The following is a 227,903-nucleotide window of genomic DNA, read 5'->3' on the forward strand; positions in this document are numbered from 1 at the left end:
GAACCCCCCCGCCCCCGCCGGCCGGGGCGTCCGGACCGGCCGCCACAGGCGGGGGAAGGGGCCACGACGGGGGGCGTCCCGCCGTTACCGGCGTGCCGGCGCCGGCCGGCGCCGCATCATCGCCCTCAATCGCGGCGGCAACGGCCGGCGTCGCTTCGCCGTCGATCCCTTCGGCATCGGGCGCGAGCCGCAGCAGGATCGCGTCGCCGTCGTCCGGCGTGCCCTGCGTGCGGCGCGCGCGCAGCCACGCGGTGAAGCGCGACCGCAGCCCGCCTTCCGCCGGCGACACCGGCTCGCCGTCGCCGGCGGGCTCGCCGAAACTGGCCGCCTGTTCCTCGGCGTGCTGCCACGGGTTGCCGATCTCGCCGACCGCGAGGCGCTGGTTCGCCAGCCCGTTGGCGAACATCGCGTTCGCCACGTCGATCGCGATCGGCCGCTGCGTCGCCGGCGGGGCCGGCGTCTTCGTGATCGCCCGAATCGGCCGTTCCATCAGCGTATGCGAGCCGAGGCCCATCTGCGCGACGCCGATCCCGAGGTTCAGCAACTGCTGCGCGCGATCGGAATCGGACATTGCATCCCAGTTCTTCACGAGCGACACGCCCTGGTCGACCATCTGATAGCCGCCGATCGCGCCGCCCGTGACGTTGAGCACGCCGGCCGTGCGGCCCGTCGTCTGCGCGACCGACTGGAACGCATCGGCTTCCTGCGCGAAACGGCCGAGACCGGCCACGTCGGCCGTCACGCCCTCGCCGCGCGATGCCAGCGTGACCATGTCCGAGACCTGGCCCGTCGTGCGCAGCAGCGACGACGCCTCCGCGAGCGACTTCGCCGCGACGCCGAGCCCGCCGCCCGCGATGCCCGCGCCGCTGCCGATCAGGCTGATCCAGTCGCCGCGCGCCTGCGCATTGCCGAAGCCGATCGACTGCCCGTGCTCGCTCAAATTGTTCAGGTCGCTGATCGCCGCCGGCACGCCGACCGCCATCCCGGCGCCGACCGCGGTCCACGCGGCGCCGAGCATCAGGCCGCCGACCGGCGCACCGATGCCGCTCGCGACCAGCACGACACCGCCCGCCGCGGCGAGAATGCCCGTGCCGATCTCGAGATAGTGTTCGACGTGCTGGTACCACTCCGTCTTGTGTGCGTCGATCGGTTCGTATTGAGAGTAGCCGCCGGACGCCGCGCCATTCGTCAGGCTCTTCGGCACGTACAGCTTGCCGTCGTCCGACAGCGCGTTGTTGTGCTGGTAGTCGTCGACGGTGTCGTACTTCCAGCCGCGATCGTCGATCAGCTTGAACTGGTCCGGATGGTTCGCGACCTGTACCTTGAACAATGCGCTCGGCGCGGTACCGGTCCCCTTCGACACGTAGTAGATCGGCACCAGCGACACGACCGCATGGTCGCCGCCGACCTTGCGGATCTGGTCGACGACGGTCTGGATCATCTGCGTCGCCGCCGAATTCCTCGCGTACAGCGACCGACTGTTGACCGCCACACCGTTCTGCAACTGCCCGTTGCCGACGATCAACTGCTCGAGCATCGCCATCGACGGCACGTCGTTGCGGTCGGTCGGCATCGCGGCCGGGTCGTCCGGCTGAATTCCGAGCCCCGCGCCGACGAAGTTCGTCATCTGGTCGGAGCCGGTGGTGAACGTGTAGGACTTGTCGTCGAAGTTCTTCTGGAAGTCGTCGAAATACGCCTTCAGCTGCTTGTCCGGATCGGCCTGGAACAGCTTGTAGCTGGCGTTGGCGGCGTCCTTGTTCTGCTTGTTCTGCGCACTCTTGGTGCCCTGGTCGTAACGCAGCTTGAAGTCGTTCGCGAAGCCAGCCTGGAACCGGTCGTCGTTCTGCATCTTCGACAGCAGCGCCTTCGACAGCGCCGGATCGACACCCGACGACAGCGCCTCGCGCACGGTGTCGAAACCGTAGCCGGTGTTGCTGCCGCGCAGCGTGTAGATCAGCGTCTTCGCGTTGCCCTTGTCGTTAAGCAGCCAATTCGCGACGTCGTCCTCGCGCTGCACGGGCACGCCGCTCGCGGTCGGCTGCTGGTCCGCCAGCCCGACCGCCTTGCTGAGCCCCTTGTAGAACTCGGTGCCTTGCCCGTACGGCTGCGGCGTGCCCGTGTTCGTCTGCATCCACTTGTTGCCGAAATCGTGCTCGACGGTGTCGAGCACGACGCCCGCGAACTCGGGCGGCGCATTGTTCAGGATGTCCTGCATCCACTTGCCGGCCTTGTCGGCGTTCATCGTGTCGTCGTAGCGCGCACGCATGCTCGCCTGGTCCGTTGCATCCGCATCGGGCTTCTGCATCAGCGGATCGATCTGCGTATGGATGAACTTCGCGTCGAAATGCGGCTGGCCGGCCTGGGTCCACAGCGTCTGGCGCTCGTCGAGCGAGAACGACGCGTCCATGTTGGTCTTCAGCACCTGGAGCGCCGCGCCGGGATTGCTGCCCGGGCCCTGCATCAGCTGCGCGACCTGCTGCTTCGTGTACTGCAGCCGCACCTCGGGCGCCGCCGCAAGCAGCGTCTGGATCTTCTGGTAACCGGGATTGTTCTTGTCCGCCTGCGCTTGCGCCATCGCGTACGCGAACACGCCGCCCGCCTGGTCGATCTTCGCGTTCAGCGCCTTCGCGTCCGCGTCGCTCTTGCCGTCGGTGCTCACCGGAACGCCTGTCAGCTTGACGAACGCTTCCGCGAGCGGATTCTGCTGCGCGAGCGCCTTCTCCTGCGGCGACAGCTTCGGATCGTTCGGATCGACGGTCACACCGGTGTCCTGCAACAGCGCGAACGTGACCGGATCGGATTGCGCGAGCTGCTTCATCTGCGGCGACAGCGACGGATCGTCGGGATTGATCGTCGCGATCGTGCGCTTGAGCTGGCTTTCCTCGCCCAGCGCGTCGACGAGGCCGGTGTACCACATGCCGTCGTGATTCTGCTTCACCGACGCGACGACCTGCTTCTGCTCGTCGGCCGTGACGTAGGTCAGTGCGGTGTCGTCGCCGCCCGTCACGACCTTGTCGTACTGGCTCTGCGCCTGCGCCAGCGCCTGCGTGATGTCGGCCTCGTCGGCACGGCGCAATCCGCCCGGCTCCTTCTGCCACGCCGCGTAGTCGGCCTTCGCGTCGTTCAGGCGCAGCGTCGCGGCCGACGTGCTGTATTCGTGGCGCAGCGCAGTGGTGAGGGCCGTGTAGGCGTTGTTGGCATTCGTGTCGGCCGTGCCGGCCGCCTGGCGCAATTGCGCGCCGACGTCGGGATCGGCGCGCCGGATTCCGCCCGGCAGCGCGTCGTACTGCTTCACGTCGGCGTTCGCGGCCTGGTCCTTCTGCATCGCCAGCGCGAACTGGAACGCCTTCACGTTGGTCGCCCGCTCGGGCGCCGATTCGGCCGACACCGCCTTTTGCGCATCGTCGAGCACCGAGCCGAGCACCGGATCGTTCGGCGTCGCATTGCGCAGATCCGAGGCCACGCCCGCGATCGCCTTGTTCGTGTCGCCGCCGCCGTCGGCCGCGACGCGCATCTGGTTCTCGACGGCCGCCTGCACCGAGCCCCATGCCGCTTCGGCCTTCTTCACCTGGTTGTCGAGATCGGCCTGCGACGCGCCCTGGTCGTGCAGGCGCTTGAGCGTCGCCATTTCGGCCTGCGCGAGCTGCAGCAGGCGCTGCGTCTCGGCCTGCGCGGCCGCGAGGGCCTGCTGTTCCGGCGTCTGCGCCGGCGGGGTGCTGCCGGCCCCGTTCTTCGGTGCCGGATCGTCGTCATCCTGCGGCTGCGGCACGTTCACCGGTCCGCCCCCGCCCACAGCCATCAACACCATGTCCGTTCTCCCGCGGCATGCGTGACGTGCCGGCACAGCGGCAGGCGGGCCACGCGCAATGGTCCATTGTGCCGAACGGGCGCGCGTGAAAAAGCCGCGCATTACGTAGTCGCCGGGCCGGTTGCGGCAGCGCGGGAAGACCCGCGCTACGAACGCAATCAACCCGATGCCGCGATTCGGTCCTTGCCGCTTCGGGCGGAAAATTTTGCTGAATGTCGCGCATCGGGTCAGAAATACACGCTGTCGCCAACCGGCGACACACGCCTTTCGCGATGCGTCACCGCGCCGACGCTCGCCGCCGCCTGCTCCTGACCACGCCGACGCTCGCGCTGAACCGCTCCGGCCCTGCCGAATCGTTCAGCACACGCGACGGCCGCATTTCGCGCCGATTCGACCGAAACCCCCCGCATCCAAACGCCGCGATTCCACGCGATCCCGCAGAGGACCTTTCCTGTGCAACGCCTTAATCGACGATCGCACGTTCTCCAATAATGCCCACTCGATCCGTCGGCCCGCGCGCCGACGCGACCCACCGGCGATCGGGCCGGAGACCAACGAAAAAAGTCATATGCATTCCTATAAAACCAACCAGCCCGCCGCCGCGCGCGTTGCCGCGCCGCTTGCCGCCCGCCGCGGCCGTCGTACCGGTGCGCTCCCGATGACCGTGATTGCCGCCTGTGCGGCCGGCTGCTTGATTCCCTGCGTCGCGCGAGCGCAGAGCAGCGTGACGCTGTACGGCCTGATCGATACGTCGATCACCTATGCGACCAACCAGCGTACGCAAGGCGCCGGTTCGCCGGGCAGCGGCAGCGTCGCAATGACGAGCGGCGCGTTGAACGCGTCGCGCTGGGGGCTGCGCGGCCGCGAGGATCTCGGCGGCGGGACGGCAGCGGTCTTCACGCTCGAGAACGGCTTCTCGGGCACGACCGGCAAGCTGTCGCAGAAAGGCGTCGACCTGTTCGGCCGTCAGGCGTGGCTCGGCGTGAGCTCGCGGACGGCCGGCACGCTCACGTTCGGCCGCCAGTACGACCTGATCCTCGATTTCGTGACGCCGCTCGGCGCGTCGGGCCCCGGCTGGGGCGGCAATCTCGCGGTGCATCCGTACGACAACGACGACTCGAACCGCAACCTGCGCATCAACCATGCGGTGAAGTACACGAGCCCGACGTATCGCGGGCTGACGCTCGGCGCGATGTTCGGATTCTCGAACACGGCCGGCGCGTTCTCGAACAACGCCGTGTGGAGCGCGGGGCTCGGGTATGCGAACGGGCCGCTGAAGCTCGGCGCCGGTTACCTGAAGATCAGCCGCGACCGCAACGCGCCGAATCCGGACGGCGCACTGAGCACGCTCGACGGCTCGGCGACGATCACGGGCGGCAACCAGCAGATCTGGGCGCTGGCCGGCCGTTATGCGTTCGGCCCGCATTCGGTCGGTGCCGCATGGTCGCACTCGGCCACCGACGGCGTGAGCGGCGTGCTCCAGGGCAGCGGCATCACCACGCTGAAGGGTGAATCGCTCGTGTTCGACAACTTCACGGTCGACGGCCGCTACTTCGTCACGCCGGCGTTCAGCGTGGCCGCTGCGTACACATACACGATGGGCCGTTTCGACACGCGCACGGGCCAGACGCGCCCGAAATGGAACCAGGTGGTCACGCAGGCGGACTACGCGTTCTCGAAGCGCACGGACGCGTATCTCGAAGCCGTCTATCAAAGCGTGAGCGGCGGCAACGGCAACCCCGCGTTCAACGCGACCGTCTGGACCATGACGCCGTCAGCCAACAGCAACCAGGTCGTGGTCGCGCTCGGGCTGCGGCACAAGTTCTGAGTGTGCCGGCGACGCGCGATACGCCCGCACCGGAAGGTGCGGGTCACGCATATCACCTGAAGGCAGTCATCCGCCTTCTCCGGCTACACAACGACGATCCAATAAAGGAAGCCGCACACGCCATCAAGCGTGTGCGGCACGAAGCCGTGGGGAATCAAACACGGCGATCCGCGCACATGGATCGATTTGCCGAGCGTGTGATCGGTTGCGGGGGTCTCCCAACGACCAGCCTATCCGTCATGCCCGATCACCACCTTGCCGAGATGCGCCTGGCTCTGCAGATACCGATATGCGTCAGGCGCGCGCCCGAACGGAAAGCGCTCATCGATGATCGGGCGAAGGCCATGCTGCTCGATGGCTCGGTTCATCGCTTCGAAATTTGTCCGGCTGCCTGCGTGTACCGAGACGACGGTCAGATCACGCACGAACATCGTATAGAACAACTCGGATACGGTACCGGCCTCCTCGCCTTGAGCAAGCAATCCCATCAAGACGAGCCTTCCACCGATGCGCGCAGCCGCACACGAATTGGCGAGCGTTCCTCCACCGCCACTGTCGACCACGACGTCGGCGCCGCGACCGTCCGTCAGTCGCGGGACCTCGTCCGCCCAATCGGGGCATGCCTTGTAGTTGACGATTTCGTCCGCGCCCAATGCGCTCAGCCGCTCGCCTTTTTCAGCACTTGACGTGGTCATGATGACTCGGGCGCCGAGGCGCTTTGCGAACTGCAACGCGAACACCGCAACGCCGCCGCTTCCCTGCAGCACCACTGTGTCTCCTACTGTCACCTGTCCCTTGCCGACGATAGCCATCCATGCCGTCACACCGGCGGTTGGAAGCGTCGCGCCTTCCTCATAGGACAGATGCGACGGCAGGCGTACCAGGCCTTGCTCGTCCAGGACGACAAATTCAGCAAGCATCCCGTCGATGCCGCTGCCGAGGTCCGTCTGCGCGCCTTCGTGCCGGTAATCACCGTCGATCCAGTCCTGACGGAAGATCGCGGCAACGCGCTCGCCTACACGAACGCGCGTCACGTTCTCCCCGACCTCGACGACCTCGCCGGCGCCATCCGACAACGGCACTCTCCCCGGCGGCAGATCTGCGCCAACCGGAATGCCACGCATGACCAGAAGATCGCGATAGTTCAACGCATTGGCGCGCACACGAACCAGAACCTGGTTGGCTCCGGGCCGCGGTCGATCATGCTGTCGTATCCGGATGCCGTCGATCGTGCCGTAGTGCTCGATGTGGTACGCACGCGCTACCCGACTCATGCTCATACCTCGATGAAGAGACTGCGGAACCCATGCATGCCCGCGAGCAGGCCACGTACGGCTCGGGTTTTGTCCACCTTGTAGTCGTGGGCGTGGCTCAGCAACCATTCGAGCATCATTCGGCTTTCGATCCGAGCCGCATGCATGCCCAGACATACGTGGATACCCGATCCAAACGCAACCTGCGGTATGGATGAGCGCTCGACGTCGAATTCATCCGGACGTTCGAAAATTCGGTCGTCGCGATTCGCGGCCTGATAAAGGAACATCACCGCCTGACCAGGCTGAATCGTGTGGCCATGCCACGTCACGGCATTCACCGCCCGGCGTCCAAGCATCGGGGCGGGCGCATCGAAGCGCATGGCCTCCTCGACCGCTTTCCCGCACAGCGCGCGATTGCTCGCGACCTTGGCGCGCTGCTCGGGAAACTCGGCCAGCCAGTACAACAGACTGCCGAAATGCTTGGGGAACGTCTCCATCCCGCCGATGAAAAGCGGCAGCGCGTTTTGCGCGACCGTCAGGTCGTCCAGGCGGTGCCCGTCGATGTCCGCCAGAAGCAGCATCCCGATCACGTTCTCGGGCGACGGACCTTGCTTGCGGTGACGGTCCACCAGTCGCAGAAAGTAGTCGATCAACTGGCCTCCGGCGGCGTCGGCGCTGGTCGCCGACGTATCCGACGTACCCTGCGGGGGAATGTCGTGGAAGAACGGCTCGAACACCTCGACCCACTTCACCAGCATCGGTCCGTCCTCGAGCGGAATGCCGGTCAGGTGCGCCGCGACGTCCGTCGCGACCGGTAACGCAAACGCCTTGACCGCATCGAATTCCCGTTGGCTCAGCAACGGTGCGCCGTATGTCTCGATGCGCTCGGCGATGAACGCCGGCAGCCGCGCCTGTACCTCGGTCGGACGGAACGCGGAGGCAACCGCTTTACGAAAGCCGGTATGCTCGGGCGGGTCCATCGACATGAACGTACTGCTGTCCGGGATCAAGCGCTTCTGCAACAGATTGCCCGTGGCGATACCGGCTTTCGCCGTGTAGTTCTCCCGATCGAGCGAGGCTTTCTGAATATCGTCGAAGCGTGACAGCACCCACGCATCGTACTTTTCCATGAAATAGGCGGGAGCCTCATCGCGCAATTGGCGATACGCGTCCCAAGGATTTTTCATCAGTTCCCGGTCGTAGGGGTCGTAGTACACCATGTCAGTCTCCTCACGATGATCAGGGGCGTCGATGGCGATATCGGCACCGAGCCTGGTCGAGATATGAGGTGCCATTTAATGACAGTGCGAACCACCAACCAAGGCTGGAAACAGGCAATCGACCGGACAAAAACGATCAATGCTTGACGCGTATGCCAGGCCAGCACAAGCTCGATGTGCCGTTCAGACATGAGGCCATCATGCACAAGCGCGAATTTTCGAACACGATTCCGATCGGTTATGCCCAGCCCTTGCTCGATGAGCTCAGGAAAATGGGCGACGACGTGCTGCCCGAACTGTGGCGAAGCGCTGGAATCAACACGCCACTGGATGCCGTGCTGAAGGGCGTGGTGGCCGCATTGCCGACACCGGAGTTTTCGCGGCTGTATCGACATGGCATCGGCACGCTGGAAACATGGTGCTGCGAGCGCGACGGGCATCGGCCGCTTGGCATCCTCGCGGTCAACATGCTGTGCTACTGCGTGATTCACTGCTCGACTTTAGGGAACGCGGTAGAACGAGCGGCGCGATTCAACGAAGCCATGGAGGAACGCGGCGGCCGGCTGGCGACGGTCGAGTATGGTGCGACGGCGCAGTTCACGATGGAAACCCGGCGTGGCAGCCGCGACCATGCCGCGCTACTGGTCGATCTTACCGGCCTCTATTTCTACCATCAGCTGTTTTCCTGGCTGATCGGCCGCCCGCTGAATCTGAAGGAAGTGGCGCTCGCGTATCCGCCACCGGATCCGTTGCATCAACTGATCGACGTGTTCGACGCACCGCTGCGCTTCGATCAGCCGGTCAACTCGTTCAGCTTCCCTGCTCGTCTGCTGAACCATAAGGTGGTCCGTTCGTATTCCGAGCTGGAAGCCATCATCGACTACTTTCCATTCGATTTCGGTCTGGCAGCGATTCCCGAATTCAAATTATCGGATCAAGTGCGCCTGCTGTTACTCGACGCGCTGCAGCACCGAGGGGACGCACCCAACTGCGAAACCGTGGCTCAGCTATTCCACATGAGCACGGCGACGCTGCGTCGGCGCCTGCGAGCCGAACACTGCTCGTACGGAGACTTGCGCGCGCTTTGTCAGCTCGAGGCCGCGCAGCACCTGCTCGCCTCCACCGATATGCACCTGGCCGACATTGCAGCGCGGATCGGGATGAAGAGTGACCGGGCGTTTCGACGCGCATTCCGGGACTGGATGGGCATTGCGCCATCGGAATATCGGCTGGGCGCCAACAAGTCCTGAGCGCGCCGGCGACGCGCGACACGCCCGCACCGGAAGGGCGCATGCTGCGTGCGTTCGCGCAAGCAAGAATGCGTGCTGCGTCGTTTCCGCGCAAAAAAGACCGAGAAACTGGTCACGCTGTGACATTTTTCCTAATCTTGTTGCAGCGGCGCGGTGCGTCGGCGTCCGGCCGAGACAATCTTTCATCTGGCACGCCGCCGGCTTACGAAAGCGCATCGCGCACGGAAGCCGGCGCTTTCATCTCGTCTCGCCGCATGCGTAACGCGGCAGATCGCCCCACCACGCTTTCCATGCAAGTCAACCGCAGGAGACGCACGATGAGCAAAACGAACCGATTTGCGGTCATGACGGCGTTCGCGCTGCTGGCGGGTTGCCACCACGCGGCGAAAACACCCGAGAATGCCGAGATGGCGCCGGCGCCATCGAGCGAAGCGGTCGCCACCGTGGCGGCCGACGACCTGAACAATCCGAACAGCCCGCTCGCGAAGCGCAGCGTCTACTTCGATTTCGACCAGTACTCCGTGAAGCCGGAATACCAGACGCTGCTGCAGTCGCACGCCGACTACCTGCGCAGCCATCCGTCGCGCCGCGTGCTGATCCAGGGCAACACCGACGAACGCGGGACGTCCGAATACAACCTCGCGCTCGGCCAACGCCGGTCGCAAGCCGTGATGAGCGCGCTCGAAACGCTGGGCGTGCAGGCCACGCAACTCGAAGCGGTCAGCCTCGGCAAGGAAAAGCCGGTCGCGCTCGGCCACGACGAAGATTCGTGGGCGCAGAACCGCCGCGCCGATCTCGTCTATCGTTGACCGGATGCCGCCGCGACGGCGACATTCCGGCCCCCGTCCCCCGTTACTGTCATGCGGCGAATCGCCGGGGCGCCCCGGCTGCGTGCGCGTGCTCGTGCTCGTGTGAGCGCGTGCGCCGCTGCGCGAGCACGGCGCCGCCCGACGCGCGTGCGCCCCGCGCGCCGATTCGTGTCGCTATATGCCGCGACGCGCCGATACCCAAAAAACATGGAATAAACCGCCTGGCGGAGACGTTTCGTCATCGCGCGGTCGCCGGTTCACGCGAACCGCCCTGCCGCGCGGCCTGCGCGGTCCAAGGAGAGTGAAATGAAATCGGCAAGATTGGCCGCGGCGCTCGTCGCGGCGCTGATGCTGGTGCTGTCGGCGGGATGTACGTCGTCGGGCGGCGGGATGTCGCAAGGATCCGGCATGAGCCGCTACGGCGGCGCGGGCGGCAACGGAGGGGGTAGTGGTGGCGGCGGAGGAGGCGGCGGCTACTGAAACACCGCCTCCCGGAATCGGGCGAGGCATCGCGCGGGAACACGGCCGGGAACCGGCTGCGTTGCGCGCGACGCCCCGCCCTGCCGCTCGACGGCTCAACGCATGGCCTTCACGTCGGCCGGCGTGACGCTCGCGGGCTGTCCGCCCCATGTCGCACGCAGGTAGTTCGCGAGCTGCGCGAGTTCGTCGTCGCTCAGCGTGTGCGCGAAACCCGGCATCGGCTGCAGGTTTTCGTAGCCGGCAAACTTCTGCTCGTCGACGCCGTCGAGCATCGCGACCAGCAGGTTGCGCGCGTCGCTCTGACGCAGCGTCGAATTGCCGTTCATCGGCACCGCCACGTGCGGCTTGCCTTCGCCGTTGAAGCCGTGGCAGCCCGCGCACACCGCGAGATACACCGAGCGGCCGGCCGCGAGCTGCGCGGCGTCGGCCGACACCGGCTTCACCGGCTGCGGTGCCGGCGGCGTATCGCCGAGCAGGTACACGGACAGCGCGCGCAGGTCGTCCTTCGCCAGGTACTGCGTGCTCAGGTGCACGACCGGATACATTTCGCCGAACGCCGAGCCTTGCGGCGCGATGCCGACGCCGAAGAACGTCTGCAGGTCGGTGCCCGTCCAGCCGCGCGCGGCGAGGCCGGCCGGCGTGATGTCCGGTGCGGCCACGCGGCCGAGCGCCGCGCCCGCGAACGGCTTCGCGCCGTCGAGCTGGCCCGTGAACGCACGCGGCGTGTGGCATTCCGCGCAGTGGCCGAGCGCGCCCGCCAGGTAGCGGCCGCGCTGCCAGTCGGCGGACTGGCCGCGCGACGCGTCGGGCAGGCTGTCCTGCAGGAACACCATGTCCCAGAACACCATGCCGAAGCGCAGGTTGTACGGGAACTCGAGTGCGTGCGCGCGGTTTTCCTGCGCGACCGGCTTCACGGTCCTCAGGTACGCGTACATCGCGTCGCTGTCGGCGCGCGTGAGCTGCCGGTACGACGTGTACGGCATCGACGGATACAGCCGCTTGGCCGGAGCCTTGCCGTCGTGCAGCGCGGCGTAGAAGTCGTCCGCGCTCCAGCTGCCGATCCCGTGATCCTTGTCGGGCGTGATGTTCGAACCGTAGAACGTGCCGAACGGCGATTCGAGCGGCGCCCCGCCGGCGAACGGCGCGCCGTCCTTCGCGGTGTGGCACGCCGCGCAGTCGGCGGCCTTGACGAGATAGCGGCCGCGCGCGACCGGGTCGGCACCGGGCGCGCCGGAAGCCGCGTTCGAGGCCGGGGCGTCGTGGCCGCCGCAGGCGGCGAGCAGCAGCGCGCAGGCGGCCGCGAGCGCGGGCAGGCCCGCGGCCTGCGCGGCACGGTGGGCGAATGTGCGTTTCATGCGGCGTCCTTCACGAGTCCCGGCGTCGTCAGGATCACGTCCTTCACGGCCTGGTAGTAGCGGACGTAACCCGTGCAGCGGCAGAGGTGCGCGTTCAGCGCGTCGGTGATCGTGCGCTCGACGTCGGCCTTCGCGACCGGCTCGCGCGCCAGCCGCTCGATCAGCACCGTCGCCGCGTTGACGAAACCCGGCGTGCAGTAGCCGCACTGGAAGCTGAAGTGCTCGAGGAACTTCTGCTGGATCGGCGACAGTTCCACCACTTCGCCGGCTTCGTTGCGCTTCGCGTGGCCTTCGATCGTGCGGATCGAACGGCCGTGGAAGAAGTGCGCGCCGGTGATGCAGGTGCGCATTTCCTCGCTCGTGCCGTCCGGCTTGTCGACGATCACGACGCATGCGTGGCAGATGCCCTGCCCGCAGCCGAGCCGCGAACCGGTGAGGCCCGCGTACTCGTGCAGGAACTCGATCATCATCAGCCCCTCGGGCACCTGCATCGGGCCGACGGACTTGCCGTTGATCTTCAATGACAGCGGCTTCTGCTGAAAGCGCACGAGCGGACGCTCGACGGCGGCCGGAGCGGCAGCGGATACAGCCGATGCAGCCGGCACCGCGGCGGATGCGGATGCCGGCGCGGCCGAAGCCGCGTTCGGCGCAGACGCGGCGGTCGCGGCCGCGCTGGCGCTCGCGGCCGACGCGGCGGTTTGGGCGGTCGTCATGCGAGCACCTCCTGAATCTTTTGCGGGGTCACCGGCAAGTCGGTGAAACGATGGCCGATCGCGTGCGCGATGCCGTTCACGATCGCGCCGACGACGGGGATCATCACCACTTCGGCGACGCCCTTCGGCGGATCGGTCTCGGACAGCGGCGGCAGGATGTCGCCCGTCTGCGACCACACGGCGACATCGGTCGCGCGTGGCAGCTGGTAGCGGTTGAAGTTCCACGTGCCGTTGCCCGGGCCGTCTTCGTAGAGCGGCAGGTACTCGTGCAGCGCATGGCCGATGCCCATCGCAAGGCCGCCCTGCAGCTGGCCCGACACGAGCTGCGGCGAGATCTGGTTGCCGCACTCCATGATCGAGTGATGCGTGAGCAGCTCGACCTTGCCGGTCGCTTCGTGCACGGCCAGCTCGACGAGCGTGCCGACCGCCGTGTAGTACGTGACGGCCGCGTTGTTGCGGCTCGTCGGCGGGATGAACACGCGCTTGCGGTCCAGCACGCGATAGCCGTTCGCGGTCGGCGCCAGCGTGCCGCGCAGCGCGGTCGCGCCGGCCGGCGCGACGGTGCCCGGCAGCGGGCCGTCGGCGCCCGTCTTCGGCGCGCCGACACGCAGCGACAGCCCGTCGATCGGCAGGCGCTCGACCGCGCCGCCCACGTCGAACTCGGCGTCGGTCCATTGCCAGCGGTTGAACACGTGCACGACGGCGCCGGTCGGCAGGCCGAGCGCATGCGCCTGCTTCGCGAGCTGCTCGAACGTCAGCGGCTCGAGGCCGTCGGCGCTCAGCTTGCCGTCGACCCAGCGCGCGTCCTCGATGCGGATCGTGTACGGCGCGGCCTGGCCGCCGCCGAGGCCGCGCGTCCAGATCGACATCGCGGCCGGCCACAGTCCGTAGCGGAACACCGCGCGCGCGGCCTCGCGCGTGCTGTGCGTGAAGTAGTACGCGGAGTTGGTCGCGCTCGACGGCGACGCATAGCCCGGCGACCAGCGCGGATTCGCGCTCAGCCGATCCTGGTCGGCCTGCGACATCAGGTACGGATCGCCGCTCGTCTCGACCGGCAGGTCGGGCCATTCGGTCACCGCGACGCGCACCTCGGTCGCCGGGCGGCCGAGCCACTTCGCGACCGCGACGGCCTGCGACGTCGACATTCCGGTGCCGATCTCGGCCGCCGTGTGTTGCAGCGACACCTTGCCGTGCTCGTCGAATTCGACCTTCGCGAACGATGCCTCGGCGCCCGTGCCGAAGTCCTTCTGCACGCACGCGAAGCCGACACCGTAGCGCTTGCCCGGGTTCGCGGCCTCGAATTCGGCCTTGCGCGCCGCGCGACGCGTCCACAGCGGATGCTGCCTCGCGCGTTCCAGCACTTCGTCGACGCGCAGCGCGCCGGCGGGAATCGCGCCCTGGGTGTTCTTCATCCCCGAACGCAGCGCGTTGCGCAGGCGGAACTCGATCGGATCGAGGTTCAGTTGCGCGGCGATCTCGTCGACGGCCATCTCGGTCGCGGCCATGCTCTGCAGCGTGCCGTAGCCGCGGGCGGAGCCGGCATCGATCGCGCGCGACGCGATCGCGACCGCCGCGAGGTCGCTCTTCGGGAAGTAGTAGATCGATTGCGCGGCCGTCGCGCCGACCATCGCCACCGACGGCGAGAAATTCGAGCGCCCGCCGCCGTTCGCCTCGAAGTCGCCCTTGAACGATTGCAGCAGGCCCGTGTTGCGGTCGACCGCGATCCGGTAACGCATCCTGAACGCATGACGCTTCAGCGACGTCTGGAACTGCTCGTAGCGGTCGTTCGCGAACCGCACGGGGCGGCCGTCCGCGTACAGCGCGCAGACGAGCCCATAGAACGGCACGTTGAAGTGATCCTTCGAACCGTAGCCGACCGTGTAGCACGGATGCACGAACAGCTTCTTCACCGGGAAGCGGCATTTCGCGACCATCGCGGCCGCGTTTTCCGACACTTCGAGCGGCGACTGGGTCGGCACGACGAGGTGCAGCGACTGCGTCGCGGCGTCGTACCAGCAGTTCGCGTTGTCGGGTTCGAGCGCGGCGGTGTCGACCGACTGCGTGTTGTACTCGCGGTCGAACACGAGCCAGTCGGCCGACGGATGGTCGAGCTCGCTAGCGATCTGGCCGGCGAGAAACATCCCCTGCTCGTCGAGCTTGCCGTGCTCCTTGCCGTCCGGCCAGACCGGCAGGTGCTTGCGCATCATGCTCGGGAAGATCGGCGCGTCCTTCAGGCTCGAATAGACATCCTCGTCGTAGGCCGTCTTGCCGCCCACCCGCACGTAGCGGAAGGTACCCCACGGATCGCGCTCGAGCGGGCCCGTGACCGCGCCGTAGCGGATCACGTCGTCGCGGAACTTGAGCGCGTTCTTCGCGAAGCGGAAGCGCGCGAAGTCGTGGTAGATGAGGATCGCGACCGCATGGCCGAGATACGCGGGCGTCTTGCCGGCGGGCAGCAGCATGTCGTCGCCGTAGAACGCCGGGAACGCGACGCCGTCGCGCGCGAGATCGTCGGCCGTGACCACGCGGTCCGGCTTCAGCTCGTCGCCGAGCAGCGACAGGTCGAAGCCCTCGTAGGTGCGGTCGGCCTGCGTGACGCGCAGGATCAGCGCGTGCGACTGCTGCTGCGGCCAGTGCGGCATGTCGGCCGCGCGCACGTCGCGGGCGAATACTTTCGAGCCCGTGACCTTCGCGATGCCGTCGATGCGGAATTGGGGGATGCCGGTGACGCTATCCCATTTGACGGGGGTGAGGAGTTTTTCTTCGAAGAGCGCCGCGAACGCGCGGCTGCCGATGGGCGCGACGTAGACCGCGACGCCCGCCAGCACGCTGGCTTTCAGAAAACCCCGCCGTGACAGGCCGTGGTTTTTCATTGGGGGGAACCTCCTGATGCGGCTCGGACGGCGATCGGGTGTCGCGGCGTTCGGAGCGGCGCGCATTCTGGCATTGTTTTTGATATATCGCCTATAGTATTTCTCGCATGAATTGCTTATTGGATTTCTTATAACGGGATTCGGACGAGCTGCGGCGCGCGGTCGCGGGCGGCACACGCGTGCGACTGCGCAGTGTCGCGCCGGCCGCATCGATGGCTGCCGGCCGATCGTGCGCCATCGGCGGCCCCGTGCGGCGCGCGCTGAAACCGGTCCGCGCGCGGCTGCCCGAGATCGTTCCGTCGGCAACGATCCTGCGTGTGCATCGGCGAATCCGCAAGACGCGCGCGGACGAGATTGACGACGATGCGCCGACGTCCCCGCACGGCACGCGCGGCCGATGTTTCATGGTAATGTCGTGCGCATCCGGTTCGCCGGTCATCCCGCCCCGTGCCGGGCGGGGCGGCCGGCGATGCACCGCATCGTGTCGAGGTCAAAATAGCCATGGCAGTCAAGGCACGCCTCCTGAACGCCCTTCTCGCCACGCCCCCCTGCGGCGATCACTACGTGACGGCCGCGCTGCGCCCGTCGATGCTCGTCACGCTGTTCGAGGACGTGCGTCCGATGGCGCTGTCCGGCCTCGCCAGCGCGTTCGTCGCGGCGATCGCGCTGTTCCGGCTGCAACAACTCTGGTGTTTCGTGTGGCTCGTCGTCGACGTCGGCCTGCTCGCCGCGCGGCTCGCGATCGCACGTGCATATGCGGTACGTCGTGCCGCCGGCGACGATCGCGCCGAATACTGGGCACGGCGCTATGCGCCCGTGTCGCTCGCCGCGTGCTTCGTGCTCGGCCTCGGCGTGATGGGCTGCGTGGATGCGCCCGACGTCGAGCTCGGCACGCTGGCGGTGATGGTCGCGGGCGGCGTGTTCGGCGGGATCGCGTCGCGCAATTCGGCGCTGCCGCGGCTCGCGATGACGCAGGTCACGCTCGGCGTCGTGCCGATCGGCGTCGGCGCGCTGCTGGTCCAGCGGCCCGGCGCATGGCTGCTGCTGCCGCCGCTCGTGATCTATCTCGCGGCCATGCGCACGGTCGTCGAGCGCCATTACCGCGTGCTGGTCGCGCTGATCGCCGCACGCCAGCGCAACGCCGAGCTCGTCGCGCGCTTCGACGCCGCCCTCACCTACATGCCGCACGGCCTGTGCATGATCGACGGCGAAAGCCGCGTGATCGTCGCGAACCGCCGCACCGCGCAACTGTTCGGCTCGCCGCGCGAGATCATGCTGGACACGCCGCTGCCAGACGTCGTCGCGGCGCTCGGCGCGAACGCGCGCACCGATCCCGACGGCGCCAGTCTCGCCGTGCAATGCGACCTCTGGCTGAACCATGACGAACCGGAGCCGCTCGACATCGCGCTCGCCGACGGCCGCCAGCTCGAACTCACGCGCCACCGCGTGCCGGACGGCAACGCGGTGATCATCGTTGAGGACGTCACCGCGCGCCGCCAGACTGAGCAGCATATCCGGCACCTCGCGCGACACGACGCGCTGACGGGATTGCCGAACCGCCACGAGTTGCATGCGCAACTCAAACGGATGCTCGCGCACCGGCCGCACCTGCCGCACGTGCCGAGCCCCGCGCTCGCCGTCATGTATCTCGACCTCGACGGCTTCAAGGCGATCAACGATCGCTTCGGCCACCAGGCCGGCGACGAAGTGCTCATGCAGGTCGCCGAGCGGCTCGGCAAGACGCTGCCGCCCGGCGAACTGGCGGCGCGGGTCGGCGGCGACGAGTTCATCGTCGCACTCGACGCAACCACCATGCAGGCGTGCTCGGCCCTCGCCGCGCGGATCATCCGGCAGATCTCGGCGCCGTACACGCTGTCGATCGGCGAGACCGTCGTCTTCGGGATCAGCATCGGCATCGCGCTCGACGACGGGCACGGCTCGCCCGACGAACTGATCCGGCAGGCCGACAGCGCGCTGTACGACGCGAAGTCGGCCGGCAAGGGGATCTACCGCTTCTATTCGGCCGGAAGCAGCCGCGTGACGCCCGCGACCGCGAGCTGAGCGCGCGCTCGTTCCCGTCGGCGGCCACCGCGCTGTCCGGCTTGCCCGTTCGCTTCCCGCGATTCATTCCGGAAACGCCTTGCATGGTTCGACGCGTGCGCGCAGATGTTCCGCCGCGGCCGCCCATGTCACGTGACGTGTTCCGTAACATCGGCGCGCGCCGCGGGTAGCGTTCGCTGCAGAAGCCCGCACGATCGCGACGGCGCGCGGCATTTGATGGCTGGCACTCTTATTGCTCCTTGACCAGGAAACAGGATGTCAGGGAGGCCACTCATGAATACCGTCGAAGTCCTCAGCCGCGCGGAAACGATCGATCAACCGGACGTGATCGACGGTGCCTCGCTGATCCGGCGGCTCGTTTCCGAGCGCCGCATGCCCGCAGCGCGTGAAGCCGCGTGCGTCGACAATCCGCCGCTGACGCTGTACGGCGCGTTTCGCCAGGGCGTCACCGACCATGCGGCGCGGCGCGCGAATCCGTATCGCGCCGGCAGCCGTTTCTGGACGCTGTGGGAAGAAGGCCGTATCGAGGCTGAAACATCGGGCCGCTGACGCGCTCGCGCGCCGGCCCCGTCGCGGCAAGGGGCTGACGCGCCACGCGGCGTGCGCAGGCGGCCGCCCCGCACGCCGGCATGCGTTTCAGCGCTGCAACATCGCGCGCGGCTGCTCCGGTTGCGCTTGCCGCGCGTTCGCGCACGGGCCGCCTGACGGCGCCCGACCTCGGCCGCACCGCGCGCCGCGCGGCGGTCGTTTCCCGATAAGATGGCGGATTCCCGTTCTCCGAACGATGTCGCCATGACCGCCTCCTCCTCACACCGAAATCCCATCCACTGCGAAATCGATCTCGATGCGCAAGGCAAGCATGCGGGCTATCTGCGCCTTCCGCATTCCGTGCATCGCTCCGCGTACGGCTGGCTGCCGATCCCGATCGCGTCGATCCGCAACGGCGACGGCCCGGTCGCGCTCGTGATGGCCGGCAACCACGGTGACGAATACGAAGGCCAGATCATCGTGTCGCAGCTGATGCGCGAGATCGACCCGGAGAGCGTCACCGGGCAGCTGATCCTGCTGCCGATGGCCAATTTCCCCGCGGCCGACGCGGGCCTGCGCGTGTCGCCGCTCGACGAAGGCAACCTGAACCGCAGCTTTCCCGGCAACCCGACCGGCACGCCGACGCAGATGATCGCCCACTACATCGAGCATGCGCTGCTGTCGCGCGCGCAGTATCTGGTCGACCTGCATTCGGGCGGCAGCTCGCTGCTGTACCAGGGCGGCAACATGCTCGCGATCGACCCGCTCGACGACGACGAAGCGGCGAAGCTCAACGGGCTGCTCGTCGCGTTCGGATTGCCGAACGCGCTGCTACACGCGCCGAACCCGGTGCATTCGGCCTCGGCCGCGCGCCGGCAGGGCGCGATTTCGATCGTGACCGAACTCGGCGGTGCGGGAATGGCCGATCCGTCGCTGATCCGGCTCGGCCGCCACGGGCTGCTGCACTATCTCGGCTACATCGGCCTGCTGCACGGCGAACTCGTGCCCGATGCGCCGCCGACCGTCACGCGCTTCCTGCGCGTCGACGGCGATCGCCACTTCGTCTACGCGTACGAACGCGGGCTGTATGAACCGCTCGCCGAACTCGGCGACCAGGTGAAGGCCGGCCAGCCGGCCGCGTGGGTGCACTTTCCCGATACGCCGCTGCGCGAACCGGTGCTGCATCGCTTCAAGGGCGACGGTGAGGTGGTGTGCAAGCGCGTGCCCGCGCAGGTGCAGCGCGGCGATTGCCTGTTTCAGCTGGCGGAGGCGTCGACGCCGGCGCGGGTCATCGGGTGATGTGCGTGGAGTTGGCCAGACCGGACGGCGATCGCTCGGCGCTACACGTAGACATTTGGAAGATCAACAACATGCGTCTTCCTCCAACGATCCGACGAATTTTCCAGTAGCGCGACAGAGCCGCAGCACGCTCGACTCGCTGCCCCGCGCAGACAAACGATTGTCGGATAGACAAAGGCACAAGCCTTGCTCTGTGCAAGGATCGGCATCGACCGATGATGCCCTCGCATAGCAACGAATCCCCAATCATTGCGCCACGACGCGGGGAGGACAACTTGAAGATGCGTTCATCTCCTGCGACACCGGCGCTGCCCGTCGTCCTCGTCTATCGTGGGCAACGCAAATCCGTTCAATCCGGCCACGACGTCGGCACGCTCTGGGCGCTCGCCCGACAGATCGCTGAGCTCAAGGGCACGGCACTGGCGGGCGAGTTCGATGAAAAGCATGCGTACCCCGCGCATCGATATCTGGTCCCCGACGATACGCTGACGTTGGCGCAAGCGCGCAAGCTTGGCGTGCGATCCGAGCGCTATCTGTTCGGCGGCGTCGTGCCGTTTGCGTTTGTCGCGACGAAGCTGATCGCACATGCGCTGCCTGATGACGCGCAGGCCTCGCCGCCGGGCTGGTCACGCGTATTCGGCGAGCACATTGGTTCGCTGGTCCTGCCGGGCTACGCGGCATTTTCGCGGGTCGATGCCTGCAACGCGGCGCGCATGCTTTGGCAGGAGGGCCGCGTACGGATCAAGCGCCCTTATGGGGTCGGCGGAGCAGGACAGTCACTCGTCGCCGACATGGACGAACTGGAAGCAGAACTCGACGCGCTTGGTGACGCGGCGCTGCGAGCCGAAGGCATCGTCGTCGAAAGGCAGTTGGATAGCATTGAGACGCTGAGCGTCGGTCAGGTGACGCTCGACGATCTGGTCGCGAGCTACTATGGCGTGCAGCATCTAACAGTCAATAACCATGGCCACCACGTCTATGGCGGCACAGACCTGGTCGTCGTGCATGGTGGCTTCGACCTGCTTATGCAGCTCGATGTCACAAGCGATGTCCAGGAGGCGATTACCAAGGCGCGCGCATTCGATGCTGCCGTGCAAAACGACTACGCCGGTTTTTTTGCATCGAGACGCAACTACGACGTCGCCTGGGGCATCGATGCACAAGGCGTGCGCCGTTGCGGGGTACTCGAGCAGTCGTGGCGGATCGGCGGCGCAACGGGCGCCGAGCTTGGCGCGTTGCGAATGTTCAGGGCAGATCCTCGGGTGCATGCGGTGCGTGCGTCGACGCGTGAGATTTACGGAGGCGATGTGCAGGTGCCTGATGGCGCCTGCGTCATCTATCGAGGCGTCGATCCGCAAGCGGGAGCCATCACGAAGTACTACACGGTGGATCGTAATACCTCCCAAGGGAGCAACGGCATATGACAGCGGAGCGTTATGGCGTGCGGATCAAGGTCGAGAACGGTTACCTGGACGGGACCCTGCTCGCTCCGAAGACAACGGTGCCGGGCATTCTTTTCGTGCACGGCTGGGGCGGCAATCAGGAACAGTATCTCGAGCGCGCCCGGCAGGCATCGGCATTCGGCTGCGTTTGCCTGACCTTCGATCTGACGGGACATGGGCGTACGCAGGACGAACAACAAAACGTGACCCGGGAAACCAACCTGCAGGATCTGCTGGCCGCCTACGATACGCTCGTTGCACATCCATTGATCGATCGCGATGCGGTTGCAGTGATCGGCAGCAGCTACGGAGGCTATCTCGCAGCCATCCTGACGGAACTGCGCCCAGTGCGCTGGCTGGGTCTGCGCGTACCAGCGCTTTACCTCGACGAAGGATGGAACACGCCGAAGCGCGCCTTGCATGTCGAACATGATCTCGTCGCGTATCGCAAACGCACCGTGCCAGCGTCGGAAAATCGGGCGTTGCGTGCGGCGGCCCGCTTTCGAGGCGATGTGCTGCTCGTCGAATCGGAACACGACGAGATCGTGCCGCATACCGTGATCGCCAGCTATCTGCAGGCGTTTTTGCAAGCCCATTCGCTCACGTACCGGATCATCGACGGTGCGGACCATGGACTATCGGATGATCCCAGCCAACGTGCCTATACCGCGCTTGTCGTGAACTGGCTGAACGAGATGGTTGCGGGCCTGCGCGCAGGCGACCGCGGAGCTGCGCCCGCTCAGGCAGAGACGTAGCAGCCCGTCAGTGCACCGATCGGACCGATCCGGCCCGCCCTGAAGAGCCGGGATTTTCCAACGAAGAACGGGACAGAAATCGGGCTTGCCTCAAAGTTATCAAACTTCGTGCTGTACGTGGATTCGACGCATGGTCACCGTGCCGGCGTGCGAAGTCACGCCGATGCATCTCGCTTGTCGAGCCACGCCCCTGCCGCGCATAGCATCGCTTCCAGCCCCGTACGCAGCGTCGGGTCGAGTACCGGCGCGAACTTCGGCGAATGGTTGCTGGGAATCTCGTTGAGCTTTTTCTCCGCCAACGCCTTTCCAAATGTATCCGGATCGGTCCCGCCGATGAACCAGAACCCATATGGCACGCCCCATTCGCGCCCGAAAACGCTGAAGTCCTCGCTCGCTGCTGCCGGGGGCGTTTCGTAGGCGCGCTCGCCAAAGTGCGCTTCGAATGCCTCCCGCACACGCTCGCTTGTCTGCGCGTCGTTGATCGTCAGCGGATAGCTCGAGAGCGTCGTGAATTCGGGCTCGCGTGGTGCGTTGGAAGCCATGCATTCCGCGCAACAGATGCGACGGATCGCACCCAGCATGTATTCGCGCACGTCTTCGTCGAATGTGCGCATGTTGAGCTTGAGCGTCGCGTCGTCGGGGATAATGTTCTCTTTCGTTCCCGCCTGCAGCGCACCGATCGTCAGCACCGCACTATCGCGCGGGGAGATTTCCCGCGATACGATCGTCTGCAGACGGAGCGTCGTCGAAGCCGCCATGATGACCGGATCGATCGAGGTTTGTGGCTGCGATCCGTGCGAACCGCGTCCAAACAGCCTCACCTTCAAACTGTCGCCCGCCGCAAGAATCGTGCCGCTCCGATAGCCGACCGTGCCCGCCGCGCCAACCATGACGTGCTGGCCAAGGATCACGTCAGGCTTCGGGAAGCGTTCGGCCATGCCGTCGTCGATCATGCTGCGGGCGCCGCGCGCCACTTCCTCGCCCGGCTGAAAGACCGCCATCAGCGTTCCGCGCCAGGCGTCCCGGTGCGCAGCCATCAGGCGCGCCACACCCATCAGCCAGGTCACGTGCATGTCGTGGCCGCACGAGTGCGCGACGCCCACTTCGAGGCCATCCTCGTCCTTCGCCCTCGCCGTGCTGGCATACGGCAATCCGGTCGCTTCCGCCATCGGAAGCGCATCCATGTCGGCACGCAACATTACAGTCGGACCGTCGCCGTTGCGTAACACCGCCACGACGCCGGTCACGCCGACACCCCGCGTAACGTCGTAGCCGACGTTTTCGAGATAATCGGCTGCAATACGTGCGGTGCGCACTTCCTGCATCGACAGTTCGGGATGCTCGTGCAGGTCCTTGTAGATCGCTTCGAGCTCGGGCAGGAGGCTTTCGATGGCGTCCTTGGTCGCTTCCACCAATGCAGGCATGATCGATCCTTTCAAATGGTTCGTTGCGGTGGCCGGTGTCGCATCGCACGCGTCGGCCGTCGTTGACGCGTGGCAGCGCTTGCGCCCGATCTGGCGACACGGCTGCAGGAGCGCGGTACGCAATCCGCCGACTAGTTCGATGGATGCGACAGGGGGAAACACGGAACATCCGGGCGAGCCCGCTCTACCCTGGCACTTCGTATTACGATTCCGTCAAGTCGCCTGCTGCCCGAAGCGGGACAGGATAGAAGAGAACCATAGTCTCGATAGCGGCAATCCGGAAGTTCCTGTCGATTCATAAGACAAAGCGGTCGCCCGCAGGTCCGGCTCGGCGAGACGGCGTATAACTCCTTCTGGCTGCTTTGCCGCTTCCTGCCAAACCTGATCGCCCCCAAATCGGCAATACCGATAGAACATCGAGCAATAACAGCGTGCAAACCCACGGCATTCGTATGTATTGCACACACATCTAACTGACTCGGCTCTGCACTACTGTCAATCGCCTCCCCACCCCACTCCCCCTGCAAGCCTTCTGACGCCCCCCGCGAAATCCTTATCGAAATTGCTTCGTTCGCCTTTGCCGGCCGCGCCGCTAACGTGTTCGAAACGGCGGCGGCACGCCGGATGCAGCGCAAGAAGCACCGCGGCCGCCGTCATCACGACAACCGCGTCGCGATAACGGAACAGACCGGCCGGGCGATGTGCCCCGCCCCCGCCAGGAACGTCCGCATCGCGCGCCCTACGCGATGCCCATGGCCACGAACGACCGCATCATCGACACGACGCCGCTCGACGTCCGCGCCCAGCCGTTGATCGACGCGCTGATCGACGAATACGCGACGCGCTACGACGCGTACCGCCCCGACAGCCGCGCGTCCGCATGCGACGAACTCGCGCGCTACCCGGCCGAGCTGTTTGCGCCGCCCCAAGGCGCGTTCGTGCTGCTGCTGCGCGACGGCGAGACGATCGGCGGCGGCGCATTCAAGCGCTACGACGCGCAGACCGCCGAACTCAAACGCATCTGGACCCGCGCGGACCTGCGCCGCCAGGGGCTCGCGCGCCTGATCGTCGACGCGCTCGAACTGCGTGCCGCGCAACAAGGCTATCGGCGCGTGTACCTGACCACCGGTTTTCGCCAGCCCGAAGCGTGGGCGCTGTACGACCGCACCGGCTATACGCGGCTGTTCGACTCGTCGATCGACCCCGAAGCGTATTTCCACCTGCGCTTCGGCAAGGATCTCGCCGATCCGTCGCGCACGTCGACGCTCGCCGACCTGTGGGCGCCGCTGCCCGAAGCGGTGCTGCCGCGCTGAACGCGTCGCGCCATCCGATTCCGCTCCCTCGCTCCCGACGACAACACAACAAGGACGCATCCATGCAACGAGCCGTACCCTTCACGCCGCGTGCGCTCCGCACGCTGGCCGCCGCGCTGATCGGCGTGACCGCGATCGCCGCGGCCGCCGCGACCTTCGACCTGAGCCCCGAGCAGCGCGGCCGCCCGCGCGGCACGGCCGATGCGGCCGTCGAGCGCGCGGTGCCCGCGTCGTTCAAGTTCGCCGAAGCCGGCACGCTGACGATCGGCGTCGCGCCGAGCCTGCCGCCGATCAGCACGTATGCGACCGACGCGCGCACGGTGATCGGCTTCGACGCGGACGTCGGCCAGCTGGTGTCCGACAGCCTCGGCCGCAAGCTGAAGATCGTCCCGCTCGCATGGGCCGACTGGCCGCTCGCGCTCGAATCGGGGAAGGTCGACGCCGTGATCTCGAACGTCACCGTCACCGAGGAGCGCAAGCAGAAGTTCGATTTCTCGACCTACCGCAAGGACCAGGTCGGCTTCTACGTGCGCAACGACAGCAAGATCCAGTCGATCCGCGAGCCGAAGGACGTCGCGGGGCTGCGCATCGTGACCGACGCCGGCACCAACCAGGAAAAGATCCTGCTCGCGTGGGACCGCGAGAATGTCGCGCACGGCCTGAAACCGGTGCAGGTGCAGTACTACGACGACCAGGCGATGCGGATCGTCGCCGTGCAGTCGGGCCGCGCCGATGCGGTGTTCAGCGTGAACTCGGTGCTCGCCTACCAGAGCGCGCAGCAAGGCAAGACGCGGCTCGTCGGCGCGATCAGCGGCGGCTGGCCGCGCACGGCCGACATCGCGATCGCGACGCGCCGCGGCAGCGGGCTCGCCGATCCGCTGACGGTCGCGCTGAACGGGCTGATCAAGAACGGCCGCTATCAGCAGATCCTCGAGCGCTGGAACCTCGCGTCCGAAGCGATCGACCAGTCGCGCACGAATCCGCCGGGTTTGCCGAAGAGCTGAGCGCCGCCCCATCACGCCCTCGCAGGAACGCCGAACACCATGTCTTATTCGCTTTCATTGCTGGACAAGAGTCCGATCGCCGACGGCGCGACCGCCGCCGACGCGCTGCGCTTCACGACGACCCTCGCGCAGCGCGCCGAACAGCTCGGCTACGAGCGCTTCTGGGTCGCCGAGCATCACGGCGCGCCCGGCTTCGCGAGCTCCGCGCCGGAGATCGTCGTCGCGCACCTGCTCGCGCACACGTCGCGCATTCGCGTCGGCTCGGGCGGCGTGATGCTGCAGCACTACAGCCCGTTCAAGGTCGCCGAAACCTTCAAGCTGCTCGCCGCGCTCGGGCCGGGCCGCGTCGATCTCGGCGTCGGCAAGGCGCCCGGCGGGCTGCCGCTGACGACGCGTGCGCTGCAGTGGTTTCACGACAAGGCGAAGAAGCCCGGCTTCGCGGGCCAGCTCGCCGAACTCGATGCGTTCCTGGGCTGGGGCGTCGCCGAAGATCATCCGCTCGCCGGCGCGGTCGCGATGCCGGTGCCGCCGCACGCGCCGGAGCGCATCCTGCTCGGCGGCTCGCCCGACAGCGGCACGCTCGCCGCCCGCCACGGCTGGCGCTTCTGCTACGCGGGGCACTTCAACGGCGACGACGCGAACCTCGAACGCTCGCTCGCCGCCTACCGCGACGCAGGCGGCACGCGAGCGCTCGTCGCGCTGTACGCGGTCGCCGCACCGACCCGCGAGGAGGCCGAGCAACTGATCGGGCCGCTGAAGATCTTCAAGCTGCAGTTCGCCGGCGGCCAGAGCTTCAACCTGCCGAGCGCGCAGGCCGCGGCCGAATTCGCGCGGCAAAGCGGCGCGTCCGACTACCGGATCGACGAGTTGCGCCCGACCGTGCTGGCCGATACGCCCGAGCGCATCCACCGCGCGCTCGACGCGCTGAGCCGGCGGCTGGACGTCGACGCGTTCGTGATCGACTCGCCGGTGACCGATTACGCGGCGCGGCTCGCGTCGGCCGAATGGCTCGGCGGCGCGCAGTCGATCACGCCCGTGCAGGCGGCCCTCGCGGCCGACCGCTCCCTTCGTTCCCTTTCCCCCGACCAGAACGCGTGACGCGCCCATGACGACCCGACGATCGATTCCCTTCGGCCTGATGCTGCAAGGCGCAGGCAGCCACATGAATGCATGGCGGCACCCGAGCAACCCGCCGGACGCGAGCATCAACCTCGACTTCGCGATCGGCATCGCGCGCAAGGCGGAAGCCGCCGGCATCGCGTTCGCGTTCGTCGCGGACGGCCTCTACATCAACGAGAAGTCGATCCCGCACTTCCTGAACCGCTTCGAGCCGCTCACCGTGCTGTCGGCGCTCGCGGTCGCGACGAAGAAGATCGGCCTCGCGGGCACGATCTCGACGTCGTACAGCGAGCCGTTCACGGTCGCGCGCCAGCTCGCGTCGCTCGACACGATCAGCGGCGGGCGCGCGGGCTGGAACGTCGTGACGACGCCGCTCGAAGGCACCGCGAAGAATTTCGGCAAGGCGCATCCCGAGCACGAACTGCGCTACGAGATCGCCGACGAATATCTGGACGTCGTACAGGGACTGTGGGATAGCTGGGACGACGACGCGTTCGTGCGCGATCGCGCGACCGGTCGCTTCTTCGATCGCGACAAGCTCCACACGCTCGATCACCACGGCCGCTTCTTCCAGGTTGCCGGCCCGCTGAACATCCAGCGCTCGCCGCAAGGGCAGCCGGTGATCTTCCAGGCCGGCTCGTCCGACACCGGCATCGGGCTCGCGGGCAAGTACGCGGACGCCGTGTTCACGCACTCGCCGTCGCTCGACGAAACGGCCGCGTTCACGCGGCGCGTGAAGCAAAGCGCGGTCGAGCACGGGCGGCAGCCCGGCGACGTGAAGATCTTCCCGGGCATCGGGCCGATCGTCGGCCGCACGGCCGCCGAGGCGGAAGACAAATTCCAGGCGATCCGCGACCTCCTGACGATCGACGAGGCGCTCGCGTATCTCGGCCGCTATTTCGACCACCACGATTTCACGCAGTACGCGCTCGATGCGCCGTTCCCGGAACTCGGCGACATCGGCCGCAACAGCTTCCGCTCGACCACCGACCGGATCAAGGCCGACGCGAAGCGCAAGCACCTCACGCTGCGCGAGACGGCGCTCGCCGTCGCGACGCCGCGCCCGAACTTCATCGGCACGGCCGAGCACGTCGCCGACGAGCTGATCCGCTGGCACGACGCCGGTGCCGGCGACGGCTTCATCCTCGGCTTCCCGGTGCAGGCGCAGGGCGTCGACGACTTCGTCGAGCTCGTGATTCCGGTACTCGAGGTGCGCGGCCGCTATAGCCGCGACCTGCCGGGCAGCACGCTGCGCGACCACCTCGGCCTGCCGCGCAAGGCGAGCCGCCATGCGGTGCCCGGCGCGGTGCAGCAACAGGACGACGCGGCCGAAGCGCACGCATGACGCCGACGCGCCGCCTCGCGCGGCGCGTCCGGCCCACTCGATCGAGGACCCTCACCGACATGAGCGACACGACCCATCTCGGCGGCGCAGTGCCGCCGCTCTCCCCCTCCCGCGCCCGCGACGCCGACACGCACCTGCGGATCGTGCCGGCCCGGCACCGGTCGCGCACCGTCGGCACCGCGCTCGCGCTCGGGCTGATCGCGCTCGCGCTGTATTCGATCCTCGGCAACCCGCAATGGGGCTGGCCGGTGTTCGCCGAGTGGTTCCTGTCCCCGCCGGTGCTGTCCGGGCTCGCGCGCACGCTGGTGCTGACGCTGCTCGGCGCGGTGTTCGGCTTCGCGCTCGGCGGGTTCGTCGCGCTGGCGCGGCTGTCGCGCTCGCGCCTGCTCGCGGCGAGCGCATGGACCTTCGTGTGGCTGTTCCGGTCGATTCCGCTGATCGTGCTGCTGCTGATCCTCAACAACCTCGGCTACCTGTACGAACACGTGCGGCTCGGCGTGCCGTTCACCGACATCGTGTGGTTCGACACACCGACCACCGACCTGATCAGCCCGTTCCTCGCGGCCGTGCTCGGCCTCTCGCTGAACCACGCGGCGTTTTCCGCGGAAGTGATTCGCGGCGGCATTCTCGCGGTCGACCAGGGGCAGCTCGAAGCGGCCGCCGCGCTCGGCCTGCCGCGCGGCCGCCAGACCACGCGGATCGTGTTGCCGCAGGCGATGCGCGCGATCCTGCCGACCGCGTTCAACGACCTGATCTCGCTCGCGAAAGGCACGTCGATGGTCTACGTGCTCGCGATGCCCGAGCTGTTCTACACGGTGCAGGTAATCTATCGCCGCAATCTCGAAGTGATTCCGCTGCTGATGGTCGCGACCGTCTGGTACCTGATCATCCTGACCGTGCTGTCCGCGATCCAGGTGCAAGTCGAGCGCCACTATGCGCGCGGTGCGCTGCGCAATCCGCCGCCGTCGGCGCTGACGTTCGTGCTGGCGCGCGTCAGTGCGCTGTGGCGGCATGCGGCGGCGCGCAACGCAACGGCAACCGGCGCGGCGGCCCACGATGACGCCTCGGCCGCTCCGGTGCCGCGCACCGGCGGCGAAGTCGCCGTGTACAACGTATCGAAGCAGTTCGGCATGCAGCGCGTGCTCGACAACGTGTCGTTCGTCGCACCGCGCGGCAGCGTGACGGTGATCGTCGGGCCGTCCGGTTCGGGCAAGTCGACACTGCTGCGCACCATCAACCATCTCGAGCGCGTCGACGACGGCTTCATCGACATCGACGGCGAGCTGATCGGCTATCGGCGCGACGGCGACGTGCTGCACGAGCTGAAGGAGCGCGACGTGCTGAAGCGCCGCACGGCGGTCGGCATGGTGTTCCAGAACTTCAACCTGTTTCCGCACCTGACGGTGCTCGAGAACCTGATCGAGGCGCCGGTCGCCGTCGGCGGCGTCACGCGCGAGGCCGCCGAACGCACCGCGCGCACGCTGCTCGCGCGCGTCGGCCTCGCCGATAAAGCCGATGCGTACCCGCGCCAGCTGTCCGGCGGCCAGCAGCAGCGCGTCGCGATCGCGCGGGCGCTCGCGTTGCGCCCGAAGGTGCTGCTGTTCGACGAGCCGACGTCGGCGCTCGATCCCGAACTCGTCAACGAAGTACTCGACGTGATCAAGGAGCTCGCACGCTCTGGCACCACGCTCGTGATCGTCACACACGAGATCGGCTTCGCGCGCGAAGTCGCGGACAACGTGCTGTTCATGGAGCGCGGCCGCATCGTCGAGTCGGGGCCGCCCGCCGTCGTGCTCGACGCGCCGGCCCACCCGCGCACGCGCGCGTTCCTGTCGCGGGTGCTCTGATGCACGCCGCTCACGACCTGCGAGGCAACCGACGATGATCGACCGACGCCAGTTCATCACCGCCACGCTGGCGGCCGCCGCCGGCCTCCGGTGGCACGCGGCCGAGGCCGCCGCCGCGACGGCGGACCTCGATCCGCGCCAGGCCGGCCGGATCCGCGCATCGCGCGACGATGCGGCGATTCGCGCGGCAAGCAACTACCGCTGGGTACGCGACGGGGCCTTCACGGTCGCGATCTCGCCGCACGCGCCACCGGTATCGACCTATGCGACCGACGCACGCACCGTGGTCGGCGCCGATCCCGACTATGCGCAGCTCGTCGCCGACGCGCTCGGCCGCACGCTGGTGCTGGTGCCGATCGCATGGGCCGACTGGCCGCTCGGGCTCACGTCGGGCAAGTACGACGCGGTGATCTCGAACGTCGGCGTGACCGAGAAGCGCAAGGAGAAATACGACTTCACGACCTACCGGCTCGGGCTGCACGGCTTCTACGTGCGCACCGCGAGCCCGATCGCGAAGATCGCCGAACCGAAGGACGTCGCCGGCCTGCGCGTCATCACGGGCGCGGGGACGAGCCAGGAGCGCATCCTGCTCGAATGGAGCCGGCGCAACGTCGCGCAAGGGCTGAAGCCGACCGAACTGCTCTATTTCGACGACGATGCGGCGGCACGCGTCGCGCTGCTGTCGGGCCGCGCCGATGCCGAGCTGAATCCGAACGCGTCGCTCGCGTACGAAGCCGCGCGGGATGGCAAGATCCGGCGGGTCGGCGTCGTCAACGCGGGCTGGCCCGCGAATGCGGACGTCGCGATCGCGACGCGCCGCGGCAGCGGGCTCGCGCCGGCGCTGACGCTCGCGACGAACGCGCTGATTGGCAACGGCCGCTACGGGCAGGCGCTGGCGCGCTGGGGGTTGCAGAGCGAGGCGGTCGCGCGCGCGGAGACGAATCCGCCGGGATTGCCGTCGTTTTGATTCGATGTGTCGATGTGTCGATGTGCCGACGCGTCGTTGCGTCGGCACAGCGAGCTGCGCATCGGTCGCGCAGCAAATGAAATCGCCCCGGCATCCCGTAAAGAAGATGCCGGGGCGAACCGACGTGGGCGGGCCGTCGTTTCCTACGCCGTCAGCGCCGCGCGATCGCGATGGTGGTCGAGTTCCGCGATGTGCGCGTGGATCGCAGGAATCAGCTTGCGTCCGTAATCCAGCGCATCGTCGAGCGGATCGAAACCGCGAATCAGGAACGTCGATACGCCGAGCTTGTAATACGCACCGAGCGCACGCGCGACCTGTTCCGGCGTGCCGACGAGCGCGGTCGAATTCCAGCGCGCGCCGGTCAGGTTCGCGACACCCATCCACAATCGCTCGTCGAGCACGTCGCCCTGCGCGGCCGCGGCCATCAGGCGTTGCGAGCCGGCGTTCTGCGGCGCATGGCCGTCGATCGGCTGGCCGTTCGCGAGCCGCGCCGCGCGCACGCGCGCGCGGATCGCCTCGGCCTTCTCCCACGCGGCGGCTTCGGTGTCCGCGACGATCGGCCGGAACGACACGCTGATGCGCGGCGCACGTCCGAACGGCGCCGCAGCGGCGCGCACGCGCGCGATCTGCTCGCGCACGGCCGCGAGCGGCTCGCCCCACGTCATGTAGACGTCCGCGTGCTGCCCGGCCACGGCCAGCGCGGCCGGCGACGAACCGCCGAAATAGATCGGCACGTGCGGCTGCTGCGCGCCTTTCACGACCGGCGACGCACCATGCAGCCGATAGAACTCGCCGTCGTGATCGACCGGCGTGTCGGCCAGCCAGATGCGTTTCAGCACGTCGAGATATTCGCCGGTGCGGCGATAGCGCGCGTCGTGCGGCACGAAATCGCCGTCGCGCTGAAGATCGGCATCGTCGCCGCCCGACACGACGTTCAGCGCGAGCCGGCCGCCGCTGAACACGTCGAGCGTCGCGATCTGCCGCGCGGCGGCCGACGGCACGATCACGCCCGGCCGGTGCGCGAGCAGCAGGCGGATGCGTTCGGTCGCGGCGGCCGCGAACGACGCGACGATGAAGCCGTCCGCCGCGTTGCTGAAATGACCGACCAGGATCTGGTCGAAGCCGGCGGCTTCGTGCGCCTGCGCGAAGCGCCGCACGTAGTCGGGCTGGACGGCGGCCCCGCCCGGTACGTCGACCTCCGCGCCGGGCGTCGCGGTGATCATGCCAATGATGTCGACGGGCATGTCGATGGTCCTTCTCGTTGTCGATCGGAAATGGCTGCGTGCTGCAGCACGCTCACTGCGCGGCGGCCGTCTTCTGCGCGGGCGCCGCGAACGCGCCCGCATACGAGCGGTCGAGCAGCTTCGCCGTGTCGTACGCGACCGGAATCACGCCGGCCTTGTGCAGGAAGTCGGCGGTGTTCTGCGCATCCTTCGCGGCCGTGTCGTCGACCGGGCCCACACGCTGGTGCGCGTTGTTGAGCCAGCGGTACGCGACGTCCGGCTCCAGCTTCGCGCGCTTCGCCCACAGGTCCGCGTACTCGCGCGGATGACTGTCGACCCACTGGCGTGCCGCCACCACGCGCTTCAGGAAATCGGTGATCTCCGCGCGCCTGGCCGTGGCCGCCTGCTCGTTCGCGGCGACGAAGCTGAGCGCGGGCATCAGGCCCTGCGCGGTCGTCACGGGACGGGCGCCCTGGCGCAGCGCGAGCGTGCTGACGAACGGCTCCCACAGCGACACGGCGTCGACCGAACCGTTCGCGAGCGCGTTGGTCGCATCGATCGGCATCAGGTACGCGTACTTGACGGAATCCGCGCGCAGGCCATCGTGTTCGAGCGCGCGCAGCACGAGCTGCTGGCTCCACGCGCCGCGCCAGACCGCAATCGTCTTGCCCTGCAGGTCGGCGACGGTGCGCACCGGCGAGTTCTTCGGCACGAGGATCGCGACGCCGTCGAGGCTCTGCCGCGACACCGCGACGACTTTCACCGGCGCGCCGCGCGCGGCCAGCGTGAGCAGCGCGGAATCGCCGAGGAAGCCGACGTCGATCGCATTGCCGTTCAGGCTTTCGGCGACGGGCGCGGCGGCCTGGAAGTGCTTCCACTCGATCGTGTAAGGCAGGTCCTTCAACACGCCGGACGCCTCCATCGATGCCTGGATGTTGAAGTAGTTCTGTTCACCGACGCGCAGCGTGACGGTGTCTTTCGCGATGCCCGGCTGCGCGGCGAGCGCGAGCAGCAGCGCCGTGACGATTCGGCTCAACAACGTGATCTCCCCGGAGGTTGGCGGGCGACCGCGCGACGGCGGCGCCCCTGGGTCCGCCTGGCGCGACGGCTGGCGGACGGGATGGAACCGATGAAGATACGGCGATCCGCTTCATGAGACAAACGCAATATTCTGCTATGCAAAGATGCAAATGTTTTATGGAAAGATCGCCGCGCGGCAACGCCGTCCACCGGGCTTCGCGGGACGCCGTTCGAATGATTCCTCGACAGATATTTCGTACGCGAAATACATCGCGAACTATATTTCGCATACGAAATACCCACCCGGAACGAGGACGGCCATGACGTCAGAACCCATCGAGTTTTCCGCCGCCGACGGCTACACGCTGCGCGGCACGCTGTGGTCGCCGGACGCGCCGCCGCGCGCGCTGGTGTTGATCCATCCGGCCACCGCCGTGCCGGAGCGGCTCTACGCGGGCTTCGCGCGCTTCCTGACCGGACGCGGCTTCGCGGCGCTCACGTATAACTATCGCGGCATCGGCGCGTCGCGGCCCGCGCGGCTGAGCGCTCTGCAGGCCCGCATGCGCGACTGGGTCGAGCTCGACGTCGGCGCCGCGATCGCGTGGGCGCGCGATACGCACGACGGGCTGCCGCTGCTGGCGGTCGGGCATAGCGTCGGCGGTCATGCGATCGGGCTGTCGGCCAGCACCGCGCACCTGCGCGCGGCCGTGCTCGTCGCCGCGCACGCGGGCAGCACGCGGCTGATTGCCCGCGCGGCCGAGCGGCTGAAGGTGCGGCTGATCCTGCGCGTGCTCGGCCCGCTCGCGTCCGCGCTGCTCGGCTACGTGCCCGGCAAGCGGCTCGGCCTCGGCGAGGACCTCCCGGCCGGCGTGTTCCGCGAATGGAGCCGCTGGGCCACGCTGCCGCGCTACTTCTTCGACGATCCGACGCTCGGCGCGGCCGAGCGCTTCTCGAAGCAGCAGCTGCCGATCCTCGTGCTCGGCTTCGACGACGATCCGTGGGCGAACCCGCCCGCGATCGACCTGCTGGTAAGCTACCTGACCCGGGCGGCCGTCGAACGCCGCCAGATCGATCCGCACGCCGCGGGCAGCGGGCCGGTCGGACACATGGGCTTCTTCCGCAGCCGGCCAGGCACCGTGCTGTGGCCCGCGGTCGCCGACTGGCTCGCGCAGGCGCTCGACGCGCCGCGCGATGCGGGTCGCCCGTCCCTTTCCATTGCAGCCGGGAACCGAGCTTGAGCGAAGACCGACGACTGTTCTTCCTGTTGACCATCGGCCAGCGGCGCGTGCAGCGCTGGGTCGACCGCAAGGCCGAAACCGATGCGCGCGCGAGCGCCGCGCAGGCCGGCGTGCTGTTCTGCCTCGCGAGGCAGGACGGCGCGCTGATCGGCGAAGTCGGCGCGGCGCTGCAACTGGCGCCGTCCGCGATGACGGGGCTCGCCGACCGGATGGCGAAGGCCGGCCTGCTTGCGCGTCACGCCGATTCGGACGACGGGCGCGCAACGCGACTGTTCCTGACCGACGAAGGACACGCGGCGCTCAAGCGCGCGCGCGTGGCGCTGCGCGAGCTGAACGGCAAGCTGTGCGACGGCTTTTCCGACGCCGAACTCGACGTCGTCGCGCGCTGGCTGCACGCATTGCAGGACCGCTTTCCGGCCGAGCGCTGAACCGCGCCGGCGGCGCGCCGCATCGGCACGAATCCGCGTAATCGATAGCGATTTCGATTCGTGCTTTCGCTTCGTTTTCTGAATTTTCAGGCGGCAAATTTTGCGTTCCGGCGGCATTGCTTCGGCAACGCTTTCCGGCTACGTACTGTTACAAAAAATTGCCTGCCGCGCCGCATATCGATCGCCTACATTGCAATCCACTTCGATGCATTCGTCGTCTGCACGGACTGGCCTTCCCGTCGCGTCCGCATCCCGGGACGCACCCGACAAGCAATGAAAACGAACTGGTGTCTTGACCGACGTGCTGGCGGCATCCAGCACACGCGGATTGCGATGACCGCAGCGGCTTCCCGAACGACACGATCCGACGTATGGCACGGCATCCATTGCCGCGCGTACCGGTGCGCGTCGTGCCGCCGTGCCGCGCCATCGCCGCCGCACGTCAACGAGGAGCAATCCATGCGACGCACGATCGTGTCCCACTCGCTTACCCCCCGCGTGACCCGCCTCACCCGCCTGTCCGCCGCAATGGCCGTGGCGATGGCCGCCGTCGCGGCCGCGCATGCCGATCCCGTGGCCGTGTCCGGCCCGAGCCCGTTCGCCGCCTGCACGATCGGCGGCCCCGGCACGAACTACGTGAACGCCGAGGTCGAACCGTGGCTGTCGGTCAATCCGGCGAACCCTTCCAACATGATCGGCGTGTGGCAGCAGGACCGCTGGTCGAACGGCGGCGCCCACGGGCTCGTCGCGGGCTATACGTTCGACGGCGGTGCGACCTGGGCGCGCACGCCGCAGCCGTTCAGCGCCTGCGCGCCGGGCGGGCTCAAGTACGAGCGCGCGTCCGATCCGTGGGTGTCGTTCGGGCCGGACGGCACCGCGTATTCGGTATCGATCTCGTTCAACCAGTCGAACAACAGCAACGCGGTCGCGGCCTCGGTGTCGACCGACGGCGGACAGACATGGAGCAGCCCGGCCGTGCTGATCGCGAACGACGAACCGACGACGCAGTTCTTCAACGACAAGGAATCGGTGACGGCGAACCCGGTGAAGGCCGGCACGGCCTACGCGGTATGGGACCGCCTCGAACTGCCGAACGGCAACCCGTACGCGAACCTGCACACGCAGGCATACCGCGGTCCGACGTTCTTCTCGAAGACGGTCGACGGCGGCAAGACATGGAGCCGTGCGAAGGTCATCGTCAACGTGCCGTCGCGCCAGCAGACCATCGGCAACCAGATCGTCGTCGATCCGAAGACCGGCACGCTCTACGACTTCTTCGACCTGATCCAGCCGCCGTTCAGCAAGGCGGCCGGCAAGGTCGCGTTCGTCAAGTCGACCGACGACGGCGCGACCTGGACGAAACCGCAGGTGATCGCCGGGCTGCAGACGGTCGGCGTGACCGATCCGAACACCGGCGAACCGGTACGCACCGGCGACATCATTCCGGAACCCGCGATCGATCCGGCGTCGGGGCAGCTGTACGTCGTGTGGCAGGACAGCCGCTTCAACGGCGGCAACTACGACGAGATCGCGCTGTCGACGTCGAAGGACGGCGGCGCGAGCTGGAGCGCACCGCTGCAAGTGAACACGCCGACCGGGCGTCCCGCGTTCAATCCGGCGGTGCGCGTCGACAATGCCGGCGCGGTGATGGTCAACTACTACGACTTCCGCGACCTGCAGGCCGGCAACACGACGACGCTGCCGACCGGGTTCTGGCGCAAGATCTCGCATGACGGCGGCACCACGTTCGCGGACGAGCGGCGCGTCGGCGGTCCGTTCGACATGAAGCTTGCGCCGAATGCGGAAGGCTTCTTCATCGGCGATTACCAGGGGCTCGACGTGCTGCCGTCGTCGTCTTTCCATCCGTTCTTCGTCCAGACCAACGCAGGCAACCTGACGAACCGCACCGACGTGTTCTTCGCGCCGTGATGCGCGGGTGAGCGCAATGCTGCCGCGACGTCCATTGCGTCGCGGCAGCGCACCCGAATGCGCGTCAATGCATGTCGGTCAGCACGATGCGACCGTCGACTTTTCCTTCGCGCAGCCGCGCGAATATGTCGTTGATGTTGCCGAGCCGGTCGCGATGGATATGCGCGCGCACCAGCCCATCCGCCGCGAAGTCGAGCGATTCCTGCAGGTCGCGCCGCGTGCCGACGATCGAACCGCGCACCGTGATGCCGTTCAGCACCGTCGAGAAGATCGGCAACGGGAAATCGCCGGGCGGCAAGCCGTTGAGCGCCACCGTGCCGCCGCGCCGCACCATCCCGAGCGCCTGCGCGAACGCGCTGCGCGACACGGCCGTCACCAGCACGCCATGCGCGCCGCCGATCTCCTTCTGGATCACCTTCGCCGGATCGTCGGCCGACGCATCGATCGTCAGCTCGGCGCCCAGCTCGCGCGCGAGTGCGAGTTTGGCGGGAGACACGTCGATCGCCGCGACGTGCAGGCCCATCGCGCGCGCGTACTGCACGGCCACGTGGCCGAGCCCGCCGATGCCCGAAATCGCGAGCCACTGGCCCGGACGCGTGTCGGTGACGCGGATGCCCTTGTAGACGGTCACGCCCGCGCACAGGATCGGCGCGATCTCGTCGAACGCGACCTGCGCCGGCAGATGGCCGACGTAGTCGGGATCGGCCAGCACGTATTCCGCATAGCTGCCGTTGACCGAATAGCCGGTGTTCTGCTGTCCGTGGCAAAGGGTTTCCCAGCCGGTGTGGCAGTACTCGCAGTGACCGCATGCCGTGTAGAGCCAGGGCACGCCGACGCGGTCGCCCTCGCGCACGTGCGTGACGCCCGCCCCGACCGCCGCGACGACGCCCACGCCTTCGTGGCCGGGAATGAACGGCAGCGTCGGCTTCACGGGCCAGTCGCCGTCGGCTGCGTGCAGGTCGGTATGGCAGACGCCCGACGCCTTGATGTTGACGAGGATCTGGCCCGGGCCCGGCGTCGGGACCGGCACCTCCTCGATGCGCAACGGTTCGCCGAACGCGTGGACCACCGCCGCCTTCATGGTTTGAGTCATGCGTCGCTCCTGTCTGGTCGATGACCGGGCCAGTATCCGGGCTCGAAACCGGAACGACTTGATACGTATCAACGGAGCGGGAAACGCGCGCGTCGGTGGCGGATTCATCGCGAGACCTATTGCGTGGGCCACCGGTGCCGGCGCGGGTTTGACGGCCCGGCTCTGCTTTCGCCGCCGTTTCCGCAGCTTGTCGGAAACCCTGCGGCATGCCGCCGTTTCGCTTGGAATTCGAAATGATATAACATATCATTTCGCGATCTCGTCCACCTGAAGCTCGCTCATCCGGGTGGCCGGGCTACGCCGAGTCCAATCCAACCGGGTCACTGCGCGCCGAAAATGCAACAATATATCGTATCCAGTCTTGACCCGCATGGCTCGCTTTCCGATCCGATACCAACCGATTCACCGACCATGCGCGACCTCCCTCGTCTACCGCTTCGCCCGCTCTCGCCCGTTTCGCTGATGCTGTTCGCCGCCGTCGCGCACGCGCAGGCCGAGACGCCCGCTCCGTCTTCGCTGCCACAGACCACACCGCTCGCGCCGATCTTCGTGACTGCGAACCCGCTCGGCGACACCGAGCTGATCGCACCGACCGCGCAACTGTCCGGCGATGCGCTGACGCGCCGCCAGGCCGATTCGCTCGGCGAGACGCTCAACGGCCTGCCCGGCGTGTCGACCACCACCTACGGGCCGATGGTCGGCCGCCCGATCATTCGCGGGATGGACGGCGACCGGATCCGGCTGCTGCAGAACGGCGTCGCCGCCTACGACGCGTCGTCGCTGTCGTACGACCACGCGGTGCCGCAGGATCCGCTGTCGATCGAGCGCGTCGAGATCGTGCGCGGTCCGGCCGCGCTGCTGTACGGCGGCAACGCGGTCGGCGGCGTCGTCAACACGATCGACAACCGGATTCCGCGCGAAGCGATCGAAGGCGTGACGGGCGCGCTCGACGCGCGCTACGGCGGCGCGAACTCGGTGCGCGCGGGCGCGGCGCAGGTCGAAGGCGGCAACGGCCGCTTCGCGTTCCATGTCGACGCGTTCGACCGTGAAACGAGCAAGCTGCGGATTCCCGGCTACGCACGCAGCAGCCAGCAACGCGCGATCGACGATCCCGATACGCCGCAACCGTACGGCAACGTGCCGAACAGCGACGGCCGCGTGCATGGCGGCGCGCTCGGCGCGTCGTACACGTGGGCCGACGGTTTCGCGGGCCTGTCGTACAGCGGCTACGAGTCGAACTACGGCTCCGTCGCCGAGGACGACGTGCGCCTGCGGATGCGCCAGGAACGGCTCGCGCTCGCGTCCGAGATACGCAACCTGAGCGGCCCGTTCACGAAGCTGAAGTTCGACTTCGCGTACACCGACTATCGCCACAAGGAAGTCGACAACGGCGAGACCGCCACCACCTTCCGCAACCGCGGCTACGAGGCGCGCATCGAGGCGCGGCATCGCAGGATCGGCCCGTTCGAAGGCGCGATCGGCGTGCAGTTCGGCCAGAACACGTTCTCGGCGCTCGGCGACGAAACGCTCGTGCCGTCGACGCGCACGAACAGCGTCGCGCTGTTCGGTCTCGAGGAATGGCAGGTCGTCCCGGCGCTGAAGCTGAGCGTCGGCGGGCGCTTCGAGCACGTGAAGGTCGATCCCGATCCGGCCGGCGTCGAGAAATTCAAGCTCGCGCAGCCGCGCGACTTCAATGCGGGCAGCGTCTCGGCCGGCGCGCTGTTCTCGCTGACGCCCGTATGGTCGGTCGCGGCGAACGTCGCGTACACGGAACGCGCGCCGACCTTCTACGAGCTGTACTCGAACGGCCCGCACGATGCGACCGGCCAGTTCCTGATCGGCAACCCGAACGCGTCGAAGGAAAAGGCCGTGTCGACCGACCTGTCGCTGCGCTACGCGAGCGGCCCGAACCGCGGCAGCGTCGGCGTGTTCTACAACCGCTTCTCGAACTACCTGACCGAGTACAACACGGGCCGCGTCGTGAACGGCGACGGCGAGCCGGTCGCGCCCGGCGCCGGTGATACGCTCAACGAAGCAATCTATCGCGGCGTGCGCGCCGAGTTCTATGGCGTCGAACTCGACGGCAAATGGCGCGCGTTCTCGCGGCGCGGCCATACGGTCGACCTGGAACTGACCGCCGACTACACGCATGCGCGTAACGTCGACACCGGCCAGCCGCTGCCGCGGATCGCACCGCTGCGCGCGACGCTCGCGGCCGACTACGGCTACGGCCCGTTCGGTGCACGCGCGCAGGTCACGCACGCGTGGTCGCAGCATCGTGTGCCCGACAACGACTTTCCGACGGACGGCTACACGTCGCTCGGCGTGATGCTGACGTACAAGTTCCGTGTCGGCGCGACGCACTGGCTCGCGTACCTGCGCGGCGACAACCTGACGAACCAGGAGATCCGCTATGCGACCTCGGTCGTGCGCGGCTTCGCGCCGGAAGGCGGCCGCAGCGTGATGGCCGGCCTGCGCACGACGTTCTGATCGCGCGCCGGTGCGTTCGCGCCACGCGTCCCGCGCGTCGCCAACGCCCGCCATGATCGATCGGCGCAGCCAGCCTGCGTCGATCGAAACCGTCGCGAACGACCGCGCCGGCGTGACCGAACACGATCGAATCGGCCTCGCCTTCGCTCTCCCTTCTCCGGCCCTCCACCTTCCGCTGCGCACACGGCCGCTGCGGGGCCGTGCAATTTCCGGTCCTGCCGGTCGAGCGCGCGGAACGCCGCGCATCGCACTGCATCGCACCGACAGGCAGGATCGTTGATCCCGGTCATGCACTTTTAAATCAGCCGAATGACGAGTATCCTAAAAAAAGCACTCCACGTTCGAACGGCGAATCGCGCGCCCTGATTCCCGTCCGTTCGTATCGCGGCCCCATCGCGCCACGCGTCGATGGCGGCGTCCGCCTCACGCCCTGGCCGCACGAACCTTCCCCAACCATTCGCAGGAGAGCTGGTGAGCCGACTCGTCGTCGTATCCAATCGTATTGCAGATCCCCGTAAGGCCGCGGCAGGCGGGCTTGCCGTGGCCGTGAAAGACAGCCTGCAGGAATCGGGCGGCGTCTGGTTCGGGTGGAGCGGCAGGCTGCGCGGCGACGGCGACCATCCCGCGCACGGCGAAGACGTGCAGATCCAGAACGTCGGCGGCATCCAGCTCGCGACGATCGATCTCGATCCGCAGGATTACGACGCGTACTACCTCGGCTACTCGAACAACGTGCTGTGGCCGGTGTTCCACTACCGCCTCGATCTCGCACAGTTCGACCGCCGCTTCGCGGACGGTTACCGGCGCGTGAACCAGCTGTTCGCGCGCAAGCTGAGCACGCTGCTGCGCCCCGACGATATCGTCTGGGTCCACGACTATCAGCTGATTCCGCTCGCCGCCGAGCTGCGCGCGACGGGCTGCACGAACCCGATCGGCTTCTTCCTGCACATTCCGATGCCGCCGCCGCCGATCATGGCCGCGATCCCGGAGCACGAGTGGCTGATGCGCTCGCTGTTCGCCTACGATCTCGTCGGCTTCCAGACCGAATCGGACCTGCTTCACTTCGAGCACTACGTCGAGGCGGAAGCCGGCGCCGCGCGGCTGCCGGACGGCCGCCTGCGCGCGTTCGGCCGCACGTTGTCGGCCGGTGCGTTCCCGATCGGCATCAACGTCGACGAATTCACGGCGCTCGCGGAGAATCGCGACGGCATCGACATGTTCGAGCGAATGCGCGACGAGTATTCGCGCCGCCAGCTGCTCGTCGGCGTCGACCGGCTCGACTATACGAAGGGGCTGCCGCAGCGCGTGCACGCGTTCCGTCAGTTGCTCGAACAGTATCCGGAGAACCGCGACCGCGCGACGCTGATCCAGATCGCCGCGCCGAGCCGCGAGGATCTCGGCGCGTACGACGACCTGCGGCGCGAGATGGACAGCCTGTGCGGCGCGATCAACGGCGACTACGGCGAACTCGAGTGGATGCCGATGCGCTACATCCACCGCACGGTCGCGCGCAAGCGCTTGCCGGGCCTGTACCGCGCGAGCCGCGTCGCGCTCGTCACGCCGCTGCGCGACGGGATGAACCTGGTCGCGAAGGAGTTTCTCGCCGCGCAGGACGAGGCCGACCCGGGCGTGCTCGTGCTCTCGCGCTTCGCGGGCGCGGCCGAGCAGCTGAAGCCTGCGCTGCTCGTCAATCCGTACGACACGCAGGGCACCGCGCAGGCGATCCAGCGCGCGCTCACGATGCCGCTCGACGAACGCCGCCAGCGTCACGACGCGCTGATGGCGATCGTGCGCAAGACCGACGTGCACTGGTGGCGCACGCGCTTTCTCGAGGCGCTCGCCGAGGCCGCGGAAGTCGCCGCCGCGACCGTGTCCTGACGCGCCGGGTCGTGCCGCTCACTTATACGCCGGTCGTCTCGCGGTCGAGCACCGCACCGTTCACGTCCTGCACCGCCACCGCGATCGGAATGCCTTCGCGCATGCTCTCGGTCACCACGCAATACGCATCGAACCGGTCGAGCATGCGCGTCGCCGCCGCGAGATCGGCCCATGCCTTGCCGACCGACAGCGTCACGGCCATCGCGCCGACGCGCACCCTGCCCGCGTCGTTCTGCACCATGTCGACGTCGATATGCGCGGTGACCGGCTGCGGATCGACGTGCTGTTTCTCGAGCGCGAACAGCAGGCTCGCCGCGAGGCAGCTCGCGACCGCCGCGGCCAGCAGCCGGACCGGGTTCGGGCCGCGGCCGGCACCGAGCGGCGGCGGCTCGTCGGTGAGCACCGGCGAAAGTTCGGTGCCGGCAAACGTGACTTCGAAACTGAAACGCGCATGCTGCGCGACATCCACCGATACGTGTGCCTCGCTCATGGCGACTCCGTGACTCGATAAAGGGAAAGGAAACGCCGGCGCAACGGCGTGCCGGCAAGTGCGAATTGCAGCGAACGCGCGGCGCGATCATGGCCGCCCGCCGGCTGCGCGAGCGGTCCGCGCTTCAGCGTTCGGGTTCGCGCGGCGGCCCGTATGCGACGAAATCGCGCTCGATCGCCGACGCCTGCTCCGGCGCATTCGCACTCGCGCATGGCCCGCGATCGGTCAGGGAAGATTCGGCGACCGGCGCCTCGCGCCCGTCGATCAGCGCCTGCAACGCGTCGCGTTCGAGCACCTCGCGCTCGAGCAGCCGTCGCGCGATCCGCTCGAGCGCGTCGCGACGTTCGCCGAGCGTTGCCGCGACGCGCGCATGCGCGTCGGTCAACAGCGTATGCACCTCGTCGTCGATCATCCGCGCGGTGTGCTCGCTGCAGCGGCCCTCGCCCGCATGCCATGCGCCCGGGATGCCGGTGCGCGTTTCGCCGTCGTCGAAGCTGACGAGCCCGATCTTCTCGCTCATCCCGTACTGCATGACCATGTGGCGCGCCATCGCGGTCGCGCGTTCGAGATCGTTCTGCGCGCCCGTCGACACGTCGCCGAACACGAGTTCTTCCGCGACGCGCCCGCCGAGCAGTGCATCGATCCGATCGAGCAGCTCGCTGCGGCGCAGGACGTAGCGATCCTCCGTCGGCACCTGTTGCGTGTAGCCGAGCGCGGCCACACCGCGCGGAATGATCGACACCTTCTTCACCGGATCGCAATGCGCGCGGCTTTCCGCGACGAGCGCATGGCCGGCCTCGTGATAGGCGATCGTCAGCTTCTCCTGCGCGTTCATCACGCGGCTCTTGCGCTCGAGGCCCGTCAGCGCGCGGTCGATCGCCTCGTCGAAGTCGTCCATCCCGATCGCCGGCTTGCCGAGTTCCGCCGCATGCAGCGCGGCTTCGTTGACGACGTTCGCGAGATCGGCACCGACGAAGCCCGGCGTGCGCGACGCGAGTTCGCCGAGATCGACCTCGGCCGCGAGCTTCACGCGCTTCACGTGCACGCCGAGAATCTGGCGGCGGCCGTTCACGTCGGGCCGGTCGATCGCGATGTGACGGTCGAAGCGGCCCGGGCGCAGCAGTGCGGGATCGAGAATCTCCGGCCGGTTGGTCGCGGCCATGATGATCACGCCGGAGCCGGCCTGGAAGCCGTCCATCTCGACGAGCAGCTGGTTGAGCGTCTGCTCGCGCTCGTCGTTGCCCGACATCGGACCGACCCCGCGCACCTTGCCGAGCGCGTCGAGCTCGTCGACGAACACGATGCACGGCGCCTTCTGCTGCGCCTGCTCGAACAGGTCGCGCACGCGCGCCGCGCCGACGCCGACGAACATCTCGACGAACGCCGAGCCGCTGATCGAGAAGAACGGCACGGCCGCCTCGCCGGCCACCGCGCGCGCGAGCAGCGTCTTGCCGGTGCCGGGCGCGCCGACGACGAGCACGCCCTTCGGGATCTTGCCGCCGAGCCGCTGGTAGCGATCGGGGTTGCGCAGGAACGCGACGAGCTGCTGCAGCTCGGCCTTCGCTTCGTCGATGCCCGCGATGTCGTCGAACGTGATGCCGGTTTCCTGCTGCACGTACACGCGTGCGCGGCTCTTGCCCATCCCGGTGAAATCCTGCAGCCCGCCACGCTTGCGCAGCATCAGGTTCCAGATGAACACGAACGCGACGAGCGGCACCAGCCACGACGCGAGCGACGCGATCCAGCCGGTGTCGGACGCGCCGTGAAACCGGATGCCGGCCGCGGTCAGCGTATCGATCAGCTGCGGGTCGGTCACGCGGTTGGTGCTGAAGCGCGGCGGCGTGCCGTCCGACTTCACGGCCGCGACTTCGGACGCCGGCAGCAGCGTGCCGGCCTGCGGCATCGTCAGCGTGCCCGTGATCGTCGCCGGCCCGATCTCGAGATCGTCGACGAGCCGCGCGGCGACGAGCCGGTGGAAGTCGCTGTACGCAATCATCGTCGACGCCGGACGCAGCATCAGCAACTGCGCGGCGAACAGCACGAAGAAGCCCGCCGCGATCAGCAATCCTGCGTAATCGAATTTCCTGTCCATGGCATCGGGCCGGCCGCGCGCGGCGACGCGCGTGCTTACGCGTGCACGCGCGCCCGGTCGGCGCGCGGCATCGCCGGCCACGCGCAAACGGAATGGATCCGCGCCATCGTCGCCTCGTTTCGTCGCATGAATGACACCGTGACGGCGCCGCCGGGCGCCGTCGCGCGGGCAGCGCGCCGCAACGCGCCGCCCGTGATTCAAGTCTAGTTCGCGCGCGGACGTCGCGCATTGTCCGACAAACGCCTTTCATCGACGCCGCCGGCCGCGTTATAGTCGCGTTCGTGACATTTTCGTGACAGCCGGCGTCTCACCCAGGCGGGACGCCGGCCGTTGCATCCCGCCGCGCGTCCCGGCAGGCTGTGCGACGCTGCCGCGCATCGAACGACAACCGCCATCCGAGGAGCACACGACGTGAACGACACCCCCGATCGCCCCGACGACCTTCCCGCCGATCCCGACCGCCGCCGCATGCTCGGCGGCCTCGCCGCGCTCGGCGCGGGCGTCGCGCTCGGCGGCTGCGAGACCACGCCGGGCAGCGCGCCGCGCTCGGCCGCCGACCTGCGGCTCGACGACGCGCTGCGCCGGCAGGTGCGCCACATCGTCGTGATTTATGCGGAGAACCGCAGCTTCGCGAACCTGTACGGCGATTTCCCGGGCGTGCAATATCCGCTGAGCGAGGTGAAGCCCGAGCACGCGCGGCAGCTCGATCGCGACGGCAAGACGCCGCTGCCGGTGCTGCCGAAGATCTGGGGCGGGCTCGTGCCGCAGGCACAAGAAGTCGGCGGCCAGCGCTACGCGATCGCCGAGCGCGACATCGACAAGCTGCCGAACGCGCCGTTCCGGATCGCCGACGCGCAGGGCAAGCCGCTGCCGAACGGCGTGATCACGCGCGACCTGTGGCACCGCTTCTACCAGAACCAGATGCAGATCGCCGCGGGCCGCAACGACCAGTTCGCCGCGTGGGCCGATTCCGGCGGCCTCGTGATGGGCCATTACCGCAATTCCGCCGACACGCTGCGGCTGTGGAACCTCGCACGCCAATACACGCTGTGCGACAACTTCTTCATGGCGGCCTTCGGCGGGTCGTGGCTGAACCACATGTTCCTGATTTCCGCGCAGCCGCCGATGTATCCGGATGCGCACAAGCATCCGCACGCGGCGAAGCTGCTGTCGAAGGTCGACGGCGACGATCCGGCCGGTACGCGCCTGACGCTCGCCGCCGATTCGCCCGCGTCCGCGCTCGACGGCCCGCCGAAATTCGCGGTCGACGGCCCGCTGACGCCCGACGGCTACGGCGTCAACACGATGGCGCCGCCGTATCAGCCGAGCTACGTGCCGCCGGCCGATCCGGGCAACGCCGCGTATGCGGATCCGGCCGACCGTCGCGTGATCCCGCCGCAAGGCCATGCGACGATCGGCGACCGCCTGTCGGAGAAGAACGTCGACTGGGCGTGGTACAGCGGCGCGTGGCAGTACGCGCTCGAGCACCGCGACACCGGCATGGTGCCGGATTTCCAGTACCACCACCAGCCGTTCAACTACTTCGCGAACTACGCGCCGGGCACCGGCGCGCGCCGCAAGCACCTGCGCGATGCGGGCCTCGGCGACGAGCCGTCGACCAATCATTTCATCGCCGACATCGACGCGGGCCGCCTGCCCGCCGTCGCGTTCTACAAGCCGCAGGGCAACCTGAACATGCACGCGGGTTATGCGGACGTCGAATCCGGCGATCGTCACATCGCGCACGTGATCGAGCGGATCCGGCGCGGCCCGCAGTGGGCGAACACGGTGATCGTGATGACGCACGACGAGAACGGCGGCTGGTGGGATCACGTCGCGCCGCCGGTCGGCGATCGGTGGGGCCCCGGCTCGCGGATTCCGGCGCTCGTGATCTCGCCGTTCGCGAAGAAGGGTTACGTCGACCACACGATGTACGACACGAACTCGATCCTGCGCTTCATCAGCCGCGTGCACGGGCTCGCGCCGCTCGACGGTGTCGCCGCGCGCGACAAGGCGTTCGCGTCGCGCGGCGCGACGCCGCCGGGCGACCTGACGAACGCGCTCGATCTCGGCTGACGAACGGCTGACGCCTCGCTGAAGCGACGACGCCCCGGTGCAACGCGGTTGCCCGGGGCGTCGTGTTTTGCCGTTCTGCATTCTGCATTCTGCATTCCGCATTCCGCATTCCGCGTCCTGCGTCCTGCGTCCTGCGTCCTGCGTTCTGCGTTCTGCGTTCTGCGTTCTGCGTTCTGCGTTGCGTGTTTCGCGTTCCGCGATCCGTGCTCCGTGCTCCGCGCAGGCGATGCTACGCGACGCCGTGCAACGCGTCGCTCGCCGCACTTGCGGCATGACGACCTGCCTGCCGGCCGAAGAACGTCGCATCGGCCAGCGACAGCCCCGAGCTGTACCCGGCGCCCCAGCGCGGCAGCCCGCAGGTCGTGCGGCCGGCCGCATAGAGGCCCGCCACCGGCGTGCGCGTCGCGTCGAGCACCTGCCCGGTCGGCAGCGTATCGAGCCCGCCCAGTGTGAAATGCGGGTAGAACGCGTAGTCGATCCGGCAGTCGAGCGCGACGAACGGCGGCTCGATCAGCGGCTGCAACCATTTCTTCGCCTTGTGGAACAGCGGATCGACGCCCTCGGCCGCGTGACGGTTGTAGACGTCGACGGTCGCCGTCAACGTGCCGGCCGGCATCTGCAGGTCGCGCTCGACTTCGTCCCAGGTCTCGCCGGCCGCCGCGATGCCGATCCGCGCGATGTCCGGCGGCTGCTGGTAGGTCGCCTGGTCGACCAGCAGGTAGATCCGGTCGTCGGCCTGGTGGAACGCGTGGTGGCCCGTGCGGCCGTGATAGCCGTCCTCGTTGATGAACCGCTGCCCGCGCGCGTTCACGAAGATCCCGCGGATCAGCGATTCGGGCGCGTAGAACGGCAGGCTGACGAAACCCTGATCCATGTGGATCGCCGCGCCGCCGGCGCTCTGGCCGAGCAGGATGCCCGAGCCGTCGTCGCCGGGGCTGCCGATTGGTTCGGCCGAGCGCAGGAATTGCGGCGCATGCCGGCGCACCATGTCGCGGTTCATCGCGAAGCCGCCCGCGCACAGGATCACCGCGCGACGCGCCCGCACGAACGCCGTCTCGCCGTACGCGCGCAGCACGACGCCGCGCACCGCGCCGGCATCGTCAACGATCAGCGCCTGTGCGCGCGTGTCGTAGCGCGTCGACACGCCGAGCGCCTGCACGCGCTCGGCCAGCACGCGCATCAGCATCTGCCCGCCGCCCCAGCCCGGCCATTGCGGCGTGTGGCCGCGCGGACACGGCTTCGCGCTCTCGCTGAACGGCCAGGCTTCCTCGCTGCCCGACCAGATCAGGCAGTCGTCGGTTTCCGGCTCGATGATCCGCTCGGCAATGAACGTGTTCTTGTACGTGACGCCCTGCGCGACCAGCCAGTCGTGATGAGCGAGGCTCTCGTTCGCATAGAGGCGCACCTTCGCCTCGTCGGCGTCGCGGCCGCCCGCGAGCATCAGGTAGCGGTACAGGTCCTCGGTGTCATCGCTGAAGCCGGCCTGCCGCTGCGCGGGCGTGCCGCCGCTGCCGCCGAGGTACATTTCGCCGCCGGACAGCGCGCTCGTGCCGCCGTAGCTCGACGCGCGCTCGACGATCAGCGAGTCGGCGCCGGCGCTCGCGGCTTCGATCGCCGCGCACGCGCCGGCCGCGCCGAAGCCGACGATCACGACGTCGTGTTCGGCGTCCCAGCGATGGACGTCGCGGACGTTCAGGGGGCGAGTGAGGGAGTATTCGGATGACATGGAGGCAAGGGTCTGCGTGAAGGGATTCGGTGAAAGGTGGCGGTCGGGGCACTGCGCGGCCGGACCGGACACCGGCGCGTCGTCAATGCGAGCGATCGCAGGCACGCGAACGCCGCGTCGTCGACGGGGAAATCGAGCAGCAGCGGGAAGCCAAGCCGCGGGCATGCACGCGCCGGACGAACTGCCGCGCGTGCGCCGCGCCGCGACACTGCGCTGCGCGAACGCCGTCCACCCGGTCGCCGTCGCATCGTGACGGCGTCAACGTGACATCGAGTCGGCGCGGCACGCGGCCGCGCCGTCGTCACATGCCGCGCAACGCGGCGAAACCGAAGCGCGAAGGATCGATCGGCACGCAACCGGTCGGCAGGCCGTTCGCATCGAGCGAGCGGCATTGCAGGATGCCGGCCGCATACGGCGGCGCCGGGACCTGCTCGGCGCCATATCGCGCGATCACCATCGCCGCGAACGCACCCATCGCCAATACGCACAGCTTGCGAGTCGTCAGTCTCATGATCGTGTCCCCTCCGGTTGGCCGCTATCGCGGTTCGTGTCCGGCGCACTGGCCTCGGGCAAACAGGCAACCGCACCGGATGACTGCACGGTAGCCAGCGCCGGCCCGCCGGCCATCGTCCATTTCGACTAGGGGCAAACGCGAAGCGGCCCTGACGGAACGTGCGGCGCCGCAGCATCGCCGAGCGATGGCGGCGGCGTCGCGATCGGAAAACCGCGTGCCGCAGCCCGTCGTGACGGGGCGCGCGACCTTCGGGCGCACGCCACGCGTTCATCACTGCATCGCACCATCGGACGATGCACGGCCGTCGCGCTGGTGTTTTCCCCGATCGGGCCCTGCTCCGTATGGATGATGAGGATCGATCGGTCCGATGCGAACCTGCGGGCCGACGTCGTAATGCCGCTGCGTCCGCGCTCGCGGCGCGGCCGAGTCTTTCCGTTCATTCACGGGAGTACCGCATGACCGATTCGAATCCCCGCCACGCGCTGTACGAACTCGCGTGCCGTTACGCGCAGGCCGTCGACCGGCGCGACTGGCCGCGCCTCGCCACCCTCTTCACCGCCGACGCCCAGCTCGACGGCCCCGGTTTCCGTTTCGACGACCGCGATGCGATCGTCGCCGGCATGCGCGTGATCGAGCGCTACGAAACCACCCAGCATCACGTGCACAACCAGCTCGTCACGCTCGACGGCGGCGAGGCCGACGTCGAGACCTACTGCCTCGCGTGCCACGTGTACGTGCGCGACGGCGTGAAGCGCAAGCTCGACTGGGGGCTGCGCTATCGCGACCGCTGCGTGTTCGACGGCGGCACGTGGCGCTTCGCCGCGCGCACGCTGCACGTCGACTGGTCGCAAGACCTGCCGCTGGAGGGCTGAACGATGCACGCATCCCTTCCTCTCGCCGGCCGCACCGCGCTCGTCACGGGCGGCGCCGGCGGCATCGGCGCGGCCTGTGCGCGCGCGCTTGCCGCCGATGGCGCGGCCGTCGTGCTGATGGGCCGCCGCCGCGATGCACTCGAACGCACGCAGCGGCACCTGACCGACACGCTGCCCGGCAGCCGCGTCGCGATCCATGCCGGCGACGCCTGCGACGACGGCGACCTGCAGGCGGCGCTGGATACCGCGTGGGCGCTCGACGGCCGGCTCGACATCGTCGTGCCGACCGTCGGCGGCGCCGGGTTCCGGCCGCTGCTGATGCACGACGCCGACAGCTTCCGCGCGGAAATCGAGCTGAACCTGAACAGCGCGTTCGCCGCGATCCGCCACGCCGCGCCGCGGCTCGCCGACAGCGGCGGCGGCACGATCGTCTGCATCTCGTCGACGGCCGCGCAGATCAATTTCCGCTGGCTGACCGCGTACTGCACCGCGAAGACCGCGCTCGAAGCGCTGGTGCGCGGGGCCGCCGAGGAACTGGCCGGCGCGAGGATCCGCGTGAACGCGGTGCGGCCGGGCCTCACGCGCTCGGAGGCCACCGCACCGATGTTCGACAACCGGGCGCTCGTCGACAGCTTCCTCGACCAGATTCCGCTCGGCTCACTCGGCGAGCCGGAAGCGATCGCGCACGCGGTGCGCTATCTCGCGGGCCCCGAGTCGGGCTGGGTCACCGGCCAGAGCTTCGCGGTCGACGGCGGCCACGAGCTGCGCGCCAACCCGCGCGTCGACGCCACCATCGCGCAGATCTACGGCGCGGCCGCGCTCGACGCGGTCAAGGCCGGCCGTGCGCCGGGCGCCGCATGAGCGCCCGCCTTCTTTCAACGTCACAGGAAATCGACCGGACATGAATCGAGTCGCAAACAAGGTCGCGCTGATCACCGGCGCGGCGAGCGGCGTCGGCCGCGCGGATGCGCTGCTGCTCGCCGCCGAAGGCGCGCGCGTGGTGCTCACCGACATCGACGAGGATGCGGGCCGCGCACTCGCGCGCGAGATCGGCGACACCGCGCTGTTCGTCCATCAGGACATCGCCGACGAAGACGGCTGGCGGCACGCGATCGCGTCGACGCTCGAGCGCTTCGGCCGCCTCGACGTGCTCGTCAACAACGCGGCGATCTGCCCGGTCGGCTCGATCGAGGACACGAGCCTCGACACCTGGCGACGCGTGCTGCGCGTCAACGCGGACGGCTATTTCCTCGGCTGCAAGTACGCGATCGGCGCGATGAAGCACAACGACACGCCGGGCTCGATCGTGATGATGTCGTCGGTCGCCGCGCTCGGCGGCCTGCCGATGATGTGCGCGTACACCGGCTCGAAAGGCGCGGTGACGGCGCTCGCGCGAAGCGTCGCCGTCCACTGCAAGCGCAGCGGCTACCGGATCCGCTGCAACTCGATCCATCCGGACGGCATCTGGACGCCGATGACGCAGGCGCTGATACCCGGCCTCGATCCGGCCGAGCTCGGCATCGGCCACGATCCGATGGCACGCATGTGCGACCCGCAGGACGTCGCGAATCTCGTGCTGTTCCTCGCATCCGACGAATCGCGCTTCGTGAACGGCGCGGAGCTGCGGATCGACAACGCGCAACTGGTTGCGTCGCTATGATGCGGCGCGTGGCTTTTACGTTCGAAGGAGTAGCGTTCCGATGATTTCCTTTTCCGGCAAGACCGTGCTGGTCACCGGCGGCGGCGCGGGCATCGGCCGCGCGTGCGCGCAAGCGTTCGGCGCGGCGGGCGCGCGGGTCGTGGTGGCCGAGGTCGATCCCGCCCGCGCGCAGGACGTGCGCCAGGCACTCGAAGCCGCGGGCGTCGACGCGCTCGTCAGCACCGTCGACGTCACGCGCCGCGACGAGGTCAACGCGTTCGCGCGGACGATCGACGCCCGCTTCGGCGGCCTCGACGTGCTCGTCAACAACGTCGGCGATTTCCTGCAGATCGCGAAACCGTTCGACGACCATACCGACGACGACATCGCGCGGCTGTTCGACGTGAACCTGCGCCAGGTGTTCGTCGTCACGCGCGCGATGCTGCCGTTGCTCCGCAAGCGCGGCGCGGGCAGCAGCATCGTCGGCGTGTCGTCGATCGAGGGCTTTCGCGCGATTCCGAACTGCACCGTGTACGCGTCGTTCAAGGCCGCGCTGACCGGCTTCACGAAAAGCCTCGCGCTCGAACTCGGGCCGGCCGGCATCCGCGTGAACCAGATCGCGCCGGAGACCACCGAGACGCCGCAGGTGCCCGTGAGCGCGATGGTCGCGGCCGAGCATCGCGCGCACGTCCCGCGCTGGATTCCGCTCGGGCGCTTCGGTGCGGCCGGCGACATGGCGGGCGCCGCGCTGTTCCTCGCGAGCCCGCTCGCCGCATGGGTCACCGGCACGACGCTGCACGTCGACGGCGGCGCACTCGCGGCGGCCGGCTGGTATCGCGATCCGAACGGCTTCTGGACCAACATGCCGGTCGTCACCGGCAACGGCTTCAATTTCTGAGCGACGTTCCGCACGGATTCGTCCGTTCAATCGTCGGTTCAATTCAAGCGGCGCGCCTGCGCCGCCACCGGAGACACCATGAAAATCCTGATCGTCGGCGGTACCGGCCTCATCGGCGGCCACGCCGCATTGCATCTGCGCGCGCAAGGCAACGACGTGACGCTCGCCGCGCGCAAGCCGCCCGCGCCGGGCAGCGCGCTCGCGCAATTCGACGTGCTGCTGCGTGACTACGTGGCCGGCAACTTCACGCGCGACGATCTCGCGCCATTCGACGCGGTCGTGTTCGCGGCCGGCAACGACATTCGCCACCTGCCGCCCGGCACCGACGAAGCCGCGCACTGGGAACGCGCGAACGTCGAGGCGGTGCCGCGCTTCTTCGCGCTCGCGCGCGACGCGGGCGTGAAGCGCGCGGTGCTGGTCGGCAGCTTCTATCCGCAGGTCGCGCCGGCGCTCGTCGACACGGTGCCGTACGTGCGCTCGCGCCATCTCGCCGACGAACGCGTGCGCGCGCTCGCGTCGCCGTCGTTCGCGGTGTGCAGCGTGAATGCGCCGTTCGTCGTCGGGTCGGTGCCGGGGCTGCGCAACGAGATGTTCGCCGCGTACACGGGTTACGCGCAGGGCAAACTCGCGGGGCTGCCGGTGTACGGGCCGGCCGGCGGCAGCAACTTCATCTCGACGCAATCGCTGTCGGAAGCGATCTGGGGCGCGCTGCAACGCGGCGAATCCGGCAAGGCCTATCTCGTCGGCGACGAGAACCTGAGCTTCGCCGACTACTTCGCCGCGTTCTTTCGCGCAGCCGGCAATCCGCAGCCGGTGCCGTCGCTCGACCAGGAGCATCCGCTGCTGCCGGACATCGCGATCTATACGGGGCGCGGCAACGTCGTGGCGTACGAGCCGGACCCGGCCGATATCGCGCTGCTGCGCTATCGGCGCGGCGACGTGCAGCGCGCGGTGAACGAAGTGGTCGCGCAGTGCGGCGCGTAAGCGCACGGCCGGCGTTGCACGCCTAACGCTGAAACGAAGCAGAAACGAAAACGTCCCGCCACCGGCGATGCATGCCGGCGGCGGGACGTTCATGCCACAACGTCGTTACTGCGTGACTTCGACTCGCATCGTCAGCTGCCGATACGCTGTTCGATCTTCTTCATCGTCTCGGTCAGCTCCGCGGGCAGACGCAGCTTCAGCGTGTCGAACAGCGCCGCATGCAGCTTCAGTTCCTCGCGCCATTCGCCTGCATTCATCGACGTGACCGCCTCGAACTGCTCACGCGTGAAGTCGAGCCCGTCCCAGTGCAGGTCGTCATACGCCGGCGACACGCCGAACGCATGTTCGCCGCCGCCGCCGTTGCCTTCGAGGCGATCGAGCATCCACTTCAGCACGCGCATGTTCTCGCCGAAGCCCGGCCACACGAACTTGCCGTTCGCGTCCTTGCGGAACCAGTTCACGCAGTAGATCTTCGGCAGCTTCGCGCCCGCGCCTTCGAGCTGCTTGCCGAGCTTCAGCCAGTGCGCGAAATAATCGCTCATGTTGTAGCCGCAGAACGGCAGCATCGCGAACGGGTCGCGGCGCACCACACCCTGCTGGCCGGCCGCGGCGGCGGTCGTCTCGGAGCCCATCGTCGCGGCCATGTACACGCCTTCGACCCAGTCGCGCGCCTCGGTCACGAGCGGCACGGTCGTCGAGCGGCGGCCGCCGAAGATGAACGCGTCGATCGGCACGCCGGCCGGGTTCTCCCAGTCCGCGTCGATCGACGGGCATTGCGATGCCGGCGCCGTGAAGCGCGAGTTCGGATGCGCGGCCTTGCGGCCCGTTTCCTTGCCGATCTCCGGCGTCCACGGGTTGCCCTGCCAGTCCGTCAGCTTCGCGGGCGGCGTGTCGGTCAGGCCTTCCCACCACACGTCGCCGTCCTCCGTCAGCGCGACGTTCGTGAAGATCACGTTCTCCTTCAGCGTCGAGATCGCATTCGGGTTGGTCTTCACGCCGGTGCCCGGCGCGACGCCGAAGAAGCCGGCTTCCGGGTTGATCGCATACAGGCGCCCGTCGCGGCCCGGCTTCAGCCACGCGATGTCGTCGCCGATCGTCGTGACCTTCCAGCCGTCGAAGCCCTGCGGCGGGATCAGCATCGCGAAGTTGGTCTTGCCGCACGCGGACGGGAACGCGGCCGCGACGTGATACTTCTTGCCGGCCGGCGACGTCACGCCGAGGATCAGCATGTGTTCGGCGAGCCAGCCCTGGTCGCGGCCCATCGTCGACGCGATGCGCAGCGCGAAGCACTTCTTGCCGAGCAGCGCGTTGCCGCCGTAGCCGGAGCCGAAGCTCCAGATTTCACGCGTGTCGGGGAAATGCACGATGTACTTGACCGGGTTGCACGGCCACCGCACGTCCTGCTGGCCGGCTTCGAGCGGATGCCCGACGCTGTGCACGCACGGCACGAATTCGCCGTCCTCGCCGAGCACGTCATACACCTCGCGGCCCATGCGCGTCATGATCCGCATGTTCACGGCCACGTACGGGCTGTCGGACAGCTCGACGCCGACGTGCGCGATCGGCGAACCGAGCGGGCCCATCGAGAACGGCACGACGTACAGCGTGCGGCCGCGCATCGAGCCGCGGAACAGGCCGTTCAGCGTCTCGCGCATTTCTTCCGGCGCGATCCAGTTGTTGGTCGGGCCGACGTCGTCGGGCGATTCGGTGCAGATGAAGGTGCGGTCCTCGACGCGCGCGACGTCGGACGGATCGGACTGCGCGAGATACGAGTTCGGGCGCTTCGCCGGGTTCAGGCGCGTGAGCGTGCCCTGATCGACCATCGCCTGGCACAGCGCGTCGTTCTCTTCCTGCGAGCCGTCGCACCAGACGACACGCTCGGGCTCCGTCAGCGCCGCGATGCGCGATACCCAGTCGATCAGCTTGCGATGTTTGACGTAGGCAGGGGGAGCGATCAGCGGGCCGTGCGTCGCTTCGGCCAAAGAGTTTTGCGACATGGGAATGTCTCCAGATTATTGGGCGGGGATGGGGGATGCGGGGCGAGCCCGCGAGATGAGGAATGCGGTCGGAGCGCAGGTTGAAGCGACGCGCAAGGCGGGACGCGCGAGCGGAGCGCGTGTCGATGCCGCGATGCGGGCGAGAGAATGTGATGTCTCGTATGAGCGTGCGAACGCGAGTTTCGCCATGCAAGCAACCTGCCGTACAACTCCATATCGGCCAGCATACCATCGCCGTTATTGGGGTGGCGTTGCGTTGCAACAAGAAACAACTGTGTCGACGCGCCGGCACGCCGCTTGCCGGCAAGTCCTTTTTCTGCGTCGCCGTGTGCGCTTTGGGGACGAAACGGCTGGAACGTCCGTCCGGCAAGGGTTTCGCAAAAAACGTAAAATCGGCGCGACACGTTCGCATGCGATGCACGCGAACCGTCGCCGTCCGAATTCACGTTTTCGCTACTCAGGCAAACCCTGAATTAGGTTGCGTACACAAACATCCGTCGTGCACGCGTTGGGTACGCTACCGCTCAAAACGGCGCGCCGGGCAATTCGGGGTAATACGCGCCCGCCGCCATCCCGCCGTCGACGGACAGCTCGGCGCCGTTGCAGTACGACGCTTCGTCGCTCGCGAGAAACAGCGTCGCGCGCGCGATTTCTTCAGGCAAACCGACGCGCTGCAGCGGCACGTGCGTGTAGTGCTTGTTGACTTCATCGAGCGGCGCGCCGGTCGGATTCGACATCACCGTGTTCACGCCTCCGGGATGAATCGAATTGACGCGCACGCCCTTTTGGCCGAGTTCGAGCGCCGCGACCTTCGTCAGCCCGCGCACGCCCCATTTGCTCGATACGTAGGCGGCCAGCGCATTCACGCCGCGCAGCCCGTCGACCGACGAAATGTTGACGATCGACCCGCTCTTCTGCGCAATCATGTGCGGCGCGATCGTGCGAATGCCGACGAACGTGCCGACCAGATTGATCGACACCGCACGCTCGAAATCGCGTTTCGACAACTCGGTGATCGCGCCGAAGATCAGCACCGCCGCGTTGTTGACGAGCACGTCGATGTGGCCGAACTGCTCGACGGTCGAGTCGGCCACGCGTTGCCAGTTTGCTTCGTCGGCCACGTCGAGCCGCATGAAGCGCGCGGCGCTGCCGAGCTCGCGCGCGAGCGCCTCGCCTTCCGCGTCGAGCACGTCGGCGATCACGACGCGCGCGCCCGCTTCGACGAACAGCCTGCACGTCGCCGCGCCCATTCCGCGCGCGCCGCCCGTGACGATCGCTACCTTTCCTTTCAGTCGAGTCATGTCGTTCTCTCTTCGATGCGTTTCGATTTCAGTTGCGGTTCCGGTTTCGATTCCGATTCCGTTTCCCTTTGCCGGCCGCGACGCGCGGCTACGCGCCGGTGCGCCGGCCGATGACGAGTCGACGACCACGCGGCGATCCCGCGCCCGCCGTCAGCCCCAGTACGCCTGCCCGCCGTCGAGCGGCAGCGTCGCGCCCGTCAGATACGCCGCATCGCGGCTCGCGAGAAACACGATCGCGCGCCCGATGTCCTGCTCGCAGTCGCCGATGCGGCCGAGCGGGATCGTGCGGAAGAACGCGGCGGCCTCGTCCGGGTTCGCGTCGACCCAGCCCTTCAGCCCCGGCGACAGCGCATGCGGCGCGACCGCGTTCACGCGGATGCCGTCGGCGCCCCATTCGCATGCCGCCGCACGCGTGAGCGCACGAATCGCTTCCTTGGTTGCCGCATAGGCGCCGTAACCCGACGTGTCCCACCGCACCGCGGCCGACGACGCGAAATTGACGATCACGCCATCGCCCTTCAGATGCGGATGACACGCACGCATCATCCGCAGCGTGGCGATCGGCCCCGATTCGAGCCCGGCGAGGAAATCCGCGTCGGTCACGTCGAGCAGGCGGCCGAGCGGCACGACCTGTGCGTTGTTGACCAGGATCTGCACGCCGCGAAAGCGCTCGACCACGGCGTCGACGCACTGCGCGATCTGCGCGGCGTCCATCACGTCGCACACGAACGGCGCCGCGACCCCGCCGCGTGCGCGAATCGCATCGCACGTTGCAACCAGCTTGTCGCGTGTGCGGCCGACCACGGCCACCCGTGCGCCTTCGGCCGCGAGCGCGTGCGCGACGCCTTGCCCGACGCCCTGCCCCGCGCCCGTCACGAGCGCGACCTTGCCCTTGAGGATGCCCATGCGCGCTCCTTAAGCGACGATTGCCGGATGCGCCTGCACGGGGCCGCCGAGCAGTTCGCGATACGACGGCGGCTGTTTGCCGTCGAGATCAGAAATGCCGTACTGCAGCGCGGCTTCCGCGCCGACCAGCACCTGCCCGGACAGCGCCATGCGCTGCGGATCGGCATGGATCGCGTGAATCACGCGGCCGGTGAATTCGGGGCTTTCGGCGACGAGCGAGAATTCCTTGTAGAGGTCCGGATGCTCGTCCCACACGCGCGTCGTGCGCTCGGTGCGCAGCGGCCCCATCCAGATCGACACGGCCGCGACGTCGAACGGCTTCAGGTCGACCGCCATGTCCTTCGCGAACTTGTCGACACCGGATTTCTGCGCGCCGTACGCGGCGCCGTGCATGTAGCAGCTCGCGCCGAACGACGACGTGAACGCGATCAGCCCGCTACGGCGCTTCGCCATCAGCGGCGCGGCATGCCAGCTCGCGACATAGGCTGAACGCAGCCCGACGTCGAGGATATTCACGAGGTCGAGCGACTTCTCCCAGAACGGGCCCGGCAGGATCAGCTGGTCGTGCAGGTACGTCGCGTTGTTGACGAGGATGTCGAGCCGCCCGCTTTCCCGTTCGACACGCTCGAACAGCGCCTTCACCTGCGCGTCGTCCGCGTGGTCGCACGCGACCGCGATCCCGCGGCCGCCGAGCGCGTCGATCTCGCGCGCGGTCTCGTGGATCGTGCCGGGCAGCGGCGCATCGCCTTCGTGCTGCGAACGGCCCGTCACGTAGACGGTCATGCCGGCCGCACCGAGCGCGCGCGCGATGCCCTTGCCCGCGCCGCGCGACGCGCCCGTCACGACCGCGACCGGCGACTCGTGGTTCTGTGTCATGTTCGATGTCTCCTGGGGAAATGTTCTCGACCGGCGCGGGGAGCGCGCGTCGTTTCGTTATGCGGCAGGCGGCTGCGCGCCGGCGAACAGCACGCCAGGCGCATCGCCGTCGTAGCGGGCCGACAGCGTCGACGTGACGACGCAGCGCGTGGCCGCGATCCTCCATTCGCCGTCGACCTTCCGGTATTCGTCGTCGTAGGTCGCGCCGAGCTGCGTGAACGTGCGCGCATCGGTGTCGAGCATCTGGTAATGCAGCCCCCACGTGCCGCGCGCATGCGTGTCGTCGAGCACGGTGATGTGCGGATTCACGCCGTGGTGCATCTCGACGATGTGCGGGTGGCAACCGAGCCGCTCGAACACGTCGACGAGGGCGTCGCGATGCTCGAACGTGCCGATCCGGCCATAGTCGATGTGCACGGTGCCGGGCGCGAAGCAGTCGCGCATCCCTTGCGGATCCTTCCGGTCGCAGCACGTGAAGTAGCGGGCCTTCAGCTGGCGGATTGCGTCGGCGTCCTCGAGCCTGCGCACGCGCACTTCCATTCGTTCGATCGGGGTCATGCCGTCTCCTTGGTCTCGTGTGCGCGGATCGAAGCCGCGTCGACGCCACGTTACAGCCGCACGAACGGCCGGCCATCACCTGTTTGGATGAACCTCGATGGTCCGTGGCGGCGGAGATGCACGCTACCGTCGCGGCGTTCGTCCGAACAGACGATGTGACATGGGTGGCTTCGTTCCTAAGATCGGACGACACCACCACGAGACACGGCAATGGACGAGACGACCCGCACGCTCTACGAGTACGAGCAGATCCGCCAGCTGAAGTACCGGTATTTCCGCGCGATCGACACGCACGACTGGGCGTTGCTCGAACAATGCGTGACCGAGGATTGCGAGGTGCGGCTGCAAGGCGGCCGCTATGCGTACGACGGCCGCGACGCATTCGTGTCGAGCCTGCGTGCGCTGATCGGCAAGCCGACCTTCCTGACGATGCATCACGGCCATCACCCCGAGCTCACGCTGGTGTCCGCCGATCACGCGTGCGGCGTGTGGTTTCTCGAGGATCACGCGATCAATCTCGAGGACAACTACCTGATGCACGGCGCCGCGTTCTACGACGACCAGTACGTGAAGCGCGACGGCGCGTGGCGCATTCACGCGACACGCCACGAGCGCCTGTTCGAAACCGTCACGTCGCCGATTCCGCCGTCGTTCACGCTGACCGCGAACCGCTTCGCGCCGCACGCGCACGACGCAACACGCCCGGCCGATTCGGCCGTCAACGCTTCCTGAAACCCGGCGGCAGCGCCGCCGATCCCGTCATTCCCCCTGGAGCCGGAGCAATGGAGAAAGTCATTTACGTGTTGTGGCGCGACGCGCAGGCCGCGCCCGAGCCGTGGAGCCGCAGCGTGCGCGCGCAGCTCGCCGACAAGCTGCTGTCGCTCGGCGCGCACGGCGTGCAGGTGAACGTCGCCGACGCCGACGTCGCGCCGGCCGCCGGCCTCAAGCAGAGCAACACGCATCCGGGCATCGACGGCATCGTCGCGGTGTGGATCGACAGTGCGAACCCGATGTTCCGCCAGCCGTTCGACGACGCGGTGCGCGCGGCGGTCCCGCACATGGCCGCGTATCTCGTCACCGAATCGCAGCCGATTCCGAACACGCGCTTTCCCGCGCGGCCCGGCGAGCGCACGAGCGGCTTCTCGCAGCTCGCGTTCCTGAAGCGCCCGCCGCGCCTCACGCACGAAGCGTGGCTCGACGTGTGGCACGGCCATCACACGCGCGTCGCGATCGATACTCAGGACAACTTCCTGTACGTGCAGAACGTGGTCGTGCGCGCGCTCACGCATGCGGCGCCCGGCTACGACGCGATCGTCGAGGAGTGCTTCCCGGCCGCGGCGATGACCGATCCATACGCGTTCTTCGATGCGGTCGGCGACGAGGAGAAATTCCAGCGCAACGTCGCGGAGATGATGGACAGCTGCGGACGCTTCATCGACTTCGACAAGATCGACGTGGTGCCGACGAGCCAGTACGTCGTGAAGGCGGTGCGCGGATAAAACGTGGATAAAAAAAACGCCAACCCGTCATGAACGGGTTGGCGTCGTGCCGCGGGTATGACGATTACGAGAACTGGTTCATCGTGTTGTCCTTGCCCGCCGCCTTCAGCGCTGCTTCGCCGCTGAAGTATTCCTTGTGGTCGTCGCCGATATCCGAGCCGGACATGTTCTGGTGCTTGACGCACGCGATGCCCTGGCGGATTTCCTTGCGCTGCACGCCGGCCACGTAGCCGAGCATGCCCTGGTCGCCGAAGTATTCCTTCGCGAGGTTGTCGGTCGACAGCGCGGCCGTATGGTACGTCGGCAGCGTGATCAGGTGATGGAAGATGCCGGCTTCACGCGATGCATCGGCCTGGAACGTGCGGATCTTCTCGTCGGCGAGCTTGGCCAGTTCGGTCTCGTCGTACTCGACGCTCATCAGCTGCGCGCGGTCGTAGGCCGACACGTCCTTGCCCGCTTCCTTCATCGCGTCGTACGCCTGCTGACGGAAGTTCAGCGTCCAGTTGAACGACGGGCTGTTGTTGTACACCAGCTTCGCGTTCGGGATGACCTTGCGGATTTCGCTGACCATGCCGCCGATCTGCGCGATGTGCGGCTTTTCGGTTTCGATCCACAGCAGGTCGGCGCCGTTCTGCAGCGACGTGATGCAGTCGAGCACGCAGCGTGCTTCGCCCGTGCCGGCGCGGAACTGGAACAGGTTGCTCGGCAGGCGCTTCGGACGCAGCAGCTTGCCGTCGCGCTTGATGACGACGTCACCGTTGCCCAGCTGGTCGGCCGACAGTTCCTCGCAGTCGAGGAACGCGTTGTACTGGTCGCCCAGGTCGCCCGGCGCGTTGGTCACGGCGATCTGCTTGGTCAGGCCGGCGCCGAGCGAGTCGGTACGGGCGACGATGATGCCGTCGTCCACGCCCAGTTCCAGGAACGCGTAGCGGATCGCGCGGATCTTCGCGAGGAAGTCCTCGTGCGGCACCGTGACCTTGCCGTCCTGGTGGCCGCACTGCTTCTCGTCGGACACCTGGTTCTCGATCTGGATGCAGCACGCGCCCGCCTCGATGAACTGCTTGGCCAGCAGGTAGGTCGCTTCCGCGTTGCCGAAACCGGCGTCGATGTCGGCGATGATCGGCACGACGTGCGTCACGTGGTTGTCGATCTTTTCCTGGATCGCGGCCTTGGCGGCGGCGTCCTTCGCAGCATCGAGCTCGCGGAACAGGCCGCCGAGTTCACGCGCATCGGCCTGGCGCAGGAACGTGTACAGCTCGCGGATCAGCGCGCTGACCGAGGTCTTTTCGTGCATCGACTGGTCCGGCAGCGGGCCGAACTCCGAGCGCAGCGCGGCGACCATCCAGCCCGACAGGTACAGGTAGCGGCGTTCGGTGCTGTTGAAGTGCTTCTTGATGGAGATCATCTTCTGCTGGCCGATGAAGCCGTGCCAGCAACCCAGCGACTGCGTGTACTTGGCCGGGTCGGCGTCGTACGCGGCCATGTCGGCGCGCATGATCTTCGCGGTGTACTTCGCGATGTCGAGCCCCGTCTTGAACTTGTTCTGGGCACGCATGCGGGCCGCATACTCGGGGCTGATGGCGTTCCACGCGCTGCCGTGGTTTTCCTTCAAGCCAGCCACTGCCTTGATGTCGTCTTGATATTGGGACATGTCAATCTCCTGGGAACGAAGCGCATTTGAGTAAAGGGTTCAGCGTGCCCGCTCCGTGTGACGAAGCGAACTGCATGGACTCAATGGTAACGCCGCGCGACGCCCTGTCGAGCAACTCTTATATAAGACATAAGATATAAATTCCGCTTGTTTTTCAATGAGATAAGCGACTCGTTTTGCGATGCAAAACAGGTTTTCAAGCGGCGGGAAGATGACGCCGCGCGAATTCGGCGTACATTCCGCGATATGAAACGGTCTTTCGGCAGTTGGTGGGAGGACAGGCACGGCGATTCATGTTTCGCGCTTTTGCCACCGACATGACAAAACGTCTATACTTGGACAATCCATCGACGGCGAACCGACAGGCGCCGTTCCCGCGTACCGCGATGCGCGCCCTCCTGCCCGGAACCCCATGAGCGACTACCCCGTCTTCGACGCTCTGTGCGAACTGCTGAACACCTCCGGCGCGCGGTTCCGCGTGCTCGATCACCCGGCCGAAGGCAAATCCGACGTGATCGCCGCGCTTCGCGGCACGCGTCCCGAACAGGGCGCGAAGGCGATGCTCTGCACGTTCAAGGACGGCGGCGACGCCACCGCGCTCGCGGTAATCCCCGGCCACCTGAAAATCGACTTCCGCAAGGTCGCCGACGCGGTCGGCCGCCGCAAGGCGACGCTCGCGCCGCCCGAACTCGCCGCCGCGGTCACGCGCTGCGTGATGGGCGCCGTGCCGCCGTTCGTGTTCGACGCGAACGTGGCGCTCGTGGTCGACCCTGCCCTGATCGAGCTCAACGACGAAATCGCGTTCAACGCGGGCCGCCTCGACCGCTCGGTCGTGCTCGACGCGTCCGACTACGTGCGGATCGCCCGCCCGCTGCTGGCCGACATCACGCGGCCGGAAACGACCGGCGCGCCCGTGCTCGAGGCCAGCGCATGAACACGCCCCGCCCCAGGCCGCAGTCGGAACAGGCGTCGCTGATCGAGCAGGTGCTGCGCATCGCCGAAGGGCTCGGCGCGATGTTCGCGCCGTTCACCGAAGTCGTCGTGCACGACCTGCGCACGCCGGAGCACGCGATCCTCGCGATCCACAACAACCTGTCGGGCCGCGCGATCGGCGATCCGGCGACCGAACTCGGGCTCGCCCGCATCGCGGACGACGACTTCCCGCAGGTGCTCGCGAACTACGCGAACCGCTTCGCCGACGGCCGCACCGCGAAAAGCACGTCGATCGGCATCAAGGACTCGGGCGGCCGCTATGTGGCCGCGCTGTGCCTGAACGCGGACGTCACGCTGTTCCGCGGCTTCCAGGGGATGCTGAACCAGTTCTGCAGCACCGAAGGTGCGCCGGTCGCCGAAACGCTCGACCCGGCCGGCGCGGACGCGATCCGGCAGCGCATCGACGCGTTCGCGACGCGCCTCGCGACCACGCCGCGCGAGCTGAAGACCGACCAGCGCCGCGAGCTGATGCAAACGCTGAAGGCGGACGGCTTCCTCGAGGTGCGCCGCGCGATGGAAATCGTCGCGCAGCACCTCGGCGTGTCGCGCGCCACTGTATACAACGATGCGAAATGATGCGCGCCCGCGGCGCGCCCCGCCTACCTGTTGACTGACTCTTCCGACGAGCGACTCATGACCACTCCGACCCTCCCCACCTACGACGACGTCGCGGCCGCCGCGGCACGGCTCGACGGCCACGCGCACCGCACGCCCGTGATGACGTCGCGCACGATCGACGAAGCGCTCGGCGCACAGGTGTTCTTCAAGTGCGAGAACCTGCAGCGCATGGGCGCGTTCAAGTTCCGCGGCGCGTTCAACGCGTTGTCGCGCTTCGACGCGACGCAGCGGCGCAACGGTGTCGTCGCGTTCTCGTCCGGCAACCATGCGCAAGCGATCGCGCTGTCGGCGCGCATCCTCGGCATCCCGGCGACGATCGTGATGCCGCAGGACGCACCGGCCGCGAAGATGGCCGCGACGCGCGGCTACGGCGGCAACGTCGTGACCTACGACCGCTATACCGAGGACCGCGAGCAGATCGGCCGCGAACTCGCGGAAAAGCACGGGCTCACGCTGGTGCCGCCCTACGACCACGCGGACGTGATCGCCGGCCAGGGCACTGCCGCGAAGGAACTGTTCGACGAAGTCGGGCCGCTCGACGCGGTCTTCACGCCGCTCGGCGGCGGCGGCCTGCTGTCGGGCACGGCGCTCGCGACGCGCGCGCTGTCGCCGCACGCGAAGCTGTACGGCGTCGAGCCGGAAGCCGGCAACGACGGGCAGCAATCGTTCCGGTCCGGGTCGATCGTCCATATCGACACGCCGCGCACGATCGCCGACGGCGCGCAGACGCAGCACCTCGGCAACCTGACGTTCCCGATCCTGCGGCGCGACGTCGACGACATCCTGACCGCGACCGACGCGGAGCTGGTCGACTGCATGCGCTTCTTCGCGACCCGTATGAAGATTGTCGTCGAGCCGACCGGCTGCCTGTCGTTCGCGGCCGCTCGCCGAATGAAGGACGAACTGCAAGGCAAGCGCGTCGGCATCGTGATCAGCGGCGGCAACGTCGATCTCGAAAATTTCTGCGCGCTGGTATCCGCCTCCGCGTAATGCGTCGCGGCGCGCGGATGACCGCATGAACATCCTGTCATCCGCGCGCCGCCGCTCCTTCACGCCGCGTTAAGTTTCGCGCCCTAGACTGAATGCGTTGTCCCGCAGTCAGTCGTGAAGAAGGAGTCACCATGAACACGCGCGCGATCGTCGCCGCCGCCCTCGCGGCAGCATCCCTTTCGGCGTTCGCTCAACCGGGCGTGACGTCATCCGGTTTTCCTGCCACGTTGCCGCACGCACCGCACGCCGCGGTCGCGCAGGCCGCCCACCGTTCGCCCGCCACGCTGCCGCATGCCGGCTTCGTGCTCGCGAAGATCGATCAGAACAATACGCCGCCCGATCGCGGCGGCGACCCGAGCGGCCGCACGCACGGCGGCATGCATATGTAACGCGGGTCACGCTGCGTGAGCCGGCCGCGTCGGTCGGCCGGCCCGCATCACGGCATCACAACGACGGCAGCGACGGATCGCGCGCGGCGAGAATGTCCGCGGTGCGCCGCTGCAGCGCGCCGTCGAGCATCTCCGGCTGCGGAATCAGCCAGTAACGCCCGTCGCGAATGCCGTCGAACACCCGCGCTGCGAACGCGTCGGGCGTGAGCCCGTGCGCGTTGAGCATCGCGCGCATCGTATCGACGAAGCCCTGCACCTCGGGCCGGTCGTGCGCGGCGCCGAACGGGTCGTTGAAAATGCCCGTCTGCACCGGGCCCGGCGCGAGCAGCGACACGCCGACCGGCGCGCCGAGCATCTTCAGTTCGCCGTACAGCGATTCGGTCAGCGCGACCACCGCGAATTTCGTCGCCGAGTAAGGCGACATCAACGGGCTCGGCAGGAACCCGCCGACCGACGCGGTATTGACGATGCGCGCCGGCACGTTGCGCTCGAGCATGCGCGGCACGAAGCTGCGGATCCCGTTCATCACGCCGTGCACGTTGATCGCGACGCTGCGCTCGAACCGTTCCGGCGTGATTTCCCAGCTGAAGCCGGTCGCCATCACGCCCGCGTTGTTGAACAGCAGGTCGACGCCGCCGAAGCGCCGCCAGGCGGCATCGGCCAGCGCGTCGACGGCTTCCGGGCGGCTAACGTCGGTCGGCACGCACAGCACGTCGGTGTCGAGCGTCGCGGCGAATGCGTCGAGCTTCGCCGGGTCGAGGTCGGCGAGCACCACGCGCATCCCGAGCGCGGCCGCGTGGCGCGCGAGCCCGCTGCCGATGCCGCTGGCCGCGCCGGTGATCACGGCGGTGCCGCCGTCGAAGCGAATCGAGTTCGTCATGTCACAGTCCTGCCGGGTCGATATGGGGATGCGCGTACGCCGGAATCTCGGGCGGCGGCAACGGCGTGCGGCCGTCGAGCGAGCGCACCGCGAGCCCATGCGACAGCGGGAAATGCAGGCTGTGCGTGACGAGGCCCGTGCGCTCGCGCGCCGGCAGGCTGCACAGCGCGAGCGCGGTTTCCGCCAGATACGCGACGTCCTCGGTCGGATAGCCTTCGGGGATATAGCGGGCCGCGCCCGGCGTGCGGATCGCGGTGCTCGGCGCGACCAGGTTCACCGCGATACCGTCGGCTTCGAGTTCGGCTGCGAGCCCCTGCGTGAAACGCGACAGCGCGGCCTTGACCGCCGCATAGACGGTCGCGCCGCCCGCACGCGCGAAGTCGTCGAACGGCCGCAGCGGCGCGAGCGCGGTGACCGAGCCGACGTTCACGATCCAGCCGGCGCCGCGCGCGCGCATCAGCGGAATCGCGGCCTGGCTCAGTGCGAACGGGATGCGCAGGTAGTGTTCGATCGTCGCGTCGAACATCGTCATCGGCATCGCGTCGACGCGTGCGTACTCGGCCACGCCCGCGTTGTTCACGAGGATGTCGAAGCCGCCGGCCGCCTCGGCCGCGCGCGCGACGAGCGCATCGCGCTCGGCCGGCTTAGACAGGTCGGCCGCGAGTGCGATCGCGCGGCCGCCGGCCTGCTCGATCAGCGCGACCGTTTCGGCGAGCGTGCCGGCGGTCGTCGCCGAGTGCGTGAGGCTGCGCGCCGTCACGACGACGGTCGCGCCTTCGGCTGCGAGGCGCTGCGCGATCGCGCGGCCGATGCCGCGGCTCGCGCCCGTCACGAGCGCGCATTTGCCCGCGAGCGTCGCGGTTCGGTGGTCGGTCATGATGTCTCCGGTGTAGGTGATGGTGTGTCGGGAAGCGTTATGCGTCAGCCCGCGATATCCGCAACGTGCAGCACGAACTTGGTTTTCGCGTCGCCCGTTTGAACGAGGTCGAGCGCGCGCGCCGCCTGCTCGAGCGGAAAACTGTCGAAGCGCGGCACGCGCAGCGCGCGCGTGCCGAGCCGTTCGGCGATCGATGAAAGCGTGGCGCCGCTCGGCATCCGGCTGTACGTCATCGCGGTGCGCAGCCCGCGCCGCGCGGCCTCCGCGCCCGTCGCGGCCAGCCGCTGCGCATCGCCGGGCGCGAGCGTCATGATGGTCACGAGCGTGCCGCCCGGTGCCAGCAGGTCGAGCGCGGCGGGCAGCGTGTCGCCGCCGACCGCATCGAGCACGAGATCGACGCCGCCGGGCGCCCACGCCCGCACGGCCGTCGCGATGTCCTGCGTGCGATAGTCGATGCTCGCCGCCGCGCCGAGCGCTTCGACGCTCGCGCGGTTGCGCGCCGAGCACGTCGCCGCGACGCGTGCGCCGGCCTGGGCGGCAAGCTGGATCGCGAAGGTGCCGACCGCGCCCGCGCCGCCGTGCACGAGCACGGTCTGCCCGGCCCGCAGCCCGCCGTCGTCGAACAGGCCGGCCCACGCGGCCAGCGCGGGCGTCGGCGTGGCGGCCGCTTCCGCGAAGCCGACCGCGTCGGGCAGGCGCACGACCGAGTCGTGCCGCACCGCGACGTATTCCGCATACGCGCCCCAGCGCCCCGCGCCGACGTCGGTCTGCGCGAACACGCGCATCCCGGGCGCGACACCTTCGACGCCGTCGCCGACCGCCTCCGCCACACCGGCCGCGTCGAACCCGATCACGAATGGAAACGTCATTTGCATGAACGCGCCGAGATAGCCTTCGCGGCATTTCCAGTCGGCGGGATTGACGCCCGCGTACGCGACGCGGATCAGCACGTCGCCGGGGCCCGGCTTCGGGGCGGGAACGTCGGCCAGTCGCAGCGCGTCGGAATGGCCGACGCGGTCGATCAGCAAGGCTCGCATGGTGGTGTCTCCGGTGTTGTGGTTTGCATTGCGGCGGGGCGCGTGCGCGTCGCGCGTCACGCCGCCGTGTCGGCCAGCAGGCTCGACGCGAGCGGACAGAACGCGTGCGAGATCGCCTCGACCGTCCAGTCGGGGCTTTCGGCGTCGAAGCGACGGTCGACCCAGCCCCAGTGATACGGATGCAACAGGTATTCGCCGAGCAGATCGCCGACGTGCGCGAATTCCTGTTGCCAGACGTGGGTCCACGCGCCCGGCGTCACGATCCGGCTCAGCCGCCAGTTGCGGATGCCGGGCATGAATGCCGGCATCCGCAGCAGTTCGCGCTCGAGATCGCGCACCTGCGCTTCGGCGGCCTGCGGCCGCACACGCAGCATCAGCGTGCGCCATACGCCGTCGCGCAGCGCCCGTTCGCGCAGGCCGCCGCCGATCGCATGACACGCCGCGCCGTCGATCCGCACGACGCCCGGCAGGCCGGCCAGCGCGGCGAAATCCGTCGCGTGGCCGGTCGCCCGTTCGTCGCGCAGCACGTCGAGCGTGTAGTCGCCCGCGCCCCAGCAGCCGTCGAGATTGCGCGCGAGCGCCACGCGGGTCGCGCCCGGCAACGCCTGCGCGGCTTCGCGCAACGCGTGCTCGAATGCGCCGGCATCGCCGGTCGCCGAAACGAAAATCTGGGCCGTGTCATGCCGCATGGTCGACCTCCGTCAGGGCCGGCAGCGGCGCATCGGCATCCGTCATCACATGGCGGCGGCGGGCGTCGCACAGTGCGTCGACGGCCATCCAGAACGCAACCACGTCGCCGTCGGTCAACGCGCGCATCCGGTAGTACGACGGCGCATCGGCGACCTGCCACGTCAGCCACAGCGTGCTCGGCTGCCCCGGCACCGCGACGGGCGGCGACACCCAGCGGCCGGCCGCCGTCAGTCCGCGTGCCGCGTGTCCCGGCAAATAGCGGTCGCGCAGCAGCGCCAGCACGTCGGGAATGCGCTCGGGCGCGAGGGTGATTTCGTCTACGATCTGGATCATTCGCGGGTCGTCTCGGGTGGTTCGTGGCGCAATGCGGTGCCGGCCGCCTACGCCGTTCCGGCGAGGCCGGAAGCGGCCGGCGTGAGTAGCATTCTTGCGTGGCGGCGGCCGGCGAACCCCTACCGGCCCGCTCACCGGCCCCTGTCGCAACGCTCAGATCGGGAGAGAGATGAAACAGCGCGCATTGCCGGCACGCGGCCGCGTGCTGCCGGGCCTCGGTGCCCGTCTGCTCGACGAACTGGCGCGCAGCGGCGTGCCGTCGGCGCAACGGCCTGCGCCGACGGCCGTTGCTGCTGCGACGACGACACCCGGCGGCTTCGTCGCGCTGTACCGCGACGCGATCGAGCGGCTCGAGGCGCAGGTCGCGCGCGGCGACGGCCATCCGCCGATGCGCAAGCAGGAAGTCGACCTGATGTGCCGGTGCCTCCTCAGTTGCGCGACGCTCGCCGACGCGATCCGCTGCGCCGCCGAGTTCTGCGAGATGCTGACGCCGCGCGCCGGCGCGCTGTCGCTCGCGGTGCGCGACGGACGCGCGACGTTCCGGATGGATTCGCTGCGCCGCACGCGCAGCCCCGCCGCGTGCCTCGTCGACCTGACGGGGCTGTTCTGCTATCTGCAACTGTTCGGCTGGCTGATCGGGCAACCGCTGCGGCCGGACGAAGTCTGGCTCGGCCATCCGCGCCGCGAAGACGCGATGCCGCTGCTCGGGCTGTTCAACGCGCCGGTCGACGTCGGCCGCAAGACCTACGGCTTCGCGTTCGACGCGGTGCGGCTCGATGCGCGCGTGATCCGCCAGCCGGGCGAGCTGGCCGCGTTTCTCGTCGATTTTCCGTTTCGGCTGATCGATGCCGCGCCGGCCGTCGTGTCATGGGCGCAGCAGGTGCGCGGCTTTCTCGATGCGGCGCTCGCGCGCGAACAGGCGCTGCCCGCGCTCGCGGCGCTGGCGACATGGCTCGGCGTCAGCGAAGCGACGTTGCGGCGGCGGCTGGCGGCCGAAGGCAGCGGCTATCACGCGTTGCGCGAACAGTGCCTCGCCGACGTCGCGCGGCGCTGCCTGCGCGAGTCGGACTGGCCGGTCGCGCGGATCGCCGCGCATCTCGGCTTCGGCGGCGAGGAAGCGTTTCGGCGGGCGTTCGTGCGCTGGACGGGCATCGCGCCGAGCCGGTTCCGGCGCGATTGCAGCGCCGCCGGCGGTGCGTTTCGTCAGACATGAAACGCGGTGCGAAGGCTCGGATTGAAATGATTTCGAAAGCATCCAGCGAACACTGACGTTTTTTCGCATCCCTGCGCACTTCGATAATTGACGCGCCGGCGCGCTCGCCATTACGCTTGCGCGCTGATGGTTCCCGGGAACGGGATCAAAAGGGAACGCAGGAGAGGCCATGCCTCGAATCTGCGGCTGCCCCCGCAACTGTGAGCGGCGAATCCGCACCACCCCATGCCACTGGGAAACCGGGAAGGCCGGTGCGAATCGCGACCCGCGAGCCAGGAGACCTGCCATCGACCCGAGGTCCAAGCAGCCGCACCGGGCGGGGTGTCCCGATGCGCCAGCACCGCCTTTGGCGGTCGCCCCGTTGCATGGACGGCCCGACCTCAGGACCCTTCAGATGTCCGATCTTTCCGCCTCCGCTTCCACGCCGGAAGCGTCGTGCCGTTGCGCGGCCAGTCCGCGCGGCGTGTCCGCACGCGTGTGCCGTGCCGAGTCGTCCGGCACGTGTCATGACGACACGCGTGAATGCCGCGCACGCTGCCCGGTCTCGCGATAGACCGACGATAACCAGGCGGTACTCGCCGCCCCCCGCTTACGCTCGCCGTACCTGCAACACGGTCACGCTCGCTGCCTCATGAATCTTCGCCACCTTCTCGCCACGTCCGCCGCCACGGCGCTGTTCTCCCCGATCGCCCACGCCGCCGGCGACTTGCCGCCCGCGCAGCCGCCCCAACCCGCCGAAGGCGCCGACCTGCCGACGATCAGCGTGACCGACACGCGGCATCTGCCCGAGTCGTTCGACCAGCGCTATGCGACGACACAGGTGCTCACGCGCGCCGATCTCGACCGGCTGTCGCCGAGCGACCCGAGCATCACGCAGGCGCTCGCGACGCTGCCGGGCGTGACCGTCTCGCAGAACGGCGGCCCGGGTTCGTCGGCGTCGGTCAGCATCCGCGGCTCGTCGGCCAGCCAGGTCGCGGTGTTCATCGACGGCATCCGGATCGGCTCGCCGACCACCGGCATCGCGCCGTGGGCCGACCTGCCGACCGACGCATTCGAGCGCGTCGAGGTGATCTCGGGGCCGGCCGCCGCGTCGTTCGGCGCGAACGCGATGGGTGGCGTCGTGCAGCTGTTCACGCGCCGCGCCGCCGGCCAGCCGAACCAGACCACCGTGTCGTTCGGCGGCGGCTCGAACAAGACCTTCGACACGCAGTTGCGCACGTCGGGCACCGTGCCGTCGACGGGGCCGCTCGCCGCGCTGGGTGGCCTCACCTACACGCTCGGCCTGCATGACTACAACACGGCGGGCATCGACGCAACGCGGCCCGTGTTGCCCTACCACGAAGACGGCCACAATCCGTATCACGCGCAGGACCTCGATGCGCGCCTCGGCTATGCGCGCGACAACTGGTCGATCTCGACGTTCGCGCTGTACCACCGCTCCGACCTGTCCTATGACAACGCCGGCTTCGCGAACCGCGAGCTCGATCATCAGCTGACGACCGGCGTCGCGTTCCATCTCGACATCACGCCCGACACGCAGTTCGACCAGTCGTTCGGTTATGCGAACGATCGCCAGTTCCTGTACGCGAGCGACCCGGCCATCCCGACCGACCAGATCAACTCGCAGCGCATCAGCTCGTCGACGTCGCTGACCCATCAGGCGCACGGCTTCTATCTGTTCGGCCTGCCGCTGTCGGGCGAGACGAAGGTGGCGTACGACTTCACGCGCGAACAGGCGTTCCTGCCGGTCGACGTGCCGGACGGCGTGCCGACGCGCAACGATTCCGCGTTCTCGCTGCATCAGTCGGCGACGCTCGGCAGCGTGACGATGTTCGTCGCGGGCCGCCACGAGATCATCGCCGGGAAGGCCGTGAACACCGGCAACGCCGCGCTGTCGTGGGCCATTACGCCGGTCTATACGGCGCGCGTGTCGTACGGCAATGCGTTCCGCCTGCCGTCGTTCAACGATCTGTACTACCCGGGCTACGGCAATCCGGACCTGAACCCGGAACGCAGCGATTCAGTCGAGGCCGCGCTCGACGCGAACACCGCATACGGCACATTCAGCGCCGCGATCTACGACACGCGCGTCAGCAACCTGATCGCGTACAACCCCGCGACGTTCTCGCCGATCAACATCGGCCGTGCGCATATCCGCGGCATCGACCTGTCGTACAAGGGCACGATCGGCCGCTATACGCCGGTCAGCGTCGCGATCGGGATCCTGAATCCGCAGGACGAGACCAACGACAGCTGGCTCAACCGCCGGCCGCGCCAGACCGTCAGCGTGAACGTCGACCACACGTGGGACGAATTCCATCTGCACGCGCTGAGCACGGGCGCGTCGCTGAGCTACGGCGGCACGACGTTCGACGATCCGGCCAACACGACGTACCTGCCGTCGTACCTGAGCGTGAACCTGCGCGCGTCGTACAGGATCAACGCGCACCTGACGGTGTCCGCCACGCTGTCGAACCTGTTCGACCGTCAGTACATGACCGCGTACGGCTACAACACGCTCGGCCGCACGGCGTTCGGCAAGGTCAGCTATACGTTCTGAGCGGGGTGGTCGGTGCATCGGCACCCATGTGCGCGGGTGGCGATGCCGACGGGTGTACGGGTGCCGGATGTCGTCGGCCGCGAGCGCAAGATCGCGTGCGCTCGCACCGCGCTACGCGTCAGGCCCCTGCGACGCCCCGGACGCCCGCGATCAACTGGATCGCGCCGAACGCCGCGATCACGACGGCCGACATGCGCGACAGCCGGTGCATGAACGTCAGCGACATCTTCGTGCGCAGCGCGGCGGTCGCGCCGCTCAGGCACAGCCACCACGTCGCGGAACCCAGGAACACGCCGGCGACCATCAGCGCCACGGTCGCCCCCATCGCGCCTTCATGCGCGCCCGCCAGCGGGCCGAGCGCCGCGAAGATCCCGACGAACGACAGGATCGTCATCGGGTTCGACAGCGTGAGGCCGAAGGTCGTCAGGAAATCGCGCAGCACGGTCGTGCGCGGCAGGTCTCGAACCGCCGCCGATGCGGTCGACGCCGCCGGCGCCTGCCGCGCGATCGACCACGCCAGCCACACGAGGAACGCGCCGCCGCCGATTTTCAGCGCGACGGTCAGCATCGGGAACGCGGTGACGATGCCGGCGACGCCCAGCGCGCCGAGCAGCCCGTAGATCGCATCGGCGCACGCGGCGCCGATGCCCGTCGCGAACCCCGCGTGAAAGCCGCGGCTCAGGCTGCGCTGGATGCACAGCATGCCGATCGGGCCGACCGGCACCGCGATCGACAATCCCATTACGACGGACTTGATGAACAGCATGACCGGCTCCTCGCGACATGCAATGCGTTGAACCGTCATCGTAGGGAAACTCCGGTCGCCGCTGAAGGCGGTTTTTAAGGAAAAATAGCCGCTTCACCTTAAAAACTCCGCCGCGATGGACGAACTCGACTGGAAAATACTCGCGCTGCTGCAGGCCAACGGCCGCATCAGCTACACGGAGCTGGCACGCCAGGTTCACCTGTCGGTGCCGGCGGTCACGGAACGCGTGAAGCGCCTCGAATCGGCGGGCGTGATCGACGGCTACACGGCGCGGGTCAATCCGGCCGCGGCCGGCTACCCGGTGAGCGCGCTGATCGGCATCACGGTGCCGCAGCCGGCGAAGGCGAAATTCCTGAAGCTGCTGGAGACCATTCCCGAAGTGGTCGAGTGCCATCACGTGACCGGCGCGGATTCCTACGTGATGCGGTTCGTCGCCGTCAGCATGGCGCATCTCGAACAGCTGATCGAGCGCATCAACCTGTATGGCGAAACGCGCACGTCGATCGTGATGTCGACGCCGTTGCCGGCGCGCGGGCTCGCGCGTCCGGCCGCGGCGGTCAAAGGCGTTCGGGGGTGACAGGATGCACCGCGCTGCGCGATGCTGTGCCATGCGCCGCTTGCGCGAACCGGACAACCTGCCATGCCAGTCATCGGATTCGATCATTACAACCTGCGCGCGGATCGGGCCACGCTCGATACGCTGCGCGACTTCTACGTGAACGTCGTGGGCCTCGAACCCGGGTATCGACCGCCGTTCCAGAGCAGCGGCTACTGGCTCTACGCGGGGGCGCAGGCGATCCTCCACCTGTCGGAAGCGCGGCCCGGCGAGGCGCGGCCGGCGCATGTCGTCAATACGTTCGACCATGTGGCGTTTTCGTGCGCGAATGCCGACGACACGGAGCGGCGTCTTGCTGACGCGCAGGTTCGGTACACGCGCCGGTACGTGCCAGTCACGAGCCAGCTGCAGATCTTTTTCACCGATCCGGCCGGGAATGGCGTCGAGTTGAATTTTGCGGAAGCCGGCGGAGATTCCGGTGACAAACGGTACTAGTGCTCAGCACATCGATCGACGCTGCGGCTTTCCTGAACATCGTCACGCATGCGGTTTCCGCGTACCTCGCAGCGGAAACTGGCGCTTTCGCGACCATTCCATCGACGTCAGACACATCGGCCCTTACTTGAGATGAATCGATCCAACGCGAAACTGATCACCCTCGTTCTGCGACTTCTATTCGCAAGCCTCTGCTTGCCGGCCGCCAATTCGCAAGCCGGCCCTTTTACGGCCCAGAGCAGCCAGCTGAGTGCCTCCATGTCCGACCTGCCCCGTTACGAGAAACTGCCGTTATTCAGTCCTCATCGCAAGTCCTTCGCGTGCGTGTATCAGGCCCAACACGTACCACCTGTCGACCCCCAGGCTGAATTGTGGTTTCAGCAGGCGCTGGCGCTTGATAATCCGCACATTGACTACGATAAGCGCGATTACCCGAAGATTTACCAACTCTACTCGCAGGCTGCCGAGCGCAATCACTGGAAGGCCATGCTGAATATCGCCTCACTGATATTGAGCGATCGTCAGGGCGTACCAACCCATGATCCCGAAACGGCTATCCGCTGGGTGGAAAAAGCGATGAAACTGGGTGTGCCTGACGCCTACGACATGATGGGGGTCTACCATCAGAACGGGCTGGTTAAAGGCGGCGATGCGACCAGCGCCTATGCCTTCTTCCAGCGCGCTGCCGATATGGGTAGTCCATCCGCGCAAACTTTCATTGGAACAAAGACAGATGCTGCACATGACGATCCAGGCGGCGAATTCTGGGCAAATTTGCCGGTTGCGACACAGATGCTGGAATGTGCCTTCGCACAGGGATATGGAGATGCGGCAGATGAATTAGGGCTTGTCTACACGAGAGATAACACCGCCGAAGGTAAGGCACGCGCCCTAAAAATTTTGCACGAGGGTGTAAAGCTCGGAAGTGCCAAATGCGCACATAGCCTCGCACCGGAGTTCCGAGGCCTAGACCTTACCGATGGAACCAACCTGGTCGGGCATATCGACAAAGCGCGTGCGGAACGTTACAGCAAGCTCGGGGATGCGCTCGAGTTCTATCAGGGTCGCCTGAAGCTGCCGAATCTTGACAAGGTACTCCCGCTGCCACCCGCCCCGTTGCCGAAATGGGATGGTAAAGCACAGACGCTGATCGACGGCGCAAAGGCCGTGACACCGCCCCCCAAGCCGCAAAAGAGTGTGGCGCAGCAAGGCCGGGAATTCATTCCGGACGGGTATGTCGTGGCGGCACGAGAACATAGCACGATGGTTGTCACGGGCGACAATCCAGTACCACGCGATAGCTATTGGCTCGCGCTGTATGGCCCACCCTCTGCCTCCAAAGCCGAGTTGATCCCCGCCCGCCGTAACATTGCGGAGCGCTATCAAATCGGGGAACGCTTCGGCGCACCGTCATTCGACTGGCTGGCCGCTGAGCAGGTGCAGTGGCACTACCTTGGCGAAGCCTATGCCCTGCCCCCGCAACGCCATGATTGACAGGACTACCGTTCCCCGGAATGCTCGCCGGACGCCCCCCTCACGCGCCGTACCTGCGATCGTTCCCGGGCACGATGTGCCGCATGCAGACCGAAGCGTTCGGGTTTGGCCCGTCTTGCCAGCCATCACGCGCGGCGAACCTCACCGCTGCTTCTCGAGCTTCACGATCGTCAGCGCACCGTTCACGCGCTCGACCCGGACCTTGACCTTGTCGCCCACGTGCAGCGACGCGATCATCGCCGGGTCGCCGGCCTTGAATGCCATCGTCATCGGCGACATCCCGACGTTCTGGAGCGCGCCGTGCTTCAGCGTCACCATGCCGTGCTCGGCATCGATCCGTTTCACTTCGGCGTTGGTCAGCGCGGCATCCGGCGCCGACGTCTTCGAGTCGCCCATGTCCATGTTCATGTCGGACATGCTGCCGGCTGAATACGCCGGTGTCGCGACGACGTTCATCGCGGAGAGGACGGCGACGGCAATATTTCGAATCTTCATCAACCGACTCCCGGCTGCAGCGGGCAACACATGGAACGCACCCCCTACACCAGCAACGTCGCGACCGCCCACCCGATCAGCACGACACCCAGCGCCCGGCCGACCCGCTCGCCGCCCGGAAGTACCTTTTCGACCAGCACGAACAGCGACAACGCGACGATCCAAACGACGTTCATCACGCCGCCGACGAACAGCAGCGCCATCAGCAGCCAGCAGCAGCCCACGCAATACGCGCCGTGGCGCGCGCCGAGCAGGAAGCTGCCCGTGATTCCCGGGCGCCAGTATGTCGCGAGAAACCGCACCGGCGACCGGCATTGCCGCAGGCATGCCTGTTTCAGCGGCGAGAACTGATAGACGCCGGCCAGCGCGAGGACGATCGCGGACAGCACGGCGCTCTTCGACCACAGCATCATCCCGGAGATCAGGCCGGCAGGCTGCAGCAGCATCTGCAGCACGGCCGCGCCGACCGAGAACGCGAGCCATACGGCCAGATAGCCGGCCAACAGGCTCGTCGACGTGAATGCCGACCCGGCATCGCCCCGACCGTGATGCCGCAGCACGCGCCGGTACAGCAGCACGACCGGCGCCGCGCCGGGCGTCATCATCGCGATCATCATCACCCACCACATCAGGATCACGGTCGCGAGCGACGGATCCATGGCGCCCATGCCGTCGGCCAGCCGATGCGGAAATAGCGCGACCGCCGTCATGTCCAGCGCCGACATGCCGGTGCCGGCCCCCGTCCACAGATAGGCCCAGCACGCGCCGACGAGCGCGGTCATGCCGAGCAGCGTGACGACGCGCTCGCGTCCGAGAAGCTCGCCGACGGGGATCATGCCGCGACGCGATGCCGGATCAGCCCGTGGTTGTTCAGGTGCAGCCGTGCGAACTGCGCGTAGCTCCGCTCGAGATCCAGCTGGATGTGGCCGTGCGACCGGCCGGTGCCGGATCCGATCTCGGCCAGCTCGTATTCGAAGCCGTGCGGCAGGTCGATCCGCACGCGATGTTCGGCGCCCGTCACCGGATTGCGGATCGGCTCGCCGACGATGTCGAGCACGCCGTCGATGCTGATCCGGCCGCGCCGCGCATCCACGTCGACGTCGAAATCGATCTTCGCGAAGATCGGCTCGTAGGCCTGCTCGAGCGTCGATGCGAACACGGAAAACATCGTCGCGAACGGATCGGTGTCCTGACCGGTCATGATCTTCAGCACGGCTTCGCACTGTGCGGGGCTCGCACGCTCGTCGACGATCGGCTGGCACCGGCCGTGGCCCTCGTGAATCGGCCCGGGCCACTGGAACACGACCGCGATCCGGACACCGTCGAGCACCACGTCGCCGTAGTGGCCGCTGTCGATCGAAATCGCACCCATCGCTTCGCAGTTGCCGTGCGTCGGCAACGAATTGAACTGGCAGGGGCAACCGTATGAGCAATTGCAGTTCATCAGTTCGGTTCCCTGGATCTCCCACGGCGTCATGGCTTCACCTCGCGCAGTCGCTGGCACGTAATGTTTCGAATCTAGTGCAGCGGACAGGGGAAATCAAAGTGCGCGCGGGTGCCTCGTGCGTCGAAAAAAACCAGGCGCCGCGCGGCGCGCAACGGTGCCGGCCCGACGCATTCAACTTCGTCGCGCAGCCCCGCCGATGCAGGCGTTTCGATGCGCAACGGCGCGCTCCGAAGAGCGTGTTCGAGCCATGTCGGACAAAAGCCGACGGCACGCACGCAGCATCACGAATGCGGGCATCCCGCATCGGTCCTGGTTCATACTGTCTCGCAATCGACGATTCACCCCGACCGTCGCCGTCGCCCCGGATCGCTGTCATGCGTGTTCAAAGTGCGTTGCTGTTTCTCGTCGGCACCCTGCTCACCGCGGGCGGCTACGGTGCGACCTTCCTGCTGTCGATGCGCTTTCGCGCGATCGGCGGCAGCGATCTCGATACCGGCGCGGCACTGGCCGCGGCGACGGTCGGCACGTTCGCCGGCTTGTCGTTTGTCGGCTGGTTCTCGCAGCAGATCGGCACCGCGCGGATCGCCGCGCTGTCGTCACTGTGCATCGGCGCCGGCATCGTCGGCTTCGCGCTCGTCGGGCGCGCGGCCTATGCGGACCTGCCGTCCGGCTTCCTGGTCGGCTTCGGCTGGGGCGCGTTTCACCTGGCCGCGCCGATGTCGCTGGCGGAGCGTACCAGCGGTGCGGAGCGCGGCACCTGGTTCTTTCGATCGGCGACGTTCCAGATGACCGGAATCGGCGCATCCCCGGCGTTTGCCGCCTATGCGATGCGCATGCTCCACTGGTCGATCGACGACACGCTTTACGCGGTCGGCGCGCTGTGCGCGCTCGCGTCGCTGATGCTGGAAGCATTCGGCCGCCTGAGCCCGCGTCCGTCCGCCCCCGTCGCCGGCGGCCGGTGGGTGCGCGAGCTGCGCACGATCTCGCGCACGCGGGCGGCCGCGCCGATCGCGATGATCGCGCTCGGCACCTGCGTGTTCTCCGGCCTGATGACGTTCCAGATGTCGCTCATGCAGGGCACGCAGGCGCGGCCCGGCACATTCTTCAGTGTTTATACGATGACGGTGGTGAGCGCGCGCTGGCTGCTCGGGAGATGGGTCAGGATGGCGCGCCCCGAAACGGCGACCAAGGGCCTGCTCATGTTGATGCTGCTCGGCGCGCTCGCGATGTTCGGCGCTGCCGCGCACGCATCGCTGCAGTCCGTCGCGGCCGTCCTGCTGGGCGCCGGCTACGGTCTCATGTATCCGGTGATCCAGGCGCAGGCGGTCAACGATTGCCCGGACGCGCAACGGCATGGCGTGCTGACCTGGTTCGTCGCGTCGTATTTCATCGGCGCGTTCGGGTTTCCGTCGATCGGCGGCTGGGTGATGGTGCATGCCGGCAAGGGCGCGTTGCTGATGCTCATCGCCAGCTGCGGGCTGGCGGCGCTGTCGCTCGCGATCCTGCGCGACCGGCCGGAGCCGGTGCGCACGCAATGACGCCGTCGCCGGACGAACCGCCGCGCAGCCTGCCGGTCAGAACCGTCCGACGTCGACCACCGCCTGGGCGAATGCCTGCGGCGCCTCCTGCGGCAGATTGTGGCCGATACCGCCCGTGATCGTGCGATGCTCGTACTTGCCGGTGAACTTCGACCGATAGACGGCCGGCGGCACGTGAAACGCCCCGTTCGCGTCGCCTTCCATCGTGATGCTCGGAACCGTGATCGGCGGCGCGGATGCAAGCCGCTGCTCGTATTCGTCGTACTTCGCCTCGCCCACCGCAAGCCCCTGCCGCCATCGGTAATTGTGGATCGTAATGGCGACGTGATCCGGGTTTCGGAAAGCCGGCGCGCTTCGCGCGAAGGTCGCGTCGTCGAAGTTCCATTTCGGCGACGCCTGTTTCCAGATGAACTTGACGAAATCTTCGGTGTACTTCTCGTAGCCGTCGCGGCCACGGTCGGTCGCGAAATAGAACTGATACCACCACTGGAACTCGCCGGCGGGCGGCAACGGCATTTTCCCCGCGCTCTGACTGCCGATCAGATAGCCGCTCACCGATACCAGCCCCTTGCAACGCTCCGGCCACAGCACGGCAATGATATCGGCGGTTCGCGCGCCCCAGTCGAATGCACCGAACAGAGCCGTCCGGATATCCAGCGCATCCATCAGCGCGATGATGTCGAGTGCAACGGCCGTCGGCTGCGCGTTACGCATCGTCTGGTCCGACAGGAAGGTGGTCGAGCCGTAGCCCCGCAGGTACGGGACGATCACCCGATACCCCTGCGCGCCGAGCGCCGGGGCGACGTCGACGAAGCTGTGGATGTCGTATGGCCAGCCGTGCAGCAGCATGACTGGCGGCCCATCGGCCGGGCCCGCTTCCGCATAGCCGACGTTGAGCAACCCGGCCTTGATCTGCTTGATCGTCGTGAACGACGGATGGCTTCCAGGCTTGATCGGTGGAAGCGGCGGGGTTGCCGACGGCGCATTTTGTGCGTGAGCGGATTGCAGCATCTCGAACTGCGCTGCAACAAGCGCACCGGCTGCCATGCGCGCAAAGCCACGCCGGCGCGGGTCGATTTCTTCTGGCATTTTTATCTCCCGTTTCAGTGGGACTGACCGACAAACCGCAAAACAGACGCTACCGGAAAATGTTAGTCGATAGGAAACGGCTTGCAAGGCGGATCGAACGACGGCAACAGGACGCATTGCCTGAATCCGTCTGTATGCGCCTGTGTCGCGCGTGCAGCCGCCGGCTGGTCGACCGGATCGCCGCAATCGCAACGTCGAAGCGTGTCACGCCTTCGCAAGGTGCCATCGCATGGACGTCGAGCCGCAACATGGTGCCCATTCCGGGTAACCGGCGTATCGCAGATCTTGAAGAAAACGTTGCCGTGTCGGACATCGATCACTCATCCGGCGAACTGGCAGCGCTCGACGAGGCCGCACCGGTCGGTGCGGCGACAGGCGAACGCCATTCGGCGCGAATGATGGCAACCGTCGGGCATTGACGGCGAAAAACGCGCCGCCGCACGCGTCGCATCCGCAGCCCCCGGCGGTGTCGTCCTGACGTCAACCCGGTTTCTTCGACGACCGCGCGACCGCGAACCACGCCATCATCGCGCCCGCGACCCACGCGCAGGTCAGCAGCAGGTCGAAGTCCATCATGCCTTCGAAATTCTCACTGTTCTCGAAGCTGCAATGCCGGCTGCCGCGAAATTCGATGCAACCACTGGCGACCCACTGAACGTGCATGAATATGTGATAGACGGCGAAGGCCGAAGCGATAATGGCGACGCGCAGGCGTAGGGTCGTTTTCATTCGGCGCCGGAGGCGGTGGGATGGTCTGACGCCGATCTTAAGACAACGGCGCCGCATCAGGCAATCGATCCCGCGCGAACGTCGCGACCGGCATGCACGACGGCGAATCGCCATCCGCACAAACCCCGATAAAACCGTGGCATCGCGCTTTCGGCGCGGCGCTCGGCGCGCACGGGGTTTGCGGTATTCACACTGACGCACGACGGTCTTGCCGCCGGCCAAGCATCCGCCGCCTGAACGACAACGCGCATCGCTTACGCGCCGTCGATCTGCCGGAGCCACCTCAAGCAATCCACCGCCAGCTGCTGATAGATCCGCGTGCCGTTCGCCTTCGCGTCGATCTCCGCGTCGCTCAGCCGCCGCACCACACGGCCCGGCACGCCCGCGAGCAGCACGCCGCGCGGCACGTCGTAACCGGCCTTCACGAACGCGCAGGCCGCGACGATCGTGGTCGCGCCGATCGTCGCGCCGTCCATCACGACCGCGTTCATCCCGATCATCGTGTCCGGCTCGAGCGTCGCGCCGTGCACGATCGCGCCATGGCCGATGTGGCTGTTCACGCCGAGCCGGCACGTCTCGCGGATGCCGACGTGCAGTACGCAGCCGTCCTGCACGTTGCTGCCGTCGCCGACGACGATCGCGCCGAAGTCGCCGCGCAGGCTCGCATGCGGGCCGATGTAGCAGCGCGCGCCGATCGTCACGTCGCCGATCACGACCGCGCTCGGATGAACGTATGCGGACGGATCGACGCGCGGGCGCATGCCGTTGAATTCGAACAGCGGCATCGCTCAAAGCACCGCGGCCGCTTCGGGCACGAGCGTGAACAGGTCGCCGACGAGGCCGTAGTCGGCCACGCCGAAGATCGGCGCTTCCGGATCCTTGTTGATCGCGACGATCACCTTCGAATCCTTCATGCCGGCCAGATGCTGGATCGCACCGGAAATACCGACGGCGATGTACAACTGCGGCGCGACGATCTTGCCGGTCTGGCCGACCTGGTAGTCGTTCGGCACGTAGCCGGCGTCGACTGCCGCGCGCGACGCGCCGAGTGCGGCGCTCAGCTTGTCGGCCAACGGCTCGAGAACCTTCATGTAGTTCTCGCCGCTGCCCAGGCCGCGGCCGCCCGACACGACGATGTTCGCGCTGGTGAGTTCGGGGCGATCGAGTTTCGTCACCTCCCGGCCGATGAACTGCGACACACCCGCATCTGCTGCCGCTTCGATCTTCTCGACCGCTGCGCTGCCGCCAACGCCCGCGACCGGATCGAAGCCCGTCGTCCGCACCGTGATCACCTTGATCGGGTCGCCCGACTGCACCGTCGCGATTGCGTTGCCAGCATAGATCGGACGCTCGAACGTGTCGGCCGATACCACCGCCGTGATGTCGGAGATCTGCGCGACGTCCAGCTTCGCGGCGATGCGCGGCGCGATGTTCTTGCCGTACGCGGTGGCCGGCGCGAGGATGTGCGAGTAGTTCGACGCGACGGTCAGCACCGTCGCTTCGACGTTCTCGGCGAGACCGTCCGCGAGTTGCGGCGCGTCGGCGAGCAGCACTTTCGAAACGCCTGCGATCTTCGCTGCCGCATCGGCCGCTGCTTGCACGTTGTGGCCTGCGACCAGCACGTGTATGTCGCCGCCAATGGCCTGCGCAGCCGCCACCGCACTCAACGTCGCGGCCTTGATCGGCGACGCGCCGCCAGCCGATGCCACGTCATGCTCGGCGATTACCAGAATCGTCATGTCCGTCCGCTCCCTGTTACAGCACCTTGGCTTCGGTCTTCAGCTTGTCGACCAGCGTCTTCACGTCCGGCACCTTCACGCCGGCCGCGCGCTTCGGCGGCTCGGCCACCTTCAGCGTCTTCAGACGCGGCGTGACATCCACGCCGAGGTCTTCCGGCTTCACCGTTTCCAGCGGCTTCTTCTTCGCCTTCATGATGTTCGGCAGCGTCACGTAGCGCGGCTCGTTCAGGCGCAGGTCCGTGGTAACAACTGCAGGCAGTTGAAGCGACAGCGTTTCGGCGCCGCCATCGACCTCACGCGCGACCGTCGCACGACCGTCGGCGATCGTCACCTTCGACGCGAACGTCGCTTGCGGCAGGCCTGCCAGCGCAGCCAGCATCTGGCCGGTCTGGTTCGAATCGTCGTCGATCGCCTGCTTGCCCAGGATCACCAGTTGCGGCTGTTCCTTGTCGACCAGCGCCTTCAGGATCTTCGCGACGGCCAGCGGCTCGACGCTGTCATTCGACTCGACGAGGATCGCGCGATCCGCGCCGATCGCCAGCGCCGTGCGCAGCGTTTCCTGCGCCTGCGCGACACCGACCGACACGGCCACCACCTCCGTCACGACGCCGGCCTCCTTCAGCCGCACGGCCTCTTCCACCGCGATTTCGTCGAACGGGTTCATCGACATCTTCACGTTCGCGATGTCGACGCCGGTGCGGTCGGACTTCACGCCGACCTTCACGTTCGCGTCGACCACGCGCTTCACTGCCACGAGCGCTTTCAACTGCCTGCCTCCTCTCTTGTTTCGACCGCCGCGGCGTGTCAGCGCGCGGTGTATCCGCCGTCGATCACCAGCTCCGCGCCCGTCACGTAGCGCCCGGCCGGCGATACGAGATACAGGATGCCGGCCGCGATGTCGCGCGGGCTGCCGATCTTCGCCATCGGCACGTTGGTCTGCAGATAGCCGAACACGTTGTCGGGATCCTGGCCCATCTGGCGGAATGCGTCCTCGAGCATCGGCGTGCGGATGTAGCCCGGATGCACGGAGTTCGCACGGATGTTCTTCGCCGCGTACAGCATCGCATCGACCTTCGCCATCATCCGCACCGCGGCCTTCGACGCGTGATACGCGGGCACGTCCGGGCCGCCGACGATCCCGTACATCGACGACAGGTTCACGATCGAGCCGCCGCCGGCCGCTTCGAGGCGTGGAATCGCCGCGCGCGTGCACAGGAACACGCCGTTGACGTTCACGTCCTGCACGCGCTGCCACTGTGCGAGCGTGAGTTCGTGCGTCGGCACGTTGTGCCCTTCGATGCCCGCGTTGTTCACGAGCACGTCGAGGCGCCCGAAGCGCGCGACGATCTCGCCGAACACGCGCTCGACGTCGGCCTCCTGCGTGACGTCGAGCGACCAGAACGCGGCCTGGCCGCCCTGCGCGCGAATCTCCTCGACGAGCGCTTCGGCGGGCTGCGACAGCACGTCGAGGATCGCGACGCTCGCGCCGGCCGCGGCCAGCGTGCGCGCCGTTTCCGCGCCGATGCCGCGCGCGCCGCCGGTGATCGCGGCCACCTTGCCGCGCAGGTCGAAGAGGTCTTCGATGAGTTTCATTGTGTCTCCTTGTATTCAGGCGAGCCGGCCACGAACAGGCCGGCCATCAAAACCATCGCGCATCATCGCGCCGTCGGAGCAGCCAGGAAATCGAGGCATTCCCGATTGAAATAGGCCGCATGCTCCACCATGACCCAGTGGCCGCAGCGGTTCAGCAGCACGAAGCGCGCGTCGCGGCAGCGCTCGAGGAACGTCAGCGCGCCGCCGACCGGATTGAAGCGGTCGTCCGTGCCCCAGAAACCGAGCACCGGGCAGCGCAGGTCGGCGAGCGCGCCCGTCAGGTTCGGCACGCTCATCGTCGACAGCACTTCGGTCGGCTGCTCGACGCACACCTTCATCCGCTCGGCGACGAGCGCGTCGGTGACGATCGCCGGATCGTGCACCAGCAGCGTCAGCAGCTCGCGCATCGTGTCGTCATTCATCTGGCGATTGGTGAAGAGCTTCACCATCCGCTGGATCCCTTCCATCCGGAAATAGGTATCGCGATCCTCGACGCCGCCCGGCGCCATCATGATCAGTCCGTCGACTTCATCCGGGTAATCGAGCGCGTATTTCAGCGCGATCGCGCCGCCGAGCGAGTTGCCGAGCAGCACGGCCGGCCCGATGCCGAGCGCGGCCAGCTGCGCGTGCAGCGCGCCGACGAAGAAATCGAGCGTGTAGGCGACGCCGGACGGCTTCGACGACTGCCCGTAGCCCGGCAGGTCGACGACGATCGCGCGGTGGCCGGCCGCCGCGAATGCGGGGTAGTTGTGCTTGAAGTTGCTGAACCCGCTCGCGCCCGGGCCGCTACCGTGGATGAACACCACCGGGCGGCCTGCGCCCGCCTCGAAATGATGCAGGCGCAAGCCGCCCGGAACGTCGGTGAAGATGCCGGCCGGCGGCGTCGTGGGGGTCGTCATCGCGGGTTGTCTCCTTCGTCGGTCGATGGATGCCTGCCACGATGATTGCGCCGCCGGCGCCGGCCGACATCATCCTTTCAGACTACGAAGCCGCGCGCGCTTGTTCCTATCATCGGGCCACCGAAAATGGAGGCAGACGATGAACGGATTCGACTACAGCGGCAAGACGGTGCTCGTGACGGGCGGCACCAAGGGCATCGGGCGGCGCATCGCCGAGCGGTTTCTCGCGGCGGGGGCGCGCGTGTTCGTGTGCGGGCGCAGCGCGCCCGACACGCCGCCGTCCGCCGGCGGACGCACGGCCACCTTCATCGCGGCCGACCTGCGCGACATCGAGCAGGTCGACGCGATGCTCGCGACGGTCCGCGCCTCGACGGGCGCCCTCGACGTGCTCGTCAACAACGCGGGCGGCTCGCCGTTCGTGCTCGCGGCCGACGCGTCGCCGCGCTTCACCGAATCGATCGTGCGGCTGAACCTGATCGCGCCGCTGCAACTCGCGCAGCGCGTGAACGCGATCATGCAGCCGCAACCGCACGGCGGCGTGATGCTGTTCATCGCGAGCGTCAGCGCGTCGCGGCCGTCGCCCGGCACCGCCGCGTACGGCGCCGCGAAGGCGGGGCTCGTCAACGCTGTCACGTCGCTCGCGGTCGAGTGGGCGCCGCGCGTGCGCGTGTGTGCGATCAGCCCGAGCCTCGTGCAAACCGAATCCGCGACCGAAGGCCACTACGGTGACGATGCGGCGCTCGATGCGATCCGCGCGACGATTCCGGCCGGACGGCTCGCGACGCCCGACGACGTCGCGTCGGCGTGCGTGTTCCTCGCGTCGCCAGACGCGTCGTACACGTCGGGCGCGAACCTGCGGCTCGACGGCGGGGGCGAACGGCCCGCGTTCCTGGCCGCGGCGCAGATGCAAGCGCGCTGACGCACGCGCCGCCAGAGGCGCGCGCCGATCGTTTCCAGTCCTAGGGAAGTCATCTAGTTCATTTTGACGATTCCCTGCTATCGCGATCTCCCTACTCTGCCTCTCACGACAACCACAGTCGACCGTCGTCGATACCCCCAGAGGAGACACCATGCATCAACGGATTTCGCGCCGTACCGACAAGCGGGCCACCGCCGCGCTGTCGACGCTGGCCGCCGCGCTGCTGACTTGCGCCGTTCCCGACGCGCACGCCGGCAGCACGATCGAGCTCGGCGCCGACACGACGCTGGACTACACGTTCACGCTGAGTTACGGCCTCGGCATGCGCACGCGTGCGCCGAGCGGCAATCTGCTGACGCCGGCGAACATCAACGGCGACGACGGCGACCGCAACTTCGCGAAGAACAAGCTGATCGAGAACCAGGTCAGCCTGCTCGGCGAAGTGAACCTGAAACACGACGACTGGGGCGTGTTCGTCCGCGCGAGCACGTTCTACGATCAGGCGTACCGCCACCCGAACTACAACGACGCGCCCGGCACGGTCAATCACACGGGCCAGTACAACAACTTCACCGGCGACGCCCGCTACTGGTCGGGCGGCCACACGACGCTGCTCGCCGCCTACGCCTACAACACCTTCAAGATCGGCCCGACGAGCCTGAACGTGAAGGTCGGCGACCAGGTGGTCGCGTGGGGCGAAAGCCTGTTCTTCCCGAACATCGCGGGCGCGCAAGGCCCGGCCGATGCCACCAAGTCCTATGTCGCGGGCGCTCAGGTGAAGGACATCCTGCTGCCGGTGCCGCAGATCTCGACGCAGTGGCAGATCACGCCGAACTTCAGCCTGCTCGGCTACTACCAGTTCTCGTTCCAGCAGAACCGCCTGACCGCGCCCGGCACGTACTGGAGCTATTCGGACGTGGTCGGCCCGGGCGCGCAGTTCATCATCGGCCCCGGCGGGATGATCATTCCGCGCGGGGCCGACGACAAGCCGAGCGCCCGCAACCAGTGGGGTATCGGCGCACGCGTGCGCGTGCTGGGCGACACCGAGCTCGGCGTGTACCACCTGCATTACAACGACATGAACCCGAGCGTCGTCACGACGTACTTCCCGACGCTGCAGTACCAGCAAAAATATTTCAGCAACATCAAGCTGACCGGCGCGAGCTTCTCGACGCAGGTCGGCCCGGTGAACGTCGCGGGCGAAGTGTCGTATCGCCAGGGTGCGGCCGTGCTCGTCAACACGCCGACCGGCCCGCAGTCGACCCGCGCGAACGTGCTGCAGACCAACCTGTCGGGCATCTACTCGATCGGGCCGAGCTTCCTCGCGAACTCGCAGTCGCTGATCGGCGAACTGACGTACGTGCATGCCGGCGGCATCTCCGCGCTCGACGGCTCGACCACGCTCGCCAACTCGCGCAACGCGCTCGCGATGGAGATCGCGTGGACGCTCAGCTACAAGAACGTGTTCAACGGCTGGGATCTCGACGTGCCGCTGACCTACACGCACGACCTGACCGGCACGTCGCCGCTCGCCGGCGCGCTCGGCTCGCTGACGGGCCAGGGCGATCACCGCGTGACGGCCGGCGTGACGTTCACGCGCCTGAGCAACCTGCAGCTGGCGCTCGTCTACGCGAAGTTCCTCGGCTCGCCGAACCCGGTCACGCGTCCGCTCGCGGATCGCGACTACGTGCTCGCCACGGCGACCTACCACTTCTGAGCGGCCCGGCCGCTCGTCACTCAGCAAGAAGAGGATTTGTCATGAAACGAACTCGTCTCCCCCTCCTGCGCGCATCGGTGATGGCCGCGTGCGCGCTCGTCGCGACGGCCTCGTTCGCGAAGGTCACGCCGGACGATCTGAAGGCGCTCGACGGCCCGCTCACGCCGATGGGCGCGGTGCGCGCCGCGAGCAAGGACAACAGCGTGCCGGAGTGGTCGGGCAAGTGGCTCGGCACGCCGCCCGACGTGCAGTACAAGCGCGGCAGCCGCTACCCCGATCCGTTCGCGAACGAGAAGCCGGTCGCGACGATCACCGCCGAGAACATGGCGCAGTACGCGGAGCACCTGACCGACGGCCAGAAGGCGATGTTCAAGCGCTATCCGGCCACGTTCAAGATCAACGTCTATCCGAGCCATCGCGACTTCCGCTACGCGGATTCCGTCTACAAGGACATCCGCACGTATGCGCCCGATTCGACGATGACGTCCGACGCGAACGGGCTGACCAACGCGCCGCCGCAGGTGCCGTACCCGATCCCGAAGACGGCCGCCGAGCTGCTGTGGAACCAGCGCTTCTCGTCGGCGATCGGCACCGAGCAGGCGACCTACGACCAGGCGGTCGTGTACTCCGACGGCAACATCGCGTGGGGCAAGGTGCGCTACGACATCTACTCGCCGCGCAACGTCGGCAAGTACGACGTGAAGAGCGACCTGAACAACCGCACGTTCTATCGCAACGCGACGGAGCTGCCGCTGTCCGACCGCGGCTCGCTGATCGTCGGCTTCACGAACTGGGACAAGGCCGGCGCGGACAACTCGTCGCGCACGTGGATGTACAACCCGGGCACGCGGCGCGTGCGCCAGGCGCCCGAATACGGCTATGACCAGCCGCAGGGCCCGGGCGGCTTCCGCACCGTCGACGACGACCGCCTGTACAACGGCCCCGGCGACCGCTACGACTGGAAGATCGTCGGCAAGCGTGAAGTCTACGTGCCGTACGACAACTACAAGGCGATGGACAGCTCGGTCAAGTATGCGGACCTGCTGACCAAGGGACATGAAAACCCTTCGTACATCCGCTACGAGCTGCATCGCGTGTGGGTGCTGCAAGCGACGCTGAAGAGCGGCTATCGTCACCAGTACGCGAAGCGCGTGCTGTACATCGACGAGGACTCGTGGATGACGCTGCTCGCCGACAACTACGACGCACGCGGCCAGCTGTGGCGCACCAACGTCGCGACGACGCTGTACGCGTACGACGCGAAGACGTTCTACCCGGGTGTCGTGTTCTTCCACGACCTGATTTCGGGTGCCTACATGGCCGACCGCCTGACCAACGAAGGGCCGATGCCGAAGCTCGACAACAGCCCGCAGTTCAGCGAGGCATATTTCTCGCCGGACGCGATCCGCAGTTCGGGTAACTAACCAAATCGCCGCACGCGCCGGAGCCTCGCTCCGGCGCACGACGGACGCCGCCCGAGACGGCGGCCTTTTCCATTCGAGGGCCCTACCATGTCCAACCGCTTGCATGCGACGCTCGGCGACGAGCTGTATGCCGCGTGGCACTCCCGCGCGCCTGTCGCGCCGCTGTCGGGGCGGCCGCGCCGGCTGTCCCTCGACGATGCGTACCGGATCCAGCAACGCTTCATCGAACGCCGTGTCGAATGCGGCGAATCGGTGGTCGGCAAGAAGATCGGCGTGACGAGCAAGGCTGTGCAGGACATGCTGAACGTGCGCCAGCCCGATTTCGGCATCCTGCTGTCCGGCATGCACTACGCGGCCGGCGAGGCGATCGCCACCGAGTCGCTGATCGCGCCGCGCGCCGAAGGCGAGATCGCGTTCATCCTCGCGCGCGACCTGCGCGGCCCCGGCATCGACCGCACCGACGTGATCGCCGCGACGGCCGCGGTTGCGCCCTGCTTCGAGATCGTCGATTCGCGCATTCGCGACTGGGCGATCCGCATCGTGGACACCGTCGCCGACAACGCGTCGTGCGGCGTGTACGTGCTCGGCGATGCGCGCGTCGATCCGCGCACGCTCGATCTCGCCGCGTGCGAGATGACCATCGAGAAGAACGGCGAAACCGTCGCGCAAGGCCGCGGCGACGCGGCGCTCGGCCATCCCGCCGACGCGGTCGCGTGGCTCGCGAACACGCTCGCCGAATACGACGTGCCGCTGCTCGCCGGCGAGATCGTGCTGTCCGGCTCGCTCGCGAAACTGATTCCGGTCACGGCCGGCGACGCGCTGTCGATGCACATCTCGGGTATCGGCGGTTGCGACGTCCGCTTTATCTAAAGGAAGAGGAAGAATCCTGATGAAGAAAATCAAATGCGCACTGATCGGGCCCGGCAACATCGGCACCGACCTGCTTTACAAGCTGCGCCGCTCGCCGGTGCTCGAACCGGTGTGGATGGTCGGCGTCGACCCGGCGTCCGACGGCCTCGCGCGGGCCCGCGAATTCGGGCTGAAGACCACCGACAAAGGTGTCGACGGGCTGCTGCCGCACGTCGCCGACGACGAGATCCGCATTGCGTTCGACGCGACGTCGGCCTACGTGCACCGCGACAACTCCGACAAGCTCACCGCGCTCGGCGTGAAGATGATCGACCTGACGCCAGCCGCGATCGGGCCGTACTGCGTGCCGCCGGTCAACCTCGACGCGCATCTCGGCAGCGCGCAGATGAACGTGAACATGGTGACCTGCGGCGGCCAGGCGACGATCCCGATGGTGTACGCGGTGTCGCGCGTGCAGCCGGTCGCGTACGGCGAGATCGTCGCGACGGTGTCGTCGCGCTCGGTCGGCCCCGGCACGCGCAAGAACATCGACGAATTCACGCGCACGACGTCCGGCGCGATCGAGCAGGTCGGCGGCGCCCGCAAGGGCAAGGCAATCATTGTGATCAACCCGGCCGAGCCGCCGCTGATCATGCGCGACACGATCCACTGCCTGACCGACGGCCCGCCCGACGTCGACGCGATCACCGCGTCGGTGCATGCGATGGTCAAGGAAGTGCAGCGCTACGTGCCCGGCTACACGCTGAAGAACGGCCCGGTGTTCGACGGCAACCGCGTGTCGGTGTTCATGGAAGTCGAGGGGCTCGGCGATTACCTGCCGAAATACGCGGGCAATCTCGACATCATGACCGCCGCCGCGGCCGCCACGGCCGAGCGTTTCGCCGAACAGATGCTGGCCGCGACGGCCGCCACCGCTTGAGTCGAGGAGTCACACGATGTCACTTGCAGGCAAGAAGATCACCGTCCACGACATGTCGTTGCGCGACGGGATGCACCCGAAGCGTCACCAGATCACGCTCGACCAGATGCGCAACATCGCGCGCGGGCTCGATGCGGCCGGCGTGCCACTGATCGAGGTCACGCACGGCGACGGGCTCGGCGGCGCGTCGGTCAACTACGGTTTTCCCGCGCATACCGACGAGGCGTACCTGAGCGCCGTGATTCCGGAGCTGAAGCAGGCGAAGGTGTCGGCACTGCTGCTGCCCGGCATCGGCACCGTCGAGCACCTGCGCATGGCGCACGAGCTCGGCGTCGGCACGATCCGCGTCGCGACGCACTGCACCGAAGCCGACGTGTCGGAACAGCATATCGGCCTCGCGCGCACGCTCGGCCTCGATACCGTCGGATTCCTGATGATGGCGCACATGTCGTCGCCCGAGCAGCTCGTCGTGCAGGCGAAGCTGATGGAGTCGTACGGCGCGAACTGCATCTACATCACCGATTCGGCCGGCCACATGCTGCCCGACGACGTGACCGCGCGCATTGGCCAGGTGCGCGCCGCGCTGAAGCCGGAGACGGAACTCGGCTTCCACGGCCACCACAACCTCGCGATGGGCGTCGCGAACTCGGTCGCTGCGGTCGCCGCCGGCGCGAACCGGATCGACGCGGCTGCCGCCGGCCTCGGTGCCGGTGCGGGCAATACGCCGATGGAAGTGTTCGTTGCGGTGTGCGACCGGATGGGAATCGAGACCGGCGTCGACGTGTTCGCGATTTCCGACGTCGCCGAGGATCTCGTCGTGCCGATCATGGACGCGCCGATCCGCCTCGACCGCGATGCGCTGACGCTCGGTTACGCGGGCGTCTACTCGTCGTTCCTGCTGTTCGCGAAGCGCGCGGAAGCGAAGTACGGGATTCCGGCGCGCGACATCCTCGTCGAACTCGGCCGGCAGCGGCTCGTCGGCGGGCAGGAGGACATGATCGAGGATGCGGCGCTGACGATGGCGCGGGCACGGGCGGTGGCGGCATAACGGGGATCTGCCCTGCCTTCCATGTCATGGGCGCATCGCAGGTCAGTCTCCTGCCGGAGCCGCGGCGATCGCGGCTCCGTCTTCCGCCCGGATGCCTGCCGTCAACGCGCAGGATACGCGTCGCCACCGACGGCGGCAAAAAACGAAACCGTACTGGCCATCCTGGCCGCGCGCAGGCGAATCATCTCCAGCCGCGTCAGATCGTACGCATACTCGGCACGTAGCACGCGAAGCCGATCCGAGCTGCCGTTCTCGAACTGACGCCGCGTCATCTCGAGAACGGTCTGCTGGCGGCGAGCGACGGCGCCACGGGCCTGCAGCGCCGTCGTATCGCGATCGATTTCGGTCATCGCATCGGCAACGCTCTGCAATCCGCTGAGCACGACCTTCCGGTAGTCTTCAAACGTCGCATCGTACGCGGCATACGCCGCATCCCGCGACGCACGCAATTCTCCACCGTGAAAAATCGGTGCGCTTAGCTGGGCACCGATATTCCAGATCGTCGTGCCGCCCGCGAACAACTGGCCGAGCACCAGCGGCGACGACCCGATGCTCGCGCCCAGTTCGATCCGCGGGTAAAGATTGGCCGTGGCAACGCCGGCCAGTTCCCCAGCAATGTGCAGGCTCGCCTCCGCTGCGAGGATGTCGGGACGTTGACGCACGAACTCCGACGGAACCGTCGACGGCAGGTCCCGTGGCAACTGCAAATCGTCCAGACGAAACCGCGGCAGCGATTCGGGCGATGGAACACCCGCATAGACCGCGAGTTGAAACCGGACCTGCTGCAGTTGCGCGCGCAAGGTCGCCAGTTCCGCCTCGATTCGATCGACGTCCGAATCGCCGTCGATCGTTTCCCGATAAGCCACGCTGCCGATTGCATAGCGATCGTGCTGCGTCTGCCGGACGGCCTGCCGGTTCTGCAACACGCCTTCGTTCAATTCGATTTCGTCGCGCAGCCGCCCTTCCCGGACCGCCGCGGCCGCGATATTGCCGGCCAGCGTCAGGCGTGCCGCGTCTGCCTGATGCTTTCTCAGCGCCGCTTCGTATCGTTTCGCGGCGATCCGATGGCGCTGCGCACTGAAGAGATCGAAGTCGTATCGAACGCTCACGTTCGTGTTGTACAACATGAATGGCGACGGGTTCGGAATCATCGGCAGGCCGGCCGCAGCGGTATTCAACTGCTCCTTTTTTGCCGACGCGCCGAAATCGACCTGCGGATAGCGACTTGCTCCGAGCTGGCCCTCGAGATACTTCGTGGCTTCGACCAGCCGCGACTCCGCACTCCGCACGGACGGACTATCCTGCATCGCCTGCTCGACGAGTGTATCGAGCGCCGGCGAGCCAAAGCGCCGCCACCAGCGCGGATCGTGTTCGGCCGGAACAGAAGCGCCGTCGCGTTCGGCCGATCCGGCGCTCATTCCCATGAAGGTGGAAGGCAATGCCAGATCGCTCGCGGAACGAGAGACGAACGCGGGATGACGGCACCCTTGCCCCAGAACGATGGCGACCGCGATCGGCAGGAGCGCAATTGCGCGGCAAGCGCGGCGGCCAGGATGTGTTCGTTGTGCCATCGTCGTTCAATCGAGCGTGGTTCTGTACGCGAGCAGGCCGAAGGTCATTGCAACCAGCGTGAAAGCGACCATCGTCGCGGCATCGGGCCAAACTTCATTCCATCCGCTGCCCTTCAGGAGGACGCCGCGAATGGCCCTGTTGAAATAGGTCAGCGGCAATCCGTTGCCGATCATCCGTGCCCAGCCCGGCATGCCGGCAAACGGGAACATGAATCCGGAGAGCAGGACGCTTGGCAGAAAATAGAAGAAAGTCATCTGCATCGCCTGCAACTGATTTCGCGCGACCGACGAGATGGCGATGCCGACCATCAGGTTCGCGAGGATCAACAACGACGCGAGGCAGTAGACCGTCACCGGATTGCCTTCGAACGGCACGCTGAATACGAACCGGGCCGCCAGCAGGATGATCGTGCACTGCAGGATGCCGATCACGATGTACGGAACGATCTTTCCGCAGATCACCTCGATGGACGTTGCCGGTGACGCGAGGATGTTCTCGATCGTTCCGCGCTCACGTTCACGCGTGATGGCGAGACTCGTCATCATGACCATCGTCATCGACAGGATGACGCCCATCAGGCCCGGAATGATGTTGTACTGCGTAATGCCGGCCGGATTGTAGATCTTGTGCACACGGGCAGAGAATGCTTGCGGCGGCACGGCTGGCGCCAGCGCTCCCGTCAGATCCTTGTTCAGCACCGTACGCGTCATCGTGTTGAACGCGGCGATCGCATTTCCCGTTGCCGCGGGATCCGTGGCATCCGCCTCGACCAGAATTTCCGGCAGCTCGTCGCGCACCAGCCGCCGCGAGAAGTCGTGCGGCACGCTGACCACGAACTGCACGGTTCCCTTTTGCAATGCGTCACGTGCCGCGCGCTCGGAAAACAGGCCACCCTGGATATCGAAATAGCCTGTATTGCGCATGCCGGCGACGAGCGATCGCGAGAATTCGCTTGCGTCGTCGGCAAGCACGATCGTCGGAAGATGCCTTGGATCGCTGTTGATCGCGAAACCGAACAGCGCCAGCTGCACGATCGGCAACACGGCGATCATCCCGAGCGTCACGCGATCGCGGCGGATCTGCAGGAATTCCTTCGTCACCATGCTCCACCAGCGGGAAACCGAAAATCCGGTCATGTCAGCCTGGCTCCCCGGATCCGTCCTTCATCAAGTGCAGGAAAACGTGTTCCAGATTCGTTGCGACTCTCTGGATCTCGACGCCATCGCCGCCGACCATTTCGAGCGTCGCGCCAAGCACGGCCTCGTCACGCCCCGAAACGTGCAGCGCACGCCCGAACGCAATCACCTGCTCGACGCCCGGCCGCCCCTTCAGCCGGTCGTTCAATCGCACGAGATCTCCCCCGGACAGCGACCAGGTATGGAGCGCATGCCGCCGTACGAGCTCGCCGGCCTCGCCGTGCGCCAGCAGCGTCCCGTACGAGATGTAGGCGAGCTTGTGGCAACGCTCGGCCTCGTCCATATAGTGCGTGCTGACGAGCACCGAAATGCCGCGGGCCGCCAGACGGTGCAGTTCCTCCCAGAATTCCCTGCGCACGCCCGGGTCGACGCCGGCTGTCGGCTCGTCGAGCAGCAACAGCTCAGGCGACTGCAACAGCGCAGCCGCAAGCGCCACGCGCTGCTTCCAGCCGCCCGACAATGAACCGGCCAGTTGGTTCGCTCGCGATTCCAGTCCCATTTCGGCGAGGATCCGTGCGACACGTTCCTTTCGCGCGTCGATCGCATACAGTCGCGCGACGAAGTCGAGGTTCTCCCGCACCGTCAGGTCCTCCCAGTACGAAAAGCGCTGCGTCATGTAGCCGACCCGCCGCTTGATCTCCTGGCGCTGCGTCAGGATGTTGAATCCGAGGCAGGTCCCGCTGCCGGAGTCCGGCGTCAGCAGTCCGCACATCATGCGCAACGAGGTCGTCTTGCCGCTCCCGTTCGGACCGAGAAAGCCGAATATCTCGCCACGGCCGACCTGCAGGCTCAGGTTCTTGACGACGTGCCGCGCGCCGAAATGCTTGTTCAGCCGATGCACCTCGATCAACGGCGGTGCGTGGTTCATCGCGTCACCTCGACCGGCAAGCCCGGATGCAGTCCGCGCGCATCGGCGGTGTCGGGTCGCGCCTCGACAAGAAACACCAGTTTCGAACGCGCGTCGTTGCTGTAGATGACGGGCGGCGTATATTCCGCGTCCGATGCGATATGTGTGATCGTTGCCGAATAGCCGCGTGCGCACCCGTCGCATGTGAGCTTCACGACATGACCGACGCGCAGATGAGGCAGCGCGACCTCGGGCACGAAGAAGCGCACCTTCGTATTGCGATCGACGAGAATCTTGACCACCGGTTTGCCCGCGACGACCCACTCGCCCGGCGTGAAGAACGTATCGGCAACGACACCCTTTCCAGGTGCCTGCACGGACAGTTGCCGGTACTGCGTCCGCAGCCGTTCGTATTCGGCCTGAAGCGCGTCGGTGCTCTGTCGTTGCGAACGCAGCTGACCGTCTCGTGCCGGCAACCGCGCCGTCTTCAGCTGACTGGCAAGTTCCCGTACTCGTGCTTGGTCCACCCGCGCCGCCGCGCGCTCGCTTTCGAGCTGATCGAGTGAAATCGCGCGTATTTCGTAGTCGGCTTCGGCACGGGCGAGCCTTTGCGTCGAAAAAACCGCGCTCGCCCGCGCCTGTTCGAGCTGTGCCTTCACCGCATCGATTTCCGATGAACGCTTGCCTTGTTCCAGGTCGCCGAGCACGTTCCGCGACGATTGCCACTGGTGATACTGGCGCTTGATCGCCTGTTCCAGGTCGGGCGCATCGATCTCGAAGACGCCCGCGCCCGCGTCGACACGGTCACCACGCGCGGCACGCAATGTCTTCAGGTTCCCCGAGTACGGCGCCGACAAATAGGAAAACTGCCCTTCGATATAGCCGTGATACGTTTCCGGCGACTGGGTGCAACCTGTGGTCAGGAGGCACACGCAAACGAAACCGTACCCGACCCGCCGAGGCGTAAGCGTGATGCGTTCCATAGTGAAGAAACCGAATGTTGCACGGTGGTATGCGACGACCGATTACGCGGTCGGCAAACGACGGTCCGGCGGGCATCGCGCGGCGGTTCGCTGCGTGTAGGCGTCGAGAAACTCGGCGGCAGCCGCACGCCGGATTTCCGTCGCGTATTGCGTGCAGCAATGGTCCCCGTCGTCGAATAGCGTCAGCTTGATGCCGTCGGTCAGCCCGAGCCCGTTCAAGGTATCGCGCAGCCATGTCTTGTCCGCGACCGACACAAGCGGGTCGCGTCCGCCATGAACGATATGGACGCGGGCGCGGATCTTGCCAAGCATCTTGACGTCGCGGATGGCGAAATGGTCCGCCGCCGCCCGGGCATCCTCGAGCGACGTGATGCCGAGAATCTGGCAAAACTTGCTTTTCAGGAAGAATGGCAGCTTGTTGTAGTCACGCGCGTCGACGGGGCCGCCCAGATCGAGAATCGCGCTGACACGCGCGTCGGCCGCGGCGATCTTGTAGGCCCACATGCCGCCCCAACTGATGCCGGCGATGGCATAGCCTTCGGTGTCGATCTGCGGATGGCTGCTCAACGCGTCGACGGCCGCGACGATCGCCTCGTCGAAGTTCTCGGGCCACGTCGTGCCGTCGATCAGGAACGATTCGCCTTGCCCGGGACCATCGATGCACATTACGGCAAAACCCGCTTCCATAAACAGCAGTTCGCTCGCGAGATGCTCCTCCTTGACGTCGTCCATGCCGTGTACGATGACGACCAATGGACTCTTCCGCGACGACAACGGCATCTGCGGCAAATGCAGGTTCGCCCACATCGGATTGTGTTGCCAGTCGATACGCAGGCGGGCGAATCGCGCGCCGAATGCCCGACGTTCTGCCTCGACGTAGAAGTCACGACAGTGCCGATATGCGATCGTCTTTGCATCCGAAAGCGGCAGACAACCCCACTGAACCAGATGAGCGAGGAACGACAGACGCCGGTAGTGTGCGATGGCCTCCTCGTCGGACATCCGCGGCAGCATTGCCTCGACCTGCCGAATCTCGCCTTGCAGGAATGCCACGCCCTTCGTCGGCCAGTCCGAGAGACCGTGCATCGCGGCAAGAAAGCGATCCAGCGTGTTCTGGTCGAACAGCGCCGCCCTCCAGCGATTCCAGAACGGCCGAGTGATGTTCTTCACACCCACGACGCGCGACAGCGCGAAGACGGCGCGGCTCAGGATGTGATCGGTAAAGGAGTAGGTTTCGGTTTCGCTCAGGTTACGCATCGTGATTGCCCTTTCGAATCGCCACGCCGAGTTCGGCGGCCTCCTGCTCACTCAAGCCGAGCATCGTTGCACCGAGACGCACGATGGCCGGATCGGGCGAGCCGGACGCCGCCTGGTCCGGGGCGTGCCCGAGCCGACGCTCGTTCGCGTCGATCACCTGATACAGATCGAAACCGAATCGCGAGCGCATGACCGCCCGACCCAGTTCGTTGATCATGCAGTTCGAACTGCACGCGCCCGTGTTCTTCGGGAGAATCCAGTCATATCGCTCGATATGAGCAATCTGGGCCTCCCGCTCCGGCTTGCGCACGAGTTCGTAGTACGGGACGAGCACGGTCGGAAACCTGATGTCGTCGGGATCGGCGTCCAGCGAGCCCGCGTGGTCCGGAATCGCTTTCCGAAACGGCTGCACGAACTTGGCGACGAGATCGTTCACTTTCGGCAATGCGCGCGCCGACAACACGCCGGCACCCTCGAGATTCAACCGGTTCTGCCCTTTTTGCGTGCCGATGAAACAAAGCGGAATGCGATGGCGATTCGCGAATGCGCTCGCGCTGACCGCGATCAGCGAAAAGCACGGCCAGCACGCGGAGCCGTACGTCATGGCGCCTTTCTGCAGATCGACATCCGAGTTCCCGTCGATCGAGAATCCCGATCGGAACAGCGCATCCGTGAGCGCCTTGTCGGGACGTTCGATCACCAGTGGAATACCAAGCTTCGCGGTAACGCGCCGCGCGCTCTCGAGGGTTTGCGGCGACTGGAAGCCGGGATCCAGCATCCACGCACAAACGTTCACCCCTTTCTCGGCGAGTTGAACCAGCATGTAGGTACTATCCTTGCCGCCGCTGTAGAGCACCATCGCGGAATAGGTCGAACGTGGCTCACGCGCCGGAATCGAATCGAGCATGGCCGCTGCCGTCCCGAGGCTGGCGTCGCCAACGAACGGCAGGCGTTTCGCGACCGAGAGCGCCTTGTGACGCCACGTGCGCTCGCCGTCGGCGGCGGAAATGATCGAATCGAGCAACCATTCGTGATCCGCATCCGGTTCGTACTCCGCGCGCCGGTCGGATTGCATGCCCGAACAGTGTGTGCACAGCCCGGATGCCACGATCTCGTCGGCGTCGGTGCCGTTCATCAGCGCGTCGTAACGCAACGGCATCCCGCAGCGGGTGCATCCGCGATGGATCGGGATCGTCTTCACGAACGACCTCCCCGCGCGCCGGAGGGTCCGGCCGCATTGCCTAGAAAGCGGCGGAAAGCGGCGACATCGAGCACATGCTTACCGCACTGGAGCGGCGGAATCCCGAACTTCATGTCATCGAACGCGCGCTCGTAGGCAAGCAACTGCGCCGTATCGGCCTCGCCGATATTGCTTGCAAGCCGCGGCAGGCTCGCGCGTAACAACCCTTCGGCGAGGCACGACCATGAAACGACGCTGCCGTGTCCGACGTCGTCGGCGAAATCGAACGGGAAGAACGACCGGTATGCGATCTCGCCTACATCGACAAGCCCTGCGTCGCACGGGAGGATGTCGCCACGCGCCCGCACACGCGCCCACGCCGCGTCGCGATCCCAGCAATAGGGCTGGCTGTCATCGAGCAGGATCGTACCGGCGCGCACGAGGTCGATATCGAGGATGGAAGGCGTGCTGACCGCGCTGACAATGACGTTGGCATCGAGATAGCACCTGCTGTCGTCCGGCAACGCGTAACGCGTCGGAAGCACCTCGACCGATACCCGCATCGGAGAACCTGCCGCCACTTCCTCCGCGAGAGCGCGAACCCTGTCCCGCTGCTGCAGCGTGTCGACGAGGATCAATTCCGCGGGCCGAGTGGCCCGGGGCGAATGCGCCAGCAGCCTGGCCACCCCCGCACCCACGCTGCCGGCGCCGAGAATGGCGAGGACGGCGTCGCCTCCGTTCAATCCCGACTCGGACAGCGCCTTGTCGAACTGGCGGACGATCGAGACCGATGTCACCGCATGGCCGGTCGTCAATTCGAGACCGAGTTCCTTCGAGCGCGCTTCGATGCGGCGTCCGTAATTCGTCAGTGCCCCGGTTAGTCCGCCCAGACAGACATGCCGCGCGCCCATAGCGGCCGCCTTGGTCAACCCCTCCTTCTCCATGCGGCTGCGGCTGGATGCGCGCTTTCTCGGGTCGATCATGTCTTCCGCGAGAATCGGCAGAAACAGGATGCCAATGTTGATGTCCTGCGCCTCGATGATCTCGCCGTAGACGGGCTGCAAACAGTCCAGCAAATCTGCGAGCGCGTCGCCGTCGAGCATGTCTGCCCAAGGGAACATCCGCGCAACGTCGGCGCGGTCGCGCGGATGTGTCAGCAGCACGACGTCGACATCGCGCGCCGGACCACGTCCCAACCATTTTCTCTGCGCGGAAGGACCGAAGTAGATATTCGATGCTGTTGCCGCCGGAGACTCTTTTCTTTCATCCATTGGTGTACTTCCATCGTTTCAATGTGAATGGACACGATCGAACCATTGAAAATTAATCCAACAATTCGATCGAATCTTGAAAATCAAAACACTCAAATAATATTTGCCAAGAAAATCCACGAAGGCTGAATGATCCGCCATCGTCAATTGAGACATTCCACGCGAGAGAATCGAGGCCAAAGACAAAACCGAAACCATCCGGATCGACGAAAAATTCTATTTTTCAAAACTCAATGCGTCAACACGAAAACGAATGGCGATAATTTTGATTTTGAGATTAAGTCGATAATTACCACTTTGAAACAAATTGGACACTAGTACCAGTACCAAATCGAAATCCCCGGCCGAATAGAATCGTTCGCAGGCCTCAATAGTACGGCGGCGGCCGGATTCGATCATGGAAATTCAGCATTGCAAACAGTGGCCTCATTGTGCCGAGAACGACAAACGAGCGAATTTCGTTGATCGGGTCGCTGGCGCAGGCGCGACGCTGTCGGCTCCGATGTTGCGATGGTGATCGTTCTGCCCCCGTGACCGCTGACGCCTGATCCCGAAAACCAATATGGCCGTCGATCAAGTAGGGTGAGGAGCCCCCCCTCAGCCATCTCACACCACTGTACGTGCGATTCGTCGAAGATTTCCTGCGAGACGCGGCCGCTCGAACATTGCGCACGCCTGATGCAGTGATTCGGAGCCGGTAGCCGAATCGGCCGCCACGCGATCGGCAGCCCCCGGCTTCCTGGTTGTCATCGCCCCTTGCTCAGAAGCACGACAACCAGGATCGCGACCAGCGCAGCGAGCCACTTCAAACCGGTGAACACCTTGTCGAGCCTTTCCGTCAGCGCCACGACGGGATTTCCGTCGTCCGTGCGCAGCGGCATCCGCGCTGACCGGCCATCTCCCGGCAGACTGACCTTCGGGAGATCGATGGCGAGATACACGACGTATCCGCTGGTGGTCGGCGCCGCCTTCAATGCGTTGCCGTCCTCACCGGGTCTCAGGAACGCGCGCAATCCCCCCGCCAGCACGGCACCGGGCGGGATCGACGTATAGACGTCCCGCAGGCACAGTCCGGCCTTGACGGCTGTGACCTGTCCCGCCTCGACACCGTCGGCAAGTGCCTGCATACTGCTCGCCGGCACATCGCACCATGCCCACCACTGAGCCGGTTCCTGCATCTCGTCATCGGACTCGTTGTAGCCGAGCCGTGCCGTGCCAAGCGGATCGTCCGAATGGGTGATGCCCAGTTCGTCCTGCAATTCGCGAAGGCCGTGCCGTTCAGGCTGGCCGATCTCGCGAGCCGCGAAGGTGATGTGTATCGTGCGCGTGCTGTTCTGCACGTCACCCATGACCGACAGACAGCAGTCGTCCAGACTCGCGGTCCCCTGCACATAGGTCGAAAGCGTCGAATGCGTTGTCCCGCCGGCTGGCTCCAGGCGCCTGACGACCTGGATGTCCTGCAGGGTGAGCCACAGGGACTTCGCCGGGTAGTACGTCTGCACGTTGCCGTCGGCGCCAAGGTGCTCGACCGTATGGCCAGCGGATTTCCTGATTTCGATGCGATGACGCGCGTCCTCCTGTAGCCGGTCCTCGCCCGCATGCCGGTGCTGTCCCTCGTAGCCGGCAAGTTGTCCGGCATCGGGGCGCGTCAGCGGTGTCCGGGGCGCAATCCTGACGTTGTCGAGAACGTCGTCGTGGGTACGAACTTCCGTGACCGACGTTCCGGCACGGGCGATCGATGCGGCACGGGCTCGTGAGCCTATCGAGTATCGCCTGTCGGCGACGGGAAGCACATCACGGGCTTCCATGCCGAGCGTGATCCCGGGCGCCTGTTCCGCGAGCGGATCGATGTACTGCGATCGGGGCGCAGCCGAGACCTTCACGAGCGAAGGAAGCAGTCGGGTCAGCAGGTCGGCGTACGGGACCAGCAGCGGCAGGAACAGGCCGGCCAGCGACAGGTTGAACAGCGTATGGAAATCGGCCACCACCCGCCCATTGTCCGGTTCGATCCTGACCATGACGCAGCCGATCGGCGTCAGTGCGACAAGCGCAATCACCACGCCGGCCGACAGAATGAGCAGCGTGCCGACCGGCACGCACCTGGAGGCCGGATCGTGTGTCGCGGTCTCCTCCAGCACCGGGCGGATGGCCGCGCCCAGGTTGGCACCCAGCACCAGTGCGAAAGCCGTATCGGGGGGAATGACGTTTTGCGCGCACAGCGACATGATCAGGAGCACGATCGCGACGTTCGAATCGGCGGCCCAGGCCAGGCCGGCCGCCAGCAGGACGTCGATCAGCGGTATCGTGGATGCGTCGCTCAGCAACATCCGAAGATTCGGCGCATCCTCGTAGTCCGTCATCAACTCCTGCAGATGATGCAGTGCGAGCAGCAACAGGCCCAGGCCGATGAGCGTGCGCCCCAACTCATGAGCGCAAGTGTTCGATACCTTGCGGAACATCAGCACGCCAACGAGGATCAGGGCGGGCGATACGGCGCCGACTTCGAACGAAAGCACCTGCACGAGCAACGTCGTACCCACGTTCGCACCGAGCACGACGGCCAGTGCCGGGACAAGGCCAACGCGCCCCTGCGCGGCGAGTTCGCTCGTCATGACCGTGGTCGTCGTACTGCTCTGCAGCACCGCTGTTACGCCCATGCCGCCGAAGAAGGCAGGGAGTCGCCCGAAAAGCGCCCGTTCCAGCAGCGACCGCAGGCCAGCGCCGAACGCGCGCTGCATGCCGGTCTGAAGCATCTGCGTCCCGAGCAGCACCAGCGCAATCGAGCCGGCGAGATCGACCAGCGTGAACGTGAATGTCATGACTCTGGGCCCCAGACGCCGACCGGTTGTTCTTGTAACGTTTCCCGTCGTGAAGTTCGATCACGCCCGTCGCCGGCCGGCAAGGAAAGGCGAACTCGAATGCGTCTTGTCGCGACGGAGAAACGCACGACCGAACCGTAGATCACGCGACGGGCCTTCCCCCGAAGACGCCGTGCGCCACGTTACGGTCACCCACGGCGGTTTCCATGAAATCACGCGCCCGCAGGCACATCCCCGCTGCAAGTGGCGTGCCACCAATGCGGGTCGGGTGCGCAAGGCGCGTTGAAACCGAAAAATACGGAGATGGGCCCGTTGGGCGAATGAATCTGTTGCAGCGTTGATACAGGCCTGCCTCTCTCATGCATCGGCCCATGTTGATTGCCGCCAACACGCGCGCCCGGCGACCACGTGGTGGCGTCACCGTCACGAGCGGGCCGAGCACGCCGCTGTGCCGACACGTCGGCATGTTTCGAAATTGAAACGCGCGGTGCGATACGTGGATGCGTACAACTGGATGGGAGCGGAGCGCGCGCTTTGGGCCGGCGCTCGTCGGAGATGGCTCGCCGATGTCGAATCCGCGAACCAGACCGGCGAACGGCGCGACCTGCGCCGTCCATCCGGTGTGCCCGGCCGCATGACCGGGCCGGACGGATTTCGATCGGTACGGCGTTGCGCCGCCCGATCGCTACTGCTTAGCGACGCGGTTGCCCGGTGCGCGGCGGACGCGGCGAATTCGCGTCCTTGTGACGGAAGTTGATACGCCCCTTCGTCAGGTCGTACACCGACAGCTCGAGCGTCACACGGTCACCCGCGAGAATGCGGATGTGGTTCTTGCGCATGCGGCCCGACGCATACGCGCCGACCACGACGCCGTTTTCCAGCGTGACACGGTATTTGCTGTCCGGCAGCACTTCGTCGACGATTCCGTCCAGTTCCAGCAGTTCTTCTTTTGCCAAACCAATTCCTCCAGACAAGTGAGTGACCGCGGCCGCGGCGAGCCGCCGGCGCCGTGTCCGCAACGGGACGGCGGCCGGCAGGATGCCGGGTATCAATTCGTTCAGACGGGCGACGGGCCCGCCTTGCAATCGGAGCCCGGCGCGTTGCGGCGGTCGGGCGGTCAGTGGCGGCGATGCGATCGGCACCGCGCAAAGTCGGGACCGCGCCGCGTGCGGCATGGCGACGGTCTACTCGGGTTGCAGCATGGGCCGCTGGCGACACGGCGAACGCGTCGCGAGGGCGTTGGATCGCACGTCGTACGGACGTGCGATGGATGAGGGAAGCACACGACCGATGCATCGTGAATGCCGCGATGCATCGGTCGTGTGCGTCGGAACGCGCTGGACGCCGGCTCGGGCCGGCCTCCGCGCGAGATCCGTCCGGCAGCGGCCGCCGCTTGGCGACCGGTGCCGATACGGCTTACTGCGGCGTGATGTTCGACGCTTGCAGACCCTTCGGGCCACGCTTCACTTCGTAGCTGACCTTCTGGCCTTCGGCCAGGGTCTTGAAACCCGTGCCGCGGATTTCAGAGAAATGGGCGAACAGATCGTCGCCGCCGTTGTCCGGGGAGATGAAACCAAAGCCCTTGGTTTCGTTGAACCACTTGACGGTACCGGTATCCACAAATACTTCCTTAATACGAATGAAATGAACATGCGCCCGTGACGGGCACAGAAAGAATCAAAGAGGGAGAGACCAACGACTGCCGCACGCCGTGCGGCCAATGATGAGCAATCGAGCTTCTTGAAGACTTCGGTCTCGGACACTACGCGGTGCAAGCCGATCCGTCAAGTCCTTTCGATGCGACGCGTGCGCGCGGCAGCACGCGCCGCCTTGTCCGGCGGGCGTTTGCGGCAATCGGGAGGCGTAGCGATACGCCCCCTATTTTTCCCGCCACTCGCCACTCGCCACTCGCCACTCGCCACTCGCCACTCGCCACTTGCCACTCGCCACTTGCGACGCCGCGCCGTGACTGCGCTATTGCGTTACTGTGGTTCGAACACGTGATGCAGCGCCGGCGGTGCCTCGCCGTCGCGGATCTTCATCTCGAACGTCTTGCGTGCGACGCTCGACGGCCGCACGTCGGCCGCGTCCAGGTAGAACTGCGCATACCAGTCGCGCATCTGGTACAGCGGCCCGTCGCCTTCGCACAGCAGCGGGTTGTCGATGCGCGTCTTGCTGTGCCAGATGTCGACGTCCTCGTAGAACGCGCGCTGCGCTTCCTTCACGTACGCGTTCGCGATCTCCAGGTTCTGCGCGTCGCTCAGGCCGGCCACCTTCTTCACGATCACGCCGTAGCGCAGCTCGAAGCTGTTCATGTCGATCGGCACGTGGCAGTTCAGCAGCACCGAATGGATCGGCTGCCCGCCGCTCTGCCCCGTCATCTGCGTGATGTGCACGGCCGGCCCGAAATACGTCGACAGCGCGGTCAGGCTGTCGCCGCCGAGCTTCTCGCTGCGGCCGACCATCAGCTGCGTCGCCTTGTGATCCTCGAACAGGTTCGCGAAATAGTCGATCGGCGCATGGTGCACGGTCGCGAAGTGCGCGACGTCCGAGATGTTGTCGACCAGTTCGCGGCAGTTCGCGTTGATCACCATCTTGTCGACGACCCAGTCCGACCACTCGTCGGAGAAGCACACGTCGAGCCGCGGAATCGCGACTTCCGGCGGCGGCGCATTGCCTTCCGGGTCGTTCCACACGAACAGCAGGTTGTTCTCCTCGCAGGTCGGCCACGCGCCGATGCGCGCCTTCGGCGGAATCCGCTTGCAGTACGGGATCGACGCGCACTGCCCTGCGCCGTTCCATGCCCAGCCGTGGAACGGGCAGACGAGGTTGTCGCCTTCGACCGTGCCGAGGCTCAGGTCGGCGCCCATGTGCGGGCAGTACGCGTCGACGACGTTGATCTTGCCGGTCGAATCGGCGAACGCGGCGAGCTTGCGGCCGAAGATGTTCAGCGTGTGCGGCTTGCCGTCCTTGTAGTCGCGGGCGAGGCCGAGGCAGTGCCAGCCGCGCGCATAGCGCTGCGCGAGCGGCTGGGCTTCGATCTTGTAAGGGCGTGCGGACATGTGGGTTGACTCCTCTTTGGGGAACGCGCGGCGGCCCGCCGCGCACCGGGGTAATGGGTTCGGGGGCGCGTCGTTCAGCGCACCGGATTGCCGGGTTCGAGCGCGCGCGTCGGTTCGCGCGCGGGTGCCGGCGCAGGCGACGCAGACGACGCGGACGGCTGCGGCTGTTGCGCCACGCGGCGCTCGGCGCGCTCGACGCCGAGCCACGCGGCCAGCGCGGGCAGCAGGAACACCGCGCCGAACAGGTTCACGAGGAACATGAACGCGAGCAGCACGCCCATGTCGACCTGGAACTTCAGCGCGGAGAACGCCCACGTGCCGACGCCGATGAACATCGTGACGGCCGTGAACAGCGCCGCGGTGCCGCGCTGGCGCATCGCGTCGGCGAATGCGTCGGGCAGCGTCGCGCCGTGGCGCAGGTCGTGCTGCAGGCGTTCGTACAGGTAGATCCCGTAGTCGACGCCGACGCCGACGCCGAGCGTGATCACCGGCAGCGTCGCGACCTTGAGCCCGATGCCGAGCCGCGCCATCACCGCGTTGCACAGGATCGACACCAGCGTGAGCGGCACGATGATGCACAGCACCGCGCGCCACGAGCGGAACGTGACCGCGCACAGCAGCGCGATCGCACCGAAGATCGACAGCAGCATCGCGACTTCCGCATCGCCGACCGCCTCGTTGGTCGCCGCCATCACGCCGACGTTGCCGCCCGCGAGCCGGAACGCGACGTTCGGCGTCGGGTTCTCGGCCGCGTAGCGCTTGATCTCGTCGACGATGTGCGCGATGGTCGTGCCTTCGTGGTTCTTCGTGTAGATCAGCACCTGGACCGCCTTGCAGTTCGCGGTGTTCATCCCGTTGTCGGGGTCGAACGCGTTGGAACCCTGCGTGAGCCCGTCGCTGGAGCGCGGCAGCGCGGCCCAGCGCGGATTGCCCTCGTTGAACGCGGCGATGAACACCTTGCCCTGCGACGCGACGCTCGTCACCGACTGCACGCCGGCCACGCCGCGCATGTTCATCTCGAACTTCTCGATCGCGCTCATCACCGGGTAATGCAGGCAGGCGTCGTCGAAACCGGTCGTCTCGACGATCACCGACAGCACGTCGACGCCGATGTTGTACTGGTGCGTGATCGCCGCGTTGTCGACGTTGTAGCGCGAGTTCGCGCGCAGCTCCGGCGCGCCGGTGCCGATGTCGCCGATCTCGAGCCTGCGCGACTCGAGCGTGCCGTACGCGAGCAGCGCGAGCGCCACGGCGAACACGCCGAGCGCGGGCGCCGGGCGCGCGAATACGGCGAAGCGCGACCACTTCCCGCTGCCGCCGGCCGCCGCGGTGCGCTGCGCGCGCTCGAGCGTGCCGCGCTCGAGGCGCGTGTACGACAGCAGGATCGGCAGGAACACCTTGTTGGTGACGATCATCAGCAGCACACCGAGGCACGCGGTGATGCCGAGCTCGCGCACGATGTCGATCTTGATCCGCATGATCACCATGAAGCCGAGCGCGTTGGTCAGCAGCGCGACCGTGCCCGGCACGAACAGCTTGCGGAACGCGTCGCGCGCGGCCTCGACCGACGCCGCGCCGCGCACGAGCGCCTGCTTCCACGCATTGGTCATCTGCACCGCGTGCGACACGCCGATCGAGAAGATCAGGAACGGCACGAGGATCGACATCGGATCGATGCCGAGCCCGAGCAGCGGCAACGCGCCGAGCAGCCAGACGACCGGCAGCAGCGCGACGACGAGCGCGAGCACGGTCGTCTTCAGCGAGCGCGTATAGGCGAACAGCAGCGCGGCCGTCACGAGGAACGCGAGCGCGAAGAACGCCATCACGCCGGCGATTCCCGCTTCGACGTCGCCGACCAGCTTCGCGAAGCCGATGATGTTCACGTCGATGCCCTGCTTCGCGTAGCGCGCGCGGATTTCCTCGAGCTGGCGTGCCACCGCGCTGTAGTCGAGCCGCTTGCCGGTGGCCGGATCGGTCTCGCGCAGTTCCGCGCGGATCAGCGCCGACTTCAGGTCGTTGCCGACCAGCCGGCCGATCTGCCCGGAGCGGGCGACGTTGCGGCGCACCTTCGCGAGGTCGTCCGGGTTCGCGCTCGAGAACTGGCCGGGCACGACCACGTCGCCGCGAAAACCGGCCTCGGTCACCTCGGTGTAGTGCACGTTCGGCGTGAACAACGAGAACACGCGCGAGCGGTTCACGCCGGGGATGAAGAACACGTCGTCGGTCGCGTGGCGCAGCGCATCCATGAACGTCTGGTTGTAGATGTCGCCGTCGCCCTTCCAGCGCAGGCTCACGAGGATCGTGTTCGCGCCGGGGAACGCGCCCGCGTAGCGCTCGAACACCTGCATGTACGGATGCTGCATCGGGATCATCTTGTTGAAGCCCGGATCGAGCTTCAGGCGCGTCGCGGACAGGCCGAGCGCGAGCGTCACCGCGACGCACAGCAGCATCAGCAGCCGGCGCTGCCGGATGATGGTATCGGCGCAGCGCTCGACGAACGCGGCGAGGCGCGACGCGGGAACGGCTTCGGTGGAGCGTGACAGGTCGTTCATGGATTTCTCGTGTCGGAACGGACGGAACAGGCGATGCGGACGATGCGGGCAGCGCGAAGGCGAGCGCCGCCGCGCATCAGGACGGCGACGCAGCGAGCGGCGCGACGCCGGCCTCGCCGCCGAGCAGCAGCGCGCCGCGGCCCATGTCGAGCACGGCCGCGAGACTCTGCACGCCACCGAGCTTGCGCACGTCGAAGGTCAGGCCGCCGTCGCGCGACCCGACGATCGCACCGCCCTGCCCGACCAGCACGAGTTCGCCGTCGGCAAGCTGGGTCGCGCCGAAATACGACACCGGCACGTGGCTGTCGACGTGCGTCCAGGTCGCGCCGCGATCGGTGCTGCGCAGCACGTTGCCGCGCATGCCGTACGCGACCCAGTCGCCATTCGCGAGCATCAGCGCGCCGAACAGCGAGCCTTGGTACGGCGACGGCACCTTGTCCCAGCTCGCGCCGTTGTCGGTCGAACGCAGCAGCGTGCCGCTCTCGCCGGCGATCAGCAGGTCGCCGTGACCGTCGCCGACGATCGCGTTCAGATGGCGGTCGCCCGCCGGCGTCTTGAGCGGCTGCCACGTGAGCCCGGCATCGTCCGAGCGCAGCAGCTGGCCGAAACTGCCGGCCGCGAACAGCGGGCCGTTCGCGGTTCCCCACACGGACAGCAGCGGATCGGAATGCGCGTTGTCGCCATGAACTTCGCGCCAGTGCACGCCCGCGTCGTCGCTGCGCAGGATCCGGCCGTCGTGACCGACCGCGATGCCGAGCGTCGGCGTGACGAAGCTCACCTGCGTGAGCGTCGATCCCTGGTCCGGCGTGACCGACGCCGGCCGCCAGCGGCCGCCCGCATCGTCGCTCAACAGGATCACGCCGCGCTCGCCGACCGCGACGATGCGCGTGCCGGCGCGGGCGAGCCCGTTGATCTGCAGGCGGTCCGCATGGATCGCGGTGACCGGGAACGCCGGCAGCGGGCGCGGCGAGAACGCGAACAGCGCGGCGCCGAGCACGAGCGCCGACATCGCGAGTCCTGGCAAAGTACGTTTCATCGGTTTGTCTCCTTCTCTGCGATCGGCCCGGGCCCGCGCCGACGCGCTCGCCCTGCCGCTGCAAGTCTCCGGGCCGTCGGTCGTCGCCGCGGCCTCGAATGGTCCCGAATGGATGGCAGCCGAACCGGGCTGCCGGCTCGGCTGCCGGTGAGCCTTGCTCGAGCGTCGTTACGCGCCGACCTCGAACAGCGCGGCGGCACCCATCCCGCCGCCGATGCACATCGTCACGACCGCATGCCGCACGCCGCGGCGCGCGCCTTCGAGCAGCGCGTGCATCGTCATCCGCGTGCCCGACATCCCGAACGGATGGCCGAGCGCAATCGCGCCGCCGTCGACGTTCAGCCGCTCGTCGGGGATGCCGAGCGTGTCGCGGCAATACAGCGCCTGGCACGCGAACGCCTCGTTCAGCTCCCACAGCCCGACGTCACGCACGGTCATCCCGAAACGTTCCAGCAGCTTCGGAATCGCGAACACCGGGCCGATGCCCATCTCGTCCGGCTCGCAGCCGGCCACGGCCAGCCCGCGGAACGTGCCGAGCGGCGTCAGTCCGCGACGCTCCGCCTCGGCCCGCGACATCACGACGACCGCCGCCGCACCGTCCGACAGCTGCGACGCGTTGCCGGCCGTCACGAACTCGCCCTGCTCGACGACCTTGCCGCCGCTCCACGACGGCTTGAGCCCCGCGAGCCGTTCGGCCGTCGTATCTGCGCGCACGCCTTCGTCACGCGCCGCGCGCACGTCCTCGTAACCGGTCGGGTTGCCTTCCTTGTCGAACAGTGCGCGCCGCACGTCGAGCGGCGCGATTTCGGCGTCAAAGCGGCCGGCCGCCTGCGCGTCGGCCGTGCGCTGGTGGCTCTGCAGCGCGAATTCGTCCTGCGCGGCGCGCGAGATGCCGTAACGGCGCGACACGATCTCGGCCGTTTCCATCATCGCCATGTACGCGGCCGGCTGATGGTCGAGTACGGCCTGCGAACGCGCGCGGTAGCCGTTCTTGTGCTTGTTTTGCGTGAGCGAGATCGATTCGACGCCGCCCGCGACGACGATCCGCGCGTCGCCCGCGCCGATGCTGCGCGCGGCGCTCGCGATCGACATCAGGCCCGACGAGCACATGCGGTCGATCGACATCCCGGGCACCGACGCCGGCAAACCGGCCGCCGCGGCCGACAGGCGGCCGATGTTGTAACCCTGCGTGCCCTGCTGCGCGGCGCAGCCGATCAGCACGTCGTCGACGTCGGCCGGCGCGACGCCCGCGCGTTCGAGCGCCGCGCGCACGACGTGGCCGCCCAGCGCGGGCGCCTCGGTGTCGTTGAACATGCCGCGAAACGCCTTGCCGATCGGCGTGCGTGCGACGGAAACGATGACTGCGTCTTCCATGAGCTGGCTCTCTGAATCGAAACTAGAAGTAGTAGCGGCTGATCGTGTCGGCGACGCAGCCGGGCTTGGCCTCGCCTTCGATCTCGACGGTCACGCGAACCCACGCCTGCAGGCCGCCGTCGAGCGCCTCGACGCGCAGCAGCTCGCCGACGCCACGCACGCGCGCGCCGACCTTCACCGGCGCCGGGAAGCGGATCTTGTCGCAGCCGTAGTTGACGCCGAGCCGCGCGCCGTCGATGCGCACGATCTGCGGCAGGAAGTAATTGACGAGCGACAGCGTCAGGTAGCCGTGTGCGATGCACGCGCCGAACGGGCCGTCCTTCGCGCGCACCGGGTCGACGTGCACCCACTGGTGATCGCCCGTCGCGTCGGCGAAGCCGTCGATGCGGATCTGGTCGATCGCGAGCCACGCGCTCGCGCCGAGCGTGTCGCCGACGGCCGCCGCGAGTTCGCCGGGATGCGCGAACACGCGGGGCGTCGCGCGCACGGGGTCGAGGGTCGCGCTCATCATGCGTGCTGGCTGCTGACCGACAGCACTTCGCCCGTCATGTACGACGCGTAATCGCTTGCAAGGAACACCATCACGTTCGCGACCTCCCAGACTTCGGCGGCGCGCCCGAAGGCTTCGCGCGACGCCAGTTGATTCAGCAGGTCGGCCGGAGCCGACTTCTTCAGAAAATCGTGCATCGCGATGCTCGGCGCGACCGCGTTGATGCGCACCCCGTAAGGCGACGCCTCGAGCGCCGCGCAGCGCGTGAGCGCCATCACGCCCGCCTTCGCCGCCGCGTAGTGCGCCTGTTCCGCCTGCGCACGCCAGCCGAGCACCGATGCGTTGTTGACGATCGCGCCGCGGCCGCGGGCCTGCATGTGCGGCAGCATCGCGCGCGTCATCCGGAACGTCCCGGTCAGGCTAATGTCGATCACCCGCGACCATTCGGCATCGTCCATTTCGACGATGCGTTTCGCGCCGCCGAGCCCGGCGTTGTTGATCAGTACGTCGACGCCGTCGAGCTTGTCCTGGGCTTCCGCGACGAGCGCCTGCACGTCGTCCTCGACCGCGACGTTGCACAGGCGGCCGTAGATCTGCTGCAGCCCCGTTTCGGCGCGCAGCGTCTCCACGGCCTGTTCGAGGCGCTTCTCGTGGATGTCGGAAATGAACAGCGCGCGACAGCCTTCCTCCGCGCAGCGGCGCGCGGCCGCGAAGCCGATGCCGGCGCCGGCGGCGGCCGTGATCAGCACCGATTTGCCGGCGAGCAGCTGGTGGCCCGGCACGTACGCCGGCGCTTTCTGGATCTGGGGTTCGGTCATGCGTTTCCTCGCGGTTCCCTGGGCATGCCGAGCCCGCGCTCGGCCATGATGTTCAGCTGGATTTCGTTGGTGCCGGCGTAGATCGTGTCCGCGCGGGAGAACAGGAACACGCGCTGCAGATGGGTGAGCTTTTCGTCGGCCGGATCGATCACGTTCGCGCGGGACCCAAGCGCATCCATCGCGAGCTGGCCGAGGTCGCGGTGCCAGTTCGACCAGAAATACTTGTAGATCAGCGCCTCGCGGCGCAGCGGTGCGGTGGCGACGTTCGCGTCGTCCGCGCCCGACAGCATCCGCAGCGCGTTGTAGCGCATCACGCGCAGCCCGGCCCACGCGCGGCCGATCCGCTGGCGCAGCACCGGGTCGCGATCCGCGCCCGATTCGCGCGCGGCGTCGATCACCCAGTCGAGTTCGCGGACGAACTGCATCTGCTGGCCGAGCGTCGACATGCCGCGCTCGAAACCGAGCAGCGTCATCGCGATCCGCCAGCCGTCGCCCGGTGCGCCGACGAGATCGCGAGCTTCCGCGCGCGCTCCGTCGAAGAACACTTCGTTGAATTCGGCGCCGCCGTTGAGCTGTTTGATCGGGCGGATCTCGATGCCCGGCTGGTCGAGCGGCATCAGCAGGAACGACAGCCCCTTGTTGCCCTTCGACGCCGGATCGGTGCGCGCGAGCACGAAGATCCAGTCGGAGTCGTGCGCGAGCGACGTCCACACTTTCTGGCCATGCACGCGCCACGTGCCGTCGGCGTCCTGCTCGGCGCGCGTGCGCACGTTCGCGAGATCGGAACCCGCGCCCGGCTCCGAGTAACCCTGGCACCAGAACTGCGTGCCGGCGAGGATTCCGGGCAGGAAACGCGCGCGCTGATCGTCGGTGCCGCACGCGACGAGCGTCGGGCCGAGCAGCCCTTCGCCGATGTGCCCCATCCGCCCGGGGCCACCGGCGCGCGCGTATTCCTCGTGGAAGATCACCTGCTCGGCGACCGAAAAGCCGCGGCCGCCCGCGTCGGTCGGCCAGCCGAGGCCGGTCCAGCCGCCCTGCGCGAGTTCCCGTTCCCACGCCTTGCGCAGTTCGGGAAACGCTTCCTCGTCGCCGGGGCCGCCGCGGTACTTCAGGCACGCGAATTCGCCGGTCAGGTGCGACTGCACCCAGTCGGCGACTTCGTGCCGCAATTGCTGTTCGCGCGATTCGCTGTTCATTGGAGAGCTCCGGTGCGCGCGGCGGACGAACGCGTGGCGATCGAAGCCGACGGCGACGACGACGCAAGCACCGCGTCGTGCTGCGACGCGCCGCCGTCGATCGCCTGGCGGGCGATCCATTCGAGCAGTTGCGGCGTGCTGCCGAACTGCGCGCCCGACGCCTGCGCGCGCTTGAAATAGAGATGCGGGTCGTATTCCCACGTGAAGCCGACGCCGCCGTGCAACTGGATCGCCTCCTGTGCGCAGAACGCATACGCATCGTTGGCGGCGGCTTTTGCGGCCGCTACGTCGGCGCGCAGCGTAGCGCCGGGCGTGCTGCTGCCGGCTTCCGCGTCCCACGCGTGTGCGGCGCCGAGCACGGCCGAGCGCGCGGATTCGATCAGCACCATCATCTGCGCGCAGCGATGCTTGACGGCCTGGAACGACGCGATCGCGCGGCCGAACTGCACGCGCTGGCCGGTGTAGTCGAGCGTGAGATCGAGGCATTGCTGTGCGCCACCGAGTTGTTCGGCGGCCAGCGCGAGCGCCGCGAACCATGCGGTGCGTTCGAGCAACTTCGCGGCAGCGGCGCCGCTCGCGAACAACGCATCGCGGCTCACGCGAACCTCGTCGAGCACGACGCGCGCGATCGGCCGCGTCGCGTCGAGCGTGTCGAGCGGCGTCGCCGCAACGCCGGCTGCGCCGACGATCATGTCGATTGCGAACAGGCCGACCGACTGCCCTTCGTTCGCGATCCGCGCCGGAACCAGCAGGAGGTCGGCGCGCGCGCCGTCGAACACGTGTGCCGCGACGCCGGACAACGCGAAGCCAGCCGCGGTTTCTTCCGCGATGAACGGAAGCGGTGGCGCAGCGGACGGTTCGTCGAACGAGTCGCCGAACGATACACCGAACGCATTGGCACCCGGCCCGCCATATGGCCGGCCACCCCGCCCGCCACTTGGCTCGCCGCACGGCCAGTCGAGCGGCAGCGCGAGCGTCGCGCTGCATGCCCCTTCGGCGATCCTCGCGAGCCAGGCGGTCGCGCCCGGCGTATCGCAGCCGGCCAGCGCGGTGGCCGCCAGGCACGCGGTCGAAAAATACGGCACGCACGCGACGCGCCGCCCAAGCTGCTCCATCAACAGCGTCTGTTCGACCGCGCCGAGCCCCATCCCGCCCGCCGCCTCCGGCAGCGCCAGCGCGTTCCAGCCCAGCTCGCCCGCGAGCGCGGCCCACAGCGCGTCGTCGCGGCCGGCCGCTTGCTCGATCGCGCGACGCACGTCGGCCGACGCGCTGCGCTCGGCGAGCACGTCGGCTGCCGCGTCGCGGATCATCGCCTGTTCGTCGGTGAGCGCCAGATCCATCGTCAGCTCCCGTACACGCGCTGCGCGGGCCGCGCATCGGCCAGCAGCCGCGCGACCGCCGGGCCGACCTCGGCCGGCGCCCAGCGCGCGCCGCGATCGACGCTCGGGCCGGTGCGCCAGCCTTCGGCCACCGCGATCATCCCGCCCGCGACCTCGAACACCTGGCCCGTCACGTCGGCCGACAGCGCGCTGCCGAGCCACACGACGAGCGGCGCGACGTTGGCCGGATCGAAATAGTCGAAGCCGCCGTCCTCCGGTTTCTTCATCATGTCGGCGAACACGCCTTCGGTCATCGACGTGCGCGCGGCCGGCGCGAGCGCGTTCACGCGCACGCCGTAGCGCTGCAGCTCGACCGCCTGCATCAGCGTGAGCGCGGCGATGCCGGCCTTCGCCGCGCCGTAGTTCGACTGGCCGATCGAGCCTTGCAGCCCGGCGCCGGAGCTCGTGTTGACGATGCGTGCGTCGACCGGATGGCCGGCCTTCGCCGCGTCGCGCCACACACGCGCCAGCACGCTCGACAGGCAGAAGTGGCCGCGCAGGTGCACGCGCATCACGTCGTCCCAGTCGGTTTCGGTCATGCTCGTGAACATCTTGTCGCGGCAGATGCCTGCGTTATTGACGAGCACGTGCACGTCGCCGAATGCTTCGCGTGCGGCGTCGACGATCCGCTGCGCGGTGTCGATCCTGGTGATGTCGTCGGAATTCGCGAGCGCGCGGCCGCCGCGTCGTGCGATCTCGTCGCACACGGCCTGCGCTGCCTCGTGCCGGATGTCGTTGACGACGACCGCCGCGCCCTCGGCCGCGAACGCGAGCGCGTATTCGCGCCCGAGCCCGCCGCCGGCGCCGGTGATGATGACGGTGCGTCCGTTACAGATTCCCATGCTGATGCCTCCTGGATCGAGAGATCGTGAAAGTGACGCGCTCACAGGCGCTCGATGATCGTGACGTTCGCGAGACCACCGCCTTCACACATCGTCTGCATCCCGTAACGTCCGCCGGTGCGTTCCAGTTCGTGCAGCAGCGTCGTCATCAGCCGCGCGCCGGTCGCGCCGAGCGGATGGCCGAGCGCGATGCCGCCGCCGTTCGGGTTGGTCTTCTCGTGCGGGAAGCGCGTGTCGGCAAGCCAGGCCTGCGCGACCGACGCGAACGCCTCGTTCATCTCGACGACGTCGATCTGCGACCAGTCGAGCCCGCTCTTCTTCAGCGCGGCCTTGGTCGCCGGAATCGGCGCGGTGAGCATCCACAGCGGATCGTCGCCGAGCACGCTCAGGTGATGAATGCGCGCGCGCGGCGTGAGGCCGTAGCGCTTGAGCGCATCTTCCGACACGATCAGGAGCGCCGCGGCCGCATCGCAGGTCTGGCTCGCAACGGCGGCCGTCAGCGAGCCGCCCGGCATCAGCGGTTCGAGCGTCGCCATCTTGTCGAGCGACGTGTCGGGGCGCGGCGTTTCATCGTGTTGCACGCCTTCGAGCGGCACGATTTCCCGCTTGAAATGGCCGGCCTCGATTGCCACCACCGCGCGGCGATGGCTCTCCAGCGCATAGCGCTCCATCGCGTCGCGCGACAGGTTCCAGTGATCGGCGATCCGCTGCGCGGCGACGAACTGCGACACCGGCGCGTCGCCGAAGCGCGCGCGCCAGCCGGTGCTGCCCGAGAACGGGTCGTTGAAGCCCAGCGGCACCGCGCTCGTCATCGCGGACGAGATCGGGATCTGCGTCATCGTCTGCACGCCGCCCGCAACCACCACGTCCTGCACACCGCTCATCACGGCCTGCGCGGCAAAGTGCACGGCCTGCTGCGACGAGCCGCACTGGCGGTCGACCGTCACGCCCGGCACCTGCAGCGGCAGCCCGGCCGCGAGCCAGCAGGTGCGCGCGATGTTGCCGGCAAGCGGGCCGATCGTGTCGACGCAGCCGAACACCACGTCGTCGTATTCGTCGGCCGGAATCGCGTTGCGTGCGACGAGCGTCTTCAGCACGAAGCCGCCGAGGTCCGCCGCGTGCACGTGCGCGAGCCCGCCCTTGCGGCGGCCGGTCGGCGTGCGCAGCGCGTCGACGATATAGGCTTGTTTCATTGATTGGTTTCCTCGAAGTCGAAGGTCTGCGCGGGGCCGATCGGCAATGCGTCGCCGAGGATCGCGTCGGCCACGCGGGCCTTGTGGAACGCGGTGTCGCCCCAGCTGCCGGAGAGCGCCCAGATCCGCTTCATGAAGATCTGCAGATCGAGCTCCCACGTGTAGCCGATCGCGCCGTGCACCTGCATCGTGTGGCGCGCGGCCAGCTGCGCGGCGGCGCTCGCCGCGAGCTTCGCGTGCGACACCAGCACCGCGCGCTGCGGGTGATCGTCGGCGATCGCTTGAGCCGCGCGCGCGACCACCGGCCGCGCGAACTCGTAGCGGATCGCGACGTCGGCGAGCAGGTGCTTGAGCGCCTGGTACGAACCGATCGCCTTGCCGAACTGCTTGCGCTGCGCGCTGTAGTCGATCGCGACGTCGAGCACGCGTTGCGTGAGGCCGAGCAATTGCGCGGCCACCGCGAACGCGCCGTGGTCGAGCGCACGATCGAGCAGCGGCGCGGCTTCATCGGCGCTCGCGATGCGCGTGGCAGCCGACGGTTCCCAGTCGAGCGTGAACAGGCGCCGCGACGGGTCGACGCTGTCGACCGCGCGCCACGCGCACTGCGCGGGATCGACGCGGTGCAGCTCGCCGCGGTGCTCGCAGAGCAGCGCCTGCGCGACGTGCACGTCGGCCGCATACGGGTTCACCGGATGCACGAGCGCGACACGCGCGCGCCCTTCGGCGATGTCGCGCAGCAGCGCGTCGCGCCAGTCGCTCGCGGGCAGCCGCGCGAGCACGCCGGCCGATACCAGCGCCGTGTCGAGCAGCGGCTCCGGGCTGCCGAAATAGCCGTAGGTCTGCGCGAGCAGCGCCCATTCCGCTTCGGTCAGGCCGAGGCCGCCGTGCGCTTCGGGCACCGACACGGCGGTCAGCCCCTGCGACGCGAACAGCGACCACAGCGCGTCGGAGCGGCCGGTCGGCGTGGCCCACAGCTCGCGGATCAGCTCCGGGGTCATCTCGGTCATCAGCAGGCGCTTCACGCTGTCCGCGAGCGCTTCCTGGTCTTCATCGAATACGAAATCCATACGATGTCCGTTCAGTGAGGGAATCGCCGGCGCGCTCACGCGCGCGGCATGCCGAGCATCCGTTCGGCGACGATGTTGCGCTGGATCTCGTTGGTGCCCGCGTAGATCGGGCCGGCCTGCGCGAACAGGAAGCCGTCGAGCCAGTGGCCGAGCGTCGCGTGCTGCGCGGCCGTCTGCGGGACGACCTCGCCGTGCGCGCCGAGAATGTCGAGCGCGGTCTGGTGCATCCGCAGGTCGAGCTCGGACCAGAACACCTTGTTGGTGCTCGATTCGGCGCCGATATGGCCGCCCTTCAGCAGCCGGCTTGCGGTCGCATAGGTCGACAGCGCGTACGCCTGCGCGTCCATCCATGCGGCGACCACGCGTTCGCGCAGCGTCGGGTCGCGATCCGCGCTGTCGCGGTGCGCGAGATACAGGTCGCGCAACGCTTGCGCGGTGCGCTGGAACCGCGCGGGCGAACGCAGCATCAGCCCGCGCTCGAAGCCGGCCGTCGCCATCGCGACCTGCCAGCCCGCGCCTTCGGCCGCGAGGCGGTTCTCGACCGGCACGCGCACGTCGTCGAAGAAGATTTCCGCGAAGCCGGTCTGCCCGTTGAGCTGCCGGATCGGCCGCACCGTGATGCCCGGCGCGGACAGCGGCACCATCAGGAACGTGAGCCCGTGGTGACGCGACGATTCGGGATCGCTGCGGAACAGGCCGAACAGCCAGTCGGCCCACACCGCGCGGGTCGACCAGATTTTCTGGCCGTTGAGCACGTACTCGTCGCCGATGCGGATCGCCGTCGTGCGGATCGCGGCCATGTCCGAACCCGCGTTCGGCTCCGACCAGCCCTGCGCCCACACGTGCTCGCCGGCCGCCATCGCGGGCAGGAAGCGCGCCTTCTGCGCGTCGGTGCCGAAGTCCATCAGCGTCGGGCCGAGCAGGAAGATGCCGTTCTGGTTCACGCGCATCGGTGCGTCGGCGCGCCAGTACTCTTCCTCGAAAATCAGCCACTCGATCAGGTCGCAGCCGCGCCCGCCCAGCTCGCGCGGCCACGTGACCATGCTCCAGCGGCCCGAGTGCAGCGTGCGCTCCCATTCGCGGTGCGCGGCGAAGCCTTCCTCGGTATCGAAGCTCGGCAGCCGCTCGCGCGGCACGTGCGCGGCGAGCCATGCGCGGATTTCCGCGCGGAACGCCTGCTGTTGCGGCGTATAGGTCAGGTTCATGCGCGTGCCTCCTCGACGCCTGCCTGCGCGTCGAACCGCGCGTCGCGCTTCTCGACGAATGCGGCACGCGCTTCCGTCGAGTCGTTCGTCATGTACGCCTGCAGCGTGAAGCCCTGCTCCCAGCGGTATTTGTCCTCGAGATCGCCGTCCTCGACGCCGTTCAGCGCCTCCTTCGCGAGCCGCACCATCGCCGGGCTCTTCTCCGCGATCTTGCGGGCGATCGCAAGCGCCGCATCGCGCAGCGCGTCGCGCGTCACGACCTGCTCGACCGCGCCGAGCCGGTACGCCTCGGCTGCGTCGATCATGTCGCCGGTGAAGTACATCGTGCGCACCTTCTGCACACCGAACAGTCGTTGCAGATGCGCGCCGCCGCCCATCGCGCCGCGGTCGATCTCCGGCACGCCGAAGCGCGCGCAGTCGGCCGCGACGACGATGTCCGCCGCACCGCAGATGCCGATCCCGCCGCCGAGCACGAAACCGTGCACGGCCGCGATCACCGGCTTCGGGTTGCGGTGCACCGCGCGGAACGTCTCGTAGTTGCCGGCGTTGACCGACACGATCCGCTCCGGATGCGCGGCGAGTTCCTTGATGTCGACGCCCGCGCAGAAACCGCGGCCTTCGCCGCGCACGACGATCACGCGCACGTCGTCGTCCTCGCCGAGCGCGTCGAGCGCGCGCGCGAGCGCATGCCAGCCCTGCGCATCGAGCGCATTCACGGGCGGATGGGCGATCACCAGTTCGGCGATGCCGTCGGCGCGCTCGATCCGGAACGGCGTCGCGCCGCCCGGTTGATTGGATGTAGTCATCTCCAAAGCCTCCCTGTGATGTTTTTTACGCAGCCTGTGCCGCGGTCGCGCCGCGCAATGCGGCCAGCGCGTCGAGCCGCTCGCCGGCTTCCGCGACGATCCGCTCGATCAGCGCATCGCACGATTCGATCGCGCCGATCATCGCGGCCGCCTGGCCGCTCGGCAGCACGCCTTCGTCCGGCCGCCCCTCGACGATCGCGCGCTGGATCAGGAACGGCGCGTTCGCGGCCATCAGCGTCTGGCTCGCCGTGTAGTCGTGCGAACGCAGCGCCTTGATCGCGAGGCCGAGCATGTCGCCCGTGCTCAGCCCGTTCTGGCGCCGCCATGCTTCGGCCGTCTTCAGCGCGAACCACGTGCGGCGCAGCGGGCCGAAGCGTTCGAGCTTCAGCAGATACGGGTTGTCGATCATGCGTTGCGGCAGCCCGTCGAGCGCGTCCGACACGCGGATCCGCGCCGGGTCGCCGACCGCGACGTACCGGTCGAGCGTTTCGCGCGGCACCGGCGATTCGGCGCTCATCAGGAAGCGCGTGCCCATCGCGATGCCGGCCGCGCCGTACGCGAGCGCGGCCGCCAGCCCGCGTCCGTCGAAGAATCCGCCGGCCGCGACGACCGGCACCCGCACCGCGTCGAGCACCTTCGGCAGCAGCAGCGTGGTCGGCACCGACCCCGTGTGGCCGCCGCCTTCCGCGCCCTGCACCGTCACGATGTCCGCGCCAAGCTCGACCGCCTTCGACGCGTGCTTCGGCGCGCCGACGGTCGGCATGCAGACGATGCCGGCGTCCTTGAAGCGTCGGATCGTCTTCGCGTCCGGCCCGCGGCCGTAACTGACCGCACGCAGCTGGTGCTTGATCGCGAGATCGACCACCTGTGCGGCGTTCTTCTGGAACATGTGGAAATTGATGCCGAACGGCTTGTCGGTCAGCGACTTCACCTTCAGGATCTCGGCCTCGACCTGCCCGGGTTCGAGCGTCGCGCCGGCGAGGAAGCCGAAGCCGCCCGCATTGGCGGTCGCCGCGACTAGCCGCGCGTCGGCCACCCAGCCCATCGCGGTCTGCACGATCGGGTAGCGGCAGCCGAGCAGGTCGCACAGCGGCGTATGCAGCGTCGTGCTCATGCGGCGGCTCCGTTGACGGCGGCCGGCGCCGCATCGGCCTGCGCTTCGTCGTCCGCCGGTTCCGGCTTGCGCTGCGAGCTGGCCATCTTGCGGGCGTCGTAGCCGCCGAGGCGGTCGCCGCTGACGAGCTCGTTGTGCGCATGCGCGAAGTGATGCCATGCGAATGCCGCATCCATCGCCGCGCGCTTGCCCTGGAGTTCCTCGACGTGGTTCAGCGCCTGCTTGGTCAGCGTGAGGCCGAGGCGCGGCATCGTCGCGATCTTCGCCGCGATCGCGTAGGTTGCATCGCGCAGCCGCTCGCGCGGCACCACGCGGTTGACCATGCCCATCTGATACGCGCGCTCGGCCGGCATCCGCTCGCCGAGGAACAGGAACTCCTTCGCGATGCGCGGGTTCAGCTCGTACGCATGCGCGAAATACTCGACGCCGGGAATCCCCATCCGCACGACCGGATCCGCGAAGAACGCATCCTCCGACGCGACGATCAGGTCGCACACCCACGCGAGCATCAGCCCGCCCGCGATGCACGCGCCGTGCACCATCGCGATGGTCGGCTTCGGCAGGTCGCGCCAGCGCCGGCACATCCCGAGGTACACCTCCTGTTCGCGCGCATAGAGGAATTCGCCGCCTTCCTTGTCGACGTGGTCGTACCACAGCGACGCGCGGTCGAACGACTCGTGGATGTCGCGGCCCGGCGTGCCGATGTCGTGGCCCGCCGAGAAATGCTTGCCGGCGCCCGCGAGCACGATCGCCTTCACCGCGTCGTCGTGCGCCGCGCGCCGGAACGCCGCGTCGAGCGCATACGTCATCTTCGAGTTCTGCGCGTTGTGATACTCGGGACGGTTCATCGTGATCGTCGCGATGCCGTCCTCGACCGCGTAGTCGACGACACCGTCGCCGAACGTCATCTGGGTCGCTTCCATGTCGGACCTCATCCGCGGCGCGGCGCCGGATTGTTGCGCACGATCGTCGCGCGCAGGTTGTGAGGGTCGAGCGCACGCACGATGCGCAGGTCTTCCGCATTCGGCGCGGCCGTCGTGCCGAGGTCGGGCGCCGCGATCAGCGGGAAGCCGGTTGCGTCCTGCACTTCGTCGAAGCTCACGCCCGGATGCAGCGAACGCACGCGGATCGCGTGGTCGGGCCCGCCGAAATCCATCACGCACAGGTCGGTGACGATGCTGCGCAGGTCGACGAAGGTCTTCATGCCGGGCAGCCGGCGCGCCGGGTTGTAGCCGACCGTGCACACCATGTCGACTTCGCCTGCGACGAACGTGCGCTTGCCGTGGCCGCTCACGAAAAACGAGTTCGCGTGGTTCGTCGAGTTGCCGGGGAAGCCGCGCGCGCCAAGCAGTTGCGTCTTCGGACGCGCGTAGTCGTCGCCGAGCCACGAGATGTTGGCCTGGCCGAAACGGTCGATCTGCGTCGGCATCACCAGCGCGTGGCGGCGGCCGTGCCACAGGCAGTCGAACACGCGCTCGTAGGTCATCCAGCCGCTCGCCTGCACGCGATAGCCGTCGGGACGCGGCCCGAGCGGGATCGGCGCCTCGACGAGATACGCTTCGCCGTCGGTCAGCATCAGCCCGCTGTTGTACGCGAGCCGCGCGAGGCCGGCCGCGAGCCGCGGGCCCGTGCCGATGCCGGTCGCCAGCACTTCGCCGTCGTCGCGCCAGAGTCGCGCGGACGCGACGATCATCAGTTCCGCGAGGGAATGGTCGAGAGATTCGCTCACAGGCGCTCCTTTACAGAATCGGCAACGGCAGCGTCGTCACGTGCGACAGCCCGCCGACGCCTTCGAGGTACTGGCGTTCGTCCTGGCCGACCACGTCGCGCAGGTAAGCCGCCGTCTTCGCATCGTCTTCCGCGCTGGCGCAATACGCGCGCAGGTGCGGCAGGTCCCAGCCGTAGTCCGGCCCGCACGACGTCGGGTGCGCGCCGCCCGGCGCATGCACGACGCCGGTGACGAGCGAGCGCTCGAACGGATTGCGGCGTGCGGCGTCGAGGTCGTCGCTCGCGAGCGACGCGTCGACCGTTTCCGCCGACACGTAGCAACGCTGCGCGGCGCGCGCCATCCACGCATCGAAGAACGGATCGGGACCGTCGATGCGCGTGTTGCCCATCCGGTCGGCCGCGTTCACGTGCAGCAGCGCGACGTCGAGTTCGATCGCCGGCATCGCGAGCAGCGTCTCGCCGTCGTCGTACGGCGATTGCACCGTGCGCAGCTGCGGCGCGTGATCGAGCAGCGCGGTGCCGAGCCCCGCGCGCGTCGGCAGGAACGGCAGACGCGCGGCGGCCGCGCGCAGGCCGAGCTGCAGCATCCCTTCGTCGAGTTCCAGCACGTCGACGCGGCCCTGTTCGCGGGCCCGGCGGAAATGCGGCTCGAGCGGAATCACGTCGAGCGACACGAAGCCGAACACCGCCTTGCGCACCTTGCCGGCCGCGCACAGCAGGCCGATGTCGGCGCCGCCGTACGCGACGATCGTCAGGTCCTTCAGGTTCGAGCGCGCGATCTCGCGCACCAGTGCCATCGGCTTGCGCCGCGGGCCCCATCCGCCGATGCCGATCGTCATGCCGTCGGCGAGTTGCGCGACCACGTCGCGTGCGGACATCGTCTTGTCGAGAGGTTTCATCGTCATCGTGCTGGCTTACCGGTATCCGATGCTGAAATCGTGGCCCCACTGGCTCACCTTGGTGGCCTCGAACACCGCGTGCTTCGACCAGTCGACCGTGAGGCCGCCGAAGCCGTATTCGAGATCGAAGCCGCCGGGGGTCTTCATGTAGAACGAGATCATCTGGTCGTTGCAGTGGCGGCCGAGCGTCGCCGACATCTTCACGTCGTGCGCGGCGACCCGATCGAGCGCGCGGCCGACTTCGTCCATCGAGTCGACTTCGGCCATCACGTGCACGCAGCCCGACGGCACCGCCATCTCGAACAGCGCGAGGCTGTGATGGCGCGCATTGCGGCAGTGCATGAAGTGAATGCGCTTCTCGGGTTCGGCGGGATCGGGCGTGAACTTCACGCGGTAGATGTCGGACAGCTCGAAGCCGAGCACGCCGCGCACGAACGCGTCGGTCGCGTCGAACTGCGGCGCGGGCAGCACCGCGTGGCCGAGCCCCATGTCGCCGGTGACGAAGCGCGCGACGCCCAGCGGCGACACAAAGCGGCGGAAGTCGCAGCGCGCGCCCCAGTACAACTCGTGGCGGTTGCCGGACGGGTCGGTGCACCACGCCATCGCCTGCACGCGGCGCAGCGCGGCTTCGTCGCGCGTGGCGCGCATGGCCTCGACACCCGCCTGCTGCAATGCCGCGAGCGCGGCGTCGAACGCGGCGCCGTCGGGCAGTTCCCAGCCCGACGCGAAATAGCGGTCGGTCGCGCCGGGGACGATCACGTAGCGGAAATCGCGCTCGTCCATCTTCAGGTACAGCGCGCCGTCGGACGCGTCGAGCACCTGCATGCCCAGCACGTCTTCCGCGTAGCGGCGCCACGCATCGACGCGGGTCGCCTCGACGACGACGTAGCCGAGCGCACGGACATCGATCATGTCGGCCTCCTCCAGGTTCAGAATCCGTTGTTCGTGAAAGGATTCTGGCCGGTCGGGGATGGCGTCACATCGTCTGTTGGGACGAGAGCGGGCGGGTCATTTAGGACGAGGCCGGCCGGGAAAGGACCGGGAATCGGACGCGCGCTAAAGCCCGGTGATACGGGCTGCAAGCGGGCGATGCGCGACGGAGAACGCGCAACGGAAGAAGGCGGGAAGCGATGGCGGACTGCCGCGACGCGGCAACCCGGCTCACTCGAACGGGTTCAGCAGCCGAACGCCGGTGCGGGCGAAATCGTCGACATTGCGTGTGACGACCGTGAGATCGTTGATCAGCGCGGTGGCCGCGATCAGTTTGTCGAGTGCGTGGGCCGGATCGGGCACGCGCAAATGGCCCCACATCTGGCTGGTCTCGAGATCGACCGGCAGGATGTTCGACGCATAGCCGGACAGAATCGTCGCCATCCATGCCTCGAGCGCCGACGCCTGCGGATGATCGCCGCGATGGCGGATCAGATCGACGCCGCGCCGAAGTTCGGCCACCGTCACGATCGACAGGTAAAGCGGGCTCGCGTCGGCCTCGGCCTGCATGAAGAACCCGCGCACGCCGCGGTTGGTTCGCTTGCCCTTCCTGATCTCGCTGATGACGTTCGTATCAATCAAAAACACGCCTGACCTCGCCGGAATCCTGAACACGTTGGAAATCCGCGTCTTCGCCGACGTCCGGCATGCTCATCAGCACTTGCGCGAATGTCCTTCGCTTCGGCCGGCCGAGCGCATCGGCCAGAATGGCCCGATGTTCGGCCTCGGCACTCCTGCCGTTCGCCGCAGCCTGCTCTCGAAGGCTCTGAACGATACTGTCATCCACGTTACGCACCAGAAGATTTGCCATGAGTCCCTCCATCCAGATTGCTATCAATGATAGCGCCAACGCGGTGAATTGCAAGCATTGCTATCATCGTCGTGATCGGATGGAAGCCGGGTGTCGGCGTTGGCCGGCGGCAGCGGGCGGCATGACGCCACCCACGCTCCGCCGTCGGCCCGACGCGTCGAACTGCTTTTGACCAAGGTAATCCAGCCGCGGCGACGAAAAAAGACGGCCGAATGGCCATTCATCGACGGGTGATCTGCGCTCGTGCGGGATGTCCGGCGCGGCGCGGCGTCGAATCCGACGCGCGCCGCACGACCATCACCAGCACCGCGACCAGAATCACGGACGCGATCGGCGACATCGTGCCGGTAACGACTGCGACGAACGCCTGCGCCGGCACGGTCCAGGTGACTGCCAGGACGATCGATTCGAGCCGGTTCGGCCGGACGTTCCGGCAGTCCAGCAACAGGCAACGGGAAGGTCTGCGGATACGGCCACGGCACGAAGCGTCGAACGGCCGGAGAGCGGCCGTGCCATAACGCGCGTCCCGCTCAGAACCGGTACGAGATCCCGATCTGCAGCACCGGGTACCACCGATACCGCGACATCACCCGGTTCAGTTCGTCGAGGCCGCTGGCGGTCAGAATCTGGCTCTTCTGCGGTCCGGCCGCGGCGGCGAGTTGCGGCGACAGCGTGTACGAGCAGCGCGGGATGCCGTACGCGACGCCCAGGTCGGCGACGAAACCGAGCCCCTTCGACGCCGGCCGGTGCCCGTAGCCGATCCCGACATACGGCATCACGGTCGGATAGCGTGCCTCCGCGACCGCGTACATCCCCGGCAGCGCCGGAAAACGCTTTCCGGCGAACACGTAGGTCCCGTCGGTGGGCACCGACACGCCGCGGATATCGTCGTCGTTGAAGCGCAATCCGATCGTCGCGCGAAAGCCGCTGCCGCGCCACGGAAAGATGTCCGCATACAGGCCGCCTTGCCGCAACTTGATGTCGTCCTGGTAGCGGTTGCCGGCCACCGTGAAGTCATGCGTCAGATTGATCGCGTTGAAATCCGCGTGCGCGCCCAGCACCGAATTGAAGCTGACGGCCGCGCCGATGCCGACGCCCTGCGTGCCGCCCTGCAGGTAGATTTCCTGCGCGTGCGCGCCGGCCGTGACTACCATCGCCAGCGCTGCCCATTGGTTCATTGTCATTTTCACGGGCGTCCCCCCGACATGTGCCGGGCGCGCCGACCCGCCACGTGCAGCGCATGTCGCCACGCGCGGCGGGTCCCCCGGCACGACATCTTGCAAGCAAGCTTGCTGTTTGACGGATCGAGCGTACGATGCCCGTGCGTGCCGCCGATACGACGCAGTGCGTCCGGCACGATGGGCCGCTATCCCGCGGCTCGATCCGATCCCCGATATTTCGATGTCGTTACGTGCCGCTCCCGCGATTTGTCGTTGCCATCAGTCGCGGTTGTGTCGAGCGGCCCCGGCCTAACCGCAAGGCATGTGCCATGCGGCGCGAACCGGCACGGGACAAGCGTCGCGGCCAAACGTCCGCGGTGATGCGGGGGAGAATCGACGGAAATGTTTCAGGAACGCATCTGTTTTCGGCGCTTCAGCGCCGTGCCCGATGCAGCGGAGCGATGCATCGGGTGCCGCGACGCGCGCCGGGCAAGCATGCGCGGCTGTCGGCACGCGCGGCATCGCAACGGCGTGCAAGCACGTATGACGCGACGCATGGCAGAAAATGTTTCATCGACGTGACCTCGCGCGAGTCGCGCGTGGTGAGGATGCGAGAAGCGCGCGGCACGGGTCAGGGTGAATACCGAGGACGGTGCGCGCGCAACCAGTTGCCGCCGAGACGGCCGTTCATGCGCTTCGACGCATGCATGCGGGCAGTCGCTCCCGGGCGCCTGCGGCGCGAAGATCCGGGATCGATACGGCGGATTCGGCGCCGAAAGCAACCGAACGTTCGTCTGCCGGGCCCGCTCTCCCGAGCGGGCCCTGTGCATCCGCTACAACCCGTACCCGCCAGACACGTTCAACTGCTGCCCCGTGATGTAGTTCGCGCGATCCGACGCGAGGAACACCGCCGCACGCCCGATATCGTGCGCCTTCCCCCAGCGCTTGAGCGCGAGCATCTTCTGCGTGTCGTCGATCCACGCCTGGTCGAACTGCCCCTGTTCGAGCAGCACCGGAAACATCCCGGCCTCGATCACGCCGACCAGGATCGAGTTGGCGCGAATCTCGTGACGGCCTTCCTCGCGCGCGAGCCCCTTCACCAGCGCCTCGTTCGCCGCCTTCGGCGCGACCGACAGTCCGTCGCGATCCGGCCAGCGCAGATGCCCGGCCGAGCCGAGCGTGACGAACGACCCGCCGCCCGACGCACGGAAATGCGGCAATGCAGCCTTCGCCGCATTGAAGAAGCCGACCGTCTCGACCTCGATCGCGCGACGCCAGTCGTCGTGCGTCATGTCGCCGATACGACGCTGGTTCACGAACGGGCCGGCCGCCCACACGATCGTGTGCACGCGGCCGTGCGCGCCGATCGCGGCCGCGAGCGCCGCATCGATCTGCGCGGGATCGGTCACGTCCACGCGATGCGTGGTGGCCGCGACGCCTGCGTCGCGCACCTCGCGCGCGACGCGTTCGGCCACCTCCGCCTTGCTGCGATAGCCGAGCGCGACCGGCACGCCGGCGCGCGCGAATTCGAGCGCGACGCCCTGCCCGATTCCGCCGCTGCCGCCGAACACGAGCACCGCGCCCCGCGGAAATCCGTTGTCGTTCATGCGTTCGTCCCGTTGATTTCGTGCCGTGCGCCGGCGTTCAGGCCGCTGCTTCGGTGCCCGCGCGCAGCCGGTACTTCAGCACCTTGCCGGCCGCGCTCGTCGGCAGTTGCTCGACGAACGTGAAATGCCGCGGCACCTTGTAGTTCGCCATGTTGCTGCGCGCCCAGTCGTTCAGTGCGTCGGCGTCGGTGTGCGCGCCGGGACGCAACACGACATACGCATGCCCGACCTCGCCGAGCCGCGCATCGGGCACGCCGACCAGCGCGACCTGCGCGATCGCCGGATGCGCGGCCAGCAGCCGCTCGATCTCGGCCGGATAGCAGTTGAAGCCGCCGACGATGAACATGTCCTTGATCCGGTCGGTGATCTTCAGGTTGCCGTTCGCGTCGACACAGCCGAGGTCGCCGGTATGCAGCCAGCCATCCGCGTCGACGGCTTCGCGCGTCGCATCCGGCTGGTTGAAGTAGCCGCGCATCACGTTGTAGCCGCGCACCCAGATCTCGCCGGTCTCGTCCGGCCCGAGCGCCGCGCCGTCCGGCCCCGCGATGCGCAGCTCGACACCCGGCATCGGGCGGCCCGACGTACAGGCGACCGTCTCCGCGTCGTCGCCGTGGCGGCACAGTGTCGCGAACCCGCATGATTCGGTCAGTCCGTAGCCGGTCAGCACGGTCTCGAAGCCGAGCTCCGCGCGCATCCGCTCGATCAGGCTCGGCGCGATCGCGGCCGCGCCCGTCACCGCGATCCGCAGCGACGACAGGTCGCGCGTCGCGCGATCGGGCGCATCGAGCAGCGCGTAGTACAGCGTCGGCGGGCCGGGCAGCACCGACACGCGTTCATCGGCGATGCGGCGCAAGACGTCGGCCGGCTGGAACACGAGATGCGGCAGCACGGTCGCGCCGCTCGACAGCGCGGCGAGCCAGCCGGCCTTGTAGCCGAACGTATGGAAGAACGGATTGACGATCAGGTAGCGGTCGTCGCGGCGCACGCCGGCGATCGTCGCCCACGCCTGCGCGGCGCGCAGGTTCTGTCCGTGCGCGGTCATCACGCCCTTCGGGCGGCCCGTCGTGCCGGACGTGAACATCAGGTCCATCACGGTATCCGGCGTCACCTGCGCCTCCCGCTCGCGCACGGCGGCGAGCGGCACCGCCGCGCCGCGCGCGAGGAATGCATTCCAGGTTTCATCGTGCGCGCCGGACGGCGGCTCGCCGTCGAACACGACGACGCGTTCGAGCGTCGCGGGCCGGTGCGGCGCGAGCAGCGCCGGATAGGATTCGCCGAGGAAGGTGCCGCAGCAGAACAGCAGCCGCGCGCCGCCGTCGTGCAGGATGCCGCCCACTTCCATGCCCTTCATCCGCGTGTTGACCGGCACGAGGATCGCGCCGACGGTGTGGATCGCCAGCGCCGCGACAATCCATTGCGGCAGGTTCGGTGCCCATACGGCGACCCGGTCGCCGGCGTCGATGCCGCTCGCGAGCAGCGCGCGCGCCGCTTCGAGACGCGCCGCGTCGAGTTCCGCATAGGTCAGCCGGCCGTGCTCCGACTCGATCGCCGGATGCGCGCCGTGGCGCGCGGCAGCCCGCGCGATCAGCGCGGGCGTGGTGAGGATTTCGTTGTCCATCGTCATATGCGTCGAAACAGGGTTGCCGTCGGTGCCATCGACACGTCGCGGCTCAATCGGGGAACACCACGCGCAGCGCGTCGCTCGCGGGCCGCGCGCAGCAGGCGAGCGTCCAGCCCGCCGCGATCTCGTCGTCGTCGAGCACGTGGTTGCTGTCGAGCGTCACCGCGCCGCGTTCGACGCGGCACATGCACGCGCCGCACTGCCCCATCCGGCAGGAATTCGGCGCAGGCAGGCCGGCGCGCAGCATCGCGTCGAGCAGCGTTTCGCCGGGCGCGCTGTCGAACGCGAACGCCTCGCCGTCGAGCACCGTCTCGATCGCCGCGCCTTCACCGTCGCCGTCGCGATCGTCATCGCCGGACGCCGCCGCCGTTGCGGTCGATGCCGCCGGATCGGCCTGCGCCGGCGCATCGGGCAGCGACGCGAAGCGCTCGACATGCACGCGCGCACGCGGCAGCCCGAGGCCGAGCATCGCGGCGAGCGCGTTCTCCATGAACAGCGCCGGCCCGCAGATGAACGTCTCCTGCTGGCTGAACGGCCGCGCGAGTTCCTCGAGATGCCGCTGCAGCGGCACGCCCTGCACGCTGTCGAGCCAGTGGATCACGCGCAGGCGGCCCGGGTGGCGGTGCGCGAGCTGCCGCAGTTCGTCGCGGAAGATCACTGAGCGCTCGTCGCGGTTCGCATAGATCAGCGTCAGCATCCCGCGTCCGTGCACGAGCGCCGATTTCAGGATCGACAGCACCGGCGTGATGCCGCTGCCGCCCGCGAACAGCAGCAGGTCGCCGTCGAGCGTGCGCGGCGTGAAGACGCCGGCCGGCGGCAGCACGTCGAGCGCATCGCCCGCGCGGATGCGGTCGCACAGCCAGTTCGACGCACGGCCGTCGCGCACGCGCTTGACGGTGATCTTCGGCGCCGCGTCGATGCCCGGCGCGCTCGACAGCGAGTAGCAGCGCGCGACGGTCGCGTCCGTGCATGGCACGTTCAGCGTCAGGAACTGGCCGGGCCGATACGCGAACGCATCGCGCAACGCAGCGGGCACGTCGAACACGAACGAGCACGCGTCGTCGCTTTCGGCGATGACGTCGGCCACGGTCAGCCGGTGAAATCGGGGATCGCTCATCGCCGGCTCCTCATGCTGCGCGAGCCGCGCCGGCCGCACCCGCCGAAGCCGTATGCCAGCCGGCTTCTCCCGCACGGCACCGCGCGTCGTTCGACGCCAGCGCCAGCGCTGGCGCAACACCGGCGAACGCGTTCAGCACCTGCGCTGCCGCCGCGCCGATCAGCTGCACGAACTCGTGCACGATCGTCGTGTCCGCACCATTCTCGATATTGCGGTTCAATCTGCGTGTCATGGATCGTCTCGTTCCGATGCGGTAAAACGCACACCGCCGTCACGCGGCCGCGCGGGCCGCGGGCGCGCCGGGCGTCGTGTACGCACCGTCGAGATAGACGAGCGGATCGACGTCACCGCTCATCAGCACCTCGCGAATGCGCCCGATGAACACCGTATGCGTGCCGTATTCGAAGCGGCCGTCCTGCTCGCACACGAGGCTCGCCTGCGAATCGTGCAGATACGGCACACCCAGCGGCGACGTGTGCCACTCGCCGGTCGTGAAGCGCGCCTCGCCCTTCAGGCGGCCGCTGCAATCGATCGCGATGCCTTCATGCCGTGCCGACAGCACGTTCACGCAGAACGGCGCCCCCGCATCGAGCGGCGGATACAGCGACGCATTGCGGTTGATGCAGATCAGCAGCGACGGCGGATCGGTCGACAGCGAATCGACCGCCGTCGCGGACATCGAGTAGCGCCGGCCGTCGTGCGCGCTGCTGATGACCGTGACGGAGCGCGCGAGGCGGCGCATCGCGAGCAGCATGTCGGTGCGCAGCGGATGGGTGGTGAGATCGCTCATGGTTGGACTCCGTCAAGTTCAGTCGTGGACGGCCGGGATGACCGGCCGCCGGCGTCGGCCGCTTGCGCGGCCAGGTGGTCGGCGGCGATGAACCCGAAGGTCATCGCCGGACCGAGCGTCGAGCCCGCGCCGGGGTAGCTCGCGCCCATCACCGATGCACTGGTGTTGCCGATTGCATAGAGGCCGTCGATCGGCGCGCCATCGGCGCGCAGCACGCGCGCGTGCGCGTCGGTGACGAGCCCGCCCTTCGTGCCGATGTCGCCCGCGTCGATCCGCACCGCGTAGAACGGCGCCTCGTCGACCGGCCCGAGGCACGGATTCGGCCGGTTCTTCGGATCGCCGTAGTACGTGTCGAACAGGTTGTCGCCCTTGCCGAACGCTTCGTCGATACCGGTTGCCGCGTAACGCGCCATGTCGCGCAGCGTGTCGTGCAGCCCGGCCGCATCGACGCCGATCCGCACGGCGAGCGCATCGATCGTGTCGGCCTTCACGAGCACGTCGCGAAACGCGTCCGGAATGCGGGAATCGGGCATCATCGACGCCGGCATGATCGGCCCGCACGGATACTTGCGGCGAAAGCGCGCGTCGAACACCATCCACGCCGGCACGCACGCGCCGGTGCGCGCATGGTCGCGATACATCGCCGGCACGAATTCCGAATACGGCGCGGCTTCGTTGACGAAGCGCTTGCCGAGACCGTTGACGATCACGCAGCCGGGCAGGTTGCGCTCGACGAACAGCGCGCGTTGCTTCTCCTCGCCCGCGACGCCGACCGTAGGCGCGCCCCATACGTGTTCCATCAGCGCGAGCGCGCCGCCGAGCCGGTGGCCTTCGGCGATCGCGTCGCCGGTGTTGGCAGGCGGCGTCGCGCTCCATTGCATCTGCGTCGGTTGCGGCAGGTAGCGTTCGCGCATCGGCTGGTTGCGCTCGAAGCCGCCCGCGCCGAGGATCACGCCGCGCCGCGCGGCGATCGTCACCGGCTGCCCGAAGCGCTGCGCGCGCACGCCAGTCACGCGGCCGTCGACGTCGAGCAGGTCGCGCATCGGCGTGTCGAGCCACACGGGCACGTTGCGCTCGAGCAGCGCGCGGCGCAGCCCGCCGATCAACGCGTTGCCGAGCGTCAGGCGCCGGTCGCGCCGCGTGCGGCGGCGCACGCCGAAATCGAGCCAGTAGCGGCCGAACTGCGCGATCGCGAGCCTCATGAAGCCCGGCCCGCGCGAGAACAGCGTGTGCGCCTCCTTCGACGTCACGGCCACGCGGCCGCCGATCAGCGTGCCGGGCGACGGCGGACGCAGCCGGTCGAGTTCGTCGCCGAGCAGCCCACCGTCGAACGGCAGCGGATCGAGCGCGCGATAGCCCGGCATCGCGCCCGGCAGCTTCTGGAAATAGTCCGCGTACTTCGGCAGCGCCTGGTAGCGCACCGGCGTCTTCGTTTCGAGGTAACGCAGCATCTCGGGCGCCTGGTCGAGATACGCGTCGAGCCGCTCGCGCGACGATGCGCCGGCCGTGCACGCGTCGAGATAGCGGCGCGCAGCCTCGCGCGTGTCGGTCGCGCCGAGTTCCGCGATATGGTGGTTGCACGGCACCCAGATGCCGCCGCCCGAGATCGCCGACGTGCCGCCGTACAGCGCCGTCTTCTCGATCACGACGACGGACAGCCCGCGGTCGGCCGCGCGGCACGCCGCGAGCAGCGCGCCCGCGCCCGAGCCGACGACCACGACGTCGAACACGTATTGCTGCGCTTGCGTGTCGTTCATCGCGGCCTCGTCAGATGAAGTAGTCCGTGTTCTCGCGGCCGAGCATCACGGCGCCGAGGTTCTGGCCGAAGCGGTCCACGTTGTTCGCGTAGTGCGCGCGGGCCGCGTGCAGGTCGAGGAAGCGGCGCACCAGCGGATTGCGGTGATAGATGCCGTTGCCGCCCGCATAGCGCAGCAGCGCGTTCGCGGCCTGCGCGCAACGCTCGGCGACCTGCGCTGACTGGTAGCGGAAATGCACGCGGCGCTCGATCGACACGGCCGGGCCGCCCGTCACCGACGCCATCAGTTCCGCGAAATTGCGCTTGAGCAGCACCTTCATCTCGTCGATCGCGACGGCCGCGTTCGCGCACGCGTTCTGCGCGCCCGGATCGTCGGTCGTCTTCGCGCCGCTGTTGGCCGACACGCGCGTGGCCGCATAGCCGGTGAAATCGTCGAGCGCGCCCTGCAGCGCGCCGATGCACGACGTGCACACCGCACGCACGAAGATCTGCGCGAACGGCAGCCTGAACAGCGGCGCGTCGTTGACGGCCAGGCCCGGGCTCGTGCCCATCATTCCGTCGATCGCCTTGTGCGTGCGGTACGCAGGCACGAACACGTCGTCGACGACGATGTCGTGGCTGCCGGTCGCGCGCAGGCCGAGCACGTCCCAGTCCTGCTGGATCCGGTAGTCGGATTTCGGCAGCAGGAACGTGCGGTATTCCGGCGGCTGGCCGGCCTCGGCCGGCGGCACCAGCGCGCCGAGGAACACCCATTCGCACAGTTCGCTGCCGCTCGAGAACTTCCAGTGGCCGGACAGGCGGAAGCCGCCGTCCACCGGCGTCACGCGGCCGACCGGCATGTAGGTCGACGCGATCAGCGTCGCGGGATCCTTGCCCCATACGTCCTGCTGCGCACGCTCGTCGAACAGCGCGAGCTGCCAGTTGTGCACGCCGACGACGCCGTACACCCACGCAGTCGACATGCAGCCGCGCGCGAGCGCCATCTGGATGTCGAAGAAGGTTTGCGGATCGAGCTCGTAGCCACCATAGCGTTTCGGCTGCAGCACCTTGAAGAAGCCGGCGGCCTGCATGTCGGCGATCGTCTCGGCCGGGATGCGGCCCAGCGCGTCCGCCTGCGCGGCGCGGCCGGCCAGCGTCGGCGCGAGCGCCTCGGCGCGGGCGATCAGCGTGGCGGCCAGTGCGTTCGAATCGTTGTCGCGATGCACGAATGTCTCCTGTGATACGGAGCGCGCGCGGCGGCGCCCACCCCGTTCTCTCTCTATGTGATTCGTCGCGGGCGGCGCCGCGAGCGAGGGTTCCTGCTGCCGATGGTCGGCTTCGCGCGGCCGCGCCGCATCGTCCGAAGGGACGACGGGCACGGCGTGGCGCGACACGCGTCGCCTTATGCGCAGGCGCGCTCCTGCTCCTTGTTGAAGAACGGGATCACGTGCTCGCCGATGTTGCGGATCGTCTCCATCTGCGCGTCGTGCGGCACCGTGCCCATCTGGCACAGGAACAGCACTTCGTCGACGCCCGCTTCCTGCAGGCGGCCAACGTAGCCGATGCAGTCGTCCACCGTGCCGTACGCATGGTTCGGGTTCATCATCGCGAGCGCCGGATCGGCGAAGTTCACGACGACTTCCTCCGACGCGAAGCGCGAGCGGATCACCATCTCGCCGGTATCGGCCTGCACGAGGTCGTCGCCCCACTTCGCCGGGTCCGGACGCTCGCCGCCCGTGTACCAGTACGCAAGCGATTCCATGAAGTAGCGCTGGCCACGGATGCCGATCTTGCGGGCCTTCTGGCCGTCGGCCATCACGACCGTCGGGCACAGCGCCGCGAGGTGCTGGGTCGGGCGGAAGCCGACCTGGTCTTCCGGCTTGCGGTTCGCCCACGCTTCGCGATAGATCGCGTTCTTCTTCGCGACCTCATCGGGGCCGCCGAAGCCGAGCACCAGCGCGCCCATTCCGCGCTGGCCGGCGCGCAGCAGCGCGTCGGTGTTCGTGCAGGCGAGGTACATCGGCGGATGCGGATCCTGGAACGGCTTCGGGTGGATCGGACGCTTCGGAATCTTGATGTACTTGCCGTCGTGCTCGATCTCGTCCTGCACGAACATCTTCGGCACCAGGTACATCGACTCGTCGATCATCGGCTGCAGTTCGTTGAGGTCGTAGCCGAACGCGCCGGCTTCCTGCTGGCTGCCGCCCTTGCCGACGCCGAAATGCACGCGGCCGCCCGACAGGATGTCGAGCAGCGCGACGCGCTCGGCGACCTTGATCGGATGGTTCATCGCCGGCGGCAGGCACACGACGCCGTGACCGAGGCCGATGCGCGTCGTGCGGCCGGCCAGGTACGCAAGGAAGGTTTCCGGCGCGCTCATGTGCGCATAGTTGGTCAGCGACGTGTGCTCCACGCACCAGATCGTGTCGAAACCGACCTGCTCGGCCAGCAGCGCCTGTTCGACCGTCTCCTTGAACACCCGGTGGTCGCCCTCGCGCGATGCGTCGGTGGTCTGGGCTTCGTAGATGAGGGAAAACTTCATTGCGTGCGTCTCCATGTATGTTGGACGAGTCGGGGTCGCGCAGGCCGCCCGCACGATACGGACGAATAGCGACGGTCCACGGATGGGAGTGTCGGCGCGCGGGCCCGCCCGGGCATCGTCTGTTTGGAGTAACGGCACGCATGCGGGGACAGAGGGGTTTCACCGTCGTCCGATCGGACTGCGTCGCGGCCGGCACCGCGCGCTAGCATCGAACGACGGTGCGGTGCGCGCCGGACACATCACGACAAGGGAGAGAGGGAATGAAGGTATCGATGCTGCTGTACCCGGTCGACGACATCGACACGGCGCTGCCGCTGTTCGTCGACGGACTGGGCCTGAACGTGAAGTTCCGCGACGGCGACCGCTATTGCGCGCTCGACGGCGGCCCGCTGACGATCGCGCTGGTCGCCGGCGACGAGCAGATCGTCGAGCGCGCGGCGCTCACGCTGCGGGTCGATGAGGATGACGACCTGTACGCGGCGATGGCGCGGGTCGTGAAAGCCGGTGCGTCGGTGCGCGTGCCGGTGCAGGCCGGCCCGCACGAATACCGCGCGGTGCTGGAGGACAGGAACGGCGCGCTGCTGGTGCTTTCGCAGAAACGCGCGGCATGACACGGCGACGCGGTGCGTGGCGCGCGGACCGGCCGGCGGGGACCCGGCCGGATGCCGCGCGAAGCGTCGCCGTCCGGTAACAACGTGCGCTACCCGCTTTGATCGACCGCGCCGGGCGCGCGCAGGTCGCTGGTTTCCAGCAGCTTCAGCAGCGTGCCCGCCGGCTGGTTGAGCCGCTTCGCGGCGAGCGGATGGATTCGACGTCGGGCAGCGCGGGCGGCCGGTCGCCGTTCAGCGCATCGAGGCATCTTCCCGATGACCAGCGGAATCGGTACCATCGAGTGCTCGTAGACCGGCCGTGCGCCGGCGCGCGCCTGCTGCTGCCGGGCCGCGCCGCCCGGCACGTCGCCGCCGCGCCGGTCGCCGCACTTCCCGTTTCGTCATGTCCCGCGAACCCTCACACTCCGCGCTGCTGTGGATCGTCGCCGCCGCGTTCTTCATGCAGTCGCTCGACACGACGATCGTCAACACCGCGCTGCCGTCGATCGCACAAAGCCTGCATGCGTCGCCGCTCGCGATGCAGCCGGTCGTGGTCGTCTATACGCTGACGATGGCGATGCTCACGCCGGCATCCGGCTGGCTCGCCGACCGCTTCGGCACGCGCCGCGTGTTTTCCGCAGCGATCCTGGTGTTCTCGCTCGCATCGATCGGCTGCGCGGCGTCGCACACGCTCGGCCAGCTCGTCGTCGCGCGCGCCGTGCAGGGCATCGGCGGCTCGATGCTGCTGCCGATCGGGCGGCTCGCCGTGTTGCGCCGCGTGCCGGGCGAACGGTACGTCGCGGCGATCGCGTTCGTGTCGATCGCGGCGCAGCTCGGCCCGATCGTCGGGCCGACGCTCGGCGGCTGGCTCACGCAGGCGATTTCCTGGCACTGGGTGTTCATCGTCAACGTGCCGGTCGGCGTGGTCGGCTTCATCGCGGTGCAGCGCTTCCTGCCGCACGACCAGGCGATGCAGCCGCCGCCGTTCGACTTCGTCGGCTGCGCGCTGCTGTCGGTCGCGATGATCGCGCTGTCGCTCGCGATCGATCCGCCGATGCGCGCGCACCGCGCCGGCTGGGCGACTGGGCTGGCCGTGCTCGGCGTGGCGAGCGCGCTCGCGTACCTGCCCCATGCCCGGCGCCGCGCGCAACCGCTGTTCCGGCTCGGGCTGTTCCGCGAGCCGAACTTCGGCGCGGGGCTGCTCGGCAACCTGCTGTGCCGGATCGGCACGAGCTCGGTGCCGTTCATGCTGCCGCTTCTGATGCAGGTGCAGCTCGGCTATACGCCGCTGCAGTCGGGGATGATGCTGCTGCCGGCCGCGATCGCCGGCGTGATCGCGAAACGCTGGATCGCGCCCCTCGCGAAACGCTTCGGTTATGCGGCGTTCCTGGTCGTGAACACGGGGATCGTCGGTGGCGCGATCGCCGGGTTCGCGCTGGTGTCGGCCCGGCCCGCGCCGGTGCTGGAGATGGCGTTGCTGGTCGTGTTCGGCGCCGCGAACTCGATGCAGTTCGCCGCGATGAACGCCGTGACGCTCAAGGGCCTGTCGCACGCCGACGCCGGCAGCGGCAACAGCCTGTTCACGATGATGCAGATGCTGGCGATGGGGCTCGGCGTATCGATCGGCGGCGGGCTCGTGAACCTGTTCGCCGCGCATTGGGGCTCGATGGCGAACGGCTTCATGCTGTCGTTCGTCTGCATGGGCGCGGTCACGCTGCTGTCGTCCGTCGTGTTCCGGCGGATCGATACCGCCGCGCCGCCGCGGCCGGTCGCGCCGCGGCCGTCCGCGTAAGCGCCGCCGCGGGCAGGCGCGGCCGTCAGCTCACCGGGCGGCGCTCGACGACCCGCTTGAGCACCCAGCGGATCGACGAACCGTCGGCCGGCGGCTGCGCGACGCGATATTCGTCGACTTCCAGCACATATTGATAGCCGGGCTGGTACGCAAAGCCCTCGATGCCCGCGTACCACAGGCTCCAAGGCTCGGCCGGGCCGCTGCGCACCTGCAGGCAGTCCATCGGCGCGACGCCCGTGCAGCGCGCCGCCTGCGACGCGACATAAACGGTCCGGGTCACGGGCCGGCCGTCGGCCGGGCGGTCCGCGCGTGCATCCGGCGCGGCCGCGCCGGTCTGGCATCCGGCGAGCAGCGTGGTGCCGGCAATCAAGGCCGCGCCGAGCAGCGTTCTGGTGTTGCGATTCATCTGATGGTCCTCGGGAAGCGTTGGCGGGCCGATTAGACGAATGCTGCGCCGGCAAAGTTCACAAATGGCTTACAGCGCGCACGCCGCCACCCTCATTCGTGGGATGTCACGTCTGCACGGGCACGTTACCGTATTCCGGTGCAGGCAACCGCGCGCCGCCGCCGGCGGTCCGCATTCGCGCATGCACGCACCCGCACGCCCGGCGCACCGCGACCCGGCGGCGGCAACAGGAGACAACCCGATGACCACGGCGCCCCCGGCCCTTCCCCCGTGCCTTGCCCAATCGAAACTGACGCTCGAGCAGTACGACGCGCTGCTCGCGACAATCTACGAAGGCCCGCTGGAAGACGTGCCGTGGGGCGGCGCGCTCGAACAGATCCGCCTGCACCTGGACGCGAACTACGTGACGATGATCCTGCGCTGGCCCGCCAGCGGCCACGCGGGGCTGATGATCAATGCGTCCGCGGCGAGCGCGCCGCTGTCGGGCGTCGCGTCGTACAACAACTACTATTACGCGCTCGATCCGTTCGTGAACCTGCCGAGCGATCGCGTCGTCACCGTCGACGAGCTGCTCGGCGTCGGCGTGTGGCGCCGCAGCGCGATGTATCGCGAGTTCCTCGAGCCGTTCGACGTCGGCTACCTGATGGGCGCCGACCTGCGCACGCCCGACGGGATCGAATGCCGCTTCCGCGTGTGCCGCTCGCATCACGGCCGCGCGTTCTCGGCGACCGACAAGGCTGTCTGCAATGCGTTGCTGCCGCACCTGAAGCGCGCGGTGCGGCTGCATGCGAAGTTCGGGATGGTCGAATCGGAGCGCACGCTGTATGCGAGCGCGATCGACCGCATGCTCGTCGCGACCGCGATCCTCGACGAGCGCGGCACGATCATGAAGACCAATTCCGTCGCGGACGAGATCTTCGCCGAATGCGACGGCCTGCGCGTGCGTGCCGGCGCGCTCGAGGCATCGTATCCGCTGGAGGACCGCAAGCTGCAAAAGCTCATCCGCCAGGTGCTCGCGGAGCGCGCGGGCGGCGCGCCGTCGGTCGCGCAGGCGATTGCCGTGCCGCGCCCGTCCGGCAAGCCGCCGCTCGGCGTGCTGATCCGTACGGTCCCGCTCAGCGAATGGTCGGAGGACAATCCGCGCCGGCCCGCGTGCGCGATCTTCATCCGCGATGCGGAGCGCAAGTCGCAGGCGTCTCACGACATCGTGCGCAAGCTGTTCGATCTCACGCCGGCCGAGACCGCGCTGGCGCTCGCGCTCGTCAACGGATCGACGCTCGAGGAAGCGGCCGACGAACTCGACATCAGCAAGAACACCGCGCGCTCGCACCTGCGGGCGATCTTTTCCAAGACGGGTGTCACGCGACAGGCGACGCTCGTGCGGACGTTGCTGAACAGCGTGTTGTCGCTGGGGTGAGGCGTTCGACAGGCCGGGAAGCCGGATTCGTGGACGGGCTGTTAACGCCGGAAAGCAGGAAGCGGTCTGCACCGAAACGGCCGATGCGGACGGTATAAGCGCCAGCCGGAAACCCGTTCCGTTTCGCCAAGTCGTGATCGTGTATTACCATCGGCGTTTCCTCGTACGCTTCGTCGCGCCGCGTGAGCCCGCCCGGCCACGGGCGAGCCGCGCTCCCTGTTCGCATGACCTCACCCGTTCCGTCCGACACCGCGCTGCGGCCGCAGCCGATCGACGCGCTGACCGTGCCGGCCGCACTCGACGGACGCGCGGGCACCAATCGCTCCACGAGCGCGCATCCGCAGATCGCCGCGAACCATGATCTCGACGCCGTGCGCGCATGGCTCGCACGCTTCGTCGATACGCCCACCACGTTCCAGAACTACCGCAAGGAGGCCGAGCGCCTGCTGCTGTGGGCCGTGATCGCGTGCGGCAAGCCGCTGTCGTCGCTCACGCACGAGGATCTCGTCGTGTACCGGCAGTTCCTGCTCGCGCCCGCGCCCGCCGACGTGTGGTGCGCGAACGGCGGCCGCAAGCATCCGCGCGGCGACCCGCGCTGGCGGCCGTTCTACGGGCCGCTGTCGGCGGCCAGCCAGCGGCAGGCGATGGTGATCCTGAACGTGATGTTCTCGTGGCTCGTGCAGGCCGGCTATCTGGCCGGCAATCCGCTCGCGCTGTCGCGGCAGCGGCAACGGCGGCCCGCGCCGCGCGTCACGCGCCATCTCGGGCCGCCGCTGTGGCAGGTGGTCAAGGATGCGATCGCCGCGATGCCGCGCGACGATGCGCGTGCCGCCTTCCATGCGGATCGCGCGCGCTGGGTGTTCACGCTGCTGTATCTCGGCGGACTGCGCATCACCGAGGCGGCCGACACGACGATGGGGCAATTCTTTGCACGGCGCGATGCGAACGGGCGCGATCGCTGGTGGCTCGACGTGACCGGCAAAGGCGGCCGCCAGCGCCTCGTGCCGGCCACCGCCGAGATGATGGCCGAGCTCGCGCGCTACCGGCGCGCGCATGGCCTGCCCGCGCTGCCGGCCGACGGCGAAGCCACGCCGCTCGTGCTGCCCGCCGGTCGCACGCGCAAGCCGCTCACGCGCGCGGCGCTGCACCGGATCGTGAAGCTGGTGTTCAGGTTCGCGGCCGAGCGGTTGCGTGCGCAAGGGGATGCAGGCGAACAACAGGCGCGCGTGCTCGAACAGGCATCGGCCCACTGGCTGCGCCACAGCGCGGGTTCGCACATGGCGGACGGACGCGTCGACCTGCGGCTCGTGCGCGACAACCTCGGACACGTATCGCTGACGACGACGAGCCAGTATCTGCACGCGGACGACGACTGGCGACACAGCGAAACCGAGGAGAAGCACCGGATCGGCTGGTGAACGGCGCGCCGGCCCCTGCTTCAATATACGGCGGCCCAGTGCCCGGGCACCCACGCCCAGTGGTTGCCGGCCCAGCGGTAATGACCTTTCGCCCAGCGATAACCGGGCGCGGGCGGCGGCGGCATCACTTCGGCGACCGGCGCAGGCTGCGGCGGCCGCGCGGGTTCGACCACGCACGAGGACAGCAGCGCCGCGCTCGTCGTCACCCATACGGCAAGCGATACGGATCGGATCTTCATCGTCGATTCTCCCTGTTGTGTAATTGATCGGTCAGCGGAGGCGAACCCGCGTACGCCGTGCATCGAGCTGCGCATCACTCCGCGCGTCACGCGGTTCCGCGAACGAGGCCCGTCATCGGCCGCGTCGCGCCGCTTTCCGCGAACAGCGTCGACGCGGTATGAGCGGGATCGAGCCGCAGGCTTTCGGCGGCCGCGCCCGCGATCAGCGCGTCGAGCGACGCGGTCGGCTTCAGGTCGCGCCCTTCGTACAGGTCGCCCGGCCGCAGGCCCGGCCAGTCGGCGATCACGCGTCCGCCCGCGACCGCCCCGCCCGCCAGCATCGCGACCGACGCCTGCCCGTGATCGGTGCCGCCCGTGCCGTTCGCGGCGGCCGTGCGGCCGAACTCGGTCGCGACGAGCACCGTGGTCCGCTGCCACACGGGCCCGAGACCGTCGCGCAACGCGGCGAGCATCGTGTCGAGCGCCTTCAACTGATTCGCGAGCCGCGCGTTCTGCGCGCTGTGCGTGTCCCAGCCGCCCGTCTCGATCATCGCGATCCGCGGGCCGTCGTCGCGCGCGAGAAACGTCGCCGCGAGCTTGCCGACGCCCGCCGGATCCTGGCGCGCATGCGCGTCGCCGGCGAGACCGCGCGCGGCCATCGCCGATTGCCACAGCGGCCCGAGCTGCGCGTCGGCCTCGTACAGCGCCGACACGCGCGCGAGCAGGTCGTCCGGTGCGGCCGGCAACCCGGACGCCGCATACGACGCGGCCTGCACGCTGCCGCGCAACGCGAGCGGCACCGTCGGCGCGAACGCGATCGCGTTGTCCCGCGTCGCCGGCAACATCGCGGCGAGCCGGTTCAGCCAGCCGTCCTTCACCCGGTACGGCGCGCGCCCGCCCGTCTCGAGCACGTTCTGGCCGTCGAAATGCGAGCGGTCGCGATACGGCGACGCGATCGCGTGGACGAACAGCGCCTCTTTGTCGCGAACCATCTGCGCGGTCCGCACGAGCGACGGATGCAGCGCGAACGTGCCGTCGATGCGGGTCGCCGTCGACGCGTCGATCGCCAGCGGGCCGCGCAACGACGCATACGCGGGTTCCGCATACGGGACGACGATGTTCAGCCCGTCGGCCGCGCCGCGCTGGATCACGAACACGAAGCGCCGGTCGGTTTCGACGTTCGCGAACACGATGCGCGGCGCGACGAGGATCGCGCCCGCACCGGCGGCGGCGATGCTCAGGAAATGTCGACGGGTAAGGGATCGGGCCATGTTCATCTCCGTTGAAAATCGGGCGACACGAGCAGCAGTGCAAGCGACGTGGTCGCGCTCTCGGCACGCGACAGTGCCGTCGCCGTCGGTGCGCTCAGCGAGCCGGCCAGCAGCGTATTGCCGAGCGTGCGCGGGTCGAGCCGGTCGCCCGTGCGGGCGGCAAACCGCTGCGCGATCTCGACGCGGCGCACCAGCGCGTCGGGTGCGGCCCAGCTCGCGGCGACGTCGTCGTAGCCGGCCGGCGACCCGGGCCGCCATACCGGCTGGCCGAGCTGCGCGAGCAGCGGCGCGGCCTTCAGGTCGCCGGTATCGCGCCAGCCGAGCCCGCGCAGCGACGACACGGCCCACTCCCACGGCGTCTTGAACTTGCGATTGACCGGCGACCATGCGTCTGGCGCATCGACCAGCGCGCGATAGACGGTCGGCAAATCGCCGCCGCTCGTATCGAACGCACGGGCGAGCCGGTCGGTGAGCGCGCGCGGCGGATCGTCGGCGACGAAATGTCGGGCGAGCTGGAACGCGACATGCCGGCCCGTCGCCGGCGAACGCGCCAGATCGCCCAGGATCGCGCGCGCTTGCGCGTCGCCCGGCTGGTCGTAGGTGCGGCTCATCACCGTGCGCGCGCCCGGTTCGTGCAGTTTCGGGCGGAACACGAACGCCCCGGGCGCCGCATCGCCGGGCTGCGGCCCGCGTCCGCCGGCGATGCTCCAGCCGGTCAGCGCACGCGCGAATTCCGTCACGTCCGCTTGCGTGTAGCCGGTGCGTACCCCGAGCGTGTGCAGCTCCATGATTTCGCGCGCGAGGTTCTCGTTGAGGCCGCGCCGTGCCGCCGGCTGGCGGGCTTCGGCGCGCAGTGCGGCCGGGCTGTCGGGGCCGACCGAGCGCGCCTGGTCGAGGAACAGCTGCATCGCGGGATGCTGCTCGACCGCGACGAGCATGTCCTCGAAGCGGCCGAGCACGTGCGGGCGGATCGCATCGCGCTCGAATGCGCCCGCATACGCGGCGACCGGCCCCTTGTCGACCGACACCGCGAAATGGTTCGACCAGAAATGCACCAGACGCTCGACGAACGGCGTGGACGTGGCGAGCGCGCTGTTCAACCGCGCGGTGACGGCGCTGCGATAGGCGTCATGGCCGTCGCGACGGATCGACTGCGCACTCGCGCGCCTGGCCGCCGCGTCGTCGCCCGTCATCGTGTTGCGGGTCGTCGCGAAGCGCGTGGCGAGCGTGATCGCGTCCGGCTCGCCGGCCCATGCGGCCGGCCTCGGGTCGTAGCGGTCGAGCTGGGCGACCAGCGCGGCCTTCGGATCGGCAGGCGGCGCTTCGTCGGCCCGCGCGCCGAGACCGAAGCGGTTCAGCGCGATGGCGGCCGGTGAGATGTCGTTCGGGTGGTCCATGACGGGGGCTCTCGCGATGCGTACCCGTGTTTAACGGAGGGTGGCGGGAAATCCGTCGCGGGATGAGCGAAATATTTCGGGTTCGGCGCGCGGATGTGTCGCTTGCTGTCGGCTTTCAAGCAGCGGCGAGCTGCGCGCGTGCCGTGCCCGATCGTCAGATCGTTCGGCACCGCCGGCAGGTCGGCAACAGGAGCATTGATCGCGCTCCGGCCCCTGTCGCGATCGGTGTGTGCTGCTTCCGAGCGCCCGCCATTCGAGCCGATGACGAGCGTCACGAATTCGATGCGTTGCCGGATTCCGTGGCAATGGCCGGCTCGGTCGCAGCCATGTTGAATGCGGAATGGAGAACGTGACGAGATTTCCGCGCACTGGCGTTCCCTCCATCACGAGCTGCCGGACGGCAATCGTCCGAGCCTGTTCGTGACCGTCACCCCAGCTCGAACGACGTCACCCCGAACACGCGGTCGATCGCGATCGCGGGCGCTTCCTTCGTATACATCCGTGCGGTTTCGAAGACGCTCGACATGCCGTGCCGTTCCGCCAGCGCGACGGCCGCGGGATTCGTTTCCGGCACGTCGAGCACGATCACCTCGCCGGGCATGCGCGCCGCCAGCGCGCGAAACAGCCCCGTGGCGACGCCGGCGTCATCGGCGAACAGCGGGCCGATCTTGCAGCCGGCGTTGCAGCGGCGCACCACGCCGTATCCGGTGATGCGACCCGCGTCGACCGTTGCGAGCGCAACGGCATCCGGCTGCGCGAGCCACGCGGAGACGAAACGCGCGCGCGGCGCAGGAAAACACTGGCGATCGTACGCCAGCAACTGCTCGAACGGGACCTCGGCCGCCGCGGCCGCGTGCGCGCATCCGATGCCGTCCACGTGCCCCTGATAGCGGATGTTGCGATACGCGAGCCGGAACCCGGACTTCCGGTAGTTCGCCTGTTGGGCCACGACACCGTCAAGACCGACATTGCGGTCTCCCAGGTAACGCATGCCGTGCTGCCAGATTCGCATGCCGAAGCCTTTGCCGCGAAACCCGGGTTTCACGATGTACAGACCGATGAAGCCAAAGCGTTCGTCATACGCGACGGCAGCAAGGCACGCGACCGGATCGCCACGCCACACGCCGACGAAAAAACCGGCCGGGTCCGCTTCCCTGAAACACGGCGGATCATGCAGGCCGGGGTTCCACCCTTCGGCTGCCGCCCATTCGACCGACATGGCCACCTCGTCGGCCGACATGGTGCGCACGATCAAGTCTTCGCTTCGATCCATGATTCGCCTCCGTCGCGGCACTCGAGATCGCCGCCAACCGATTCGCGAGCGTGACGCGTCGTCACGCCACGCCAGTTACTGGCTCCCCGCCGCGTCGTGCTTCTTCTGAAACCTCGCCGGCAGCCGCCAGTTCCCGCTGCGCCGCAACCCGTCGACGAATTTCACGCGCTCGTCGGGCGTCAGCGTCGCCGCGAAATCGACGATGCTGCGCTCGACCTGCCGCCGCAACGCACTATCGGCCGCCCGTGTCCGATCGAGCGCCGCGTCGATCGCCGCACGATCGAGTTGCGGCGCCGCCAGCAGATCCAGCACCGTGATCCGCCCGTCACGCCCTTCCCGCGCGAAATCCCGACCTTCGTTGCGCGCCGCCTTCAGCGCCGCCGCAAACGCTTGCTGACGCGCGTCGGACAATTCGTCCGCGGCGAACCGCAATGCCGTGCGCTGTCCCGGCATCCCGGCCCCATCCAGGCCACGATGCGTCGAAAACCACTGATACGCGCCGCCGCCGATCGCGCCGAGCATGAACACGTTCAACACGACCGACCCGACGAGCATGAATTTCCAGCCGCGTTCGCTCATTCGTCGCCTCCGTCGATGCCCGGGCCGCCGAACGTCGTCGTCAGGTAGCCCGGTTCGTGTTGCGCGATCGGCGCGCTGCCGAGCATCAGCATCGACACGGCCACCGCGCCCGCCAGCGCGCCGGCCAGCCCGACACCGGCGAACGCCGCGCCCGACCACCACACCGTGCCCCGGCGCCGCGCACGCTTCGGCGCGGGCGCCGAAGCGACGATGCGTTCGACGAGCGCCGGCGCGGGCGGCGCGACCGTGTCCTGCATGAGCCAGGCATCGAGCGCGGCGGCATCGTCGAGCGCGTCGAGCGCGTCGTGCGGATGCGCTTGCGCCCACGCTTCGGCCGCCGCGCGTTCGTCGCGCGGCCAGCGCCGCGCATCCGAGCCGTACGCGGCGACGATGGTACGGAATCGTTCGGGTGTCATCGCTTGTCCTCGCTAGGTGGGTCGCCGGCCAGTTGCGCGCGCAGGTTGCGCCTCGCGCGCGCGAGCAGGCTTTCCAGCGCATCGACGGTGATGCCCATCAGGTTGGCCGCTTCAACGTTCGACATGTCCTGATAGTACTGGAGCACGAGCGCTTCCCGCTGCCTGGGCGGCAACGCGGCGAGCGCCTCGCGCACGCGCGCATCGCGCGCGCGCAATTCCGCGTGCGCGGCCGGCTCGGGTTGCGGGTCGGGCACGTCGGGCAGCGTGTCGACCGGCTCCTCGCGCCGCCCGCGCAACCGGTCGTAGCACAGGTTCAGCACCACGCGATGCAGCCACGTGTCGAAGCGCGCTTCGCCGTCCCGCCAGCGCGGCGCGTGATGCCAGATCCGCAGGAAGGTTTCCTGCGCAACGTCTTCGGCTTCGGTCCGGTCGCCGAGCATGCGCGTCGCGAGCGCAAGCAGGCGCGGCAGCTTGCGTGCGACGAGCACGCGCACGGCCGACGTGTCGCGCGCGCCGACCCGCGCGACGAGTTCCGCGTCCGGATCGGCGTCGCTCAACGCGGGCTGCTCCGCCATGCGCGGCGCGCCCGCCGCATGCTGCCGGCGGGCGTGCCCGCCGTCCGGCTGAAGCTCATCGTCGTGCTCTCCTTGCATGCGTCGGGCCGGCGCCGCACGGCGCGATGCCGGCGCGTCCGCGGCGCGTCGCGCGCCGTGTCCGGTGTCCGCCCGGCCGGTTTCGTCGACATCCGGTTCGAACGGCATATCGATCCTGTCGATCGCCAGCCGGCCGGCGCGATCAATATACGACGACCGGCGCCGGCCGGTAATACACCGGACGCGCCGGCACCACGACGCAGCCGGCCAGCACGACGGCCGCGGCTGTCAGGATCACGATGGTTCGAAAAGGCATGGCTTAACGGATGAGGTTGTGTGGAAGTCCCGCCGCACCGGCGCTGCACGCCGCGCGGCGCCCGGCGCGTCACGCCCAGTGACCCGGCACCCAGTGCCAGTTCGGGCCGCGCGCGGCCCAGTGCCCGGGCACCCAGTGATAACCGACGCGCACCGCTTGCCAATGCCCGGGGATCCACACGTAGCGGCCCCGCCGCCAGTGCCAGTGGCCCTGGTCCCATACGTAGCCCGCGCGCGGCGCCGGCATCACTTCGACGCGCGGCGGCGGCGGCGCGACCGGCGCGACGATGACGGCCTGCGCGAATGCGGCGGAGGTCGCCAGCGCGGCCACGCATCCCGCGGCAAACCGTAATGAAATGGAAAGTTTCATGCAAGACTCCGAAGCGTCGTGTAGCGAACGTGATGGCCGGACGTGGCCGTTCGTTCGTTAAACGACGCATGCGGAAAAATCCGTCGCGACGCGAATAAATTTCCGGCGCGCCGGCAACGCCGCGCTCACCCGGCGACAAATCGGGCCCGGGCGTGGACGACCGTCTGTCACAACCCGGCAAAACTGCGCTTCGACAATGCGTGTCACCGGGATCCCGCTCGTTTCCGGCCCACGCCCCGGACGCGCTCGCGCACGGCCGGGCGGTTCCGCATTTCGCGTGTCACTCAACGAAAATACGATCATGTCGAACCAGGACAACTTCCCCGCCGAGTCGAACGAGCCGGCCGCTTCCGTATCGCGTCGCGGCTTCCTGAAACTGGCCGGCGTCTCCGGCCTCGCCACCGCCGCGGGCGGGCTCGCGGCCGCCCGTGCCGCCGGGTCGAACCCGGACGGCACCCCCGAACAGGTGCACCTGACATGGGGCAGCGACCCGGCGTCGGAAGTCGCGATCTCGTGGGCATCGCTCGCGCCGGCCGTCAATCCGCGGGCGCGGATCGTCGCCGACGGCGAACCGGCACGCACCGTGCACGGCGTGCAGCGCCTTTACACCGACGGCCTGAACGGCGAAACGGTGTTCACGTACCACGCACGCGTGCACGGCCTGAAGCCGAACACGCGCTACCGCTACGAACTGACGGCCGACAACGACAGCAACGCCGCGCAGCCGTTTGCCGCGACCTTCACGACCGCGCCGCGCGGGCGCGCACCATTCCGCTTCACGAGCTACGGCGACCTCGCGACGCCGAACGGCGCATGGGTGCTGTCGTCGCCGCAAAGCCGCTTCGCGGTGCAGGCCGTCGAGCAGTTCCAGCCGCTGTTCCACCTGCTGAACGGCGATCTCTGCTACGCGAACCTGAACCCCGCGCATCAGCCGGAGGTGTGGCGCGACTTCGGCAACAACAACCAGACGTCGGCCGCGAACCGCCCGTGGATGCCGTGCCCGGGCAATCACGAGATCGAATTCAACAACGGCCCGCAGGGCCTCGACTCGTACCTCGCGCGCTACACGCTGCCGGAGAACGGCACGCGCTTTCCGGGCCGCTGGTACAGCTTCCGCGTAAGCTCGGTGCTGTTCATCTCGCTCGACGCCGACGACGTCGTGTACCAGGATGCGGCCGCGTTCGTCGGCGGCCCGGCCCCGCTGGTGCCGGCCGCGAGCACCGGCCGCGCGCCGATCGAACCGGGCACGTCGTTCTACGTGCGCGGCTACAGCGACGGCGTGCAGACGCGCTGGCTCGAGCACACGCTGCGTCAAGCGTCGCACGATGACGGCATCGACTGGATCGTCGTGCAGATGCACCAGGACGCGCTGAGTTCGTCGAAGACGGGCAACGGCTCGGACAAGGGCATTCGCGAGGCATGGCTGCCGCTGTTCGACCGTTACGGCGTCGACCTCGTGCTGTGCGGTCACGATCACGACTACGAGCGCAGCTACCCGGTGCGCGGCTGCAATCACCGCGCGGGCGTCGATGCATCGACCGGCGAAGTCGTCGAGACGCTGCAGCCGCGTCCGGTCGGGTCGACCGATCCCGAGCGCACGACCTTCGACACGAGCCACGGCACGATCCACCTGATCCTCGGCGGCGGCGGCACCAGTGCGCCGCTCGACGTGTACGGCGAGAACCCGGCGACCGGCTTCGCGCAGGCCAAGGTCTTCACGAAGGCGAACCGGCCGGTGCCGGGCACCGCGCCGAACACGTTCGTGCGCAAGCCGGCCGATGCGCTGGAGGATGCGATCTGGTCCGCGCGCCGCGATACGGGCACCGGCTACGGGATCGCCGTGTTCGACCACGATCCGGGCAAGCCGGGCGGCCACACGACGATCACGATGCGCTACTACCATGCGCCGGGCGCGGATCAGCACCCGAGCGCACAGTACGAGCTGTTCGAGACGATCGAGCTGAGCAAGAAGCGCCGCGAACGCTGATGCGACGGCCGCCCGCGGCGCGTGAGCGCGCGGCGGGCGGCCGGGGTTGGCGCGTGCGGAACGGCGCGCGCGACGCGCTGATGGAGACGGCGAATACGTGACGGGCCGCGCCATGCGGACCGGCTGCGTCCATTCGACCGCCGCACCTTGCATGCGCACCGGCGCGCCAGCTTCCACCGCAAGCCGCGTTGCCGCTTCCTTGCACCTAGCTTCGCGATTCCAGCGCGATACGCACGGCCAGTCCGGCCAGCACGGTCCCCATCAACCCGCGCTGCACCCGCGCCCAGACGGGCCGACCGGCAAGAAACCCCGCGATCGAGCCGGCCATGCTCGCGATCAGCGCATTCACGCAGACACTGACCGCGATCTGCACGCAGCCCAGTGCCAGCGATTGCGCGAGCACGCTGCCGTGCCCGGACGCAATGAACTGCGGCAGCAGCGACAGGTACATCACCGCGATCTTCGGGTTCGCGAGGTTGGTGACGAAGCCCATCGTGAAGAGCCGCACGCCGCTGTCGTGCGGCAGTTGCCGCACCTGGAACGCGGAGCGACCGCCCGGCTTGAGCGCCTGCCACGCGAGATACGACAGGTACAGCGCGCCGGACAAACGCAGCGCGTCATACGCGTACGGCACGGTCAGCACCAGCGCGGTAATGCCGAATGCCGCGCAGAACATGTAGAACACGAACCCCAGCGCGACGCCGCCGAGCGACACCAGCCCCGCACGGCGGCCCTGGCAGATCGAGCGGGAGATCAGGTAAAGCATGTTCGGGCCGGGCGTCAGGGCCATGCCGAGCGATACGAGTCCGAAAGCAATCAGGGTGGGCAAGGCCGGCACGGCAGTCTCCTTCGGGGCGATGAAGTCGGGGCGAGTGTCCAGCAATGTATTGCATGTCGGTGTCTGTCGGCATGAATAAACTGCAAGTCATGCATGAGCGCGCTTCACCCCGTCATCGCGTCGTTCCGCTACTTGCCCTTTTTCGCGCGTGCCTGCATCGCCTTTCCCGCCTTCGCGCGTTGCGCGTCGACCAGTTTCACGAATGCGTCGGCGACCGCGTTGCCGCTCGCATTCCACGCCAGCCGCACGGAACGGTGCAGCCTGGGCGACAACGCCAGCACCCGGCCGCCGAACCGCGTATAGGTGAGCGTGATGCGCGGGACGATCGACACGCCCATTCCCGCCTCCGCCATCGACAGAATGGTCCGCATCTCGACCACGTTGAACGCGGCGCGAAGCGACGCACCGTTGCGCGCGAAGTAATCCGCGATGACTGGCCCGCACCCCGCCTTCGAAAAAATGAACGGCATCGTCGCCAACCGTTTCGCCGACACGCTCTCGCGGCCGTCGAACATGCCGTCCGCCGCCACCGCGACGAACTCCTCGTCGAGCAACGGCAGGTTGTTCGCGAAGGTCTTCGTGCCGGCGACCACGCCGATGTCGGCGGTGCCGTCGTCGAGCCACCCTTCGACTTCCGCGTCCGTGCCTTCGAGCAGCACGGCCGTCACGCCCTCATGCGCCGCCTTCAACGCTTCGAGCGCGGGTACGACGAACGCGAGCGAGACGCTCGGCAGCGACGCCACCACCAGCCGACCCTCGAGCTTGCCGCGCGCCAGGCCGAACTGCTGGCGCAGCGTCTGCGCTTCCCGGACGACGTTCTGTACGTACGGCCACAGGCGTTCGCCGGCAGCGCTCAGGACGACCGGCTGGCGGTCGCGCAACAGCAGCTTGACCTCGGTGATGTCCTCCAGTTCGGTCAACGCGTGGCTGATCGCGGATTGACTGCGACTGAGCCGGTCGGCCGCGGCCGTCAGCGAGCCGAGTTCGACCACGGCAGCCAGGGCCTGCAACTGCGCAAGCGTCATCTCGCCTCCTTGTTGCGGTGCATGTATTTTTCACATGATAGAGCGACGCATCATGAATTGGATTGAACAGGGGCAACGCGCTTCGATGGCGCGCCGTCCCGTGACCTCGCCCGATGCCCCGCGCCGCGCTCGGGCAAGATTCAGCCTCGAATCATGTCGAACGCCGTCGCCGGACACGCGCAGGATTGCGCCGGCGCCCGCGCCCGTCCAAGCCCCGTCCGTCGCGCCTTCAGCTCTGATCCCCAAGACGCGTTAGACTGTCTCGATGGAACAATGCCGTTATTGCCAGAGAATCCGCGATGAATGGGATTGCCACGGGGACGAATGCCGCCGGGCAATCGCGAAGGCACTGCGCCGGCAGCGCGCGGGCCTGCCGATGGTGCCCGATCGCATCCGCAACGAGCTGCCGTCCGGCGCGCCCACCCAGCAGGTGATCGCGGTCCTGTCGCGCCAGCGCCTGCGGGCGCGCCGCGGCAACGAGGAACGCCGCGAGCGCAAGGAAATCGACGACGCCGACGGCGTCTGATCCGCCAACGCCCCCCGCCAGCCGCCCCACCTGCCGGTGCCCCGTCACCGGCGTTCGCCACGCGCGGTGTCTCGCCGCCCCCGGCCCACCGCCAGTTTGCAATTCCCGCAACGCGGAACGGGGACGGATCGAACTTATGTTGGAATTGTTGCCTCACCGACAATGATCTTTCGCTGGAATCCACGTTTACCCTGAATCCAGCGACGCCTACGATGTAATCAATCGCTTACGACATGGTGTCGCCGGCGAACCCAATAGAACATCGGAGGTCATCATGAAATCGCTCGCTTCCGCAGTCGTCGCCGCTGTCGCCCTGTCCGCTTCGTTCGGCGCCTTCGCCCAAAGCACCGTGACCCGCGCCCAGGTGCGCAACGAACTCGTCCAGCTCGAAAACGCCGGCTACAAGCCGAGCCAGTCGAGCCCGTACTACCCGGCCGACATCCAGGCCGCGCAAGCGCGCGCGCACGCTGCCGACAGCAGCGGCTACGGCGCGCAGCCGGCCCCGGTCGTCCAGGGCGGCGCACCGGCGGTCAAGGTGCGCAACACGCGCGACTCGGTCTACTTCGGCCACTAAGTCGGCCGCCGCGCGCATCGCGCGCGGTCCGCCCGGATCCAGCGAGCCCGTCCCGTGACGGGCTCGCCGCGTTTTTGCCGCGCGCCGGGCCGGCCTGCCGTCAGCGGCTGCCCTCCGCCGCCACGCGGCCGCCGTCGTCCGTGGCGATACCGCCACCCAGCAGTTCCTGGTAACGCACGCACGTGCGCTGCGCGGACGCCTTCGCCGCGTACATCGCCGCGTCGGCCTTGACCAGCAGTTCCTCGGCCGACGCGCCATCCGCCGGATATTCGCTCACGCCGATGCTCGCGCCCACGGCCAGATGCCGGTCGCCGAATTCCAGTTCCTCGGCCATCACGACCTGGATACGCGACGCGATATCGTCGATCACCTCGGGCGATCGCACGTCCGAGATCAGCACGATGAATTCGTCGCCGCCGAGCCGCGCGGCCATGTCGCCGCCGCGCAGCGCGAGGCTCAGCCGTTTCGCGACCGCGACGAGCGTGCGATCGCCGGCCGCGTGCCCGTGCTGGTCGTTGATCTGCTTGAAGCGATCGAGATCGACGAACATCACCGCCAGCCCTTCGCGCACCGCGGCCGCATGCCGGATCGCGGCATCGAGATGCTCCATGAACAACAGGCGGTTCGGCAAGCCGGTCAGCGGGTCGTGACCGGCGAGGTGCGCGAGCTCCAGCTGCTTCGCGCGCAGCATCGCGACCTGCGTGCGGATCTCGACGCGCATGCTGTCGAAACAGCGCGCCAGCACGCCGATCTCGTCGGCCCGCGCGACGGGCAACCGTTCGGCGGCCGGATCGTCGAACACGTGGGTCGCTGCGCGCGCGAGCATCTGCAAAGGCCGCGTGATCGCACTCGCAAACAGGATCGCGAGGATCACCGCCGCCACGCTCATCAAGAGCACCATCCGGATGATCCGCTCGCCGAGAATCCCGGCCGGCGCCAGCACCTCCGTGAGCGGACGCGCCATGCCGAGCACCACGAAGCGGTTGCCCTCGTTGTTGCCGAACGGCGTGCGCACGAACGCGAACATCTGGCCCGGTGCGGCGTCGGGCTGCTCGAGACCGTTGAGCGCCACGTTCGTGCGCGCCCCGACGAACAGCAGCCGCGTGTCGGGGAAGCTGTCCTGCATCAGCACGCGGTGCCCGCGATCGAAGCCGAAGATCTGCGACGGATCGGGGTGCACGAGGAAATCGCCCCATTTGTTCGCGAGATACACCACGTAGTCTGGCGGCAGATCGCGTTCGAGCCGGTCGAACATGCGCGTCAGCTCGACGTCGACGACCAGCGCGCCGACGACCCGGCCGCGTTCGTCGACCACCGGCGTGCCCACGCGCAGGATCGGCAGCCCTTCGGCCGCATGCGAGCCGGTCTCGTGGTTAATCGCGATCGGCGACAGGTAGATATGACCGGGCGCCGTCGCAAGCGTATCGAATACGTAAGGAAACTGCCCTTTTTCCTGGAATGCACTCTCCGGCAACACGACGATGCCATGCGTGTCGCGATCGACGCGGATCCGCTCGAGCCCGAAATCCCCGCGCGCGATCAGCCGGATCTGCAGGTACTCGGGGTGGTTCTTCATGAAGCTGTAATACACCTGTTCGAGCCGCGTGCGCGGCGCGCGATCGGCGCCTTCCCCGCTCGCGACGGACGCCGACGCCGGCAATTGCGCGAGCACGAGCACATCGTCGGCCACGTCGGACAGCGCGGTCGTGAAGCGCTGTCCGAGCAAGTGCGTCGACATCAGCAGGCTGTGCTGCGCTTCCTGCACGAGCATCGTCCGGTTCGCGCGGTAGGTGTAGTAGCCGGTCGTGCCGGACGCGATCACGCCGATGCACGCGAACAGCATCGACAGCTTCCACGTGAGCCCGAGCCTGATCATTTTTCGAACCGCTCCGGCCGGTCGCCCGACACGATGCGGCTCCATAGCGACTCACGCCGCGCGATGTCCTCGACCGGCTGGATCCAGACGAGGTGCTGGTGGCCGGCCTCGAGACCGGGTGGCGGTTGGAGCGTATTCGCGAGCCCCTGGCGTTCGGTCAGCAGCACGCCGATCGCCGGTTCGAGCATGTAGTTGATCCACGCGAACGCCAGTTCGCGATGCTCCGCGCCGCGCGTGACGCCCCAGCAGTCGAGCCACGCGAGCGCGCCTTCGTCCGGAATCACGTAACCGACATCCGCACCGGCGCGTCGCAGCTGTTCGACCTGCTGCGTGCCATAGTTGCCGAACATCAGTGCCGCGCGATGCTGGACGAACAGTGTGGTCGCCTCTTCCGGAAGCGTGTAATACGTGAGCAGGTTGCGCCGCAGTTCGACCAGCTTGTGCGCGACGGCAAGCGTTTGTGCGGGCGACAGGCGAAACGGGTCGGAATAGCCGAGCGCGAGCGCGGTGAACGAAAAATTATGCTGCGCGCTGTTGAAGTCGAGCACCTTGCCGCGGTAACGCGGATTCCAGAGTTCCAGCATCGAGCGCGGCGCGACCGGCACCTGCTTGCGATCGTAGATCAGTCCCATCGACGAATACGTGAACGGAATCGCATAGGTCGAGCCGTTGCGCACGAGTCCGCCGATCGTCGCGAGCTGCTGGAAATTCGGCAGTTGCCGCCGGCGGTTGGGGACCTGCAACAAGTCGATCGGCGTGAGCAGGCCGTCGCTCGCATAGCGCTGGATCTCGGCCGTGTTGGCCGCAAGCACGTCGTACGGCGGCGGCGACGCGCTGTGCATCCGCGTCCACAACGCTTCGTCGGAATCGACGAAGGTTACTTCGACGTGCACATGAAAGTGCGTCTCAAATGCATTGACGACATCGTTGTCCGCGTAGCCGGGCCACGCAAGGACACGCAGTACGTTGTCGCCGACGGTCTCGGGAGAAGCGGCGCAGGCAGGCAGGCCCTGCCAGCCCAGCGTCAGGACGACAAGCCACCGGCACGCGGCGCGGCGCGCACGCCGGCGCGCGCCGATTCCCCTGATCAATCGGTCCTCGTCCGAATTCCCCGTATGCATTCGACTGTCCTTTTTTTAGTCGATGCTTGATCGTGCAACAAGACCACAAAAAATATCGCCGCGCAATTGGAACAAGCCGCACGCGCATTGCATCCGCCCATTCGGAGCGCGTCATCCATGTACGCGTTCGATCGCATCTCGCTGCACGCGCGCGAACCCGGCCACGCGGACGGAGAATCATCAGGTGAAAGGCAAGACGCGACGTGTGCCGGCTCCGCTTGCAGCCACGGCGCCACGCGGCATGTACTGCGTATGCGTTCGGAGCGTTCGATGCGTTCGGCGACGCGCGTCATCCATCGCGTCGTGTCGACACCTCAGCCTGCATGCGCGTCGCGCCGTCGCATGCGCATCCACGCCACGCAGGCATGAACGCCGCGATCACGCGCGACGGATGCGCACGCATCGGCATCGCCACGACAGCGCGACCGGCCGCGGCCGTTGCGCTTTCCTTTTCGGGCCGCTCGTCGGACAATGACGCGCGCCCGCCGGCGCGGCGCCGCATCGGCCCCGCGCGAGCGGCACCAAGCATGCTCCGCCCGCGCCGATGAAACGCTACGAAACCCTCGCCCAGACGATCGCCGACGAAATCCGCAACGGCAACCTCGCGGTCGGCACGCGCCTGCCGTCGCTGCGGCAGATCATCGCGCAGCATGGCGTGAGCCAGTCGACGGTGTTTCGCGCGTACTACCTGCTCGAACAGTGGGGGCTGATCCGCGCACGCGAGCGTTCCGGCTATTACGTCGCGCCGGGCGCAGGCCCGGCGGCGAACCCGCCCGCGAAACGCCGCGCGAGCCGTGCCGGCGCCACGCGCAAGGTCGACATCAGCGACCTCGTGTTCTCGGTGCTCGACGCCGCGACGCAGCCCGGCATCGTGCCGCTCGGCTCCGCATTTCCCGCGCCGCAGCTGTTTCCGCTGCCGCGCCTCGCGAAATCGCTCGCACAGGCGACGCGGCTCGTCAGCCCGTGGAGCACGGTCGTCGACCTACCGCCCGGCAGCGAGGCGCTGCGCCAGCAGATCGCGCGGCGCTATCTGGCAACCGGTGTCGCGCAGCCCGTCGACGAGATCGTCGTCACCAACGGTGCGCTCGAAGCGCTGAACCTGTGCCTGATGGCCGTCACGCGGCCCGGCGACGTCGTCGCGGTCGAGTCTCCCGGCTTCTATGCGGCGCTGCAGGCGATCGAGCGGCTCGACCTGCGCGCGGTCGAGATTCCCGTCGATCCACGCACGGGCCTCGATCTCGATGCGCTCGCGAACGCGCTCGACCGGCACGACATCCGCGCGTGCTGGTTCATGACCAATTTCCAGAATCCGACCGGCGTCACGCTGTCGCTCGACAAGAAGCGCGCGCTCGTCGAGCTGCTGGCCGCACGCGAGGTGCCGCTGATCGAGGACGACGTATACGGCGAGCTGCATTTCGGCCCCGACTACCCGCTGCCCGCGCGCGCATTCGACCGGCACGGCCTCGTGATGCATTGCAGTTCGTTCTCGAAGACGCTCGCGCCCGGCTACCGGATCGGCTGGGCCGCCGCCGGCCGGTTCGCGGAGAAGGTGCAGCGGCTCAAGCTGATGACCACGCTGTCGGCGAGCATTCCCGCGCAGGCCGGCATCGCGAACTATCTGGAGCACGGCGGCTACGATCGTCACCTGCGCAAGCTGCGCGGCACATTGCAGGCGCAGCTCGCGCGCATGGACGACGCGCTGCGGCGCTGGCTGCCGCCCGGCGTCGAGTGGGTGCGGCCGGACGGCGGGTATTTCCTGTGGCTGTCGTTTCCCGACGCGATCGACGCGATGGAACTGCACCGCCAGGCGATCGCGCGCGGCATCAGCTTCGCACCGGGGCCGCTGTTCTCGGCCGCGCACGGCTTCGAGCGCTGCGTGCGCGTGAACTTCGGCCATCCGTGGAGCCGCGACATCGAGCGCGCGATCCGCGTGCTCGGCGAACTGGTCGCCGGGCCGGCGGTACGCAAGTCAGGCTGATCGCACCTCTTGCGCACGCTGCGCGCCGCCCGCATCACGTCCATGCAGCGAAGTCGCGCGCGGGTTACATTGCTGATCCCGCCGCTCCTTCACGATTGCCCATGAGCCAACTGCCCTACCTCGATCACGACGCGTTGCTGAAACTGGCGGCCGAAGCGGCGCACGTTACGCAGCCGTGCACGTGCACGAGAACCTCGCTCGCCGGCTGGACGACCCTGCCGCTGTCGCTGCAGGACACGCAACTGACCGAAGTGGCCACGCTTGCGCCGCCCGGCGAGGCCGAGCCGAGCTTCGACGAATATCATCCGGCCGGCACGCGCTATGCGTCGGACGACGCGCCGATCGTACCGCGCCACTTTCCGTACAACCGCTGCAACGTCAGCCGCTGCGTATCGTGCGGCCGGCTTTATCTGCGCTATCAGGAAGGCGGCGGCTACTTCATCGACCAGCGCATCCGCGCGCTCGATCCGGCGTTGATCGTCGACGCACCGGCGCAAGCCTGAACCCGACGCGGGGCATGCGCAACGCATGCCCCGGCACACAACGGCGCGCCCCGCCGATCTGCTGCGCCCTTTCCATTCCGATCTGCGCCGTTTCCGCTCCGATCTGCTGCGCCCTTTCCGCTCCGATCTGCTGCTTGTCCCGCCGCCCTGCGTTCCCTACGCTGTCCCTGTTGCCCGACACCCGTCGCAACGTCCCCTCCCGAGCGGCGCGCGCCCCTGCGCCGCCACTCCTCTCGCGTATCACGTCATGTACCGATATACCGAATTCGACCGGGCGCTCGTGCACAGCCGCGCCGCCCAGTTCCGCGACCAGCTCGAACGCTGGCAGCACGGCACGCTGAGCGAGGATGCGTTCCGGCCGTTGCGCCTGCAGAACGGCTGGTACGTGCAGCGCCATGCGCCGATGCTGCGCGTGGCCGTGCCATATGGCGAACTGTCGAGCGCGCAGCTGCGCGTGCTCGCCCGGATCGCACGCGACTACGACGTGCCCGACGACGCCACCTACCGCGCCGCGTGCGACGCGCAGGCGCAGCTCGGCACGCTGCGCCTGCCGACCCGCAACGCGCACTTCACGACCCGCACCAACGTGCAGTTCAACTGGATTCCGCTCGCGCAGGCGGCCGACGTGATGGACCTGCTCGCGACCGTCGACATGCACGGGATCCAGACGAGCGGCAATTGCATCCGCAACATTTCGTGCGACGAGCGCGCGGGCGTCGCGCCGGACGAGATCGCCGATCCGCGCCCGTTCGCCGAGGTGATGCGCCAGTGGACGACACTGCATCCGGAATTCGCGTTCCTGCCACGCAAGTTCAAGATCGCGATCACCGGCGCGGCCGAGGACCGTGCGGCGACCGACTGGCACGACGTCGGGCTGAAACTCGTGCGCAACGACGCGGGCGAACTCGGCTTTCGCGTGAGCGCCGGCGGTGGCATGGGCCGCACGCCGCTGATCGCGACGCTGCTGCGCGCGTTCCTGCCGTGGCAGCAGGTGATGAACTACATCGAGGCGATCGTCCGCGTGTACAACCGCTACGGGCGGCGCGACAACAAGTACAAGGCGCGCATCAAGATCCTCGTGAAGAGCGAGGGACAGCGCTATATCGACGACGTCGAGGAAGAATTCCGCCAGATCGTCGAGCATGACGGCGGCCCGCACACGATCCCGCAGGCCGAGTTCGACCGCATCGCGGCATCGTTCGTGCCGCCGCGCCTCGCGCCCCGCGCGCTCGACCTGCAGGACGCCGAAGCGCGCATCGCCGCGCACGCGAGCCGCCATCCGGCCTTCGCGCGCTGGCTCGCGCGCAATGTCGCCGCGCATCGCGACCCGGCGCTGCGCATCGTCACGCTGTCGTTCAAGCGCCGCCTGCAGGCGCCCGGCGACGCGTCGCCCGAGCAGCTCGACGCGCTCGCCGAACTCGCCGAGCGCTTCTCGGCCGGCGAGGCACGCGTCACGCACACGCAGAACGTGGTGCTGCCGTGGGTGCACGTCGACGACCTGTTCCTGCTGTGGGAGCATGCGCGCGCGATCGGTCTTGCCAGCGCGAACGTCGGACTCCTGACCGACATGATCGCGTGCCCGGGCGGCGATTTCTGCGCGCTCGCGAACGCGCGCTCGATCCCGATCGCCGATGCGATCGCCGAGCGGTTCCAGGATCTCGACATGCTGCACGACGTCGGCGACATCGACCTGCACATCAGCGGCTGCATCAACTCCTGCGGCCATCATCACAGCGGGCACATCGGCATCCTCGGCGTCGACAAGGACGGCGCCGAGTGGTACCAGGTGACGCTCGGCGGGTCGGACGGCTCGAGCGCGAGCGGCCCCGCGCGGCCGGGCAAGGTGATCGGCCCGTCGTTCTCGGCGGACGAGATCGTCGATGTCGTCGACGCGCTCGTCAATGTCTATCTCGACGCGCGACTCGACGCCGACGGCCGCAGCGAACGATTCATCGACACGGTGCGCCGCATCGGCGCCGAGCCCTTCAAGGCCGCGGCCAACGACGCCCGTCACCAGGCGGAGCACGCATGAAACCGACCGACCAAAGCTCGAACGCACGCATCCGCCTGCTGACGCCGGCCGAACACGCCGACGATACGAACGCGCCGGACACCGCGACCCGCACGATCCTGACGATCGGCAACGACGAGGAACTGCAGCCGCTCGCCGCACGCATCGCGCAGGCCGAGCGCATCGACCTGCACTTCCCGTCCTTCACCGACGGGCGCGCATACAGCCAGGCGTATCTGCTGCGCAAGCGCTTCGGCTTCGCCGGCGACCTGCGAGCGACCGGCGACGTGCTCGTCGATCAGTTGCTGTTGATGGAGCGCACCGGGTTTTCGAGCGCGGTGCTCGGCGCCGATGCCGATCTGGCCGCCGCGCGCCGGCAGCTCGACCGGTTTCCCGGCTTCTATCAGCGCGATGCGAGAACGGCGGCGCCGCGGCAGGACGCGGCGCCGCAAGTCGAGACGCAAGCCGGGAAATGAAAACGGGCGGCCCGCAGGCCGCCCGTCCGATGAACCGCAAGCGCCGCGCCCGCCACGCAGCGGGCGCCGGCGTTCAGCGCGCCGCCACCGGCTTGCCGAACGCGCCGAGGATCTTCTTCTCGAGCGCGATGTAGTCGTGGCCGAAGTGGTGGTCGCCGCCCGTCTTGATCACGTCGGCACCGGTGTTCGCGAGCGCCGGACACATCGTGTCCTTCTCTTCCGCGCCGTAGAAGCATTGCACGAGCTGCGGCGGCACCTTCGCGATTTCCGGCGCGACCTTCATCGCCTTGTCGCTCGCCGGCATCCCGAGCCAGCCCGTCACGCGGATCTGGAAATCCGCCGCCGGCGCGAAGCCGAGCAGCGACATCACCGCCACCTTGTCACGCAGGTCGGCCGGCAGCCGGTTGTACGCGAACGGCATCACGTCCGCGCCGAACGAGTAGCCGACCAGCGCCACGCGGTTCGCATGCCAGCGCGCCATGTAGGTGCGCATCACGCGCGCCAGGTCGCGGCTCACCTGTGCAGGCGGCTTCTCGCTCCAGAAGTAGCGCAGGCTGTCGATGCCGACCACCGCCACGCCGTCGCGCTGCAGCGCCTCGGCGATCGTCTTGTCGAGATCGCGCCAGCCGCCGTCGCCCGAGATCACGATCGCGAGGCGGTCGCTGCCGCCCTTGGCCGGCAGCTCGACGAGCGGCAGGTCCGACACGTCGAGCTCGTCGGTGCTGCTGGTGTCGTGCAGGTGCGACGCGACGAGCGACACGAGCTTCGCGGTGTCGCCGGCCGTGGCCGTTTCGACGAAACCCGGCATCGCGCGGCGCACGATCGTCGGATCGGGCGGGCACGGCTTGAAGCGCGCATCGAGCTTCGCCGCCGGCGCGACCGACGCGACACCGGCGATCGTGTTCTCCGGCGCCATCGACAGGATCTGCTTCGCGATCGCGCCGCCCTGGCCCACGCCCGCGACGATCGGCGTGTAGTAACGCGCCGATTGCGCGAGGCGTTCGAGCTGGTGGCTGACCGCTTCGGCATCGCCGTCGAGGTGGTGACAGGTTTCCTGCTTCGCGGCGAGGTTCGCCGCATAGCGCTCCGAATCCACCCCGACCGTCATCGCGCCCGCTTTAGCGAGGGCGTCGGCCGCCTGCTGGTCGGCGGCGCCCCAGCCCCGCCCGCGCGAGAACAGCACGACGAAGCCGCGCAGCGGGCCGCCCGGCTTCGTCACGGTCACGGGGCCGTAGCGGCCGCCCGACACGGTTTCCGGTTTCGCCGCGGCCTGCGCCGCGAACGCCGCGCCGGCCAGCATCATTCCCGCGCAGGCGACTGCCGCCCGCGCGATACCCTTCTTCAACATCATGAACGCCGACCTCCAGCCAGCAGGGACAGATCCGCGAGCGTGACGAACACGCCGACCGAGCCCGAGGCCGCGAGATAGCGCGGCTCCCAGTGCGGCTCGAACTTGCTCTTGAATGCGCGCAAGCCGCGGAAGTTGTAGAAGCGGCCGCCGAAGCGCCAGACCATCAGCCCGAACCGGTGCCACGGCGACGGCATCTTCGCCGCCCCCATCCCCGAGAACGGTGCGATGCCCAGGCTCAGCTTGCGGAAGCCCGCTTCCTTCAGATGCAGCGCGAGCTGCGTAAACAGATACTCCATCGCATACGGCGACGCGTCCGGCAGATGACGCATCACGCCGACCGTCGCCTCGGTGTTGAGGTCGGTCGTCATGAACGTGACGAATGCGATCGGCTTGTCGGCCTGGCGCACGAGCATCACCGATTGCGTCGCGAGATAGCCGTCGTGGAACGCGGCCACCGAGAAGCTCTTCTCGCGCGCGTCGCGGCTGTCGAGCCAGCCATCGGAGATGTCGCGCAGCGACGGCAGCGCGGCCGGCACGTCGCGCGGCGCGATCACCTCGACCGTCAGCGCGTCCTTGTCGCCGCGGCGCAGCGCATAGCGCAGGTGCGACCGGTTCGAGCCCTTCAGGTCGAAGCGGTCGAGCGCGATATGCGCTTCCTCGCCGAGCTTCATCAGCGTGAGCCCCGCGTCGAGATACAGCGGCAGCGCGTTCGCGCGCACCTGGTAGAACGCCGCGCGGCCGCTGTGCGCATGCGCCAGCGCGATGAACTTGCCGATCAGCGCCGGCCATTCCTCGCGCGGGCCGACCGGATCGTGCAGCGCGGCCCACGTGCGACCGTTCTTCGCATACATCAGGAACGCGCGGCGCGATTCGGAGAACAGGAACGACTTGTCGCCCATCAGCGCGAGGCCCGCATCGCTGCACTCCTGCGCGCGGATGATCTGCTCCGCGTCGATCAGGTCCTGCTCGGCGGGCTTCACGAAACGCCCGGGCGCCGGCCGCAGCAGTTGCCACAGCGCGAACATCGCGACGAACACGCCGGCCGCCAGCGTCGCGCGCAGCGCCCGCGGCGCGCGCTCGTCGAACGCGAAATGCGACCACAGATCGCGCGTGTAAGGCACGTCGCGGAACGCGAAGCACAGCACCCACACGGCGAGCACGAGCACCATCGTCACTGACACGAACCAGCTCACCGTGAAGCGCTCGGCGAGCAGCGACGAATGCCGGTTGAAGCGGCGGCGGCTGACGAGCAGCAGCACCAGCAGCGTGCCGAGCACGCCGGCCTCGACGAACGCGAGGCCCTTGGCCAGCGACAGCGCGAGGCTCGCGAGCGTCAGCGCGAACGTCATCCACCATGCGCCGTCGAGCCGGCGCAGCAGCCCGCGCGCGACGAACAGCAACGCGACGCCCAGCACGCTGCAGATCACCTGCGAGCCTTCGAGCACCCACAGCGGCACGATGTTGCGCAGGATCGCGATCCGGTGCCAGAACGCGGGCGTCGCGCTCGAGATCACCAGCATCCCGCCGACCGCGAAGGTCACGAGGCTCAGGAACAGCGGTGCCAGTTGCGACACGCGCGCGGCCTGCCGCGTCACGAGCCGGCGGCGCAGCGCGCGGCCCTCGAACCCGGCCAGCAGGCCGGCCGACAGCACGAGCGGCACGCCGAAGTAGATCGCGCGATAGGCGATCAGCGCGGCGACCATCGCGTGCGCGGGCACTTCGCGGCCCAGCGTGAAGACCATCGCAGCCTCGAACACGCCGATCCCGCCCGGCGTATGGCCGATCATCCCGAGCAGCAGCGCGGCCGCGTACACGGTGATGAAAGTCGGCAAGCCGACTGGAGCGGACGGCAACAGCACCCACAGCGTCAGGCCCGCGGCCACGACGTCGAGCACCGCATAGACGACCTGGGCGACGAGGTCGCGCCGCGCCGGCACGTCGAACGCAAGCCATTTGAAGCGCGTGACGACCGGGCGCGCGGCGTTGCCGCACAGCATCGTCATCACGGCCAGCACCACGAGCAGCGCGGCGCCGCTCCACGTCAGCACGCCGGGCGCGACATGCAGCATCGCGGCGAGCGTCTGCGGCACGCAGACCATGCCGACCGCCGTCATCAGCACCAGTGCGAGCGCGAGCGTGCCGCTGGTGAAGACGGTCATCCGGCCGATCTGCGCGGGCGTGACGCCCGACACGCCGTACACGCGCGCGCGCACGGCGCCGCCCGTCAGCGCGCCGAAGCCGGTCGCATTGCCGAGCGCGGAGCCGGCGATCGCGCCGATCCACAGCGCGGCGCGCGGCACTTTCGCGGCGACGTAGCGCAGGCCGACCGCATCGCGGGCGACGAGCGCGAGATAGCTGAGGGCCGTCGCGGCCAGCGACGCGCCCCACTCGCCCGCGGACAGGTGGCGCAGTTGGCGGATCACCGACCGGTAGTCGACGGATTCGGACAGGTGCTGGAACACCACGATCAGCAGCAGGCCGATGCCGAGCGCGAGCAGCGGCGACAGCACGCGCTCATTGCGGATCAGCGTCGCGACACGGGCGATCGCTGCCGCGGCACGGCCGGGCTGGCCAGGGTGGCGGGAAGACATAGCGTGTTCAGTGGTGGTGCGTAGCTTGTCGCGGCGCAGGGTGGCCTCGCGGCGACGAATCTGGTTGTTCTGCGTGGGCGGTCGGCCTGGGACGAAGGCAGGCGGCGCCTGAATCAGAAATTACGAGTATACGGATTTTATATTACAGAATCTTTCGATCCCGTACTGAGCGGTTCGGGCGCGGCGGTCGCATCAACGACGCGTCAAATTCATGCGCAAGGTGCGCATCATACCGGGAACCGCCGGGAATTTTTCATCGAATGAATGACTTGCGACGCTTTTGGGAGAAATTCTCCCGGCCCGGCCGAGTCCGCGAGAGCAAACCCGCGACCCGCGCGGGATTCGGGGAATGGGGACGGATTGCCGTGCCCGCCTCATGGGCCCTTTGTCGCCCCGTCATCGTGCCAGTCGGCGCCGGCCCGCTCCCGCAATATGTCGATGAACGCGCGCAGCTTCGCCGGCGCGTGCTTGCGATTCACGTAATAGAGCCACATCGGCGGCAGCGTCCGGCACGCGCCCGGCAGCACCTCGACGAGCGTGCCGTCGCGCAGGTCCGCGTCGATGCGCTCGCGCATGAACGCGAACGCGATGCCGACACCCTCCCGCGCGGCATCGATCACCGCATCCGCGTCATTCGTCACGAGCACGCCTTCGGGATCGAGATCGACGTCGTGACGCCCGTCGTGCAGCAGCCATTTGTGCAGGCGCCCGCTCTCGGAGAACCGGAACCGGATGCACGCATGGCGCGCCAGCTCGGCGATCGACGCGGGCGTGCCGTGCCGCGCCAGATAGCCGGGCGAGGCGACCAGCGCGCAGGTCAGCGCGGGCGCGATCCGCACGCCGATCATGCCGGGCTGCAGCCGGTCGGCAAGACGAATCCCCGCGTCGAACCCCTCCTTCGCGATATCGACCAGCTCGTTCTCGTAGCGGATTTCGAGCCGGACCTTCGGATAGCGCGCACGGAACGCGGCCAGTATCGGCGCGATCACGAGCGATCGGGCCAGCGGCAGCGCCGTGACGCGCAACAGCCCGCCCGGCTCGCTGCGCACCTCCTTCAGCGCGTCGCGCGCCTGCATGACCTGCCGGTACGCGGGCTCCGTCTGCTGCCGGTAATGCTGGCCGGCTTCGGTCAGGCTCACGCCGCGCGTGCTGCGGTTGAACAGTTTCACGTTCAGCTCGCCTTCGAGCTGGCCGATCGCAAGGCTGACGGCAGCCGGCGTCAGGCCGAGCGCGGCGGCAGCACGCGTGAAGTTGCCGGCCGTCGCGACGCTCATGAACACGTGCAGCCCGGCCATCGGATCGCGTCTGCTCATCATTAAAAAAACTTGAAACTCCTTCGAGTGGAATGCCGATTCTCCCATATACAGGAACTACCTACACTGGCCCCGTCGTCTTCCACCGGAGCATCGAATGAATCCGCATCACAGCCCCGCCCTGCCGCTCGCAGCTGTCCGGCAGACGATCGAAGCCGCGCTCGCGCAGGCCGCGTCGCTGCAGGTCGCCGGTGTGTCGATCGCGATCGTCGACGCCGGCGCGAACCTGCTCGCATTCATCCGCACCGACGATTGCTTTCTCGGTGCGATCGACCTCGCGCAACGCAAGGCGCTGACGGCGATCCGCTTCCGCGCATCGACCGCCGCGCTCGGCGCGATGTCCGGCGACGGCCCGCTGCGCGGGATCGAGCACAGCCACGGCGGGCTCGTCACGTTCGGCGGCGGCGAGCCGCTCGTCGACGGCGACGGGCACTGCGTCGGCGCGATCGGCATATCGGGCGGCAACGTCGAGCAGGACGACGCAATCGCGCGGCATTGCCGCGATCGCTTTCACGCAACCTTTCCCACCTCGAGGTAAGCACATGGCTCAGAAACGCATCCTCATCACCGGCGCGGGCAGCGGCTTCGGCCGCGAAGTCGCGCTGCGGCTCGCACAACACGGTCACGCGGTCACGGCCGGCGTCCGCACGACCGCCGAAATCGACGCGCTGACGGACGCCGCCGCGCAGCGCGGCACCGCACTGCGCGCGGTGAAACTCGACGTGACGTCGGCCTACGACCGCGCCCGCGCGGCCGAATTCGAAGTCGACGTGCTCGTGAACAACGCGGGCGTCGGCGAAGCCGGCGCGCTGGTCGACCTGCCGGTCGAGATCGTGCGCGAGCTGTTCGACGTCAACCTGTTCGGGCCGCTCGAACTCACGCAGCAGGTTGCCCGCGGCATGCTCGCGCGCGGGCACGGCAAGATCGTGTTCGTGTCGTCGATCGCGGGGTTGATCACGGGGCCGTTCACGGGCGCCTATTGCGCGTCGAAGCACGCGGTCGAATCGGTCGCCGAGGCGATGCACGCGGAACTGGCGCCGCACGGCATCCGTGTCGCGGTCGTGAACCCGGGCCCGTACAGCACCGGCTTCAATGACCGCATGATGGAAACGCCGCGGCGCTGGCGCGATCCGGCCGTCCACACGGTGACGCCCGAGCGGCTGACCTTCCCGCTCGAGCAGCACGATCCGGAGGAAATGATCGCGAAGATGGTCGACGTGATCGAAAACGACGGCGGCGCATTCCGCAACCTGCTGCCGCAGTCGTCGGAAGCGTTCGTGCGCGCCGAGCAGGCGCGCGCGTGGGACCGGCAGCAGTGACGCAGGCCGGCGGCGGCAGGCGGGTCACGCAGGAAGCCCTGCCCACCGCCCGGCCTGTCGCGTACGACGTTCGCCGTCGATGACCTTCCCGACGGCACGAACCGTCGCGGGTCGACGCGTCGCCGAAGCCGGGCCCGCAACCGGGCGGGCCGCGTCGCGCCGCGCCGCCTGCGCTCAGTACACGTCCCGCATGTAGCGCCGCGCCTTCGAGAGCTTCGCGACGTAGTCGTTCGCGGCTTCGTCCGACATCCCGCCGTGCTCGGCGACGACCGCCTTCAGCGCGGTATCGACGTCCTTGGCCATCCGCGCGGCGTCGCCGCACACGTAGAAGTGCGCGCCTTCCTCCAGCCACTTGTACAGCTCGGCGCCCTGCTCGCGCATCCGGTCCTGTACGTAGATCTTGTCGGCCTGGTCGCGCGAGAACGCGAGATCGAGCCGCGTGAGGAAGCCGCTGTCGCGCATCGCGCTCAGTTCGTCGCCGTAGTAGAAGTCGGTCTGCGCATGCTGCTCGCCGAAGAACAGCCAGTTGCGGCCGCGCGCGCCGCGCGCCTGCCGCTCGTGCAGGAAGCCGCGGAACGGCGCGACGCCGGTGCCGGGCCCGACCATCACGACCGGCACGTCGCCGTTCACCGGCGGCCGGAAATGCGCGGACTTCTGCACGAACACCGGCACGCGGCCATCGTCCGCGCGATCGGCGAGGAACGTCGACGCGACGCCTTTGCGCGCGCGGCGGCCGTTGTGATAACGCACGGCCGATACCGTCAGGTGAATCTCGCCCGGGTGCGCGCTCGGGCTCGACGCGATCGAATACAGGCGCGGCTGCAGCCGCTTCAGCATCCCGACCAGCTCCGTGCCCGACAACTCGACCGGGAACTCGTGCAGCACGTCCGCGAGCTGTTGCCCCCACAACCATTGCTTCAGGTCGGCCTTGCGATCGTCGCCGAGCAGCGCCTTCAGCGCACCGTTCGCGCTGCGCGATGCGATGAACGCGAGCGTGTCGGGGTGCGGGCGCGTGATGTCGAAGTGGCGCGCCAGCGCATCGCCGAGCCGCACGTCGCCGACGCCCGCGACCGACACGGGCGCATCGGCCTTCAGCGCGGTGACCGACAGCAGCTCGTCGACCAGCTCCGGGCAGTTGGTCGGCCACACGCCGAGCGCGTCGCCGGTTTCGTATTCGAGGTTCGCGCCTTCGGTCGACAGCGACACGTAGCGCGTGTCCTTCGCGGCGCCCGGCCGGTTGAGCCGCAGGTTCGCGACGAGCTTCGACGGCGCCGGATGCGCCTTGGTCGGCAGCAGCCCCGGCGCGCTCATCCCGGCGATCGGCACCGCATGCAGCGCCGCATCCGCTTCCTTGATCCGGGCGACCACGCGTTCGAGCCACTGGTCGGCATCGCGCTGGAACTCGACGTCGCAATCGACGCGCGCGCACAGGCGCGCCGCGCCGAGTTCCGCGAGCCTTGCATCGAGCCGGCGGCCGTGCCCGCAGAACTGGTCGTAGTTGCGATCGCCGAACGCGAGCACCGCGAAGTGCACGCCGTCGAGGCGCGCGGCGCTGCCGGCCTGCAGCGCGTCCCAGAACTCGCTGCCGTTGTCGGGCGCGTCGCCGTCGCCGAACGTGCTCGTCATCAGCAGCACGTATTGCGCGCCGGCCAGCGACGCGACCGGATAGTCGGACATGCACGCGGTGCGGATCTCGAAGCCGGCGTTCATCAGCTGCGTCGCGTAGTCCTCGGTCAGCGATTCGATGTTGCCGGTCTGCGACGCCCACAGCAGCACGACCTTCGGGCGCGTGCGCACGATCCGCACGCCGCCGGGCGCGGCGGCCTCGGCCGGCAGTGCGGGCACAGCGCCTTCCGCGGTGTGGGCCGGCACCGCGCGGCTGAACAACCCCGCCAGCATCCCGTCGAGCCAGAGCCGCACCGGCGGCGTGAGCGGCGCACCGGCCGGCAGCACCGGCACGCCGCCGTCGCGCCGGCCGGCGCTCGCCTTCAGCCCGCTGACGAGGCCGGCCACGTACAGGCGCTCCGCGTCGGTGAGCGGCGGCGGCGCGAGATCGGCCACGCCGAGCGCGGCCGCGAAAGTGTCGAGGTCTGCCATGTCGGATTCCTGTGAAGCCGTGATCTGCACCGCCGCCGACACGGGCCGCGCGTCGCCGGCGGCGGCATCGGGTCGCGCCGTGTCGTCGGCCGCGGACGCGAACGCGTCCGTGTCGACGCGTGCGAGCGCGACCGCGCAATACTTCAGTTCGGGTTGCTGCGATTCCGGATCGATCGCGTCGTTCGTCACCGCGTTGATGCACAGGTCGTCGCCGTACACGTCGTTCCAGTGCATCGGCGCGAAGCAGTTGCCGCGCTGCACGCGCTCGGTCACGACGGCCGGCAGCACGGCGCGGCCGCGCGCCGAGCGAATCTCGACGCTGTCCTGCGTGGCGATGCCGAGCGCGCTCGCGTCGTCCGGATGCAGTTCGACGAACGGGCGCGGATTGAGCTTGTTCAGCATCGCGACCTTGCCCGTCTTCGTCATCGTGTGCCATTGATGCTGCAGCCGGCCGGTGTTCAGCACGATCGGGAACGTGTCGTCCGGCAGCTCGGCCGGATCGACGTGCGGCCGCGCGAAAAAGCGCGCCTTGCCGGACGGCGTCGGGAACGCGAGGCGCGGCGCATCGCCGCCATCGGCTGCCGCGCGCGGCGTCTGGCTCACGCCGTCGTTCAGGTAGCGGATCGGGTGCCGCTCGCGCGCGGCGCCCGGCGCGACCGGCCATTGCACCGGGCCCTCGCGCAGCGCCGCATGGCTCGCGCCGCGCAGGTCGTAGCCGGTCGCCGGATTCGAAAACCGCACGATCTCGTCGAACACGTCGGCCGCCGACGCATAGTCGAACGCATCGCCGAAATCCATCGCGCGCGCGACTTCCGCGACGATGCGCCAGTCGGGCAGCGCGTCGCCGGGCGGCGCAACCGCGGCGCGCATCAGCGTCATGTTGCGTTCGGAGTTGATCATCACGCCGTCGCCCTCGGCCCACAGCGCGCCGGGCAGCAGGATGTCCGCGTAGCGGTTGGTCTCGGTGTCGAGGAATGCGTCCTGCGCGATCACGAGCTCCGCGGCCTGCAGCCCCGCGATCACGTTCTGCCGGTTCGGCACCGTCGCGACCGGATTCGTGCAGATGATCCAGCACGCCTTGATGTCGCCGGCCGCCATCCGTTCGAACAGGTCGACGGTGCCGCGGCCGGCGTCCTTGCGCAGCGTGCCGGCCGGCACGCGCCACAGGTGTTCGACGAAGCGCCGGTCGTCGTCGGACAGCACCGAGCGCTGGCCCGGCAGCCCGGGGCCCATGTAGCCCATCTCGCGCCCGCCCATCGCGTTCGGCTGGCCGGTCAGCGAGAACGGCCCGCTGCCCGGGCGGCAGATCGTGCCCGTCGCGAGATGCAGGTTGCAGATCGCGTTGGTGTTCCACACGCCGTGCGTGCTCTGGTTGAGCCCCATCGTCCAGCAGCTCATCCATTCCGGCGCGTCGCCGATCCATTGCGCGGCCGTGCGGATGTCGGCTTCGGCGAGGCCAGTGATCTCGGCGACGCGTTCGGGCGTGTAGTCGGCGAGGAACGCGGGCATCGCGTCCCAGCCTTCGGTGTACGCATCGATGAACGCGGCATCGGTGCGGCCGTTCGCGTGCAGCAGATGCAGCAATCCGTTCGTCAGCGCGAGATCGGTGCCCGGCCGGATCTGCAGGAACAGGTCGGCCTTGTCGGCGGTGCCGGTGCGGCGCGGATCGACGACGATCAGCTTCGCGCCGGCCTTCACGCGATCCATCATCCGCAGGAACAGGATCGGGTGGCAGTCGGCCATGTTCGCGCCGATCACGAAGAACAGGTTCGCGCGATCGAAGTCCTGGTACGACCCGGGCGGCCCGTCCGCGCCGAGCGACTGCTTGTAGCCGGTGCCCGCGCTCGCCATGCACAGGCGCGAGTTCGACTCGATGTTGTTGGTGCCGACGAAGCCCTTCGCGAGCTTGTTCACGAGGTATTGCGCCTCGATCGACATCTGCCCCGACACGTAGAACGACAGCGCGTCGGGCCCGTGCGCGTCGAGCACCGCGCGCAGCCGCCGCGCGGTCTCGGCGATCGCGTCGCGGGCCGGCAGCGGCACGAGGTCGTCCTCGCGCGCGCGCCGCACGAACGCGCGGTCGAGCCGCCCCGAGCGGCGCAGCGCGACATGCGCCGACGAACCCTTCGTGCACAGCCGTCCGAAGTTGGCCGGATGGTCGGAGTCGCCCGATACCTTGACGACTTCGTCATCCTCGACGTGCAGCACCACCCCGCAGCCGACGCCGCAGTACGGGCACACGCTCTTGACGGGGGTGGCGCTCATGCGTGCTCCGGGGCGTTCAGGCGGCGATCCACACGAAACCGTCCTCGACCCGCGACGGATACGCGCTCACCGATTTCTCGGGCGCTTCGAGGCATTCGCCGGTCCGCAGGTCGAAATGCTGCTTGTACAGCGGCGACGCGACCACCACGCGCTCGCCGAGGCTGCCGATCAGCCCGCGCGACATCACCGCCGCCTGCGACACCGGGTCGACGTTGTCGATCGCGAACACGCCGCCCTCCTCGGCATGCGCGACGTGAAACACGGCGACCTGCTCGCCGTTGACGAGCGCGCACACGCCGGTGTTCGGCACGATGTCGTCGAGCGGGCACACGCGGGTCCAGGACAGGGGATGACGATCGTTCATGATGGGCTCCTTGGAAAAGACGCTGGTGTCGGTCGAAGTCACACGGTGGCGGGTTCGGCGACGACGGGAATCGCAACGGGCTTGCCGCCCGCGCGCTCGGCGAGCGTGGCAGGCCGGATCTGGCCGCGCGTCTCGACGAATGCGATGGTCGTGTCCGGCGCGTCGCTGTTCACGAAGTGGCGGAAGCGCTTGCGCGTGTCCGGATCGGTGACGGCCTTCTTCCATTCGCATTCGTAGGTGTCGACCACGTGCTGCATGTCGGCTTCGAGTTCGGCCGCGATCCCGAGCGTGTCGCGCACGACGACGTCGGCCAGGTAGTCGAGCCCGCCTTCGAGGTTGTCGCGCCACACGCTGGTGCGCTGCAGCCGGTCGGCGGTGCGCACGTAGAACATCAGGAAGCGGTCGATGTAGCGGATCAGTGTGGCGCGATCGAGGTCGGACGCGAGCAGCTCCGCGTGGCGCGGCTTCATCCCGCCGTTGCCGCATACGTACAGGTTCCAGCCCTTCTCGGTCGCGATGATCCCGACGTCCTTGCCTTGCGCTTCCGCGCACTCGCGCGTGCAGCCCGACACGCCGAACTTGATCTTGTGCGGCGCGCGCAGGCCCTTGTAGCGGTTCTCGAGGTCGATCGCGAGGCCGACCGAATCGTCGACGCCGTAGCGGCACCACGTCGAGCCGACGCACGACTTCACGGTACGAAGCGCCTTGCCGTACGCATGCCCCGATTCGAAGCCGGCCGCGATCAGTTCCTCCCAGATCGACGGCAGCTGCTCGACGCGCGCGCCGAACAGGTCGACGCGCTGGCCGCCGGTGATCTTCGTGTAGAGCCCGTACTTCTTCGCGACCTGGCCCACCGCGATCAGCCCTTCCGGCGTCACCTCGCCGCCCGGCATGCGCGGCACGACCGAGTACGTGCCGTCGCGCTGGATGTTCGCGAGGTAATAGTCGTTCGAATCCTGCAGCCCCGCATGCTCCTTCTTCAGCACGAACTCGTTGAAGCACGACGCGAGGATGCCCGCCACCGCCGGCTTGCACACGTCGCAGCCGAGCCCGTGGCCGTGCTTCGCGAGCAGCGCGTCGAAGGTCGTGATGCGCTCGACGCGGATCAGGTGGAACAGCTCCTGGCGCGAATACGGGAAGTGCTCGCACAGATGGTTGTTGACCGCGAGGCCCTGCTTCTTCATCTCGGCCTTCATGATCTGCGTGACGAGCGGCACGCAGCCGCCGCACGACGTGCCCGCGCCCGTGCACGACTTCAGTGCGCCCAGGCTCGTCGCGCCGTCGGCCACCGCCGCGCAGATCTGCGACTTCGACACGTTGTTGCACGAGCAGATCTGTGCGCCGTCCGGCAATGCGTCGACGCCGATCGCGGGCTTCGCCGCGCCGTCCGACGACGGCAGGATCAGGAATTCCGGCGACTCGGGCAGCTCGATGCGGTTCAGCATCATTTGCAGCAGCGTGCCGTATTCGGCCGCGTCGCCGACCATCACCGCGCCGTGCAGGAACTTGCCGCAGTCCGACACCACCAGCTTCTTGTAGACCTGGCGGCGCTCGTCCGCGTACTGGTAGGTGCGGCTGCCGGCCGTCGCGCCGTGCGCGTCGCCGATGCTCGCGACGTCGACGCCCATCAGCTTCAGCTTGGTGCTCATGTCGGCACCGGCGAACACGGCGTCGACCGCTTCTTCCGGGGCGCCGCCGAGCTGCTTCGCGACCACGCGCGCCATGTCGTAGCCCGGTGCGACGAGCCCGTACACCATCCCGTTCCAGGCCGCGCATTCGCCGATCGCGTAGATGTCGGCGTCGCTCGTGCGGCACGCGTCGTCGATCGCGACGCCGCCGCGCGGGCCGATTTCGAGGCCGCACGCTCGCGCCAGTTCGTCGCGTGCGCGGATGCCGGCCGAGAACACGATCATGTCGGCATCGAGATGCGAACCGTCGGCGAACGCCATCCGGTGCGTGCCTTCCTCGCCGTCGACGATTTCGAGCGTGTTCTTGCCCGTATGCACGGTCACGCCGAGCGCCTCGATCTTCGCGCGCAGCATCCGGCCGCCGCCGTCGTCGACCTGCACCGCCATCAGCCGCGGCGCGAATTCGACGACGTGCGTGTCGAGCCCCATGTCGCGCAGCGCCTTCGCGCATTCGAGGCCGAGCAGCCCGCCGCCGATCACCACGCCGCGCTTCGCGTGCGTGCCGCACGCCTGCATCGCTTCGAGATCCTCGATCGTCCGGTACACGAAGCAGCCCGCGCGATCGCGCCCCGGCACCGGCGGCACGAACGGACGCGAGCCCGTCGCGAGCACCAGCTTCTCGTATGCGAGCGTTTCGCCGGACGCGAGCGTGACCGTGTGCGCGTCGCGATCGATCGACGCGACGCACGCGTTCAGGCGCAGGTCGAACTGCGGATGCCGTTCGAAGAAACCGGGCTCGACGAGCGACAGGTCGTCGGCCGACTTGCCCGCGAAGAATTCCGACAGGTGCACGCGGTCGTACGCCGGACGCGGTTCCTCGCCGAGCACCGTGACCTGCAGCGCGCCCGCCGCGCCGGCTTGCGCGGCGACGCATTCGAGGAGCTTGTGGCCGACCATCCCGTGGCCGATGACGATGAGTTTCATGATGACGTTTCCTTCGGTCGATCAGTTCGCGGCGCCGGCGGCGGCGAGCGCGCGGTCGCGCAGCTCGGCCTCGCGTGCCTTGTGTTCCTCGCTGAAGCGCACGGCCATCGCGCACAGCGCGGTCGCGGTGACGGCGAGCCCGAGCAGGCTCAGCGTGTGCTGCACGTCGCCGACGCCCTTCAGCAGGAACGCCGCGGCCACCGCGCCGACGTTGCCGCCCGCGCCGACGATCCCGGCGACGCCGCCGAGCGCCTTGCGGTCGATGAACGGCACCAGCGCATAGGTCGCGCCGCAGGCCATGTGCGTGAAGAGGCCGAAGGTCAGCATCGCGACGAGCGCCATGCCGATGCCCTGCGCATGCGAGAACCAGACCAGCCCGAGCCCTTCGCCGACGATCAGCGCGCACAGCAGCGTCGCGCGCACGTCGAGGCTGCGGCGCGCGGCGATCTTGTCCGACAGCCAGCCGCCGAGCGCGCGGGCGAACAGCGCGAGCAGCCCGAACATCCCGACCGCGAAGCCGGCGTCCTTCAGCGATAAATTGAAGTGATCGACGTAGTACAGCGCGGCGATGTTGTGGATGAACACCTCGACGCCGAAGCACGCGCCGTACGTGACGAACAGCATCCACACGCGATAGTTGCCGCACGCGGCGAAGAAGCTCGCCCAGCCGCCCTTCTTGCCGCTGTCGACCGTCACGCCCTGCTTGCGCAGCGCGACGAAGTCGCCTTGCGGGCAGTCCTGCGTGAAGCGCCAGTACGCCCAGGCCATCGCGAGCATCGCGACGCCCGGCACGACGAGCGCGATGCGCCACGACGTGTCGTCGCCGAAGCCGAGCATCAGGCCGGCCGCGACGAGCAGCGGCATCATCGCCTGCGTCGCGCCCGCGCCCGCGTTGCCCCAACCGGCGGTGGTCGCGTTCGCGGTGCCGACCACGTTCGGCGCGAACATCACCGACGTGTGGTACTGCGTGATCACGAAGCCCGCGCCGATCGCGCCGATGCCGAGCCGGCAGATCAGGAACGTCACATAGTCGTGCGAGAACGACACCGCGAACACCGGAATCGCGCCGAGCGCGAGCAGCCCGACATAGATGCGGCGCGGGCCGAAGCGGTCGCACATCGGGCCGACCAGCAGCCGCACGGCGATCGTCGCGGCCACCGCGGCGATGTTGATGTTTGCGACCTGTGCCGCGGTGAGGTGGAACTCGCGCGCAATCAGCGGCATCAGCGGCGCGCATGCGAACCACGCGAAGAAGCATACGAAGAACGCCATCCACGTCATGTGGAACGCGCGCATCGGCGCGGTGCGGAAGCTGAAGAGATCGATACGGGTAGCTTTGTCGGTCATGTCATCCGCCAAACGAAAAACGGCGTCCTGCACACCCGGTCTCGTCGAGACCCGATGTGTAGGACGCCGTTGCCCATGAAGCCCGTTGCCGGGCGCGTCGGTAATCGGTACTGCGGACGAATCGTCGTTGATCCGCCCGAGCCAGCTTACGCAAACGCCGTGCCATGTCGGCCCGAATCGCACCTGCAGCCCCGCCGCACAAGGCTCGCCGGCCGTTGCACGCATCGCTGCACGACGCCGCGCATGATGCGTCGGGATGCAGCGAGGCACAGATACGGTGCGCTGCAGCACTGTCGCCGTGCGACATCGCGGTGCGCGTGGATGGGGCCGCGATGCACGCCGATGCGGCATCGCGTGCGCCGCGGCCCCGCGGCCGCATGCGGGCCGGCGTCCGTCGTGGCGGTCGCGCCGTGTGTATCGCCGCGCTTATTGCCGCACTTGTCGCCACGTCTGTAGCCGCGCTCGCCGCCCGGTTCGATCAGGTTGGCCCGGATATTGCTGAATCCGGACCACACCGGCAACGGCGCCGGTGGGCAGTCCCCGCAAGTCGGGCCCGCCGTCGCAGGCGGGCGCAACAGATCAGGACAACGACGTCCCCCCGTGCCCGGCACGGCCGGATGTCGCGATCGCGTCGACCGCCCGCCGCCGCCGCAAGCAACCATGCGTTATCGATCGCCGCACGCACGCGGCACTGGAACACGACATGACGACTGGAAAAGTCACGCTGCTGGGCGCCGGCCCCGGCGATCCCGATCTCCTCACACTGAAGGCCGTGAAGGCACTGGCGGCCGCCGACGTGCTGCTGCTCGACGATCTCGTCGCGCCCGGCATCGTCGAACTCGCGCCGCACGCGCGCGTGATCCGCGTCGGCAAGCGCGGCGGTTGCCGCTCCACGCCGCAGGCGTTCATCGAGAAACTGATGCGCCGCTACGCGCTGCGCGGCGCGCACGTCGTGCGCGTCAAGGGCGGCGACGCGCTGCTGTTCGGCCGCGCCGGCGAGGAACTCGCGACGCTGCGCGCCGCCGCGATTCCCGTCGACATCGTCAACGGCATCTCGTCGGGCTTCGCGGCCGCCGCGAGCCTCGGCATCTCGCTCACGCACCGCGAGCACTGCCAGGGCGTCACGTTCGTCACCGCACATCGCCAGGACCACGGCGAACCCGACTGGGCGGCGCTCGCGGCGACCGGCACCACGCTCGCGATCTACATGGGCATGAGCCGCGTCGACAGCATCGCGGCGGGCCTGCTCGCCACCTTGCCCGCGTCGACGCCGGCCGCCGCCGTGCAGTGGGCCGGCACGCCGCATGAGCGCCGCTGGACCGGCACGCTCGGCGGCCTCGCGCGCGGCGTCGCGGCAGCCGGGCTCGGCAGCCCGGCCGTGATGCTGGTCGGCGCGGCGATCGGCGAAACCGCCGTGCAGTGCACCGACGTCGCCGGCGAGGCACTCCTGTCGCGGGCGGCGTAGCATGGGTCACGTCACGCGGCACCGTCCGCACGCCCGTTCCGCTCACCGCGGCCGCGTTCACGCCGGCTGCCGGGGATGCATGCGCGAGGTTCCGGGTACATCGACTTCCGCCCGCACCCCGCAACCCCCGCTCAACCCTTGTACCGAAGCCGGTCCGTCCCCGTTCGCGTCATGAGTTCGTCCGCCCCGCCCGCACGCCTGCGCGTGCTGCTCGTCACCGACACCGACAAGCCGATCGGCGAACTCGGCGACGCGCTCGCGCGCCTCGGCTACGAGATGCTCAACGACGTCGCGACGCCCGCGCGCCTGCCCGCGGCCGTCGAGGAGCAGCGCCCCGACGTCGTGATCATCGATACCGATTCGCCGTCGCGCGACACGCTCGAGCAACTGGCCGTGATGCACGCGACTGCGCCGCGCCCCGTGCTGATGTTCAGCCACGACGCCGACCAGGCGCTGATTCACGCGGCGGTCGGCGCCGGCGTCAGCGCGTATCTCGTCGAGGGCCTGTCGGCCGAGCGCCTCGCACCGATCCTCGAAGTCGCGCTTGCGCGCTTCTCGCACGACGATGCGCTGCGCCGCCGGCTCGCCGACGTCGAGCGCGAGCTCGCCGAACGCAAGCTGATCGATCGCGCGAAGCGCCTGCTGATGGATCAGCGCAGGCTGTCCGAGCACGATGCGTATGCGTTGCTGCGCAAGCGCGCGATGGACCAGGGCCTGCGCATCGTCGACGTCGCGCGGCAACTGCTCGATGCGACCCAACCGTCATGAATGCCATGAACCCTTCGCCTCCCGCCGCGCCGGAACGCGCGCATCTTCGTCTCGGGTTCGTCGCGCTGAGCGACGCGGCCCCGCTGATCGTCGCGCAGCAGCTGAATCTCGGCGCGCGCCACGGCCTGACGCTGGAACTGAGCCGCCAGCCGTCCTGGGCCGCCGTGCGCGACAAGCTGCTGAGCGGCGAACTCGACGCCGCGCACGCGCTGTACGGGCTCGTGTGCGGGCTGCAGCTCGGCATCGGCGGCCCGCAGGCCGACATGGCCGCGCTGATGGTGCTGAACCGCAACGGCCAGGCGATCACGTTCGCCCGCGGCCTCGCCGACGCCTACCGCGCAAGCGGCGACGTCCGCGCGGCGCTCGCGACGCTCGGCCGCAAGCCGCTGCTCGCGCAGACCTTCCCGACCGGCACACATGCGATGTGGCTGAACCACTGGCTCGCGTCGCACGGCATCGATCCGCTGCGCGACGTGCGCAGCGTCGTGATTCCGCCGCCCGAGATGGTCGCGGCGCTCGCGAGCGGCGAACTCGACGGCTTCTGCGCGGGCGAGCCGTGGCACGCGGTGGCCGAAGCGTGCGGCGCCGGCCGGACCGTCGCCGTCACCAGCGAGATCTGGCCCGATCATCCGGAGAAGGTGCTCGCGGCCCGGCGCGATTTCGTCGCGCTGTATCCGGCCACCGCGCGCGCGCTGATCCGCACGCTCGTCGATGCGTGCGCGTGGCTCGACAGCGCCGCGCACCGTCGCGACGCGGCCGGCTGGCTCGCGTCGCCCGATGCGCTCGGCGTGCCGGCCCGGCTGATCGCACCGCGCCTGCTCGGCGACTACGGCCCCGGGCCGTTCGCCCAGCCGCCGCTGCCGATCCGCTTCCACGACGGCGGCGCCGTGAACCGGCCGGATCCGCAGGAAGGCCGGTGGTTCCTGTTGCAATACCGCCGCTGGGGCATGCTCGAGGGCACGCACGACGACGTGGCGATCGCCGCGGCGATCGCGCAGACTGCGTTGTATGATGCTGCGGTCGCCGAAGGCGGTGCGGCGGACAGGTGATCCCGGCACGGATGCCGGGGCCGCCGCGCAGCACCATGCCGCGCCCCGCGGAATGCCTGACGCGATGCGCCGGTCCGCTCCGGCTCGCCGCGCCGCATGGACGCGTTTGCATCCGCGCCGCCACTCCGTCCCCGTCCAGAATCGATGCCGAAACGAACGCGCACGCCGCTCGACGTGCTGCTCACCGAAATTCGCGCGTGCCGCGCCTGCGAAGCCGACCTGCCGCTCGGCCCGCGCCCCGTCGTGCGCGCCCATCGCGACGCCCGCATCCTGATCGTCGGGCAGGCGCCCGGCGCACGCGTCCATGCGAGCGGCATCCCGTGGGACGATGCGAGCGGCAAGCGGCTGCGCGACTGGCTCGGTGTCGACGCCGACACGTTCTACGACGAGACCCGCTTCGCGATCGTGCCGATGGGATTCTGCTACCCCGGCCGCGGCGCGAGCGGCGACAACCCGCCGCGTCCTGAATGTGCGCCACTGTGGATCGACCGGCTGCTCGCCGAATTGCCGTCGATCCGGCTGACGCTGCTGATCGGCCAGTACGCGCAGCGGCATTTCTTGCGCGACACGCGCAAGGCGACGCTGACCGACACCGTGCACGCGTGGCGCGACTACGGCCCCGACGTGCTGCCGCTGCCGCATCCGTCGCCGCGCAACCAGGCATGGTTCAAGCACCATCCGTGGTTCGATGCCGAGGTCGTGCCGGAACTGCGCCGCCGCGTCGCGCCGCTGATCGCCGGCTGACGGAAACCGGCCGCGCCCCTGCTCCCTGTCGCGACGAACCGGAACGACATCGACTTTGTTCGGCCGCCTGATCGCGGGTCACCGGGCCGGGTGGAGCGTGTCCCCGCCCGTCCGGCCTGCGCGGATCGGCCTGCGGATTCCGGCCGCGCTCGGTTCGCTGTACCATCGCGGCTCAACCGCGTCACGAACAGCAGAATCCTTCATGCCCTCCACCGCCCCGCCGCGCCTGTACGGGATGCCCGAACGCAGCGACCGGCTCGATTTCTACATCCGCGACCAGGCGTCGCGCCAGGCGATCACCGAGCCGCACCGGCACGCGTATTTCCAGATCCAGTTCAACCTCGGCGGCGATACCGAGCAGCGGATCGGCGGCGTCACGCGGCCGTTTCCGCGCGGCGCGCTCGCGTTCGTGCTGCCGCACCGCGAGCACCTGATTCCGCATCCGGAAGGCGCGCACTTCATCGTCATCAACTTCAGCCAGGCGTTCCTGCGCGCCGATCTCGACGTCGATCCGCTCGATCTCGAGGATGTCCCCGCGCAGCGCTTTCCGGAGCTGACGCCGTTCCGCTTCCAGGAACATCTCGACTTCATCCTGACCGGCGACGCGTTCGACGAGGCGCGGCGCCTCGCGCTGTGCATGCTCGATGCCGACCGCGTACGCACCTTCGGCTCGACCACGTTGCTGCGCGGCTACCTGCTGCAGCTGATCGGCCTCGTCTGCACGCAGTACGCGGGCGCGCTCGACAAGCTCGCGCAGCGCGGCGCCCAGCGCGCGGGCCGGCGCGACGCCCTCGCGCGCGTGCTGCGCCACGTGCGCGCGAACCTGACCCGCGAGGACCTGACGCTCGCGGCCACCGCCGAGGCCGCGTTCCTGTCGCCGAACTACCTCGCGCACCTGGTGCGCAAGGAAACTGGCAGCACCTTCACCGATCTCGTGACCGAGCGCCGGATCGCGCTCGCGCAGTCGCTGCTCGCGCATACGAGCCGGCGCATCGCCGACATCGCGCGCTCGGTCGGCTTCCGCGACGAAGGGTATTTCGCGCGGCGCTTCCGCGCGCGGGTCGGCGTGTCGCCGAAGGCGTACCGGGATGCCAACGCCGCGCTGCCGGACGCCGACGCAGCGCCGACGGCCGGCGACGCGTAGATTTGTCCGGTTAAAGCGCAGTTGCGTCGCATCCCGGCGCGCATGCGTCGGGTATCGTTCCATGCATGCCGGCCCGCGGCGCATTGCGCGGGCAACGGCATCCGTCTATTCATCGAACGAGGTCATCCGATGTCCGCATACGTCATCGACGCTTCCGAGCGTCCTTCCGTCGAAGTCGAACAGTCGTCCGCACGCTTTCCGGTGCGCCGCGTGTTCTGCGTCGGCCGCAACTACGCCGACCACGCACGCGAAATGGGCGCCGATCCCGACCGTGAGCCGCCGTTCTTCTTCACGAAGCCGGCCGACGCGATCGTCCCGGCCGCTGGCACCGTCCCGTATCCGCCGCTGACCGGCGACCTCCATCATGAAATCGAGCTGGTCGTCGCGATCGGCAAGGACGGCCGGTCGATCGACCCGGCCGATGCGCTGTCGCACGTGTGGGGCTACGGCGTCGGCGTCGACCTCACGCGCCGCGACCTGCAGGCCGAAGCGAAGAAGCTGAGCCGGCCGTGGGACTGGGCGAAGGGCTTCGACGCGTCGGGCCCCGTGACCGCGCTGCGCGCGGCGACCGCGACCGGCCATCCGGCAAGCGGCCGGATCTGGCTCGCGGTCAATGGCGAAACGCGCCAGCAAGGCGATCTCGCCGACATGATCTGGGCCGTGCCGGACGTGATCGCGTACGTGTCGCGCTCGGTCGAGCTGAAGGCCGGCGACCTGATCTTCACCGGCACGCCGGCCGGCGTCGGCGCGCTGCAGCCGGGCGACCGCGTGACGGGTGGTGTCGACGGCGTCGCGACGTTCGAGTTCGTGATGGGGGCGAAGCCGTAAGGCATCGCGCGGGCGCATGCGACGCGCAGTCGGTCCGACGGCTGTCGCGTCGGGTCGCTCCTTGCCGATCCGGGCAGCGATCGCATCGCGCCGGATCGGCATGCCGATCCTGTCGCGTCGATCACGCGCGCCGTTCGCGGGCGTCGAAGATTCGTACGCACACCGCGGCCGCCAGCGCGATCGTCGTGGACTGGTCGCCATCGCGCAGCCCAGCGACCCCGAGCGTGAAGATGCCGAGGCTCGTCAGCATGATCGGCCGCCGCCCGAACCGGTCCGACAGCGGCCCCATCACGAACTCGAGCTACGCGGCAACAGCCGCGTAGCCGCCGAGCGACAGCGCGACGAGCGCATTGTCGGCGTGCAGGTCGCGCGCGATCGCAGGCAGCGACGGCAGGAACGGGCTCAACGGCAGCACCGAGAACGCGCACAGCAGGATCAGCGTTGCGTGTCGCGGTGCAGCCGGGCCGTCTCAAGTGCATCCAGGTAACGCTGAATGCTTTGCTTGATCTGTTCCTGACGCCTCTCGATCTTGTTGGGCGTAAAGTTCTGATCGCGGATGTTGACCGCCTTGAACTCGCTGCTGTCGATGGCAACGACAAATCGCCCCATCGTCGCCTCTCATCGGAACGGGTTGATTCAGTCTCGGTGATCGAACGCGTTTTTACACAGCCTCAGCCAATGCCCGTCAGGTGCGGCAGGCACCGATCAATGGTGACACCGGGGTGACATGAGCGCGCGATTAATCAATATTTGTGCACCGTCACGCCATTGGTCTGGATTAGCGCCCACATAGACTCGGACCGCTCGCAGCTCGTCGTTCGTTGAACGCAGCCCAGATTCGTCACAGACGAGCCCCAGTGTCCGCCCGTACTCTGCGCTTCCATGAACGTAGCCGGTGACGTAGGCGGCGAGTTGGGTAGTAGAAGATGCTTTGTCGCCAAGTGCTTGATCCAGACCGCGCATCAGTTCGTCAACCGTCAGCGCAAAACAATCCTGCGTCACAATCAGGCCTATGGCAAGCACGCGTACCAATTTTCTATACATCTCCGACATCCCATGTTCGAATCAATCCAGACGCCGCGTCAGTTGATCATGCATCGTTGATCGGCAGAGCATTGATCGTCTACGATCCGGGCACCCATGGCCCAACGACTGACCGAAACTCGCGGCGGTTATGAACGCTTGTCAATCAATCGGTTTGGTTGGCTACGCAGTCGCGAAGCGTCTGCGAAAGCTCAACCCTGTAGCCACGCAGCTCAATGAACGTCCCCGAAAGACACTAGACTTCGATACACCGATCGAGCAATTTCATCAATTCGTTGCATCGACGGGTTGAATCCGCAGCCGAATCCTGCCCAACTAGCCGTCAATTCATAAAGCAGTCGATCGAAGAACATCCCTGAAGACGGCACCGATCGCGGTCGAGTTCCGCCTTCGCAAAACCGGTCCCCCACCAGGACTCACTGGCGCAGCCCGAACACGCCGTGCCACAGAGCGCTGAAAAAGTCCGTATGCGCGTGTTCGTCACTCCTTCGCGCGTCGCTCTTTGGCGCCTGCTCCGATGCCTCTTGTGTCGCCCTCTCGTCGCATTGCGGCATCTGCTGATCACGCTGCCCGTCCCGCGATGCGCCCGGCTGGCGCGACGCATGCAGCTCGACCACGCTGCCGGCAATGCGCTCGGCGAGTTGAACCTCGCAATCACGGCCGAGCAGAACACCGAACACGACGTCGCGGTTGTGCCCTTGCTCGGCGAAGCGCATCGCCAATGCCACGAACCGCGCATATTCCGCTTCGCGCTCCGCCTTCAGGCGCTCCTCTTCTTCGCGAAGCCGTGCGTGACGGAGCATTTCCTCTGCGTAAACGGTGTCATAGACGCGGCGCAGCTTCGGGTCCGAGAGAATCGCGTACGCCTCCTTGATCTCCTGAAATCGCGCATGCGCGTCCGCTTCGCACCCGACATTGCGGTCGGGATGCGCTTTCATCGCTGCTTTTCGGTAGCCGCGCTTGATTTCCTCGTCGGTGGCGTTCTCGCACACACCGAGCAATTCATACATTGTCGTCATGGTGCGTCCGGATGAAAGTCGGATCGCGTTGATCGTAGCATGTCGCCGCGGCGCCCATCCGTCGGGTCGAGAATTCACCAGGTTCTGGACACCCTGAGTGCAGGTCAGGGGCGCCGCTTTCGAGCGGCTATCGAAACACATGCTCCCGCCCAGGTTCGTCACAGTCGACGAGCCAATCCGTTCAACCCTGCCTCTTCGTGAAGCGCTCCCGTTTTGTATCTCCATGCTGGAACAACGGTGCGTACTCGTGCAATTCTCGTGGCGAGATGTCGAAGGCGCGACGGAATGCACGAGTAAAGCTTGATGCATCATTGAAGCCCAACCCCGAGGCAACGTCCTGTACCTCCACATGGGGAAAGCGCACCAGTTCATCGGCCGCCATTCGCAGCCTGCGGTTGCGGATATAAGCGGCGAGGCCCCCTTCATGCTCGAATATGCGGTACACGCTGGCGCGTGAGAGATTAAGCGACGCCAACACGCTGTCGGGCGACAAATTTGGATCATGCAGATTTGCCTCGACGTGCCGCCGCACTTGCCCGTATACAGCAGCGCGGACCGCCGCGCGGGCATTGCCGGCAAGACCCGCCCGGCGGCAGAAGGCTGCAACGATCAACTCTACCGCCGTGAGCAAGGACCGATGCGCTTCATCCTTGCTCAGTCCGACGATGGTCTTATTGAGCGCCACCACATGCTCGATCAGCATGCGCGTCAGAGGATCGGTAGCGTGAATCCAGCGGCCATGCAGCGAGGCCGCATCGGGGAATGACTTTTCCACCAGTGCGCGTGGCACAAACAGGAGAAGTATCCGGCCATGAAAACTCCGGACCGTGCACGGCTGATCCATGTCCAGGGCGAGGATACTTGGCACGTGCGGCACGTGCGGCGCGTCGGACCGTGGCTTGCCGCCCAGGAACTGCCCCGGCGCCCCTTCAAGGTATATGCTGAACGAGACGTCCCGCACGCTCTCGGTCGAAACCCGACCCAACGATCGCACGGCCAGGTTCGGCCCCGTGCGAAAGTCGAAGATGCTCAGATTGTCGATCGTGTAACGAGACATCGATGCATCGAACGTATCCTCGGCTTGCTTCGACGAAGGCAATATGTCGTAGACGGGACTCATGCGCTCTTGCCAGGCCAGCAAGCTTCGACGGGCGTCGCCTTGAACGCTGAAACTGCTGTGCACGATGCCGGGCGCGAGCACCGGCCGCTCCGGCGGCAACAACAGGCGGCCTGGCGGTATCGCTGTGTGTAGTAGGTCGTCGTTCAATGCGGCGCTCTTCGCTGATTTTCGTCCGGCTTTGATCTGCCCAGCACTCCTGAACGCCATATCGATCCAAGAGCTCGCCCGGAACGCGCTAGTGCAGCATGCGAAGCATACCAGTACGTGCTTTCCCGTAGCACACGGCGCCCCTCCTCCCGCTTCTTCAGCATCACGCAATCGTTTGCGAATCGCGATTTCACCACCTGCGCGAAGGCGGGCCCCGATCGCTCATGCTTCCGGCAATTCGACCGGGCCCTGCGCATCCGATAGAAGTTCCGTTTTTTTTGAGACGGAGTGTCAAGCCGACCCGACCGCCCTTCCTAGAATTCTCGGCGCCGCATGTCCGCGGGTACTTGCCTGTTTCAGGCGACCACAGGCTGTCGAATCCGGCCACGCGATGGTTGCCGAAGGCCGCCTGTAAGGCATGCGTCAACGGCTTCGAGTTGCAGAGCCCGAAGCGGGCCGCTGCCGGTCAACAACATCCTTGGGGAATCACCGATGGAATCTGAGCACTCCACCATGTCTCGCTCGCGGATGCCCGCCGCAGGGGCGCCGACCCGAGTCGACATTGTGCTGTCCAACGGATTTGCACTGCACGACGTCGCGGCGATCATCGAGATTTTTCATCAGGCAAGTGCGCTGACCACAGCTCGTCCGTCCGGCGAGGCGCGCTATGACGTATCGCTGGTGTCCGCTGCTGGCGGCAGAATTGCCGCCTCTTCATCGGTCTTCGTCTGGACGGAAAGCATCGATTCGCGGCGGCGCGTGGAAGGCAAGCAGATCATGTTCGTCGCAGGCGGAGCGGCTGCTCCTCCGGCCTGTCGCGACAAGCGGCTGATTAATTGGCTACGCCGCCAGCATCCGCTATGCGAAACCGTTCATCCGATCGCTGACGGAAAGCTTCTTCTCGATGCAGCAGGTCTCCCGAGCGCATTTCGTGCCGCCAACGACACGCCCGACACGCATGCCGCCAGGTCGCCGGGCGGCGAGCCTGACGCCATTCGCATTGCGTTGCGCATGGTCGAATACGACCTGGGCGGCGAACTCGCGCGGCGTGTGTCCGGGTCTCTGGTAATGCCGGCGCCTGCACCGTCGGATGCGTTCGTTGCGGCGAGCAAGGCGCCACGTGTGAGCGAGCAGATCACGGCATCGGCGCGCTGGCTGGAGGCGAACGTCGACCGGCCCGTCTCGATCGATGCTGCGGCGCAAGTTGCGGCCATGAGCGAGCGCAACTTCCTGAGGAGGTTCAAGAGCGAGATCGGCATGACGCCATCCGACTACCTGCAACGCGCGCGCTTGAACATGAGCTGCAGGATGCTGGTGGAATCGAGCTTGCCGGTCGACAAGGTCGCGCGTCGCTGTGGCATCAACAGTGGCGCCCAACTGGCGAGGCTGTTCCGGAAATACCTGTCGACAACGCCGACTGAATATCGCATGCGTAACGATGCGACCGCTGGCATTGCGTGAGTGCAACGTACATCCGCCGACGTGCGCTCGATTCCGGTGCCACGAGTTGCGCGTCGTCGCGATCAGGGGCGCCCATGAAGCGCGTCGCAACCTGTTCGCCGTTTCCGGTCAAGCCGTCGGATGCGCTGCGTCGTCCACATGACGAATCGACGGAGCGCCGCCGCTCTTCCCCGCGCCCCCGTCGACACCCTACCGCGCCCGCACCGACACGAACTTGCGTGCGTTCTCGCGCTGAATCAGCACGGCGATCACGCCGCCTTTCGCTTCGAGCGCCTGCACGTCGTCCGGCGTTTCGAGCAGCGTGTCGTTGAGTTCGAGCACGACGTCGCCGGGCCGGATGCCCGCATTCGCGGCCGGCCCGTGCACCGCATCCACCATCATCCCGACCGCGAGCCCGGTCGAGCGCCGTTCGGCGTCGCTCAGCGGATGCATCGTCAGCCCGAGCCGATCACCGTTGTCAGCCGACCGTGCGGCGGCCATCGCCACGCCGGCGGCACCAGCCGCGCCGACCGTGCCCGCGCTGCCCGCACTGCTGCCGGTCGCGGCCGCGTTGTCGATCGCGTCGCCGGCCGCCACCCCGGCCCCCGCTCCCGCTCCCGTGACAGTCAGCATCATCGGCGTGCGGTTGCGGATCAGCCGCAGCGGCGCCTTTCCGCCGGGCGGCAACGCGGCGGCCAGGTCGTTCAGCTCGGCCGACCGTCCGATCGGCTTGCCGCCGAACTTCACGATCACGTCGCCGGGCTTCACGCCGGCCGCGGCGGCGGGCGAACCGGCATCGACGCCGTTGACGAGCGCGCCCGCCGGACGCGGCAGGCCGAACGCCGCGGCCAGCCCGACGCCGACATCCTGCACGTCGACGCCCAGCGCATTGCCGGACGACGCGCGCTGCGCCGCCTGCGCATTGGCCCGCATCTGCGCCTGCACCTGCGCACGCACCTTGATGGCGAGCGCGATCGGAATCGCGAACGTCGTGCTCGCATAGCGGTCGGCGTCCGTATAGACCTGCACCGCGATGCCGATCACGTCGCCCGCGCGATTGAACACGGGGCCGCCCGAGTTGTCGGGGTTCACCGCGATATCGGTCTGGAAGAACGGAAACGCGCTGCCGTCCGGCAGCGCATGCGACGTCGCGCTGACGATGCCGGCCGTGACCGTGTTGCCCGAGCCGTCCGGCGCGCCGATCGTCATCACCGGTTCGCCGGCACGCACCCGCGACGAATCGCCGATATGCACGACCGGCAGCTTTGTCGCGTCGATGTGCAGCACGGCGACGTCGCTCTGCGGATCGACGGTCACCACCGTCGCCTTCAACTCTCGACGATCGGCCAGTCGCACCGTCACGTCGGTCGCATCGGCGACGACATGCGCGGAAGTCAGGATCACCCCGTCGGCGCCGACGATGAAGCCCGAGCCGATGCCCGCGATCGCGCGCGGCGACGTGTCAGGCGCAGGCGCCTGCGCGCCTTGCGCGGGCGGCAGCGGCGCGCCGCGGCGGAAGAACGCGGCAAGCGGATCGTCGGGATCGAGGTACACGAAGGACGGCCCGCCGGCCTGCTGGTCGGTCGCCGCGGTCATGATGGTCACGATCGCGGGGCCGTAGCGGTCGACGATCGCCGAGAAGTCGACCGGCATCGAGTAAGACCGCGCGGCGGGCCTGTTCTTCATCACCGGTGGCGTGGCGGGCGGCGCGACGGTCCCGGCAGCGGCCGGCGGCGACGCCAAAACCAGGGCGAATACGCCCCCGATCAACGCGGTGCGAAGCACGGCGCGAGCAAGCGTCTGGCGAACCACGGTGCACCTCCCCCGGGCAGTCGCGGCGCCGACCCGCGCGAGACGCGCGGACGCCCGACAAGCACCGGTACACCCCTCCATTTATAGTCCACGCCACCTCCGGAACATACGAATCGAAACCCGCATGCCGGGTGGTCGGGCAGCGGCGGAACCGCGACAGCGTTCGTTCCGGACAAAGTTCGCGGTTCGTCAATCCGAACATTCCCCCGACGCGGCGGCGAGGCGCGACGCAATGCGTCGCGCGCTACCAGGCCAGCGCCAGAAAATTGCGCACCACCGCCGACGGATCGTCGCGCCGCGACGCAATCGCGAGCCTCGCGCGCAGCCCGTTGCTCGCGACCTGCCGATACACGACGCCCGCGACCTGCACCTGCGTGATCGCCTTCGGCACGATCGACACGCCGAGCCCGGCCGCGACGAGCGTCACCGCCGAAGCGATTTGCGGCGCGGGCTGCGCCATGCGCGGCTGGAAGCCGGCGGCATTGCATGCGGCGACGATGTCGTCGAACAGCGCGCTGCCCGCTTCGCGCGGCACCTGCACGAACGCCTCGTCGGCCAGCTCCGCCAGATCGATCCGACGCCGCTGCGCGAGCCGATGCGCGACCGGCATCGCGACGAACATCGGCTCCTCGTCCCAGTCCGCTGCCAGCAGCGTGTCCGCGATGCGGCGCTCCGGACGCACGATCGCGACGTCGAGCCGCCCGGCCGCCAGCGCGTCGAGCAGCACGCCGGAGGTCGCCTCCTGCAACGTCAGATCCGTATCGGGAAACGCTTCGCGAAAGCGGCGAATCAGGTCCGCCACTTTCGAATTGAAGGCCGCCGTCCCGGTGAACCCGACCCGCAATTGCCCGATCTCCCCGCGCGCCGCGCGTCTTGCCGCCCGCGCCGCGCGCTCCGCGTCGTCGAGCACGCGCCGTGCCTCTTCCGCGAACACCTCTCCCGCCACGGTCAGTTCGGCGCCGCGTGCGGTCCGCTTGAACAACGCCACGCCGAGTTCGTTCTCGAGCGCCTTGATCTGCTGGCTCAGCGGCGGCTGACCCATGCCGAGCGTTTCCGCGGCCTTCGTGAAGTTGGATGTGGCCGCCACGGCCAGAAAGTATCGGAGATGCCGAAGTTCCATGCGCTGATGTGATTCCGGGGTTGACGGAAGCGGCTTTCAAGCCAGTCGCAAAACGTATCGCTACGGTTCATTTCATATATTGGACATATACATGAGCGTGCGCAAGAATTCGGGCATTCCCTGACTCATCGGGCACCTGTCATGTCCACTCCCGCAATGTCACCCACCACGAATCGCGCCGCGAACGCCGCGCCGGATGCGCTGCCTGCCGGCGTGTCGCCGCGCTCGGCAGCCTACAAGCGCATCGCGCTCGCGCTGTTCCTCGCCGGCTTTTCCACCTTCTCGCTGCTGTACTGCGTGCAGCCGCTGCTGCCCGCGTTCGCACGCGAGTTCAACATCGGCGCGGCGTCGAGCTCGCTGTCCCTGTCGCTGTCGACCGGGCTGCTGGCGGTCTCCATCCTGTGCGCCGGCGCGCTGTCCGAACGCGTCGGACGACGCGGGCTGATGTTCGCGTCGATGACGCTGGCCGCGCTGTTCAACCTGCTCGCCGCGATTTCGCCGAACTGGAACCTGCTGCTGCTCTGGCGCGCGCTCGAAGGGTTCGCGCTCGGCGGCGTTCCGGCGGTGGCGATGGCCTATCTCGCCGAGGAAATCGCCGCCGACGGGCTGGGCCTGGCGATGGGACTCTACGTCGGCGGCACCGCGTTCGGCGGCATGATCGGGCGGATCGGGATGAGCGCGCTCGAAGAGTATTTCTCGTGGCGCACCGCGATGCTGACGATCGGCGTGGTCGACCTCGTCGCGGCGGTCGCGTTCGTGATGCTGCTGCCGCAGTCGCGACGCTTCGTGAAGCGCACCGACCTGACGCTGCGTCACCATCTGCGGCTGTGGAACGCGCAGCTGCATCACGCGCGGCTGCCGTTCGTGTTCGCGATCGGCTTCCTCGTGATGGGCGCGTTCGTGACCGTCTACAACTACGCCGGGTTCCGGCTGACGGCCGCGCCGTTCAATCTGAGCGCGACCGCCTGCGGGCTGATCTTCGGTGCCTATCTGTTCGGGATGGTGTCTTCGTCGAGCGCCGGTGCGCTCGCCGACCGTCTCGGGCGCGCGCCCGTCCTCGTCAGCGGCATGCTCGTGTTCGCGGCCGGCCTCGCGCTGACGCTGTCGCATTCGCTCGTCGCGATCATCGTCGGGATCGTGCTGATCACGATCGGCTTCTTCGTCGCCCATGCGGTCGCGAGCGGCTGGGTCGGGCATCTCGCCGGTTCCGCGAAGGGGCACGCCGCGTCGCTCTACCTGCTGGCCTATTACCTCGGGTCGAGCGTGCTGGGCTCGATCGGCGGCTCGTTCTGGCAACACGGTGCGTGGAGCGCGGTCGTCGCGTATGTCGCGGTGCTGCTCGTGCTCGGCCTGGCGGCGGCGCACCGGATCATGCGCGCGGAACGCGTGCGGTAAGCGCCACCACGACATGCGCCGCCACCAAATGCATCGCGTCAGCGCACGCGCGCATGGAACTTCGCGATCGCCTTCCACATCAGCACCGGATTCGAGTACATCGGGAAATGCCCGCAATCCGGTATTTCCGACAGAACGACACCGTGCGCCTCGATCGCGCTCAGGTACGACAGCGACGCGTTCTGCGCGCCGTACATGAACATCCGGGGAAACGGCAGGCCGAGGAATTTGCGCATCAGGTCGCCGTTGTCGGACAGGTCGACCATCGAGCGGAAGATCGCCCCGACCGCTTCGGCCCGCACCTTGTGACGCAGGCTCGCCGAGTACAGCGCGCTCGCGTAGGCCGGCGCGCGACGGGTGCGGTCGATGAAATCGTCGAAGAACCGCTCGGCGCTGTCGCGCGGATGGTCGACGATCTGCCGGCTCAGGAAACAATCCTCGGGCGCGATGTTCCCCTCGATGTCGACGAAGCTCAGCACGCGCCGCGGATACCGATGTGCGAGCATCAACGACGTCAGCCCGCCCATCGAATGGCCGACGAGATGGAATCGATCGAAGCCCAGGCGGTCGATCACGTTCAGCGCCGTCTCGACGAGAAACGGAATCGATATCTTCGACAGATCCGCGCAATGCGTTTCACCGCAGCCCGGCGCATCGTATGCAACGAAAGGCCGGCCGTCGAATTCGCGATGGCGCACGATGTCCGCGTAATCCTCCTTGGTCGAGCCGAAGCCGTGGAGAAACACGACGGGCGCGTACTCGCCGCCGCGATGAATGGCCGACACATCCAGGTCGGTGCTGTCGACGGCGAAGGACAACCGCGACTGGGAAAACTCATCACTCATCTAATCGAATTCCGGGTAAGGATGGTGTAGCGCCCGCCCCGGCGCGACAGGGTCGACCGGGGTGGAATGACAGACGCCGGGCAACGACGCTCAGGCCGTCAGCGTCCGGCAGAAATCCTGGATCGCGGTGCACGCACGCAGCAAGGACTTGTCGTCGAGCGCGTAAGCGATCCGGATGTACGGGCCGAGCCCGAAAGCGCTCCCGTGCACGGTGGCCACGCCGGCTTCGTCGAGCAACGCATTCACCACATCCTCGTCGCTCGCCAGTTGCACGCCCGCACGGGTCGTCTTGCCGATCACCCCCTCGCACGACGCGAACGCATAGAACGCGCCCAGCGGTACATCGCAGCGCAAACCCGGCGCCTGGTTCAGTTGTTCGACGACCAGATCACGCCGTCGCTGGAACGCGACGCGGGAATGCGCGATGAAATCCTGCGGCCCCGTCAGCGCGGCCAGCGCCGCGTGCTGCGAGATCGTCGACGCGCCGGACGTCTGCTGCCCTTGCAACTTCTCCATCGCATCGATCAGCCAGCGCGGCCCGGTACCGAAACCGATGCGCCAGCCCGTCATCGCATAGGCCTTCGACACACCGTTCATCGTCAGCACGCGTTCGCGCAGCCGCGGCTCGACCTGGGCGATCGTGAAGAATTCGATGCCATCGAAAATCAGGTGCTCGTAGATATCGTCGGACAGCACCAGCACGTGCGGATGCGCGAGCAGCACCTCGGCGAGCGCCTTCAGCTCCGCACGGCTATACACCGCGCCGGTCGGGTTCGACGGCGAGTTCAGGATCAGCCATCGCGTGCGCGGCGTGATCGCCGCCAGCAGCGCGTCCGGTGTGAGCTTGAAGCCGCTTTCCGCGCCGCATGCGACAGTGATGGAGCGACCGCCGCACAGCTGCACGATCTCCGGATAGCTGACCCAGTACGGTGCCGGGACGATGACTTCGTCGCCCTCGTTCAGCGTCGCGGCCAGCGCATTGAAGATCACCTGCTTGCCGCCGCTGCACACGAGCGTGTCGCGCCAGTCCACGTCGAGGCTGTTCTCGCGCCGGAACTTCTCGGCAATCGCCTCGCGCAGCGCACGCAGCCCTGCCACCTGCGTGTAGCGCGTGTGGCCCGCGCGGATCGCGGCGATGCCCGCTTCCCGCACGTGTTCCGGCGTGTCGAAATCCGGCTCGCCGGCGCTCAGCGAAATCACCACGGCACCGCTCGCGCGCCGGGCGGCCACGCGATCTATCACCTTGTAGGTCGCCGACGGCCGTGCCGCGGCGAGAAAGCGGTTCAGCGTATCGATCGGTGCGCTCATTGTGCGTTCCTCCAGTTCGTCAGGCCCATCAGCTCGAGCGTGCTGCTCCCTGCCCGCAATGCGTCCATCATTTGCGATTCCTTGTCGGCACGCGTCTGCCCCTGGGCCAGCGTCGCCTCGACATGCGCGACCGGAATCACCAGCACGCCGTCGTCGTCGGCCACGACCAGATCGCCGGCGGCTACGGGCGTTCCCGCGAAGCTGATCGGCTGCCCGACCGACGGCGCGCTCGCCTTGATCGTGCCGCGCATGGAAATGCCGCGCGTGAATACCGGAAAGCGCCGTGCGGTCAGCGCCGCGATATCGCGCACGCCACCGTCGATGACCAGCCCGGCCACGCCGGCCGCTTCGGCGGCGACCGTCAGCACCTCGCCCCAGTAACCGGCGACGAAGCCGCCCGTCGAGATGACGAGCACGCTGCCGCGCGGCACCAGCTCCATCGCGATATGAATCGAAAGGTTGTCGCCCGGCGAACATTCGAGCGGAAAGGCAGGACCGGCGACCGACGCGCCGGGCCACACCGTGCGGATCGCCGGATCGACGGCGCCGGTGGACAGGCCCGAGGCCTCGAACAACGTGGAGGTGCCGAGTTTGCGCGCCTGCTCCAGCAGCGCCGGCTCATAAGTCTGGGTCGGGTTCATCCTTCAGGCCTTGCTTTGCAGTGTGTGATAGCCCAGCGCCGCTCGCGCTTCGCCAAGCGTCTTGCCCTGTGCGATCTGTTCGCGGATATGCGATTCGACTTCTTCGATCCGGCGAGCAACCTGTGCGACTTCGCGCGCTCGACCGCGGGGCACGATCACGGCGCCGTTCGCATCCGCGACGACGATGTCGCGCGCCGCCACGCGCACGGTGCCGATTGCGACCGTCGTATTCACCGACTCGACCTGCACACGGTCCTTGCCAGTCCGCATGAAGCGCCCTGCCGTGAACAGCGGATAGTTGTCGCCCAGCGCCTTGTTCACGTCGCGGCACACGCCGTCGATCACGGTGCCCGCGATGCCGCGCAGCCCGGCGTACTGGGTCATGATGTCGCCCCATACCGTGCAGTCGGTCCGGCCGTCGTTGTCGATCACGACCACGTCGCCTTGCGCGACATCGTCGATGAAGTCGCCGACGGTGCCGGGTGGCACGCTCGCGGGCACGTACTTGACCGTGAAGGCGGGACCGACGACGACCTTCGTGTAGTTGGCCAACGGCATGACGCCGAGCGCCTGTCCGTGCAGCCCGAGCTTGTCCATCGCATCGGAAACGCCGGGCGTATCAAGCCCTTCGAACAGCGCGACCAGTTCCTGGTCTTCCGCCGCAGCCTTGTTGGGATTCGTCATATCAAAACTCCGCTAGAAGGATGAGCGGTCAGCGCACCGCGATGGCTTCGAATTCCTTGTCGTGCATCACGTCCGCGACCGGGCGGCCGGCACGCACGGCGGCGACCATCCCGTCCTGTCGCTTCGCGATACGCTCGCCGAGATCGAGCACGTCCTCGATGCACCGCGCCGGTATGAATACCGTGCCGCATCGGTCGGCGATCACGTAATCGTCCTGATGGACGGTCACACCGGCCATCTGCACCGGTGTGCCGGAATCGATCTGGATCACGCGGTTGCGCGCGCTGATCATCGTGATGCCGCGTCCGTACACCGGATAGCCGATCGATTCGCTTCCGTCGATGTCGCGGCTCAGGCCGTCGATCACCGAGCCGCGAATGCGCTTCGCGGTCGCCGCGTTCGCGAGAATGTCGCCCCAGCAGGAAATTCCGTCCACGCCGCCGGCGATCACCAGCACGCGATCGTCGGTGTCGACCGCGTCGATGACCGGCGAGATCAGGTGCACGGTCGGTTTGGCATCGGCTTTCGGACCGAGTTGAATGGTGCTGGCACGCCCGACGATCTTCGGGCAGTTCCACAGTGGACGCAGGCCGACCGTTGCGCCAGGCATGCCGAGAAAGTCGAGCGCGTCGGATACGGTATTGGTGTCGAGCGACGCAAGGCGCTCGAGCAAGGAAGGCTGGTTCATCATGCTGTTTCCCGTTGACAAGTGCAGCCATCGTCGCTTCGGCAGCGTGACAAGTAAATTTCGTATTTCATATCTGCGTGATACGATTTCCGGAATACGAAAAACCTCACGTCGCGCGCGGCCGGCAACCACCATGTCGCGCCGCGCCGCCCTCCCCCGCGGCATTTTCCGCGCTGCTTCACTCCGGGCATACCCGCCATGAGCAACACGATCGACTACCGGCTGATTCGGCAACTCTGGATGTTTCTCGCCGTCGCCGAGGAGCAGCATTTCGGGCGCGCGGCGAAGCGGCTGAACATGTCGCAACCGCCGTTGACCGAGCAGATCAAGGTACTGGAGCAGTCGCTCAGGATCCAGTTGTTCTACCGCTCGCGGCAGGGAACCCAACTGAGCCCGGCGGGCGCCGCGATCCTGCCGGCCGTCCGGCAATTCGCCGGCCAGGCCGAGCGGCTGCAGCGTGTCGTGCGCGAGGTCGCGGCCGGCCAGTCGGGCGTGCTGCACGTCGGCGCGATCACGTCCGCGATGCTCGACACGGTGCCGCCGCTACTGGACGCGCTCAAGCGCGCGCATCCGAACCTGACCGTGTTCGTCAACGAGATCGACAGCGTCGACGCGATTCCGGCGCTGGAGGCCGGCGAGCTTGATCTCGCCTTTGCACGCGTCGATGGCGAGGTAGCGAACGGTATCGCGACGATGCCGATGGCCGAGGACCGGCTCGCTGTCGCGTTGCCGAAGAAGCATCCGCTGGCGGCCATACCAAGGGTGCGGCTGCGCGCGTTGATGGACGAACCGCTGATCATGTCGTCGCGACAGGTCAGCCCCGTCTACTTCGACATGTTGACGTCCGTCTGCCGCACGCATGGGCTGACACCGCGCGTGATTCACGAGGTGCGTTCGGTGACGTCGCAGATTGCGTACGTCGGCTGCGGTCAGGGCGTGGCGCTGGTGCCTGCGTCGACCCGCAAGCTCGCGCCGGAGAACGTCGTCGTGCGGCCGTTGAAGGAAAAGGTCATGGTCGTGACGGCGGCCGCTGTCTGGAATACGAACCGGCATCATCCGATGGTCGATGCCGTGCTCGACATGCTGAAAAAGTAACGACGCGCGACAATCGTGCCGCTTCCCGCGCGGCGTCACCCGCGCGCCGGGTCACTCGCCCGCGACCCGATGCGCGATCGTCGACAGCGTCCGCAGCATCGGCGCGAACGCATCGGCCGACGTATTGCCGAACCCGAGCACGAGCCCGTTGGCCGGCGACGTCGCGTGAATCGAGAACCCCGACAGCGGGAACGGCCCGATCCCGTGCGCGCGCGCCGCTTCGACGATCGCGCGGTCGCGATAACGGGCCGGCAGCCGCAACGCCAGATGCAGCCCGCACGGCCCGCCCTCGACCTGATGCGGCACGGTGAACGCGTCGTCCAGCGCGGCGAGCAGCGAGCGCCGCCGGTCGCGATACAGCCGCCGCATCCGCCCGAGATGGCGCCCGTACTCCCCCGTCTCGATGAAATCGGCGAGCGCGAGCTGCACGTGGCGCGTCCCGCCGCGCAGCATCTCCGGCAACGCCGGCCGCACCGCGGCCAGCAGCGCGTCGGGCAGCACGAGAAAGCCGATCCGCAACGCCGGATACATCGTCTTGCTGAACGAGCCGAGATAGACGACCGGCGAATCGGCCGCGAGCCCGTGCAACGCGCCGATCGGCTCGCCGGTATGCCGAAACTCGCTGTCGTAATCGTCCTCGATGATCCACGCGCGATGCCGGCGTGCGGCGTCGATCAGCGCGAGCCGGCGCGAGATAGACAGCACCGCGCCGGTCGGGAACTGGTTCGACGGCGTGGTGTAGACGAGCCGGGGCGTCCGTTCGCGCCAGTCCGTGTCTGCCGCGCGCAGCCCCTCCGCGTCGACCGGCATCGGCACGACGTCGAGATCGGCCGCCTGCATCGCGGTGCGCGCGCCGCGATAGCCGGGCTCCTCGACCCAAACCGTGTCGCCGGGGTTCGTCAGCAGCTGCGCGCACAACGCGATCGCGCCCTGCGCGCCTTCGGTGATCACGATCTGCTCGGGATCGCAGCGCACGCCGCGCGTCACGGCCAGGTGGCGCGCGATCGACTCGCGCAGCGCGCGTTCGCCGAGCGGGTCGCCGTACGCGAGCAGGTCGCGGCCGGCGCGGCGCAGCGCGCGGTCGATCGCATGCCGCCACGCATCCACCGGGAAATGCGACAGCGCGGGCACGCCCGGCCGGAAGCCTTCCGACTCGCCAGTGCCGATCAGGCTCGGGCGGATCCGGCCGAGCCGCTGCGCGACGGCCGGCGGTGCGACCCGCCGGCGCGGCGCGGCCGGCCGCGACAGGCCGACCACGCGTGTGCCGCGGCGATCGGATTGCAGGAAGCCTTCGGCGACGAGCTGCTCGTAGACGGCCGCCGTCGTGTTGCGCGACACGCCGAGCGTCTCGGCCAGCGCGCGCGTGCCGGGCAGCCGCGTGCCGGCCGGCATCGCGCCGCCGAGAATCGCGTCGCGCACGCGGCGCAGCAGTTGCCGCTGCAACGAAGGCGCGCCGGCCGTGCGCGCGAGCGGCGCGTCGAGCGGCAACAGCGGTGCGTCGCCGGAAGGAAAGGCAGTCGTCATCGGGATATCGCAGTGTGGAAGCCTCGGGGCATCGCGCGTCGAGCGCGGCGCCGGCATGGCACCGGCGCGGCGCGTTCATGGCGCGTTCATGGCGCGTTCGTGGCACCTCGGCAGCACCTTCGTGGCACCATAAATTTGCTGTCGGCTGGCGCTTCTCATGGTACCTCGCCGGGACTACGATCGTCTGCATGCCGGCATGTCGCCGGCCGCCAACCGAAGCGAGATCGACCTTGTCCACGCTCACCAACGACTTCCAGCAGCCCATCGGCCACCCCGTTCCCGACTGGTCCGCGCGCCCTCGCCCGGAGCGCATCGTGCTCGAGGGCCGCTACTGCCGCCTCGAACCGCTCGACGCCGACCGCCATGCCGCCGACCTGTACGCCGCGTACGCGCAGGCGCCGGACGGCAGCGACTGGACCTATCTCGCGCACGGTCCGTATGCCGACGAGTCGAGCTACCGCGACTACGCGCGCGGCGCGGCGGCCAGCGCCGATCCGCTGCACTACACGGTGATCGACCGCGCGACGAACCGCGCCGTCGGCACGCTCGCGCTGATGCGCATCGACCCGGCCAACGGCGTGATCGAGGTCGGTTCCGTCACCTTCTCGCCGCTACTGAAGCGCACGCCGATTTCGACCGAAGCGCAGTACCTGCTGATGAAGTACGCGTTCGACACGCTCGGCTACCGGCGCTACGAATGGAAGTGCGACGACCTCAACGAACCGTCGCGCAAGGCGGCAGCGCGGCTCGGCTTCCGTTACGAAGGCACGTTCCGGCAGGCGATCATCTACAAGGGACGCAACCGCGACACGGCATGGTTCTCGATCGTCGACGGCGAATGGCCGGACGTGCGCGCCGCGTTCGAAGCCTGGCTCGCGCCGGAGAACTTCGACGCCAGCGGTACGCAGCGCGAGACGCTCGTCGCGATCCGCCACGCGCGGGCGCGTGCGCGCGATGCGGCCGGCCGCGCGAACGACGCGACGCGCGTCACGGTCCGGCCGCTCGTGGCCGCCGACGAAGCCGCGTGGCGCCCGCTGTGGCAGGGCTACCAGACTTTCTACGAGACCGCGCTGAGCGACGCCGTGTTCGCGACGACATGGGCGCGCCTGATGGATCCCGCCGAACCGATGTTCGCGCTCGGCGCCTTCGACGCGTCGGGTACGCTGGTCGGCATCGTGCACGCGATCTATCACCGCTCGTGCTGGACCGAAGGGCCGTACTGCTATCTGCAGGACCTGTTCACGGCGGCGGACGCCCGCGGGCAAGGCGCGGGCGGCGCACTGATCGAAGCCGTGTACGAGCGGGCCCGCGAAGCCGGCGCAAGCCGCGTGTACTGGCTCACGCACGAAACCAACACGACCGCCCGCGCGCTGTACGACAAGCTCGCGAACAACGCGGGGTTCATCCAGTACCGGAAGGATCTCAACTAACGCGAGAGTGCAACCGGTCGCTCAGCCCGGGGCATCGACCGGATCCGTCGCCTCGCCGCGGGCTGGTGCCGCGCGACACGCGGCGCCAGCCGCAGGCGGCACCGACGCGGGGTGGATCATCTCGTCGCCGTTGACCGGCACCGGCCGCCGCACCGGCCGGTACACCGGTTCGCCCGGCTCGATCGCCTGCCCGGAGATCGCGCAGCGGCCCGCCTGCAACGCGACGCGCAAGCGCCAGCGTTGCTCGCCGTAATGGCAGCGCCCGCTTTCGCTCCAGCGCACCAGCAAGCCGTCGTCGCCCGCTTCCAGAACCGACACGAACAGTTGCGGCCGCAACGGTGAAACGCCCGGTGCGACAGGCTCCGGAGTCGGCGCGCGATCGGCACGCTCCTGTGGCCGCGCCATCCCGACGTCTGCCGGTAACGGCATCGCGTCCCGCTCTTCGGCTACCAGCATGTGGTACGACACATACTCGCAGATCAGGCATTCGATAACGTTTGGCATGCTTGACGACATTCCGTGAAGATTGAGACGAGCCGCGCTCGGCCGTTCGCACGGCAGCGACGACCGATTCGGTCATGCACCCCGCCTCCGGTGCAACCACCATGCACGCATGGCGATCGGACATTGCCGCAGATGATACAAATTGAAGTTAACTTCAAGTAAAGGGGAAACATGCGCAACGATGCGTTTCGCTGATCGCCACAATGGACCGCAACGACCGCGGCTACGGCGACCCCGACCGAACCGCGCGTCTCGCGTTTCGTCTCAAACGGCTGAGACGAATGTCCCGGCGTCTCACCCGCCGCGTCCCGTCGCAATCGCAGCAAATTTCGCGTGTGATTCGCTCGGTCCCGGCTGATGTCAATGCAACGCGGCCTGCTGCATCGCACAGCGCCCGCCCGGCGCCTTCGCCGTCCGAGCGTCGATTCAAGCTGGCCCCGTTCCTGCATGTCGGTCGCTCGCGCAATCGCGCGACGGACCAACCGGCCCTTGGCCGCGCGTCCGACGACAACCTGACGGAGACAGCAACGTGAGTACACCGGCATCGAACACCGCTCCCAGCATGAAGGCCGCCGTCTGGCATGGCCGCCACGACATCCGCGTCGAAGAGGTTCCCGTTCCAGCGCATCCGCCGGCCGGCTGGGTCCAGATCCGCGTGCACTGGTGCGGGATCTGCGGCTCCGACCTGCACGAGTACGTCGCCGGGCCCGTGTTCATTCCCGTCGACGCGCCGCATCCGCTGACGGGCCTGAAGGGCCAGTGCATCCTCGGCCACGAGTTCAGCGGCGAGATCGCGGCGCTCGGCGCGGGCGTGACGGGCTTCGCGGTCGGCGAGCGCGTGACGGCCGACGCCTGCCAGCATTGCGGCACCTGCTGGTATTGCCGGCACGGGCTGTACAACATCTGCGAGAACCTCGCGTTCACCGGGCTGATGAACAACGGCGCGTTCGCCGAATTCGTGAACGTGCCGGCCGAGCTGCTGTACAAGCTGCCCGACAACTTCCCGACGGAGGCCGGCGCGCTGATCGAGCCGCTCGCGGTCGGGCTGCATGCAGTGAAGAAGGCCGGCAACATCGTCGGCCAGACCGTCGTCGTGGTCGGCGCCGGCACGATCGGCCTGTGCACGATCATGTGCGCGAAGGCCGCGGGCGCCGGACGCGTGATCGCGCTGGAAATGTCGGCCGCCCGCAAGCAGAAGGCGCTGGAGGTCGGCGCGACGGTCGTGATCGATCCGAAGGCGTCCGACGCGATCGCGGAAGTCAAGGCGCTGACGGGCGGCTACGGCGCCGACGTGTCGTTCGAGTGCATCGGGCACACGGCCACCGCGCAGCTCGCGATCGACGTGATCCGCAAGGCCGGCAAGTCGGTGATGGTCGGCATCTTCGAGGAACCGACTTCGTTCAACTTCTTCGACATCGTGTCGACCGAGAAGGAAGTGATCGGCTCGCTCGCATACAACGGCGAATTCGCGGACGTGATCCGCTTCATCGCGGACGGCCGCATCGACGTGCAGCCGCTGATCACCGGCCGGATCACGCTCGGCGACATCGTCGCGCACGGCTTCGAGGAGCTGGTCAACCACAAGGACCGGAACGTGAAGATCATCGTCCAGCCCGCGGCCGCCTGACGAACCGTTGACCGGGCGATGACGGCCGCGCGGCGGCCGGACGCGGCGCCGAATGGTCCCGGGGCAGCCCTGGCGCGCCCCGCCGCCCGGTCGCCGCGTGTTTCCGCCCGTTTTCGGTGCGTGCACAACCGCGCCGAGTGCGGCGCGCGGGGTCGGACTTCGATATACTCGAAGCGACATCACCGCCCCGCGCGCCATCCGCGCGCCCGCTTCCGTGAAACCACGAGCCGGCCTGATCCTCGAACTTGTCGTCAACCTGCTGCTGCCCTGGGTCGCATACCGGGTCGCGCACCTGTACTTCGGCGAAACCGGCGCGCTGTACGCGTCGGCGATTCCGCCCATCGTCTGGTCCGTCGTCGAATTCATCCGCTCGCGCCGCATCGATGCGGTGGCCGCCGTCGTGCTGCTCGGCATCGCGCTGTCGATCGCCGGCATGGCGCTCGGCGGCAGCGCGCGCACGCTGCTGATGCGCGAATCGCTTGCGTCCGGCACGATCGGCGTCGTGTTCCTGCTGTCGTTGTTCCGCGATCGTCCGCTGATCTTCTATCTCGCGCGCGCGACGGTGGCCCGCGAGATGGCCGGCGGCGCCGCGCGTTTCGAGACGGTCTGGGCCGAGCAGCCGGGGCTGCGCCAGATGCTGCGCCTGATGACCTTCGTGTGGGGCGCCTGCATGACGCTGGAGATGCTGCTGCGCCTGTGGATGGTCGTCACCTGGCCCGTCGAGCGCGTGCTCGTCGTGTCGCCGATCATGGGCTACACGGTGTTCGGCACGCTGCTGCTGTGGACCTTCTGGTACCGGCGGCGGATGCGCGAGCGCAACAGCGTCGACATCCCGACCCGCGACGGCGTCACCGAGATCGCCGGCCGCTGAGCGCCCGCCCCGTCCGCCCCCAGCGGCCGGCCCGGCGGCCGTCACGGCCGCTGGGGTATGATGCGCGGCTCTCGTTCGCCCCCTGCATCGCCCCATGTCTCTCTCGCTTCTCCCGTGTGCCACGATCTGGCTCGCACTGTTCGCGGCCGCCGCGTTCGCGTGGCAGCGCCCGCTGCATGGCCTGAGCATCGCCGTTGCCGCGCTCGGCTATGCCGGCGCGCTGGCGTTCGGCAAGCTCGAACCGATCGTGCTCGCGCCGCTCGCGCTGCTCGCGGCCGCCGCCTGGGGCATCGCGCCGGGCCGCCCGCTCGCGATGCGGATCGTCGCGCACGTCGTGTTTGCCGCGCTCGCGATCGCGCTGAGCCTGCACCTGCTTCCCGGCTTCCACAATCCGCGCGTGATCGAGCCGACGCGTTTCACGCCGGATGCCGTGCCGTTCACGATGTACCTGAATTTCGACAAGCCGCTCGTCGGCCTGTGGCTGCTGTGGGCGCTGCCGTGGGTGGCGCCGGACGTCGCCCCGGCACGCGCGCTGCGCACCGGCGCGGTGGCGGCCGTCGCGACGGCGGCGGCCTGCCTGGCCGGCGCGCTCGCGTTCGGCATGGTCGGCTGGGCGCCGAAATGGCCGGCGTCGGGCTGGATGTGGCTCGTCAACAACGTGCTGCTCGTCACGCTCGCCGAGGAAGCGCTGTTCCGCGGCTACGTGCAAGGCGGGCTCACGCGCGTGCTCGGCCGGTTCGGCTGGGGGCCGTGGGCCGCGCTCGCGATCGGCGCGGGACTGTTCGGCGCCGCGCACGCGGCCGGCGGCTGGCCCTGGATCGTGCTCGGCACGGTGGCCGGCATCGGCTACGGCCTCGCATGGCGGCGCGGCGGACTGCTCGCATCCGCGCTCGCGCATGCGGGGCTGAACGTGATCCACTTCGCGCTGTTCACCTATCCGATGCTCGCCGCCGCACGCTGAACGCCGTGCGCGGCGGCGGCATCCCGACGGTTTCGTGCGGTCGAACTCAGTTGAAGCCGGCTACCGCATGCGGCACGTAAGGGCTTTCGAGCGTCGCGATTTCATCGTCGGTCAGCTTCAGCTGCAGCGCGCCGAGCGCATCGTCCAGATGATGCGGCTTCGAGATGCCGACGATCGGCGCGGTGACGCCGCGCTTGTGCGCGACCCATGCAAGCGCGACCTGCGCACGCGGCACGTTGCGTGCGGCGGCGATCGCCGCGACGGCCTCGACGACCGCGCGATCGGCACCGGCCGTCGCGTCGTACATCCGCTGACCGACCTCGTCGCTCTGCTGCCGGCCGGACGACTCGTCCCAGTTGCGCGTCAGCCGGCCGCGCGCGAGCGGGCTCCACGGAATCACCGCGATGCCTTCGGCCTCGCACAGCGGCAGCATTTCCCGTTCTTCCTCGCGATACAGCAGGTTCAGGTGGTTCTGCATGCTGACGAAGCGGGTCCAGCCGTTCTGCTTCGACGTATACAGCGCCTTCGCGAACTGCCACGCGAACATCGACGACGCACCGATGTAGCGCGCCTTGCCGGCCTTCACGACGTCGTGCAGCGCCTCGAGCGTCTCCTCGATCGGCGTGCCGTAGTCCCAGCGATGGATCTGGTACAGGTCGACGTAGTCGGTGCCGAGCCGCTTCAGGCTCTGGTCGATGTCGGTCATGATCGCCTTGCGCGACAATCCCGCGCCGTTCGGCCCGGGGCGCATCCGGTAGAACACCTTGGTCGCGATCACGACGTCGTCGCGCTTCGCGAAGTCGCGCAACGCACGGCCGACGATCTCCTCGGACGTGCCGTCCGAATACATGTTCGCGGTATCGAAGAAATTGATGCCGGCCTCGATCGCGCGCTGGATGATCGGGCGGCTTTCCGCTTCCGGCAGCGTCCACGGGTGGGTGCCGCGCGACGGCTCGCCGAACGTCATGCAGCCCAGCACCAGCTTCGACACGTCCATCCCGGTCGACCCGAATTTCACGTATTCCATCGCTCGCCTCGTCATTGAAGTGGGGTTGCGGCCGGATGCGCGGCCCGGTTCGGTGCACCGGGTACGAACGCCGTGCGCGGCATCGGCCAGACGTCGCATGGTATCGCGCAGCGCGCGAACGCGTAGTCGACGCGACGGCCTGCTGCCCGGCCGGGTCGCCCGGAGTGTGGACGCGCCGGAACCGCAGCCCAATCGCACTTGAGCATCGCTTCGACGGCGCACACCGACGCGCCACGCAGCATCCATGATCAGAATGCGTGGCGTGGCGTGGCGTGGCATGGCGCCGCGCCGGCTGCCGCTCGACGAACGAACGGATTGCTCGCGAACGACGAACGGCTTACTTGATCTGGTCGGCGAGCGGCTGCAGGAATTCGGAGAAGCCGGTCAGCATGATCTGCACGCCGATGCACAGCAGCAGGAATGCCGACACGCGCTTCGCGACCTTGGTGCCTTCGGTGCCGAGATAGCGGGAGAGCAGCGCGGCACGGCTGTAGGTCAGCCAGATCACGACCGCGACGAGCGCCGACACCGAGATCGACACGATGCTCGACAGCATGAATTCCGACAGCTTGTGCGTGCGGTTCGCGTTCAGCGCGATCGCGGTGGCGATCGAACCGGGGCCGACGGTCAGCGGCACGGTCAGCGGGAAGAACGCGCGGGTCATGATCGCGTTCGCATCGATCGGCTTGATCGGCGTATCGCCGCCGCCCGCCGGCCCGTCCGGCTCGTTCAGCATCTGCCAGCCCGCGACGGCGACCGCGAAGCCACCGCCGATCCGCAGCGCTTCCATCGAGATCCCGAAGAAATGCAGCACCGGCGTGCCGGCGAAGAACGCGACCAGCAACACGATGAACGCGTTGAACGCCACCTTCTTCGCGAGCAGGTTGCGCTCGTGCTCGGTCAGCGCCTCGGTGCGTTCGAGAAACAGGAACGCGATGCCGATCGGATTGATGATGCCGATCAGGCCGGTAAAGCCGAACAGGATCTCGGAGATAAGGCGGTTGACGATCATCGGGGCGAAGAAGCGGTCGGGGCTGGGCCGGCGGCGCGCCGGGGGTCACGCATTGTAGAGCAAGCGCCCGCGCCCGAGACGCAAATCTCGCCCCCGGCGCGGCGGCCCGCGCCGCGCCCTTATTCGGCGCCCGGCTCCCAGGCCGGCGGCCGCTTCGCGAAGAACGCGGCGAAGCCCTCCTTCGCTTCCGGCGTCGCCCGCACGCCGGAGATCGTCTGCGCGGTGAACGCCGCGCGTTCGTCCGACGGCGGGTACTCGCCGATCGCGTCGAAAAAGCGCTTGATCTCCATCAGCGCGTTCGGGCCGTTGCGGCTCAGCTCGGCGAGCGTCTTGTCGAGTGCGGCGTCGAGCGCGTCGAGCGGCACGGCCTGGTGGATCAGCCCGATCGCGACGGCTTCGGCGGCCGCGAGTTGCGTCGCGGTCAGCGCGAGCCGGCGCGCTTGGCGCTGGCCGACCGCCTCGACCAGATACGGGCCGATCACCGACGGCAGGATCCCGAAGCGGGCCTCGCTGACCGAAAAGCGCGCGTGATCGCTCGCGATCACGATGTCGCAGGCCGCGCACAGGCCGACGCCGCCGCCGAACGCGTGGCCCTGCACGCGCGCGACCGTCGGCTTCGGGCACAGCCGGATCGCCCTCATCATCGCGGCGAACCGCTCGGCGTCGCGCAGGTTCGCGGCCGCGTCGTTCGCGCTCGCGCGTTGCATCCACTGCAGGTCGGCGCCCGCGCAGAACGCGCGGCCGTCCGAGCGCAGCACGATCGCGCGCACGTCGTCGCGCCGGCCGAGCGTCGTGAACGCGTCGGTCAGCTCGGCGATCATCGTCTCGTCGAACGCGTTGAGCACGTCGCCGCGCTGCAGCGCGACGGTCGCGATGCCGCGCGCATCGACGCCAACGGCCAGGGTCTTCAATCCATCCATCGAACGGGTTCCTCGGAGTAGAACAGGGAAATGGGGAGACTCACGCAGCCTGCCGGCGGTCGATCACGCGCCGGGCCTTGCCGGTCGCACTCGCGGGAATGCCGCCCGCGGCGAGCACCGTCACGCCGGCCGACACGCCGATCATCGTCTTGATCCGGTGCTGCAGCTCGCGCGCGATCGCCGCACGCTCGGCGTCGGTCACGCACGCGACGGCCTCGGAGCGCAGCTCGACCGCGAGATCGAGCCGGTCCATGTGGCCGTCGCGCGAAAGCGTGATCTGGAACTGCCCCGACAGCTTCGTCTGCGCGACGACGATTTCCTCGATCTGGCTCGGGAACACGTTCACGCCGCGCACGATCAGCATGTCGTCGGAGCGGCCCGTGATCTTCGCGAGCCGGCGCATCGCGCGCGCGGTCGGCGGCAGCAGCGCGGTGAGGTCGCGCGTGCGGTAGCGGATCACCGGCATCGCCTCCTTCGTCAGCGACGTGAACACGAGCTCGCCCTCGCTGCCGTCCGGCAGCACTTCGCCGGTCACGGGGTCGATGATCTCCGGATAGAAATGGTCTTCCCAGATCACCGGGCCGTCCTTCGTCTCGACGCATTCGCACGCGACGCCCGGGCCCATCACTTCCGACAGCCCGTAGATGTCGAGCGCGTCGATGCCCACGCGCGTCTCCACTTCCTCGCGCAGCGCCTGCGTCCACGGCTCCGCGCCGAAGATGCCGATCTTCAGCGACGACTCGGCCGGGTCCATCCCTTGCCGCACCATCTCGTCGATCAGGTTCAGCATGTACGACGGCGTGACGAGGATGATCTTCGGCTCGAAATCGCGGATCAGCTGCACCTGCTTTTCAGTCTGCCCGCCCGACATCGGCACGACCATGCAGCCGAGCCGCTCCGCGCCGTAGTGAATCCCGAGGCCGCCCGTGAAGAGCCCGTAGCCGAATGCGTTGTGCAGCGTGTCGCCCGGGCGGCCGCCGGCCGCGCGGATCGAACGCGCGGTCACGTTCGCCCAGGTGTCGATGTCGCGCGCGGTGTAGCCGACCACGGTCGGCTTGCCGGTCGTGCCGCTCGACGCATGCACGCGCACGACCTGCTCGCGCGGCACCGCGAAGAGGCCGAACGGATAGTTGTCGCGCAGGTCGTGCTTGGTCGAGAACGGGAATCTCGCGAGATCGGCGAGCGTCTTCAGGTCGTCCGGATGCACGCCCGCCGCGTCGAACGTGCGGCGATAGTGCGGGACGTTGTCGTACGCGTGGCGCAGCGACCACTTGAGGCGCTCGAGCTGCAGCGCCTGCAGTTCGTCGCGGCTGGCGGTCTCGATCGGCTCGAGGGCGGCGGCGGGGTGCGTCGGGTGAGTCATCGGGGTGCTCCTCCAGTGGAGTGATGTCGTTATCGTGATCGGGGTGACGGGGCCGGCGGCTAGCGGAACGTGCGGCCGGCCGCGTGCAGCGCGGCGATGCGCGGCGACACGCGATAGCGGTCCTCGCCGTAGCTCGCCGCCAGGTTCGACAGCACGCGATGCACGCGGCCGATGCCGATCGCATCGGCCCACGCGAGCGGGCCGCACGGGTAGTTCACGCCCTTCTCCATCGCGAGATCGAGATCGGCGGGCGAGCACACGCCCTGGTTCACCGTGTCGGCCGCCTCGTTCGCGAGCATCGCGACGGTGCGCATCGCGACCATGCCCGGCACGTCGGCGATGCCGACGACGCGAAAACCCGCTTGCTGGAACAGCCCGACCGCATCCGCGTAAGCCGCGTCGCTGCACTGCAGCGCGCGCGTCAGCGCGACGAGCCCGGCCTGCGCGTAATCGCGCGCGAGATCGACGAGCACGAGGTCGCCCACACCGGTTTGCGCGGCACGCACGGTCGCGGTGCGGCCGTCGGTCAGCGCAATCGACGCGCGGCCGGCCACGGCGAGCAGTTCGTCGGCATGCGCGCCGTTCTGCCGGGCGCCGGCGATTCGTTCGACGAAGCGCGCATGCAGCGCCGCGGCCGGGCCGTCCTGCGCGAACAGCGCGACGTCGGCCGGCGCATCGCACGGCGGTTCGAACGCGGGCGCGGGCGGCGTCGCGCCGTCCGCATACGAATAGAAGCCGCGGCCCGACTTGCGCCCCAGGAAGCCCGCGTTCACGAGTTCCTGCTGGATCAGCGACGGCGTATAGCGCGGATCGTTGAAGTACGCGCGGAACACCGACTCGGTCACCGCGAAGTTCACGTCGTGGCCGATCAGGTCCATCAACTCGAACGGCCCCATGCGGAAGCCGCCGGCGTCGCGCATCACCGCGTCGATCGAGGCCGGCGTGCCGCCCTGCTCGTTCAGCACGCGCAGCGCCTCCGCGTAATACGGCCGCGCGACGCGATTCACGATGAAGCCGGGCGTCGACTTCGCCAGCACCGGCCGCTTGCCCCACGCGGCGGCCGTGTCGTAGAGGGCCTGCGCGACGTCCGGCGCGGTCGCGAGCCCGCTGACCACCTCGACGAGCGCCATCAGCGGCGCCGGATTGAAGAAATGCAGGCCGGCCACGCGCTGCGGCGCGCGCAGCCCGGCCGCGATCGACGTGATCGAGATCGACGACGTGTTGGTCGCCAGCACGCAGCTGTCGTCGACATGGCGTTCGAGCGTCGCGAAGATCTCGCGCTTCACGTCGAGCCGCTCGGCCGCCGCCTCGACGATCAGCGCGGCGCCCGCGAAGTCGGCCAGCGCGCGCACCGCGCGAATCCGGCTGCCGGCCGCGTCGGCCTGCGCCGGTTCCATCCGGCCCTTCTCCGCGAGCCGTGCGAACTGCGCGCGGATGCCGGCCAGCGCCTTGTCGCATGCGGCTTCGTTCAGGTCGTACAGCAGCACCGCATGACCGGCCGCCGCGGCCACCTGCGCGATGCCCGCGCCCATCGCGCCCGCGCCGATCACGCCGACGACCGCCGACGGCGCCAGCGCGCCCGAATTCACCGAATGTGCAGAAGAAACAGCCATCGCTTGCGATCCGTCATGAAGTGGAAGTGCGAGCGATTATAAACCGACCGGTCGGTAGATTTATGTCAGGGCGAGCCCGAATTTGTCGTGCAAGAGACCGTTACGAAAAGCGCAAGAACAAAAAGTCGAACGATCGGGGCACTTTTTTGAAACCGAAAGGTCAATGAAAGCGTTCGATTATGAGATGGTGTCCCACGAACGCCTGATAAAATTCGACAAATCGCCGGATTTCAGGGGGAAACCGCGTGTCACGCCGCTGCCGTCCACCGCCTGCCGTCCTTTCGGGGTCGAAATCGCGCCAGCGGTCCGCGTATATCGTGACGTACCCGCGCCCCGCCCTCGGCACCCGATCGCATCGAACCGTTTCATCCCGCGACGGGCTTCGGCCCGCCCGCGCCCCTCGCCGCTTCACGGCGGCGAATCCAGGGCAGCACGGCTCCGCGCTGCCGCCCATCAGCATCATCTTCCACGTTCGGCGGATCATCCGGCCGGGCTTCGTCAACCCGTGACGGCGCGCCGCGCGCCGCCACTCGCATAGGAAACCGTCCATGCCGCTCTCGTCCAACCAGCTCCCGCGCTGGACCCTCGTGGCCCCGCTTGCCGCCTGGCTGGTACTCGCGCTGTCGCGCGTCGTGCCGGCCGAAGGCCTCGTCATCGCCGTGTTCGCCGCCGCCCTCGCCGGCTCCGTGTTCGCCGCCGTCCACCATGCCGAAGTCGTCGCGCACCGCGTCGGCGAGCCGTTCGGCACGCTCGTGCTGGCGGTCGCCGTGACCGTCATCGAGGTCGCGCTGATCGTGTCGGTGATGCTCGGCGCCGGCCCCGAGAAATCGGGCCTCGCGCGCGATACCGTGTTCGCCGCGGTGATGATCATCTGCAACGGCATCGTCGGCCTGTGCCTGCTGGTCGGGGCGTGGAAGCACGGCGAGCAGGATTTTCAGGGGCGCGGCGCGAGCAAGGCGCTCGCGGTGCTCGCGTCGCTGTCGGTGCTGTCGCTCGTGATGCCGAACTACCTGAACGCCGCGCCGGGCCCGTTCTTTTCGAAATCGCAGCTTGCGTTCGCCGGCGTGTCGTCGCTCGTACTGTACGGCGCATTCGTATTCGTGCAGACCGTGCGCCACCGCGACTACTTTCTCACCGAGCACGACAGCGCGAACGAATCAGTGCATGCGGCACCGCCGAGCGGCCGCACCGCGCTGATCAGCCTCGTGCTGCTGTTCGTGAGCCTCGTCGCGGTCGTGCTGCTCGCGAAGCTGCTGTCGCCGGCCGTCGAGCATGCGGTGATGAAGCTCGGCGCGCCGGAAGCGGCGGTCGGCATCGTGATCGCCGCGCTGGTGCTGCTGCCCGAAGGGCTCGCGGCCGTCACCGCCGCGCGGGCGAATCGCCTGCAGACCAGCATGAACCTCGCGCTCGGTTCGGCGCTCGCGAGCATCGGGCTCACGATCCCGACCGTCGCGGCCGTGTTCATCTGGGTCGGCCAGCCGCTCACGCTCGGCATCGGCGCAATGGAAACCGTGCTGCTGTCGCTGACGCTGCTCGTCAGCACGCTGACGCTCAGCCAGGGACGCACGACGGTGCTGCACGGCGTCGTGCATCTGTCGCTGTTCGCGGCGTACCTGTTCCTGTCGGTCACGCACTGATGTAAAGCGGCCCGCGGCACGGCGAAAATGATCCGCCGTGCCGCGCGCCGCGCTTCAACTACCGCTGCTACACCTTCCCCGCTTCGCCCTCTTCGCTTCACGCAGCGGCTACCGGACCGGATAGTCGTGGACGAACGCGTCGACCGCACGCCGTCGAGGCTCGGCCCGCGGCTGGCCACGTCACGTCGCGGCGCCGGTCGAAGTGTCCGCATCGAACCCGTACAGCACGGCCGGGTTGTCGACGAGGATCGCGCGGCCGACCGCTGCGTCCGCCGCGCACGCGTGCAGCCAGCCGAGGAGCTGCGCATCGTCGGGCAGCGGCGACGCGTTCGGGTGCGGCCAGTTGCTGCCCCACACGCAGCGCGCCGCATGCGCGCGTGCGAGCACGGTGGCAAGGCATGCAACGTCGTCGTAACCGGGCGCACCGGATCGCGAGGTCTCGTAAGGCGCGGACAGCTTCACCCATACGTGGCCGCGATCCAGCAGGCGCCGCAACGCAACGAACGCCGGCGCATCCGGTGCAACCGGCGTCAGGAACTTGCCCGTGTGATCGATGACGACGCGCGCCGGCAACGACGCCAGCATCGGCTCGACGTCGGGCAGCGTCCGGCCGTCGAGCTGCAAATCGATGTGCCAGCCGAGCGGCGCGATCCGCGCGGCCATCCGCTCGAGCTCGTCCCATCGCGCGACGCCGCCCGACAGCGTCATGAACCGCACGCCGCGGATGCCTGCCGCGTGCAGCCGCTCGAGTTCGGCATCCGGCACGTCGACCGGCACCGTCGCGACGCCGCGCGCCTGCGGGCCGAGCGCGGCCAGCGCATCGAGCGTGCAGCGGTTGTCGAAGCCGTAACCGGTCGGCTGCACGACGATCACGCGCGCGAGGCCGAGCGTCTGTTGCACCCGGCGATACGCGTCCACCGGCGCATGCGGCGGGCGGAACGTCGCCGTCGGCGCGAGCGGATAGGCATCGTCGTAGATGTGGATATGGCAATCGCACGCGGGCGCCAGCCGCATGCCGCCGCCGTCGCGCGTCATCGCGCCCCCGGCGCGGCGGACGCGTCGGCCGATCGCCAGCGTTCGAGCCGCGTCGCATGCGCGGCGTTGACCGCGCCGTTCGGCACGCGTGCGTCGAGCAGCGCGCCGAGCTGGTCGACCGTCTCCAGCGCCTGGTGCTCGACCGCCGGCCGCGTCAGTCCGCCGATGTGCGGCGTGGCGATCACGCGCGGATGCGCGGCGAGTCCGGGCGTCGGCATCTGATCCGCCGCGCGGCCGACGTCGAGCGCGCAACCGGCCAGCCGGCCGCCGTCGAGCGCGTCGGCCAGCGCGTGCTCGTCGACCAGCTCGCCGCGCGACGCATTGACGAAGCACGCGCCCGGCTTCATCGCGGCGAACGCGCGCGCATCGAACAGGTTCGCGGTGGCCGGCGTCGCCGGCGCGAGGCACACGACGTAGTCCGCGTCGCGCAGCAAGGTCGCGCGGTCGACCTGTTCGATCGACGGCGCGTCGACCCGCACGTACGGGTCGCACACGAGCACGCGCATCCCGAACGCCGTCGCGATCGGCACGAGATGGCGCGCGATCTGTCCATAGCCGACCACGCCCAGCGTGCTGCCACGCAATTCGCGGCCCATCCGCGGCAGCGGCGGCGTGCCACGGTGGTACGCATCCGCGTAGCCGCCGATCCCGCGCGCGAGGTCGATCATCGCGCCGATCACCCACTCCGCGACGGCCGGCCCGAACCCGGGGCTCGCCTGCGTGACCAGCACGCCGAATTCGCTCGCCGCGTCGACGTCGACTGTACGGATGTCGACCGCGCAGCGCAGGAACGCGGCGAGCGCGGGCAGCCCCGCGAACAGCGCACGCGGCGCCGGCGTCTGCCGGTACGCGATGATCGCGTCACACCCCTGCGCGGCGGCGATCAGTTCGTCCGTGCCGAGTTCCCGGTCGAGCGGGTTGCACGTGACGTCCGCGATCGCCTGCAGCGCGCGCAGCGCCTTCGCGCCGAAGTAGTAATCGAACATCCCCGACGGATGGGTCACGTAGACGCGCGTCATGCGTTGTCTCCGTCCGATTCGACCGCGCGCGGCGGCGGCGCGACCGACGCGCGCTCGACCAGCGTGACGCCCGGGAACACGCACTGCCCGGGCACCGATGACGGGTCGCCGTCGTGCCGCATCACGCGCCGCACCATCTCGGCGGCCATCTCGGTGACGGGCAGCTGCACCGTGGTCAGCGCCGGCCACGAGATCGCCGACAGGAAATGGCCGTCCATCCCGACGACCGACATATCGTCCGGCACGCGCAATCCGCCGTCGCGCAGCCCGGCCATCAGGCCGAGCGCGAACAGGTCGTTGACCGCGACGACACCGGTCGGCCGCGCCGGATCGGCCGCGAGCGCGGCGCCGAGCGCGCGCCCGACCTCGACGATCACCGCGTCGCCGTATTCGTTCGCCGGGCCGCCTTCGAGCACTTGCGCATCGGCGCCTGCGTCGCGCGCCACTTCGAGAAAGCCGCGAATCTTGTCGCTGCGGCTCACGGTGATGCCGGCCACCGTCGCGAACGCGAGCCGCGTATGGCCCGCGGCGACGAGGCAGCCGGTCGCGAGCCGCGCGGCCGCCTCGTTGTCGGCCGTCACGTGATCGACCTTCGATTGCTCGCCGGGCGTCGCGCGGCGGTCGTAGCTGACGACCGTCATTCCGCGCTCGGCCGCGCGTTCGAGGTGGCTTTCGTCGGCGAGCGACGAAATCACGATCACGCGCCGCACGCCGTGCGCGAACAGGTCGTCGAAGAACGCCGCCTCCTTGCCCGCGTCGCGGTACGTGTTGCCGATCAGCACGCGATGACCGTACTGCTCCTGCGCGCAAGCTTCGATCTCGCGCGCGATGTAGCCGTACATCGGATTCGCCATCGACGGCACCAGCAACCCGACGAGCGGCGTCTGCCCCGTCTTGAGCTGGCGCGCGAGCGTGCTCGGCCGGTACTGCAGCGCATCCATCGACGCCTTCACGCGCGCGAGCGTCTCCGGCTTCATCTGGTCGGTGCGGCCGTTGAGCACGTTCGAAACCGTGCTGACCGAAACGGCCGCATGACGGGCCACGTCCTGAATCGTACTCATGTCGTCTTGCATTGAACGGGCTACAGGCCGAAACGGGCCGGCAGCCACAACGAAAACGCCGGTGCGAAGATCAGCGCCACGAGGGCGACGAACAGCACCAGCAGGTATTTCACCATCGGCCGGGCGACGCGCGCGACCTCGGTCCCCGTGATCGCGCAGGTCGTGAACAGCCCGAGGCCGACGGGCGGCGCGAACAACCCGAGCCCCATCGCCACCACCACGACCGTGCCGAAATGCAGCGGGTTGATGCCGAGCCGCAGCGCGATCGGCGCGAGCAGCGGCCCGAAGATGATCAGCGCGGGCGCGCCTTCGAGCACGGCGCCGAACACGATCATCAGGAGCGCGGCCAGCAGCAGGAACGCCGTCGAGCCGTACTGATGGGCAAACGCGGTCATTGTGCCCGAGACGAGCGCCGGAATCTGCTCGATCGACAGCGCGAACGACACGCTCGACGCCGCCGCGACGATGAACAGGATGCCGCTCGCCATCGATGCCGCACGCACGAACACGCGGCCGACCGAGCGCCAGGTCAGTTCGCGGAACGCCGCCCAGCCGACCACCAGCGCATAGACCACCGCGAAGGCCGACACTTCCGTCGAGGTCGCAATGCCCGACGTCACGCCCTTGCCGATCATCGCGACCATGATCAGCGCGACCAGCGCACCGCCCGCGAGCGGCAGCCACGCGCGGCGCTCGACGAACACCGCGTCGATGTCGATCCGGCGTCCGCAGATCACGGTCACGACCGCCAGCGACGCGGCGAGCACGGCCGCCGGCACGATCCCCGCGACGAACAGCCCCGCGATCGAGATGTTCGCGACGAAGCCCATGATGATCATGTTCACGCACGGCGGGATCGTCTCGGCCATCACCGCGCTGCACGCGAGCAGCGCCGCGGTTTCGTCGGGGTCCTGGCGCGCACGGCGCACGGCCGGCATCACGACGCCGCCCACCGCCGCGATGTCGGCCAGCTTCGAACCCGACACGCCGGAAAAGCACGCCGTCGCAAGGATCACGATCAACCCGAGCCCGCCGCGCACCCGCCCGAAGATCCGCAGCAGCAATTCGACGAGCCGCGTGGACATCCCGTTCGACTCCATCAGCAAGCCGGCCAGCACGAAGAACGGCACCGCCAGCAGCACGAAGTGATCGGCGCCGGCCATCACCTGCTGCGAGTAGACTTGCAACGGCAGCGTCGGGTCGGCGAGGAAATACAGCAGCGCCGAGAACGCGAGCACGAAGCCGATCGGCACGCCCAGCACGAGCCCGCCGACGAAGCCGGCGATCAGCAGCGCCCCCGGCGCGATGGCATGCTCGGGCCGCAGCGCGTTCCAGCCGTACACGGCGCCCGCGAGCACCGCGCAGCACGCGAGCGTGCCAAGCACGCGGCGGCGCGGCGCGTTCAGCGCGTTCGCGAGCGCGAACACGCTCATGAACAGCGCGCCGAACATCATCGGATACACGTTGATCCAGCCCGGCAGGCCGCCGGTCGTCAACTGGTCGTACGAATCTCCGAGCAGCTGCCACGACGACGCCAGCAGGTTCAGCGACACCGCCGCGACGATCCAGTGCCCGATCTGCACGAGCGCGCCCTGCCAGCGCGCCGGCAGCCAGCCGCGGAACAGGTCGATGCCGACGTGCTGGCTGCGCCCGAGCACCGTCGCCGCGCCGAAGAACACCAGCACGATCATCAGCGCGCTCGCGACCTCCTCGGCCCAGTCGACCGGGTCGTGCAGGAAATAGCGGAACACGACCGACACGAACACGACGAGCACGTCGACGGCCAGCACCGCGGCCGACACGTATTCGATCCAGCGCATCGCCGCCGCCAGCGCGCGGACGGCGGCGCGCGCGGGGCGGGCGGCGCCGGCACCCGGCACGACGCTCGAAACGGAACCGGTATCCATCGCTCAACCTCGCTCGGCGGCGATCGCCGGGAACAGCGGCGCGGTGGCCGGATATTGCTTGGCGAACGCCACGTAGAGGCGGTCGTGCATCGCCTGCCGCAGCGCCGCGCGTTCGGCCTCGGCCATCGAATGGAACGTCATCCCGTGCTGCTTCAGCGCCGCCTCCGCCTGCGCGGCCTTCTGCGTCGCGATCGCGCGCTGCTGCGCGGTCGCATCGGCCACCGCGCGGTCGAACGCCGGGCGCAGGTTCGCCGGAATCCGCTCGAGCGCGCGCCGCCCCATCACCACCGTCATCGCCGCGAACACGTGGTGCGATTGCCAGCACGACTTGACGATCTCGTCGAAGCGGCTCGCGAGCACGGTGGCCGGATCGTGCTCGAGCCCGTCGACGACGCCCGTCTGCACGGCCATGTACAGCTCGCCGAACGGAATCGGCGTCGGCACCGCGCCCATCACCTTGAAGGTGTCCATGAACGCCGGCGTCGGCAGCACGCGCAGCTTCGTGCCCTTCACGCCCGGCAGCGCCGTCACCGGCTGCTTCGTGAACACGCAGCGCCCGCCGAAGTGCGAGCCCCACGTCAGCACCGAGCAGCCCGCGCGCTTTTGCAGCAGCGCGTTCAGGCTGGTGCCGACCTGGCCGTCGAGCACCTTCGCGACGTGCGCATAGCTGTCGAACAGGTAGCCGAGATCGAGCATGCCGAGTTCGGGCGCGACCGTGGCCCAGATCGACGACCCCGCGATCATCATGTCGATCGCGCCGATCTTCACCTGCTGCGCGACGTCGCTCTCCTTGCCGAGCTGGCTGTTCGGAAAGTAGTCGACCCGGATCGCATCGCCGACGCTCGCCTTCAGGTTCGTGGCAAGCCGCTCGTACCACACGTAGTGCGCGGCGTTCTGGTCGGCCGGCATCGACGACGAGCAACGCAGCGTCACGGTCTGCGCCGCGCGGCCGATCTCCGGCAGGCCGCCCGCGACCGCGAGCGTGGCGGCGGACGCCGTTTGCAGAAAGCGCCGCCGGGTGAAGTTAGTCATGGCCGTCTCCTTTGCAGTGCGCCTCCCGGCGCGACTGTATCGATTTAGTGTATCGATACAGTAATACGACGACCGATGAGAGAAAAATGCGGGTTTTCCCGTGACGACAATGAAAGACAGGGCTTCCGTGTGGTGATTTCGAACCGGAATTGCATACAGCACCGGTCGGTTCTGCTCGTTCGGGCCGGTTTTGGCGCGCGTCAGGGCGCGGCGCCGGATATCGTTAGACAACAGACCTTGTCTATACGGCGCCCCCGCCATCCGCTTCCTGCGTCAGAAACTGCTCGACCATCGCGTTGAACACCGGCAGCGCCGGATTGTCGTTGTCCGCGCGCCACGCGAGATACAGCTCCGCCGCCACGTCGACGTCCGCGAGCGGCCGGAACACCACGCCGTCCACATGCAGCTCGCGCGCCGACGCCGGCACCAGCGCCGCGCCCAGCCCGGCGCGCACCAGGCCGAGGATCGTATGCGTCTGCCCGACGTAATGCAGGTAGTTCGGCAAGCGTCCGGCGCCGGCGAACATCCCCGAGATCATGTCGTGGAAGTACTTGCCTTCGTTCGGCGAATACGCGATGAACGGCTGCCGGTCAAGCTGGTCCGGGCCGATCCGCTCGTACGCGGCCAGCGGCGCGCCCTGCGCGACCGCGACGAGCATCGGCTCGCGTTGCACGAGCCGGTATTCGAGCGGATGGCGCGCCGCGCGCTGGCGCACGAAGCCCGCATCGAGCATGCGCGACGCCAGCGCGTCGATCTGCACCGTCGACACCATTTCACGCAGTTCGACGTCGACGTCGGGCAGCGCGTGCGCTGCGTGCGCGAGCAGCGCCGGAATCATCCGGTACGCGCTGACGGCCGTGAAGCCGAGCGTGATACGGCCGGCCCCGCCATGCGCGACGCGCTGCGCGGCCTGTTCGGCCCGCGCGGAAAACTCGAGGATGTGCCGTGCGTCGCGCAAGAAGCGCTCGCCGGCCGCGGTCAGCCTGACCTGCCGGCTGCTGCGTTCGAGCAACGCGATCCCGAGCGCGTGCTCGAGCAACTGGATCTGCCGGCTGAGCGGCGGCTGCGTCATGAAGAGCCGCCTGGCCGCGCGCCCGAAATGCAGTTCCTCGGCCACGGCGACGAAGCAGCGAAGCTGGTTCAGTTCAATCATTCAAATCTTGAATCAATCGATAGCGTCTTGATGTTAGACCGATATCGATTCGATTCCTATACTCGGTTGCACCTGATGCGCGGCCCGCGCCGCGCACGCCGACCGAGACTTTCATGACCATCGACCTCCTGCTCACCCAGCCGCTTCCCGACACCATCGACGACGTGCTCGCCGCGCTCGGTAGAAAAGGACTCCTGATCAACGTCGCGCGCGGCAAGCTCGTCGACGAAGCCGCGCTTGTGCGCGCGCTCGCGGACGGCACGATCGCCGGCGCGGGGCTCGACGTGTTCGCCGACGAACCGCGCGTGCCGGCCGCGCTGCTCGAACTCGAGCGCGTCGTCGTGCAGCCGCACCGCGCAAGCGCCACGCACGAGACACGCGAACAAATGGGCCGGATCGTGCTCGCCAACCTCGCCGCGTGCTTCGCGGGCCAGCGGCCGCCGACGAGCGTCACCGGCTAGGCGCCGCCCCCCTTCCCCGACCAAGACAACATCCAATGAAACGCCTCCGCACGCCGGAGGCCAGGAGACTCGCATGCCCAATCGATCCAGCGGCGGCGCAACCGTCGCCGCCTACGCGTGGCTCGCCGGCCGCTTCGAACGGATTCGCGTCACGCCGGACGCGTGACACCGGGCGCCGCCGGGCGTGCGACAGGCGGCATCAGGCGCGCTGGCGGCTGCCCGGCATCGGTTCGACCGCAAGCCGGTCGAGTTCGCGCAGGTCGTTCTCCAGCGCGGGCGTGAGCGTCGTGCGCAGATGGTCGAGGAAGGTGCGGATCTTCGCATCGAGATAGCGGCGCGTCGCATAGACCGCGTACACGCTGACGGTCTGCAACCGATACTCGGGCAGCACGCGGATCAGGCGCCCCGCGCGCAGGTCGTCGAGCACCGTATACAGCGCGACGCACGCGATGCCGCGCCCCGCCCGCACCGCGACGCACAGCGCATCCGGCACGTTGACCTGGAACGGTGCCGGCTGCAGTTCGTAGACCGTCTCCTCGCCGTCGTCGCGCTCGAGCCGCCACTCGCTGGCCGGCGATGCCGGCGTATCGAGGCGCAGGCACACGTGGTTCGGCAGGTCGTCGGGCGTCTTCGGCGTGCCGTGCCGCGCGAGATATTCGCGCGACGCGACCAGCACGCTGCAACTGGTGCCGCAGGTCTGCGCGACGTAGCCGGAATCGGGCAGCTGCGACGCGGTCACGATCGACACGTCGTAGCCTTCCTCGACGAGATTCGGCATCCGTTGCGCGAGCGTCAACTCGACCGACACGTCCGGGTTGTCTTCCTGGTAGCGCACGATCGACGACACGACATGACTCTGCCCGAGCCCCGTCATCGCATGGATCCGCATCTTGCCGCTCGGCCGCAGCAGCGCGTTGCGGGCCTCGGCGTTCGCGTAGTCGAATTCGGCGAGGATCGATTTCGCACGCTCGAAGTAGCGCTCGCCGCTTTCGGTGAGGCCGAGATGGCGCGTCGTGCGATGCAGCAGGCGCGTCTGTACGTGGGCTTCGAGGTTCGACACCGCGCGCGACACCTGCGCGGTGGTCGCATCGATTTCTTTGGCGACCGCGGTGAAACTGCCGGCTTCGACAACGCGCACGAACAGGCGCATGTTTTCGAGCATGTCCATTGAATTGGCTTGGGGAGTGTCGGTGGGGAAACGTCGGCGGCGCTCGCGTCAGACGGGAATCGGGGCGTGCGCGCGAACCACGCGCAAGCGATCACCATGCCGGGGAACGGGCGGGAGAGCGGGCATCGCGTGCGTGGTTGTGGCGTATCGGGGAATTCGGTGGCCCGAATTGTACGCCGCTGCAGACAAATTTGCGCGATCGCAGGGCCGCCAGGCTTTCATCCAATGAAAGGTTCTTGCAAGACGGATGCGGCGCGCGCAGGCAACGCGTTGATGCAGCGCGACAATTTATATCACGACACGATATAATTCGCGACGTCCTCGCGCTGCGTCATCCGCATCGTCATTTTTACCGCTCAACCGTCCATGTCGTCAGGCTCCTCCCCGTCGCGCCGCACGTTCCGCCAATGGCTGCACAGCTTCATTCCCCATCCGATGACGCTCGGCTGGCGCGAGCGCATGCGCTCGTGCGCGGGCGCGCTCGTCGGGATCGCGACGGTCGGCGTCACGATGCGGCTGCTGCCCGGCGTGCCGGGCCTCGTGCCGCTGCTCGTCGCGCCGATGGGCGCGTCGGCCGTGCTGCTATTCGCGGTGCCCGCGAGTCCGCTCGCGCAGCCGTGGTCGATCATCGGCGGCAATCTGGTGGCGGCGACCGTCGGCGTCGCCTGCGCGCAGTGGATCGCCGATCCGATCACGGCCGCCTCGATCGCGGTCGCCCTCGCGATCGGCGGCATGTTCGCGCTGCGCTGCGTGCACCCGCCGTCGGGCGCGGTCGCGCTGACGGCCGTGCTCGGCGGCCCGGCGATCCACGCGCTCGGCTTCGGCTTCGTTGTCGAGCCGATCGCACTGCAATCGGCGATCCTGCTGTCGGCCGCGCTCGTGTACCACGCACTGACGGGTCACCGCTATCCGCACGGCGGCGTGCGCCACGACGCGAAGCCGCAAGGCGGCAGCGCGACGCCCGCGCGCGGCGGCTTCACGCGCGCCGATCTCGACGTCGTGCTGAAGCGCCGCGGCGAATGGCTCGACGTCGACCCGGACGACCTCGAAATGCTGCTGCGCGAAACCGAGATGCAGGCCTATGCGCGCACGTTCGGCCAGCTCACGTGCGCCGACCTGACGACGCAGAACGCGATCGAAGTCGCGCCGTCGACGTCGATCACGGCCGCGCTGACGCAGCTCGACCGCCATCGCGTGAAGGCGCTGCCCGTCGTGGACGGCAGCGATCGCCTGGTCGGCATCGTCACGCGCGCCGACCTCACGCGCCCGTTGCGCCGCCCGGCTCCGCTGTGGCAGCGGCTGGCCGCGCGGCTGCCGCGGTCGTTCGGCGGCCGGCCGCCCAGCGTCGCGACCGTGATGACCCGCGACGTCGCATCCGTGCCGCAGACCATGCCGATCACCGCGCTGGTGCCGCTGTTTACGCATTCGGGCCACCACCACATCCCGGTCGTCGACGCATCGCGCCGGCTCGTCGGCATCATCACGCAGACGGATCTCGTCACCGGCCTGTACCGGCAGACGCAGATGCTCGAGGCCGCGTAACGCGGACGCTCAACGGGCCGACGACAGCATAATGCAGTTATCGCGCTGAAATTCGGTCATTTATATCATGTTGTGATATATTTCGCGTTACCGAAACTGCTGCCAGACCGACCGTAATGACCGACACCCGACGCGCGCTGACCAAAAGCGATTTCCAGCAACTGTCCGAGTTCCGCTACCAGATGCGCCGCTTCGAGCGCTTCTCCGAACGCGCCGCACAAAGCGAAGGCGTGACGCCGCTGCAGTACCTGCTGCTGTTGCACATCAAGGGCTATCCGCACCGCGAATGGGCCACCATCGGCGAACTCGCGGAACGCCTGCAGGCGCAGCATCACGGCGTCGTCGCGCTGGTGACGCGCTGCGAGGCGCTCGGGCTCGTGAAGCGCAAGACGAGCGAAGCGGACCGCCGGCAGGTCGAGGTCCACCTCGAGGAAGCCGGCGAAACGCTGCTCGCCCACCTCGCGGCCATGCATCGCGCGGAACTGAAATCGCTCAAGGGCACGTTCCAGGTTCCGCAGATCAATAATTGACCCAGGCTTTACCGACCTATCCTCACGCCGATGAACGCACCACACAAACGCGACTTCTCGACCAACGAACGCCTGCCCAGGATCGCGTTGCTAGCGGCCGGGATCGGCTTGCTCGGCACGCTGGCGGCGTTCGTGCTGTCGAGCCTGATCCACCTGTTCACGAACCTGTTCTTCTTCCAGCAGTTTTCGTTCGCCGACCGTTCGCCCGCGCACCACACGCTCGGCGCATGGGTGATCGTCGTGCCGGTGATCGGCGGGTTGATCGTCGGGCTGATGGCGCGCTTCGGTTCGGAGAAGATCCGCGGCCACGGCATTCCCGAAGCGATCGAAGCGATCCTGTTCGGCAAGAGCCGCATGTCGCCGAAGGTCGCGATCCTCAAGCCGCTGTCGTCGGGTGTCGTGATCGGCAGCGGCGGACCGTTCGGTGCCGAAGGCCCGATCATCATGACGGGCGGCGCGCTCGGCTCGCTGATCGCGCAATGCGTGCACGTGACCGCCGCCGAGCGCAAGACGCTGCTCGTCGCGGGCGCGGCCGCCGGCATGACGGCCGTGTTCGGCACGCCGGTCGCCGCCGTGCTGCTCGCGGTCGAACTGCTGCTGTTCGAATGGCGTCCGCGCAGTTTCCTGCCGGTCGCGCTCGCCTGCGCGGTCGCCGGTTTCGCCCGCGCCGTGTTCTTCGGAGTCGACCCGCTGTTTGCGCTGACCACGGCACCGCCGACGCCCGTCGCGCTGCTGTCGTGCATCGTCGCGGGCCTGCTGTCGGGCGCGCTCGCGTGCGGCCTGTCGGCCGCGCTGTACCGCGTCGAGGACACGTTCGCGAAGCTGCCGGTGCACTGGATGTGGTGGCCGGCGCTCGGCGCGATCGTGATCGGCATCGGCGGCTGGCTCGAGCCGCGCGCGCTCGGCGTCGGCTACGACGTGATCGGCGACCTGCTGCACCAGCACATCGCGCTGAAGATCGCGCTCGCACTGCTGACCGTGAAGGCCGTGATGTGGGTGATCGCGCTCGGCTCCGGCACGTCCGGCGGTGTGCTCGCCCCGCTGCTGATGCTGGGCGCGGGCCTCGGCACCGTGCTGTCGCCGGTGCTGCCCGGCGGGGATGCGGCGCTGTGGCCGCTCGTCTGCATGGCCGCGACGCTCGGCGCCACGCTCGGTGCGCCGCTGACCGCGATCGTGTTCGCGTTCGGCCTCACGCACGACGCGAACGCGCTGCTGCCGCTGCTCGCGGCGACGCTCGTCGCGCACGGCTTCGCGACCGTCGTGATGAAGCGTTCGATCATGACGGAAAAGATCGCGCGCCGCGGTTACCACATCTACCGGGAATACGGCGTCGATCCGCTCGAACGCCATGACGTGGCCGAGGTGATGACGCCGGTCGACGAGTTCGTCGCGATCGACGGCGCCACGACGCTCGACGCCGTCGAGTCGCAGTACTTCGGTGCGAAGCAGACGCACCGTGCGTACCCCGTCGTGCAGAACGGCCGCCTGCTCGGTCTCGTCGATCGCGCGACGCTCGACGCGCAGCGTGCGCAAGCCGGTCCCGGCGCGGCGCTCGCGAATGCGTTCATCGATCGTGCGCCGGCCGTCACGCAGGCGCACGAAACGTGCCGCGCGGTCGCGTCGCGGCTCGCGATGCTCGGCCTCGAACGCCTGCCGGTCGTCGACGATCCGCAATCGCTGCGCATCATCGGCATCGTGTCGCGCAGCGATCTCATCAAGCCCGCGCTCCAGCACTTCGACGACGAACACAAGCGCGAACGCTTCCGCCCGGTCGTACCCGTCAACCTGCGCGACGCCGGTGCGCGCAAGGCCAGCTGATACGTAGCTGATACGTACCGCGCGCTTCACCGTCCCCCGCCGTTCCGGATCGGCGCGCACCCTGCGCGCCGGTTCACATTCCGCCGCGTCGGCGTTTAAACTTGGTTGACAATTCATCGGACGAAAGTTTGTCATCATGTGCTCATGCGACGGGGCCACCAGTTCAGCCATTCCACTTCGTCATCCAATAAATAAGCGTCGCGGCGCGACATGCAGATACATGCAGCACGCCGCGGCCGTCAATCCACCACACCACCGGGCAGCGAGCCGACCTCACGGCGCATGACGTCGTCGTCGCGTCCCCGCCTCCACGCGGGCCGTGCGCGACCCATGCCGCATCGCAACAGAACGGACAGCATCCGGATTGTCGTTTGGCAAGCGCGTTAACAACTTGTTTCGGAATCGCCGGAACCGCACTTGTCCGATGCAATCTCACAAGAACGCAGTTCAAGTTCTGCTGCGCATCCCACTCAATCAATCACGACTCGAGGGAGATAAAACGTGAACGTGAAATACTTACCGCTCATCGCATTGACCGTGGCAATTTCCGCACACGCAGCCGATCCGGCCATGCAGAACGTGGGGCAAAGCCAGAAGTCCGCGGAAGACGTGTCGGCGTGCATCGCAAAGACCTGGGCCGACAAGTCGCAGCAACAGGTCGTCACGCAGAACGTGCTCGCCAACGGCCTCGCGACCGATGTCTACGTACCGGGCCAGCAACCGCCGAACGGCGCGGCCGCGATGGTTCGTCCGTCGTCGAAGCCGGGCGCGAAGACGTGGGTCGGCATGCGTGGCGACGCCGCTTCCGCGGGCGACATCAACGCCTGCCTGTAAGCTCCGCGCCGGACGGCAGCGCCGTCCGCATACGAGAAAGCCCCGCTGCAGCGGGGCTTTCTGCTTTCAGCGCGCCGGCCGCGCGCATGCGTTGCGGCCGGTGCTCATGCGCTTACAGGTAGCTGCAGACGTAGTCGAGCGTCTCGAGCACTTCGATGTCGAAGCGGCTCTTGCCCGGCACCGAGAACGACTCGCCGGCGCCGTAGGTTTGCCATTCGCTGCTGCCGTCGAGCTTCACGCGGCACTTGCCGGCCTGCACTTCCATCAATTCGGGCGCGTCCGTGCCGAAGTTGAGCGCGCACGGCAGGATCACGCCGAGCGTCTTGCGCGTGCCGTCCGGGAAGAGCACGGTATGCGACACGCACTTGCCGTCGAAATAGACGTTCGCGCGCTTGACGACCGATACGTTGTCGAATTGGGTTGCACTGGTCATGTGATGCCTCTGCTTGCTGGATGCCGGATGGCGTGTTGTCGGAAGCCGGCCGGAACGGCGGGCCGGCCGCTATGATACCGGCTCGCGGCGAGCGCGCCGCGAGCGGGAACGGTCAGGGGCGCGCAGCAGATGATCAGGACCACTACGCGATGCATTGCCCGACTCATCGGAGCCCCTTGCGCCGCGCGGAATCGCGCAGGCAGTCGAGCAGCATCGACGCGGCCGGCGTGAGCGGGCTGTCGCGACGCGTGACGACCTGCACGGACACGCCGGGCAGCCGCTCGCGGATCGGCAGCACCGCGAGCTGGTCGCGCGCCCACTCGCCCTGCAGCAGCTGTTCGGGCATCGACGCGATCAGGTCGCAGCCCGTCATCAGGCTGTGCGCGAGCCCGAAGCTCGGGCATTCGACGACCCGCTGCGGCACCGGCAGCCCGTACGCGACGAACGAGTTGAACAGCACCTGGGTCGAGCTTTCCGGCGACGGATTCATCAGCCAGTCGGCCTCGACGAGATCGGCCAGCGACGTGGCCGATGCGAGCGGATGCCCCTTGCGCGCGACGATCAGCGATCGGCTCGCATAGAGTTCCGCGTGGTCGAACTCGGCCGCCAGCAGTTCGGGCACGACGACCGCCACCGCGAAATCGAGCGAGCCGTCGTGCAGCCGCGGCAGCGCGACGCCGGGAAACCCTTCGATCAGATTGACGCGCGCGACCGGAAAGCGCCGCCGGAACGCGCGAAACGCGTCGGGCAGGATCGTCACCGCCGCGGCCGGCGTGATCGCCGCCGCGACCGAGCCCGTCATCGCGCCCTGCGCCTGCTCGATATCGTCGCGCGCCCGCTGCATCTCGGCGACGATCAGCCGCGCGCGCACCTGCAGCTGCTGACCGAACGCGGTGAGCTGCACGCCGCGCGCGGTGCGCACGACGAGCGACACGCCGAGCGCGATCTCCAGCTCCTTGACCGCCTTCGTCAGCGCCGCCGGCGACACGTTCAGGCGCCGCGCGGCCGCGCGGATGCTCCCTTCGTCCGCGACGGTGACGAACGCTTTCAGCTGATGGTATTTCATGGCGGCATGCGTGATTCGTGGAAACCCGACGCCCGGCCACGCGCAGCGGATCAGGGTATTCCCGAGCGGCAACCGGTAGTGAGCACCAAAGCAATTTAGCAGCTTCTGGTACCCGACAGAAATTTATATGCTTGGCCGTCCTATATGCGTCAAACGCCCACCGGCCCCACCTGCCCCACAGGAGACACCATGCTGCAAGCCGTGAACCCCGTCATCCCCGGCATCGCCGCGATCGCCCCGGACCTGATCGACGTGCGCCGCCGCATCCACGCGCATCCGGAGCTCGCGTTCGAGGAAACGCTGACCAGCGATCTCGTCGCCGAGTTGCTCACGGGGTGGGGCTATGAAGTGCATCGCGGCATCGGCAAGACGGGCGTCGTCGGCGTGCTGCGCGAAGGACAAGGCACGCGCACCGTCGGCCTGCGCGCCGACATGGACGCGTTGCCGCTCGCCGAAGCCACCGGCCTGCCGTACGCGAGCCGCCACGCAAACAAGATGCATGCATGCGGTCACGACGGCCACACCGCGATGCTGCTGTGCGCGGCGCGCCACCTCGCCGCCACGCGCCAGTTCTCCGGCACGCTGAACCTGATCTTCCAGCCGGCCGAGGAAAACTTCGGCGGCGCGAAATCGATGATGGACGACGGCCTGTTCGAGCGCTTTCCCTGCGACGCGATCTTCGCGATCCACAACATGCCGGGCCGCGCCGCCGGCGACATGGCGTTCCGCGCCGGTGCCGCGATGGCGTCGGCCGACCGCGTGACGATCACGCTGCGCGGCGTCGGCGGACACGGCGCGATGCCGCACTTCGCGCGCGATCCGATGTCGGCCGCCGGCAGCATCATGATCGCGCTGCAGACGATCGTCGCGCGCGAAGTCGATGCGCAGAATGCGGCCGTGATCACCGTCGGCAGCGTGCAGGCCGGCGAGACCTTCAACATCATTCCGGAAACCGTCGTGATGAAGCTGTCGGTGCGCGCGCTGGACGCCGACGTGCGCGCGCTGCTCGCACGCCGGATCGAAGCGCTCGCGAAGGGCCAGGCGGAAAGCTTCGGCATCACGGCGGAAGTCGACTACGACTACGGCTATCCGGTCCTCGTGAACCATCCCGAACCGACCG

General features: G+C 68.1%; 203 protein-coding genes, 2 pseudogenes and 1 riboswitch (1 of these 206 running past the window's edge). Of the genes and pseudogenes, 79 read left to right on the forward strand and 126 right to left on the reverse strand.

Features of this window, described 5'->3' with window-relative positions; all coding sequences use genetic code 11:
- On the reverse strand, window positions 1-3,808 hold a 3,808-nt coding region (locus NQV17_RS20225), incomplete at its 3' end, for a DUF4781 domain-containing protein (protein ID WP_257773601.1).
- A 568-nt stretch (window positions 3,809-4,376) separates the two neighbouring features.
- On the opposite strand from NQV17_RS20225, the gene NQV17_RS20230 reads away from it, so the two are divergent.
- Window positions 4,377-5,636, forward strand: coding sequence for a porin (locus NQV17_RS20230; protein WP_257773602.1), 1,260 nt, complete (start codon window positions 4,377-4,379; stop codon window positions 5,634-5,636).
- 230 nt (window positions 5,637-5,866) lie between these two features.
- Here NQV17_RS20230 and NQV17_RS20235 read toward each other — a convergent pair whose 3' ends face one another.
- Together NQV17_RS20235 and NQV17_RS20240 are read right to left on the reverse strand one after the other, a co-directional pair.
- The gene (locus NQV17_RS20235) at window positions 5,867-6,910 is read right to left on the reverse strand and encodes an NAD(P)-dependent alcohol dehydrogenase (protein WP_257773603.1); all 1,044 of its coding nucleotides are present in this window, start codon (window positions 6,908-6,910) and stop codon (window positions 5,867-5,869) included.
- A 2-nt stretch (window positions 6,911-6,912) separates the two neighbouring features.
- Entirely contained in the window at window positions 6,913-8,112 is a 1,200-nt protein-coding gene (locus tag NQV17_RS20240; RefSeq protein ID WP_257773604.1) for a cytochrome P450, read from the reverse strand.
- A 200-nt stretch (window positions 8,113-8,312) separates the two neighbouring features.
- Here NQV17_RS20240 and NQV17_RS20245 point away from each other — a divergent pair, with 200 nt between their 5' ends.
- From NQV17_RS20245 to NQV17_RS20255, 3 genes are all read left to right on the forward strand, one after another.
- Entirely contained in the window at window positions 8,313-9,362 is a 1,050-nt protein-coding gene (locus tag NQV17_RS20245; protein WP_257773605.1) for an AraC family transcriptional regulator, read from the forward strand.
- A 317-nt stretch (window positions 9,363-9,679) separates the two neighbouring features.
- Window positions 9,680-10,171, forward strand: a complete 492-nt coding sequence (pal, locus tag NQV17_RS20250; RefSeq protein WP_257773606.1) for a peptidoglycan-associated lipoprotein Pal — start codon at window positions 9,680-9,682, stop codon at window positions 10,169-10,171.
- A gap of 306 nt (window positions 10,172-10,477) precedes the next feature.
- Complete coding sequence (locus NQV17_RS20255; RefSeq protein WP_185640807.1) at window positions 10,478-10,651, forward strand: hypothetical protein; 174 nt, start codon at window positions 10,478-10,480, stop codon at window positions 10,649-10,651.
- Window positions 10,652-10,746: 95 nt separating this feature from the next.
- On the opposite strand, the gene NQV17_RS20260 is transcribed toward NQV17_RS20255, so the two are convergent.
- The 4 genes from NQV17_RS20260 to NQV17_RS20275 all read right to left on the reverse strand — a co-directional run bounded on the left by NQV17_RS20260 (window position 10,747) and on the right by NQV17_RS20275 (window position 16,031).
- Window positions 10,747-12,006 (reverse strand): cytochrome c, encoded by a 1,260-nt coding sequence (locus NQV17_RS20260; protein ID WP_257773607.1) that lies wholly within the window; start codon window positions 12,004-12,006, stop codon window positions 10,747-10,749.
- On the reverse strand, window positions 12,003-12,719 hold the full coding sequence (locus tag NQV17_RS20265) for a (2Fe-2S)-binding protein (RefSeq protein WP_257773608.1): 717 nt from the start codon (window positions 12,717-12,719) through the stop codon (window positions 12,003-12,005). Before NQV17_RS20265 ends, NQV17_RS20260 begins: the two co-directional genes overlap by 4 nt.
- Window positions 12,716-15,592 (reverse strand): xanthine dehydrogenase family protein molybdopterin-binding subunit, encoded by a 2,877-nt coding sequence (locus NQV17_RS20270; protein ID WP_257773609.1) that lies wholly within the window; start codon window positions 15,590-15,592, stop codon window positions 12,716-12,718. The genes NQV17_RS20265 and NQV17_RS20270 overlap by 4 nt, the downstream gene beginning before the upstream one ends.
- Window positions 15,593-15,683: 91 nt before the next feature.
- Window positions 15,684-16,031, reverse strand: a complete 348-nt coding sequence (locus NQV17_RS20275) for a hypothetical protein (RefSeq protein ID WP_257773610.1) — start codon at window positions 16,029-16,031, stop codon at window positions 15,684-15,686.
- Between the two features lie 62 nt (window positions 16,032-16,093).
- Between NQV17_RS20275 and NQV17_RS20280 the strand changes: the two genes are divergently transcribed.
- The 5 genes from NQV17_RS20280 (at window position 16,094) to NQV17_RS20300 (ending at window position 21,677) form a co-directional block, all read left to right on the forward strand.
- Complete coding sequence (locus tag NQV17_RS20280) at window positions 16,094-17,653, forward strand: sensor domain-containing diguanylate cyclase (RefSeq protein WP_257773611.1); 1,560 nt, start codon at window positions 16,094-16,096, stop codon at window positions 17,651-17,653.
- 273 nt (window positions 17,654-17,926) lie between these two features.
- Complete coding sequence (locus NQV17_RS20285) at window positions 17,927-18,202, forward strand: hypothetical protein (protein ID WP_257773612.1); 276 nt, start codon at window positions 17,927-17,929, stop codon at window positions 18,200-18,202.
- 243 nt (window positions 18,203-18,445) lie between these two features.
- On the forward strand, window positions 18,446-19,480 hold the full coding sequence (locus tag NQV17_RS20290; RefSeq protein WP_257773613.1) for a succinylglutamate desuccinylase/aspartoacylase family protein: 1,035 nt from the start codon (window positions 18,446-18,448) through the stop codon (window positions 19,478-19,480).
- Between the two features lie 281 nt (window positions 19,481-19,761).
- The gene (locus NQV17_RS20295) at window positions 19,762-20,904 is read left to right on the forward strand and encodes a DUF3182 family protein (RefSeq protein ID WP_257773756.1); all 1,143 of its coding nucleotides are present in this window, start codon (window positions 19,762-19,764) and stop codon (window positions 20,902-20,904) included.
- Window positions 20,901-21,677: a S9 family peptidase gene (locus NQV17_RS20300; protein ID WP_124519398.1), complete on the forward strand. Its 777-nt coding sequence runs from the start codon at window positions 20,901-20,903 to the stop codon at window positions 21,675-21,677. The genes NQV17_RS20295 and NQV17_RS20300 overlap by 4 nt, the downstream gene beginning before the upstream one ends.
- A gap of 155 nt (window positions 21,678-21,832) precedes the next feature.
- Here NQV17_RS20300 and NQV17_RS20305 read toward each other — a convergent pair whose 3' ends face one another.
- The gene (locus tag NQV17_RS20305) at window positions 21,833-23,101 is read right to left on the reverse strand and encodes a M20 family metallopeptidase (RefSeq protein ID WP_257773757.1); all 1,269 of its coding nucleotides are present in this window, start codon (window positions 23,099-23,101) and stop codon (window positions 21,833-21,835) included.
- Between the two features lie 752 nt (window positions 23,102-23,853).
- Here NQV17_RS20305 and NQV17_RS20310 point away from each other — a divergent pair.
- From NQV17_RS20310 to NQV17_RS20340, 6 genes are all read left to right on the forward strand, one after another.
- The gene (locus NQV17_RS20310) at window positions 23,854-24,414 is read left to right on the forward strand and encodes a GNAT family N-acetyltransferase (RefSeq protein WP_257773614.1); all 561 of its coding nucleotides are present in this window, start codon (window positions 23,854-23,856) and stop codon (window positions 24,412-24,414) included.
- A gap of 62 nt (window positions 24,415-24,476) precedes the next feature.
- Window positions 24,477-25,418, forward strand: a complete 942-nt coding sequence (locus tag NQV17_RS20315) for an ABC transporter substrate-binding protein (RefSeq protein ID WP_257773615.1) — start codon at window positions 24,477-24,479, stop codon at window positions 25,416-25,418.
- A 39-nt stretch (window positions 25,419-25,457) separates the two neighbouring features.
- A complete protein-coding gene (locus NQV17_RS20320) occupies window positions 25,458-26,516 on the forward strand; it encodes an LLM class flavin-dependent oxidoreductase (protein ID WP_257773616.1) in 1,059 nt (352 codons plus the stop codon).
- Window positions 26,517-26,523: 7 nt separating this feature from the next.
- A complete protein-coding gene (locus tag NQV17_RS20325) occupies window positions 26,524-27,882 on the forward strand; it encodes an LLM class flavin-dependent oxidoreductase (RefSeq protein WP_257773617.1) in 1,359 nt (452 codons plus the stop codon).
- A 59-nt stretch (window positions 27,883-27,941) separates the two neighbouring features.
- Complete coding sequence (locus tag NQV17_RS37950; protein ID WP_308236593.1) at window positions 27,942-29,729, forward strand: amino acid ABC transporter permease/ATP-binding protein; 1,788 nt, start codon at window positions 27,942-27,944, stop codon at window positions 29,727-29,729.
- Between the two features lie 34 nt (window positions 29,730-29,763).
- Window positions 29,764-30,696 carry an ABC transporter substrate-binding protein gene (locus NQV17_RS20340; RefSeq protein ID WP_044844583.1) on the forward strand — a complete coding sequence of 311 codons (933 nt, stop codon included), beginning with the start codon at window positions 29,764-29,766 and terminating at the stop codon, window positions 30,694-30,696.
- Between the two features lie 143 nt (window positions 30,697-30,839).
- Here NQV17_RS20340 and NQV17_RS20345 read toward each other — a convergent pair whose 3' ends face one another.
- The gene (locus tag NQV17_RS20345; protein ID WP_257773618.1) at window positions 30,840-31,940 is read right to left on the reverse strand and encodes an LLM class flavin-dependent oxidoreductase; all 1,101 of its coding nucleotides are present in this window, start codon (window positions 31,938-31,940) and stop codon (window positions 30,840-30,842) included.
- A gap of 52 nt (window positions 31,941-31,992) precedes the next feature.
- Window positions 31,993-32,958 (reverse strand): ABC transporter substrate-binding protein, encoded by a 966-nt coding sequence (locus NQV17_RS20350; protein ID WP_044844585.1) that lies wholly within the window; start codon window positions 32,956-32,958, stop codon window positions 31,993-31,995.
- 301 nt (window positions 32,959-33,259) lie between these two features.
- On the opposite strand from NQV17_RS20350, the gene NQV17_RS20355 reads away from it, so the two are divergent.
- The 3 genes from NQV17_RS20355 to NQV17_RS20365 all read left to right on the forward strand — a co-directional run bounded on the left by NQV17_RS20355 (window position 33,260) and on the right by NQV17_RS20365 (window position 36,534).
- Window positions 33,260-34,177, forward strand: coding sequence for a serine aminopeptidase domain-containing protein (locus NQV17_RS20355; protein ID WP_257773619.1), 918 nt, complete (start codon window positions 33,260-33,262; stop codon window positions 34,175-34,177).
- Window positions 34,174-34,605, forward strand: a complete 432-nt coding sequence (locus tag NQV17_RS20360) for a MarR family winged helix-turn-helix transcriptional regulator (protein WP_124484736.1) — start codon at window positions 34,174-34,176, stop codon at window positions 34,603-34,605. Before NQV17_RS20355 ends, NQV17_RS20360 begins: the two co-directional genes overlap by 4 nt.
- Window positions 34,606-35,064: 459 nt before the next feature.
- Window positions 35,065-36,534, forward strand: coding sequence for a sialidase family protein (locus NQV17_RS20365; RefSeq protein ID WP_257773620.1), 1,470 nt, complete (start codon window positions 35,065-35,067; stop codon window positions 36,532-36,534).
- 64 nt (window positions 36,535-36,598) lie between these two features.
- On the opposite strand, the gene adhP is transcribed toward NQV17_RS20365, so the two are convergent.
- On the reverse strand, window positions 36,599-37,627 hold the full coding sequence (adhP, locus tag NQV17_RS20370; protein ID WP_124484734.1) for an alcohol dehydrogenase AdhP: 1,029 nt from the start codon (window positions 37,625-37,627) through the stop codon (window positions 36,599-36,601).
- 462 nt (window positions 37,628-38,089) lie between these two features.
- Between adhP and NQV17_RS20375 the strand changes: the two genes are divergently transcribed.
- Window positions 38,090-40,117 (forward strand): TonB-dependent receptor, encoded by a 2,028-nt coding sequence (locus tag NQV17_RS20375; RefSeq protein WP_257773621.1) that lies wholly within the window; start codon window positions 38,090-38,092, stop codon window positions 40,115-40,117.
- 471 nt (window positions 40,118-40,588) lie between these two features.
- Window positions 40,589-41,995, forward strand: coding sequence for an alpha,alpha-trehalose-phosphate synthase (UDP-forming) (gene otsA / locus NQV17_RS20380; RefSeq protein ID WP_044844592.1), 1,407 nt, complete (start codon window positions 40,589-40,591; stop codon window positions 41,993-41,995).
- Between the two features lie 22 nt (window positions 41,996-42,017).
- Here otsA and NQV17_RS20385 read toward each other — a convergent pair whose 3' ends face one another.
- A complete protein-coding gene (locus NQV17_RS20385; RefSeq protein ID WP_257773622.1) occupies window positions 42,018-42,485 on the reverse strand; it encodes an OsmC family protein in 468 nt (155 codons plus the stop codon).
- A gap of 124 nt (window positions 42,486-42,609) precedes the next feature.
- Window positions 42,610-44,577 (reverse strand): ATP-dependent zinc metalloprotease FtsH, encoded by a 1,968-nt coding sequence (gene ftsH / locus NQV17_RS20390; RefSeq protein WP_257773623.1) that lies wholly within the window; start codon window positions 44,575-44,577, stop codon window positions 42,610-42,612.
- Window positions 44,578-44,988: 411 nt separating this feature from the next.
- Between ftsH and NQV17_RS20395 the strand changes: the two genes are divergently transcribed.
- Window positions 44,989-46,653: an acid phosphatase gene (locus NQV17_RS20395; protein WP_257773624.1), complete on the forward strand. Its 1,665-nt coding sequence runs from the start codon at window positions 44,989-44,991 to the stop codon at window positions 46,651-46,653.
- A 229-nt stretch (window positions 46,654-46,882) separates the two neighbouring features.
- On the opposite strand, the gene NQV17_RS20400 is transcribed toward NQV17_RS20395, so the two are convergent.
- Both NQV17_RS20400 and NQV17_RS20405 read right to left on the reverse strand, forming a co-directional pair.
- Window positions 46,883-48,379 carry an FAD-dependent oxidoreductase gene (locus tag NQV17_RS20400; protein ID WP_257773625.1) on the reverse strand — a complete coding sequence of 499 codons (1,497 nt, stop codon included), beginning with the start codon at window positions 48,377-48,379 and terminating at the stop codon, window positions 46,883-46,885.
- Between the two features lie 301 nt (window positions 48,380-48,680).
- Entirely contained in the window at window positions 48,681-48,890 is a 210-nt protein-coding gene (locus NQV17_RS20405; protein WP_257773626.1) for a hypothetical protein, read from the reverse strand.
- A gap of 458 nt (window positions 48,891-49,348) precedes the next feature.
- On the opposite strand from NQV17_RS20405, the gene NQV17_RS20410 reads away from it, so the two are divergent.
- From NQV17_RS20410 to NQV17_RS20430, 5 genes are all read left to right on the forward strand, one after another.
- Window positions 49,349-49,765, forward strand: a complete 417-nt coding sequence (locus NQV17_RS20410; RefSeq protein WP_257773627.1) for a nuclear transport factor 2 family protein — start codon at window positions 49,349-49,351, stop codon at window positions 49,763-49,765.
- 3 nt (window positions 49,766-49,768) lie between these two features.
- A complete protein-coding gene (locus NQV17_RS20415; RefSeq protein WP_257773628.1) occupies window positions 49,769-50,626 on the forward strand; it encodes an SDR family NAD(P)-dependent oxidoreductase in 858 nt (285 codons plus the stop codon).
- Window positions 50,627-50,666: 40 nt separating this feature from the next.
- Window positions 50,667-51,425 (forward strand): SDR family oxidoreductase, encoded by a 759-nt coding sequence (locus NQV17_RS20420; protein WP_257773629.1) that lies wholly within the window; start codon window positions 50,667-50,669, stop codon window positions 51,423-51,425.
- 40 nt (window positions 51,426-51,465) lie between these two features.
- Window positions 51,466-52,302, forward strand: coding sequence for an SDR family NAD(P)-dependent oxidoreductase (locus NQV17_RS20425; RefSeq protein WP_257773630.1), 837 nt, complete (start codon window positions 51,466-51,468; stop codon window positions 52,300-52,302).
- A gap of 78 nt (window positions 52,303-52,380) precedes the next feature.
- Window positions 52,381-53,286, forward strand: a complete 906-nt coding sequence (locus tag NQV17_RS20430) for an NAD(P)-dependent oxidoreductase (RefSeq protein WP_257773631.1) — start codon at window positions 52,381-52,383, stop codon at window positions 53,284-53,286.
- 131 nt (window positions 53,287-53,417) lie between these two features.
- Here NQV17_RS20430 and NQV17_RS20435 read toward each other — a convergent pair whose 3' ends face one another.
- The 5 genes from NQV17_RS20435 to NQV17_RS20455 form a co-directional block, all read right to left on the reverse strand.
- Complete coding sequence (locus NQV17_RS20435) at window positions 53,418-55,283, reverse strand: phosphoenolpyruvate carboxykinase (GTP) (protein WP_257773632.1); 1,866 nt, start codon at window positions 55,281-55,283, stop codon at window positions 53,418-53,420.
- A gap of 524 nt (window positions 55,284-55,807) precedes the next feature.
- Window positions 55,808-56,584, reverse strand: coding sequence for an SDR family NAD(P)-dependent oxidoreductase (locus tag NQV17_RS20440; RefSeq protein ID WP_257773633.1), 777 nt, complete (start codon window positions 56,582-56,584; stop codon window positions 55,808-55,810).
- A 150-nt stretch (window positions 56,585-56,734) separates the two neighbouring features.
- Complete coding sequence (locus tag NQV17_RS20445; protein ID WP_257773634.1) at window positions 56,735-57,490, reverse strand: SDR family NAD(P)-dependent oxidoreductase; 756 nt, start codon at window positions 57,488-57,490, stop codon at window positions 56,735-56,737.
- A gap of 9 nt (window positions 57,491-57,499) precedes the next feature.
- Window positions 57,500-58,366, reverse strand: a complete 867-nt coding sequence (locus NQV17_RS20450) for an SDR family NAD(P)-dependent oxidoreductase (RefSeq protein ID WP_257773635.1) — start codon at window positions 58,364-58,366, stop codon at window positions 57,500-57,502.
- Between the two features lie 57 nt (window positions 58,367-58,423).
- Complete coding sequence (locus NQV17_RS20455) at window positions 58,424-58,924, reverse strand: nuclear transport factor 2 family protein (protein WP_257773636.1); 501 nt, start codon at window positions 58,922-58,924, stop codon at window positions 58,424-58,426.
- Between the two features lie 210 nt (window positions 58,925-59,134).
- On the opposite strand from NQV17_RS20455, the gene NQV17_RS20460 reads away from it, so the two are divergent.
- The gene (locus tag NQV17_RS20460; RefSeq protein WP_257773637.1) at window positions 59,135-59,656 is read left to right on the forward strand and encodes a nuclear transport factor 2 family protein; all 522 of its coding nucleotides are present in this window, start codon (window positions 59,135-59,137) and stop codon (window positions 59,654-59,656) included.
- A gap of 50 nt (window positions 59,657-59,706) precedes the next feature.
- Window positions 59,707-60,423: an EthD domain-containing protein gene (locus NQV17_RS20465; RefSeq protein WP_257773638.1), complete on the forward strand. Its 717-nt coding sequence runs from the start codon at window positions 59,707-59,709 to the stop codon at window positions 60,421-60,423.
- A 64-nt stretch (window positions 60,424-60,487) separates the two neighbouring features.
- On the opposite strand, the gene NQV17_RS20470 is transcribed toward NQV17_RS20465, so the two are convergent.
- Window positions 60,488-62,074: an isocitrate lyase gene (locus NQV17_RS20470; RefSeq protein WP_257773639.1), complete on the reverse strand. Its 1,587-nt coding sequence runs from the start codon at window positions 62,072-62,074 to the stop codon at window positions 60,488-60,490.
- Between the two features lie 412 nt (window positions 62,075-62,486).
- Here NQV17_RS20470 and NQV17_RS20475 point away from each other — a divergent pair, with 412 nt between their 5' ends.
- The 4 genes from NQV17_RS20475 to NQV17_RS20490 all read left to right on the forward strand — a co-directional run bounded on the left by NQV17_RS20475 (window position 62,487) and on the right by NQV17_RS20490 (window position 65,064).
- The gene (locus NQV17_RS20475) at window positions 62,487-63,008 is read left to right on the forward strand and encodes a YbaK/prolyl-tRNA synthetase associated domain-containing protein (protein WP_257773640.1); all 522 of its coding nucleotides are present in this window, start codon (window positions 62,487-62,489) and stop codon (window positions 63,006-63,008) included.
- Window positions 63,005-63,643, forward strand: a complete 639-nt coding sequence (locus tag NQV17_RS20480) for a transcriptional regulator (protein WP_257773641.1) — start codon at window positions 63,005-63,007, stop codon at window positions 63,641-63,643. Before NQV17_RS20475 ends, NQV17_RS20480 begins: the two co-directional genes overlap by 4 nt.
- Before the next feature lie 57 nt (window positions 63,644-63,700).
- Window positions 63,701-64,675, forward strand: coding sequence for a threo-3-hydroxy-L-aspartate ammonia-lyase (locus NQV17_RS20485; RefSeq protein WP_257773642.1), 975 nt, complete (start codon window positions 63,701-63,703; stop codon window positions 64,673-64,675).
- A 131-nt stretch (window positions 64,676-64,806) separates the two neighbouring features.
- The gene (locus NQV17_RS20490) at window positions 64,807-65,064 is read left to right on the forward strand and encodes a hypothetical protein (RefSeq protein WP_257773643.1); all 258 of its coding nucleotides are present in this window, start codon (window positions 64,807-64,809) and stop codon (window positions 65,062-65,064) included.
- Between the two features lie 55 nt (window positions 65,065-65,119).
- On the opposite strand, the gene NQV17_RS20495 is transcribed toward NQV17_RS20490, so the two are convergent.
- From NQV17_RS20495 to NQV17_RS20515, 5 genes are read right to left on the reverse strand one after another with little or no spacing between them, the layout of a single operon-like run.
- Window positions 65,120-65,944, reverse strand: coding sequence for an SDR family NAD(P)-dependent oxidoreductase (locus tag NQV17_RS20495; RefSeq protein ID WP_257773644.1), 825 nt, complete (start codon window positions 65,942-65,944; stop codon window positions 65,120-65,122).
- Between the two features lies 1 nt (window position 65,945).
- Complete coding sequence (locus NQV17_RS20500; RefSeq protein WP_257773645.1) at window positions 65,946-66,821, reverse strand: SDR family NAD(P)-dependent oxidoreductase; 876 nt, start codon at window positions 66,819-66,821, stop codon at window positions 65,946-65,948.
- 44 nt (window positions 66,822-66,865) lie between these two features.
- Window positions 66,866-67,858: an NADP-dependent oxidoreductase gene (locus NQV17_RS20505; protein ID WP_257773646.1), complete on the reverse strand. Its 993-nt coding sequence runs from the start codon at window positions 67,856-67,858 to the stop codon at window positions 66,866-66,868.
- Between the two features lie 56 nt (window positions 67,859-67,914).
- Window positions 67,915-68,547 (reverse strand): Dabb family protein, encoded by a 633-nt coding sequence (locus NQV17_RS20510; protein ID WP_257773647.1) that lies wholly within the window; start codon window positions 68,545-68,547, stop codon window positions 67,915-67,917.
- Window positions 68,537-68,881 (reverse strand): hypothetical protein, encoded by a 345-nt coding sequence (locus NQV17_RS20515; RefSeq protein WP_044844617.1) that lies wholly within the window; start codon window positions 68,879-68,881, stop codon window positions 68,537-68,539. The genes NQV17_RS20510 and NQV17_RS20515 overlap by 11 nt, the downstream gene beginning before the upstream one ends.
- A gap of 169 nt (window positions 68,882-69,050) precedes the next feature.
- On the opposite strand from NQV17_RS20515, the gene NQV17_RS20520 reads away from it, so the two are divergent.
- Window positions 69,051-70,094 carry an AraC family transcriptional regulator gene (locus NQV17_RS20520; RefSeq protein ID WP_257773648.1) on the forward strand — a complete coding sequence of 348 codons (1,044 nt, stop codon included), beginning with the start codon at window positions 69,051-69,053 and terminating at the stop codon, window positions 70,092-70,094.
- Window positions 70,095-70,204: 110 nt separating this feature from the next.
- Window positions 70,205-70,398, forward strand: a riboswitch (cobalamin riboswitch).
- Between the two features lie 327 nt (window positions 70,399-70,725).
- Window positions 70,726-72,654 carry a TonB-dependent receptor domain-containing protein gene (locus tag NQV17_RS20525; RefSeq protein ID WP_257773649.1) on the forward strand — a complete coding sequence of 643 codons (1,929 nt, stop codon included), beginning with the start codon at window positions 70,726-70,728 and terminating at the stop codon, window positions 72,652-72,654.
- A 118-nt stretch (window positions 72,655-72,772) separates the two neighbouring features.
- On the opposite strand, the gene NQV17_RS20530 is transcribed toward NQV17_RS20525, so the two are convergent.
- Window positions 72,773-73,420, reverse strand: coding sequence for a LysE family translocator (locus NQV17_RS20530; protein ID WP_257773650.1), 648 nt, complete (start codon window positions 73,418-73,420; stop codon window positions 72,773-72,775).
- A gap of 115 nt (window positions 73,421-73,535) precedes the next feature.
- Here NQV17_RS20530 and NQV17_RS20535 point away from each other — a divergent pair, with 115 nt between their 5' ends.
- From NQV17_RS20535 to NQV17_RS20545, 3 genes are all read left to right on the forward strand, one after another.
- Entirely contained in the window at window positions 73,536-73,997 is a 462-nt protein-coding gene (locus NQV17_RS20535; RefSeq protein ID WP_044844621.1) for an Lrp/AsnC family transcriptional regulator, read from the forward strand.
- 63 nt (window positions 73,998-74,060) lie between these two features.
- Complete coding sequence (locus NQV17_RS20540) at window positions 74,061-74,471, forward strand: VOC family protein (protein ID WP_257773651.1); 411 nt, start codon at window positions 74,061-74,063, stop codon at window positions 74,469-74,471.
- 258 nt (window positions 74,472-74,729) lie between these two features.
- Window positions 74,730-75,965: a tetratricopeptide repeat protein gene (locus NQV17_RS20545; protein WP_257773652.1), complete on the forward strand. Its 1,236-nt coding sequence runs from the start codon at window positions 74,730-74,732 to the stop codon at window positions 75,963-75,965.
- A gap of 141 nt (window positions 75,966-76,106) precedes the next feature.
- On the opposite strand, the gene NQV17_RS20550 is transcribed toward NQV17_RS20545, so the two are convergent.
- From NQV17_RS20550 to NQV17_RS20560, 3 genes are read right to left on the reverse strand one after another with little or no spacing between them, the layout of a single operon-like run.
- Window positions 76,107-76,460, reverse strand: coding sequence for a copper-binding protein (locus NQV17_RS20550; protein ID WP_257773653.1), 354 nt, complete (start codon window positions 76,458-76,460; stop codon window positions 76,107-76,109).
- Between the two features lie 44 nt (window positions 76,461-76,504).
- Complete coding sequence (locus NQV17_RS20555) at window positions 76,505-77,296, reverse strand: DUF2182 domain-containing protein (RefSeq protein WP_257773654.1); 792 nt, start codon at window positions 77,294-77,296, stop codon at window positions 76,505-76,507.
- Window positions 77,293-77,937, reverse strand: a complete 645-nt coding sequence (locus NQV17_RS20560; RefSeq protein ID WP_044844625.1) for a DUF1326 domain-containing protein — start codon at window positions 77,935-77,937, stop codon at window positions 77,293-77,295. Before NQV17_RS20560 ends, NQV17_RS20555 begins: the two co-directional genes overlap by 4 nt.
- Before the next feature lie 344 nt (window positions 77,938-78,281).
- On the opposite strand from NQV17_RS20560, the gene NQV17_RS20565 reads away from it, so the two are divergent.
- Window positions 78,282-79,445: an MFS transporter gene (locus NQV17_RS20565; protein WP_257773655.1), complete on the forward strand. Its 1,164-nt coding sequence runs from the start codon at window positions 78,282-78,284 to the stop codon at window positions 79,443-79,445.
- A 36-nt stretch (window positions 79,446-79,481) separates the two neighbouring features.
- Here the strand turns inward: NQV17_RS20565 and NQV17_RS20570 are convergent, their stop codons facing one another.
- The gene (locus tag NQV17_RS20570) at window positions 79,482-80,534 is read right to left on the reverse strand and encodes an alpha/beta fold hydrolase (protein WP_257773758.1); all 1,053 of its coding nucleotides are present in this window, start codon (window positions 80,532-80,534) and stop codon (window positions 79,482-79,484) included.
- A 59-nt stretch (window positions 80,535-80,593) separates the two neighbouring features.
- On the opposite strand from NQV17_RS20570, the gene NQV17_RS20575 reads away from it, so the two are divergent.
- The gene (locus NQV17_RS20575) at window positions 80,594-80,953 is read left to right on the forward strand and encodes an aldo/keto reductase (protein ID WP_257773759.1); all 360 of its coding nucleotides are present in this window, start codon (window positions 80,594-80,596) and stop codon (window positions 80,951-80,953) included.
- A 61-nt stretch (window positions 80,954-81,014) separates the two neighbouring features.
- Here the strand turns inward: NQV17_RS20575 and NQV17_RS20580 are convergent, their stop codons facing one another.
- From NQV17_RS20580 to NQV17_RS20610, 6 genes are all read right to left on the reverse strand, one after another.
- Window positions 81,015-81,263: a hypothetical protein gene (locus tag NQV17_RS20580; protein ID WP_257773760.1), complete on the reverse strand. Its 249-nt coding sequence runs from the start codon at window positions 81,261-81,263 to the stop codon at window positions 81,015-81,017.
- A 254-nt stretch (window positions 81,264-81,517) separates the two neighbouring features.
- Window positions 81,518-82,048 (reverse strand): transferase hexapeptide repeat family protein, encoded by a 531-nt coding sequence (locus NQV17_RS20585; RefSeq protein ID WP_308236594.1) that lies wholly within the window; start codon window positions 82,046-82,048, stop codon window positions 81,518-81,520.
- Window positions 82,049-82,051: 3 nt separating this feature from the next.
- Complete coding sequence (locus NQV17_RS20595) at window positions 82,052-83,002, reverse strand: electron transfer flavoprotein subunit alpha/FixB family protein (RefSeq protein WP_257773656.1); 951 nt, start codon at window positions 83,000-83,002, stop codon at window positions 82,052-82,054.
- A 16-nt stretch (window positions 83,003-83,018) separates the two neighbouring features.
- Window positions 83,019-83,768 carry an electron transfer flavoprotein subunit beta/FixA family protein gene (locus NQV17_RS20600; protein WP_257773657.1) on the reverse strand — a complete coding sequence of 250 codons (750 nt, stop codon included), beginning with the start codon at window positions 83,766-83,768 and terminating at the stop codon, window positions 83,019-83,021.
- A gap of 38 nt (window positions 83,769-83,806) precedes the next feature.
- Window positions 83,807-84,595, reverse strand: a complete 789-nt coding sequence (locus tag NQV17_RS20605; protein WP_257773658.1) for an SDR family NAD(P)-dependent oxidoreductase — start codon at window positions 84,593-84,595, stop codon at window positions 83,807-83,809.
- Window positions 84,596-84,657: 62 nt separating this feature from the next.
- The gene (locus tag NQV17_RS20610) at window positions 84,658-85,494 is read right to left on the reverse strand and encodes an alpha/beta fold hydrolase (RefSeq protein WP_257773659.1); all 837 of its coding nucleotides are present in this window, start codon (window positions 85,492-85,494) and stop codon (window positions 84,658-84,660) included.
- A 139-nt stretch (window positions 85,495-85,633) separates the two neighbouring features.
- Between NQV17_RS20610 and NQV17_RS20615 the strand changes: the two genes are divergently transcribed.
- The 6 genes from NQV17_RS20615 (at window position 85,634) to dmpG (ending at window position 92,391) form a co-directional block, all read left to right on the forward strand.
- Window positions 85,634-86,413: an SDR family oxidoreductase gene (locus NQV17_RS20615; RefSeq protein WP_257773660.1), complete on the forward strand. Its 780-nt coding sequence runs from the start codon at window positions 85,634-85,636 to the stop codon at window positions 86,411-86,413.
- 151 nt (window positions 86,414-86,564) lie between these two features.
- Window positions 86,565-88,130: a DUF1302 domain-containing protein gene (locus NQV17_RS20620; protein ID WP_257773661.1), complete on the forward strand. Its 1,566-nt coding sequence runs from the start codon at window positions 86,565-86,567 to the stop codon at window positions 88,128-88,130.
- Window positions 88,131-88,171: 41 nt separating this feature from the next.
- Window positions 88,172-89,554: a DUF1329 domain-containing protein gene (locus NQV17_RS20625; RefSeq protein ID WP_257773662.1), complete on the forward strand. Its 1,383-nt coding sequence runs from the start codon at window positions 88,172-88,174 to the stop codon at window positions 89,552-89,554.
- 87 nt (window positions 89,555-89,641) lie between these two features.
- Window positions 89,642-90,424, forward strand: coding sequence for a 2-oxopent-4-enoate hydratase (gene dmpE, locus NQV17_RS20630; protein WP_257773663.1), 783 nt, complete (start codon window positions 89,642-89,644; stop codon window positions 90,422-90,424).
- A 19-nt stretch (window positions 90,425-90,443) separates the two neighbouring features.
- Window positions 90,444-91,343: an acetaldehyde dehydrogenase (acetylating) gene (locus NQV17_RS20635; RefSeq protein WP_044845651.1), complete on the forward strand. Its 900-nt coding sequence runs from the start codon at window positions 90,444-90,446 to the stop codon at window positions 91,341-91,343.
- A gap of 16 nt (window positions 91,344-91,359) precedes the next feature.
- A complete protein-coding gene (gene dmpG / locus NQV17_RS20640; protein ID WP_059539660.1) occupies window positions 91,360-92,391 on the forward strand; it encodes a 4-hydroxy-2-oxovalerate aldolase in 1,032 nt (343 codons plus the stop codon).
- Window positions 92,392-92,492: 101 nt separating this feature from the next.
- Here dmpG and NQV17_RS20645 read toward each other — a convergent pair whose 3' ends face one another.
- From NQV17_RS20645 to NQV17_RS20835, 39 genes are all read right to left on the reverse strand, one after another.
- Window positions 92,493-93,962, reverse strand: a complete 1,470-nt coding sequence (locus NQV17_RS20645; RefSeq protein ID WP_257773664.1) for an efflux transporter outer membrane subunit — start codon at window positions 93,960-93,962, stop codon at window positions 92,493-92,495.
- A gap of 6 nt (window positions 93,963-93,968) precedes the next feature.
- A complete protein-coding gene (locus tag NQV17_RS20650) occupies window positions 93,969-95,099 on the reverse strand; it encodes an ABC transporter permease (RefSeq protein WP_257773665.1) in 1,131 nt (376 codons plus the stop codon).
- A gap of 1 nt (window position 95,100) precedes the next feature.
- Entirely contained in the window at window positions 95,101-96,027 is a 927-nt protein-coding gene (locus NQV17_RS20655; RefSeq protein WP_257773666.1) for an ABC transporter ATP-binding protein, read from the reverse strand.
- On the reverse strand, window positions 96,024-96,989 hold the full coding sequence (locus NQV17_RS20660; RefSeq protein ID WP_257773667.1) for an HlyD family secretion protein: 966 nt from the start codon (window positions 96,987-96,989) through the stop codon (window positions 96,024-96,026). The genes NQV17_RS20655 and NQV17_RS20660 overlap by 4 nt, the downstream gene beginning before the upstream one ends.
- A gap of 42 nt (window positions 96,990-97,031) precedes the next feature.
- Complete coding sequence (locus NQV17_RS20665; protein WP_257773668.1) at window positions 97,032-98,246, reverse strand: S9 family peptidase; 1,215 nt, start codon at window positions 98,244-98,246, stop codon at window positions 97,032-97,034.
- On the reverse strand, window positions 98,239-99,447 hold the full coding sequence (locus NQV17_RS20670) for a 7-cyano-7-deazaguanine synthase (protein ID WP_257773669.1): 1,209 nt from the start codon (window positions 99,445-99,447) through the stop codon (window positions 98,239-98,241). Before NQV17_RS20670 ends, NQV17_RS20665 begins: the two co-directional genes overlap by 8 nt.
- Window positions 99,444-100,697, reverse strand: a complete 1,254-nt coding sequence (locus tag NQV17_RS20675; RefSeq protein ID WP_257773670.1) for a hypothetical protein — start codon at window positions 100,695-100,697, stop codon at window positions 99,444-99,446. Before NQV17_RS20675 ends, NQV17_RS20670 begins: the two co-directional genes overlap by 4 nt.
- 746 nt (window positions 100,698-101,443) lie before the next feature.
- A complete protein-coding gene (locus NQV17_RS20680; protein ID WP_257773671.1) occupies window positions 101,444-103,516 on the reverse strand; it encodes a Na/Pi cotransporter family protein in 2,073 nt (690 codons plus the stop codon).
- Between the two features lie 692 nt (window positions 103,517-104,208).
- Window positions 104,209-104,472: a translation initiation factor IF-1 gene (infA, locus tag NQV17_RS20685; protein ID WP_011355053.1), complete on the reverse strand. Its 264-nt coding sequence runs from the start codon at window positions 104,470-104,472 to the stop codon at window positions 104,209-104,211.
- 460 nt (window positions 104,473-104,932) lie between these two features.
- On the reverse strand, window positions 104,933-105,136 hold the full coding sequence (locus NQV17_RS20690; protein ID WP_006751843.1) for a cold-shock protein: 204 nt from the start codon (window positions 105,134-105,136) through the stop codon (window positions 104,933-104,935).
- A gap of 362 nt (window positions 105,137-105,498) precedes the next feature.
- Complete coding sequence (locus NQV17_RS20695; RefSeq protein ID WP_257773672.1) at window positions 105,499-106,578, reverse strand: Rieske 2Fe-2S domain-containing protein; 1,080 nt, start codon at window positions 106,576-106,578, stop codon at window positions 105,499-105,501.
- A 74-nt stretch (window positions 106,579-106,652) separates the two neighbouring features.
- Window positions 106,653-109,130, reverse strand: coding sequence for an RND family transporter (locus tag NQV17_RS20700; protein ID WP_257773673.1), 2,478 nt, complete (start codon window positions 109,128-109,130; stop codon window positions 106,653-106,655).
- A 76-nt stretch (window positions 109,131-109,206) separates the two neighbouring features.
- Window positions 109,207-110,166 (reverse strand): sialidase, encoded by a 960-nt coding sequence (locus NQV17_RS20705; RefSeq protein ID WP_044845662.1) that lies wholly within the window; start codon window positions 110,164-110,166, stop codon window positions 109,207-109,209.
- Between the two features lie 168 nt (window positions 110,167-110,334).
- Window positions 110,335-111,540 (reverse strand): acetyl-CoA C-acyltransferase, encoded by a 1,206-nt coding sequence (locus NQV17_RS20710; protein ID WP_257773674.1) that lies wholly within the window; start codon window positions 111,538-111,540, stop codon window positions 110,335-110,337.
- 22 nt (window positions 111,541-111,562) lie between these two features.
- Window positions 111,563-112,048, reverse strand: coding sequence for a MaoC family dehydratase (locus NQV17_RS20715; protein WP_257773762.1), 486 nt, complete (start codon window positions 112,046-112,048; stop codon window positions 111,563-111,565).
- Window positions 112,048-112,848 (reverse strand): SDR family oxidoreductase, encoded by an 801-nt coding sequence (locus NQV17_RS20720; RefSeq protein WP_044845664.1) that lies wholly within the window; start codon window positions 112,846-112,848, stop codon window positions 112,048-112,050. The genes NQV17_RS20715 and NQV17_RS20720 overlap by 1 nt, the downstream gene beginning before the upstream one ends.
- The gene (locus tag NQV17_RS20725; protein ID WP_257773675.1) at window positions 112,845-114,044 is read right to left on the reverse strand and encodes an acyl-CoA dehydrogenase family protein; all 1,200 of its coding nucleotides are present in this window, start codon (window positions 114,042-114,044) and stop codon (window positions 112,845-112,847) included. Before NQV17_RS20725 ends, NQV17_RS20720 begins: the two co-directional genes overlap by 4 nt.
- On the reverse strand, window positions 114,041-115,384 hold the full coding sequence (locus NQV17_RS20730) for an acyl-CoA dehydrogenase family protein (RefSeq protein ID WP_257773676.1): 1,344 nt from the start codon (window positions 115,382-115,384) through the stop codon (window positions 114,041-114,043). Before NQV17_RS20730 ends, NQV17_RS20725 begins: the two co-directional genes overlap by 4 nt.
- 2 nt (window positions 115,385-115,386) lie before the next feature.
- Window positions 115,387-116,265, reverse strand: coding sequence for an SDR family oxidoreductase (locus NQV17_RS20735; RefSeq protein WP_044845667.1), 879 nt, complete (start codon window positions 116,263-116,265; stop codon window positions 115,387-115,389).
- A 41-nt stretch (window positions 116,266-116,306) separates the two neighbouring features.
- Window positions 116,307-117,458, reverse strand: coding sequence for an acetyl-CoA C-acetyltransferase (locus tag NQV17_RS20740; protein ID WP_257773677.1), 1,152 nt, complete (start codon window positions 117,456-117,458; stop codon window positions 116,307-116,309).
- Window positions 117,455-118,525: an acyl-CoA dehydrogenase family protein gene (locus NQV17_RS20745; RefSeq protein ID WP_257773678.1), complete on the reverse strand. Its 1,071-nt coding sequence runs from the start codon at window positions 118,523-118,525 to the stop codon at window positions 117,455-117,457. Before NQV17_RS20745 ends, NQV17_RS20740 begins: the two co-directional genes overlap by 4 nt.
- Window positions 118,526-118,560: 35 nt before the next feature.
- Window positions 118,561-119,730, reverse strand: a complete 1,170-nt coding sequence (locus NQV17_RS20750; RefSeq protein ID WP_044845670.1) for an acyl-CoA dehydrogenase family protein — start codon at window positions 119,728-119,730, stop codon at window positions 118,561-118,563.
- Window positions 119,727-120,536 (reverse strand): enoyl-CoA hydratase family protein, encoded by an 810-nt coding sequence (locus NQV17_RS20755; protein WP_257773679.1) that lies wholly within the window; start codon window positions 120,534-120,536, stop codon window positions 119,727-119,729. The genes NQV17_RS20750 and NQV17_RS20755 overlap by 4 nt, the downstream gene beginning before the upstream one ends.
- 25 nt (window positions 120,537-120,561) lie before the next feature.
- Window positions 120,562-121,650 (reverse strand): nitronate monooxygenase family protein, encoded by a 1,089-nt coding sequence (locus NQV17_RS20760; RefSeq protein WP_257773680.1) that lies wholly within the window; start codon window positions 121,648-121,650, stop codon window positions 120,562-120,564.
- Entirely contained in the window at window positions 121,647-122,573 is a 927-nt protein-coding gene (locus NQV17_RS20765; protein ID WP_257773681.1) for an enoyl-CoA hydratase, read from the reverse strand. Before NQV17_RS20765 ends, NQV17_RS20760 begins: the two co-directional genes overlap by 4 nt.
- 8 nt (window positions 122,574-122,581) lie before the next feature.
- On the reverse strand, window positions 122,582-123,379 hold the full coding sequence (locus tag NQV17_RS20770) for a CoA-transferase subunit beta (protein ID WP_124484681.1): 798 nt from the start codon (window positions 123,377-123,379) through the stop codon (window positions 122,582-122,584).
- A 10-nt stretch (window positions 123,380-123,389) separates the two neighbouring features.
- The gene (locus NQV17_RS20775; RefSeq protein WP_124521988.1) at window positions 123,390-124,283 is read right to left on the reverse strand and encodes a CoA transferase subunit A; all 894 of its coding nucleotides are present in this window, start codon (window positions 124,281-124,283) and stop codon (window positions 123,390-123,392) included.
- Between the two features lie 9 nt (window positions 124,284-124,292).
- On the reverse strand, window positions 124,293-125,189 hold the full coding sequence (locus NQV17_RS20780; protein WP_257773682.1) for a VOC family protein: 897 nt from the start codon (window positions 125,187-125,189) through the stop codon (window positions 124,293-124,295).
- Between the two features lie 249 nt (window positions 125,190-125,438).
- A complete protein-coding gene (locus NQV17_RS20785) occupies window positions 125,439-125,855 on the reverse strand; it encodes a type II toxin-antitoxin system VapC family toxin (protein ID WP_257773763.1) in 417 nt (138 codons plus the stop codon).
- Window positions 125,842-126,078 (reverse strand): DNA-binding protein, encoded by a 237-nt coding sequence (locus tag NQV17_RS20790; RefSeq protein ID WP_014899176.1) that lies wholly within the window; start codon window positions 126,076-126,078, stop codon window positions 125,842-125,844. Before NQV17_RS20790 ends, NQV17_RS20785 begins: the two co-directional genes overlap by 14 nt.
- A 530-nt stretch (window positions 126,079-126,608) precedes the next feature.
- The gene (locus NQV17_RS20795; RefSeq protein ID WP_235879363.1) at window positions 126,609-127,256 is read right to left on the reverse strand and encodes a hypothetical protein; all 648 of its coding nucleotides are present in this window, start codon (window positions 127,254-127,256) and stop codon (window positions 126,609-126,611) included.
- 815 nt (window positions 127,257-128,071) lie between these two features.
- A complete protein-coding gene (locus NQV17_RS20800) occupies window positions 128,072-128,845 on the reverse strand; it encodes an SDR family NAD(P)-dependent oxidoreductase (RefSeq protein ID WP_257773684.1) in 774 nt (257 codons plus the stop codon).
- Between the two features lie 37 nt (window positions 128,846-128,882).
- Entirely contained in the window at window positions 128,883-130,469 is a 1,587-nt protein-coding gene (locus tag NQV17_RS20805) for a FadD3 family acyl-CoA ligase (RefSeq protein WP_308236640.1), read from the reverse strand.
- A gap of 46 nt (window positions 130,470-130,515) precedes the next feature.
- The gene (locus NQV17_RS20810; protein ID WP_257773686.1) at window positions 130,516-131,583 is read right to left on the reverse strand and encodes a ferredoxin--NADP reductase; all 1,068 of its coding nucleotides are present in this window, start codon (window positions 131,581-131,583) and stop codon (window positions 130,516-130,518) included.
- A 10-nt stretch (window positions 131,584-131,593) separates the two neighbouring features.
- A complete protein-coding gene (locus tag NQV17_RS20815) occupies window positions 131,594-131,815 on the reverse strand; it encodes a hypothetical protein (RefSeq protein WP_257773687.1) in 222 nt (73 codons plus the stop codon).
- Window positions 131,816-131,854: 39 nt separating this feature from the next.
- On the reverse strand, window positions 131,855-132,373 hold the full coding sequence (locus tag NQV17_RS20820; protein WP_044845681.1) for a flavin reductase family protein: 519 nt from the start codon (window positions 132,371-132,373) through the stop codon (window positions 131,855-131,857).
- Complete coding sequence (locus NQV17_RS20825) at window positions 132,370-134,130, reverse strand: FAD-dependent oxidoreductase (RefSeq protein WP_257773688.1); 1,761 nt, start codon at window positions 134,128-134,130, stop codon at window positions 132,370-132,372. The genes NQV17_RS20820 and NQV17_RS20825 overlap by 4 nt, the downstream gene beginning before the upstream one ends.
- Window positions 134,131-134,140: 10 nt before the next feature.
- Window positions 134,141-135,334 carry an acyl-CoA dehydrogenase family protein gene (locus NQV17_RS20830; protein WP_257773689.1) on the reverse strand — a complete coding sequence of 398 codons (1,194 nt, stop codon included), beginning with the start codon at window positions 135,332-135,334 and terminating at the stop codon, window positions 134,141-134,143.
- Window positions 135,335-135,510: 176 nt separating this feature from the next.
- Window positions 135,511-136,650, reverse strand: coding sequence for an LLM class flavin-dependent oxidoreductase (locus tag NQV17_RS20835; RefSeq protein ID WP_044845714.1), 1,140 nt, complete (start codon window positions 136,648-136,650; stop codon window positions 135,511-135,513).
- Window positions 136,651-136,910: 260 nt separating this feature from the next.
- On the opposite strand from NQV17_RS20835, the gene NQV17_RS20840 reads away from it, so the two are divergent.
- Window positions 136,911-137,261, forward strand: coding sequence for a VOC family protein (locus NQV17_RS20840; protein WP_124484670.1), 351 nt, complete (start codon window positions 136,911-136,913; stop codon window positions 137,259-137,261).
- An 89-nt stretch (window positions 137,262-137,350) separates the two neighbouring features.
- Here NQV17_RS20840 and NQV17_RS20845 read toward each other — a convergent pair whose 3' ends face one another.
- Window positions 137,351-137,539: a hypothetical protein gene (locus NQV17_RS20845; protein WP_257773690.1), complete on the reverse strand. Its 189-nt coding sequence runs from the start codon at window positions 137,537-137,539 to the stop codon at window positions 137,351-137,353.
- A gap of 104 nt (window positions 137,540-137,643) precedes the next feature.
- Between NQV17_RS20845 and NQV17_RS20850 the strand changes: the two genes are divergently transcribed.
- Window positions 137,644-139,032: a DHA2 family efflux MFS transporter permease subunit gene (locus tag NQV17_RS20850; RefSeq protein ID WP_257773691.1), complete on the forward strand. Its 1,389-nt coding sequence runs from the start codon at window positions 137,644-137,646 to the stop codon at window positions 139,030-139,032.
- 25 nt (window positions 139,033-139,057) lie between these two features.
- Here the strand turns inward: NQV17_RS20850 and NQV17_RS20855 are convergent, their stop codons facing one another.
- Entirely contained in the window at window positions 139,058-139,438 is a 381-nt protein-coding gene (locus NQV17_RS20855) for a DUF4377 domain-containing protein (protein WP_257773692.1), read from the reverse strand.
- Window positions 139,439-139,679: 241 nt separating this feature from the next.
- Between NQV17_RS20855 and NQV17_RS20860 the strand changes: the two genes are divergently transcribed.
- Together NQV17_RS20860 and NQV17_RS20865 are read left to right on the forward strand one after the other, a co-directional pair.
- Window positions 139,680-140,855 carry a helix-turn-helix transcriptional regulator gene (locus NQV17_RS20860; protein ID WP_257773693.1) on the forward strand — a complete coding sequence of 392 codons (1,176 nt, stop codon included), beginning with the start codon at window positions 139,680-139,682 and terminating at the stop codon, window positions 140,853-140,855.
- Between the two features lie 224 nt (window positions 140,856-141,079).
- Window positions 141,080-142,273, forward strand: a complete 1,194-nt coding sequence (locus tag NQV17_RS20865; RefSeq protein ID WP_257773694.1) for a tyrosine-type recombinase/integrase — start codon at window positions 141,080-141,082, stop codon at window positions 142,271-142,273.
- Window positions 142,274-142,293: 20 nt separating this feature from the next.
- Here the strand turns inward: NQV17_RS20865 and NQV17_RS20870 are convergent, their stop codons facing one another.
- The 3 genes from NQV17_RS20870 to NQV17_RS20880 all read right to left on the reverse strand — a co-directional run bounded on the left by NQV17_RS20870 (window position 142,294) and on the right by NQV17_RS20880 (window position 145,159).
- Complete coding sequence (locus tag NQV17_RS20870; RefSeq protein WP_257773695.1) at window positions 142,294-142,512, reverse strand: YXWGXW repeat-containing protein; 219 nt, start codon at window positions 142,510-142,512, stop codon at window positions 142,294-142,296.
- Between the two features lie 86 nt (window positions 142,513-142,598).
- The gene (locus tag NQV17_RS20875) at window positions 142,599-143,762 is read right to left on the reverse strand and encodes a DUF1501 domain-containing protein (protein ID WP_257773696.1); all 1,164 of its coding nucleotides are present in this window, start codon (window positions 143,760-143,762) and stop codon (window positions 142,599-142,601) included.
- 2 nt (window positions 143,763-143,764) lie between these two features.
- Window positions 143,765-145,159, reverse strand: coding sequence for a DUF1800 family protein (locus tag NQV17_RS20880; RefSeq protein ID WP_257773697.1), 1,395 nt, complete (start codon window positions 145,157-145,159; stop codon window positions 143,765-143,767).
- Between the two features lie 62 nt (window positions 145,160-145,221).
- On the opposite strand from NQV17_RS20880, the gene NQV17_RS20885 reads away from it, so the two are divergent.
- Window positions 145,222-145,512, forward strand: coding sequence for a hypothetical protein (locus NQV17_RS20885; RefSeq protein ID WP_257773698.1), 291 nt, complete (start codon window positions 145,222-145,224; stop codon window positions 145,510-145,512).
- 74 nt (window positions 145,513-145,586) lie between these two features.
- Here the strand turns inward: NQV17_RS20885 and NQV17_RS20890 are convergent, their stop codons facing one another.
- The 5 genes from NQV17_RS20890 to NQV17_RS20910 form a co-directional block, all read right to left on the reverse strand.
- Window positions 145,587-146,432 (reverse strand): GNAT family N-acetyltransferase, encoded by an 846-nt coding sequence (locus tag NQV17_RS20890; protein WP_257773699.1) that lies wholly within the window; start codon window positions 146,430-146,432, stop codon window positions 145,587-145,589.
- 75 nt (window positions 146,433-146,507) lie between these two features.
- Window positions 146,508-147,011, reverse strand: coding sequence for a periplasmic heavy metal sensor (locus tag NQV17_RS20895; protein WP_257773700.1), 504 nt, complete (start codon window positions 147,009-147,011; stop codon window positions 146,508-146,510).
- The gene (locus tag NQV17_RS20900; RefSeq protein WP_257773701.1) at window positions 147,008-147,427 is read right to left on the reverse strand and encodes a hypothetical protein; all 420 of its coding nucleotides are present in this window, start codon (window positions 147,425-147,427) and stop codon (window positions 147,008-147,010) included. Before NQV17_RS20900 ends, NQV17_RS20895 begins: the two co-directional genes overlap by 4 nt.
- Window positions 147,424-148,188 carry an RNA polymerase sigma factor gene (locus NQV17_RS20905; RefSeq protein WP_257773702.1) on the reverse strand — a complete coding sequence of 255 codons (765 nt, stop codon included), beginning with the start codon at window positions 148,186-148,188 and terminating at the stop codon, window positions 147,424-147,426. The genes NQV17_RS20900 and NQV17_RS20905 overlap by 4 nt, the downstream gene beginning before the upstream one ends.
- A gap of 217 nt (window positions 148,189-148,405) precedes the next feature.
- A complete protein-coding gene (locus tag NQV17_RS20910; RefSeq protein WP_257773703.1) occupies window positions 148,406-148,705 on the reverse strand; it encodes a YXWGXW repeat-containing protein in 300 nt (99 codons plus the stop codon).
- 301 nt (window positions 148,706-149,006) lie between these two features.
- On the opposite strand from NQV17_RS20910, the gene NQV17_RS20915 reads away from it, so the two are divergent.
- On the forward strand, window positions 149,007-150,692 hold the full coding sequence (locus tag NQV17_RS20915; protein ID WP_257773704.1) for a metallophosphoesterase family protein: 1,686 nt from the start codon (window positions 149,007-149,009) through the stop codon (window positions 150,690-150,692).
- A 205-nt stretch (window positions 150,693-150,897) separates the two neighbouring features.
- On the opposite strand, the gene NQV17_RS20920 is transcribed toward NQV17_RS20915, so the two are convergent.
- Window positions 150,898-151,530 (reverse strand): LysE family translocator, encoded by a 633-nt coding sequence (locus NQV17_RS20920; RefSeq protein WP_257773705.1) that lies wholly within the window; start codon window positions 151,528-151,530, stop codon window positions 150,898-150,900.
- A 128-nt stretch (window positions 151,531-151,658) separates the two neighbouring features.
- On the reverse strand, window positions 151,659-152,555 hold the full coding sequence (locus tag NQV17_RS20925; RefSeq protein WP_257773706.1) for a LysR family transcriptional regulator: 897 nt from the start codon (window positions 152,553-152,555) through the stop codon (window positions 151,659-151,661).
- Window positions 152,556-152,820: 265 nt separating this feature from the next.
- On the opposite strand from NQV17_RS20925, the gene NQV17_RS20930 reads away from it, so the two are divergent.
- Window positions 152,821-153,081 (forward strand): hypothetical protein, encoded by a 261-nt coding sequence (locus NQV17_RS20930; protein WP_006760082.1) that lies wholly within the window; start codon window positions 152,821-152,823, stop codon window positions 153,079-153,081.
- A gap of 274 nt (window positions 153,082-153,355) precedes the next feature.
- Complete coding sequence (locus NQV17_RS20935; RefSeq protein ID WP_257773707.1) at window positions 153,356-153,655, forward strand: DUF4148 domain-containing protein; 300 nt, start codon at window positions 153,356-153,358, stop codon at window positions 153,653-153,655.
- Window positions 153,656-153,755: 100 nt separating this feature from the next.
- Here NQV17_RS20935 and NQV17_RS20940 read toward each other — a convergent pair whose 3' ends face one another.
- Window positions 153,756-155,531 carry a diguanylate cyclase domain-containing protein gene (locus tag NQV17_RS20940; protein WP_257773708.1) on the reverse strand — a complete coding sequence of 592 codons (1,776 nt, stop codon included), beginning with the start codon at window positions 155,529-155,531 and terminating at the stop codon, window positions 153,756-153,758.
- Window positions 155,528-156,652, reverse strand: coding sequence for an extracellular solute-binding protein (locus tag NQV17_RS20945; RefSeq protein ID WP_257773709.1), 1,125 nt, complete (start codon window positions 156,650-156,652; stop codon window positions 155,528-155,530). Before NQV17_RS20945 ends, NQV17_RS20940 begins: the two co-directional genes overlap by 4 nt.
- A gap of 544 nt (window positions 156,653-157,196) precedes the next feature.
- Between NQV17_RS20945 and NQV17_RS20950 the strand changes: the two genes are divergently transcribed.
- The 4 genes from NQV17_RS20950 (at window position 157,197) to NQV17_RS20965 (ending at window position 161,620) form a co-directional block, all read left to right on the forward strand.
- Window positions 157,197-158,630: a PLP-dependent aminotransferase family protein gene (locus tag NQV17_RS20950; protein WP_044845719.1), complete on the forward strand. Its 1,434-nt coding sequence runs from the start codon at window positions 157,197-157,199 to the stop codon at window positions 158,628-158,630.
- A gap of 101 nt (window positions 158,631-158,731) precedes the next feature.
- Window positions 158,732-159,133: a hypothetical protein gene (locus tag NQV17_RS20955; RefSeq protein WP_257773710.1), complete on the forward strand. Its 402-nt coding sequence runs from the start codon at window positions 158,732-158,734 to the stop codon at window positions 159,131-159,133.
- A 247-nt stretch (window positions 159,134-159,380) separates the two neighbouring features.
- Complete coding sequence (locus NQV17_RS20960; RefSeq protein ID WP_257773711.1) at window positions 159,381-161,165, forward strand: nitrite/sulfite reductase; 1,785 nt, start codon at window positions 159,381-159,383, stop codon at window positions 161,163-161,165.
- Window positions 161,162-161,620 (forward strand): DUF934 domain-containing protein, encoded by a 459-nt coding sequence (locus tag NQV17_RS20965; protein ID WP_257773712.1) that lies wholly within the window; start codon window positions 161,162-161,164, stop codon window positions 161,618-161,620. Before NQV17_RS20960 ends, NQV17_RS20965 begins: the two co-directional genes overlap by 4 nt.
- A gap of 73 nt (window positions 161,621-161,693) precedes the next feature.
- Here NQV17_RS20965 and NQV17_RS20970 read toward each other — a convergent pair whose 3' ends face one another.
- From NQV17_RS20970 to NQV17_RS20980, 3 genes are all read right to left on the reverse strand, one after another.
- The gene (locus NQV17_RS20970) at window positions 161,694-162,971 is read right to left on the reverse strand and encodes a virulence factor family protein (RefSeq protein WP_257773713.1); all 1,278 of its coding nucleotides are present in this window, start codon (window positions 162,969-162,971) and stop codon (window positions 161,694-161,696) included.
- The gene (gene mprF, locus NQV17_RS20975) at window positions 162,968-165,562 is read right to left on the reverse strand and encodes a bifunctional lysylphosphatidylglycerol flippase/synthetase MprF (protein ID WP_257773714.1); all 2,595 of its coding nucleotides are present in this window, start codon (window positions 165,560-165,562) and stop codon (window positions 162,968-162,970) included. The genes NQV17_RS20970 and mprF overlap by 4 nt, the downstream gene beginning before the upstream one ends.
- 374 nt (window positions 165,563-165,936) lie before the next feature.
- On the reverse strand, window positions 165,937-166,875 hold the full coding sequence (locus tag NQV17_RS20980; RefSeq protein ID WP_257773764.1) for a LysR family transcriptional regulator: 939 nt from the start codon (window positions 166,873-166,875) through the stop codon (window positions 165,937-165,939).
- A 97-nt stretch (window positions 166,876-166,972) separates the two neighbouring features.
- Between NQV17_RS20980 and NQV17_RS20985 the strand changes: the two genes are divergently transcribed.
- Window positions 166,973-167,413, forward strand: a complete 441-nt coding sequence (locus NQV17_RS20985) for a heme-binding protein (RefSeq protein WP_257773715.1) — start codon at window positions 166,973-166,975, stop codon at window positions 167,411-167,413.
- Between the two features lie 4 nt (window positions 167,414-167,417).
- Window positions 167,418-168,194: an SDR family oxidoreductase gene (locus NQV17_RS20990; protein ID WP_257773716.1), complete on the forward strand. Its 777-nt coding sequence runs from the start codon at window positions 167,418-167,420 to the stop codon at window positions 168,192-168,194.
- Between the two features lie 174 nt (window positions 168,195-168,368).
- Here NQV17_RS20990 and NQV17_RS20995 read toward each other — a convergent pair whose 3' ends face one another.
- The 4 genes from NQV17_RS20995 to NQV17_RS21010 are packed head-to-tail and all read right to left on the reverse strand — an operon-like array spanning window position 168,369 to window position 176,879.
- Window positions 168,369-172,556, reverse strand: a complete 4,188-nt coding sequence (locus tag NQV17_RS20995) for a bifunctional nitrate reductase/sulfite reductase flavoprotein subunit alpha (RefSeq protein ID WP_257773717.1) — start codon at window positions 172,554-172,556, stop codon at window positions 168,369-168,371.
- Between the two features lie 16 nt (window positions 172,557-172,572).
- Window positions 172,573-172,920 (reverse strand): nitrite reductase small subunit NirD, encoded by a 348-nt coding sequence (nirD, locus tag NQV17_RS21000; RefSeq protein ID WP_044843338.1) that lies wholly within the window; start codon window positions 172,918-172,920, stop codon window positions 172,573-172,575.
- A 38-nt stretch (window positions 172,921-172,958) separates the two neighbouring features.
- Entirely contained in the window at window positions 172,959-175,532 is a 2,574-nt protein-coding gene (nirB, locus tag NQV17_RS21005) for a nitrite reductase large subunit NirB (RefSeq protein ID WP_257773718.1), read from the reverse strand.
- Window positions 175,533-175,553: 21 nt separating this feature from the next.
- On the reverse strand, window positions 175,554-176,879 hold the full coding sequence (locus tag NQV17_RS21010; RefSeq protein WP_257773719.1) for an MFS transporter: 1,326 nt from the start codon (window positions 176,877-176,879) through the stop codon (window positions 175,554-175,556).
- A 703-nt stretch (window positions 176,880-177,582) separates the two neighbouring features.
- Here NQV17_RS21010 and cobA point away from each other — a divergent pair.
- The 6 genes from cobA (at window position 177,583) to NQV17_RS21040 (ending at window position 182,877) form a co-directional block, all read left to right on the forward strand.
- Complete coding sequence (gene cobA / locus NQV17_RS21015) at window positions 177,583-178,344, forward strand: uroporphyrinogen-III C-methyltransferase (RefSeq protein WP_257773720.1); 762 nt, start codon at window positions 177,583-177,585, stop codon at window positions 178,342-178,344.
- A 171-nt stretch (window positions 178,345-178,515) separates the two neighbouring features.
- Window positions 178,516-179,112, forward strand: coding sequence for an ANTAR domain-containing response regulator (locus tag NQV17_RS21020; protein ID WP_044843334.1), 597 nt, complete (start codon window positions 178,516-178,518; stop codon window positions 179,110-179,112).
- 5 nt (window positions 179,113-179,117) lie between these two features.
- A complete protein-coding gene (locus NQV17_RS21025; RefSeq protein WP_257773721.1) occupies window positions 179,118-180,161 on the forward strand; it encodes a CmpA/NrtA family ABC transporter substrate-binding protein in 1,044 nt (347 codons plus the stop codon).
- Window positions 180,162-180,305: 144 nt separating this feature from the next.
- Entirely contained in the window at window positions 180,306-180,905 is a 600-nt protein-coding gene (locus tag NQV17_RS21030; RefSeq protein ID WP_257773722.1) for a uracil-DNA glycosylase family protein, read from the forward strand.
- Between the two features lie 202 nt (window positions 180,906-181,107).
- Window positions 181,108-182,049: a helix-turn-helix transcriptional regulator gene (locus NQV17_RS21035; protein ID WP_044843331.1), complete on the forward strand. Its 942-nt coding sequence runs from the start codon at window positions 181,108-181,110 to the stop codon at window positions 182,047-182,049.
- 129 nt (window positions 182,050-182,178) lie between these two features.
- Window positions 182,179-182,877 carry a fumarylacetoacetate hydrolase family protein gene (locus tag NQV17_RS21040; RefSeq protein WP_124903870.1) on the forward strand — a complete coding sequence of 233 codons (699 nt, stop codon included), beginning with the start codon at window positions 182,179-182,181 and terminating at the stop codon, window positions 182,875-182,877.
- Window positions 182,878-183,060: 183 nt separating this feature from the next.
- On the opposite strand, the pseudogene NQV17_RS21045 reads toward NQV17_RS21040, so the two are convergent.
- From NQV17_RS21045 to NQV17_RS21065, 5 genes and pseudogenes are all read right to left on the reverse strand, one after another.
- Window positions 183,061-183,316: pseudogene (locus NQV17_RS21045) on the reverse strand (MFS transporter); the annotation flags it as partial.
- Window positions 183,313-183,486 (reverse strand): hypothetical protein, encoded by a 174-nt coding sequence (locus tag NQV17_RS21050; RefSeq protein WP_257773768.1) that lies wholly within the window; start codon window positions 183,484-183,486, stop codon window positions 183,313-183,315. The gene NQV17_RS21050 and the pseudogene NQV17_RS21045, both read right to left, overlap by 4 nt.
- Window positions 183,487-183,582: 96 nt before the next feature.
- Complete coding sequence (locus tag NQV17_RS21055) at window positions 183,583-183,930, reverse strand: hypothetical protein (RefSeq protein ID WP_257773723.1); 348 nt, start codon at window positions 183,928-183,930, stop codon at window positions 183,583-183,585.
- Between the two features lie 407 nt (window positions 183,931-184,337).
- Window positions 184,338-184,940: a J domain-containing protein gene (locus tag NQV17_RS21060; RefSeq protein ID WP_257773724.1), complete on the reverse strand. Its 603-nt coding sequence runs from the start codon at window positions 184,938-184,940 to the stop codon at window positions 184,338-184,340.
- Window positions 184,941-185,121: 181 nt separating this feature from the next.
- The gene (locus NQV17_RS21065) at window positions 185,122-186,207 is read right to left on the reverse strand and encodes a helix-turn-helix domain-containing protein (RefSeq protein WP_257773725.1); all 1,086 of its coding nucleotides are present in this window, start codon (window positions 186,205-186,207) and stop codon (window positions 185,122-185,124) included.
- 492 nt (window positions 186,208-186,699) lie between these two features.
- Here NQV17_RS21065 and NQV17_RS21070 point away from each other — a divergent pair, with 492 nt between their 5' ends.
- Complete coding sequence (locus NQV17_RS21070) at window positions 186,700-187,668, forward strand: GlxA family transcriptional regulator (RefSeq protein ID WP_257773726.1); 969 nt, start codon at window positions 186,700-186,702, stop codon at window positions 187,666-187,668.
- A gap of 189 nt (window positions 187,669-187,857) precedes the next feature.
- Here the strand turns inward: NQV17_RS21070 and NQV17_RS21075 are convergent, their stop codons facing one another.
- A complete protein-coding gene (locus tag NQV17_RS21075; protein WP_257773727.1) occupies window positions 187,858-189,459 on the reverse strand; it encodes a trypsin-like peptidase domain-containing protein in 1,602 nt (533 codons plus the stop codon).
- Window positions 189,460-189,703: 244 nt separating this feature from the next.
- Window positions 189,704-190,579 (reverse strand): LysR family transcriptional regulator, encoded by an 876-nt coding sequence (locus NQV17_RS21080; RefSeq protein ID WP_257773728.1) that lies wholly within the window; start codon window positions 190,577-190,579, stop codon window positions 189,704-189,706.
- A 141-nt stretch (window positions 190,580-190,720) separates the two neighbouring features.
- On the opposite strand from NQV17_RS21080, the gene NQV17_RS21085 reads away from it, so the two are divergent.
- Window positions 190,721-191,974, forward strand: coding sequence for an MFS transporter (locus NQV17_RS21085; RefSeq protein ID WP_257773729.1), 1,254 nt, complete (start codon window positions 190,721-190,723; stop codon window positions 191,972-191,974).
- 38 nt (window positions 191,975-192,012) lie between these two features.
- Here the strand turns inward: NQV17_RS21085 and NQV17_RS21090 are convergent, their stop codons facing one another.
- The 5 genes from NQV17_RS21090 to NQV17_RS21110 form a co-directional block, all read right to left on the reverse strand.
- Window positions 192,013-192,819, reverse strand: coding sequence for an alpha/beta fold hydrolase (locus NQV17_RS21090; protein ID WP_257773730.1), 807 nt, complete (start codon window positions 192,817-192,819; stop codon window positions 192,013-192,015).
- A gap of 90 nt (window positions 192,820-192,909) precedes the next feature.
- Entirely contained in the window at window positions 192,910-194,127 is a 1,218-nt protein-coding gene (locus NQV17_RS21095; protein ID WP_257773731.1) for a pyridoxal phosphate-dependent aminotransferase, read from the reverse strand.
- Window positions 194,124-194,768, reverse strand: a complete 645-nt coding sequence (locus NQV17_RS21100; protein ID WP_257773732.1) for an RraA family protein — start codon at window positions 194,766-194,768, stop codon at window positions 194,124-194,126. Before NQV17_RS21100 ends, NQV17_RS21095 begins: the two co-directional genes overlap by 4 nt.
- A 3-nt stretch (window positions 194,769-194,771) precedes the next feature.
- On the reverse strand, window positions 194,772-195,452 hold the full coding sequence (locus tag NQV17_RS21105; RefSeq protein ID WP_257773733.1) for an RraA family protein: 681 nt from the start codon (window positions 195,450-195,452) through the stop codon (window positions 194,772-194,774).
- Between the two features lie 28 nt (window positions 195,453-195,480).
- Window positions 195,481-196,140 (reverse strand): RraA family protein, encoded by a 660-nt coding sequence (locus NQV17_RS21110; RefSeq protein ID WP_257773765.1) that lies wholly within the window; start codon window positions 196,138-196,140, stop codon window positions 195,481-195,483.
- Between the two features lie 198 nt (window positions 196,141-196,338).
- Between NQV17_RS21110 and NQV17_RS21115 the strand changes: the two genes are divergently transcribed.
- Window positions 196,339-197,235 carry a LysR substrate-binding domain-containing protein gene (locus NQV17_RS21115; RefSeq protein ID WP_044843317.1) on the forward strand — a complete coding sequence of 299 codons (897 nt, stop codon included), beginning with the start codon at window positions 196,339-196,341 and terminating at the stop codon, window positions 197,233-197,235.
- Between the two features lie 51 nt (window positions 197,236-197,286).
- Here the strand turns inward: NQV17_RS21115 and NQV17_RS21120 are convergent, their stop codons facing one another.
- Complete coding sequence (locus NQV17_RS21120; protein WP_257773734.1) at window positions 197,287-198,759, reverse strand: PLP-dependent aminotransferase family protein; 1,473 nt, start codon at window positions 198,757-198,759, stop codon at window positions 197,287-197,289.
- 230 nt (window positions 198,760-198,989) lie between these two features.
- Here NQV17_RS21120 and NQV17_RS21125 point away from each other — a divergent pair, with 230 nt between their 5' ends.
- Complete coding sequence (locus tag NQV17_RS21125; protein ID WP_257773735.1) at window positions 198,990-200,189, forward strand: GNAT family N-acetyltransferase; 1,200 nt, start codon at window positions 198,990-198,992, stop codon at window positions 200,187-200,189.
- Between the two features lie 21 nt (window positions 200,190-200,210).
- On the opposite strand, the gene NQV17_RS21130 is transcribed toward NQV17_RS21125, so the two are convergent.
- Window positions 200,211-200,693 carry a DUF3331 domain-containing protein gene (locus tag NQV17_RS21130; protein WP_257773736.1) on the reverse strand — a complete coding sequence of 161 codons (483 nt, stop codon included), beginning with the start codon at window positions 200,691-200,693 and terminating at the stop codon, window positions 200,211-200,213.
- Between the two features lie 562 nt (window positions 200,694-201,255).
- Here NQV17_RS21130 and NQV17_RS21135 point away from each other — a divergent pair.
- The 3 genes from NQV17_RS21135 to NQV17_RS21145 all read left to right on the forward strand — a co-directional run bounded on the left by NQV17_RS21135 (window position 201,256) and on the right by NQV17_RS21145 (window position 204,152).
- On the forward strand, window positions 201,256-202,320 hold the full coding sequence (locus NQV17_RS21135; protein ID WP_257773766.1) for a 2,3-butanediol dehydrogenase: 1,065 nt from the start codon (window positions 201,256-201,258) through the stop codon (window positions 202,318-202,320).
- A 214-nt stretch (window positions 202,321-202,534) separates the two neighbouring features.
- Window positions 202,535-203,191, forward strand: a complete 657-nt coding sequence (locus tag NQV17_RS21140) for a VC0807 family protein (RefSeq protein ID WP_257773737.1) — start codon at window positions 202,535-202,537, stop codon at window positions 203,189-203,191.
- 94 nt (window positions 203,192-203,285) lie between these two features.
- The gene (locus NQV17_RS21145; RefSeq protein WP_257773738.1) at window positions 203,286-204,152 is read left to right on the forward strand and encodes a CPBP family intramembrane glutamic endopeptidase; all 867 of its coding nucleotides are present in this window, start codon (window positions 203,286-203,288) and stop codon (window positions 204,150-204,152) included.
- A 46-nt stretch (window positions 204,153-204,198) separates the two neighbouring features.
- Here the strand turns inward: NQV17_RS21145 and NQV17_RS21150 are convergent, their stop codons facing one another.
- The 5 genes from NQV17_RS21150 to NQV17_RS21170 form a co-directional block, all read right to left on the reverse strand.
- Window positions 204,199-205,179, reverse strand: coding sequence for an aldo/keto reductase (locus NQV17_RS21150; RefSeq protein WP_257773739.1), 981 nt, complete (start codon window positions 205,177-205,179; stop codon window positions 204,199-204,201).
- Window positions 205,180-205,516: 337 nt separating this feature from the next.
- A complete protein-coding gene (locus NQV17_RS21155; protein WP_044843309.1) occupies window positions 205,517-206,191 on the reverse strand; it encodes a MarC family protein in 675 nt (224 codons plus the stop codon).
- Window positions 206,192-206,310: 119 nt separating this feature from the next.
- Window positions 206,311-207,111, reverse strand: a complete 801-nt coding sequence (locus tag NQV17_RS21160; protein ID WP_257773740.1) for an enoyl-CoA hydratase-related protein — start codon at window positions 207,109-207,111, stop codon at window positions 206,311-206,313.
- A 40-nt stretch (window positions 207,112-207,151) separates the two neighbouring features.
- Window positions 207,152-208,474 carry a phenylacetate--CoA ligase PaaK gene (paaK, locus tag NQV17_RS21165; RefSeq protein ID WP_257773741.1) on the reverse strand — a complete coding sequence of 441 codons (1,323 nt, stop codon included), beginning with the start codon at window positions 208,472-208,474 and terminating at the stop codon, window positions 207,152-207,154.
- A 59-nt stretch (window positions 208,475-208,533) separates the two neighbouring features.
- Window positions 208,534-210,087: a 3-hydroxyacyl-CoA dehydrogenase gene (locus NQV17_RS21170; RefSeq protein ID WP_257773742.1), complete on the reverse strand. Its 1,554-nt coding sequence runs from the start codon at window positions 210,085-210,087 to the stop codon at window positions 208,534-208,536.
- A gap of 548 nt (window positions 210,088-210,635) precedes the next feature.
- On the opposite strand from NQV17_RS21170, the gene NQV17_RS21175 reads away from it, so the two are divergent.
- Window positions 210,636-211,724, forward strand: a complete 1,089-nt coding sequence (locus tag NQV17_RS21175) for a calcium:proton antiporter (RefSeq protein WP_044843305.1) — start codon at window positions 210,636-210,638, stop codon at window positions 211,722-211,724.
- 180 nt (window positions 211,725-211,904) lie between these two features.
- Here the strand turns inward: NQV17_RS21175 and NQV17_RS21180 are convergent, their stop codons facing one another.
- The 7 genes from NQV17_RS21180 to NQV17_RS21210 all read right to left on the reverse strand — a co-directional run bounded on the left by NQV17_RS21180 (window position 211,905) and on the right by NQV17_RS21210 (window position 219,046).
- A complete protein-coding gene (locus NQV17_RS21180) occupies window positions 211,905-212,759 on the reverse strand; it encodes an amidohydrolase (RefSeq protein ID WP_257773743.1) in 855 nt (284 codons plus the stop codon).
- Window positions 212,756-213,778 (reverse strand): NAD(P)-dependent oxidoreductase, encoded by a 1,023-nt coding sequence (locus NQV17_RS21185; RefSeq protein WP_257773744.1) that lies wholly within the window; start codon window positions 213,776-213,778, stop codon window positions 212,756-212,758. The genes NQV17_RS21180 and NQV17_RS21185 overlap by 4 nt, the downstream gene beginning before the upstream one ends.
- Window positions 213,775-214,851 (reverse strand): LacI family DNA-binding transcriptional regulator, encoded by a 1,077-nt coding sequence (locus NQV17_RS21190; RefSeq protein WP_257773745.1) that lies wholly within the window; start codon window positions 214,849-214,851, stop codon window positions 213,775-213,777. The genes NQV17_RS21185 and NQV17_RS21190 overlap by 4 nt, the downstream gene beginning before the upstream one ends.
- A gap of 8 nt (window positions 214,852-214,859) precedes the next feature.
- Window positions 214,860-216,746 carry a TRAP transporter large permease subunit gene (locus NQV17_RS21195; RefSeq protein ID WP_374692733.1) on the reverse strand — a complete coding sequence of 629 codons (1,887 nt, stop codon included), beginning with the start codon at window positions 216,744-216,746 and terminating at the stop codon, window positions 214,860-214,862.
- A gap of 3 nt (window positions 216,747-216,749) precedes the next feature.
- A complete protein-coding gene (locus NQV17_RS21200; RefSeq protein ID WP_257773746.1) occupies window positions 216,750-217,778 on the reverse strand; it encodes a TRAP transporter substrate-binding protein in 1,029 nt (342 codons plus the stop codon).
- 241 nt (window positions 217,779-218,019) lie between these two features.
- Window positions 218,020-218,931 carry a LysR substrate-binding domain-containing protein gene (locus NQV17_RS21205; RefSeq protein ID WP_257773747.1) on the reverse strand — a complete coding sequence of 304 codons (912 nt, stop codon included), beginning with the start codon at window positions 218,929-218,931 and terminating at the stop codon, window positions 218,020-218,022.
- Window positions 218,924-219,046, reverse strand: a complete 123-nt coding sequence (locus NQV17_RS21210) for a hypothetical protein (RefSeq protein ID WP_257773749.1) — start codon at window positions 219,044-219,046, stop codon at window positions 218,924-218,926. The genes NQV17_RS21205 and NQV17_RS21210 overlap by 8 nt, the downstream gene beginning before the upstream one ends.
- 46 nt (window positions 219,047-219,092) lie before the next feature.
- Here NQV17_RS21210 and NQV17_RS21215 point away from each other — a divergent pair.
- A pseudogene (locus NQV17_RS21215) lies at window positions 219,093-219,392 on the forward strand (NAD(P)-dependent oxidoreductase); the annotation flags it as partial.
- Between the two features lie 199 nt (window positions 219,393-219,591).
- On the opposite strand, the gene NQV17_RS21220 reads toward NQV17_RS21215, so the two are convergent.
- Complete coding sequence (locus tag NQV17_RS21220) at window positions 219,592-220,560, reverse strand: LysR family transcriptional regulator (protein ID WP_044843298.1); 969 nt, start codon at window positions 220,558-220,560, stop codon at window positions 219,592-219,594.
- A 366-nt stretch (window positions 220,561-220,926) separates the two neighbouring features.
- Here NQV17_RS21220 and NQV17_RS21225 point away from each other — a divergent pair, with 366 nt between their 5' ends.
- From NQV17_RS21225 to NQV17_RS21240, 4 genes are all read left to right on the forward strand, one after another.
- Window positions 220,927-222,102, forward strand: coding sequence for an HPP family protein (locus tag NQV17_RS21225; protein ID WP_257773750.1), 1,176 nt, complete (start codon window positions 220,927-220,929; stop codon window positions 222,100-222,102).
- A gap of 116 nt (window positions 222,103-222,218) precedes the next feature.
- Window positions 222,219-222,632 (forward strand): MarR family winged helix-turn-helix transcriptional regulator, encoded by a 414-nt coding sequence (locus NQV17_RS21230; RefSeq protein WP_124484609.1) that lies wholly within the window; start codon window positions 222,219-222,221, stop codon window positions 222,630-222,632.
- Window positions 222,633-222,662: 30 nt separating this feature from the next.
- Window positions 222,663-224,450 (forward strand): chloride channel protein, encoded by a 1,788-nt coding sequence (locus NQV17_RS21235; protein WP_257773751.1) that lies wholly within the window; start codon window positions 222,663-222,665, stop codon window positions 224,448-224,450.
- Window positions 224,451-224,951: 501 nt separating this feature from the next.
- The gene (locus NQV17_RS21240; protein WP_257773752.1) at window positions 224,952-225,284 is read left to right on the forward strand and encodes a hypothetical protein; all 333 of its coding nucleotides are present in this window, start codon (window positions 224,952-224,954) and stop codon (window positions 225,282-225,284) included.
- Between the two features lie 112 nt (window positions 225,285-225,396).
- Here the strand turns inward: NQV17_RS21240 and NQV17_RS21245 are convergent, their stop codons facing one another.
- Both NQV17_RS21245 and NQV17_RS21250 read right to left on the reverse strand, forming a co-directional pair.
- Window positions 225,397-225,717: a pyrimidine/purine nucleoside phosphorylase gene (locus NQV17_RS21245; RefSeq protein WP_006478890.1), complete on the reverse strand. Its 321-nt coding sequence runs from the start codon at window positions 225,715-225,717 to the stop codon at window positions 225,397-225,399.
- Window positions 225,718-225,880: 163 nt separating this feature from the next.
- The gene (locus NQV17_RS21250) at window positions 225,881-226,783 is read right to left on the reverse strand and encodes a LysR substrate-binding domain-containing protein (RefSeq protein ID WP_044843294.1); all 903 of its coding nucleotides are present in this window, start codon (window positions 226,781-226,783) and stop codon (window positions 225,881-225,883) included.
- Between the two features lie 189 nt (window positions 226,784-226,972).
- Between NQV17_RS21250 and NQV17_RS21255 the strand changes: the two genes are divergently transcribed.
- Window positions 226,973-227,903, forward strand: partial view of a M20 aminoacylase family protein gene (locus tag NQV17_RS21255; protein WP_257773753.1) — the 5' portion only. The gene runs 254 nt beyond the window's last position; only the first 931 of its 1,185 coding nucleotides appear in the window; the start codon lies at window positions 226,973-226,975; its stop codon lies off the right edge, out of view.

It is taken from the genome of Burkholderia sp. SCN-KJ (assembly GCF_024656005.1).
Taxonomy (GTDB): Bacteria; Pseudomonadota; Gammaproteobacteria; order Burkholderiales; family Burkholderiaceae; genus Burkholderia.

Excerpts from the sequence above, each read along its gene's own strand:
- NQV17_RS20475 (WP_257773640.1), top strand. The coding sequence starts at position 62,487 with ATGAGCGACTACCCCGTCTTCGACGCTCTGTGCGAACTGCTGAACACC.
- NQV17_RS20400 (WP_257773625.1), bottom strand. The coding sequence starts at position 48,379 with ATGTCATCCGAATACTCCCTCACTCGCCCCCTGAACGTCCGCGACGTC.
- NQV17_RS20930 (WP_006760082.1), top strand. The coding sequence starts at position 152,821 with ATGGAACAATGCCGTTATTGCCAGAGAATCCGCGATGAATGGGATTGC.
- NQV17_RS20245 (WP_257773605.1), top strand. The coding sequence starts at position 8,313 with ATGCACAAGCGCGAATTTTCGAACACGATTCCGATCGGTTATGCCCAG.
- NQV17_RS21155 (WP_044843309.1), bottom strand. The coding sequence starts at position 206,191 with ATGATCGTCAACCGCCTTATCTCCGAGATCCTGTTCGGCTTTACCGGC.
- NQV17_RS20635 (WP_044845651.1), top strand. The coding sequence starts at position 90,444 with ATGAAGAAAATCAAATGCGCACTGATCGGGCCCGGCAACATCGGCACC.
- NQV17_RS20880 (WP_257773697.1), bottom strand. The coding sequence starts at position 145,159 with ATGGACCACCCGAACGACATCTCACCGGCCGCCATCGCGCTGAACCGC.
- NQV17_RS21225 (WP_257773750.1), top strand. The coding sequence starts at position 220,927 with ATGTCGTCAGGCTCCTCCCCGTCGCGCCGCACGTTCCGCCAATGGCTG.
- dmpE (WP_257773663.1), top strand. The coding sequence starts at position 89,642 with ATGTCCAACCGCTTGCATGCGACGCTCGGCGACGAGCTGTATGCCGCG.
- NQV17_RS20815 (WP_257773687.1), bottom strand. The coding sequence starts at position 131,815 with ATGACACGCAGATTGAACCGCAATATCGAGAATGGTGCGGACACGACG.
- NQV17_RS20240 (WP_257773604.1), bottom strand. The coding sequence starts at position 8,112 with ATGGTGTACTACGACCCCTACGACCGGGAACTGATGAAAAATCCTTGG.
- NQV17_RS20610 (WP_257773659.1), bottom strand. The coding sequence starts at position 85,494 with ATGACGACCCCCACGACGCCGCCGGCCGGCATCTTCACCGACGTTCCG.
- paaK (WP_257773741.1), bottom strand. The coding sequence starts at position 208,474 with ATGACTCACCCGACGCACCCCGCCGCCGCCCTCGAGCCGATCGAGACC.
- NQV17_RS21160 (WP_257773740.1), bottom strand. The coding sequence starts at position 207,111 with ATGGATGGATTGAAGACCCTGGCCGTTGGCGTCGATGCGCGCGGCATC.
- NQV17_RS37950 (WP_308236593.1), top strand. The coding sequence starts at position 27,942 with ATGAGCGACACGACCCATCTCGGCGGCGCAGTGCCGCCGCTCTCCCCC.
- NQV17_RS20555 (WP_257773654.1), bottom strand. The coding sequence starts at position 77,296 with ATGATCCCCGTCGGCGAGCTTCTCGGACGCGAGCGCGTCGTCACGCTG.
- NQV17_RS20840 (WP_124484670.1), top strand. The coding sequence starts at position 136,911 with ATGAAGGTATCGATGCTGCTGTACCCGGTCGACGACATCGACACGGCG.
- NQV17_RS20595 (WP_257773656.1), bottom strand. The coding sequence starts at position 83,002 with ATGACGATTCTGGTAATCGCCGAGCATGACGTGGCATCGGCTGGCGGC.
- NQV17_RS20505 (WP_257773646.1), bottom strand. The coding sequence starts at position 67,858 with ATGCGAGCCTTGCTGATCGACCGCGTCGGCCATTCCGACGCGCTGCGA.
- NQV17_RS20260 (WP_257773607.1), bottom strand. The coding sequence starts at position 12,006 with ATGAAACGCACATTCGCCCACCGTGCCGCGCAGGCCGCGGGCCTGCCC.
- NQV17_RS21250 (WP_044843294.1), bottom strand. The coding sequence starts at position 226,783 with ATGAAATACCATCAGCTGAAAGCGTTCGTCACCGTCGCGGACGAAGGG.
- NQV17_RS20890 (WP_257773699.1), bottom strand. The coding sequence starts at position 146,432 with ATGGATCGAAGCGAAGACTTGATCGTGCGCACCATGTCGGCCGACGAG.
- NQV17_RS20620 (WP_257773661.1), top strand. The coding sequence starts at position 86,565 with ATGCATCAACGGATTTCGCGCCGTACCGACAAGCGGGCCACCGCCGCG.
- NQV17_RS20760 (WP_257773680.1), bottom strand. The coding sequence starts at position 121,650 with ATGAGCACGACGCTGCATACGCCGCTGTGCGACCTGCTCGGCTGCCGC.
- NQV17_RS20445 (WP_257773634.1), bottom strand. The coding sequence starts at position 57,490 with ATGGGCATCCTCAAGGGCAAGGTCGCGCTCGTGACGGGCGCGGGGCAG.
- dmpG (WP_059539660.1), top strand. The coding sequence starts at position 91,360 with ATGTCACTTGCAGGCAAGAAGATCACCGTCCACGACATGTCGTTGCGC.
- NQV17_RS20695 (WP_257773672.1), bottom strand. The coding sequence starts at position 106,578 with ATGTCCGCACGCCCTTACAAGATCGAAGCCCAGCCGCTCGCGCAGCGC.
- NQV17_RS21050 (WP_257773768.1), bottom strand. The coding sequence starts at position 183,486 with ATGGGGCGATTTGTCGTTGCCATCGACAGCAGCGAGTTCAAGGCGGTC.
- NQV17_RS20315 (WP_257773615.1), top strand. The coding sequence starts at position 24,477 with ATGCAACGAGCCGTACCCTTCACGCCGCGTGCGCTCCGCACGCTGGCC.
- NQV17_RS20660 (WP_257773667.1), bottom strand. The coding sequence starts at position 96,989 with ATGGAACGCATCACGCTTACGCCTCGGCGGGTCGGGTACGGTTTCGTT.
- NQV17_RS20480 (WP_257773641.1), top strand. The coding sequence starts at position 63,005 with ATGAACACGCCCCGCCCCAGGCCGCAGTCGGAACAGGCGTCGCTGATC.
- NQV17_RS21205 (WP_257773747.1), bottom strand. The coding sequence starts at position 218,931 with ATGATTGAACTGAACCAGCTTCGCTGCTTCGTCGCCGTGGCCGAGGAA.
- NQV17_RS20515 (WP_044844617.1), bottom strand. The coding sequence starts at position 68,881 with ATGATCCAGATCGTAGACGAAATCACCCTCGCGCCCGAGCGCATTCCC.
- NQV17_RS21135 (WP_257773766.1), top strand. The coding sequence starts at position 201,256 with ATGAAGGCCGCCGTCTGGCATGGCCGCCACGACATCCGCGTCGAAGAG.
- NQV17_RS20615 (WP_257773660.1), top strand. The coding sequence starts at position 85,634 with ATGAACGGATTCGACTACAGCGGCAAGACGGTGCTCGTGACGGGCGGC.
- NQV17_RS20230 (WP_257773602.1), top strand. The coding sequence starts at position 4,377 with ATGCATTCCTATAAAACCAACCAGCCCGCCGCCGCGCGCGTTGCCGCG.
- NQV17_RS20875 (WP_257773696.1), bottom strand. The coding sequence starts at position 143,762 with ATGGCCCGATCCCTTACCCGTCGACATTTCCTGAGCATCGCCGCCGCC.
- NQV17_RS20510 (WP_257773647.1), bottom strand. The coding sequence starts at position 68,547 with ATGCGGCATGACACGGCCCAGATTTTCGTTTCGGCGACCGGCGATGCC.
- NQV17_RS20495 (WP_257773644.1), bottom strand. The coding sequence starts at position 65,944 with ATGACGAACTCGATTCGCTTCGACGGCGGCACCGCCGTGATCACCGGC.
- NQV17_RS20450 (WP_257773635.1), bottom strand. The coding sequence starts at position 58,366 with ATGACACAGAACCACGAGTCGCCGGTCGCGGTCGTGACGGGCGCGTCG.
- NQV17_RS20275 (WP_257773610.1), bottom strand. The coding sequence starts at position 16,031 with ATGACCGGCGAACCGGATGCGCACGACATTACCATGAAACATCGGCCG.
- NQV17_RS20415 (WP_257773628.1), top strand. The coding sequence starts at position 49,769 with ATGCACGCATCCCTTCCTCTCGCCGGCCGCACCGCGCTCGTCACGGGC.
- ftsH (WP_257773623.1), bottom strand. The coding sequence starts at position 44,577 with ATGGACAGGAAATTCGATTACGCAGGATTGCTGATCGCGGCGGGCTTC.
- NQV17_RS20905 (WP_257773702.1), bottom strand. The coding sequence starts at position 148,188 with ATGCCGTTCGAACCGGATGTCGACGAAACCGGCCGGGCGGACACCGGA.
- NQV17_RS20375 (WP_257773621.1), top strand. The coding sequence starts at position 38,090 with ATGCTGTTCGCCGCCGTCGCGCACGCGCAGGCCGAGACGCCCGCTCCG.
- NQV17_RS20900 (WP_257773701.1), bottom strand. The coding sequence starts at position 147,427 with ATGACACCCGAACGATTCCGTACCATCGTCGCCGCGTACGGCTCGGAT.
- NQV17_RS20435 (WP_257773632.1), bottom strand. The coding sequence starts at position 55,283 with ATGTCGCAAAACTCTTTGGCCGAAGCGACGCACGGCCCGCTGATCGCT.
- NQV17_RS21105 (WP_257773733.1), bottom strand. The coding sequence starts at position 195,452 with ATGACGAATCCCAACAAGGCTGCGGCGGAAGACCAGGAACTGGTCGCG.
- NQV17_RS20650 (WP_257773665.1), bottom strand. The coding sequence starts at position 95,099 with ATGACCGGATTTTCGGTTTCCCGCTGGTGGAGCATGGTGACGAAGGAA.
- NQV17_RS21030 (WP_257773722.1), top strand. The coding sequence starts at position 180,306 with ATGCCGAAACGAACGCGCACGCCGCTCGACGTGCTGCTCACCGAAATT.
- NQV17_RS20860 (WP_257773693.1), top strand. The coding sequence starts at position 139,680 with ATGACCACGGCGCCCCCGGCCCTTCCCCCGTGCCTTGCCCAATCGAAA.
- NQV17_RS20665 (WP_257773668.1), bottom strand. The coding sequence starts at position 98,246 with ATGCGTAACCTGAGCGAAACCGAAACCTACTCCTTTACCGATCACATC.
- NQV17_RS21100 (WP_257773732.1), bottom strand. The coding sequence starts at position 194,768 with ATGAACCCGACCCAGACTTATGAGCCGGCGCTGCTGGAGCAGGCGCGC.
- NQV17_RS21235 (WP_257773751.1), top strand. The coding sequence starts at position 222,663 with ATGAACGCACCACACAAACGCGACTTCTCGACCAACGAACGCCTGCCC.
- NQV17_RS20715 (WP_257773762.1), bottom strand. The coding sequence starts at position 112,048 with ATGAGCGCGACCCTCGACCCCGTGCGCGCGACGCCCCGCGTGTTCGCG.
- NQV17_RS20305 (WP_257773757.1), bottom strand. The coding sequence starts at position 23,101 with ATGCCTGCATTGGTGGAAGCGACCAAGGACGCCATCGAAAGCCTCCTG.
- NQV17_RS20460 (WP_257773637.1), top strand. The coding sequence starts at position 59,135 with ATGGACGAGACGACCCGCACGCTCTACGAGTACGAGCAGATCCGCCAG.
- NQV17_RS20750 (WP_044845670.1), bottom strand. The coding sequence starts at position 119,730 with ATGAACCTGACCTATACGCCGCAACAGCAGGCGTTCCGCGCGGAAATC.
- NQV17_RS20940 (WP_257773708.1), bottom strand. The coding sequence starts at position 155,531 with ATGATCAGGCTCGGGCTCACGTGGAAGCTGTCGATGCTGTTCGCGTGC.
- NQV17_RS20925 (WP_257773706.1), bottom strand. The coding sequence starts at position 152,555 with ATGACGCTTGCGCAGTTGCAGGCCCTGGCTGCCGTGGTCGAACTCGGC.
- NQV17_RS20705 (WP_044845662.1), bottom strand. The coding sequence starts at position 110,166 with ATGAAACGTACTTTGCCAGGACTCGCGATGTCGGCGCTCGTGCTCGGC.
- NQV17_RS20820 (WP_044845681.1), bottom strand. The coding sequence starts at position 132,373 with ATGAGCGATCTCACCACCCATCCGCTGCGCACCGACATGCTGCTCGCG.
- NQV17_RS21070 (WP_257773726.1), top strand. The coding sequence starts at position 186,700 with ATGGAATCTGAGCACTCCACCATGTCTCGCTCGCGGATGCCCGCCGCA.
- cobA (WP_257773720.1), top strand. The coding sequence starts at position 177,583 with ATGACGACTGGAAAAGTCACGCTGCTGGGCGCCGGCCCCGGCGATCCC.
- NQV17_RS21195 (WP_374692733.1), bottom strand. The coding sequence starts at position 216,746 with ATGGATACCGGTTCCGTTTCGAGCGTCGTGCCGGGTGCCGGCGCCGCC.
- NQV17_RS20530 (WP_257773650.1), bottom strand. The coding sequence starts at position 73,420 with ATGCTGTTCATCAAGTCCGTCGTAATGGGATTGTCGATCGCGGTGCCG.
- NQV17_RS21055 (WP_257773723.1), bottom strand. The coding sequence starts at position 183,930 with ATGTCGGAGATGTATAGAAAATTGGTACGCGTGCTTGCCATAGGCCTG.
- NQV17_RS20895 (WP_257773700.1), bottom strand. The coding sequence starts at position 147,011 with ATGAGCGAACGCGGCTGGAAATTCATGCTCGTCGGGTCGGTCGTGTTG.
- NQV17_RS20345 (WP_257773618.1), bottom strand. The coding sequence starts at position 31,940 with ATGCCCGTCGACATCATTGGCATGATCACCGCGACGCCCGGCGCGGAG.
- NQV17_RS21035 (WP_044843331.1), top strand. The coding sequence starts at position 181,108 with ATGCCCTCCACCGCCCCGCCGCGCCTGTACGGGATGCCCGAACGCAGC.
- NQV17_RS20285 (WP_257773612.1), top strand. The coding sequence starts at position 17,927 with ATGAATACCGTCGAAGTCCTCAGCCGCGCGGAAACGATCGATCAACCG.
- NQV17_RS20405 (WP_257773626.1), bottom strand. The coding sequence starts at position 48,890 with ATGAGACTGACGACTCGCAAGCTGTGCGTATTGGCGATGGGTGCGTTC.
- NQV17_RS20935 (WP_257773707.1), top strand. The coding sequence starts at position 153,356 with ATGAAATCGCTCGCTTCCGCAGTCGTCGCCGCTGTCGCCCTGTCCGCT.
- NQV17_RS20500 (WP_257773645.1), bottom strand. The coding sequence starts at position 66,821 with ATGACCGACCACCGAACCGCGACGCTCGCGGGCAAATGCGCGCTCGTG.
- NQV17_RS20915 (WP_257773704.1), top strand. The coding sequence starts at position 149,007 with ATGTCGAACCAGGACAACTTCCCCGCCGAGTCGAACGAGCCGGCCGCT.
- NQV17_RS20340 (WP_044844583.1), top strand. The coding sequence starts at position 29,764 with ATGATCGACCGACGCCAGTTCATCACCGCCACGCTGGCGGCCGCCGCC.
- NQV17_RS20560 (WP_044844625.1), bottom strand. The coding sequence starts at position 77,937 with ATGACGCCGTGGGAGATCCAGGGAACCGAACTGATGAACTGCAATTGC.
- pal (WP_257773606.1), top strand. The coding sequence starts at position 9,680 with ATGAGCAAAACGAACCGATTTGCGGTCATGACGGCGTTCGCGCTGCTG.
- NQV17_RS20865 (WP_257773694.1), top strand. The coding sequence starts at position 141,080 with ATGACCTCACCCGTTCCGTCCGACACCGCGCTGCGGCCGCAGCCGATC.
- NQV17_RS20300 (WP_124519398.1), top strand. The coding sequence starts at position 20,901 with ATGACAGCGGAGCGTTATGGCGTGCGGATCAAGGTCGAGAACGGTTAC.
- NQV17_RS20990 (WP_257773716.1), top strand. The coding sequence starts at position 167,418 with ATGGCTCAGAAACGCATCCTCATCACCGGCGCGGGCAGCGGCTTCGGC.
- NQV17_RS20675 (WP_257773670.1), bottom strand. The coding sequence starts at position 100,697 with ATGGATGAAAGAAAAGAGTCTCCGGCGGCAACAGCATCGAATATCTAC.
- NQV17_RS21245 (WP_006478890.1), bottom strand. The coding sequence starts at position 225,717 with ATGACCAGTGCAACCCAATTCGACAACGTATCGGTCGTCAAGCGCGCG.
- NQV17_RS21085 (WP_257773729.1), top strand. The coding sequence starts at position 190,721 with ATGTCCACTCCCGCAATGTCACCCACCACGAATCGCGCCGCGAACGCC.
- NQV17_RS21120 (WP_257773734.1), bottom strand. The coding sequence starts at position 198,759 with ATGACGACTGCCTTTCCTTCCGGCGACGCACCGCTGTTGCCGCTCGAC.
- NQV17_RS20765 (WP_257773681.1), bottom strand. The coding sequence starts at position 122,573 with ATGGAAGCGACCCAGATGACGTTCGGCGACGGTGTCGTCGACTACGCG.
- NQV17_RS20645 (WP_257773664.1), bottom strand. The coding sequence starts at position 93,962 with ATGGCACAACGAACACATCCTGGCCGCCGCGCTTGCCGCGCAATTGCG.
- NQV17_RS21185 (WP_257773744.1), bottom strand. The coding sequence starts at position 213,778 with ATGACGCGCGTCTACGTGACCCATCCGTCGGGGATGTTCGATTACTAC.
- NQV17_RS20235 (WP_257773603.1), bottom strand. The coding sequence starts at position 6,910 with ATGAGTCGGGTAGCGCGTGCGTACCACATCGAGCACTACGGCACGATC.
- NQV17_RS20960 (WP_257773711.1), top strand. The coding sequence starts at position 159,381 with ATGTACCGATATACCGAATTCGACCGGGCGCTCGTGCACAGCCGCGCC.
- NQV17_RS20320 (WP_257773616.1), top strand. The coding sequence starts at position 25,458 with ATGTCTTATTCGCTTTCATTGCTGGACAAGAGTCCGATCGCCGACGGC.
- NQV17_RS21010 (WP_257773719.1), bottom strand. The coding sequence starts at position 176,879 with ATGACCGACAAAGCTACCCGTATCGATCTCTTCAGCTTCCGCACCGCG.
- NQV17_RS20325 (WP_257773617.1), top strand. The coding sequence starts at position 26,524 with ATGACGACCCGACGATCGATTCCCTTCGGCCTGATGCTGCAAGGCGCA.
- NQV17_RS20310 (WP_257773614.1), top strand. The coding sequence starts at position 23,854 with ATGGCCACGAACGACCGCATCATCGACACGACGCCGCTCGACGTCCGC.
- NQV17_RS20470 (WP_257773639.1), bottom strand. The coding sequence starts at position 62,074 with ATGTCCCAATATCAAGACGACATCAAGGCAGTGGCTGGCTTGAAGGAA.
- NQV17_RS21115 (WP_044843317.1), top strand. The coding sequence starts at position 196,339 with ATGAGCAACACGATCGACTACCGGCTGATTCGGCAACTCTGGATGTTT.
- NQV17_RS21190 (WP_257773745.1), bottom strand. The coding sequence starts at position 214,851 with ATGCAAGACGACATGAGTACGATTCAGGACGTGGCCCGTCATGCGGCC.
- NQV17_RS20805 (WP_308236640.1), bottom strand. The coding sequence starts at position 130,469 with ATGACGATGGACAACGAAATCCTCACCACGCCCGCGCTGATCGCGCGG.
- NQV17_RS20575 (WP_257773759.1), top strand. The coding sequence starts at position 80,594 with ATGTTAGTCGATAGGAAACGGCTTGCAAGGCGGATCGAACGACGGCAA.
- NQV17_RS21170 (WP_257773742.1), bottom strand. The coding sequence starts at position 210,087 with ATGGCTGTTTCTTCTGCACATTCGGTGAATTCGGGCGCGCTGGCGCCG.
- NQV17_RS20945 (WP_257773709.1), bottom strand. The coding sequence starts at position 156,652 with ATGCATACGGGGAATTCGGACGAGGACCGATTGATCAGGGGAATCGGC.
- NQV17_RS20430 (WP_257773631.1), top strand. The coding sequence starts at position 52,381 with ATGAAAATCCTGATCGTCGGCGGTACCGGCCTCATCGGCGGCCACGCC.
- NQV17_RS20545 (WP_257773652.1), top strand. The coding sequence starts at position 74,730 with ATGTCCGACCTGCCCCGTTACGAGAAACTGCCGTTATTCAGTCCTCAT.
- NQV17_RS20965 (WP_257773712.1), top strand. The coding sequence starts at position 161,162 with ATGAAACCGACCGACCAAAGCTCGAACGCACGCATCCGCCTGCTGACG.
- NQV17_RS20255 (WP_185640807.1), top strand. The coding sequence starts at position 10,478 with ATGAAATCGGCAAGATTGGCCGCGGCGCTCGTCGCGGCGCTGATGCTG.
- NQV17_RS21090 (WP_257773730.1), bottom strand. The coding sequence starts at position 192,819 with ATGAGTGATGAGTTTTCCCAGTCGCGGTTGTCCTTCGCCGTCGACAGC.
- NQV17_RS21020 (WP_044843334.1), top strand. The coding sequence starts at position 178,516 with ATGAGTTCGTCCGCCCCGCCCGCACGCCTGCGCGTGCTGCTCGTCACC.
- NQV17_RS20955 (WP_257773710.1), top strand. The coding sequence starts at position 158,732 with ATGAGCCAACTGCCCTACCTCGATCACGACGCGTTGCTGAAACTGGCG.
- NQV17_RS20605 (WP_257773658.1), bottom strand. The coding sequence starts at position 84,595 with ATGAAACTCATCGAAGACCTCTTCGACCTGCGCGGCAAGGTGGCCGCG.
- NQV17_RS20550 (WP_257773653.1), bottom strand. The coding sequence starts at position 76,460 with ATGAAGATTCGAAATATTGCCGTCGCCGTCCTCTCCGCGATGAACGTC.
- NQV17_RS21220 (WP_044843298.1), bottom strand. The coding sequence starts at position 220,560 with ATGGACATGCTCGAAAACATGCGCCTGTTCGTGCGCGTTGTCGAAGCC.
- NQV17_RS20980 (WP_257773764.1), bottom strand. The coding sequence starts at position 166,875 with ATGAGCAGACGCGATCCGATGGCCGGGCTGCACGTGTTCATGAGCGTC.
- NQV17_RS20570 (WP_257773758.1), bottom strand. The coding sequence starts at position 80,534 with ATGCCAGAAGAAATCGACCCGCGCCGGCGTGGCTTTGCGCGCATGGCA.
- NQV17_RS20655 (WP_257773666.1), bottom strand. The coding sequence starts at position 96,027 with ATGAACCACGCACCGCCGTTGATCGAGGTGCATCGGCTGAACAAGCAT.
- NQV17_RS20710 (WP_257773674.1), bottom strand. The coding sequence starts at position 111,540 with ATGGAAGACGCAGTCATCGTTTCCGTCGCACGCACGCCGATCGGCAAG.
- NQV17_RS20280 (WP_257773611.1), top strand. The coding sequence starts at position 16,094 with ATGGCAGTCAAGGCACGCCTCCTGAACGCCCTTCTCGCCACGCCCCCC.
- NQV17_RS20680 (WP_257773671.1), bottom strand. The coding sequence starts at position 103,516 with ATGACATTCACGTTCACGCTGGTCGATCTCGCCGGCTCGATTGCGCTG.
- NQV17_RS20585 (WP_308236594.1), bottom strand. The coding sequence starts at position 82,048 with ATGCCGCTGTTCGAATTCAACGGCATGCGCCCGCGCGTCGATCCGTCC.
- NQV17_RS20425 (WP_257773630.1), top strand. The coding sequence starts at position 51,466 with ATGATTTCCTTTTCCGGCAAGACCGTGCTGGTCACCGGCGGCGGCGCG.
- NQV17_RS20520 (WP_257773648.1), top strand. The coding sequence starts at position 69,051 with ATGAAACAGCGCGCATTGCCGGCACGCGGCCGCGTGCTGCCGGGCCTC.
- NQV17_RS21210 (WP_257773749.1), bottom strand. The coding sequence starts at position 219,046 with ATGAAAGTCTCGGTCGGCGTGCGCGGCGCGGGCCGCGCATCAGGTGCA.
- NQV17_RS21110 (WP_257773765.1), bottom strand. The coding sequence starts at position 196,140 with ATGAACCAGCCTTCCTTGCTCGAGCGCCTTGCGTCGCTCGACACCAAT.
- NQV17_RS20440 (WP_257773633.1), bottom strand. The coding sequence starts at position 56,584 with ATGACTCGACTGAAAGGAAAGGTAGCGATCGTCACGGGCGGCGCGCGC.
- NQV17_RS20455 (WP_257773636.1), bottom strand. The coding sequence starts at position 58,924 with ATGACCCCGATCGAACGAATGGAAGTGCGCGTGCGCAGGCTCGAGGAC.
- NQV17_RS20885 (WP_257773698.1), top strand. The coding sequence starts at position 145,222 with ATGAGCGAAATATTTCGGGTTCGGCGCGCGGATGTGTCGCTTGCTGTC.
- NQV17_RS20985 (WP_257773715.1), top strand. The coding sequence starts at position 166,973 with ATGAATCCGCATCACAGCCCCGCCCTGCCGCTCGCAGCTGTCCGGCAG.
- NQV17_RS20385 (WP_257773622.1), bottom strand. The coding sequence starts at position 42,485 with ATGAGCGAGGCACACGTATCGGTGGATGTCGCGCAGCATGCGCGTTTC.
- NQV17_RS20625 (WP_257773662.1), top strand. The coding sequence starts at position 88,172 with ATGAAACGAACTCGTCTCCCCCTCCTGCGCGCATCGGTGATGGCCGCG.
- NQV17_RS20525 (WP_257773649.1), top strand. The coding sequence starts at position 70,726 with ATGAATCTTCGCCACCTTCTCGCCACGTCCGCCGCCACGGCGCTGTTC.
- NQV17_RS21200 (WP_257773746.1), bottom strand. The coding sequence starts at position 217,778 with ATGACTAACTTCACCCGGCGGCGCTTTCTGCAAACGGCGTCCGCCGCC.
- NQV17_RS20725 (WP_257773675.1), bottom strand. The coding sequence starts at position 114,044 with ATGAACAGCGAATCGCGCGAACAGCAATTGCGGCACGAAGTCGCCGAC.
- NQV17_RS20365 (WP_257773620.1), top strand. The coding sequence starts at position 35,065 with ATGCGACGCACGATCGTGTCCCACTCGCTTACCCCCCGCGTGACCCGC.
- NQV17_RS21145 (WP_257773738.1), top strand. The coding sequence starts at position 203,286 with ATGTCTCTCTCGCTTCTCCCGTGTGCCACGATCTGGCTCGCACTGTTC.
- NQV17_RS20535 (WP_044844621.1), top strand. The coding sequence starts at position 73,536 with ATGGACGAACTCGACTGGAAAATACTCGCGCTGCTGCAGGCCAACGGC.
- NQV17_RS20870 (WP_257773695.1), bottom strand. The coding sequence starts at position 142,512 with ATGAAGATCCGATCCGTATCGCTTGCCGTATGGGTGACGACGAGCGCG.
- NQV17_RS20825 (WP_257773688.1), bottom strand. The coding sequence starts at position 134,130 with ATGAACGACACGCAAGCGCAGCAATACGTGTTCGACGTCGTGGTCGTC.
- NQV17_RS20755 (WP_257773679.1), bottom strand. The coding sequence starts at position 120,536 with ATGACTACATCCAATCAACCGGGCGGCGCGACGCCGTTCCGGATCGAG.
- NQV17_RS20730 (WP_257773676.1), bottom strand. The coding sequence starts at position 115,384 with ATGGATCTGGCGCTCACCGACGAACAGGCGATGATCCGCGACGCGGCA.
- NQV17_RS20270 (WP_257773609.1), bottom strand. The coding sequence starts at position 15,592 with ATGAAAAACCACGGCCTGTCACGGCGGGGTTTTCTGAAAGCCAGCGTG.
- NQV17_RS21025 (WP_257773721.1), top strand. The coding sequence starts at position 179,118 with ATGAACCCTTCGCCTCCCGCCGCGCCGGAACGCGCGCATCTTCGTCTC.
- NQV17_RS20740 (WP_257773677.1), bottom strand. The coding sequence starts at position 117,458 with ATGAAACAAGCCTATATCGTCGACGCGCTGCGCACGCCGACCGGCCGC.
- NQV17_RS21180 (WP_257773743.1), bottom strand. The coding sequence starts at position 212,759 with ATGACGCGCGACGGCGGCGGCATGCGGCTGGCGCCCGCGTGCGATTGC.
- nirD (WP_044843338.1), bottom strand. The coding sequence starts at position 172,920 with ATGAACGATCGTCATCCCCTGTCCTGGACCCGCGTGTGCCCGCTCGAC.
- NQV17_RS21175 (WP_044843305.1), top strand. The coding sequence starts at position 210,636 with ATGCCGCTCTCGTCCAACCAGCTCCCGCGCTGGACCCTCGTGGCCCCG.
- NQV17_RS20845 (WP_257773690.1), bottom strand. The coding sequence starts at position 137,539 with ATGGTACCGATTCCGCTGGTCATCGGGAAGATGCCTCGATGCGCTGAA.
- NQV17_RS20265 (WP_257773608.1), bottom strand. The coding sequence starts at position 12,719 with ATGACGACCGCCCAAACCGCCGCGTCGGCCGCGAGCGCCAGCGCGGCC.
- NQV17_RS20295 (WP_257773756.1), top strand. The coding sequence starts at position 19,762 with ATGCGTTCATCTCCTGCGACACCGGCGCTGCCCGTCGTCCTCGTCTAT.
- NQV17_RS21150 (WP_257773739.1), bottom strand. The coding sequence starts at position 205,179 with ATGGAATACGTGAAATTCGGGTCGACCGGGATGGACGTGTCGAAGCTG.
- NQV17_RS21040 (WP_124903870.1), top strand. The coding sequence starts at position 182,179 with ATGTCCGCATACGTCATCGACGCTTCCGAGCGTCCTTCCGTCGAAGTC.
- NQV17_RS20580 (WP_257773760.1), bottom strand. The coding sequence starts at position 81,263 with ATGAAAACGACCCTACGCCTGCGCGTCGCCATTATCGCTTCGGCCTTC.
- NQV17_RS20485 (WP_257773642.1), top strand. The coding sequence starts at position 63,701 with ATGACCACTCCGACCCTCCCCACCTACGACGACGTCGCGGCCGCCGCG.
- NQV17_RS20775 (WP_124521988.1), bottom strand. The coding sequence starts at position 124,283 with ATGACGATGAAACCTCTCGACAAGACGATGTCCGCACGCGACGTGGTC.
- NQV17_RS21080 (WP_257773728.1), bottom strand. The coding sequence starts at position 190,579 with ATGGAACTTCGGCATCTCCGATACTTTCTGGCCGTGGCGGCCACATCC.
- NQV17_RS21060 (WP_257773724.1), bottom strand. The coding sequence starts at position 184,940 with ATGACGACAATGTATGAATTGCTCGGTGTGTGCGAGAACGCCACCGAC.
- NQV17_RS20850 (WP_257773691.1), top strand. The coding sequence starts at position 137,644 with ATGTCCCGCGAACCCTCACACTCCGCGCTGCTGTGGATCGTCGCCGCC.
- NQV17_RS20810 (WP_257773686.1), bottom strand. The coding sequence starts at position 131,583 with ATGAGCGATCCCCGATTTCACCGGCTGACCGTGGCCGACGTCATCGCC.
- NQV17_RS20835 (WP_044845714.1), bottom strand. The coding sequence starts at position 136,650 with ATGAAGTTTTCCCTCATCTACGAAGCCCAGACCACCGACGCATCGCGC.
- NQV17_RS20565 (WP_257773655.1), top strand. The coding sequence starts at position 78,282 with ATGCGTGTTCAAAGTGCGTTGCTGTTTCTCGTCGGCACCCTGCTCACC.
- NQV17_RS20970 (WP_257773713.1), bottom strand. The coding sequence starts at position 162,971 with ATGATGTTGAAGAAGGGTATCGCGCGGGCGGCAGTCGCCTGCGCGGGA.
- NQV17_RS20800 (WP_257773684.1), bottom strand. The coding sequence starts at position 128,845 with ATGAACGACAACGGATTTCCGCGGGGCGCGGTGCTCGTGTTCGGCGGC.
- mprF (WP_257773714.1), bottom strand. The coding sequence starts at position 165,562 with ATGTCTTCCCGCCACCCTGGCCAGCCCGGCCGTGCCGCGGCAGCGATC.
- adhP (WP_124484734.1), bottom strand. The coding sequence starts at position 37,627 with ATGACTCAAACCATGAAGGCGGCGGTGGTCCACGCGTTCGGCGAACCG.
- NQV17_RS21130 (WP_257773736.1), bottom strand. The coding sequence starts at position 200,693 with ATGCCAAACGTTATCGAATGCCTGATCTGCGAGTATGTGTCGTACCAC.
- NQV17_RS20490 (WP_257773643.1), top strand. The coding sequence starts at position 64,807 with ATGAACACGCGCGCGATCGTCGCCGCCGCCCTCGCGGCAGCATCCCTT.
- NQV17_RS20720 (WP_044845664.1), bottom strand. The coding sequence starts at position 112,848 with ATGACCGAACCCCAGATCCAGAAAGCGCCGGCGTACGTGCCGGGCCAC.
- NQV17_RS20950 (WP_044845719.1), top strand. The coding sequence starts at position 157,197 with ATGAAACGCTACGAAACCCTCGCCCAGACGATCGCCGACGAAATCCGC.
- NQV17_RS20355 (WP_257773619.1), top strand. The coding sequence starts at position 33,260 with ATGACGTCAGAACCCATCGAGTTTTCCGCCGCCGACGGCTACACGCTG.
- NQV17_RS20745 (WP_257773678.1), bottom strand. The coding sequence starts at position 118,525 with ATGGATTTCGTATTCGATGAAGACCAGGAAGCGCTCGCGGACAGCGTG.
- NQV17_RS20795 (WP_235879363.1), bottom strand. The coding sequence starts at position 127,256 with ATGAACCAATGGGCAGCGCTGGCGATGGTAGTCACGGCCGGCGCGCAC.
- NQV17_RS20700 (WP_257773673.1), bottom strand. The coding sequence starts at position 109,130 with ATGAACGACCTGTCACGCTCCACCGAAGCCGTTCCCGCGTCGCGCCTC.
- NQV17_RS20735 (WP_044845667.1), bottom strand. The coding sequence starts at position 116,265 with ATGGGAATCTGTAACGGACGCACCGTCATCATCACCGGCGCCGGCGGC.
- NQV17_RS20780 (WP_257773682.1), bottom strand. The coding sequence starts at position 125,189 with ATGATCGATGTCCGTGCGCTCGGCTACGTCGTCGTCGAGGCGACCCGC.
- NQV17_RS20790 (WP_014899176.1), bottom strand. The coding sequence starts at position 126,078 with ATGGCAAATCTTCTGGTGCGTAACGTGGATGACAGTATCGTTCAGAGC.
- NQV17_RS20995 (WP_257773717.1), bottom strand. The coding sequence starts at position 172,556 with ATGAGCGCCACCCCCGTCAAGAGCGTGTGCCCGTACTGCGGCGTCGGC.
- NQV17_RS20540 (WP_257773651.1), top strand. The coding sequence starts at position 74,061 with ATGCCAGTCATCGGATTCGATCATTACAACCTGCGCGCGGATCGGGCC.
- NQV17_RS20855 (WP_257773692.1), bottom strand. The coding sequence starts at position 139,438 with ATGAATCGCAACACCAGAACGCTGCTCGGCGCGGCCTTGATTGCCGGC.
- NQV17_RS20910 (WP_257773703.1), bottom strand. The coding sequence starts at position 148,705 with ATGAAACTTTCCATTTCATTACGGTTTGCCGCGGGATGCGTGGCCGCG.
- nirB (WP_257773718.1), bottom strand. The coding sequence starts at position 175,532 with ATGAAACTCATCGTCATCGGCCACGGGATGGTCGGCCACAAGCTCCTC.
- NQV17_RS20410 (WP_257773627.1), top strand. The coding sequence starts at position 49,349 with ATGACCGATTCGAATCCCCGCCACGCGCTGTACGAACTCGCGTGCCGT.
- NQV17_RS20420 (WP_257773629.1), top strand. The coding sequence starts at position 50,667 with ATGAATCGAGTCGCAAACAAGGTCGCGCTGATCACCGGCGCGGCGAGC.
- NQV17_RS21230 (WP_124484609.1), top strand. The coding sequence starts at position 222,219 with ATGACCGACACCCGACGCGCGCTGACCAAAAGCGATTTCCAGCAACTG.
- NQV17_RS21095 (WP_257773731.1), bottom strand. The coding sequence starts at position 194,127 with ATGAGCGCACCGATCGATACGCTGAACCGCTTTCTCGCCGCGGCACGG.
- NQV17_RS20465 (WP_257773638.1), top strand. The coding sequence starts at position 59,707 with ATGGAGAAAGTCATTTACGTGTTGTGGCGCGACGCGCAGGCCGCGCCC.
- NQV17_RS20290 (WP_257773613.1), top strand. The coding sequence starts at position 18,446 with ATGACCGCCTCCTCCTCACACCGAAATCCCATCCACTGCGAAATCGAT.